Genomic DNA, 226,812 nt, shown 5'->3' with positions numbered 1-226,812 from the left:
CCACCCCGACCCCACGGTGGCGTCCCTCGCGGCGCACGCGGCCGGACCGCTGCGCCAGGGGCGCCCCCTGCCGAAGACCCCGTGACGGCAACGCCGTTGAGGTCGTCCCGCCTCTTGAAACCCGTCCGCCCCATGTGCCATACAGGTCTGGACCAATAGCCTGTCGCCCGTGGAGGCCGATCGTGTCACGCCCGCTCACCGCCGCCGTGCTGACCGCTTCCGCCGCCCTCCTGCTCACCGCGTGCGGCGGCGGCGCGGACGCGGGCGACTCCAAGGACACCGCGCGCCCGTCCACGCCCTCGGGCGTCACCGCCCAGGCGGGCAGCGCCACGTCCGTCCACGTGATGTGGGAGCGCTCGTCCGACGACCGGGCCGTCACGGCGTACGAGGTGCTCCAGCGGGGGCGCAGGGTCATGACGGTTCCGGCCGGCAAGCGCATGGTCGACGTCGAGCGGCTCGCCCCCTCGACCGCGTACAGCTTCACCGTCCGCGCCCGGGACGCCGCCGGCAACCTGTCCGCGCCCAGCGCCGCAGCGACGGTCACCACGCCGCCCGCCGCGCCCGACGACCGGACGCCCCCGACCCGCCCGCCGGCCCTCCGCGGCACCGCCGCCGGCTCCCACGAGGCCGTGCTCACCTGGGGGCGCGCCTCGGACGACGCCGGCGTGACCGCGTACGACATCTACCAGGCCGACTCCCGCGTGCACAGCGTCCCCGGCACCGCGACCACCGCCCGCGTCACCCACCTCCGGCCGGGCACGGTCTACACCTTCACGGTCCGCGCGCGCGACGCCGCCGACAACGCCTCGCCAGACAGCCCGCCGGTCGACGTCACCACCGCCCCGGCCCCCGGCGCCGGTCCGAGCACCGCCCCGACGGGCCTCACCGCCACGGCCCGCAAGGGCGGCGTCACCCTGACCTGGACCCCGCCCCGCACCGGTGCCCCGGTCAAGGAGCACCAGCTGTACCTCAACGGGAAGTTCGCGACCACCATCGTGTGGGGCGCGACGCCGCCCCCGGGGAAGGCCGCGTACACCTTCACCGTCACCGACGGCCCCGGCACCCGCTACACCGCGAAGCTCCGCGCCAGGCTCCCCGACGGCACCTGGGGGGACTTCTCGGCGCAGCGGACCGTCGTCATTCCCTGACCGGGTCGGGTCGCCCCGAATTCGGGCAGCGGTCCGGGCACGACTCCGCCCCCCGGCGCAGTGCGACGCCAGGGGGCGGAGCGGTCCTCGGGTGGGGAACGCGGTCAGCGCACGAGCTGCTCGTACGCGGGCAGCGTGAGGAAGTCCGCGTAGTCGGCGTCGAGCGAGACCTTCAGGAGCAGGTCGTGCGCCTGCTGCCACGTGCCGGCCGCGAAGGCCTCCTCGCCGATCTCGGCGCGGACGGCGGCCAGCTCCTCGGCCGCCACCTGGCGGGCCAGGTCCGCGGTGGCCCGCTCGCCGTTCTCGAAGACGACGCCCGCGTTGATCCACTGCCAGATCTGGGAGCGGGAGATCTCGGCGGTGGCGGCGTCCTCCATCAGGTTGAAGATGGCGACGGCGCCCAGGCCGCGCAGCCACGCCTCGATGTAACGGATGCCCACCTGAACGGCGTTGCGCAGGCCGTCGTACGTCGGCCTGGCGTCGAGCGAGTCGATGGCGATCAGGTCGCCGGGCGCGACGGAGACGTCCTCGCGGAGGCGGTCCTTCTGGTGGGGCTTGTCGCCCAGCACCGCGTCGAAGGAGGCCATCGCGATCGGGACCAGGTCGGGGTGGGCGACCCAGGAGCCGTCGAAGCCGTCGCCGGCCTCGCGGTCCTTGTCGGCCTTGACCTTCTCGAAGGCGACCTTGTTCACCTCGGCGTCCTTGCGGGACGGGATGAAGGCCGCCATGCCGCCGATCGCGTGGGCGCCGCGCTTGTGGCAGGTGCGGACCAGCAGTTCGGTGTACGCGCGCATGAACGGCGCCGTCATCGTCACCGCGTTGCGGTCCGGCAGGACGAACTTGGACCCGCCGTCACGGAAGTTCTTGACGATGGAGAACAGGTAGTCCCAGCGGCCGGCGTTCAGGCCGGAGGCGTGGTCGCGCAGCTCGTAGAGGATCTCCTCCATCTCGTACGCGGCGGTGATCGTCTCGATCAGGACGGTGGCGCGGACGGTGCCCTGCGGGATGCCGACGTAGTCCTGGGCGAAGACGAAGATGTCGTTCCAGAGGCGGGCCTCCAGGTGCGACTCCGTCTTCGGGAGGTAGAAGTAGGGGCCCTTGCCCAGGTCGATGAGGCGCTGGGCGTTGTGGAAGAAGTACAGGCCGAAGTCGACGAGGGCTCCGGGGACGGGGCGGCCGTCGAAGCGCAGGTGGCGCTCCTCCAGGTGCCAGCCGCGCGGGCGCATGACGACCGTCGCCAGCTCGGAGGCGGGCTTGAGGGCGTACGACTTCTGGGTGCGCGGGTCGGTGAAGTCGATCCTGCGCTCGTAGGCGTCGATCAGGTTGAGCTGGCCGAGGACGACGTTCTCCCAGGTGGGGGCGGACGCGTCTTCGAAGTCTGCGAGCCAGACCTTGGCGCCCGAGTTCAGGGCGTTGATGGTCATCTTGCGGTCGGTGGGGCCGGTGATCTCGACACGGCGGTCGTTCAGCGCGGCCGGGGCCGGCGCGACCTTCCAGCTGTCGTCCTCGCGGAGCTGTGCGGTCTCCGGGAGGAAGTCGAGGGTGCTGGTGCGGGCGATCTCGGCTCGGCGCTCGGCGCGGCGGGTGAGGAGCTCGTCACGCCGGGGCGTGAAGCGCCGGTGCAGCTCGGCCACGAAGGCCAGGGCCGCGTCGGTGAGGACCTCGTCCTGCCGGGGCAGGGGCTCGGCTTCGACGATGGCCAGCGGGGACGGCGCTGGTGCGGACATGAGCTGTCACTTCCTTCAGCGGGGACTGTGGCACGGCGCGTGCAGCGGCCGCCGGGCATTCACGCGCGGCACTGAGTGCCGTGGGAGCCGAGATACGGTCACGGGCGCCTTCTGACGATCGGGTGCTTCTGAACAGTGGATACTAGTTTCCTCATGGTGGAAGTTCAATGGTTTGTTGATGTCGAGATTCTCTGGGTCGACAGAACATGGCGCTGAGTGCCACGCCGTTCACTCCAGGTGTGCCAGGTCGTCCACCGTGTCGATGTCGTACGGCTCCGCCACGTCCCCGCACTCGACGAGGACGATCGCCGCCTCGTGCGCCTTCAGGTACGCGCGTGCCCCGCGGTCGCCCTCCGCACTCAGCCCCACGTCCGCCCACCGGTCCGCCCCGATGAGCACCGGATGGCCGCGCTTCCCGTCGTACGCGGCGGCCGCCAGCGCGCCGCGCGAGCGGTACGCGGCGGCCACCCGGCGCACCGCCTCCGGCCCGATCCCCGGCTGGTCCACCAGTGACACGACGACGGCGTCCGCGCCGGCCGCGTCCGCGCCGCCCGCAGGGGCCGGGGGCGGCGAGGCCAGTGACGCCAGCCCCACGCGCAACGACGACCCCATGCCCCCCTCCCAGTCCGGGTTGTCGACCAGGACGCACCCCGGCAGCGAGGCCCGTTCCCGTACGGCGCCGGCGGCCGCGCCCAGCACCACGTGCACCACGTCGCAGCCGCCCGCCCGCAGTACCGCCACCGCGTGCTCGACCAGGGGGCGGCCCCGGTGCTCCAGAAGGGCCTTCGGCCGCCCGCCGAGCCGCCGGCCGCCACCGGCCGCGAGGAGGAGCCCGGCGATCCGTGGTCCGTCTGTTGTCGTATGTCCCATGTGGAGTGCATACCGCATGCGCCCGCCCCGGCGCGCGGGTGAATGCGGGGCTCCGCCTTGGATAAGGTGCGGGTCGGGATCGAGAAGAGCGGTCGACGAGAGCGGCGTTGCCGAGCCGGCAGCGCGAAGTGCGATACGGGGGACAGGAATTCATGAGTGGTGGTCCGGCACGCCAGGGAACGGTCTTCCAGCCGCTGGAGGGCGACGATCCGCGGTCGGTGGCGGGATACCGCCTCGCCGCCCGGCTCGGCGCCGGCGGCATGGGCAAGGTGTACCTCTCGTACACCCCCGGCGGCCGGCCGGTCGCCATCAAGGTGATCCGCCCCGACTTCGCCGAGGACGCCGAGTTCCGGCGCCGGTTCGCCCAGGAGGTGAAGTCCGCCCAGCGCGTCCAGGGCCTCTACACCGCGCCCGTCATCGACTCCGACACCGACGCCCGTCAGCCCTGGCTGGCCACCGCGTACGTCCCGGGCCCGTCCCTCGCCGACGCGGTGCAGGCCCACGGCAGGCTGCCCGTCGACACGGTCCTGCTGCTGGTCGCCGGAATCGCCGAGGCCCTCCAGGTCATCCACGGCGCGGGAATCGTGCACCGCGACCTCAAGCCCGCGAACGTCCTGCTCGCCGCCGACGGGCCGCGCGTCATCGACTTCGGCATCGCGCGGGCCGCCGACGCCACCTCGCTCACCGGCAGCGGAGTGACCATCGGCACCCCCTCGTTCATGTCGCCCGAGCAGGCGGCCGGCCGCACGGTCACCGCGGCCACCGACATCTTCGCCCTCGGCCAGGTCACGGCGTACGCGGCCCTCGGCAGCCCCGCGTTCGGCGAGGGCACCTCGCACGGCGTGCTCTACCGGATCGTCCACGAGGAGCCGCAGCTCGACGGGCTCCCGGACCGGCTGCGCGAACTGGTCACCCGCTGCCTGGCCAAGGACCCGGCCGAACGCCCGTCCGTCGCCGACATCCTGACCCTGTGCCAGGCGGCCAGCGACCAGACCACGCTGCGCCGCCCCGAGGAGTGGCTGCCCGGCGCGGTCGCCGCGGACATCACCACCCGCGCCGCCGCGCCCGCCCCCGTCGCGGCCACCACGCCCCCGCCGCCCGCCCAGCCGCCCACGGCACCCGCCGCCCCGGCCGCTCCCGCGACCCCGCCGCCCGCCCAGGCCCCCCAGCAGGCCCCGGCGGCGCACGCCCCGACGGCCCATGCCGCCCCGGCGACCCCGCCGCCCGGCTTCGGCCCCGCGCCCACCCAGCCCCACACCCACGCCTCCGCGCCCGCACCCGGCTACGGCTACCCGCAGACCCACCCGGCCCCCGGCGCGCCCGGTTACGGCTACCCCCAGGCCCACCCCACGCCGCCCCCGCACACCGGTCCGGCCCCGGTCGGCGCCACCACGACGACCGCCACCCCGCCCCGCAAGAAGACCAAGCGGAACCTGCTGCTGGCGCTGACCGCCACGCTCCTCGTGGCGGGGCTCGCCGGCGGCGGCGTGTACTACCTCATGAAGGGCGACGACACCAAGGGCGGCAACCAGGCGGCGAAGAGCGGCGACCCTGCCACCGGCGACTCCACCCCCGCGCAGCAGGAGCCCGTGGACAACGCCCCGGGCGGGGCGACCCCCTCACCCGAAACGCCCTCCTCCCAGAAGCCCCCGGAGCCGGTCGCCGACCCGGAGCCCGCCACCTACCAGGGCATCGACCTCACGGACGGCTACCACCTGACGCTGGCGGACGACCCCGTCAAGCCGCTCGGTGACGACGCCAACGTCGACGTCGCCTACGACTGGAGCCTGGAGAAGATCTCCGTCGAGGACGGACGGCTCATCCTCCTGCGCGCGGGCCAGAAGGGCGACCTCAACACCTGCCGGACCGAGACCCGCTATGCCGACCGGGTCGACCTGGACTCCCTGTCCAAGGGCTCCCAGCTCTGCGTCCTGACCAACGGCGGCCACGTCGGACTGGTCACCTACCAGGGCAAGTCGCCCGAATCCGACCCCAGTCACTACGTCACCCTCGACGTCACCGTCTGGCGCGGCGCCATCGCGGCGGAAGGCACCTCCTGAGTTTCGCCGGAGGAGTGGCGCTCCCCGCCCGTCATGGCGTTAAGTAAAGGGACGGGCGCACAACGTAGTGCGTGCAAGGGGCGGGAGAGCTTTTGTTGCGCAGCATGGGGCAGAGGCGCGCGGCCGACAGCGACGAGGACCCGAGGGTGACGGAACTGCGCGCCGCCGTCGCCCGCCTCCGCCGTGAACTCGCCGGCCACCCGGCCGACTTCGCCGACCGGGGCATAGCCGAGGACGAACTGGCCGCACTCGCCGCCATGACCCTCACCGGCGTGCCCGAAGTACGGCGGCTGCGCCGGTCGTTACTGCTCCTCGCGGGCGCGCTCGGCTCGGTCAGCGCCCTCGGCGACGCGCTCACCGGCGTACGCCGGGCGGTGGAGCTGTTCGGCGAACAGGCTCAGTGAAGCCCCGTCAGCGGTGGTCCGGGCGGCAGCGGGCCGCCCACCGCCGCTCCAGGGTCAGGCGCTGCCCCGCGTTCGCCCGTGCAGGGAGAGCACCGCGCTGAGTGCGGCGGCGCCGTCGAGGAGCGCGCGGGAACGAGCGGTGAGGGTGACGTCCCTGGCGGCCAGCGCCGCAACGACGTCCTCCCCACGGCGGTTGCGCCGCAACTCCGGCATCAGCGCCCGAAGGGGTGTGATGCCGTATCCGGCCTTGCGCAGTTGGTGAACGATCCGCGCGTCCCGCACGTGAGCCGGTGTGTACCGTCGCGTTCCCCGCACGGGGTCGCGGTGCGGGACGACCAGGGCCTCCGCGTGCCAGTGCCGCAACGTCGAAGGGCGCACACCGAGGGCGGCGGCGAGTTCGGAGACGCTCATCGCGTCCGAGGCCCTCACGTCCTCGATCGGCTCGCCGGCGATCGCGTGGGCGGCCTGGGTGGCCTGCCTCAGTTCCGCGCGTTCCGTGTCGAGCCGGGCGTGCGCCGCGTCGAGAAGGGCCAGCGCCTCCGAGGTGGGGCGCTGGTGGAAGGCCCGGACGATCCTCTTGGCCTCGATCGGGCCCACGCCCGCGGCGAGGGCCCGATAGGCCAGTGCGGACCGCAGATGGACCTCCCCGTACGTCCGGTGGCCCGTGGCCGTGCGGCTCGCGGGCGGAAGCACACCGTCGCGCTCGAGATTGCGAACGTGCTGAACGGAATACCCTGCGCGCCGCGCCACATCAGCGGGGCGCATACCCCCAGATTTGAGACTTGGCATCCGGCATCCCCTCTGTTTCGGCCCCGAAGTCTCCACATGCACGTGAATGCCACGCTGGACCACATGACCATCGACGAGATCATCAGCTTCGTGGGCGGGCTCGACGGCGTCCTGACCCTCAGGCCCGCACCCGGCGACGGCACGCCCGAGATCAGCTGGGGCGACACGTTCTTCTACTACGCACCCGACGGCGCCATTCCGGCGACGCGGCAACCGTTCGCGACGGTCGTGACCAAGGACTGTCCCGGCGACGAGGCGTCGCGTCTGGACCGGCCGGACACCTTCCGCGTGAATGTCGCCGCCGGGAAGGAGGCGTTCATCCGGTGGACCGGTCACGAGCCACGCGAACCGGCCTCCGCCGAGGCCGACCCCAGCGCCACCGACACCGTGATCGCGCACCCCGTCTACGGTGCCGCCGGCTGGCTGGCAGTGGTGAACCCGGGCGAGCGCACGGAAGCGTCGGTACGCGAACTGCTGCGGACGGCCCACGAGTCGGCACGCGCACGCCATGCGCGGCGCGCTGAATCGACGACCCGCCGCGGTCCAGGACGGTGACCTCTGGGTAGACGTACCCGTCGCCGCCATGGGGGTGGGCTCGCGCGGCGGACGTCAGGCCTGGCCGTTGTTCGCGGGGTTCGCCAGTGCCGTGGAGAGTTCCTTGGCGATGCCCTGGAGGATCGGGACGATCCGTTCCGTGGCCGCTTCGGTGACGCGGCCGGCCGGGCCCGAGATGGAGATGGCGGCGGCGGTGGGGGAGTCGGGGACCGACACCGCGATGCAGCGCACGCCGATCTCCTGCTCGCTGTCGTCGACGGCGTAACCGGCGTGGCGCACCTGCTCCAGGGCGCCGAGGAAGCCGTCGGGGGTGGTGATCGTCTTCTCGGTCGCGGCGGGCATGCCGGTGCGGGCGAGCAGCGCCCGGACCTCCTCCGGCGGGGTGTGCGCCAGCAGCGCCTTGCCGACGCCGGTGGAGTGCGGCAGCACGCGCCGGCCGACCTCGGTGAACATGCGCATCGAGTGCTTGGACGGCACCTGCGCGACGTACACGATCTCGTCGCCGTCGAGCAGCGCCATGTTCGCGGTCTCGCCGGTCTCCTCGACCAGGCGGGCGAGGTAGGGGCGGGCCCAGGTGCCCAGGAGGCGGGCGGCGGACTCGCCGAGGCGGATGAGGCGGGGGCCGAGCGCGTACCGGCGGTTGGGCTGCTGGCGGACGTACCCGCAGGCGACCAGGGTGCGCATCAGGCGGTGGATGGTGGGCAGGGGCAGTCCGCTGCTGGAGGAGAGTTCGCTCAGCCCGACCTCGCCCCCGGCGTCGGCCATCCGCTCCAGAAGGTCGAAGGCACGCTCCAGGGACTGGACACCGCCGGTCGCGGCGGCGGGCTTGGCGGCGTCGGTGGTGCTGGCGCTGGACGTCGGCACGTCAACGGTCCTTTCGAGGCGGATGGGCAAGTCAGCAGCCTACCGGGCCCCGTCGGCGGACACATCGCCCGCAGTGGGACGTCTTCGCCGGTCAGGCGCTGTTTTGTCCGGGTGTCCACGGGGTTCCGCGGAGGCCGGTGGGTGCCCCTCCTGTGGGGAGCTACGTTCTCCTGTGCGAAATTGGCTTTCCACTTCATGGAAACATCCAAGCCGCCCGTTCGCCACCCGGCGGAGGGTCGGGGGACTCTTGACGGGGTGGGATCGTCGGAGGAAGACTCCTTCAACAGTTCGTTGAAGAATGATGGTCTGAGAGGCGATGTGGACGGGAACGTGGAGCTGAACGGCAACGTGGACGTGACTCTGGTGCTGCGCTCGACGCGCGTCATCACCCCCGAGGGCACCCGCCCCGCCTCGGTCGCCGTCGCCGGCGGCCGGATCGCGGCGGTGCTGCCCCACGACGCCGAGGTACCGGCCGGAGCCCGGCTGGAGGACGTCGGCGACCACGTCGTCCTCCCCGGCCTCGTCGACACCCACGTCCACGTGAACGACCCCGGCCGCACCGAGTGGGAGGGCTTCTGGACCGCCACCCGGGCCGCCGCGGCCGGCGGCATCACGACCCTGATCGACATGCCGCTCAACTCCCTGCCGCCCACCACCACGGTCGGCAACCTGCGCACCAAGCAGGACGTGGCCCGCGCCAAGGCCCACATCGACGTCGGCTTCTGGGGCGGAGCCCTGCCCGACAACGTCAAGGACCTCCGGCCGCTGCACGACGCGGGCGTCTTCGGCTTCAAGTGCTTCCTGTCGCCCTCCGGCGTGGACGAGTTCCCCGAGCTGGACCAGGAGCAGCTGACCGCCTCGCTCGCCGAGATCGCCGGCTTCGGCGGCCTGATGATCGTCCACGCCGAGGACCCGCACCACCTCGCCGCCGCCCCGCAGAAGAGCTCGCCGAAGTACGCCGACTTCCTCGCCTCCCGGCCGCGCGACGCCGAGAACACCGCCATCGAGAACCTCATCGCCCAGGCCAAGAGGCTCGACGCGCGCGTGCACGTGCTCCACCTGTCCTCCAGCGACGCCCTGCCGCTGATCGCCGCCGCCCGCCGCGACGGCGTGCAGATCACCGTCGAGAGCTGCCCGCACTTCCTCACCCTCACCGCCGAGGAGGTGCCGGACGGGGCCACGGAGTTCAAGTGCTGCCCGCCCATCCGGGAGGCCGCCAACCAGGACGCGCTGTGGGAGGGCCTCGCCGACGGCACGATCGACGCGATCGTCTCCGACCACTCGCCCTCCACCGCCGACCTGAAGACCCCCGACTTCTCCACCGCCTGGGGCGGCATCTCCTCCCTCCAGCTGGGCCTGCCCGCCATCTGGACCGAGGCCCGCCGCCGCGGCCACACGCTCGAGGACGTCGTCCGCTGGATGTCCACCGCCCCGGCCCGGCTCGCGGGCCTGGACCGCAAGGGCGCCATCGAGCCCGGCCGCGACGCCGACTTCGCCGTCCTCGCGCCCGACGAGACGTTCACCGTCGACCCGGCCGCGCTCCACCACCGCAACCAGGTCACCGCCTACGCCGGCAAGACCCTGCACGGCGTCGTCAGGTCCACCTGGCTGCGCGGCGTCCGCATCGCCGACAACGGCACCCTCGCCGAGCCGACCGGCCGGCTCCTCGAAAGGAACACGTGACCCCCGTGACCGGCATATCCCGCTTCACCGGCGACGCCAGCCCCTACGGCGGCGGTGACCCGTACGCCGACTACCGCACCGCGGACCTCCCCTTCACCGGTCTCGTCGACCTGGCCGACCGCCGCCTCGGCGCGGGCGTCATCGCCGCCAACGACGAGTTCTTCGCCGAGCGCGAGAACATGCTCAAGCCCGAGCCCGCCGAGTTCGACCCCGAGCACTTCGGCCACAAGGGCAAGATCATGGACGGCTGGGAGACGCGCCGCCGCCGCGGCGTGTCCGCCACCGAGCCCCACCCCACGGACGACGACCACGACTGGGCCCTGGTACGGCTCGGCGCGCCCGGCGTCGTACGCGGCATCGTCGTCGACACCGCCCACTTCCGCGGCAACTACCCGCAGGCCGTGTCCGTCGAGGCGACCTCGGTGGCCGGTTCGCCGTCGCCCGAGGCCCTGCTCGCCGACGACGTCGAGTGGACGACGCTCGTCCCGCGCACCGCCATCGGCGGCCACGCCGCGAACGGCTTCGCCGTCGACGCCGAGCGCCGCTTCACGCACCTGCGCGTCAAGCAGCACCCCGACGGCGGCATCGCCCGCCTGCGCGTGTACGGCGAGGTCGCCCCCGACCCGGAGTGGCTGGCCGTGCTCGGCACCTTCGACGTCGTCGCGCTGGAGAACGGCGGCCGCGTCGAGGACGCCTCCGACCGCTTCTACTCGCCCGCCACCAACACCATCCAGCCGGGCCGCTCCCGCAAGATGGACGACGGCTGGGAGACCCGCCGCCGCCGCGACAAGGGCAACGACTGGATCCGCTACCAGCTGGTGGAGCAGTCCGCGATCCGCGCCGTGGAGATCGACACCGCGTACCTCAAGGGCAACAGCGCCGGCTGGGCCGCCCTGTCGTCACGCGACGGCGAGGACGGCGACTGGACCGAGGTCCTGCCCCGCACCCGCCTCCAGCCGGACACCAACCACCGGTTCGTCCTGCCGGAGCCCGCGGTCGGCACCCACGTACGCATCGACATCTACCCGGACGGCGGCATCTCCCGCCTCCGCCTGTTCGGCTCGCTGACGGCACTGGGCGCCAAGCGCCTGGCCGCCCGCCACGACCAGCTGAACTGACCCGGCCCGGGCAGCACGACACCTGCCCGTACGCGGGGGCGCACCGGCCCGACAGCACCGGTGCGCCCCCGCGCTCCTCCCGCGGGCGGCCTACGCGGCGTGGCCGCCGTCCACCGAGAACTCGCCGCCCGTCACGTACGCCGCGTCCTCACCGGCCAGGTACGCCACCATCGCCGCGACCTCGTCCGGCACGCCGAAGCGGCCGAGCGCCGTCAGCGCGCGCTGACCGTCCGCGTAGGGGCCGTCCGCCGGGTTCATGTCCGTGTCGACCGGCCCCGGGTGAACGATGTTGGCCGTGATGCCCCGTGCGCCGAGTTCCCGGGCGAGCGCCCTGTTCAGGCCGACCAGCGCCGCCTTGCTCATCGTGTAGAGGGTGCCGCCCGGCCCCGGCACCCGCCGGGTCATGCAGGTGCCGATCGTGACGATCCGCCCGCCCCGGCCCATGCGGGCCGCGGCCGCCTGCGAGGTCAGGAACACGCCCCGCACGTTCACCGCCAGGACCCGGTCCACGTCGGCCGCCGTGAGGTTCTCCAGCGGGCCCAGCACCCCGATGCCCGCGTTGTTGACGAGCACGTCCAGCCGCCCGCCGAGGGCCCGCGCGGCGCGCTCCACGACCTCCGCCGCCTCACCGGCCTCGCCCGCGTCGGCGCGCAGGGCGAACCCGCGCCGGCCGGTCGCCTCCACCTTCCGTACCACCTCCCGGGCCGCCTCCTCGTCCCGTACGTAGGTGAGTGCCACGTCCGCGCCCTGCTGGGCCAGCCGCAGTGCGGTGGCGGCGCCGATGCCGCGGCTGCCGCCGGTCACGAGGGCCGTCCTGCCGTTCATGGTGTCCTCCGTCGTGCCTCTTGATGGTTGCGCGTTCAATCACACCGGACGAGGGCTCGCCGCACCGGCGGTAAACGGACGTCTGCCTCCGCGCACCGCCACACCGATGAGTCATCTGCGCGGGCACAGTCGGTACGGGTGACACACGATGAGAACCGACCCGCACGGAGAACGAGAGGCACGGCCATGGCCAAGCTGACGATCACCACCTTCCTGACCCTGGACGGCGTGATGCAGGCGCCCGGCGGCCCGAACGAGGACCGCTCCGACGGCTTCGAGCACGGCGGCTGGAGCGTCCCCTTCGCCGACGAGGACTTCGGCCGGTTCATGGACGAGGTGTTCCGGCGGGTCGACTGCTTCCTGCTCGGGCGGCGGACCTACGAGATCTTCGCCGCCCACTGGCCCCGGGTCACCGACGAGGACGATCCCGTCGCCGGCCCGCTCAACCGCCTGCCCAAGTACGTGGTCTCCCGGACCCTCGACAGGGCGGACTGGAACAACACCACCGTCCTCGGCGGCGACCTGGCCCAGGAGGTCGGCCGCCTCAAGGAGGAACGGACCGGCGGCGAGATCCAGGTGCACGGCAGCGCCCGGCTCGCCCGGAGCCTGATCGCGCTCGGCCTGGCCGACGAGCTGAACCTGCTGGTCTTCCCGGTGTTCCTCGGCACGGGCCGCCGCCTGTTCCCCGACGGCGGGCCGCCGACCGCCTTCGCCCTCACCGGCCACCGCACCACGTCCACCGGCGTCACCATCCAGACCTACCGCCCCACCGGCCCCGCCGCCTTCGGCACCTACGAACTCGGCGAGTGACCCGCCGCCCCCCATCCGGTCCGCGCTCGCCGGCACCGGCGAGGGTGGACCATCACCCTCACCCTTAGGCTGGCCCGGTGGCCACGGTCGATCTCAGCGCGTACGGCGAGGACTTCACCGCCGACCCCTACCCGTACTACGCGAAACTCCGCGAGGCCGGGCCCGTCCACCACGTGCGCACCGCCCTCGGCAACGAGGTCTGGCTGATCGTCGGCCACGCCGAGGCTCGGGCCGCGCTCGCCGACCCCCGGCTGTCCAAGTCACCGGCGACGGTGGGGCGGCGGATGCTCGACGAAGAGGTCATCGGCCCCTACCTGCTGGTCCTCGACCCGCCCGACCACACCCGGCTGCGCCGGCTGGTCGCCCGCGAGTTCACCGCCCGCCGCGTGGAGGCCCTGCGCCCGCGCGTCCAGCGCATCACGGACGAGCTGATCGACGCCATGGCGCCCGCCGGGCACGCCGACCTCGTCGAGGCGCTGGCCTTCCCGCTGCCCATCACGGTGATCTGCGAACTCCTCGGCGTGCCCCTCGCCGACCGGGACGCCTTCCACGCCTGGTCCACCGAGATGGTCGCGCCGACCGGCCAGGAGGCCGAGGGCGCCGCCGTGCGGGCGCTGGCCGCGTACCTGGACGGGCTCATCGAGGACAAGCGGTGCGCCGGCCCCGCCGACGACCTGCTCTCCGCGCTGCTGCGCACCAGCGCCGAGGACGGCGACCGGCTGTCCGCCGCCGAGCTGCGCGCCATGGCCTACCTGCTGCTGATCGCCGGCCACGAGACGACCGTCAACCTCATCTCGGGCGGCGTCCGCGCCCTCCTCACCCACCCGGACCAGCTGGCCGCGCTGCGCACCGACCCCGGCCTGCTCGACGGGGCGGTGGAGGAGATGCTGCGCCACGACGGTCCCGTCGAGACGGGCACCGCACGCTTCGCCCGCGAACCGATCCGGGTGGGGGACACGGTCATCCCCCGCGGGGCCGCCGTCCTCGTCGGGATCGGCGCCGGCGACCGGGACCCGGAGCGCTTCCCGGACCCCGACCGCTTCGACATCCGCCGTGACACCGGCGGCCACCTGGCCTTCGGGCACGGCATCCACTACTGCCTCGGCGCGCCGCTGGCCCGCCTGGAGGGCCGGATCGCCGTCCGCGGCCTTCTGGAGCGGTTCCCCGGCCTGTCCCTCGACCCGGCGGCCGGGCCGCTCGACTGGCTGCCCGGCCTCCTCATGCGCGGGGTCCGCCGCCTGCCCGTCAGATGGTGACCAGGTCCCCGACCTCGTCCAGCCGCACCGGGCGCCGCTCCCGCCGCGACCGCTCGCACGCCTCCGCCACGCGCAGCGCCTGAAGCGCCTCCCGCCCGTCGCAGGGGTTGGCCAGCTCGCCCCGCGCCACGTGCACGAAGGCGTTCAGCTCGGCCTCGTACGCCGGGGCGAACCGCTCCAGGAACCCCGGCCACGGCTTGTTGGCCGCCGGCGGGCCGAGCGGCTCGGTGGACGTGAGGGGCGTGCGGTCGTCGAGGCCCACCGCGATCTGGTCGCGCTCGCCCGCCAGTTCCATCCGTACGTCGTAACCGGCGCCGTTGCAGCGGGTGGCCGTCGCGGTGGCGAGGGTGCCGTCGTCGAGGGTGAGGAGCACGGCGGCCGTGTCGACGTCGCCCGCCTCGCGGAACATCGCGGGGCCGCCGTCCGCGCCGGTGGCGTACACCTCGGTGATCTCGCGGCCGGTGACCCAGCGCAGGATGTCGAAGTCGTGGACCAGACAGTCGCGGTAGAGCCCGCCGGACAGCGGGAGGTACGCGGCGGGCGGGGGCGCCGGGTCGGAGGTGATCGCCCGGACCGTGTGCAGCCGGCCGAGGCGCCCGGCGTGGACGGCGTCCCGGGCGGCCCGGTAGCCGGCGTCGAAGCGGCGCATGAAGCCCAGCTGGAGCTGGGTGCCGGCCGCCTCGACGTCGCGGAGCGCGCCGAGCGTGCCGGGCAGGTCGAGGGCGATGGGCTTCTCGCAGAAGGTGGGCAGGCCCGCGCGGGCGGCGCGGGCGATGAGTTCGGCGTGGGAGGAGGTCGCCGAGGCGATCACCACCGCGTCCACGCCCCAGGCGAAGACGTCGTCGACGGCCGGCGCCGCCGTCGCGCCGGTGAGTTCGGCGACCTGGGCCGCCCGGCCGGGGTCGGCGTCGGCGACGACCAGTGAGCCCACCTCGGGGTGGCGGCTGAGCACCCCCGAGTGGAAGGTCCCGATACGTCCCGTTCCGATGAGTCCGATGCGCATGGCCCCCAAGGTGGTGCCGCCACCGTCACCTGTCAAGCTTTTGTCCTGACAACATGACTTCACAACTTCCCGTCATCATTCCCGGTGGATAGGCTCGGCCCGTGCCCAAGCAGACCCGAGCAGCCAGAGAAGAGACCGGTTCCGTCGTGCGCCTCCCGCTGAGCGTGGACCGCACCAGCCCGGTCCCGCTCTACTTCCAGCTCTCCCAGCAGCTGGAGGCGGCCATCGAGCGCGGGACCCTCACCCCGGGCAGCCTCCTCGGCAACGAGATCGAGCTGGCGGGCCGGCTCGGGCTGTCCCGGCCCACCGTCCGCCAGGCCATCCAGGCGCTCGTCGAGAAGGGCCTGCTCGTCCGCCGCCGAGGCGTCGGCACCCAGGTCGTGCACAGCCAGGTCAAACGCCCCCTGGAGCTCAGCAGCCTGTACGACGACCTGGAGGCGGCCGGCCAGCGCCCCGCCACCACCGTGCTCGCCAACCGCATCGAACCCGCCTCCGCCGAGGTCGCCGCCGCCCTCGGCGTACCGGAGGGCGCCGAGGTCCGGTACGTGGAGCGGCTGCGGTTCGCCCACGACGAGCCGATGGCCCGGCTGCGCAACCACCTGCCGCTCGGCCTGCTCGACCTGGACACCGAGCTGCTGGAGGCGACCGGCCTCTACCGCATGCTGCGCACCGCCGGCATCACCCTGCACAGCGCCCGCCAGAAGGTCGGCGCCCGGGCCGCCACGGGCGTGGAGTCGGAGCTGCTCACCGAGGAGCCGGGTGCCCCGCTGCTGACGATGGAACGCACCACCTTCGACGACACCGGCCGGGCGGTCGAGTTCGGCTCCCACGTCTACCGCGCGTCGCGGTACGCCTTCGAGTTCCAGCTCCTCGTCCGCCCGTAGCGGCGCCCGGCGGTTCGACGGCGGCACCCGCACCACTTTCTCGTAAGGATGTCCGGACAAACTCTTGACGGGTTCGCTCCGCCCCCGTAGAAACGCACCCAGCCGCACCACGGCGGCGCCGGGGAGACGAGGCAGACCCACGATGCGAACCACCCGCACGGCGGCAGCCCTGTTGGCCGCAGCCGCACTCACCGCCACAGCCGCCGGATGCAGCAGCTCGGGCGGCAAGGACTCCGAGGACGCCGCGAACGGCTCCGGCGGCGGGAGACCCGCCGCCACGCGGGCCATGACGGTCGCGATGGTCACCCACTCCGGCGAGGGCGACACCTTCTGGGACATCGTCCAGAGCGGCGCCAAGGCCGCCGCGGCCAAGGACAACGTCACGTTCCTCTACGCCGCCGACAAGGAGGGCAAGGGACAGGCGGCTCTCATCGACTCGTACGTGGCCAAGAAGGTCGACGGCCTGATCGTCACCCTCGCCAAGCCCGAGGCGGTCAAGGCCTCCGTCGCCAAGGCGGTCGCCGCCGGCATCCCGGTCGTGACGATCAACTCCGGCGGCCCGCACTCCAAGGCCTTCGGGGCGATCACCCACATCGGCCAGGACGAGGCCGTGGCCGGTGAGGCCGTCGGCGAGGAACTCACCGCGCGCGGCAGGAAGAAGGCGCTCTGCGTCATCCACGAGCAGGGGAACGTGTCCCTCGAGGAGCGCTGCGCCGGGGTGAAGAAGACCTTCAAGGGCACCGTCGAGAACCTCGGCGTCGAGGGCACCAACATGCCCGCAGCGACCTCCGCCGTCGAGGCCAAGCTGCAGGCGGTCAAGGACATCGACGCCGTCGTCACCCTCGGCGCCCCGTTCGCCGCCGCGTCCGTCAAGGCGCGGCAGGGCGCCGGGTCCCGCGCCGAGATCAACACCTTCGACCTCAACGCCGCCGTCGTCGCCCAGCTCAAGGCCGGGCAGATCGGCTTCGCCGTCGACCAGCAGCCCTACCTCCAGGGCTACCTCGCCGTCGACGCGCTGTGGCTGCACGAGGACAACCTCAACGTCATCGGCGGCGGCAAGCCCGTCCTCACCGGCCCGGCCCTCGTCACCGAGAAGGACGTACCGGCGCTGGAGGAACTGACCGCCCGCGGTACCCGATGAAAACCGGGCACATCGCCATGACCCATACTTGGCCCGCGGCATCACCAGCACGGCAAGCACAACAGACACAGCAAGCGCAGCAAGCACTATCAGCACAGCAAGAAGGGCACGGCGTCGTGGCGAGGGTACGGACAGGGGTGCGCGCGGTCCGCGCGGTACTGGCGACGGTGCTCGGAGTGTCCCTCGCGGCCACCGTGGCGGGATGCAGCGCCACCGGCGGCAAGCGCGCCGAGGACGCCCGCAAGGCCGCCGCCGAGGGCCGGTCCGCCGTCGACACCCCGCGGTGGACCGTGGCCATGGTCACCCACTCCGGGGACGGCGACACCTTCTGGGACATCGTCCAGAACGGCGCCAAGCAGGCCGCCGTCAAGGACAACATCAACTTCCTCTACGCCCACAGCGACGAGGGGCAGCAGCAGGCCCAGCTGGTCGACTCCTACATCGACAAGAAGGTCGACGGCCTCATCGTCACCCTGGCCAAGCCCGACGCCATGAAGGCGGCCGTCGCCAGGGCCGTGAAGGCCGGCATCCCCGTGATCACCGTCAACTCCGGCTCCGAGCAGTCCAAGGCCTTCGGCGCCCTCACCCACATCGGCCAGGACGAGACCATCGCCGGTGAGGCGGTCGGCGACGAGCTGGACCAGAGGGGCCGCAAGAAGGCGCTGTGCGTCCTGCACGAGCAGGGCAACGTCGGCCACGAGCAGCGGTGCGGAGGGGTGAAGAAGACCTTCGACGGCGACCTGCAGAACCTGTACGTCGACGGCACCAACATGCCCGACGTCCAGGCGTCCATCGAGGCCAAGCTCCAGACCGACCGCTCCATCGACGCCGTCGTCACCCTCGGGGCGCCGTTCGCCGACGCCGCCGCCCAGGCGAAGAAGGCCGCCGGGTCCGACGCCGAGATCGACACCTTCGACCTCAACGCCAAAGTGGCCGCCGGTCTCAAGAGCGGTCAGCTGGGCTTCGCGGTCGACCAGCAGCCGTACCTCCAGGGCTACGAGGCCGTCGACCTGCTCTGGCTGTACCGCTACAACGCGGACGTGCTGGGCGGCGGCAGGCCCGTGCTGACCGGACCGCAGATCATCACCGAGAAGGACGCCGCCGCGCTGGCGCAGTTCACGGAGCGAGGTACCCGATGACCGCCACCGCCCCACCCGTGAAGGACGAGACCCCCGCCGACGAGCGGCTGCTGCGCACCTCACCGCTGCAACGGCTCCTCGGCCGGCCCGAGCTCGGCTCCGTGGTCGGCGCCGTCGCGGTCTTCGTCTTCTTCGCGATCGTCGCCGACGGCTTCCTGCGCGCCTCCAGCTTCGGCACCGTCCTCTACGCCGCCTCCACGATCGGCATCATGGCCGTCCCGGTGGCGCTGCTGATGATCGGCGGCGAGTTCGACCTGTCGGCCGGTGTCATGGTCACCAGCGCCGCGCTGATCTCCTCGATGTTCAGCTACCAGATGACCGCGAACGTCTGGGCCGGCGTCGGCGTGTCCCTCCTGGTGACCCTGGCCTTCGGCGTCTTCAACGGCGTGATGCTCACCCGGACGAAACTGCCGAGCTTCATCATCACGCTCGGCACGTTCCTGATGCTGACCGGCCTGAACCTCGGTCTGACCAAGCTGATCAGCGGCACGGTGTCGACGAAGACGATCGCCGACATGGAGGGCTTCGCCTCGGCCCGGGCCCTGTTCGCCTCCCAGTTCTCCGTGGGCGGCGTCGACATCAAGGTCACCGTCCTGTGGTGGTTCGGTCTGGTCGCCGTCGCGACGTGGATCCTGCTGCGCACCCGGTTCGGCAACTGGATCTTCGCGGTGGGCGGCGGCGCGGACGCGGCCCGCGCGGTGGGCGTCCCGGTCCGCACCACCAAGATCGGCCTCTACATGGGCGTGGCCTTCTGCGCCTGGGTGTCGGGACAGCACCTGCTGTTCTCCTTCGACGTCGTCCAGTCCGGCGAGGGCGTCGGCAACGAACTGATCTACATCATCGCCGCCGTGATCGGCGGCTGCCTGATCACCGGCGGGTACGGCTCCGCGATCGGCTCGGCGGTCGGCGCGTTCATCTTCGGCATGACCAGCAAGGGCATCGTGTACGCGGAGTGGAACCCGGACTGGTTCAAGTTCTTCCTCGGGGCGATGCTCCTACTCGCGACCCTGCTCAACCACTGGGTCCGCAAGCGCGCGGAGGCGACACGATGAGCACCCCTCTCGTCCAGCTCGAGGACGTCAGCAAGTACTACGGCAACATCCGCGCCCTGGAAGGCGTCTCGCTGGAGGTCCACGCCGGCCAGATCTCCTGCGTGCTCGGCGACAACGGCGCCGGCAAGTCCACCCTCATCAAGATCATCGCCGGGCTGCACCGGCACGACGGCGGCTCCTTCCGCATCGAGGGCGAGGAGACCTCCCTCTCCTCCCCGCGCGAGGCACTGGACCGGGGCATCGCCACCGTCTACCAGGACCTGGCGGTCGTGCCGCTCATGCCGGTGTGGCGCAACTTCTTCCTCGGCTCCGAGCCCACCCGGGGCAGAGGTCCCTTCAAGCGCCTCGACGTCGACCTGATGCGCGAGACGACCCGCAGCGAGCTGGCCCGCATGGGCATCGACCTGCGCGACGTCGACCAGCCGATCGGCACCCTGTCCGGCGGCGAGCGCCAGTGCGTGGCCATCGCCCGCGCCGTCCACTTCGGCGCCAAGGTCCTCGTCCTCGACGAGCCGACCGCCGCGCTGGGCGTGAAGCAGTCGGGCGTGGTGCTGAAGTACGTGGCGGCCGCCCGTGACGCGGGCCTCGGCGTGGTCCTGATCACGCACAACCCCCACCACGCGTACCTCGTCGGCGACCGTTTCGTCCTGCTCAAGCGCGGAGTGATGTCGGCGAGCCACACCAAGGACTCCGTCACGCTCGACGAGCTCACCCGCCAGATGGCGGGCGGCAGCGAGCTGGAGGACCTGCGCCACGAGCTGGAACGCGCCCCCGCCCCCTCCCACCTCGGCGGCCCCGGCACCCGCCCCGACCCCGCGCCCTGACCCCGGCGGATCGCCGCCCCCGGCCACGTACCTGGCAGAATCGGGGGCGGCGGGCGCCGTCCGCCGCCGGCCCCCCACAGCCCGGCTCCCCCCACCACCAGGGACGACAGGACTCGTGAGCACGTACCGCGATCTCGCCCACAAGGGCCCCGCCCGCGCCACTGTCCTGCGGACCGTCTCGGCCCGTGAGCGCCGCTCGCACCTGACCGCGCCCCGCGTCCCCACCGTCGGCATCGACATCGGCGGCACGAAGGTGATGGCGGGCGTCGTCGACGCCGACGGTCAGATCCTGGAGCAGATCAAGACCGAGACGCCGGACAAGTCCAAGAGCGCCAAGGTCGTCGAGGACACCATCACCGAGCTGGTCCTGGACCTCTCCGACCGGCACGACGTCCACGCGGTCGGCATCGGCGCCGCCGGCTGGGTCGACGCCGACCGCAGCCGCGTCCTGTTCGCCCCGCACCTGGCCTGGCGCAACGAGCCGCTGCGCGACTCGCTCCAGGCCCGCCTCGCCGTCCCCGTCATGGTCGACAACGACGCCAACACCGCCGCCTGGGCGGAGTGGCGGTTCGGCGCGGGCCGCGGCGAGGACCACCTGGTCATGATCACCCTCGGTACCGGCATCGGCGGCGCCATCCTGGAGGACGGCCAGGTCAAGCGCGGCAAGTACGGCGTCGCCGGCGAGTTCGGGCACATGCAGGTCGTCCCCGGCGGCCACCGCTGCCCCTGCGGCAACCGCGGCTGCTGGGAGCAGTACAGCTCCGGAAACGCCCTGGTCAGGGAGGCCCGGGAGCTGGCGGCGGCCGACTCGCCGGTCGCGTACAACATCATCGAGCGCGTCAAGGGCTCCGTCCCCGACATCACCGGCCCGCTGATCACCGAGCTGGCCCGCGAGGGCGACGCGATGTGCGTCGAGCTGTTCCAGGACATCGGCCAGTGGCTCGGCGTCGGCATCGCCAACCTGGCCGCCGCCCTCGACCCGTCCTGCTTCGTCGTCGGGGGAGGCGTCAGCGCCGCCGACGACCTGCTCATCGGCCCCGCCCGCGACGCCTTCCGCCGCCACCTCACCGGCCGCGGCTACCGCCCCGAGGCCCGCATCGCCAAGGCGCAGCTCGGCCCCGAGGCGGGTATGGTCGGTGCCGCCGACCTCGCCCGGCTGGTCGCCCGCCGCTTCCGCCGCGCCAACCGCCGCCGCCTGGAGCGCTACGAGAAGTACGAGCGGTACGCCCAGGCGATCCGCAACGGCCGTACGACCCCCACCCAGGAACCGTAGTCATGGCAGTGACGTCCGTACTGAACCAGCCCGCCTCACCGGAGGAGCGCCGGCGCATGATCCGCCGCCGGGTCCTGACCGCCGTCGTCATCGTGCTGCTCATCGGCATCCCGGCCGGCTACCTGGTGATCTCCGCCCAGCAGAGCCGCGCCAGCGGACGCGACAAGGAGGCCGAGTCCTCCGTCACCGGACTCCAGGACAGCTGGCCGTCCAAGATGAAGCGCCGCGTCTTCGAGGTCCCGATCCCCGGCGGCTCCACCGAGGTCGCCTACTTCGAGACCAGCAACTGGAAGTCCAGCAGGCTGTACGTCGAGTTCACCACCACCGGCGCGGGGCTGGACGACTTCCTCAACGACGTCGGGACGAGCCGCGCCGCCCTCGACGCCCAGGACGTCACGATCAGCGAGCGCGACGCCCACACGGTGGGCTGGAAGTTCCCCGGCGGCCACGACTGGTCCGCCACCACGCACCGCCAGAAGGACCCCCGCCCCAGCCAGGACATCACCGTCGACCTCACCGACCCGGCGGCCCCCCGCGTGTACGTCGTCTCGACCGCGACCCCCTGACCGGCCTCATGGAGGACACGGCCCGGGGGCGCGGGCGGCGGCGCGTTCAGCAGCGCCGGGTGGGCTCGTCGCCGTACGGGAAGGTCACGTTCCCGCTGTATACCCACGAGGTCCAGTCGGGGGACCAGAACCACTTCGTCCCGCGGGCGGGGTTGTAGTAGTAGCAGGTCGCGTGGGCCCAGCCCTGGTTCGGCTGCTTGTACCCGTCGCACTCCGAGTAGGGGCCCCCGCGGAAGGTGGCGCCCGCCTTGTAGTGCATGTGCCGGATGCCCTCGCGCCCCTCGATGTCCCAGTCGCAGTCGACCGCTGCGATCCGGGCCGCGGAGGCGGGTGCGGACGCGGCGACGGCCGCCCCGGCGGTGGGGACGACGGCCGATGCCCCGAGCATCACGGCCGCCGTCAACGTACGACGGATCTTCATGTCCTCCCCTTTCGCGCCCTGTGGCGCTGGTGCTCATCGACGAGGCACGGGCGGCCCGCACGGTGACGGGCCGGCCCGGCCGGACACCGAAGAGCCTCGCGACCGGCGGCGGGCCGGGGCAACGCCCACCGGCTGTCCCGGACAGCGCGCCGGCTGTCCGGGCAGGTCAGCGGCGTGTCCGGAGTGCGATTCGGACAAGGGCGGGAAGCGTTTGCGGTTCCGCACCGCTGCCGCCGGCGACGGCGACGGCGACCCGGTCATCGTCGGATTCGGCGGCCCGGCACGCGCCACCCGGCCGGAAGGGCACAGTCAGGCCCCCCGCCTCAGGGGCGGACCGGAGAGATGAGAGGCTCTGACGAGTGAGCGAGACACCACCGAACACCCTGCAATACCGGTCCGACGGCCCCGACGACGCCCCCGTCCTCATCCTCGGCCCGTCGCTCGGCACCACCTGGCACATGTGGGACCGGCAGATACCCGAGCTGGTGCGCCAGTGGCGGGTCATCCGCTTCGACCTCCCCGGCCACGGCGGCGCCCCCGCCCACCCCGCGAGCTCCGTCGCCGACCTCACCGACCGGCTGCTGGCCACCCTCGACGAACTGGGCGTCCACCGCTTCGGCTACGCCGGGTGCTCCATCGGCGGCGCCATCGGCACCGACCTCGCCCTGCGCGCCCCGCACCGTCTCGCCTCGCTCGCCCTGATCGCCTCCTCGCCCCGCTTCGGCACCGCCGACGAGTTCCGCCAGCGCGGGGTGATCGTCCGCACCAACGGCCTCGACCCGATGGCCCGCACCGCGCCCGAGCGCTGGTTCACCCCCGGCTTCGCCGCCGCCCAGCCCGCCATCGTCGAGTGGGCCGTCCAGATGGTCCGCACCACCGACGCCGGCGCGTACGTCGCCGCCTGCGAGGCGCTCGCCGCGTTCGACGTCCGCGCCGACCTCGGCCGCGTGGGCGTCCCCACCCTGGTGCTGGTCGGCTCCGAGGACCGCGTCACCGGCCCCGCCGAGGCCCGCCACCTGGTCGCCGGCATCCCCGACGCCCGTCTCGCCGTGGTGCCCGGCGCCTCCCACCTCGCGCCGGTGGAGCAGCCCGCGGCCGTCACCGACCTGCTGGTACGGCACTTCTCCACCAGCTGGCAGGCCGTGTCCGACTCGTCCACCGGCATGGCCGCCCTCGCGGCGCCGCCCGTGGCGCAGGCCATCGCCGCCCCGGCCGCCCCGGCGGTCGCGCACGCCGTCCCGTCGGCCACCGTCGCGCCGGCGACGACGCCCGTGACGCCCGTGACGCCGGTGACGCCCGCCGAGCCCGGCCCGGCCGAACCCGGGGCCGTCCCGAGCGCCGTACCGCCGGTGGCCGCCGCGGCGGTGCCGCCCCCGGCCGCCGCGGGCCCGCAGGCCCCCGGGGCCGCCGCGCCCGCACCTGCGGGAGCCGAGCGGCCCGACCCGTACGACGCGGGGATGAAGGTGCGGCGCGAGGTGCTGGGCGACGCCCACGTCGACCGGGCCATGGCCGCCGCCGACGACTTCACCGGCGACTTCCAGGACCTGATCACCCGCTACGCCTGGGGCGAGGTGTGGACCCGCGACGGCCTGGACCGGCGCACCCGCAGCGCCGTCACCCTGACCGCCCTGGTCGCCGGCGGCCACCTGGAGGAGCTCGCCTTCCACACCCGCGCCGCCCTCCGCAACGGCCTCTCGCCCGCCGAGATCAAGGAAGTGCTGCTCCAGACCGCCGTCTACTGCGGCGTCCCGGCCGCCAACTCGGCGTTCCGCGTCGCCCGCCAGGTGATCGTGGAGGAGACCACTCCGGAAGCCTGAAGGGGCAGGATGGTCCCATGAAGCTGACCAAGAAGTCCCACGCCTGCATCCGGCTGGAGAAGGGCGGGCGCACGCTCGTCGTCGACCCCGGCGGGTTCACCGAACCGGACGCGGCGCTCGGCGCGGACGCCGTCCTGGTCACCCACGAACACCCCGACCACTTCGACGAGGGGCGGCTGCGCGTCGCCCTGGAGGCGTCCCCGGGCGCCGAGATCTGGACGCTGCGCAGCGTCGCGGAGAAGATCTCGGCGGCCTTCCCCGGCCGGGTCCACACGGTGGGCCACGGCGACACCTTCACCGCCGCCGGGTTCGACGTCCAGGTGCACGGCGAACTGCACGCCGTGATCCACCCGGACATCCCCCGGGTCACCAACATCGGCTTCCTGGTCGACGGCGCCCTCTTCCACCCCGGCGACGCGCTCACCGTCCCCGACCACCCCGTCGAGACGCTGATGCTCCCGGTGATGGCCCCCTGGAACAAGATCTCCGAGGTCATCGACTACGTGCGCGAGGTGAAGCCGCGGCGCGCCATCGACATCCACGACGCCCTCCTCACCGACCTGGCCCGGCCCATCTACGACCGCCAGATCGGCGGGCTCGGCGGCACGGACCACGGCCGGCTGACGCCCGGGGACACGGCGGAGCTGTGACGGCCGCCGACGCGTCACCCCCGCCTGTCACAGGCCCCCGTTAGGCTGTGGGACATGCGCATCGCCACCTGGAACGTCAATTCGATCACCGCCCGGCTGCCCCGGCTCCTCGCCTGGCTGGAGAGCAGCGGCACGGACGTGCTGTGCGTCCAGGAGACCAAGTGCACGGCGGAGCAGTTCCCCACCGACGAGCTGCGCGAGCTGGGGTACGCGTCGTCGGTGCACGCCACCGGCCGGTGGAACGGCGTGGCCCTGGTCTCCCGCGTCGGCCTGGAGGACGTGGTCCACGGCCTGCCCGGCGGCCCGGAGTACGAGGCCGTGGCGGAGCCCCGGGCCATCTCCGCGACCTGCGGCCCGGTCCGGGTCTGGTCGGTGTACGTGCCGAACGGCCGCGAGGTCGCCCACGAGCACTACGCGTACAAGCTGCGCTGGCTGGAGACGCTCAAGGGCGCCGTCGCCGAGGACGCGGCGGGCTCCCGCCCCTTCGCGGTGCTCGGCGACTTCAACATCGCGCCGACCGACGACGACGTCTTCGACCGCGCCTTCTTCGAGGGCTCCACGCACGTCACCGAGCCCGAGCGCGCCGCGCTGGCCGGGCTGCGGGAGACCGGGCTCACCGACGTGGTGCCCCGCCCGCTGAAGTACGACCACCCGTTCACGTACTGGGACTACCGCCAGCTGTGCTTCCCCAAGAACCGGGGCATGCGCATCGACCTGGTGTACGGCAACAAGCCGTTCTCCGACGCGGTCAAGGACGCCTACGTCGACCGTGAGGAGCGCAAGGGCAAGGGCGCCTCGGACCACGCCCCGGTCGTCGTCGACCTCGACGTGTAGCGCGCGCCCTGTAGTGCGCCCGGTGCGTTCGGTGCGACGCTGGGTGCCATGAACATCCCTTTCCTGGACGCCTGGCGGAAGCGGCACGGCGGTGGGCGCGCTCTCGCGGCCGTCGAGAGCGGCCCGAGGGACGGCGACCCGGAGGGCGTGGCCGACATGCTCGCCGAGTGCGACCTGCTGCGCGCCCGGGTGAAGGAGCAGGGGGTGCGGCTGGACGACACGCCCCGCTCGCTGGAGGCCCTCGACCAGCTTCCGCCGCGCTGGCGGGACGACCCCGAGGAGCTGCCCTGGCTCGGCAACGACGCGGGGCTCTACCTCGGTACGGTCATCGTACGGACGGTGCCCGGCGCGCACTGGCACCTGACGCGGGGCGGCCAGCCCGTCGTCCGGCTGGTGTCGGGCCGGGAGATCCACGTCGTCGAGGCCGGTCTGGACTGGGCGATCGGCGGATCCCCGGAACTCTCCCAGGTCTACGCGGAGGCCGCCGAGGGCTGACCTCCCGGATCGGGTGGTTATACGGCTTATGCCCCCTTTATGCGTGTCGAGGGCGTGAAGTCCCTTTTCGGGCTGGATAGTTTGCGCTGACCTCGACACAGCTGAGAAGGGGGCAGGGCAGCGTATGGCCGTCGATCCGTTGATCGAGCTGCGTGACGTCAACAAGCACTTCGGTACGTTGCACGTCCTCCAGGACATCACCCTCACCGTCGGCCGCGGAGAGGTCGTGGTCGTCATCGGACCCTCCGGATCGGGCAAGTCGACCCTCTGCCGGGCCGTCAACCGGCTGGAGACGATCGAGTCCGGCCGGATCATCATCGACGGCCAGGACCTCCCCGAGGAGGGCAAGGCGCTGGCCGCGCTGCGCGCCGACGTCGGCATGGTCTTCCAGTCGTTCAACCTCTTCGCCCACAAGACGGTGCTCGAGAACGTCTCCCTGGCCCCGGTCAAGGTCCGGGGGCGCAAGCGGGAGGACGCCGACCGGCGCTCCCGCGAACTGCTCGACCGCGTCGGCCTCGCCGACCAGGCGGAGAAGTACCCCGCCCAGCTCTCCGGCGGCCAGCAGCAGCGCGTGGCCATCGCCCGCGCCCTCGCCATGGAGCCCAAGGCCCTCCTCTTCGACGAACCCACCTCGGCCCTCGACCCGGAGATGATCAACGAGGTGCTGGAAGTCATGCAGCAACTCGCCCGGGACGGCATGACCATGGTCGTCGTCACCCACGAAATGGGCTTCGCCCGCTCCGCCGCCAACCGCGTCGTCTTCATGGCCGACGGCCGGGTCGTCGAGGACCGCACCCCCGAGGACTTCTTCACCGCCCCGCGCAGCGAGCGCGCCAAGGACTTCCTCTCCAAGATCCTCAAGCACTGACAGGGGGCGCTCGGACCGATGAACCGTACGAACCGTACGCGTACGCGACGCGCCTGGGCCGCCCTCGCGCTGGCCCTCACCGTCACCCTGACCGCGGGCGCCTGCGGCAAGGACGGCAGCCCGCCCGTCAAGGGCCCGCAACCCGACGAACTGCCCGTCTACCGGGTGGCGACCGGCTTCCGGCTGCCCGACTCGCCCACCTGGGAACGCGCCAAGAGGCGCGGCCACCTGATCGTCGGCGCCAAGGAGGACCAGCCGTACCTCGGCGAGAAGGACCCCGCCGGCGGCCGCTACTCCGGATTCGACATCGAGATCGCCAAGATGACCGCCGCCCACCTCGGCTTCGACCCGGCGACCGTCTCCTTCCGCACCATCGCCTCCGCCAACCGCGAGACCGCGCTCCAGAACGGCCAGATCGACTACTACGTCGGCACCTACACCATCAACGACAACCGCAAGAAGCTCGTCGGCTTCGCCGGCCCCTACTTCCTGGCGGGCCAGGACCTCCTCGTCCGCGCCGACGAGACCGGCATCAAGGGCCCGCGGGACCTGGCCGGCAAGCGCGTCTGCTCGGCCGCCGGCTCCACGCCCTACCAGCGGATCGAGGAGGAGTACCCGCAGGCCGACCTCGTCGCCTACGACACGTACTCGATCTGCGTCGACAACCTCCTCACCTACCAGGTCGACGCCGTCACCACCGACGACACCATCCTCCTCGGCTACGCCGCCAAGGTCCCCGACGAACTCAAGGTCGTCGGGCAGCCCTTCTCCGAGGAGCCCTACGGCGTCGGCGTTCCCCGCTCCGACAACGCGCTGCGCTTCGCCATCGACGACGCCCTCCAGGCCAACGAGGAGAACGGCAACTGGAAGAAGGCGTACGACGCGACGCTCGGCCTGTCCGGCGTCCCGGCCCCGAAGCCCCCCGCCATCGACCGCTACCCGGCGAGCTGAGGAGCCGGCCATGAACGTACTGACAGACAACTGGTCGCTCTACGGCGAGGGCTTCCTCGGCACCGTCGAGCTCACGGTCTACTCCTCCCTCCTCGCCCTCGTCCTCGGCTTCGTCATGGCGTCCTTCCGCGTCGCCCCCGTCGGCTCGCTGCGCGCCTTCGGCACCGTATGGGTGACCGTCCTGCGCAACACTCCGCTCACCCTGCTGTTCTTCGCGGTCCTGCTCGGCCTGCCGCGCTTCGGACTCGTCCTGCCCTTCACCCTGTTCGCGGTGATCGCGCTCGGCTGCTACACCTCCGCCTTCATCTGCGAGGCGCTGCGCTCCGGCATCAACACCGTGCCCCAGGGGCAGGGCGAGGCGGCCCGGAGCCTCGGCATGTCCTTCAGCCAGGCCCTCGCGGCCGTCGTCCTCCCGCAGGCCTTCCGCAGCGTCATCCCACCGGTCGGCTCCACGCTCATCGCCCTTGCCAAGAACTCGGCCATTGCGGGGGCGTTCAGCGTCACCGAACTCCTCGGCACCTACAAGACCCTCAACGAACTGGGCTACAGCATCATCTGGACCTTCGTCTGGATCGCCCTGGGCTACCTGATCATCACCCTCACCATCAGCGCCGTCTTCCACATCATGGAGAAGCGCTGGGGAGTCGCCCGATGACAAGCGCAACCGCTCTGTACGACATCCCGGGCCCCAGGACCCGGAAACGGCACTTCGCGTACGGGGTCCTGTCGACCGTCCTCATCGTGGCACTGGTCGGCTGGGTCCTCTACCTCCTCTTCGACACCGACCAGTTCACCTACGCCAAGTGGAACCCGTTCGCCTACGAGGGCATCCAGGAACTGCTGCTGCGCGGACTCGGCAACACCCTCAAGGCGTTCGCCCTCGCGGCGGTCCTCTCGCTCGCGCTGGGCGCCGTCCTCGCCACCGGACGCCTGTCCGAGCACCGGGTCTTCCGGTGGACGGCGACCGTCGTCGTCGAGTTCTTCCGCGCCATGCCCGTCCTGGTGATGATCTTCTTCATCTTCGTGGCGCTGAAGGTCCAGCCACTGCCCGCGCTGGTCGCCGGACTGACCCTCTACAACGGCTCGGTGCTCGCCGAGGTGTTCCGGGCGGGCGTCAACTCCGTGGAGCGCGGCCAGCGGGAGGCCGCGTACTCCCTCGGCATGCGCAAGACGCAGGTCATGACCCACGTCCTGGTGCCGCAGGGCGTACGGGCCATGCTGCCCGCGATCATCAGCCAGCTGGTGGTCGCGCTGAAGGACACCTCACTGGGCTTCCTCATCACCTACGAGGAATTCCTCCACGCGGGCAAGCTGATCGCGTCGAACCTCGACTACGATCTGCCGTTCATCCCCGTGGTGCTGGTGATCTCGCCGATCTACATCGGGATGTGCATGCTGCTCTCCTGGTTCGCCACCTGGGTGGCGAAGAGGCAGCGGCGCAGCCCGAAGACGGAAGGCCTGGACGCCCGGCCGGCCGGAACAGGGACGCTGCTGCCGGGGGGACCCCCCGAGCCCGGGTAGGGCGCGGGGGGACGCGGCGGCGGGTCGGGACGCCGACGGACCCGCAGGGCCAGCCCCGCCCGGCAGCGGCCGGAGATCACTTCTCGCGCAGCGGCACCGACACGTACGACGGGTCGGACGCCGGCGAGGAGAAGGTCAGCCGCGCGCCGGACGGGTTGTGCTCGATGTACAGCGGGTCGACGGTGTCGACGACCAGGGCGAGCCGGTGGCCGGCCGGGACGTCGTAGGCGGTGGAGAACAGCTCCAGGTCCACGGCGAACGGCCGGCCCGGCGTCCTGTCGTGGAAGGTGTACGGCGCGTTGCTCACCAGCTTGCCGACGCCCAGCGGGCCCACGTCGTACAGGTACGCGACCAGCGTTCCGCTCGGCTCGTTCGAGGTGACCGTGGTGTGCAGCCTCGTCGTCCCCCGCACGCGCTGGGCGGTGTCGTACCGCTCGGACTGCCAGACGGCGGCGAAGGAGCGGGGGAGGAGGGGGATGGACGCCACCGGGGGCAGCTTCAGGAACTGGTCGAGGATCCCCGACAGCATCACCGTGCCGCCGTTCGCGCCCGAATCGACGTTCGCGTACACCTTCTTGGTGCCGGCGAGCGCGATCTTGCGTTCGTTCGCGCCGACCGACTTCCAGTCCGGGTAGCCCTCGTAGCCGCCGGTGGAGCGGGATGCGAGCTGTACGGGCTGCTCGCGGTCGATGCCGTTGTCGGCGCCCTTGAGGTGGTGGTCGAACCAGCGGTGGGCGTTGGTCCAGGTGTCGTTGGGCAGGCCCAGCAGGCCGGTTGCCTCGGCGGTGGCGTGGTCGCCCGGGCGGAACTCCAGGCGCTTGGGGCCGGTGAGCTTCTCGTAGAAGGAGGCGTACTGGTTGGGCGGGAAGATGGTGTCGCCCCAGGCGTTGCCGAGCATGATGGCGGCGCCGTTGGCGTTGATCCGGTCCAGCGCGAAGGCGGGGGAGCGCTTGGCGCCCCACGCGATCATCTCCTCCTCCTTGTCGAGGTTGGAGGCGAGGAAGTCCTTGAGGGTCTGCTGGAGTTCGGCGCTCGGGCGGCCGGTGAGGTAGCCGGTGCCGCCGAGCATCGCGGCGGCCTGGCGGTGCTGGGTGCGGCCGCTGTAGATGGAGTCGATGAGGTCGGCCCAGCCGCTCATCGCGACGACGGCCTTGATGCGCTTGTCGTGCCCGGCGGCGAGCAGGCTGATCCCGGCGCCGTAGCTGACGCCCGCCATGCCGATCCGCTCGGGGTCCGCGGGCGTGTTGGCCAGCGCCCAGTCGATCACCTTGGAGGCGTCGGCGACGTCCGGCGGACCGGCGACCTCGATGTGCCCGCCGGACTGCCAGAAACCGCGGGAGTTGTAGCTGACGACGACGTAACCGGCGTCGGCGAGCTTCTTCGCCTGGGCGACGTACTCGACCTGCGGCATGGACCAGCTGGTCGGCAGCACGATCACCGGGAAGCGGCGGGTTCCGTCGGCACCGGCGGGGGTCACGACGTTGGCCTTCAGTACGGTGCCGCCGTCCCCGGCGATGTCGACGAAGCGGATGCCCGGTGGACCGGTGGGCGTGGCCGCCGCGGCGGGTGCGAGACCGAGGCCCGTTCCCGCCACCAGGGCGACGGAAACGGCACCGGTCGTCGTCGTACGGAGGGACGTACGGAGGGGGGTACGCAGGGCTCGTCGCGGCTCTCCCACGGTTCACTCCCGATTCGCTTGAAGGGTGAACCGAAGGTAACCACGAGCGGCTTACCGGAGGTAACTGGTCGGTAAGTTACGCCACGGTAACGATTGTTGGACTTCTTGTCAGCGAGGTCGTGTGACGACGCGTCAGCGACGTCCGGTCAGCGGAGGGCGCTCTTCGCCTGCCAGTCCGCCCACGACAGGTTCCACTCGCCGTAGCCGTTGTTCAGCGCCTGCGTGCCCTTGGCGTCGCCGCCCTCCACCTCGAAGGGGTCACCCACCTGCACCTGGTCGTACACCCAGCGGGCGTCCGGGGTGTCCATGCCGATGCAGCCGGAGCTCTTGTTGGCGCTGCCCATGTACCGGGCGTTCCACGGCGCGGCGTGCGCGTACATCCCGGACCAGGTCAGCCGCATCGAGTAGTCGACCATCTTGTCGTACGCGTCACCCAGGCCGACCGTCTCGGAACGCATGTTGATGGTGCCCTCCTTCGACATCAGCACCGTCTTCCCGCGCCACGACGCCTTGTCGCCGCCCGGCGTACCGCCCGACATCGGGATGTCCTTGACCTCCTGGCCGTCCCGCATCAGCTTCAGCCGGTGGTTGTCCAGGTCGACCTTGACGAGCTGGTTCTTCCCTATCGTCACGTTGGTCGTGTAGTCGCGGACGAACCAGCCGCCGCCCTCGCCCGAGTCGACCCCGTTCAGCTCGGCCTTCAGCGTGACCTTGGTGCCGGGCTTCCAGTAGTCCTTCGGCCGCCAGTCGACCCGGGTCTTCCCCGACCAGTCCTCCATCCATCCCCACGAACCGGTCGTGTTGTTCGAGGTCGTCACCTTCAGGTGCTTCTCGACCTCCGCCTTGTTCTTCACCGGGTGGTCGAAGACGATCGACAGCGGGTGGGCGATGCCGACCGTGGTGTTCTTGCCGGGGGCCAGCGTCAGCTTGTTCACCTTGTCGGGCGCGGCCGTGGCGAAGTCCGCCTTCGCCGTGCCGCCGTCCACGGAGCGCGCCTCGACGGTGTACGCGGTCCCCGGGGCCGCCTTGCGGGCGGACGTCCAGGTCCGGCCGTCCGAGGACACGGCACCGTCGAGCGTGGCGCCCTTGGAGTCGGTGACGGTGACCTGCTGGAGCTTGCCCTCCGCCAGGGTCACCTTCACCGGCTGGCCGGCCTTGGCATCCTTGCCGGAGAGGTTCACGGAGATCCGGGTGTCGGGCTTGGCGGCGTCCTTGTCGTCGGCCTTCGCGCTGCCCGAACCACCCGAGCACGCGGTCAGGACCGCCGCGGCAAGGACCGCGGTGCCGGCCGTGGCGGCGGTGCGGAAGGGGCTGCGCGGGCGTGTGCGGGTCACCTGGGAACCTCCGATGCGTTTCTGCGTCCCCGAGTGAGAGGGCGAACGCAGGCCCCGGGTTGCCTGCGGGGCGCCGGAAATTTCCCCCACCGGTTGGATTGGGCGCCGGGAGGGTGGGTGGGTGCGCCCGCTGGAGCGTGCCTGCGGGGGCGTGGATGCCGCTGGGCTGTGCTGCGGCCGGGCGCGGGCCGCTGCTGGGCTTCCCGCGGCCGCCGGGCGCGTGGGCTGTGGGGCCGGCGGTCGGCGCCCGGTCGGCGCGGGTGCGCAGCTGGCCCGTCGGGACCGGGCGTGGTCGGCCCGCCGGTCGTGCATGCCGCCGGGCGGGCCGTGCCCGCCGGGCGCATGCCCTGTGCGGGCCCGCAGGCCCCGGTCGCCTTGGCCCCGGGTGCCCGCCCGCCGGGCGCTCCCGCCAGTCCCCCTCGGCCTCCCGGCCCTCCGTCCCGCCCCGGGGCGCAGGGCCCGAAGGTCCGCGCCGCGGGACGAGCCGGTCGGTGGTCAGGCGGTCAGGTGGGAGAGGACCGCGCGGACCGCACGGTCCACCGCCCGGCGGGCCGGCTCGCTGTGGTCGGTGGTCTCAAAACCGTGCGTGCCGTCCGGCACGTCCACCACCTCGACGTCGGCCCCGCACTTCTCCGCGGCCGCCAGGAACTCCGTGACCGTCCGTGCGATCTCGGGACGCTCACGTTCCACCCGGGTCAGTACCAGCGGCAACCGCCCCGCCCCGGTCACCGCCCGGGCCGGGTGGAACCGGGAGCCGCCGAGCCCCCAGCTCGGCAGCGGAGCGAGGACGGGATACGTCGCCGCGACACACCGCAGCCACGCCGGCGGCGCCGAGAGCCAGTCCGCCGACAACAACCCGCCCGCCGAGAAGAACCACAGCGCCACCCGGTCGGGGTCGACGCGCGGATCGGCGCGCACCAGGTCGACCGCGGCCGCCACGTCCTGCGCGGCGCGCGGGTAGTCGGTGAGGTCGTGCAGCCGGTGGTCCACCGTCACCCCGACCGCCCCGAGCCCGGCCACGTACCGGCCGTACCCGGTGAAGGCGGGCCAGTCCCGGGGCGTCGGGCGGGCACCCTCGGGCACCGGCCCGCCGTGCACCAGGACCACCGCGGGCCGCCGACCCGGCCGCTCGTCCAGGTCGTCCGGCAGGTACAGGTCCACCCGGCCGGACCGCTCCCGACGGACCTCGGGCGGGTCCAGGAGGAACGGCCGCAGGTGCGGCGGTTCCCCGGCGGGCGTGAGCCGGTGGCCCCCTCCCGCCGCGGCCTTGAGCAGCGCGTCCGCCAGGTCGTCCGGTGCGGACAGCATCGGCCAGTGTCCGGTGGCCAGTTCGAAGAACCCGATCCGGGGGTCGGTGAGCGCCTGCAGGGCCGGGTCACCGAGGGCGGCCAGGGCCTCGAGCGTTTCGATGCCGGGGCCGTTGCCGGTGCACAGGACGCCGGTCGTGGGCAGTTCGCCGACCGCCCCGGACAGCCGCATCGGCTGCGTGAGCGTATCGAGCGGCTGCGGTACGGCCTCACGGACCAGCCGGTCCAGCGCCCCGGCGGGGACACCGTCCAGGCTGCCCCAGCGGTGCCAGGCGTCCCGCGACGGTGCCGCGAGCCGGCCCGCCCCGTCGCCGTCCCCGCCGGCGGCCAGCCGTTCGCGCAGGCCCTGGTCCGGCACCAGGTCGAGGGCCGGCCGGCCGTCCCGCGGCATGCCCACGTCCACGTGCACGATCCGCGAGATCCGCTCCCGGCGGCGGTCGGCGGCCGCGAACACCGGGTGGATGCCGTAGCAGTGGCCGACCAGCACCACATCGTCGGCCTCCACCCGGTCGATCAGCCGCACCAGCCGCGCGACATGGCTCTCCAGATCGCCGCCGTCCGCGCCCCCGCCGTTCACGCCCTCGCCGTCCCCGTCTGCGCCCTCGCCGACGAGCGTCACCGGGTACGCCTGCGCCCCGGCCCGCCGCAGCCGGTCCGCCACCTCCTCCCAGACCCAGCCGCCCGTGTGCGCCCCCGGCACCAGGATGAACGCCGTCATGAACCCCTCCTCGTACGCTTCCGTCCACGGGCCCGGCCGTCACGGCCGCCCCGCTCGCCGGTACCGTAGGAACTCCCCCTGAGGGAGGTTCAAGTGGTGCCGTCCGACACCCTGTGGAGCATCGGGGAGCTCGCCGAACACGCGGGCGTCACCGTCAAGACCGTCCGCTTCTACTCCGACCGCGGTCTGCTGCCCGAGGCGGCCCGCAGCCCCGGCGGCCACCGGCGGTACGGCCCCGACGCGCTCGACCGGCTGCGCCTGATCCGCTCCCTGCGCGCGCTGGACCTGCCGGTCCCCGACGTGGGCCGGGTGGTCCTCGACGAGGACGACGGGCTCGGCGCCGCGCTGGAGAACGTCGTGGCGGGACGGCTGCGCGAGCTGGGCACCCAGATGACCGCCCTGCGCTGGCGGGAGGCCGCCCTCCACCTGCTCCGCGACTGCCCTCCCGGCGAACGCGCCGAACGGCTGCGGCTGGTCGGCGCCGTGTCCGCCCCGCCGAGCACGGCCGCGCCGGCGCGGTTCTGGAAGCGCTGGCTCCCCGCGCGGTTCCCGGCCCGGCTGCTGTCCTCATTCCTCGAACAGGCCGTGCCCCAGCCGCCCGACGACCCCACCCCCGAGCAGGTCCTGGCCTTCGCCCGGCTGCACGCCCTCGTCTCCGGACCCTGCCTCAGCGGCGTCCTCTGCCAGCCGACCGCCCACCGCACCGCCGACGGCTGGCGCCCCGCGGTGCTCTACGAGGGCCTCACCGAGGCGTACGCGCTGGCGGCACCCGAACTCCGGGCCGGACGCGCCCCGTCCGACGGCGAGGCGCTCGACTGCTTCGTGACGGCGTACGCCCGTGCGCTCGGCGTCCCCGACACCTCCGCCTTCCGCCGGCGGCTGAGCGCGCAGCTCGCGTCGGACCCCCGGATCGACCGGTATTGGGAACTCACCGCCGTACTGATCAGTCCCGCCTCCGGCCGCCCCGAACCGACACCGGGCACCGCCCACGACTGGCTGCTCACGGCGCTGGACGCCGAGCTCGCCACGGCCTAGCCGGCGGCCGGTTCCACGTCCGGGTCCGGATCCGCAGGCGACGCCGGGGCCTGCGCCGCACGCGTCACGTCCGCCACCAGCTCGACGACATCCGGCCCGTAGGCCTGCGAGTTGACGACCTTCAGCAGCAGCACGAAGGAGCCGTCCGCGCCGTGCTTCCGCGCCAGCTTCTCGTGGTGGCGCACCAGGTAGCGGGTGGCCGCCTGGTTGGTGATCGCGCGCTGGCCGCAGAACAGGAACACCGGCCGGGCGCCCTCTCCGGCGGTGAGCCGGGCGAGGACCACGTACTCGGACGCACCCGCGTCCATCCGGTAGACCTCCGAGCCGATCGTGAAGGCGCCGCGCCCCGGACCCGGCTCCAGCTCGACGTTGACGTCGACGCCCGGGAGCAGCGTGGAGAGATGGGCGGCCATCCGCCGGTTCGAGTACGGCCCGCCGAGGCAGAACTCGGTGCGCTCGCCGAAGCCCTGCTGGGTGGCGTCGTGGTACACGATCCGGGCATGGGCGCCGCAGTCCTTCACCAGCGCCGCCAGCTCCAGCAGCGCGGACGCGTCGAACCGGTGCACCGCGCTCTCGCTGCCCGCCTCACGGTTCACCACGAGCAGGCACTCGGCGTTGCCGGGCAGCCCGAAGAAGGCCTGCTTGCGGCGGAGCCTGCGGCGCCACAGCGCGGTGCGGGCCATCCAGCCGAGCGACGCGCTGACGCCCGTGGCGACCACGCCGAGCACGATGTTGAGCAGGTCTTCATACATGGGCGCGCATGGTAGCGGGGGAGCGGAACGTGGTTCGAGGCGGTCCTGGCACGGTGCTGCCCGCGAAGTTAGGCTGCCCGGACGGTCGTTGACTGGAGGTACGGATGCGTCGGTCCCACGTACGTAACGTCTCGCTCACCGCTGTCGCCGTCACGGTCCTGTCCGTCGGTGCCGCCGCGCCGCCGCCGACGGAACGGACGACACCCGTCAAGGAACCGGTGGCGGTCGGGCACGGCGGGGCCGTCGCGAGCGTGGACCCCGACGCGTCCGCCGCCGGCATCGAGGTGCTGCGGCGCGGCGGCAACGCCGTGGACGCGGCGGTCGCCACCGCCGCGGCCCTCGGCGTCACCGAGCCGTACTCGGCGGGCATCGGCGGCGGTGGCTACTTCGTGTACTACGACGCGAGGACCCGCACCGTGCACACCATCGACGGCCGCGAGACGGCGCCCCTCTCCGCGGACGCGTCGCTCTTCCTCGACGAGAACGGCAAGCCCCTCCCCTTCGAGGAGGGCATGACCAGCGGGCTGAGCGTCGGCGCCCCCGGCACGCCCGCCACCTGGGACACCGCGCTCGACGCGTGGGGCAGCAAGTCGCTGCGGGACCTGCTCAAGCCGGCCGAGCGGCTGGCGCGCGACGGCTTCACCGTCGACGCCACGTTCCGGTCGCAGACCCAGGCCAACGAGGCGCGGTTCCGGGACTTCCCCGCCACGGCCGGACTGTTCCTTCCGGGCGGGCGGCTGCCCGTCGTCGGCTCGACCCTCAAGAACCCGGATCTCGCGCGCACCTACGAGAAACTGGGCCGCCAGGGCGTGGGGGCGATGTACCGGGGCGAGCTGGCCCGCGACATCGTCCGCACCGTGCGCAACCCGCCCGTACGGGACGGCGCCACGCGCAACGTGCGCGCCGGTGACCTGACGGAACGCGACCTGGCCCGCTACGAGACGGTGTGGCGCAAGCCGACCAAGATGTCGTACCGCGGCCTGGACGTCTACGGCATGGCGCCCTCGTCGTCGGGCGGCACGACCGTGGGCGAGGCGCTCAACATCCTGGAGCGCACCGACCTCTCGGCCCTGTCCGGGACGCAGTACCTGCACCGGTTCATCGAGGCCAGCCGCGTCTCGTTCGCCGACCGCGGCCGGTGGGTCGGCGACCCGGCCTTCGAGGACGTACCCGTGAAGGGCCTGCTGTCGCAGCGCTTCGCCGACTCGCGCGCCTGTCTGATCCGCGACGACGCGGTGCTGAAGAGCCCGCTCGCCCCCGGCGACCCGCGCAGGCCCAAGCCGTGCGGCACGGGCGGCAAGGCCGCGCCGACGACGTACGAGGGCGAGAACACCACCCACCTGACCGCGTCCGACAAGTGGGGCAACGTCGTCGCCTACACCCTCACCATCGAGTCCACCGGCGGCAGCGGCATCACCGTGCCCGGCCGGGGCTTCCTGCTCAACAACGAGCTGACGGACTTCTCCTTCGCGCCCGCCGACCCGGCCGTCCACGACCCGAACCTCCCGGGCCCCGGCAAGCGCCCCCGCTCCTCCATGTCGCCCACGATCGTCCTGGACCACCGCGACCGCCCCGTCCTGGCCCTCGGCTCGCCGGGCGGCGCGACCATCATCACGACCGTGCTCCAGACCCTGACCGGCGTGGTCGACCGCGACCTCCCGCTCGTCGAGGCGATCGCCGCCCCGCGCGCCAGCCAGCGCAACCAGCCGACCACGGAACTCGAACCCGCGCTCTACGACAGCCCGCTGCGCGCGAAGCTCGAGGCCCTGGGCCACGCCTTCCGCGAGAACCCCGAGATCGGCGCCGCGACCGGCGTCCAGCGCCTCCCGGACGGCCGCTGGCTCGCCGCCGCCGAGAAGACCCGCCGCGGCGGCGGCTCGGCCATGGTGGTCCACCCGGCCGGCCGGCCGTAGCAGCCGGAGCAGCCGGGCAGTGGGACGCTCCTTCCGGTGACCGGCCCCCGTCGGCGAGGATGGTCTCGTCACCCGCACCGACCAGCAGCGAGGAGCGTCCCGCGCAGATGGCCACGCCCGGCAACGGATCCAGGCCGCCCACGATCGCCGACGTGGCCCGCGCCGCGTCGGTGTCGCGGACGACCGTCTCGCACGCCCTGAACGGGATCGGCAAGGTCGACCCCCGGACGCGGGAACGCATCAAGCAGGTCGCCGCCGAACTCGGCTACCGGCCCAACCTGCGCGCGCAGCGGCTGCGGCGCGGCGAGGCCAAGGCCATCGCGCTGGCCTCGTCGATGCCCTTCGCGGTCGCCGGCGGCCCCTCCCGGCTCGGGTTCTACATGGAGGTCGCCGCCGCCGCGGCCGAACGGGCCCTGCTCCACGGGTACGCCCTCGTGCTCGTACCGCCCGTGCGGTCCGGCTCCGCGCTGTACTCGGTCGACATCGACGGCGCCATCGTCGTCGAGCCCGACCGGGACGACATCGCCGTGGCGCAACTGCGCGAGCGGGGACTGCCGTACGTGGCGCTCGGGCGCCCCATGGCGGAGGGGGACGACTCCCCGTACGTCGACCTGCGCGGCGGACTCGTCGTCGACCTGCTCCTGGCCCACCTGCGAGAACAGGGCGCCCGCCGGCCGGCGCTCCTCATCGGCGCCGGCTCCCGGCACTCCGCCGTCGACGCCCGCGCCGCGTACCTGCGCGCCGCGGCCGAGCACGGCTGGGCGCCCGTCGTCGCCACGGCCCCCGAGCAGGGCGGCGAACAGGCCGGGTACGACGCCTGCGCCGCCCTGCTCTCCGACCACCCCGACACGGACGCCGTGTGCGCGCTGGTGGACGCCTTCGCGGTCGGAGCCGTCCGCGCCATCCACGACAGCGGTCGCCGTGTCCCGGACGACATCATGGTCGTCACCCGGTACGACGGGCTCCGCGCCCGGACCAGCGAGCCCCCGCTCACCGCGGTGGACCTGCAACTGGACCGCGCCGCCGCCGACGCCGTGGAACTCCTGCTCGCCCGCCTCCGCGGCGAGCCCGCCACCCCGCCCGCCACCGCACCCGAACCACGCGTCGTCGCCCGGGCCTCGTCCCTGCGGGGCACCGCACGGGCGTGAGCCCACGAAGGCGATCGCGCCCGGCTCACAGCCCGAGCATGAGCACCGTGCCGGAGACCAGGGCGAAGGCCAGGACGAACAGGCGCATCCGCCGGGCGTCGAGGCGCTGGTGGACCAGGCGGCTCAGCCAGGCGCCGACGGCCAGGGCGGGCAGGAGCGCGGCCGCCCAGCCCAGCTGGGCCGCGTCGCCCCGGCCCGTGGCGAACAGGAGGACCAGCGAGGCCACTTCGCCGACCAGGAAGCAGACGGCGACCGTCGCCCGCAGTTCGGCCGGCGGCCGGTGCTGGTACACCAGCGCCAGCGGTGGGCCGCCCACGCCCGTCGCCGTCTCCGTCAGGCCGGTGACCACGCCCGCGCCCACGTACGCGCCCCGCCCGGGGGTGAACGCGGGCGCGGCCAGGCTCACCACCGCCGCGAGGACGGTCGCCACGCCCACGAAGAGGCCGAGCCGCTGCTCGGGGATCGCCCACAGCAGCGCCAGCCCTCCCGGGGTGGCCGCGAGGCGCGCGGCCGTGATCCAGCCGGCGCCCCGCAGGTCCAGCGCGGCACGCTCGCGCCACGCCACGTACAGGTTGAGCGGAATCATCGACGCCAGGACGAACACGGGCACCAGGCCCGGGTCCAGCAGCCCCGCCACCGGCGCGACGATCAGGGCGAAGCCCAGTCCGCTCGCACCCTGGACGAACGCGGCGAGGGCCACCGTCACGGCGAGGACGACCACCGTCTCCGTACTCACGAGCAGGCCGCCCAGGCGTCGGTGGACGTGGGGTGGACCCGGGTGACGGGTGCGCGGAGCATGACGTCGTGGGCCAGTTCCGCCGCCCGCCGCACCAGCGCCGGTCCGTCCCAGTCCGTCGGCCACCCGTGCCACGCGCGCAGCCGGCCGGCCACGAACACGGCGCTGATCTGGTCGCGGTTGCCGCGCCGTACCAGCTCCCAGGGCAGGTCCCGGGACAGCGCCGTCTCGGGAGCCGACACGTCGACGAGCAGGAAGTCGGCGGCGGCGCCGGCCGCGATCCGGCCGGTCAGGGCGTCGAGCCCGACCGCGTCCGCGCCGCCCCGGGAGGCGCGGTCCAGCCACGTCCAGCCCGCGCCGCACGACGAGTCGCCGGTGGCCAGGCCGTAGCTGAGGCGCTGCGCGAACTCGGCCGCGTCGGCCAGCCGGAAGGCGTCGCCCCGGGTGCCGTCCGTGCCCAGGCCGAAGCGGATGCCCCGCTCGGCCATCGTCGTCGCCGGGGCGACCGCGTTGCCCTTCCAGGCGCTGGCCACGGGGTTGTAGCTGATGGCCGCCCCGCTGTCGGCGAGCAGGGTGACCTCCCGGGGCGTGACCAGGGTGGCGTGCGCGGCCAGCAGCTGCGGACCCAGAGCGCCCACGTGGTGCAGGTACTCCAGGGGGCGCAGCCCGTGCTCGACCAGGGAGCGCTCCACGCCGGCGAGGTGCTCGTTGACGTGGATCTGGACGACCGCGCCCGCTTCGGCGGCGAGCCGGGCGGTGTGGTGCAGGGTGCGGGCGGTCGCGGCCTCCGGGACGGAGACGGCGAGGGACGGGTGGATCAGCTCCTCGGCGCCGTACCGGGTGAGGTGCTTCTCCGCGCCGGCGAGCGCCGTGTCGGTGTCCCCGTCCGCGTCGTTGCAGACCAGGCCGAGTACGCAGCGGATGCCGGCGTCCCGCGCGGCGGCGGCGACGAGTTCCACGTCCACCGCCGCCCGGGTGCCCGCGTCGGCGACCGTGGTGAACCCGCCGCGCAGCGATTCGAGGGCGGCCAGCTTCGCCGCCACGTACACCGCCTCCTCGTCCAGGGCGCCTTCGAGCGGCACCCACACGCGGCGGAAGATCTCCGACGGCTCCCCGAAGGCCAGGGCGGCGCCGAAGCTCTGCGTCAGGTGGTGGTGGGCGTCGACGAAGCCCGGCATCAGGACGTGCCCCGGCAACCGGACGGGCGTCAGGTGCGGGTGGTTGCGCTCCACCTGCTCGGCGGGGCCGACCGCGCGGAAGGTGCCGCCCGCGACGACGGCCGCGTAGTGGTCCTTCGGCCCGTCCGGTGTGAACACCGCGTCGGGGGTGAGGAGGAGCACGCCGTCGTCGCTGAGGAGGCGGTCGGCGGTGAAGTCGTTCATCGGTCACTTTCGGTACGGGTACGGGGGCGGGGCAGCCGGACGTGGTGAAACAGGACGTTGAGGACGGCGGCCGTGACGGCGCCGACCGCGACCCCGCTCTCCAGGAGGATCCGGGCGTTGGGCGGGAAGCCGCCGTACACACCGGGGATGAGGATCGGCAGCAGGCCGAGTGCCAGGGCGACGGCGCAGATGAAGGTGTTGGTGTGCCGGTCGAGTTCGGCGCGGCCGAGCATCTGCACACCGAGCACGGTGATCACGGCGAAGACCACCATCGCGGTGCCGCCCACGACGGCCGACGGGATGACGCTGATCGCCCGGGTGACCGGGGCCAGGAAGCCGATGACGATCAGTACGACGCCGGCCGCGGCGGTGACGTACCGGCTGCGTACGCCGGTGACCCGGACGATGCCGATGTTCTCGCCGCTGGTCACCATCAGCGGCAGTCCGAAGAAGCCGCCGAACAGCGAGGTGACCGCGTCGCCCCTGATCGTCTTCGGCACGTCCCTGCGCCGGTCGACCTCCTTGCCCACCGCCTCCGCGTTGATCACGGTCTGGCCGGTGGCCTCCGCCATGGAGGCGAGGCTGTACAGCATCAGGGGCAGTGCGGCGACCAGGTTGAACTCGGGCGAGCCGAACGGCAGGGCCTGCGGGAGGTTCAGCAGTCCGCCCTCGGCGGCCGTGCCGAAGTCGACGCCGCCCATGACGACGGCGAGGACCGTCCCGGCGATCAGGCCCAGCATCACGGCCAGTTGGCGCACCACGCCGGTGAACAGCCAGTAGAACGCGACGGTGAAGCCGATCGTGGCCATGCCGAGCAGCAGGTTGGTGGGGTCGGCGAAGCCGGGCCGGCCGGGCCGGCCGGTGACGAGCACCGCCCCGACCTTCACCAGGTTGATCCCGACGATCACGATCATCGTGCCGATGACCAGAGCGGGGAAGAACGCCAGCAGCCGGGAGAAGACGGGCAGGACGACGAAGTAGAACGCGGCGGTGAGGATCACGGCCCCGCTCGCGGTGGGCAGCCCGTGCTGTTCGGCGATGGCCAGGAACAGGATCAGTGGCGCCCCGCCGGGCAGCATGACGAACGGCAGCTTCGGGCCGAACTTCCACGGCCCGAGCGACTGGATCAGCGATCCGATCCCGGACAGGACGAACGCGGCCGAGAGCAGGTCGACCGTGAGCCCGGCGTCCAGCCGCAGCGTGGCGCTCATCAGGAAGATCGCCGAGATGGGCGTGGCGGCCATGACGAGCACGTGCTGGAGCCCGAACAGCAGGATCCGGCCGAGCGGCCGCGACTCGTCCACCGGGTGGGGGGCGTCGGGGGTGGCGGCGGTGGCGGGGGTGTCGGGTGCGGGCGGGGTTGCCGGTTCGGGGGCGGTACCCGGCCCGGCGGCCGGCCCCGGTGGGGACGACGGGACGTGGGGCGTGGAGTGGGGACTGGACACGTTCGAGCTCCGTTCGGCTCGCTCCGGCTTTGGCCCGCGGTCCACCCGAGACGGGAGTGGACCGGCGGGCCAAATCGATTTGGCCGCCAGTATGTGAGGCCCGAACAGGCGCGTCAAGGGATCCGTAGGGCTCGATTCCGCCCCGGCGGCGGCTACCCGGCGCGGCGCACCCGCGCGAGCACCAGCACCGTGTCGTCGGAGACCCGGCCGGGCAGGAGGTCGCCGAGGACCTGGTCGGCCATGTCCTCCAGGGACCCGCGCGCACGGCCGAGCGCGGCCCACAGCGCCGCCATGCCGACGTCGATGTCCTGCCCGCGCGCCTCGACGAGCCCGTCGGTGTAGAGGGCGAGGAGCGCGCCGTCGGGCAGTTCGACGTCCGTCGAGTCGAACGCGCACCCGCCGACGCCCAGGGGGATGCCGGCCGGCGCTTCCACGGTGCCGACCGATCCGTCCGGGCGGATCACCATCGGGGGAGGGTGCCCGGCGTTGGCGACGCGTGCGCGTCCGGTGTCGGGGTCGTACACGAGGTAGAGGCAGGTCGCCAGCTCGATCCCCGCCTCCTGGGCGCACACCTCCAGCTCGGCGAGGAGCGCGGAGGGTTCCGGGACGTGCCGGGCGACGGCCTTGGCGGTGATGCGGAGCCGCCCCATGGCCGCCGCCGCGCGGACGCCGTGCCCCATCACGTCCCCCACGATCAGGGCGACCCGGTTGCCGGGCTGGTGGACCACGTCGTACCAGTCGCCGCCCACCTCGCTGGCCCGGCTCCCGGGCACGTAACGGTGGGCGACGTCCACGTACGGGCTCGTGGCCGGGGCGGTGGGCAGCAGCGCCCGCTGGAGGGTGAGGGCGGCGTCCTGCACACGGCTGTACAGGCGGGCGTTGTCCAGGCAGAGCGCGGCGCGGGAGGCGAGCTCACCGGCGAGCGCGGCGTCCTCGGCGGTGAAGCCCGGCCGGGCGGCCGAGCGGCCGAACATCGCGATCCCGCGGACCGCCCCGCGGGCGATGAGCGGGGCCATCAGCAGGCACACGAGCCCGCTCTCCCTCAGCAGCCGGGCCCGGTCCCGGTGGGCCACGGTGCGGGACACGAAGTCCTCGTCGACCGGCACGACGACCGGGCGGCCGGTGGACACCATGTCGTGCACGGTGGAGCCGGGAGGGTAGGAGACGAACTCCAGTCCGCCGACCAGCTCGTCGGCGGGCGGCGGGAGCACCGTGCCCCACGCGATGCGGTGCGTGTCCAGGGGAAGGGACGGGTCGAACACCTCGTTGTCGTCCGGCCCCTGTACGACCTCCACGACGGCGGCGTCGCAGAAGGCCGGTACGGAGGCGTCGACCAGCTCGCGGGCGGTCACCCCGACGTCGAGCGTGCGGCCGATGGACCGGCTGGCCCGGTCCAGCAGGTCCAGCCGCTGCCGCGCCGCGGTCGCCTCGACGACGGCGTGCTCCCGGTCGGTCACGTCCAGCAGGACCCCGCCCACCCCGGTGCGGCTGCCCACCGCCCCGCTCAGCGGGAAGAGGCTCACCGACCGCACCTGGTCGTGATCGGGCCGCCCGGCCCCGCGCATCCCGACCAGCGTCCCCACCACGGGCGGGCCGCCCTCCACCACCGCGCGCAGCAGGCCGAGGAACTCGCCGCCGTCCCGGGTGATCATGACGTCGTCCACGCGCCGCCCGAGGTGCTCGGCGACACCGAGGCCGTCCATGTCCGCGAGCGCCTGGTTCAGGTGCAGGAACCGCAGGTCCTCGTCGAGCATGACCAGCCCGATCGGGCAGGTCTCGAAGAGCGCGTCGAGGAACGCCAGGTTGGTCTTCACCCGGTCCAGTTCGTCGCCCCGGCTGGCGAGCGCCAGGACGACCCCGTCGCCGGGACCGCTCACCGGGAACACCCGGAACCCGCAGTCGAACACGGTGCCGTCGCGGTGCCGGGCCGGCAGCCGGACCCGCCAGTACCCGTGCTCCATGCCCCGCCCCACCAGCAGCGCCGCCGGATCGTCGTGGCCGGGCGCTCCCGGAGCCGGCGGTGGGTCCTCCGGGCCGGGGAACAGCACGGAACCGTGACGCGACAGCACGTCCGGGGCCTCGTGGCCGAACAGCCGCTGCGCGCCGGGCCCCCAGAACCGGATCCGGTGGTCCACGTCCAGACCGAACACCGCCACCGCGACCTGCTCCAGCAGCGTTCCGTACTCGGACCTGACCGTGCGGGAGGACTCCGCACCGACCGGCTGCTCCGCGGCCATCCGGACGCCCCTTCCACCATGGGCGGGCCGCGACCCCGGCACACCCGGCCACGTCCCCGTCCATTGTCGCGACCCCACCCGCCCACGGCACGCGGAAGCGCCCGGCCCACGCACCCGCGGGGTGCACCGCACCCGCACCGGCGCACGGCAACGACCGCGCGGCCACCACGGCCACGCCCCGCCCGCCGCCCCCGCCTACAGCGCCGTCAGCACCCGTGGCCCCTCGTGGGTGATCGCCACCGTGTGTTCCACGTGCGCCGCGCGGCTGCCGTCCCGGGTGCGGATCGTCCAGCCGTCGTGGTCTGTGCGGTGGTCGTCGCCACCGCCCGCGATCAGCATCGGTTCGAGGGCGATCACCATGCCGTGGCGCAGCGGCATCCCGCGACCCGGCCGGCCCTCGTTCGGCACGCCGGGGTCCTCGTGCATGCGGCGCCCGATGCCGTGGCCGCCGAACCCGTCCGGGATGCCGTATCCGGCGGCGCGGCAGACGCGGCCGATCGCGTGCGCGATGTCGCCCACGCGGTTGCCCACGCGGGCGGCCGCGATGCCCGCGTCGAGGGCCTCGTACGCCGTGTCGATCAGCCGCGTGTCCGCCGGGCGCGCCCGGCCGACCGTGAAGCTGATCGCAGCGTCCCCGGCCCAGCCGTCCAGGACGGCACCGCAGTCGATGCTGACGAGGTCGCCGTCGCGCAGCCGGCGGCCGTCCGGGACGCCGTGCACCACGGCGTCGTTCACCGACGCGCAGATCACCGCGGGGAAGGGCACCGGGGCCCAGTCGGGGCGGTAGCCCAGGAAGGGCGACGAGGCGCCCGCGTCGCGCAGCACCGCGCGGGCGGCCAGGTCCAGTTCGTCCAGGGTCACGCCGGGCGCCGCCGCGTCGCGCACGGCCGCCAGCGCCTCCGCGACGACCCGGCCGGACGCGCGCATGGCCTCCAGGGAGGCATCGGTCTTGATCTCCACCATGCCAATTACTATACCGGTATTAGTATGGGGGCATGGTCCGTACTCCTCTCACCCCCGAAGAGCGCGAACGCGGCGAACGCCTCGGGCAGTTGCTGCGCGAAGCGCGCGGTCCGCGCAGCATGGCCGAGGTCGCGGCGGCCGCCGGGCTCTCGGCGGAGACGCTCCGCAAGATCGAGACGGGCCGGGCCCCGACCCCCGCCTTCTTCACCGTCGCGGCGCTGGCGGGAGTGCTGGGGCTGTCCATGGACGACCTCGTCACCCGGTGCGCGCTGGTGCCGTCCTAGCCGGCACCCGCCAGGGGAGCGCCCGCCGCCGTGGCCTCCTCCAGGAGTTCCCGGGCCTTCGCCTCCGCCGCGTCGTACCTCTCCGGGTGGGCGGAGCGCTGCACCTCCTGGGCCGTTTCGCCCGCGCTGAGGTGGGGCGCCCGCCGCTCGACGGCCACGGCCCGCTCGAAGAACCGCCGGGCCGCGTACGGCACCCGCCGGATCTGCTCGGGCGTCCCCCAGCCCTGGCTGGGGCGTTGCTGGAAGACGCCGAGCGAGTCCTTGTCGCCGCAGTCCAGGTTGTTCATGTGCGACTCGACCCAGCCGGCCTCGAACGCGGCCAGCATGACCTTCGCGGAGACGCCGAGGTCACGGCCCACGGTGAGGACCGCCCTGGTGACGTCGAGGTCCCGGTCCGGCGGGACTCGGCACGGTGAGGGTGTCATGGTGGTGCACTGCCCGGGCCGGACCCGCCGGGAACCGGCCCGTCGTGAAGACGACAGCGCCCCGCACCACCGGGGCGTAGGCTCGCCGTCGTGATACCCGAAGCGCTGCGGCACGGCCGCTACGTCAGCCTGACCACGTTCCGCAAGGACGGTACGGGGGTCGCCACACCGGTCTGGTACGCGGTGGACGGCGACGAGTTGTACGTGTGGACGCGCGCGGACTCCTGGAAGGTCAAGCGCCTGCGCCGCGACACCCGGGTCGTCGTCACCGCGTGCGACGTGCGCGGCCGGGTCGCGGAGGGCGCGGCCACCGCCGGGGGAACGGCGCGGCTGCTGGACGACACCAGGGGCGTACGGAAGCTCCTATCCCGCAAGTACGGCGTCCAGTTCTGGCTGGTCGACCTGCCGGCGACCCTCGTGCGGCTCGGCAGGCGGCCGCACGTGGGCATCGCGGTGACGTTCCCGGACGGCGAGCCGGGGTAACCCGCGGGCGCTCGGCGCGACTGTCGGCCTCCGGCGCTGTCGCACTGCCCCCGCCCGGTCACCGTGTCCGGCCCGGCGGTGACACCTGACCGGCAACCGGCATGAGGTGCCCGATGTGGACCACTCGGGTACGAAACATGATCGACTCCGGCGGTTGACGGCGGCGGTCTTGCCCAGGGGTGTGACGAGGCTTACGTTCGCTTCCTACGCACCGTGTCTACGTGCGTAGAGGCTCTCTGACGCCGTGCCGAAGGAGCAGCTCATGTCCCACGTCGTGCGCGCCGCCCTCGTCCAGGCCACCTGGACCGGCGACACCGAATCAATGATCGCCAAGCATGAGGAGCACGCCCGCGAGGCGGCCCGGCAGGGCGCCAAGGTCATCGGTTTCCAAGAGGTGTTCAACGCCCCGTACTTCTGCCAGGTCCAGGAGCCGGAGCACCACCGCTGGGCCGAGCCCGTCCCCGACGGCCCGACCGTACGGCGCATGCAGGACCTCGCCCGGGAGACCGGCATGGTGATCGTCGTGCCGGTCTTCGAGATCGAGGGGCCCGGCTTCTACTACAACACCGCCGCCGTGATCGACGCCGACGGCTCCTACCTCGGCAAGTACCGCAAGCACCACATCCCGCAGGTCAGGGGCTTCTGGGAGAAGTACTACTTCAGGCCGGGCAACCTCGGCTGGCCGGTCTTCGACACGGCCGTCGGCCGCGTCGGCGTCTACATCTGCTACGACCGGCACTTCCCCGAGGGCTGGCGCCAACTCGGCCTGAACGGAGCCCAGCTCGTCTTCAACCCCTCCGCCACCCACCGCGGGCTGTCGTCCCACCTCTGGCAGCTGGAGCAGCCGGCCGCCGCCGTCGCCAACCTCTACTACGTGGCCGCCATCAACCGCGTCGGGCAGGAGGAGTACGGCGACAACGACTTCTACGGCACCAGCTACTTCGTCGACCCGCGCGGCCGGTTCGTCGGCGACGTCGCCTCCGACAAGGAGGAGGAACTCGTCGTCCGCGACCTCGACTTCCGGCTCATCGACGACGTACGGCAGACCTGGGCGTTCTACCGGGACCGGCGCCCCGACGCGTACGAGGGGCTGGTGCAGCCGTGACGAGCGACCGCCACACGAACGACCTGCTCGCCCGCCACAGGGCCGTCATCCCCGACTGGGTCTCCCTCTACTACCAGGACCCCGTCGAGATCACCCACGGCGAGGGGCGGTACGTCTGGGACAGCACCGGCAGGCGCTACCTCGACTTCTTCGGCGGCATCCTCACCACCATGACCGCCCACGCCCTCCCCGAGGTCACCAAGGCGATCACCGAGCAGGCCGGCCGGATCATCCACTCCTCCACCCTCTACCTCAACCGCCCCATGGTGGAGCTCGCCGAGCGCGTCGCGCACCTCTCCGGCATCCCCGACGCCCGCGTCTTCTTCACCACCTCCGGTACGGAGGCGAACGACACCGCCCTGCTGCTGGCCACCGCCCACCGCCGCACCAACCAGATCCTGGCGATGCGCAACAGCTACCACGGCAGGTCCTTCTCGGCCGTGTCCGTCACCGGCAACCGCGCCTGGTCGCCCACCACCCTGTCGCCGCTCCAGACGCTGTACGTGCACGGCGGCGTCCGCGGCCGCGGCCCTTACGCGCACCTGTCCGACGCCCGGTTCATCGAGGCGTGCGTCGCCGACCTCGAGGACCTGCTGGGGCACACCGGCGACGTCGCCGCGCTGATCGCCGAGCCGATCCAGGGCGTCGGCGGCTTCACCTCCCCGCCCGACGGGCTGTACGCCGCCTTCCGCGAGGTCCTCGCCCCCCGCGGCATCCTGTGGATCGCCGACGAGGTGCAGACCGGCTGGGGCCGCACCGGCGAGCACTTCTGGGGCTGGCAGGCCCACGCCGCGAGCGGCCCGCCCGACGTCCTCACCTTCGCCAAGGGCATCGGCAACGGCATGTCCATCGGCGGTGTCGTCGCCCGCGCGGAGGTCATGAACTGCCTGAACGCCAACTCCATCTCGACGTTCGGCGGCTCGCCCGTCACCATGGCCGCCGGTCTCGCCAACCTCTCGTACCTCCTCGAACACGACCTCCAAGGCAACGCCCGGCGCGTCGGCGGGCTGCTCGCCGAGCGCCTCCGCGCGGCCACCGCCGGCTGCGCCCACGTACGCGAGGTACGGGGCCGCGGCCTGATGCTCGGCATCGAACTGGTGAAACCCGGCACGGACGAGGCGAACCCGCGGGCCGCGGCCGCCGTCCTCGAAGCGGCCCGCGAGGGCGGCCTGCTCATCGGCAAGGGCGGCGGCCACGACACCAGCGCCCTGCGCATCGCCCCACCGCTCTCGCTGACCGTCGCCGAGGCCGAGGAAGGCGCCGCGATCCTCGAACGCGCCCTGCGTTCCGTGTAAGCGCCGCCGGCCCGCCTCCCCTCCCCGGCGACGACCTCTCACCGAAGGGACTTCCCGGCATGACCCGGACTCTGATTACCGGCGGACTGGTGATCACCGCCACGGACGAAACACACGCGGACGTACTGATCGAGCACGGCCGGGTCGTGGCGATGGCGACGCCGGGAACCCAGGCGTGGACCGCCGACCGCGTCATCGACGCGTCGCAGCAGTACGTGATCCCCGGCGGGGTCGACGCGCACACCCACATGGAGCTGCCGTTCGGCGGCACCTTCGCCTCCGACTCGTTCGAGACGGGCACCCGGGCCGCGGCATGGGGCGGGACGACCACCATCATCGACTTCGCGGTGCAGCCCAAGGGGTCGTCGCTGGCCGCCGGGCTCGACGCCTGGCACGCCAAGGCCGACGGGCAGTGCGCCGTCGACTACGGCTTCCACATGATCGTGTCGGACGTCAACGAGTCGACGCTGCGCGAGATGGGCAGGCTCGTCGAGCAGGGCGTCAGCTCGGTCAAACTGTTCATGGCCTACCCCGGCGTCTTCTACTCGGACGACGGGCAGATCCTGCGGGCCATGCAGCGCGCCGGTGAGACCGGCGGCCTGATCATGATGCACGCCGAGAACGGCATCGCGATCGACGTCCTCGTCGAACAGGCCCTCGCGCGCGGCGAGACCGACCCCCGCCACCACGGCGAGGTCCGCAAGGTGCTGCTGGAGGCCGAGGCCACCCACCGCGCCATCCAGCTCGCCCGCGTCGCCGGGGCGCCCCTCTACGTCGTGCACGTCTCCGCCGAGGAGGCCGTCGCCGAACTCGCCGCCGCCCGCGACAAGGGGCTGCCCGTCTTCGGCGAGACCTGCCCCCAGTACCTGTTCCTGTCCACCGACAACCTCGCCGAGCCCGGCTTCGAGGGCGCCAAGTACGTCTGCTCCACGCCGCTCAGGCCCCGGGAGCACCAGGCGGCGCTGTGGCGCGGCCTGCGCACCAACGACCTCCAGGTCGTCTCCACCGACCATTGCCCCTTCTGCTTCTCCGGGCAGAAGGAACTGGGCCGCGGCGACTTCTCCAAGATCCCCAACGGCCTCCCGGGGGTGGAGAACCGCATGGACCTGCTCCACCAGGCCGTCGTCGACGGCCACATCGGCCGCCGCCGCTGGATCGAGATCGCCTGCGCGACCCCGGCCCGGATGTTCGGGCTCTACCCGCAGAAGGGCACCATCGCGCCCGGCTCCGACGCCGACATCGTCATCTACGACCCGCACGCCCAGCAGACGATCTCCGCCGCCACCCACCACATGAACGTCGACTACTCGGCCTACGAGGGCAGGACCGTCACCGGCCAGGTGCGGACCGTCCTCTCGCGCGGCGAGGTCGTCGTCGAGGACCGGAAGTACACCGGCCGCGCCGGACACGGCTGCTTCACCCCCCGCTCCACCTGCCAGTACCTGAACTAGGAGAACGCGACGTGGACTTCGGACTCGTCCTGCAGACCGACCCGCCCGGTTCCGCCGTCGTCGGCCTGATGCGGCGCGCGGAACGCAACGGCTTCCGCTACGGCTGGACCTTCGACTCCGCCGTGCTCTGGCAGGAACCGTTCGTCATCTACAGCCGGATCCTGGAACACACCCGCAAGCTCGTCGTCGGCCCGATGGTCACCAACCCCGGCACCCGCACCTGGGAGGTCACGGCCTCCACCTTCGCCACCCTCAACGACATGTACGGCAACCGGACCGTGTGCGGCATCGGCCGCGGCGACTCCGCCATGCGCGTCGCCGGCCGCAAACCCAACACGCTCGCCCGGCTCGGCGAGGCGATCGACGTCATCCGCGACCTCGCCGAGGGCCGGGAGGCCACGGTCGACGGCAGCCCCGTCCGCATCCCGTGGGTGAGGGACGGCCACCTGCCGGTCTGGATGGCCGCGTACGGGCCGAAGGCGCTCGCCCTCGCCGGGCAGAAGGCCGACGGCTTCATCCTCCAGCTCGCCGACCCGTTCCTGACCGAATGGATGGTCAAGGCGGTACGGCAGGCCGCCGCCGACGCGGGCCGCGACCCGTCGTCCGTCACCATCTGCGTCGCGGCGCCCGCCTACGTCGGCGACGACCTGGCACACGCCCGCGAGCAGTGCCGCTGGTTCGGCGGGATGGTCGGCAACCACGTCGCCGACCTGGTGGCCCGCTACGGCGAGCACTCCGGCCTGGTGCCCGAGGCGCTCACCGACTACATCAAGGCCCGCGAGGGGTACGACTACAGCCACCACGGGCGCGCCGACAACCCCTCCACCGCCTTCGTCCCGGACGAGATCGTCGACCGGTTCTGCCTGCTGGGCCCCCCGTCTGCCCACATCGAGCGGCTGAAGGCGCTGCGGGCTCTGGGAGTCGACCAGTTCGCCGTGTACGCCATGCACGACGCGCGCGAGCAGGTCATCGACGCCTACGGAGCCGAGATCATCCCCGCCCTCACCCAGCCCCCCTCCCGGTGACCCGGCGATAACCTGGCCGCATGGACGAGATCGACGGGGTCGAGGTCATCAGCTGCGCCGGCGGCGAGGCGTTCGAGGACTGGCTGGCCGGGAACCACACCCGCCACGAAGGCGTGTGGATCAAGGTGGCCAAGAAGAACTCGGGCATCCCCTCGGTCACCGCCGACGAACTGGTCGACATCGGCCTCTGCTACGGCTGGATCTCCGGTCAGCGCCGGTCGCTCGACGCGCGGCACTACGTACAGAAGTACGTGCCCCGCCGGCCCCGCAGCCTGTGGTCGCGGGTGAACGTCGAGAAGGTGGAGGCGCTGACCGCCGCCGGCCGGATGCGCGAACCCGGCCTGGCCGAGGTGCGCAAGGCGCGGGCGGACGGCCGGTGGGCCGCCGCGTACGCCTCCCAGCGCACGGCCACCGTCCCCGAGGACCTCGCCGCGGCACTCGACGCGGACCCCGCCGCCGCGCGCGCGTTCGCGGCGCTCGACCGGTCCGGCCGGTACCAGGTCATGCTCCCGCTGCTCCAGGCCGTCACACCGGAAAGCCGCACGGCCCGGCTGGACCGCGCCCTGACCGCCCTGCGAGCGGCGGACACCCCACCGGAGTGACGCCCCCGCGGGCCGTCGCGTCGTCAGCCGTGGGCGTCGTCCGCGCAGCCGGCCACCACCAGGTCGCCGCCGGGGGTGCGGCGCGCCACGGTGCCGGTGCGGAGGTAGCCGTCCGGGGTGAAGGAGCGCGCGTTGTGGTGCGGCGCCCGGTAGTGGCCGCGCGGGGTGCGCCCGCGTCACGGCACCCGGGCGGTCCACTCCGGCGAGGCGAACTTCGTCCGCGCCAGCTCACGCGCGCGTGCCATCTCGTCGTCCGTGACCCCGCCCTCGGAGAGGCCGTACCGCTCGCGGAAGGAGCCGATCATCCGCTCGATCACCGTCTCCCGCGGCAGGCCCGTCTGGCGGCGCAGCGGATCGACCCGCTTCTTCGCGCTCCTGGTGCCCTTGTCGGAGAGCTTCTCCCGGCCGATGCGGAGCACCTCCGTCATCTTGTCCGCGTCGATGTCGTACGCCATGGTCACGTGGTGCAGCACGGCCCCGTCCCCGCCGGCGAGCCGCTTCTGCGCCGCCCCGGCGATCTTCCCGGCCTCGGTGGCGATGTCGTTCAGCGGCTGGTACCAGGCCTTGATGCCCATGTCGCCGAGCGCGCCCAGCACCCAGTCGTCGAGATAGGCGTAGCTGTCGGTGAACGACAGCCCCTGCACCAGCGCGTCCGGCACGGACAGCGAGTACGTGATGGTGTTGCCCGGCTCGATGAACATGGCCCCGCCGCCGCTGATCCGGCGCACGACGCCGATCCCGTGCCGCGCGGCCGCCTCCGCGTCCACCTCGTTGCGCAACGACTGGAAGCTTCCGATGACCACGGCCGGGGCGCCCCATTCCCACACGCGCAGGGTCGGTGGCCGGCGCCCGGTGGCGACCTCGCCGGTGAGGACCTCGTCGAGCGCCATGTGCAGGGCGGGTTCCTGCGGGCCGTCGTGGACGAGCCGCCAGTCGTAGTCGGTCCAGTCGGTCGCATGGGCCAGGGCCCGCCGCACGGCGACCCCGATGCCCTCGGTCGTGAGCCCGAACATCTGCGTCCCGGGCGGCAGCGCCGCGTCGATCCGGGCGGCGAGCCCCGACGCGTCGGTGTCCGCGGGGGCGCCCTCCAGAGCCCCGTCGATGGCCTGGAGGGCCTCGTCGGGCTCCAGGAAGAAGTCCCCGCCGACCCTCACCCGGCGCAGGACGCCGTCCTCCGCGTCGAGGTCGACGACCACCAGCTTTCCGCCCGGAACCTTGTATTCGCCGTGCACGTCCGCACATCTCCCGTCCGTCCCCGAACCGACCGTCCCGTCAGCCTTTCACGCGGCTCCCCGCGCCACATCTCCCCAGGAGCGTCACACGGGCTGCGCACCGCCTCCGGGAAGCGCCGTTAGCGTTACTGGCCGCTCGATCCCGTGTGTGAACGTGACCACAGAAAGATCGTCGATGGACTACTGCTCCGCGTGCCGCCGGAACCTCAACGGGGCGTTCGTGTGTCCGGGATGCGGCGCGTACGCACCGGACATCGCCCCCGCCGCCGGGCGTCTCCACAGCGCCGTCGCCTCCACCGCCCCGACGCTCGCCGTCACGACGGAAGACCTTCCGGCTCCGCAGGGGTACGGCGACACGCCGACCACCGCGCCGGGCCCGGCCGCCCCGCACCCCGGCACCCCGGACGAGAACGCGGCGCCCGGGGGAGCCGCGTCCACGGGACAGGGCCGTGCGGCCCGGCGCCGCCAGCTCGCGCGGTGGAAGAAGCACCGGCGCCGGGCGGTCGCCGCCACGGCCGTCGCCCTCGTCGGTGGCGGCCTCACCCTCGCCGCCCTGCCGAGTGCCAAGCCCTCCGCCGGCCACGCCCACGCGGCCCCGCCGTCCGATCCGTCCACCGCGCCCGCGCCCGGCTCCCAGCGGGCGGCCGGGGACGTGACGTCGCCCCCGGCGGGCGCCGACCGGTCCGTCGGCACGCCGCCCCCGGCGGCCGCCCGGGCGGGGGGCACCCCGGCCCGCCACGCCGACCCCGGCCGGGCGGGGCGGTCCGGACCGTCGGCGCCCGGGACCCCCGCGACCGCCGCCCAGACCCCTGCGTCGCCCCGGCCCGGCGCCCCGGACGCACCGCCGCCCCGCACCGAGACCGCCGGAACCCCCGCACCCACCGCCCCCGCGCCCCGGACCCCCGCACCGGAGGAGCCCGGGGCCCCCGCCCCAGGAGCCCCCGCCCCGGAGGAGCCCCCGGCGCCGAGGACCCCGCCGGCGGCGGCACGTCCCTGGGCGACCTGCTGCCCGGCCCCCCGGCCCAGGACCCGGCGTCACCGCCCCAGGCCTGCCTGCTCGTCGTGTGCCTCGGGTGACGCGTGTCGGGCGCCGCCCGCAAGGGCCGCCGGACCGGCCGCCCCCGCCCCCGCGGGCGGCTAGCCTGAACGCCGTTCCCGCCACAGTGAGGTGACCGGCCGTATGTTCACCACCCGACCCACCCTCCAGGGCACCTTCGGGATGGTGTCCTCCACGCACTGGCTCGCCTCCCAGTCGGCCATGGCCGTCCTGGAGGACGGCGGCAACGCCTTCGACGCCGCCGTCGCCGCCGGGTTCGTCCTGCACGTCGTCGAGCCGCACCTCAACGGACCGGCCGGGGAGGTGCCGGTCGTCCTCGCGCCCGCCGGGCGGCCGGTCCGGGTGCTGTGCGGTCAGGGCCCCGCGCCCGCCGGCGCGACCGTCGGGCACTACCGCGCCCTGGGCCTCGACCTGGTGGCCGGCACCGGGCCGCTGGCCGCCGCCGTGCCGGGCGCGTTCGACGCGTGGATGGTGCTGCTGCGCGACCACGGCACCAAGACCCTCGCCCAGGTGCTGCGGTACGCCGTCGGGTACGCCGAGGACGGGCACGCGCCCGTGGAGCGGGTCGGCGCGATGGTGGAGACCGTACGCGCCCTCTTCGAGAACGAGTGGACCACCTCCGCCGAGGTGTACCTCCCCGGCGGCCGGCCGCCCGCCCCCGGGCGGCTGTTCCGCAATCTGGCGCTCGCCCGCACCTGGCGCCGCCTCGTCGACGAGGCGAGGGCCGAGGCCGGCGACGACCGGACCGGCCAGATCGAGGCCGCCCGCCGCATCTGGCGCGGCGGGTTCGTCGCCGAGGCGCTCGTCCGGCAGGCCGGGCGCCCCACCATGGACACCAGCGGCGCCCGGCACACGGGCACCCTGACCGCCGCCGACCTGGCGGCCTGGTCCGCGGTGTACGAGGATCCGGTCACGTACGACTGGAACGGCTGGACCGTGTGCAAGCCGGGCGGCTGGAGCCAGGGACCGGTGTTCCTCCAGCAACTCGCCCTGCTCCCCGACGAATTGCCCCCGTACGGCTCGGCCGATTACGTCCACCTGCTCGTCGAGGGCTGCAAGCTCGCCATGGCGGACCGCGAGGCCTGGTACGGGGACGCCGCCGACGTCCCGGTCGAGACACTGCTGTCCGCCCCCTACAACGCCGAACGGCGGGCCCTGGTGGGGGAGAAGGCCTCGTACGAGCTGCGCCCCGGCAGCCCCGGCGGCCGTGCGCCCCGGCTGAGCGGCCACGCCGCCGGAGTCGCCCAGGGCCGGCCCGGCCCCGGCGCGCCGGCCGTGCCGACCGCCGCCGGTGCCGGGGAGCCGACGGTCGCCCCGGACGGCACCACCCGGGGCGACACGTGCCACATCGACGTCGTCGACCGGTGGGGCAACATGGTCGCGGCCACGCCCAGCGGCGGCTGGCTCCAGTCCAACCCCGTCGTGCCCGAACTGGGCTTCCCGCTCGGCACCCGGCTCCAGATGGCCTGGCTGGACCCCGGCCTGCCGAACTCGCTGACGCCCGGCCGCCGCCCCCGCACCACGCTCAGCCCGTCCCTGGCCCTGCGCGACGGGGTGCCGGTCATGGCGTTCGGCACGCCGGGCGGCGACCAGCAGGACCAGTGGCAACTGCACTTCTTCCTCGCCCTCGCACACGGCGGGCTGGACCTCCAGGCCGCCATCGACGCGCCCGACTGGCACACCGACGGCTTCCCCGGCTCCTTCCACCCGCGTGGCATGCGGCCCGGCTCGCTCACCGTCGAGTCGCGGATGGACGCGGCCGTCGTCGACGACCTGCGCCGCCGCGGCCACGACGTCACGGTCGGCGGGCCCTGGTCGGAGGGGCGGCTGTGCGCGGTGGCCCGCGACCCGGGCACCGGCGTCCTGTCGGCCGCGGCCAACCCCCGCGGCATGCAGGGCTACGCGGTGGGCCGCTGACCCGGATCACCGGACCGGTCCCGGGTTGTCAGTGCGCCGTGCTTAGCTGGACACATGATCGATGAACTTCTCGACGGATCCGGGACCCTGTCCGCCGCGGCCGAGGAGGCGGTGCGCGCGGCGGCCGCCGCCGAAGTCGTACCGCGCTGGCGCAAGCTCGCCACCCACCAGATAGTCGAGAAGAGCGGCCCGCACGACCTCGTGACGGTCGCCGACCGGGCCGCCGAGGCCCACCTGACCGCGTCGCTCACGGCGCTGCTGCCCGGCTCCGTCGTCGTCGGCGAGGAGTCGGTGCACGCCGACCCCGCGGTCTACGAGGCGCTGCGGGGTGACGCGCCGGTGTGGATCGTCGACCCGGTCGACGGCACCTGGCACTTCGCGCACGGCGACCCCGGCTTCTGCACGCTCGTCGCGCTGGCCGTGCGCGGTGAGGTCCTGGCCTCGTGGACGTACGCCCCGGCGCGGGAGGAGATGGCCGTGGCGGTGCGCGGCCGGGGCGCCCGGGTGAACGGCGAGGAGATCCGGTCGGGTGCGCCCGCGCCCGGCGCGGCGCTGGAGGTGGCGACGTCCCACCCCGACTACACCACGCCCGAGCAGAAGGCGGCGCTCCTCGCCCTCGACACCGAGGGCGTCCGCCCCCGCCCGTGCGGTTCGGCGGGCCTGGAGTACCTGGCGGTGGCCCGGGGCGACCTGGACGCGGTGGCGTTCTCGTGGGAGTACGCCTGGGACCACGCGGCGGGTCTGCTCCTGGTCGAGGAGGCCGGCGGTGCCCATGCCACGCTGACGGGCGCCCCGTTCCGCGTCACCGGCGGCAACGCCCTGCCCTTCACCGCCGCCCGCGACCGGGCCACGGCCGACCGCATACGCGCCCTGCTGGCCGCCGGGTAGGCGCTCTCAAGGACGCGCGGGGCGGCGGGCCCCTCCCGGCAGCGCCCTCCCGCCGTCCGGTGCCGCCCGGCGGCCCAATATCCTGAGATACCTTGGCCATCGGCTGACGAAGGAGTCCCAACGTGCCGTCGATGCTCGATGCCGTCGTCGTGGGGGCGGGGCCCAACGGACTGACCGCCGCCGCCGAGCTGGCCCGCCGCGGGTTCTCCGTCGCCGTGTTCGAGGCCCTCGACACGGTCGGAGGCGGGGCCAGGACCGAGGAGCTCACGCTGCCCGGCTTCCGGCACGACCCGTGCTCCGCCGTGCACCCGCTGGGCGCCGGGTCGCCCGCCTTCAAGGCCATGCCGCTCGACCGGTACGGACTGGAGTGGCTGCACCCCGAGCTGCCCATGGCGCACCCCTTCGACGACGGCACGGCCGCGGTGCTGTCGCGCTCCGTCTCCGAGACGGCCGCCTCCTTCGGCCCCCGCGACGCCGGTACGTACCGCCGTCTCGTCGCGCCGTACCTCGGCAAGTGGGACACCCTGGCCCGCGACTTCATGTCGCTGCCCCTCACGGCCCTCCCGCGCGACCCGGTCACCCTCGCCCGCTTCGGCATCGACGGCCTGCCCCCGTCCACCTGGCTGATGCGCCGCTTCCGCGACGACCGGGCCCGCGCCCTGTTCGCGGGGCTCGTCGCGCACGTCATCGCCCCGCTCGGCGGCCCGGCCACCAGCGCGATCGGGCTCGTCTTCGCGCTGGCCGCCCACGCCGGCGGCTGGCCGCTGCCCCGCGGCGGCTCCCAGGCGATCTCCGACGCCCTGGCCGCGTACGTCCGGGACCTCGGCGGCAGCGTGCACACCTCCTACGAGGTGAAGCGGCTCGACGACCTGCCGCCCGCCCGCGCGTACGTCTTCGACACCTCGCCCACCGCGCTGGCCCGCATCGCCGGCCTCGGCCGCTACTACGACCGGTACCGCTACGGCGCCTCCGTCTACAAGATCGACTACGCGCTGGACGGCCCCGTCCCCTGGACCGCCGCCGAACCCCGCCGTGCCGGCACCGTCCAAGTGGGGCCGAGCAGCCGCGAGATCGGCACCGCCCTGGACCAGGCGTCCGGCGGCACCGCGCCCCGCGCCCCGTTCCTCATCACCGCCCAGCCCAGTCTCGTCGACCCGTCCCGCGCACCCGAGGGCAAACACGTCTTCTGGGCGTACGGGCACGTCCCGCACGCCTGGGAGGGCGACCTCACCGACGCCGTCGAGCGGCAGATCGAGCGGTTCGCCCCCGGCTTCCGCGACCTCGTCCTCGCCCGCGCCACCGCCGGCCCGCCCCAGCTCGCCGCGCGCAACGCCAACTACGTCGGCGGGGACATCGCCTGCGGCGCGGCGTCCGGCATCCAACTGCTGCTGCGCCCCCGGGTGTCCGTCTTCCCGTACAGCACCCCGCACCCCGCCGTCTTCCTCTGCTCCTCCGCCACCCCGCCCGGCCCCGGAGTGCACGGTATGTCGGGCCACAACGCGGCGAAGGCGGTCTGGCGCCACCTGCGTAAGGCCCGACGGTGAAGATCACCCTCGTCCGCGGCGACATCACCGAGCAGCACGCCGACGCCCTCGTCAACGCCGCCAACTCCTCCCTCCTGGGCGGCGGAGGCGTCGACGGCGCGATCCACCGCAAGGGCGGCCCCGACATCCTCGCCGAGTGCCGCGCCCTGCGCGCCTCCCGGTTCGGCCGCGGCCTGCCCACCGGGCAGGCCGTCGCCACCACCGCCGGACGGCTGCACGCCCGCTGGGTCATCCACACCGTCGGCCCCGTGCACCAGGGCGCCGACAGCGACCCGGAGCCACTGGCCTCCTGCTACCGCGAGTCCCTGCGCGTCGCCGATGAACTAGGCGCCCGTACCGTCGCGTTCCCCGCCATCTCGACGGGCGTCTACCGCTGGCCCATGGAGGACGCCGCCCGTATCGCCGTGGACACCGTGAAGGCGGCGCGGACCTCGGTGGAGGAGGTCCGGTTCGTCCTCTTCGACGACCGGGCCCACGAGGCGTTCGCCGCCCGCCTCCGGTAGCGCCCGCCGCCGCTACCGGGACACGTACAGCGCGCTGGGCGTGCTGGCGATGAGCGAGGGCACCGGAGGGCCGGGCGGGCCGGCGAGGCGCAGCCCGGGGAACCGCTCGAAGAGGCGGGCCAGGGCGATCCGCAGCTGGAGCCGGGCCAGGGGCGCCCCCACGCAGAAGTGCGGGCCCTGGCCGAACCCGAGCTGCCGTGGACGCGCCCCGGCGCGGCCCGTCTCGAACCGGACCTCGCCGTGCCGCGGGTCCCGGTTGGCCGCCGCGAAGCACAGCAGCAGGGCGTCGCCCGCGCGCAGCGCCCGGCCACCCAGCTCCAGGTCCTCGGTGGGGTAGGCGAAGGGCAGGGCGTAGACGCTGGAGTCGTAGCGGATGCCCTCCTCCACGACCGCGTCCCAGCCGACCCGCCCGCCCAGCGCCCGGTCCAGCTCCCGCGGGTGGACGAGGAGGGCGTGCGCCGTGTTGACGAGCGCGCCGGCCGTGGTCTCGAAGCCCGCGCCGAGGAACAGCCACAGCATGTCGAGCAGTTCGACCTCGGACAGGCCGCCGTCACCGTCGGTGCCCCCGCGCAGCAGGTCGGTGACCAGGTCGTCGCCGGGTGCCGCCGACCGGCTCCTGACCAGGTCCGCCAGGCAGGTGTTGATCTCGCGGGTCAGGGCGGCCGACTCCTCGGGGGTCAGCGCGGCGCGCGACAGCGCCCGGCCCACGAGGGCGGCGACCTCCGGCCGGTCCCCGGGCGGGATCCCGAACAGGGCGCAGAGCGTGTTCAGGGGGAGCGGCAAGGCGTACGCCGCGCGGAGGTCCACCGGACCGTCCTGAGCGGCCGCCTCCAGATCGTCCAGCAGTGCCTCCACGGTGGCCGTGATCGCGGGTGTCAGCCCCTCGACCCGGCGGGGCGTGAAGGCCGCGGCCACCGCGTGCCGCAGCCGCCGGTGGTCGGCGCCGTCGGCCGTCAGCATCCACGTCCGCCTCAAGTGCGCCAGCATGGGCCAGTCGGCGGCGATCTCCCCGTCCCGCAGCGCCCGCCAGTGCGTGGGCGAGCGGGCGAACCGCGGGTCGGTCAGCACCGTCTCCAGCTCGGCGTGGCCCACGACCGCCCAGCAGTGGACCCCGCCCGGCCACTCGGCCGGAGCGACCGGACCGCACCGGCGCAGCTGCTCCGCCTGCGCCCGCAGGTCGGGAGTGCGCGGGTCGAGAAGGATCCGCTCGGTCATCGTGCCCCCTGAGTGGTCGTCGGCGCGACATCGTGTGACGCGATGGTCCCACAGCGTGATCGCCGGGCGCCGGGGATCGGGCGGACCGCAGGCAGTGCGAGGTTGATGTCGCTTTCTCGCCAGCGGCCACCGGCCCGCGTTGTCCATGCTGGACCCATGCACACCGACACCGAGCGCTGCGTGCGGGCCGTCCGGTCCAAGGACGCCCGTTTCGACGGATGGTTCTTCACCGCCGTCCTCACCACCCGCATCTACTGCCGGCCCAGCTGCCCGGTCGTGCCGCCGAAGGCCGAGAACATGGTGTTCTACCCGAGCGCCGCCGCCTGCCAGCAGGCCGGTTTCCGCGCCTGCAAGCGCTGCCGGCCCGACACCAGCCCCGGCTCGCCCGAGTGGAACGCCCGCGCCGACGCGGTCGCCCGCGCCATGCGCCTGATCCGCGACGGCGTCGTCGACCGCGAGGGCGTACCCGGACTGGCCGCCCGCCTCGGGTACTCGACCCGGCAGATCGAGCGCCAGCTGCTCGCCGAGCTCGGAGCCGGACCGCTCGCCCTGGCCCGCGCCCAGCGCGCCCAGACCGCCCGCGTGCTGATCGAGACGACCCCGCTGCCGATGGCGGACGTCGCGTTCGCCGCCGGGTTCTCCTCCGTGCGCACCTTCAACGACACCGTGCGCGAGGTCTTCGCGCTCGCCCCCGGCGAACTGCGCGCCCGCGCGGCCCGCGCCGCGAGCAGGACACCGCACCACACCCCCGGCGTCATCGCGCTCAGACTGCCGTACCGAGCGCCGCTCAACCCCGACAACCTCTTCGGCCACCTGGCCGCCACCGCCGTGCCCGGCGTGGAGGAGTGGCGCGACGGCGCCTACCGTCGCACCCTCGCCCTCCCGCACGGCCACGGCATCGTCGCCCTCACTCCCCGCCCCGACCACATCGCCTGCCGCCTCTCGCTCACCGACCCGCGCGACCTCACCCTCGCCATCAGCCGCTGCCGCTGGATGCTCGACCTCGACGCCGACCCCGTCGCCGTGGACGACCAGCTCCGCACGGACCCGCTCCTCGCGCCGCTGGTCGGCGAGGCGCCCGGCCGGCGCGTCCCGCGGACCGTCGACGCGGCCGAGTTCGCCGTCCGCGCGGTGCTCGGCCAGCAGGTCTCCACCGCCGCCGCCCGCACCCACGCGGCCCGCCTCGTCGCCGCGCACGGCACCCCCGTCGACGACCCCGAGGGCGGCCTCACCCACCTGTTCCCGGCCCCCGCGGCGCTCGCCGCGCTCGACCCGGAGGTGCTCGCCCTGCCGCGCAGCCGCCGCACCACGCTCACCACCCTCGTCGGTGCCCTCGCCGACGGCTCGCTGCGGCTCGGCCCGGACAGCGACTGGGACGAAGCCCGCGTACGACTGCGCGCACTGCCCGGGTTCGGGCCCTGGACGGTCGAGGTCATCGCCATGCGCGCCCTCGGCGACCCCGACGCGTTCCTCCCCACCGACCTCGGCGTCCGGCGCGCCGCCGCCGGTCTCGGCCTGGCCTCGACGCCCGCCGCGCTCACGGCCCGCGCCGCCGCGTGGCGGCCCTGGCGCGCGTACGCCGTCCAGTACCTGTGGGCGACCGACAGCCACCCGATCAACCACCTGCCCGCGTAAGGAAACGCCCCGATGCGACGCCAGCACACCGTCACCGACAGCCCGTACGGCCCGCTCACCCTCGTCGCGACCGACGGCCTGCTCAGCGGCCTGTACATGACCGACCAGCGCCACCGCCCGCCGCAGGAGACCTTCGGCGACCCCGACCCCCGCCCGTTCGGCGAGGCGATCCGCCAGCTCGACGCGTACTACGCCCGCGAACTCACCGCGTTCGACCTGCGGTTGCACCTCGCCGGTACGCCGTTCCAGCTCAGCGTCTGGGAGCGGCTGCGGACGATCCCGTACGGCGAGACCCGCTCGTACGGCGAACTCGCCGAGGCCCTCGGCAAGCCGGGAGCCTCGCGCGCCGTCGGGCTCGCCAACGGCAAGAACCCCGTCGGGATCATCGTCCCCTGCCACCGCGTCATCGGCGCGAGCGGCGGCCTCACCGGGTACGGCGGCGGCCTCGACCGCAAGCAGCGCCTCCTCGCGTTCGAAGGGGCCCCGCTCGGCGGCCCGGCGCCCGCCGAAACGCTCTTCTAGCCGAGCCGCCGGACCGGCCGGGCCATCGGGCTACCCGAGCCGCTTCAGCAGCGCCGGCAGGGCCGTACCAATGGGCTCGCGGATCACCTCGTCGGCCCGCTCGTCGTACGGCGTGGGCTCGGCGTTCACGACGACCAGCCGCGCGCCGTGCTCCGCCGCGACACCGGCGAGCGACGCCGCGGGCTGCACCTGGAGCGTCGAGCCGACGGCGACGAACACCTCCGCGGCCTTGGCGATCCCCATCGCCTGGCCCAGCACCACCGGGTCCAGCCGCTCACCGAACATCACCGTCGCCGGCTTCAGGATCCCGCCGCACACCTCGCACGCCGGGTCGTCCTCGCCCGCCGCGACCCGGGCGAGCGCGTCCTCCATCGACGAGCGCGCGTGGCACGCCGTGCACACCACGGCCCGTGCGGTGCCGTGCAGTTCGAGGACCTTGCGCGCGGCAATCCCGGCGCGCTGGTGCAGCCCGTCCACGTTCTGCGTGATCACCCGCACCGCGAAGCCGGGGGTCCGCTCCAGCTCGGCCACCGCCCGGTGCGCGGCGTTGGGCTCGGCCCGCAGCGCGGCGCTGTCCCGCCGCATCAGCCAGGCCCGGCGCCGGATCTCCGGGTCGGCCATGTAGTACGCGTACGTGACCAGCTTCTCGGCGTCCGGATCGCGCCGCCACAGCCCGTCGGGGCCGCGGTAGTCACGGATACCGGAGTCCGTGGAGATGCCGGCACCACTCAAGATCGCGACGAGAGTCATGCGGCCGAGGCTACGCACGCCCCCGCCGCCCGGCGAACGAATTCCCGGCCCGCGAGCACCCCGCCCGCGAGCACCCGGCCCCCGAGCACCCGGCGTCCCACCCGCCGGCGGGCCGTCTCACCCCACCGGGCGGCCGTCCACCAGCTCCACCGGGCCCCGGCCGGCCTCCAGGGCCTCCAGCGCGGCCGTCACGCGCAGCCCGAGCTCCCCGAGCAGGTACGTCCGCAGCTCACCGGGGTCCACCAGCTTCCACGAGATCAGCTCCTCCTCCTGGAGCCTGATCGCCCGGAACCGCTCACCGCTGAGCACACCGCCGTCGTAGACGTACGCCACGATCGGGGGACGCGCCGGGCCGGGCACCCAGTCGATCGCGAGCAGCGCGCCCGGCTCCACGTCCAGCCCGATCTCCTCCAGCGTCTCCCGCCGGGCCGCCTGCCTCGGGGTCTCCCCGGTGTCGGACTCGACCGTCCCCCCGGGCAGCCCCCAGCCGTCCCGGTAGTTGGGCTCGACGAGCAGCACCCGGCCCTCGCCGTCACGGAAAAGCGTCGCGGCACCCGCCAGCACGCGCGGGAGCCCGGCGATGTACGTCGCGTAATCGGTGTGCGTCACGGCGTCAGCCTAGTGCGAGCGTCCGATCGGCGAGTTCACCGATCCGCACCCCGTCGAAGCCGAACACCGCGCTGCGCACCAGGTCCTCCAGCGGATCCGTCCACTGGCGCGGGATGCCGCGGGCCCCGCACATCACGCCCGCCACCGAACCGGCGGTCGCGCCGTTGGAGTCGGTGTCCAGGCCGCCGCGGACCGTGAGGGCGATGGTGCGGGTGAAGTCGCCGCCCCCGTACAGCAGGCCCGCCGTGATGACGGCGGCGTTCGGCACGGCGTGGATCCAGTGCAGCCCGGCCGTTTCGCGCTCCGCCTCGGTCAGGGCGTCGGCCCAGGGGACGCCCGCGTCGTACAGCGCCACCATGTGCCGCACCGTGCGGGCCAGGCGGCTGCTCGCCGGGACGCGCTCCAGCGCCGTCCGCACCGCGTCGCGCGGCGCGGGGGCCGTGAAGGCGGCCGCCACCAGGGCCGCCGCCCACATCGCCGCGTACACGCCGTTGCCCGTGTGGGACAGCACCGCGTCACGGCGGGCCAGGGAGGCGGCGCGGACCGGATCGCCGGGGGAGACCCAGCCGAACACGTCGGCGCGGATGAGCGCGCCGATCCACTCCTGGCAGGGGTTGCCGGAGGTGGCGGTGAGCGGGGGCTTCAGCCCGTTCGCGAGGTTGCGGTAGGCGGCCCGCTCGGCTGTGAACGTCTGGAGGTAGGGCAGGCGCAGCAGCCACAGCTCGCCGACCTGCTCGGTGGTGAAGGCGAACCCGTGGGTCTCCAGCAGGTGCAGGGCGAGGATCGGGTAGTCGATGTCGTCGTCCCGGCAACTGCCGTGGATCCGGCCGCGTACGCACGCGGGCCACTCCGGCCGCAGGACGAAGCCGGCCGCCTCGGAGTCCGGCGGCGGGCCCGGCAGGTAGTCGGTCAGCGGAAGGGCGCCGGTGGCCCGCAGGTAGCGGTCGATCCGCTCCCGTGTCCAGTAGTCGCCACGCTCGACGGGTTTGCCGAGCATGTTGCCGGCGATGCGGCCGGACCACCCGCCGAGGACCCGGTCCCGCGGGCCCGGGCCCACGGTCACCTCCACCGCTTACGGCGACGGCAGGGAGGAGTACGGCACGACGGCACCGCCGCCCGCCCGCACGGCCTCCAGCACCGTCTCGTGCAGGTCTCTGCTGTCCTTCTCCGAACGGCACGGCACGGGGCTGCCCGTCATGGTGAACCAGTCGGACGCCCCGCTGTACTGGACGGCGATCTGTGCCTCGCCGCCCGCCCATGTGGTGTGCACGGACACGTTCCCCGTGACGATTCCGAGCTCGTCGGTCCGGACCCCGCCACGCCCCGTGTACACATCGGTCGTCGTCCACGATGCCCACGTCATGATGGCAGCGTCACACGAATGGCCGAAGGATGCGACTCGGGCGTCCCGCCCGGGCGGCCTGACCAGCGGGTCCGCCCGCCGGACAGGGGTGGCACAGCGTCTCACCCTCCGGATAGGGTCGGCCCCGGCGCGACTGCCTGTTCGATAGCAAGGGATGCAAGGTGACGGACGGAGCAGTAACTGAGGCCGCGCGCGTGCTCGTCGCGGCTGACAAGTTCAAGGGTTCGCTCACGGCCGTGCAGGTCGCGGAGCGGGTGACGGCCGGGCTCCGGCAGGTCGTCCCGGACCTGGAGGTGGAGACCCTGCCCGTCGCCGACGGTGGCGACGGCACCGTCGCGGCCGCGGTGGCGGCCGGGTTCGAACGGCGTGAGGTACGGGTCACCGGCCCGCTCGGCGCGCCGGTCACCGCCGCGTACGCGCTGCGCGACGGGACGGCCGTGGTGGAGATGGCGGAGGCGTCGGGCCTCCAGCTGCTCCCCGAGGGCGTGTTCGCGCCGCTGACGTCCACCACGTACGGCTCCGGCGAGCTGCTGCGCGCCGCGCTGGACGCGGGCGCGCGCACCATCGTCTTCGGCGTGGGCGGCAGCGCGACCACGGACGGCGGCGCCGGCATGCTGGCCGCGCTGGGCGCCCGTTTCCTCGACAAGGACGGCGAGCCCGTCGGCCCGGGCGGCGGCGGTCTCAAGGACCTCGCCACGGCCGACCTGTCGGGTGTCGACCCGCGCTTCGGGGACGTGGACCTCGTCCTCGCCAGCGACGTCGACAACCCGCTGACCGGCCCCAAGGGCGCCCCCGCGGTCTACGGACCGCAGAAGGGCGCCTCGCCCGAGGACGTCGCGGAGCTGGACGCCGCGCTGGCCCGCTTCGCCTCGGTCCTCGCCGAGTCCGTCGGCCCCCGTGCCACCGAGCTCGCCGAGTCGCCGGGGGCGGGCGCGGCGGGCGGCATCGGCTACGGGGCGCTGGTCGCCCTCGGCGCGAGCTTCCGCCCCGGCATCGAGGTCATGCTGGACGTGCTCGGCTTCGGCCCCGCCCTGTCCCGCGCCACCCTGGTCATCACCGGCGAGGGCTCCCTCGACGAGCAGACCCTGCACGGCAAGGCCCCGGCCGGGGTGGCCGCTGCCGCCCGGGCGGAGGGCATCGAGGTCGTCGCGGTCTGCGGCCGGCTGGCCCTGCCCCCCGAGGCGCTCGGCAGGGCGGGCATCCGCCGCGCCTACGCCCTGCTGGAGCTGGAGCCGGACCCGGCGAAGTGCATGGCGGAGGCGGGCCCGCTGCTGGAACGCCAGGCGGCGAACCTGGCGCGCGACTTCCTGGTGTGACGGTCCCTCCCCGCGCCCCCGCACCCCTCGGGGCGCGGGGGCGCGCCCCGTTCCGGCCGGCCCGCCCTCACGCGGCGCCGGTGATGTGACCGGGGCCCCGCCCGGCCAGCGGGGCGTGGCCCTCCACGGGGGCCGGGGTGTCGTAGAAGGACCCGTACCGGGCGTACGCCTCGGCGACGACGGTCTCCGCGGTGGCGACCAGGTCGTGACCGACGACGGGCCCGCGCCCCGGCAGGTACGGCACCGGCTTCAGGGCGGGGTGGCGGCGGCGCCACCAGGAGTCGGCGAGCGCGTACAGGCCCGACGCCCCCATCAGGACCGGGATGGCCAGGGCGAGCAGCAGGTCGGACGTCATGGGCAGGTCCCCCGATCGGTGAGTGACGGCTGTAGGGCCCCGTATGCCCCGTCGCGGCCCATGCGTGCCTGGGCGATGCCACGGGCCCGGAGAGGTGCCGCACCCGGGGCAACGGTGCGGGAGGCCCTGACGTCACCCTGTGACGGCGCGCCGCCGCCCTTCACACCCCGTGACCGACGCGCGGAGAGCCCCTCGTCACCCCGCCGAAACGGCGCCGTGCGAGGCTCCCGGCATGAGTGACCTCCCGCGCACGGGCCACCGGATCGAGCACCTGACCGCCCGGCAGGTCCGCGACCTGGCGGACGACGGACTCGCCGCGCTGCTGGGGGACGCCGTCGACGGCGGCGCCTCCGTGGGCTTCCTGGCCCCGCTCAGCCACGCCGAGGCCGCCGCCTGGTGGCGTGGCGCCGCGGAGGAGGCGGCCCGGGGCGTGCGGAGCGTATGGGTGGCGTACGGGCCCGGGGGCGCCGTCGCGGGCGTGATCACGCTGGTCCGCGCCGCCATGCCGAACCAGCCGCACCGCGCCGAGGTCTCCAAGCTGCTGGTCCACCGGGACGCCCGGGGCCGCGGGCTGGGCTCCCGGCTGCTCGCGGCGGCCGAGGGGGCGGCGGCCGGCGAGGGGCTCACCCTGCTCGTCCTGGACACCGAGACGGGCAGCGCGGCCGAGGCACTGTACCGCCGGGCGGGCTGGACGCGCGCGGGCACCGTCCCGCACTACGCCCTGTCGCCGGCGGGCACCCCGCACGCCACGACGTACTACTACAAGCTCCTGCGGCCGTCCTGAGGGCCCGGCCCCGCGCACGCGGAAGGGCCCGGGTGCGATCCCGCACCCGGGCCCTTCCGTCATCCATGCCTGCGTACCGCTACGGCAGCTGCGCCGCCCGTGCCTCCCGGCTCTCGCGCCGGTTGCCGCGGAAGGTGTTCACGCGCCGGGCCGTCGCGAAGAGCGGGATCACGGCGCCCAGGACCACCTGGAGCGCGCAGCCGGTCTGGAGCAGCAGCTGACCGCCCGGGGCGTCGAACGCCCAGGCCGCCAGGAGGCCCATCGCCCCGACGATCCAGCTGAGCATCGCCACCGCGAGGATGCCCCGCGGCTTGGGGTACTCGACGCGGCTCACCATCAGCCACGCCGTCCCGATGATCGCCAGCAGCGTCGGGATGAACGGCAGCTCGAGCAGCACGATCGAGACGACCGTCAGCGCCCCGAAGGGGCTCGGCATGCCCTGGAACATGCCGTCCTTCATGGTCACGCAGCTGAATCTGGCGAGCCGCAGCACGACCGCCAGCAGCACCACGATCGCGGCCACCGCCGACACCTTCTGGTGGGCGTCGTGCGTGACCATCCCCCACACGAGGACGAAGTACGCCGGTGCCAGCCCGAAGCTGATCAGGTCCGACAGGTTGTCCAGCTCCGCGCCCATCGGCGAGCTGCGCAGCTTGCGCGCCACGAGCCCGTCGCAGAGGTCGAAGATCGCCGCGAGGAGCATCAGGATCACGGCGGTGGCGGCGCTGTGCCGCGCCATGCCGGTCTCCTGGCTGCCCGTGAGGTGCGGGATCAGGATGCCGGTGGTGGTGAAGTACACCGCCATGAAGCCGCACGTGGCGTTGCCCAGCGTGAGCGTGTCCGCTATCGACAGGCGCAGCGACAGCGGCATCTCCTCGGCTTCCTCGGCGATGTCCGCCTCGGCGTCGGCGACCCAGTCGGCCCGTGTGTCGGGATCAATCACGGTCAATTCGAGTCACCCCCGCAGTCGTGGTCTGACCGACCTCGACAGCGACGTCGACACCTTCCGGAAGGTAGATGTCAACGCGCGATCCGAAGCGGATCAGACCGATGCGCTCGCCCTGCTCGACCTTCGTCCCCTGCGGGAGGTAGGGCACGATGCGGCGGGCGACCGCACCCGCGATCTGCACCATCTCGATGTCGCCGAGCTCGGTGTCGAAGTGCCAGACAACGCGCTCGTTGTTCTCGCTCTCCTTGTTGAACGCCGGCACGAACCCGCCCGGGACGTGCTCCACGGACGTCACCGTGCCCGCCAGCGGCGCGCGGTTGACGTGGACGTTCAGCGGGCTCATGAAGATGGCGACCCGGGTCCGCCCGTCCTTCCACGGCATGATGCTCTGCACCACCCCGTCGGCGGGCGAGATGACCCGGCCCTGCGCGATCTCGCGCTCGGGGTCGCGGAAGAACCACAGCATGCCCGCCGCGAGAGCGGTGGTGGGCACGGCGATGGCCGCGGCGCGCTTGGAGCGGCGAGAACGGGCAAGACTGAGGGCAGCGGTGGCGACGGTCGGCAGAAGCCACGGCGATGCTCCGCGAGCGATGCGTACGCCGAAACGGCTGTCGCGAGGTGCAGAGGTTTGGCTGTGGGGCATGGATGACCTTCGTAGCGGTGATGCCGCGCGGATGCGGGGGACGGCGGCTTTCTGACGATGCTATCGGTTGCGGGCCGCAACTGGGCAAGCCAGAAGCCGAGTCGGCGGCCGGAAGACGATGACAGGGTGTGATCTTCTTCGCGGCCAAACCGGCTCGAAAGCGACAATCACCCCTGGAATCGGTACTCCTCCAGCAACCGACGCCCAATGATCATTTTCTGGATCTCGGCGGTACCTTCGCCGATGAGCAGCATGGGTGCCTCACGGTAGAGACGCTCGATCTCGTATTCCTTCGAGAACCCGTAGCCACCGTGGATGCGGAACGCGTCCTCGACGACTTCCTTGCAGTATTCGGAGGCGAGGTACTTCGCCATCCCTGCTTCCAGGTCGTTTCGCTCCCCGGAGTCCTTTTTGCGTGCTGCGTTGACCATCATCGCATGAGCGGCCTCGACCTTGGTAGCCATTTCGGCCAGCTTGAACTGGATCGCCTGGTGCTGGGCGATCGGCTTGCCGAAAGTCTGACGTTGCTGGGCATACGAGACACCCAGCTCAAACGCACGCTGCGCCACACCGCAACCACGTGCCGCGACATTCACACGGCCGACCTCGACACCGTCCATCATTTGGTAAAACCCTCGGCCGGTGGTCCCGCCGAGCACCCGATTGGCCGGAATGCGCAGTCCGTCCATGATGAGTTCGGTGGTGTCGACCCCCTTGTAACCCATCTTGTCGATCTTCCCGGGGATGGTGAGGCCGGGCCGGACCTCTCCGAAGCCGGGCTCCTTCTCCACGAGGAAGGTCGTCATCGACTTGTGGGGCGCTGTTCCCTCGGGGTGTCCTTCGTCACTTCGGACGAGAACCGCGACGAGCGTTGACGTGCCGCCGTTGGTGAGCCACATCTTCTGGCCGTTCAGGACGTACTCGTCGCCGTCCCGCACCGCCTTGGACGTGATGGCCGACACGTCGGAGCCGAGCGCCGGCTCCGACATCGAGAACGCGCCCCGCACCTCGCCGGCCGCCATCCGCGGCAGGAAGGTGTCCTTCTGCTCCTGCGTACCGTGCTGCTTGAGCATGTACGCGACGATGAAGTGGGTGTTGATGATGCCCGACACGGACATCCAGCCGCGCGCGATCTCCTCCACGCACAGCGCGTACGTGAGGAGGGACTCGCCCAGACCCCCGTACTCCTCCGGGATCATCAGCCCGAAGACACCCAGCTCCTTGAGTCCCTCGACGATGTCCTGCGGGTACTCGTCGCGGTGCTCCAGCCCGGTCGCGACCGGGATGATCTCCTTGTCGACGAAGTCCCGGACCGTGGACAGGATCTCCTGCTGGACGTCGGTCAGACCGTGGGTCTGCGCGAGTCGGGCCATGACTACTTCTCCGTCTTTTCCGAAGGGGCGTTCAGCTCCGGGCGGCCGGGCTGCTCGCCGCCGCGCTCCTTGATGTACGTCTCGGTGGGCACCATCACCTTGCGGCGGAACACGCAGACCAGCGTGCCGTCCTGCTTGTAGCCCTTGGTCTCGACGTACACGATCCCGCGGTCGCTCTTGGACCTCGACGGGGTCTTGTCCAGCACCGTCGTCTCGCCGTAGATGGTGTCGCCGTGGAAGGTCGGCGCCACGTGCCGCAGCGACTCGATCTCCAGGTTGGCGATCGCCTTGCCGGAGACGTCCGGCACCGACATGCCCAGCAGGAGCGAGTAGATGTAGTTGCCGACGACGACGTTCTTCCCGAAGTCCGTCGTCTTCTCCGCATAGTTGGTGTCCATGTGGAGGGGGTGGTGGTTCATCGTGAGCAGGCAGAAGAGGTGGTCGTCGTACTCGGTGACCGTCTTCCCGGGCCAGTGCTTGTACACGGCGCCGACTTCGAACTCTTCGTAGGTGCGGCCGAACTGCATGGTGGTTACGCCTCCGGGGCCTGGAACTTCGAGGTGCGGGTCATGCCGGCGGCGCGGCCCTTGCCGGAGATGACGAGCGCCATCTTGCGGCTGGCCTCGTCGATCATCTCGTCGCCGAGCATCGCCGAGCCCTTCTTGCCGCCCGCCTCGGACGTGTAGTACTCGTACGCGTCCAGGATCAGCTCGGCGTGGTCGAAGTCCTCCTGGGACGGCGAGAACACCTCGTTCGCCGCGTCCACCTGGCCCGGGTGCAGCACCCACTTGCCGTCGAAGCCCAGCGCCGCGGCCCGGCCGGCCACCGCGCGGAAGCCGTCCACGTTCTTGATCTGGAGGTACGGGCCGTCGATCGCCTGGAGGTCGTTGGCGCGGGCCGCCATCAGGATCTTCATCAGGATGTAGTGGTACGCGTCGGCCGGGTAGCCGGGCGGCTGCTCGCCGACCACCAGCGACTTCATGTTGATGGACGCCATGAAGTCGGCCGGGCCGAAGATGATCGTCTCGACGCGCGGCGAGGCCTGCGCGATCGCGTTGACGTTGTTGAGGCCCTGGGCGTTCTCGATCTGGGCCTCGATGCCGATCCGGCCGACCTCGAAGCCCATCGTCTTCTCGATCTGCGTCAGCAGCAGGTCCAGCGCCACGACCTGCTCGGCGTTCTGCACCTTCGGCAGCATGATGCAGTCCAGGTTCGGGCCCGCGCCCTCGACGACGGTGACGACGTCGCGGTACGTCCACTCCGTGGTCCAGTCGTTGACCCGCACGACCCTGGTCTTGCCCGTCCAGTCGCCCTCGTTGAGGAACTTGACGATGGTGTGCCGGGCCTCCGGCTTGGCCAGCGGCGCGCACGCGTCCTCCAGGTCCAGGAAGACCTGGTCGGCGGGGAGGCCCTGGGCCTTCTCCAGGAAGCGCGGGTTCGAGCCGGGGACGGCCAGACAGGAGCGGCGCGGGCGGAGACGGTTGACCGTCGTCATGCGGGGACCTCCGAGCTTTCGAGGGGGTTGAGCTTGTTCGCTGTACGGATCTCGTCGACGATACGTCCGATGATCTCCGTGATACCGAAGTCCTTCGGTGTGAAGACGGCGGCCACTCCGGCCCGCTTCAGTTCGGCGGCGTCGGCGCTCGGGATGATCCCGCCGACGATGACCGGGATGTCGGACGCGCCCGCCTCGCGCAGCCGCGCCAGGACGTCCGGCACCAGCTCGGCGTGCGACCCGGACAGGATCGACAGGCCCACGCAGTGCACGTCCTCCGCCAGCGCGGCGTTGACGATCTGCTCGGGCGTCAGCCGGATGCCCTGGTAGACCACCTCGAAACCGGCGTCACGCGCGCGTACCGCGATCTGCTCGGCGCCGTTGGAGTGCCCGTCCAGCCCCGGCTTGCCCACCAGCAGCCGCAGCCGTCCGGTGCCCAGCTCCTGTGCCGTCCGGGCCACCTTGTCGCGCACCACGGCGAGCGGGGTGCCCTCCTCGGCGGTGACCGCGACGGGCGCGGACGACACGCCGGTCGGGGCGCGGAACTCGCCGAAGACGTCCCGCAGCGCCCATGACCACTCACCGGTGGTGACGCCGGCGCGGGCGCACTCCAGGGTGGCCTCGAAGAGGTTGCCGTCCCCGGCGGCGGTCGCCTTGAGGGCGGCCAGCGCCTCCTGGGCGCGGGTCTCGTCGCGGTTGTCGCGCCACTCGTGGAGCTTCGCCACGACCCGCGCCTCGTTGGCCGGGTCCACCGTCATGATGGCGGTGTCCAGGTCGGCGGTGAGCGGGTTGGGCTCGGTCGTCTCGTAGATGTTGACGCCGACGATCTTCTCGTCGCCGGCCTCGATCCTGGCCCGCCGCTCGGCGTGCGAGGACACCAGCTGCGACTTGAGGTAGCCGGACTCGACGGCGGCCATCGCGCCGCCCATCTCCTGGATGCGGTCGATCTCCGCCAGGCACTCCCCGACCAGGGCGTCCACCTTGGCCTCGATGACGTGCGAGCCGGCGAAGATGTCCTCGTACTCCAGCAGGTCGCTCTCGTGCGCCAGGACCTGCTGGATGCGCAGGCTCCACTGCTGGTCCCAGGGGCGGGGGAGGCCCAGGGCCTCGTTCCAGGCGGGGAGCTGGACGGCACGCGCGCGTGCGTCCTTCGACAGCGTCACGGCCAGCATCTCCAGGACGATGCGCTGGACGTTGTTCTCCGGCTGTGCCTCGGTCAGGCCGAGCGAGTTGACCTGCACGCCGTAGCGGAAGCGGCGGTGCTTGGGGTTCTCGATCCCGTACCGCTCCCGGGTGATCCGGTCCCAGATGCGGCCGAAGGCGCGCATCTTGCACATCTCCTCGACGAAGCGGACGCCCGCGTTCACGAAGAAGGAGATCCGCGCGACCACATCACCCTTGCGCTCCTCCGGCACCTGTCCGGAGGCGAACACCGCGTCGAGGACCGCGATGGCCGTCGACATGGCGTACGAGATCTCCTGGACCGGCGTCGCGCCCGCCTCCTGCAGGTGGTAGCTGCAGATGTTGATCGGGTTCCACTTGGGGATGTGGTTCACCGTGTAGGTGATCATGTCGGTGGTCAGCCGCAGCGACGGACCGGGCGGGAAGACGTGCGTCCCGCGCGACAGGTACTCCTTGACGATGTCGTTCTGCGTCGTCCCCTGGAGCCTGGTGATGTCCGCGCCCTGCTCCTCGGCCACCACCTGGTACAGCGCCAGCAGCCACATGGCGGTGGCGTTGATGGTCATGGAGGTGTTCATCTGCTCCAGGGGGATGTCCTGGAACAGCCGGCGCATGTCACCGAGGTGCGAGACGGGGACCCCGACCCGGCCCACCTCGCCGCGGGCGAGGATGTGGTCCGGGTCGTAGCCCGTCTGCGTCGGCAGGTCGAAGGCGACGGACAGACCGGTCTGGCCCTTGGCGAGGTTGCGCCGGTAGAGCTCGTTGGACGCCTCGGCGGTCGAGTGACCGGCGTACGTCCGCATCAGCCAGGGGCGGTCCTTCTTCCGTTCCGTCATCAGACGTTCCGGAAGCGGTTGATGGCGTCGATGTGCTTGTCCCGCATCTCCTGGTTCTTGACGCCCATGCCCTCCTCGGGAGCCAGGCACAGGACGCCGACCTTGCCCTGGTGGAGGTTGCGGTGGACGTCGTACGCTGCCTGGCCGGTGTCGTCCAGCGTGTACGTCTTCGAGAGCGTCGGGTGGATCTTGCCCTTGGCGATCAGGCGGTTGGCCTCCCACGCCTCGCGGTAGTTCGCGAAGTGCGAGCCGATGATCCGCTTCAGCGACATCCACAGGTAGCGGTTGTCGTACTCGTGCATGTAGCCCGAGGTCGAGGCGCAGGTGGTGATGGTGCCGCCCTTGCGGGTGACGTAGACCGACGCGCCGAAGGTCTCGCGGCCGGGGTGCTCGAAGACGATGTCGATGTCCTCGCCGCCGGTGAACTCGCGGATGCGCTTGCCGAAGCGCTTCCACTCCTTCGGGTCCTGGGTGCGCTCGTCCTTCCAGAACTTGTAGCCCTCGGCGCTGCGGTCGATGATCGCCTCGGCGCCCATCGCACGGCAGATGTCCGCCTTCTGCTCGCTGGAGACGACACAGATCGGGTTGGCGCCGCCGGCCAGCGCGAACTGCGTCGCGTACGAGCCGAGGCCGCCGCTGGCGCCCCAGATCAGGACGTTGTCGCCCTGCTTCATGCCGGCGCCGTTGCGGGAGACGAGCTGGCGGTAGGCGGTGGAGTTCACCAGGCCCGGTGCGGCCGCCTCCTCCCAGCTGAGGTGGTCCGGCTTCGGCATCAGCTGGTTCGACTTGACCAGCGCGATCTCCGCGAGGCCGCCGAAGTTGGTCTCGAAGCCCCAGATGCGCTGCTCGGGGTCGAGCATGGTGTCGTTGTGGCCGTCGGAGGACTCCAGCTCGACGGACAGGCAGTGGGCGACGACCTCGTCGCCGGGGCGCCAGGCGTTGACGCCCGGGCCGGTGCGCAGGACGACGCCCGCCAGGTCGGAGCCGATGATGTGGTACGGCAGGTCGTGGCGCTTGGTGAGCTCGGAGAGCTTGCCGTACCGCTCCAGGAAGCTGAAGGTCGACACCGGCTCGAAGATCGAGGTCCACACGGAGTTGTAGTTGACCGAGGAGGCCATCACGGCCACCAGCGCCTCGCCCGGGCCCAGCTCGGGCAGCGCCACGTCCTCGACGTGCAGCGACTTGCGCGGGTCCTTCTCGCGCGTGGTGAGACCGGCGAACATCTCGGTCTCGTCCTTGTGCACGGTCACCGCGCGGTAGGACTCGGGGAGCGGCAGAGCGGCGAAGTCCGCGGACGTGGTGTCCGGCGACTGAATCGCGTCCAGGATTTCCTTCACGGTGATGCCTCCGGCGAAGAACGTCTTGAGGGCTGACGTTCGAGGGGAACGTCGGGGAAGTGACTGCTGTGGAGGTGTGCCGTCGGTTCGGCCGGGTGGTGCTGGCAGCGCTGGGTGGTGCGCGAGGGTGCCTGTGACGCAGGCGTCCGGGCGCGCGAGGCGCGATGGCCTTGCGGGGACAGCCGGCGTACGAGATGTCTCTGCACGCCGGCCGCCCGGACAACATCAACGTATGACACCGCGTGCCAGGCCGCAAGACACTGAGTGCCAACAATTTCTCTCAGATGCAATCTGCCGTTCACAGATGAGCGATGATCGATCGAAGAGGCCCTGACCAGGCCTGATGACCAGCTTGATGACCAGGCATAACACAAGGACCCGCCCGATTCGGCTAACGATGCCGAGTCGGGCGGGCCCGTGTGACGTGCGACGCGCCGGGTGGTCTGACGCGGGTCTAGCGCGTCTTGAGAGTCTGTTCGATGGTCCGCATGATCTCGTCCAGCGGCGTGTCCGTGCGGGCCACCGTGACGAGGACGTCGCCGGTGGCGGTCGCCGTCGCGGCGGAGGACTGGGAGGGGGCCGTCGCGCCGGCGGCGCGCCCCGCGCCTATGCCCGTGCCGAACGTGTCCCGGACGATGGCGAAGGCGTGGTCCAGCTGCGCCTCCACGTCCCCCTGGCCGCCCGCCCGCAGCCAGCGCCGCAGCACGTGGTTGTGCGCCGTGACGACCGCCGACGCGGCGACCTCGGCCAGCAGCGGGTCGTCGTTGCCGTCGTGATGGTCCCGCTCGTCGAAATGGCCCAGCAGATAGCGCGTGAACAACCGCTCGTAGCGGGCCACCGAGGCGATCTCCCGCTCCCGGAGCGTGGGCACCTCGCGGGTCAGGCGGTAGCGCTCCACCGACACCGCGGGCGAGGCCGCGTACATCTTCATGACTTCCTTGATGCCGCGGCAGACCGTGTCGAGCGGGTGCTCGTGCGCGGGCGCGGCGTTCAGGACCGCCTCCGCGCGCACCAGCGTGTCGTCGTGGTCGGGGAAGATCGCCTCTTCCTTGGAACGGAAGTGGCGGAAGAAGGTGCGCCGGGCGACCCCGGCCGCGGCGGCGATCTCGTCGACCGTCGTCGCCTCGTACCCCTTGGTCGCGAACAGCTCCATGGCCGCGGCGGCCAGTTCGCGGCGCATCTTGAGCCGCTGGGCGGCCGCGCGGCTGCCGGCCGCGCTCTCGGGGGCGTCGGGCGTGGCGGTGGCACGGGAGGGCCGGCGGGCGGAGTCAGCGGGCTGGGACATGACCTGAACGTACTGCATCCGTGCAGGAGGGCGCGCCTGCGGGGCGGGGTCGCCCGCCGGGCCGCCGGCCCGGTCGAGCAACCCGCCCCACTCCCCGTACGGCTCAGCGCCGGGCATATTCGCGGAAGCCACGCCCCGTCTTGCGACCGAGGCAGCCCGCCGCCACCAAGTGCTCCAGGAGGGGCGCCGGGGCCAGGCCCGGGTCGCGGAACTCGCGGTGCAGGACCCGCTCGATGGCCAGCGAGACGTCGAGCCCCACCACGTCCAGGAGTTCGAAGGGCCCCATCGGGTAGCCGCCGCCCAGCTTCATCGCGGCGTCGATGTCGTCGAGCGTGGCGTAGTGCTGCTCGACCATCTTGATCGCGTTGTTGAGGTACGGGAAGAGCAGCGCGTTCACGATGAAACCGGCCCGGTCGCCGCAGTCCACCGGGTGCTTGCGGATCTTCGCGGTGACGTCGCGGACGGTGGCGTGGACGTCGTCGCCGGTCAGGACCGTACGCACGATCTCGACCAGCTTCATGGCCGGCGCCGGGTTGAAGAAGTGCATCCCGATCACGTCCTGCGGCCGCGAGGTGGCGCGGGCGCATGCGACGACGGGCAGGGAGGAGGTCGTGGTGGCCAGCACCGCGCCCGGCTTGCACACCTTGTCCAGGGTCGCGAACAGCTGCTGCTTGATCTCCAGGTCCTCGGCGACCGCCTCGACCGCCAGGTCCACCTCGGCGAACGCGTCCAGCGAACCGGCCGGCGTGACCCGGCCGAGCGTCTCGTCCCGGGCCTCGGGGGTCATCCGTCCCTTGTCGACGGAGCGGGCGAGGGACTTGGCGATCCGGGCCTTGGCCGTCTCGGCCTTCTCCGTGGAACGGGCCGCGAGCACCACGTCGTAACCGGCCTTCGCGAAGACCTCCGCGATACCGCTCGCCATCGTGCCCGAACCGGCCACACCGACGGAGCGGACCTCGCGGGCCGGTCCCCCGGTGGCCGCCTCCAGCGGCGTCAGCGCGTCCCGCACCACGACACCGCTGCCCGGCGCCTCGTACGTGTAGAAGCCGCGCCCCGACTTGCGCCCGGTCAGGCCCGCCTCGCTGAGCTGCTTCAGGATCGGGGCGGGGGCGTGCAGCCGGTCCCGGGACTCGGCGTACATGGCGTCCAGCACGGTACGGGCCGTGTCGATGCCGATCAGGTCGAGCAGGGCCAGCGGCCCCATCGGCAGGCCGCAGCCCAGCCGCATCGCGGCGTCGATGTCCTCGCGGGAGGCGTACTTGGCCTCGTACATCGCCGCGGCCTGGTTGAGGTAGCCGAACAGCAGGCCGTCCGCGACGAAACCGGGCCGGTCGCCGACCGCGACGGGCTCCTTGCCCAGCTGGTGGGCGAGGTCGGTGACCGCGGCGACGGCCTGCGGGGCGGTCAGCACCGAGGAGACCACCTCGACCAGCTTCATCGCCGGGGCCGGGTTGAAGAAGTGCAGGCCGAGCACCCGCTCGGGGCGCGCCGAGTCGGCGGCCAGCCGCGTCACGGACAGCGCGTTCGTACCGGTCGCGATGATCGCGCCGGGGCGGACGATGGAGTCCAGCGCCTGGAACACCTGCTGCTTGACCTCGTACGACTCCGGCACGACCTCGATGACGAGGTCGGCGTCGGCCGCCGCCTGGAGGTCGGAGAAGGTGCGGAACCGGGCGAGGATGTCGCGCCGCTCCTCCTCGCTGATCCGCTCCCGCGCCACGGAACGGGCCGTGGCCGCCTCCAGGGTGCTGATCGCGCGGGCGGCGGCGGCCTCGCTGATGTCGATGCCGATCACCTCGCGTCCGGCCCGGGCCAGGACCTCGGCTATGCCTGTGCCCATCGTGCCGAGGCCGACGACGGCAATGGTGGAGAGAGGGGTGTCCATCACGGGACTCCAGGGATGAGTGACGACTGATGAGGGGCGCGCGCAGGAGGTACGACCGGGAGGTGGTGGTACGCGGGTGCGTGCGGGTCGCGCGCAGAACGTGCTGCGCAGCCGTGCTGTCGCGGTGAGGAGGAACCGACGGACTCTGTCCCGGAGTCCCGTCGTACAAGGTGCCGAACCGACAAGGCACTCGCGGCGGCTGCGTCACCAGGCCGCCGTGAGGTGCGGGTGTAGCCCGCTCACCTGAGGTTAACCGGTGGGTAACGAGCGCGCCAGTCCTGGGAAGTGGGTCGAATGTGTGATGTGGATCGCGGCGCGCCCGGATACTGACCCCATGGACGGCACGGAAGCCAAGGACGTGGCGGGCGGCCCGGGACCCGGGGCCGCTGCGCCGGCGGGGTTACGCAAACCGCGAGGGGCCTCCCGGCCGGCGCCGCCGGGGGAGCGGGAGGACGAGGAGTTCAGGTCGCTCGCCGACCGGCTCGCGGAGGAGGCCGGCGGACAGCCCGCCTACGAGCGGCTGATCACCGTCCGTGACCCCGACGAGCTCGCCGCCGTCCTCACCCGCCCCGGGCAGCCCCTGTGGGCCCGGGAGATCGCCGCCTTCCGGCTCGGCCTCGCCCGGGACCGGCGCGCCTTCGAGGCACTGGTCCTGCTCCTCAACCACCGCGACCCGGCACGCTGCGTCTCCGCCGCCTACGCCCTGGCCCGGCTGGGCGACCCGCGCACCCCCCGGGCGGCCGCCGCCCTCGCCACCAACGAACTGCGCGTCGCCTACGCCCTGATGCCGGTCCGTCTGCTCACCGAGCTGCGCGCACCCGAGTCCGTACCGGCGCTGATCACCGTCCTGGAGCGCCGCCTCACGGTCGGCGACCCCTACTGGCGGGTGGGCGTCGCCTGCGCGGAAGGCCTCGGCGCCCTGGGCGACCCCCGCGCCCGACCGGTCCTCGAAGCCGCCCGCGCCCACCCCCGCCTCGCCGTGGCGGCCGCCACGGCACTCCGGCGCCTGCCGTCCCCAGGGGACGGCGGACTCACGTGACGGACGGCGGGCTCACGTAGCGGGGGTCCGTGCGCCCGCGTCCGTCACCGCCGGGGGCCTTCCGGGAGGACCGCGAACGCCTCGATCTCGACGAGCAGTTCGGGCCGGAACAGCGCCGACACCTGGACCGCCGAACTCGCCGGCGGACACGCCGTGTCGATCACCTCGTCCCGGGCCGCCCGCACCGCCGGCAGGTGGGCCACGTCCGTGACGAAATACGTCAGCTTGACCACGTCACCGAAACCGGCGCCCGCCGCCTCCAGGCACCGCCGCAGGTTCCCGAACACCTGGCGGGCCTGCGCACCCGCGTCGCCCTCGCCCACCACGCGCCCGTCCGCGTCGAAGGCGCACTGGCCGGATATCGCGATGAACCGGCCGCTGCCCCAGACGACATGGCTGTAACCGGAACCGGGGGCGACCCCGTCAGGGGCGCGCACATGGGTGAGGTGATCGTTCATGCGCCTCATCCTCGCGCACGCCACTGACAACGGGCCGGTCAGGCCCCGCGGCCCGGCAGCCCGTGCCCCAGCAGCCCGTGCGGCGCGGCACCGTCCGTGCGGCCGGCGGCGCCCGCGGCACCCGCGGCGCCCACCGTCTCGGCCGGCTGCGGGTCGGGCACCGCCGGGCAGACCGCGTCCACCGCGCCCTGCCCGGCGCCGCGCGGCAGCTCGCCCTTCTCCAGGTACCGCACCAGGTGCCGGTCGAGACAGGGGTTGCCGCCCAGGGTGATCGCGTGGTTGCCGCCGCCGCGCTCCACGACCAGGCGGGAGCCGCGCAGCTGCCGGTGCACGGTCACGCCGCCCTCGTACGGGGTGGCCGCGTCCTCCGTCGCCTGGAACAGCAGCACCGGCGGCAGGGCGTCGTTGGCGACGTCCGGCGCCGGCAGCGACTCGACCGGCCAGAAGGCGCAGGGCGCGTTGTACCAGGCGTTGTTCCAGGTGGAGAAGGGTGCCTTGCCGTACACCTCCCAGTTGTCCCGGTGCCAGACGCCCCAGTCCCTGGGCCAGCCGGCGTCACGGCACTGGACGGCCGTGTAGACCGAGTAGCTGTTGTCGTCCGCCGCGTCGTTCGACGCCAGCGCCTTGTGGGCGGCGACCAGCGGAGCGGGGTCCTTGTCGTTGGCGTACGCCGAGAACGCCTCGGCGAGCGTGGGCCAGAAGCCGTTGTAGTACCCGCCCGGCAGGAAGGTGTCCTCCAGCTCGGCCGGGCCCACCTTGCGGCCCGCCGGCTTCTTCCGCAGCGCCTCGCGCACCGCGTACCACCGCGCCTCGACCTTCGCCGGATCGGTGCCCAGCCGGTAGGTCCTGTGGTGCCTGGCCACCCACGCCATGAACGCCTTGTGGCGGGCGTCGAACGCCATGTCCTGGGCGAGGTTCAGGCGGTACCAGACCCCTTGCGGGTCGACCACGGAGTCCAGCACGGCCCGCCGCACCCGCTGCGGGAACAGCTTGGCGTAGACGGCACCGAGGTACGTTCCGTACGAGTACCCGAAGTAATTGATCTTCTCGGCGCCGAGCGCCCGCCGGATCACGTCCAGGTCCCGGGCCGTGCTCACGGTGCTCATGTGGCGCAGCAGGTCGCCGTACTTGTCGCCGCACGCCCTCGCGAACGACGCCGCCCTGGCCAGGTTCACCCGCTCGTCCCGCTGATCGCGCGGCACCGAGTCCGGCCGGACGGGCGTGAAGTAGCCCGGTTTGCAGTCGAGCGCCGGCCTGCTGGCCCCCACGCCCCGGGGGTCGAACCCGATCACGTCGTACTGCGCCGCCACCCTCGCCGGCAGCGAAGCCGCCACGAACCCGGCCATCGAGCGCCCGCCGGCGCCCGGACCGCCCGGGTTGACGAGCAGCGGCCCCTGGAAGGTCTTCGCGGTGTGCGGTACCCGGGAGAGCGCGAGGGTGATCTGCTTCCCGTCCGGCGCGTCGTGGTCCAGCGGCACCCGCAGCGTCGCGCACTGGAGCCGGGGGTACTGCTTGTTGGCGCACCCCTTCCACACGAGGGGGCCGACCGGCCCCCCGGCGGCCGGCTCGGCCGCCGACGGCACGGCGGTGACCGCGCCCGCCAGCAGCGCCCCGGCGGCGATCAGCACTCCTGCACGTTTCTGCACACGGCCTCCCGAGCGAGCGGAACGATGAGCGGCGAGGGCACGAGGCCCTCGGCGGATCGTCCCCGCATTCCGCCCCGCGGGGGCACGCCGGGCGCACACGTGACCCGATCAGGGGAGGCTACTTGGAGGAGCCCGGCCAGGATCCCCGTCAGAGGAGGGTGAGCTGGGTGGGCCCCTGATCCGAGGGCCGCGGCTCCGGCGCGCGGGACGGCACCGCGAGCCGCCTGGACCCGCCCCCGCGCGCGGGACCGATGCCGAACTCGTCCGCCAGCTCATGTACCTGACGGGTGATCCGGCGCTGGTACCACTTCGGTGCGTAGGCGCCGTCCGCGTACAGCCGCTCGTATCGCCGCGTCAGGTGCGGGTGGTACCGGCCCAGCCACGCCATGAACCACTCGCGCGCGCCCGGGCGCAGGTGCAGCACGAGCGGGGTCACCGACGTGGCCCCGGAGGCCGCGACGGCGCGGACGGTGGCGCGGAGCTGGTCGGGGTGGTCACCGAGGAAGGGGATCACCGGGGCCATCAGTACCCCGCAGCCGATGCCGTGGTCCGTCAGGGTGCGGACGACGTCCAGGCGGCGCTCCGGCGCCGGTGTGCCGGGCTCGACGGTCCGCCACAGCTCCTGGTCGGTGAAGCCCACGGAGACGGAGATCCCGACGTCGGTGACCTCGGCCGCCTGGAGCAGCAGGTCCAGGTCCCGGAGGATCAGCGTCCCCTTGGTGAGGATCGAGAAGGGATTCGCGTGGTCGCGCAGCGCGGCGATGATGCCGGGCATCAGCCGGTAGCGGCCCTCGGCGCGCTGGTAGCAGTCGACGTTGGTGCCCATCGCGACGTGGGCGCCCTGCCAGCGGGGTGAGGCCAGCTGCCTGCGCAGCAGCTCCGGAGCGTTGACCTTCACCACGATCTGGGAGTCGAAGCCGAGGCCGGTGTCCAGGTCCAGGTAGCTGTGCGTCTTGCGGGCGAAGCAGTACACGCACGCGTGCGTGCAGCCCCGGTACGGGTTCACCGTCCACTCGAACGGCATGCGCGAGGCGCCCGGCACCCGGTTGAGGACCGACCTCGCCCGGACCTCGTGGAACGTGATCCCCCGGAACTCGGGCGTGTCGAACGTCCGTGTCGTCACGGCGTCCGCACCGAACAGCGCGGCGTCGGCGGTGGTCGCGGCGGGGTGGTCGCTCAGGTTGTCCCAGCGCATGGACGCCTCCTCGGTAGCACTGCCCACACAATAGAACACGTGTTCCCATGATCGCCTCTGTCGGGCGGTCCGGCCGGGCGGTCCCGGATTTGGGCGGCCACCGCGCAGGTGGTTGGCTTGTGCCTCCCCTTAGGAACGAGTGCTGGAGGACATGGCATGGCGCAGGTCGAGGCCACGACGGAGCGGGTCATCGCGGCGGACGCGGAGACGGTGTTCGACGCGCTGGCCGACTACAAGGAGACCCGCGAGAAGCTGCTGCCCGAGCACTTCAGCGAGTACGACGTGCGCGAGGGCGGCGACGGCGAGGGCACCCTCGTTCACTGGAAGCTCCAGGCCACCAGCAAGCGCATCCGCGACTGCCTGCTGGAGGTCACCGAGCCGACCGACGGCCGGCTGGTCGAGAAGGACCGCAACTCCTCCATGGTCACCACCTGGACCGTCACCCCGGCCGGCGAGGGCAGGTCGAAGGTCGTCGTCACCACCGTCTGGAACGGCGCGGGCGGCATCGGCGGGTTCTTCGAGAAGACCTTCGCCCCCAAGGGCCTCGGCCGCATCTACGACCAGGTCCTCGCCAAGCTCGCCGCCGAGGTCGAGAAGTAGCCCGAGGCGGGAACCCGTAGGCGTGAGCCCGGGGCGTGAATCCGGAGGGTGAACCGAGGGGCGGGGCCGGGAAGTTCGCCGGGGCGCGGGTCGTGAGGGTCACCGGTTCGGGTGGTCTTCCCGGCGGCTCCCCGGCGTGCGCGCCCGGGCCGGGCGCCCCGCCCGCCCCCGTAAAGCGCCTGATGAGCGCCCCTACGCCCTCCATGTCGGGTGCCCGGCCGAGCTCCTGACCCCGTATTGCCCCGCTTGCTCCCCCTCGGCGCGCAATGCGAAGAATGGCGCGCCGCGTCGGCGTGACTGAGGGGAGCAGGTACGTGGGTGGGAGCAGTCCGGCCGGTGACGGCCGCACACAACCGGCCCACGGCCGGTCGGCGCCCTGGACACCCGGCCCGGACGGCGTCGCACGGACGCCGGGCGTGCGGGCCGCCGTGCCGGGGCCGGGACAAGAGCCGGGGCAGGGCGGGCCGCAGGACGCGGTTCCTGGGGCGCACGACGCGGTTCCGGGCGTACGGGAGCCGGGCCGGAGGAACGTCCTGGGAGGGCGGTCACCGGACCTGCCCGGGCCCGGTCACGGACCTGGCGCCGCGCCGGTCCGGCGGACGCCGGGGACCGGGCCGGGTGGTGCGCCGGACGCCCCCGCGCCGGCCCCCGCCGAGCCCGGAGCCGGACCGGACGGGTCGCGGGAGGCACCCGCCGGCCCGGGCGCCCCGCCCGAAGCGGCCGGTCCGGGCGCCCCGCCCGGCGCGGGGGCGGGACAACCGGCAGGACCCGGGGGCGAGCCCCACCCGGTGTCCGAGCCGCTCAGCCCGCGCCGTGTGCGCCTCGCCTTCGCCGGTCTCGTCGTCGCGCTGCTGCTCGCCCTGCTGGAGCAGCTGGTCACGCTCACCGCCCTCCCGGCCATCACGGCCGGCCTCGGCCCGCAGAACCCCGTGCTGCCCGGTCTCGCGCCGGACCGGGCGCCGTGGACGGGCACCGCGTACCTCCTCGCCGCCGTCGTAACGCTGCCCGTGTACGCCCGGCTCGGCGACCGCCACGGGCGCAAGGGCCTCTTCCAGTTCGCCCTCGTCGTGCTCCTGGTGGGTTCGGCGCTGGCCGGCTGGGCCCGCACCATGGACCAGCTCGTCGCCTTCCGCGCCCTCCAGGGCGTGGGCGCCGGAGGGCTGCTGGTGGGAGCGCAGGCGATCACCGCGGACCTGGTCGGTGCCCGCCGCCGCGGCCGGTTCCTGGGCCTCGCCGGCGCCGTCACCGGCCTCGGCGTGCTGGCCGGTCCGCTGCTCGGCGGGCTGGTCACCGCACACGCCTCCTGGCGCTGGTGCTTCTGGGCCGCGGTGCCCGTCGGCCTGATCGCGCTGGTGGTCGTCGGTACGGCGCTTCCCCGGCTCGCCCCCGCCAAGGGCGCCGCCCGGGGGCGCCTCGACGTCCTGGGCGCGCTGCTGCTCGCCGCCGCCTCCACCTTCCTGGTGCTGCTGGCGGGCTGGGGCGGCACGGAGCACGCCTGGACCTCCCGGGTCTGCCTGGGGCTCGCCTGCGGTGCGGCCGGGACCCTGTTGCTGTTCGTCGTCGTGGAGAACTACGCGCCCGAACCGCTCGTCCCGCTGCGGGTGTTGTGCGACCCCACCTTCGTGGTCAGCGGTGTGGTCGGCGCCACCACCGGTGCCGCCCTGCTCGTCGTCGCCGACGGCCTGCCCGCCTTCTTCCGCCTGACCGGTGGTGCCGACGCCACCCGGGCCGGACTGCTGATGCTGCCGACGGCCGCCGGCCTGGTCGCCGCGTCCCTGCTCTCCGGGTACGTCATGAGCCGTACGGGCCGCTACGCGGTCCATCCGGCGCTCGGCGGCGCCGTGGCGGTGGTCGGCATGTGGCTGCTGTCCCGGATCGAACCCGACACGCCACGCCTCACCCACAGCGTCTGGCAGGCCGTTCTCGGGGCCGGACTCGGCCTCGTCCTCCCCGCCCTCGTCCTCGCCGTGCAGAACGCCGCGCCACCCGCCGCCCTCGGCGCGGCCACCGGCGCCCACACCTACGTCCGGTGGGTCGGCGGCAGCCTCGGCGCCGCGATCGTCGGCACGCTCTTCGCCCGGCGCCTCGGCCACACGCTCGACGGCCCGGACCTGCCGGGGCCCTGGGCTCTCACCCCGCACGCCGTACGGGCCCTGCCGCCCGCCCTGCGCGACGCGTACGTCGAGGCGTACGCCCAGGCGATGCCGCGGACGCTCCTGCACCTGGTGCCGGTCCTCGGCCTCGGCCTGCTGGTCGCCTTCTTCCTCAAGGAGAAACCGCTGGTGACCCGCGAGGTGACCCACGACGTCACCCACGACGTGGCCGCCGACGGCGGCCCCACGGCAGGGCCGGCCACCGCCGTGCCCGCGCCCCGCACCGCGAAGGCCCGCGGCCGCGCGGGAGTCCCGGTCTGCGGCACCGTGCAGCACCACGACGGGACGTGCGTACCCCGCGCGGCCCTGACCCTCATCGACGCGCACGGACAGCAGGCCGGGCGCGGGGCGAGCGGGGAGGACGGGCGCTACGCGCTCAGCGTCCCCGGCGCCGGCGCGTACGTGCTGATCGCGGCGGCCGGGGGTCACCAGCCGCAGGCGGTCCCCGTCACCGTCGGCGAACGTCCCGTCGAGATCGACGTGGTCCTCGGCGGCGCGGGCCGCCTGGCCGGCACCGTCCGCACCGCCGACGGCACCCCCGTGCGCGAGGCCACCGTCACCCTCACCGACGTACGCGGGGAGGTCGTCGCGAGCACGCGGACCGGGCACGACGGGAGCTACGCCCTCGCCTCGCTCGTGGCGGGGGAGTACACCCTGGCCGCGAGCGCCCCCGCCTTGCGGCCCGCCGCCCTGCCCGTGACCGTCCAGGCGGCCCGGGAGACGCGCCAGGACGTCGAGCTGGCCGGCGGAGCGGTGCTGGGCGGGACGGTACGGGCGCCGGACGGCAGGCCCGTGGACGACGCGCGCGTGACGCTGCTCGACGCTGTCGGCAGCGTCGTCGGCACGCTCACCACGGGCCCCGACGGCACGTTCCGCTTCATGGACCTCTCGGCGGGCGAGTACACGGTCGTCGCGGCCGGGTACCCGCCGGTGGCCACCGTGCTCCAGGTGGCGGGAGGCGGCCGCACGGAACGCGATCTCCGCCTGGGACACGAGCACTGACCCGCGCCCCCGCGCCCCGGCCGCCGCGCGTGACCTGCGTCATTTCCGTCCCGGGGATCCAGGGGTACGTTTTCCGTCCGCCCTCCCCCCACGCCTCCGGTTGGATTCCCCGTGTCCGTAGATTTCTCGCTCTCCCCGCTCATAGCGGCGACCGCGCGGTGGCTCACCCGTGCCTATCCGGCGGGCGGCGGCGTGCTCGACCGGGCGGTCGCCGAGGCGCAGGCGCGGCAGGCCGTGACGGTGGCGGCATGGCTGCGGTACCCGACCACGATGGACGCCGCCCTGGTGGCCGTGGCGGGACCGGGCGGCTCCGAGCGGCTGGACGGCGTCACCGGCGCCGACACCGCCGGGCGGGCCGGTGAGGACGGGGAACCGTGGCGCAGCTGGGTCGACGAGGTCGTCGTGAGCTGGGCCGCCGCCCTGCTCGGCGAACCCGGGCTCGCCGCGGCCGCCACGGAGGCGCTCGCCGGGTCCCCGCACACGGCGGGCGCGCCGGTGGAGTTCCGGCGCCTGCTCGACCCCGGTGAGCACGAGCGCCGTGCCGCCGCGCTGCTGCGCCACCCGGACCTGCTCGCGCCCGTGGCGGACCTGCACCGGGACCAGCTCCTCGACCGTCTCGCGGCCGGGCCGGCCCTGACGGGCTGACCCCGAGGAACCGTAACGTCCGCGCGCGCCGCTCCGGGCGCACGAGGGCGCACTCTGGCGCACCACGGGCGCGCGGACGGCGGGCACCCGGCGCGCGCCCGACGTCCGCGCGCCGTGCGGTCCCCGCGTGCCCTCCCCGCGTTCCCGCCCGTCCGGGCGACCCCGGCCGACAGTTATCCACAGGCCTGGGCAGGCGGGGTCGGACCGCGTACGGTTTCGAGGCATGAAGATCCTTGTCAGCGCCGACATGGAAGGCGCCACCGGTGTGACCTGGCCGGCCGACGTGCTGCCCGGCACCCCCCAGTGGGAGCGGTGCCGGTCGCTGTTCACCTCCGACGTGAACGCGGCGGTGCTGGGCTTCTTCGACGGCGGCGCCGACGAGGTCCTCATCAACGAAGCGCACTGGACCATGCGCAATCTCCTGCTGGAACGGCTCGACGAGCGCGCCGAGATGCTCACCGGCCGGCACAAACCGCTCACCATGGTGGAAGGCGTCCAGCACGGAGACGTGGACGGCATCGCCTTCGTCGGCTACCACACGGGCGCGGGTACAGAAGGGGTCCTCGCCCACACCTACCTCGCCAACTCCATCACCGGCGTCTGGCTGAACGGCGTCCGCGCCAGCGAGGGCATGCTCAACGCCCATGTCGTCGCGGAGTACGGAGTGCCCGTCATCCTCGTCACCGGCGACGACCTGACCTGCGAGGACGCCCTCGCGTACGCCCCCGGGGCCCGCAAGGTGGCCGTCAAGGACCACGTGTCGCGGTACGCGGCGGTGTGCCGCACCCCCACCCGGACGGCCGCCGACATCCGCGCCGCAGCCAAGGACGCGACCGCTCTCGCCGTACGGTACGAACCGGTGCGCGGCGGACCGTTCACCGTGGAGCTGGAGTTCGACGCGGAGCACCTCGCGGCGTCCGCCACCGTCGTCCCGGGTGTGGCGGTGAGCGGAGAACGGCGCGTCGCGTACACCAGCGAGACGATGTTCGAGGCCATTCGCGCCTTCAAGGCGGTCACCACGATCGTCTCGGCCGCAGTGGAGGAGCAATATGGCTGACGTGACGACACCGTTCGACACGGACTCGCAGGCGCTCGACGAGGTGGTCACCTTCACCTCCGAGCTCATCCGTATCGACACCACCAACCACGGCGGCGGTGACTGCCGGGAGCGGCCCGCCGCCGAGTACGTGGCCGAGCGGCTCGCCGACGCCGGACTGGAACCGGCGATGCTCGAACGGACCCCGGGCCGCACGAACGTCGTCGCTCGCATCGAGGGCACCGACCCGTCCGCCGACGCGCTCCTCGTTCACGGCCACCTCGACGTGGTCCCCGCCGACCCCGACGACTGGGAGGTGCACCCCTTCTCCGGGGAGGTCCGCGACGGGCTCGTGTGGGGCCGGGGCGCCGTCGACATGAAGAACATGGACTCGATGGTCCTGGCCGTCGTCCGCGAGTGGGCCCGCCACGGCATCCGGCCACGGCGCGACATCGTCATCGCGTACACCGCCGACGAGGAGGCGAGCGCCGCCGACGGCGCCGGCTACCTCGTCCGTCACCACCGGGACCTGTTCGAAGGCTGCACCGAAGGCATCGGGGAGTCCGGCGCCTACACCTTCCACGCCGGACCCGACCTGGAGATCTACCCGATCGGGGCGGGGGAGCGGGGCACCGCCTGGCTCAAGCTGACCGCCGAGGGGCGCGCCGGGCACGGCTCGAAGGTCAACCGGGAGAACGCGGTCAGCCGCCTCGCCGCGGCCGTCCACCGGATCGGCCAGCACGAGTGGCCCGTCCGCCTGACCCCCACCGTGCGCGCCGCGCTCACCGAACTGGCCGCGCTCCACGGCCTCCAGCCCGACCTCGACGCGGACGACTTCGACGCCGACGCCCTGCTCGCCAAGCTCGGCCGGGCCGCGGCCCTGGTCGAGCCGACGATCCGCAACAGCTCCAACCCGACCATGCTGCACGCCGGTTACAAGGTCAACGTCATCCCGGGCGTCGCCACCGCCCACATCGACGGCCGCGTGCTGCCGGGAGCGGACCTGGAGTTCGCCGACACCATGGACATGCTCACCGGCCCGGACGTCGAGTGGGAGTTCGCCCACCAGGAGATCGCCCTCCAGGCGCCCGTCGACTCGCCCACGTACGCCAAACTGCGCGCCGCGCTGGAACACTTCGAACCGGACGCGCACGTCGTGCCGTTCTGCATGTCGGGCGGCACCGACGCCAAGCACTTCGCCCGGCTCGGCATCACCGGCTACGGCTTCGCGCCGCTGCGGCTGCCCATCGGCTTCGACTACCAGGCGCTGTTCCACGGCGTCGACGAGCGCGTCCCGGTCCAGGCGCTGCACTTCGGCATTCGCGTCCTCGACCACTATCTGCAAACCGCGTAGGGGGGAAACCCGGACATGGTGCCCACGGGGGCTTACGGAACCTGGCCATCGCCGATCGACGCGCGTGTGGCCGCCACGCACGACGGACGTCCCGATTTCGTCGGCGTGGTCGGCGACGAGGTGTGGTGGACCGAGCCGCGCCCCGCCGAGGGCGGCCGACGCGCCCTGGTGCGCCGCCTCCCGGACGGCACCGAGCAACCGCTGCTGCCCGCCCCGTGGAACGTGCGCAGCAGGGTCGTCGAATACGGCGGTCAGCCGTGGGCCGGGGCGGTGGGCGCGGGGGGCACGGGCCCGCTCGTCGTCTTCAGCCACTTCCCCGACCAGCGGCTCTACCGGTACGAGCCGGACGGCGGCTCGGACCCCGTGCCGCTCACCCCGCTGTCGGGCGTGGGCGGCGGGCTGCGCTGGGTGGACCCGGTGATCCACCCGGCCCGCGGCGAGGTGTGGTGCGTCCTGGAGGAGTACACCGGCCCCGGCCCCGGCGACGTGCGCCGTGTCGTCGCCGCGGTGCCGCTCGACGGGTCGGCGGCCGAGGACCGGGACGCCGTACGGGAACTGACCGACGACCACCACCGCTTCGTCACCGGCCCACGGCTCTCCCCGGACGGCCGGCGAGCCGCGTGGCTCGCCTGGGACCATCCCCGCATGCCGTGGGACGGCACGGTCGTGATGACCGCGGACGTCACGGCCGACGGAGTGCTCACCGGTGCGCGGGTGGTCGCCGGGGGGCCGCGGGAGGCGGTCTGCCAGGTCGACTGGGCACCGGACGGCTCTCTGCTCTTCGTCTCCGACGCCGGCGGCTGGTGGGAGCTTCAGCGGATGAAGCCGGGGGCCGAGCCGGCCGGCCTGTGCACGGGCCGCGCCGAGGAGTTCGGCGGGCCCCTGTGGAAGGTCGGGCTCAAGTGGTTCCAGCCCCTGGACGACGGGACCATCGCCGTCATCCACGGCAAGGGCGCCACCAGCCTCGGCATACTCGACCCCGAGACCGGAGAGCTCGTCGACGCCCCCGGCCCCTGGACCGAATGGGCCGCCACCCTCACGGGCCACGGATCGCGCGTCATCGGCGTGGCCGCCAGCCCCCGCAGCGGCTACGAGGTCGTGGAGCTGGACACCAGCACCGGCCGCACCCGGGTCGTCGGCTCCGCCCACGACGACTCCGTGGACCCCGCGTACTACCCGGAACCGCAGATCCGCACCTTCACCGGCCCGGACAACCGCGAGATCCACGCCCACATCTACCCGCCGCACAACCCCGACCGGATCGCCCCCGACGACGAACTGCCGCCCTACGTGGTGTGGGCGCACGGCGGCCCCACCGGGCACGTCCCGCTCGTCCTGGACCTGGCGATCGCCTACTTCACCTCGCGCGGCATCGGCGTCGCCGAGGTCAACTACGGCGGCTCCACCGGGTACGGCCGCTCCTACCGCGAGCGGCTGCGGGAGCAGTGGGGCGTTGTCGACGTCGAGGACTGCGCCGCCGTGGCCGAGGCGCTCGCCGCCGAAGGCACCGCCGATCCCGCCCGCCTCGCGATCCGCGGCGGCAGCGCCGGCGGCTGGACGGCCGCCGCGTCCCTCGCCGCCACCGACGTGTACGCCTGCGGCACCCTGCTCTACCCGGTGCTCGACCTCACCAAGTGGGCCGACGAGACCCATGACTTCGAGTCCCGGTACCTGGAGTCCCTGATCGGCCCGCCCGAGGACGTCCCCGGCCGCTACCGGGAGCGCGCGCCGCTCGCCGGGGTGGACCGGATCTCCGCGCCGTTCCTCCTGCTCCAGGGGCTCGACGACGTGATCTGCCTGCCCGCGCAGAGCGAACGGTTCCTGACCGCGATGGCCGGGCGCGGCATTCCGCACGCCTACATCGCCTTCGAAGGGGAGGGGCACGGCTTCCGGCGGGCCGACACCGTGACCCGTGCCCTGGAGGCGGAACTCTCGCTGTACGTGCAGGTCTTCGGCATCACCCGCCACGACGTCCCGCCGCTGGAACTGCGGAAGTGACGGCCACACCCCTGGAACGGCCCAGGCGGCTCCGGCCCGGCGACCGGGTCGCGATCGTGTCGCCCAGCGGTCCCGTGCCCAGGGACCGCCTCGAGACGGGGCTCGCCATCCTGCGCGGCTGGGGGCTCGACCCGGTGGTGATGCCGCACGCCCTCGACGTCCACCCCCACCTGCCGTACCTGGCCGGAACGGACGAGGACCGGGCCCGCGACCTCACCGAGGCCTGGTGCGACCCGTCCGTCTCGGCGGTGCTCTGCGCCCGCGGCGGCTACGGCGCGCAGCGGATGGCCGACCTGCTCGACTGGACGGTGATGCGGGCGGCCGGCCCCAAGGTGTTCGTCGGCTACAGCGACGTGACGGCACTGCACGAGGCGTTCGCCGTACGGATGGGGCTGGCCACCCTGCACGGGCCGATGACCGGCGCGGTCACCTTCCTCGCCGACACCGCCACCCAGGAGTCGCTGCGGGCCACGCTCTTCGAGCCCGAGACGGTGCGCACCCTGGGGCTCCCCGGCGCGGGCCCCATGGTCCCCGGCCGGGCCAGGGGCGTCACCCTGGGCGGCTGCCTGGCCCTCCTCGCCGCCGACCTCGCCACCCCGCACGCCCGCCCCACCTGGCACGGCGGGCTGCTCCTGCTGGAGGACGTCGGCGAGGAGCCGTACCGCCTCGACCGGATCCTCACCCAGCTCCTGCGCGCCGGCCGGCTGGACGGCGTCGCCGGAATCGCCCTCGGCTCCTGGGAGGAGTGCGGCCCCTACGCCGAGGTGCGCGCCACCCTCCTGGACCGGCTCGCCCCCCTCGGCGTGCCGGTCGTCGAGAACCTGGGCTTCGGACACGGCCCCACCAACCTGACCGTCCCCCTCGGCAGGCCCGCGACCCTGGACGCCGACGCGGGCACCCTCACCCTGGACGAGCCCGCACTGCTCCCGGCCGCCGGGTAGCAGACCGCGGCGACAGTGCGTGCAGGGCGTCACGGGCCAGGCGAGACTTTCCGGACACGACCTAGGTGACGTCCGCGGCGGGAGCGGCGCGCGTCCGCCGTTCCTCGCGCAGGGCCGTGAACACCGCCCACCCCACCGACACCAGCGGCACCGCGACCACGGCTCCGACGATGCCCGCGGCGATGGCGCCCCCGATCACCGAGACGGCCACCACCAGCGGATGGAGCCGGACCGCCCAGCTCATGACCAGTGGATGCAGCAGATGGCCCTCGATCTGACCGATGATCACGATCAGCGCGATCACGATCGCCGCGGTCAGCGGCCCCTTCGCCGCCAGGGCGACCACCGCCGCCACCGCCAGTGCGACCGGCGAGCCGATCAGGGGCACGAAAGCGGCGACGAACTCCAGCAGCGCCAGCGGCACGGCCAGCGGGACGCCGAGGAAGTACAGCGCGACGCCGACCAGGATGGCGTTGGTCGCGGCCACGAGCACGATCCCGCGGGTGTAGCCGGTGAACGTGCGCCAGGCCGCCCGGCCCGCGAGGCTCCACCGGGAGCGCACGCGCTCCGGCAGCTGGGCGCAGAACCAGCCCCACTGCCGGTCGCCCGAGTGGATGAAGAACACCGAGGCGAACAGGCCCAGAGCCAGGGCGGTCAGCACGTGCACCGCTTCGCTCGCCCCGCTGACGGCCTTGCTGAGGAGGGTCGAGCGATGGCTGGAGAGGAACTGGCCGATCCGGCCGTGCAGGTCGGACAGCACGTGCGGGTTCAGCCGGAACGGTGGCTTCTCCAGCCAGTCCTCGATGCGGTCCACCCCCGTGCGGAACTCCCTTACCAGCGTGGTGGTCTCACCCGCGACCGCCTCCCCGACCCCCGCCAGCACCCCGAGCACCAGGGCGATGGCGGCGATCAGGGTCACGGCGACCGCCAGGCCCCGGGGCAGCCGGCGCGCCACGAGGTCGGCGCAGGGCCGCAGCACCGCGGTGACGACCAGCCCCAGGAAGAGGGCCACCCCGATCTCGTGGAAACGGCCCAGTACGGCGAACACGCCGTACACGGCCGCGCCGACGACCAGCAGGCGCCACGCGTGCGCCGCGGCCGTGCGGAGGAACGGGGATACCTGGGGCTCCATGCCCATCGAGGTACCACCGGGGCGCGGAGCCGCCCCGCGCCGGGGCGGACGTTCGCCCGGCCGGGGGCCCGGACGGGCCGAATGGCGTGTCGGTGCCCCCAGCCCCGAGCCCCCAGCCCCGAGCCCCCAGCCCCGAGCCCCGAGCCCCCGGCCCCGAGCTCCCGGCCCCGAGCCCCGGGCCGCGAGCCCCGCGTCTCGCTAGAGCGCCGCGTAGCCCGGGCGGATCACCTCGTCGATGATCCGGCGGCGCTCCGGCAGCGGCAGGAACGCGGCCTCCACGGCGGCGACCGTGAATGCCTCGAAGACCTCGGGGCCGTACCCGAAGGCGTCCACCATGTGCTGGAACTCCTGGCTCATGGTGGTGCCGGACACCAGACGGTTGTCGGTGTTCAGCGTGATGCGGAAGCCCAGGCGGCGCAGCAGGTCGATCGGGTGCGTCGCGTAGTCCTTCGCGGCGCCCGTCTGGAGGTTGGAGGTCGGGCAGACCTCCAGCGCGATGCGGTTGTCCCGGACGTACGCGGCCAGGTGGCCGAGGGTGGCCGAGCCGTCCTCGTGCACCTGGATGTCGTCGGTGATCCGCACGCCGTGGCCGATCCGCTCGGCGCCGCAGACCTGCACCGCCTCGTGGATGGACTCGGCGCCCACGGCCTCACCGGCGTGAATGGTGAAGTGGCAGTTGTGGCGCTTGAGGTGCTGGAAGGCCGGCAGGTGACGCGACGGCGGGTTGCCGATCTCGCCGCCCGCGATGTCGAAGCCGGCCACGCCGCGCTCGCGGTGGGCGACGGTCAGCTCGGCTATCTCCAGCGAGCGGTCCGTGTGGCGCATGCCGGTGAGCAGCGTGCCGACGGTGATGCGCCCGCCGGTGCGGCGCTCGCCCTCGCGGAAGCCGTCGTTCACCGCCTCGACGACCTCGTCCAGGGACAGCCCGGCCGCGAGGTGCTGCTCGGGGGCGTACCGGATCTCGGCGTACACGACGCCGTCCGCGGCCAGGTCCTCGGCGCACTCGGCCGCGACGCGGAACAGCGCCTCGCGGGTCTGCATCACGGCACAGGTGTGCGCGAACGTCTCCAGGTAGCGCTCCAGCGAGCCGGAGTCGGCGGCGTCCCGGAACCAGGCGCCCAGCGCGGCCGGCTCCTCGGTGGGCAGACCGGTGTAGCCGCACTCGTGGGCCAGCTCGATGATCGTGGCGGGGCGCAGTCCGCCGTCCAGGTGGTCGTGGAGGACCGCCTTGGGGGCGCGGCGGATCCAGTCGGCGGCGGGGGCGGCGGACGCGGCGGCGGAGACGTTGTCAGACAAGTGCATGGTGCGGGAGTGTACGCCACGCCCGGGACCGCCGCCGTGACGCAGCCGACAGCGCCGCGGCGGGGACCGTGGGCCCGCGGCGGCGTGCATGCGCCCGCGGCCGGTGCGGCACCCGGTGCGCCCCGGGCCGGCCGGCTCCGACCACCGTGTGCCCCGACCACCGTGTGCCCCGGCCGCGCTCGCGCTCCGCCGTGCACCGGCCGCCCGTGCACCGGCCGCCCAGTGCGGCGCCCCGTGCACCGCCGTGCGTACCGGCGCCGCCCCCGGGGCGCCCCGCCCTCAGTTGGACTGGAGGACCGGGAGGGCGGCCGCGCCCGTCGGCAGCATGTGCTTGGCCGCCAGGACGGGGGTGTCCCCGGCCCGTACGACCTGCGTGATCAGTACGGCCGGGGTGTCGGCCGGCCGGCCCAGCTGCTCCCCGCGCCGCTGCCCGACCAGCGTCGCCGTCACGCTGCTGTGCGCGCTCAGCGGCACCCCGCGCGAGGCGCCCGCCAGCACGGCGAGCATCGACGTGCGGGCGGCGTCCGGCGCCTCCGCGACGTCCTCCAGCGCCCGGGCGAAGGCGGGGTGCGCGACCTCCAGGACGTCCCCGGCGGCCGCCCACTCCTGGCTGAGCGCCGCCGCCGCACCGTCCGCGGCCAGCAGCGACTCCCAGAACCGCAGCCGGGCGCGGGAGGCCGCGAGCAGGTGCTGGGCCGTGAAGTCGGTCGGCTCCTCGACCGCCCGCAGCAGGGCGCGCACGCGGACGGGAGCGCCCGCGCCGATCAGTTCCTCCAGCGGCTGGATGTGCTCGAAGCCGCGCCGGGGCGGGCGGTCGGCGACGGTCCGGCCGACCCCGCGGCGTACCGAGAGCAGGCCGTCCTCCTGGAGGAGCAGCAGGGCCTCGCGCAGCGCGGGGCGGCTCACGCCCAGCTCCGCGGCGAGCTTGGGCTCGGAGGGGAGGGTCGAGCCGGGTGGGTAGGTGCCGGCGTGGATGGCGTCCACGATCCGCTCGTACAGCACCACGACCGGTCTCCGCTGCTCCGCGCTGCTGACCACCACTGCCCCTCCTCGGCTCACTTGTCAGCAAGCTATGCCACCGCGGAGGGCCGGGCAACGGCGTCGAGGTCTCGATTGAGCGGCACTGATCTGCGGTAATTCGAAAAGTTGGCCGGAGGGTATTGACGTTTACGCGCGTAGATTCCAATCTGACTCAGCAGCACTTGTCTGACAAGAGTCAGTGGTGTGCCATTTCGCCGAACCCGACATGACATCCGAGGCAAAGGGGCCGACATGTCCATCTCGCTCGGCCGGACACGTTCCGGAGCCGAATCCGACCTCGCGGGCCGGGGGCCGATGCTCCTCGCGATGGTCATGGCCGTTCTGGGCTACCAGATCAACGCCACCATGCTCAGCCCCGCACTGCCCGATGTCATCGAGCGCCTCGGCACGACCACGGCCGCCGCCGGCCTGTCCCAGACCCTCTTCTTCCTCATGGCCGCCATCGGTCAGGTCACGCTCGCCCGCCTCAGCGACCAGCGCGGCCGCAAGCCGATGATGATCGTCTGCGCGATCGTCCTGATCATCGGCAACCTGCTCTGCGTCTTCGCGCCCAGCATCGAGATCTTCATCGCCGGCCGCATCCTCCAGGGCATCTCCGCCGCGATGTTCACCCTCGCCTTCCTCACGCTGAACCAGCTGCTCACCCCGGCCGGCTTCGGCAAGGCCGCGGGCATCATCACCGCCGTCAACGGCGGTCTCGCCGGTGTCGACGCCATCGCGGGCGGCCAGATCGCCGACACCATCGGCTTCCGCGGCATCTTCGTCTGCTCCACGTTCATCGCCGTCGCCGGTCTCATCGGCGTGCGCCGGTACGTCCCCGACGTCCCGCCCACCATCGACGCCGACGCCCGCTTCGACGCCCGGGGCATCTCCGCCCTCGCGCTCGGCCTCACCGGCATCCTCGTCGGCCTCGCCCAGGGAGGCGCCTGGGGCTGGACCTCCGCCCTCACGCTCGGCTTCCTGCTCGGCGGCCTCGCCGCCCTCGTCTTCTTCGTCGTCTCGCAGAAGAGCGCCCCCAACCCGGTCATCGACCTCGACGTCCTGGCCTCCCGCCGCGCCTGGCCGCTGCTGCTCACCACCGTCTGCACGCTCGGCGGCGCCTTCGGCGCGATCGCGCTCACGATCCCGCTCTTCTCCCAGGACGCCCGCGTGGGCCTGGGGCTCAGCGCTGTCACCGCCGCGATCCTCTTCCTCACCCCGATCCAGCTGATCGGCGTGATCTCCGCACCCCTGACCGGCCGCCTCGGCCCCAGGATCGGCTGGCGGACGATCGTCGTCGCCGGCGCTGTCGCCAACTTCGCGATCTTCGTCTTCGCGACGATGTTCCTGCACAAGGAGTGGATCCTCGTCACCGCGCTGGCCGCGCTCGGCATCACGTACGGCGGCTTCATGCTCACCGGACTCAACGGCCTCGCCGTCACCACCGCCCCCAAGGACAAGCCCGGGTCGCTCTCCGGCCTCAACGGTGCCTGCTTCGGCATCGGCGCCTCGCTGGGCATCGCCCTCGCCTCCGCCATGATCAGCGCCGGCAGCGACGCCCGGGGCGTCACCGAGGCCGGCTACCAGCACGCCATGTACGCCGCCCTCACCCTGCTCGGTATCGGTGTCGTCACCGCGCTGCTCATCCAGCGCCCCGACCCGGCCGACACCGCCGACGCCGACGAGCCGCAGCTGGTCGTCACGCACCACTGACCACCTACCACTGACCCGACTCGGTCCGACCGGTCACCCGTACGGCCCGCCCACCGCCCCCGCGCTGCCAGGATCCGCGCATCCTGGTTGCCGGGGGCGGCAGCGTATGTCCCTACAGGAGGCGAACGTGAAGCGTGCGGCCACGGTGACGGCGGGGATGACCCTCGCCCTGACGACGATGGGAGCCCTTGGTGGTGCGGCGGCCGTCGCGGCGGCGGCGGCCCCGCCGCTGCCGGACTTCACCGGCAAGGGGCTCATGACCGTCTTCAGCACGATGGACCAGCGCACCCGGGTCGACGTCCGCGACGCCAGCGGCTACGGACGTACGGTGCTGTGGCCGGCGAACTGGAAGGTCTGCTCCCAGTACCCCGCCGCCGGCGCGGACCTCGACGGCCGCCCGCTCTCCGTCGCCGTGATGAAGACGGACGAGAAGTGCCCCTCGAGCCCGTCGGAGAGTCCCTCGGAGAGCCCGTCGAAGAGCACGGCGACGGAACCGGCCCGGGCCCCGGCGCCCCTGGTGAAGCGCCCGGCGAAGGGCCTGGCGAAGAGCCCGGCCGACAGCCCGGCGGACGGCCCGGACGACCGCCCCGCCCCGCACCGGGCCGCCGGCCCCGCCGGGCACCCCGCACCGCATCCGGACGGAGCCTTCGCCGACCGTCCCCGTACCGACCGCTGACGCCCCCGTACCCTGACCGGATGCCCACGAACGGACCGCACGCCGCGTACCTGGCCGAGGGCCCGCGCGTCGGCATCCGGCACTTCCGGTACGAGGACGCCGACGAGTTCACCGCACGGGCGCGCGAGAGCCGGGACCTGCACCAGCCGTGGCTGTTCCCGCCCGACACCGCCCCGGCGTATGCCGCCTACACCCGCGCCCGCCTCGAAAGCCCGGACACCGAACCCCTGCTGGTGTGCGAGCGGGGGGCGGGCGGCGCGATCGCGGGCTACATCAACATCAACAACATCGTCCGCGGCGGCTTCCTCAGCGGAACCCTCGGCTACGGCGCCTTCGCCCACGCGGCCGGGCGGGGACTGATGGGGGAGGGGCTCGGGCTGGTCCTCGGGCACGCCTTCGGACCGCTCGGGCTGCACCGGCTGGAGGCCAACATCCAGCCGCTCAACGAGGCCTCGATCCGGCTGGTGCGCCGCGCCGGGTTCCGGCTGGAGGGCTACTCCCCGGCGTTCCTCTTCGTCGACGGCGCGTGGCGCGACCACGAACGCTGGGCCGTCGCGAGCACCGGGCGGTCGCTTCCCGGAAACTGATTGCCCCGCCGGGCCGCCCGCGCGGAGGATGAACCGCATGCGGAACATCGTGGTCATCGACGCCCCCTCCAACCTGGGCCTGCGCCCGCCCGCGCCCGGTGCCGTGCCCGGCTGTCACAAGCTGGCCGGCGCCCTGCGCGAGAACCGGATCGTCCAGCGGCTCGGCGCCTTCGAGGGCGGGGTCGTCGTACCGCCCCGCTACGACCGGGGCGACTGGCGGGAGGGCGACGGCGTGTTCCACGCGGATGCCATCGCCGCGTACACCCGGAAGCTCGCCGCCCGGATCGAACACCACGTCAGGGCGGGCGACTTCCCGCTCGTACTCGGCGGCGACTGCTCCATCCAGCTCGGTGCCTCGCTCGCGCTGAAGCGGCTCGGGCGCTACGGGCTCGCGGCGATCGACGCCTCCGCCGACTTCCGGCACCCCGGCAACTCCGACCGGATCGGCGCGGCCGCCGGCGAGGAACTGGCCATCGCCACCGGACGCGGGCAGGCCGGCCTCGCGGACATCGACGGCCTCGGGCCCTATCTCCGGGACGAGGACGTCCGGTTGTTCGGCATCCGCGACGACGACCACGAGGACCGTACCGAACTCGGGCAGCTGAAGATCCCCACCGTCACGGTCGGCGAGATCCGCGAGTGGGGCGCGGCCGACCTCGCCGGCGCGGCCGCCCTGACCCTGGAGATCCCGGACCTCGACGGCTTCTGGGTGCACCTGGACGCCGACGTGCTCGACCCGTCCGTGATGCCGGCCGTCGACAGCCCCGACCCCGACGGCCTGCTGCCCGGCGAACTCGCGCCGCTGCTGCGGAGACTGGTGCGCTCCGAGCGGTGCGTCGGGCTCAACGTGACCATCTACGACCCCGACCTCGACCCCGACGGCACGGCCGGGGCGCTGCTCACCGACCTCGTGGTCGAGGCGATGACCGGACCCGCCACCGGCTGACCCCTGGTCGGCGCGGGTCCCGGGCGTGTTCCATGACGTCATGACGACGAACGCCGGGCCGACCGTACGACGCACCGTACTGACCCTGCCGGCCGCCCCGTTGGGCCCGGAGAACCCGCTGCCCGCCCTCCGTCCCCTCGACCCGCCCCGCACCGTCGACGACGACACACGGCGGGCCATGCCGCGCGACATGGCCCGCCGGATCGGCTACGAGCCCCTGCGCACCCCGTTGCCCACCCGCGTCCTCGACGGATACGGGCGCGAACGCCGCGCCACCGGGTTCGACGCGATCGTCATCGAGAACGACCGGCTGCGCGCCACCGTCCTGCCCGGCCTCGGCGGCCGTGTCCACTCGCTGCACCACAAGCCGGCCGGGCGTGAACTGCTCCACCGCAACCCGGTGTTCCAGCCGGCCGCCTTCGCCCTCAACGGCGCCTGGTTCTCCGGCGGCATCGAGTGGAACATCGGCGCCACCGGCCACACCGCCCTCACCTGCGCCCCGCTGCACGCCGCCGTCGTCCCGGCGCCCGACGGCGGCGCCATGGTCCGGCTGTGGGAGTGGGAGCGCCTGCGCGACCTGCCCTTCCAGGTCGACCTGTGGCTGCCGGACGGCTCGGACTTCCTCTACGCGGCCGTACGGATCCGCAACCCGCACGAGCGGCCCGCCCCCGTCTACTGGTGGACCAACATGGCCGTCCCCGAGGACCGGCGGATCCTGGTCCCGGCCGACGAGGCCTGGCACCACGGGTACACGCACGCCCTGCGCCGCGTCACGGTCCCGCGCCAGGACGGCGAGGACCGGACGTACCCGCAAAACAGCGCCCACTCGGGCGACTGGTTCTACGAGGTCCCCGACGGGTCCCGCAGGTGGATCGCCGCCCTCGACGCGGACGGCGAGGGGTTCGTCCAGACGTCCACCGACCCGCTGCGCGGCCGGAAGCTCTTCGTGTGGGGGCACGGCCGGGGCGGACGGCACTGGCAGGAGTGGCTCGGCGGACCGGCCGGCGGACCCGGCTACGCCGAGATCCAGGCCGGGCTCGCCCGCACCCAGCTGGAGCACCTCAGGCTGGAGGCGGGGGAGGAGCTGAGCTGGCTGGAGGCGTACGGGGCGCTGAGCGCCGACCCGCGCGCCGTGCACGGCGCGGACTGGGGCGCGGCGCTCGCCGAGACCGGGGCGCGACTGGAGGAGCGGCTGCCGCGCGCGGACGTGGACGCCGCCTACCGGGCGTGGCGTTCGCACGCCGCCGACACCGAGCCCGGCCCGCTCCTGGCCACCGGCTCCGGATGGGGCGCGCTCGAGGTGCTGCGCGGCCGGTTCACGCTGCCCGGCACGCCGTTCCCCGAGTCGACGCTCGGCGCACCGCAGGAACCGTGGCGGGACCTGCTGCGCACGGGCGTGCTGCCCGCCCCGGCCCCCGGTGAGCCGCCGGGGCCGTCGCTGGTCGCGCCGCACTGGCGGGACATGCTGGAGACGGCACCCGCCGACCCGTACACCGAGTACCACCTGGGTGTCGCCCAGTGGCACGCGGGCGACCGCGCGCAGGCGGTGCGCAGCTGGGAACGCGGCCTGGCGTCCGCCGCCGCCCGCTGGCCCCTGCTGCGCTGCCTGGCCGTCGCCGACCGCGAGGGCGGTCACACCGAGCGGGCGGCCGACCGGTACGCGGAGGCGTTCGACGACCTGTGCGCCTCTTCCGGTACGGACGGCACGCCGACGCTGGTGGCGCTCGCCCGTGAGGCGCTGGACGCGCTGCTCGCCGCCGGCCGGCCGGGCGCCGCCCGCGAGGTGTGGACGCGCCTGCCGGACGCGGTCCGCGAGCGGGGCGCGTACCGGCTGCTCGAAGCCCGGCTGCTCGTCGCGGAGGGCGACCTGCCGGGAGCCCGCGCCGTGTTCGACGCGGGCTTCGAGGTGCCCGACCTCCGCGAGGGCGCCCGGACGCTGGGCGAACTCTGGGCGGCCGTCTCGGACGAACCGCTGCCCCACCGCTACGACTTCCGCATGCGCCCGGCCTGAGGAGGAACCGAGACGGCCGGTCGCGGGTCAGTGCTTGAGCGCGTCCTTGCCCTTCTCCACCGCCTGCTGGGCGTCGCCCTTGACCTGTTCGGCCCGGCCCTTCGCCTCCAGGCTCTCGTTACCGACCGCCCGGCCGGTGGCTTCCTTCGCCTTGCCCTTGGCGGTGCGTGCCGCGTTCTTGGCCTTCTTGCTCGTGGCCATGGGGGTCACCTCCTGGTGTGCCTCACGTCGCCGTACCGGTCCTCACGTCCGGTCCATACCCGTCCGCCGACCGGCCAAGCGGTCCATAAGCGCATATTGGAGTTATGTACGATTCTGTCCAGACTCCGGGGGAGGCAGCAGCGTCCCCAGGGGGCCGAGATCGAGGTTGAGGTCGTCCATGGTGAGGCCGTACCGGGCGCACAGACCGGTCATCCGGTCGTGCAGGAGCATCAGGGTCGACCCCAGGCGCTCTTCCTCCTCCTCGGTGAGGTCCCCGGCCTCCACCCGGTGCAGCGCCTGCCGCTCCATCAGCTGCCGCAGCAACTCGACGAGGGTCAGCACCAACTTCATCAGGTCCCGCTCCACCGTGTCCGGGTCGGCGTTGATCCGCCGGGCCGGGTGCGGCGGCCGGGGGTCGTCGCGGCGGGGCAGCTCACCCGGTGCCGCCGGGAGCAGCCGGAAGGCACGGGCGGCCGCGTCGGCCACCTCCCGGTAGCGGTCGGCGTCAGACGGCATGGCGGTTCCAGGGCGCGGGGTTCTCCTCGCTGATCGACACGATCAGGGCCCGCAGAGAGACCCGTACGAGGTCGATGTCGGCGATCGACAGGACCACGTCACCGGTGATCACCACACCTCCGGTCAGCAGCCGGTCCAGCAGGTCGATCAGCGCGACCTGCCGCTCCGGCAGGGGCGGGTCGGTCCCGTCCGCGGCGGGCGGTACGTCCATGGTCATCCGGAAGCCGCCTCCTCCCGCCCCACGCCCCCGCCCGCCGGGCCCCCATCCGATTCGGGGGCACCCATCGCGAACGAGTAGGGCGCCCACGGGCCGGTGATCTCGGCCCGCACCGGCGCGCCGCCACCCCCTTCGCCCCCGGTCGCGGCCTCCCGGACGGCCGCCAGGAAGGCGTCGGACCGGCCGGACGGCACCAGGTACGCGTCATTGCTGACGTTCTCGGACGAGCCCCGCGCCAGCGGCCCCTGCTGGACCCGGTGCCGCACGTGCTCGGCGGCGTGCGCGAGGGCCGCCTCGTGGACGCGCCGCACGGCATCGGCGGCCGCACGGTGCGCCGCGTCCCGGGCGCTGCGCTCGTGCCGACGGCCGCGCAGGTACGCCCGTCCCGGCGACAGCTCCGGCTCCTCACCGGCGCCGCCCGGCGCCGCCCCGCCCGTGGCCGCGCCCACCGCCGCGGACGGCTCCGCGTAGACCTTGACGCCCCACTCGACGTGGCCCGCGAGGCGGGAGAGGCGCGAGCGGAACGCCGCGCGGCCGGCCCGCAGCATGGCCAGGACGCGCTCGTCGTCCCGGTAGATGGTGGCCAGCCGCAGCGGGAGCACGGTGGTCCCGGCCGCCACGGCGTCGACGACCCCGTGGTGGGCGCGGGCCACCGCCTCCAGCCAGGCCAGGTCCTCCAGGTGGGCCGCCAGCGGCTGCTCCTCGAACTCGTCGGCCGGTACGGCGCTCACCACGGCCGCCAGCGCGGGCGGGTCCCCGTCCGCCACGACACGCACCGGCGCGCCGCCGACCCCCCGGAGGTCGAGCACCGCGTCCCGCAGCTCGGGTGACGTCTCCGCGACGCCGTACAGGTAGCTGACGCTCCCGCTCATCGGTCGTCCTCCGGGCGCCGGCGGCGCGCGGGGCGTGGCCGGGACGACGGCGTGCGCGGCGCACGCCTCCGCTCCTCGGTGCGGGCCGTGTCGTCGTCGCGGGCGGACGTGCCCCGGTCGAGCGCCCGTGCGTCACGCAGGGCCTCGATCTCCTCCCGCAGACGCCGGTTCTCCTCGGCGAGGCTCGGTCGGTCGTCGGCCCGTGACGACAGCGACGGGTCGTGCTCCCACCAGTCGATGCCCATCTCCTTCGCCTTGTCCACCGACGCCACCAGCAACCGCAGCTTGATGGTGAGGAGTTCGATGTCGAGGAGGTTGATCTGGATGTCTCCCGCGATCACGATGCCCTTGTCGAGCACGCGCTCCAGGATGTCGGCGAGGTTCGCCGACGAACCCTGCCCGTAGGAGGGGGCCGCGCGGGACGGGAAGGAGCCGAGGTTGTCGGAGACGGGTTCTGTCACGGCGGGTCGACCTCGATTCGGCGTCGGTCAGCGCCGGGTTCCGGCCCGGCGGCGTGGGCGTTCCTCTTCGTAGGTCCCTTCGTCCTCGGCGTCGTCCCAGTCGTCGTCGTCCCGGGTCTCGTCGTCGTCCTCCCAGTCGTCCTCGCCGTCCTCCTCCAGCTCCCGCTCGTACGCCTCGTCGTCGTCCCGGTACGGGTCGCGGCGCCCCCGGCCGGAGGCGCGGCCCCGGTCCTCGTCCTCCTCGTCCCCGTCCTCGTACTCCTCGTCCTCGTCCTCGTCCGCTTCGTCCTCGTACTCCCGGTCGTCGTCCTCGTACTCGCCGTTCTCGTCCTCGTCCTCGTCCCTCTCCTTGTCCCGTTCCTCCTCCTCCACGGCCTCGTCGTGGTCGCGGACCACCTCGCCGTCGCGGATCTCGCCGCGCCAGCCCTCGGCGGGCTCGCCCTGCATGGTGACGAACTTGCGGAAGAGCTTCAGGTCCAGGCGTGCCCGCCGGCCCTGCGCGCGCCAGATGTTGCCGGTCTTCTCGAAGAGCCCCTTGGGGAAGTACTCCAGGACCAGCAGCACCTTGGTGAGGTTGTCGCCCAGGGGGTGGAAGGTCACGGCACCCTTGGTGGTGCCCTTGGCGCCCTCGGAGGACCAGACGATCCGCTCGTCCGGGATCTGTTCGAGGGTCTTCGCCTGCCAGCTGCGGTTGGACTTGGCGACCTTGGCCTGCCAGTTGCTGGTCACCTCGTCCGACTGCTCGACGTTCACCACGCCCTTGGCGAAGCGCCCGAACTCCTGGAACTGCGTCCACTGGTCGTACGCCTGGCGTACGGGGACCCCGACGTCGATGTCCTCGATGATCACGACGCTCTTGCCGCGGGTCTCGCCCTTGCCGCTCTTGCCGCCCTTCCCGGTGATCTTGCCGACCAGGCCGGACACCTTGTCCTTCACCCCGCCGGCCACGTGCGACAGCGCCATGGACGCCGCCGCCCCGCCGGGCGACTTGCCCTTGCTCAGGGCTTCCCCGCCCTTGGAGAGCGTGCCGAGGACGTTGCCCAGGGAATTGCCCGGGTCGCCCAGCTGCTTGGTCGCTTCGCCGAGACGCTCGCCCAGGCCGGTGACCGCACGGTCGGCCCGGGCCTCCAGGTACGCCCGCAGCTCGTCCTTGAGCCGGTCACCCGGGCCTGCTGCCGCGTCCGTGCCCTTGGCGCCCTTGGCGCCCTTGGCGCCGTTGCCGTCGTTGCCGTCGGTCATGACCGTGACCTCCTCGCCGTGCCGGTGTCACGCCCCTCACGCCGTGCCGACGCGGACGTCTTCTTCGCCGGTGCCGAGCCGCCTCCACCGCTCCCGGACCGGCTCGCCTTCGACTGCGTCGCCTTCGACTGCGCCGACTTGGTCTGTGTCGCCTTGGACGGGCTCTTGGACGCGCTCTTGGAGGAGGCGCTCTTGGACGGGGCGCTCTTGGACGACGTGCTCCTGGAGGAGGCGCTCTTGGACGCCGTGCCCTTGGACGACGTGCTCTTGGACGCCGTACCGCTGGACGTGCGCTTCGACGGGGTGCGCGCGCTCGCCTTCCGCTCCTCCGGAGGCTCCTCCTCGGCCTCTTCGTCCTCTTCGTCCTCATCGACCTCCGCGTCCTCCGGGGCCTCCTCGTCCTCCGGGGCTTCCTCTCCCGTGTCCTCGTCGTCCTCGTCGCGCCCCTCGGGAAGGTCCTCGTGCAGGGCGGCGGTCCTCTCGTGCAGGGAGTCGGCCAGCCGGTCCGCACGGGCGGCGACAGCGGTGGTGGCGGCCGTCTTGCCGGCCGCGACCAGGTCGTGGCGTATCCGGTCGCCGAGCGCGTCCAGGGCCGGCGACCCGGTGACCGCGGAGGCGATGTCCTTGGGGTTGATCTTCTTCCGGAGCATCCACGTCGCCACGGCGATGGCGAGCTTGCCCTTCTTGGTCCGGCCCAGCACATAGCCGCTCAGCAGCGCCGCTCCGGTCGTGGCGTTGTTCATCGGGGGCAGTCCTCCTCGCACGTCATGGTTCGCGGTCGTCCCAGAAGCGCTGGATCTCCTCGAGCCGGTCCAGCAACTCGTCCTCGCGACGGTCGAAGGTCTCCTGGTCGATCCGTCCGGATGTCAGTTCCTGTTCCAGGTCGGCGAGCGCCTTCACCACGGGGCGGGAGTCGTAGTACTCCTCCTCCGCGGCCTCGGTGACTCTCTGTACGACCCATCCGACTCCCCGGACGGGCGCGAGGGGGAGGGTGACCAGCTGGGTGAAGAGCCCCATGATCCGTACACCGCCTAGACGAAGCTGTAGGGCGGCAGTGGCCCGTGCAGCCGGAAGTCGAAGTCCTCCCCGTACTCGCCGACGAGTTCCGCCTCCCGCTCCAGGAAGGCGTTCTGCCGGGCCCGCTCGACGAGGAAGGACGTGCTGATGAAGTCGTCACCGGCGGCCTCCGACACCCGCAGCTCGCGCGCCAGCGGGCTCAGCGCCTCCGTCACGCCGGAGGCCAGGGCCTCGCGGCGGGCGGTGATCTCGGTGGCCACCAGTTCACCCAGGGAAATCTTGAGGTCCTGGCCGCCCTGGCCACTGCGGATCTCCTCGTTCATGCGCCGTGCGTCCTCGGACTCCCGCAGGACGTCGCTCAGCAGGACGTCCTCCTCGCACGACGCCTTCAGGTGGAACTCCGCGCAGCCGTCGAGGGCCGTGAGCCGCTCCCGGTAGTTGTCGGCGCGGTCCCTCAGGGCGTCGCACACGGCCTGGTCGTCGGGCGCGAGCGCGCCGAAGCGCAGAGGCAGGACGCCACCCTGGCCGAGGAGTTCCTGGAGGACCGTCTGGTGCGCGAGGACGTCGCGGCGCTTGGCCCGCAGGTTCTCCGGGGCGTCACTGACGACGGCGGCGAGGTCGCCCTCCGTCACGACCCGCAACGGTTCCGGCGGCTCGCCGACGCCCGTGACACCGTCCAGGCCCAGCGGGTGGCCCGCCGGCGTGATCGCGTACACATAGACCGCCATGGCTCACTCTTCCCGCTCTTCCCTGCGACGGGAGGGACGGCGCGGGCGTGACCTCTCCCGCTCCCGGACCGGTTCCGGTTCTTCCTCCGGTTCGTCCTCGTCCTCGTCGCCGCGTCCCTTGCGGAACGAGTCGGAGAAGGCCTCCACGGCTCCGGTGAGCGCCCCCTTGCTCTTGCCCCGCGCCCCGCCCTCGGTCATCTCACCGACGAGTTCGGGGAGCTGGGTGGGAGCCTTGCGCCCGCTTTCGAGGTCGAGGCGGTTGCACGCCTCGGCGAAGCGCAGGTAGGTGTCCACACTGGCCACCACGATGCGGGCGTCGACCTTGAGGATCTCGATGCCCACCAGGGACACCCGGACGAAGACGTCGATGACCAGCCCGCGGTCGAGGATCAGTTCCAGGACGTCGTACAGCGATGACGAGGACCCGCCGCCTCCTCCGCCTCGTGCGACGGGCCCCCCGCCTCCTTGCGGCACCACCGTCATGGTGCCTCCTCTCACGGACCGCCTGCTCGCACGGCCCGGATCCGGTTCTCAGGCGCGCTTGTCGATCTGCCCGCGCGTGTAGCGCCGGATCCGTTCGTACGCCATGAGTTCGCCTTCCGCATCGAGCGTCACCCGGTAGCTGGCCAGCACGCTGGTCGTCTCCGGGATGCGCTCGAGCTCGAGCACCTCCACCTCGGCCTCCCACCCGTCATCGGTGGGCCGGAGCGCGGAAATCGACTCCGGTGGCCTGCCGAGCAGCTCCTGCAATTGCTCGGCGGCGGAGCGCATGGCCTTCGGGGCCGACAACCGGCGGGGGCGGCGCTCCGCGTCGTCGCGGGCTCTGCGCCGTGGCCCGTCGTCCTGCCGCTCCGAAGGCATCGTCGTCACTCACCTACTGCCATAACCGACATAAGCGATATCAAGCACTCAAGTAATCATATCGGACTTAAGGTCGGTCGCCGTGGGCGGGCGGGGTGCGGTCGGCGCGGGGCGGACGCGTCAGCGGCGCTGGTCGACGTACTCGAAGACCGAGCCGTCCGGGTGGACCGCGATCAGATTGCGGCCCGCGGGCGTGGGCACCGGGCCCGCCAGCACCTTCGCGCCCGCCTCGGTGAGGGTCGTGTGGGCGGCGTCCACGTCCTCGACCGCGATCGTCGCCGCCACCTTGCGCAGGATCTCCAGCTCCGACTCCGGACCGCTCATCAGCAGGAAGCAGCCGATGGCCGCCACCGACACGCCGCCGCGCTCGAAGCGGAGCGCGGGGCTGCCGGTGAGCCGTTCGTAGAAGACCACCGAGGTCTCCAGGTCGTCGACGCAGACGCGCAGCGTGGTGCCGAGGATCTCCATACGGGCGAGGGTAGTTGACGCGTCACACCCGGCACAGCACCTCCCCGTGCGGCACCAGGAACCAGCCGTCGTCCCGCCGCCCCCACTCCCGCCAGCCCTCGGCGATCGACGCCAGCTCCCGCCTGGTGGCGTGTCCGCCGTCGACGGCGAGCGCCGCGTACCCCGAAGCCGTCGTCCGGTCCGCCCACAGCCCGCTCCACCAGGCGCGCTCCTCAGGGGTGGCGAACAACCAGGTGCCGGCGGTGGCCGTGACGTCCGTGAAGCCCGCCCGCCGCGCCCAGGACAGCAGGCGGCGGCCCGCGTCCGGCTCGCCCCCGTTGGCGCGCGCCACCCGCCGGTACAGGTCCAGCCACGCGTCCAGCGCCGGGACCTCCGGGTACCAGGTGAACGCCGCGTAGTCGCCGTCCCGTGCGGCGACGACCCCGCCGGGGCGGCACACGCGCCGCATCTCGCGCAGCGCCGCCACCGGGTCGCCCACGTGCTGGAGCACCTGGTGGGCGTGGACGACGTCGAAGGAGTCGTCGGGGAAGTCCAGGGCGTGGACGTCGGCGACCGCGAACCGGACGTTCTCCACGCCCCGTTCGCGTGCCGTGGCGCGGGCCTGTTCCAGTACGCCGGCCTCCGCGTCGACCGCCGTCACCCGGCCGCCCGGGGCGACCAGCCCGGCCAGGTCGGCCGTGATCGTGCCGGGCCCGCACCCCACGTCCAGCACGTCCATGCCCGGCCGCAGGGCGCCCACCAGGTAGGCCGCGGAATTTGCGGCCGTGCGCCAGCGGTGCGAGCGCAGCACCGACTCGTGGTGTCCGTGCGTGTAGACAGCGTCGGCCATGGCCGTACTCCCTCAGGTCGCCGGGGTGGTGGTTCCGTGCCCGCCACCGTACGCCGTCGTGTCGCATGGTGATACGCCGATCTTGGAATGTGGGACGAGTGAGGGCTCGTCCTCAGCGCCGCCCGCCGCGCCCATGACCGTAATGCCGCGTTTGGCGGGCAGGGTGCGGGGCACCGGGAAGGTCGGCCCGCATCACGCGGCTGTGCACGCACGCAGACATGACGCTGGAGGCCCTGTGACCCCGTCCGTCAGCCCGTCCGGCCCGTTCCCGGGCCCCTCCGGCCGCGCCGGCCACCAACCCGACGGCTCCCGCGCCCTGCCGCGCGTCGTGATCGTCGGCGCCGGCTTCGCCGGGTACCAGACCGCCCGCCACCTCTCCCGCAGCCTGCGCGGCCGCGCCGAGATCGTGCTGCTGAACCCCACCGACTACTTCCTCTACCTGCCGCTGCTGCCCCAGGTCACCGCCGGAGTGCTGGAGGCGCGCCGGATCACCGTCTCCCTGCCCGGCACCCTCCGCCACGTACGGCTGGTGCTCGGCCAGGCCGACCACGTCGACCTCGACGGGCGCGCCGTCCACTACACCGACCCCGAGGGCACCGAGGGCACCCTCACCTACGACCGGCTGGTCCTCGCCGTCGGCAGCGTCAGCAAGCTGCTGCCCATCCCCGGCGTCGCCGAGAACGCCACCGGCTTCCGCGGCCTGCCCGAGGCGCTCTACCTGCGCGACCACATCACCCGCCAGATCGAACTGGCGTCGGCGGCCGGAAACCCCGCCGAGTGCACCTCGCGCTGCACCTTCGTGGTCGTCGGCGCCGGCTACACCGGTACGGAACTGGCCGCGCACGGCAAGATGTTCACCGACTCCCTCGTCCGCCACCGGCCGTCCTGGCCCCGCGGCGTACGGCCCCGCTGGATGCTCCTCGACGTCGCCGACCGCGTCCTGCCGGGGCTCGACGAGAAGCTGTCCCGCACCGCCGACGAGGTGCTCCGCAGCCGGGGCGTGGACGTGCGCACCAAGACCTCCGTCAAGGAGTCCACGGCCGACGGAGTCCTCCTGGACGACGGCGAGTTCGTCGAGACCCGGTCGCTGATCTGGTGCGTAGGCGTGCGCCCCGACCCGCTCGTCTCCGAGCTGGGCCTGCCCGTCGAGCGCGGCCGCCTCGTCGTGTCCCCGCAGCTCGGCGTCCCCGGCCACCCCGACGTCTTCGCGTGCGGCGACGCCGCGGCCGTACCGGACCTGACCCGGCCCGGCGAGTTCACGCCCATGACGGCGCAGCACGCGTCCCGGCAGGGCAAGGTCGCCGCCCGCAACGTCGCCGCGTCCCTCGGGTACGGCGACGCCGTCCCGTACCGGCACCACGACATGGGTTTCGCCGTCGACCTCGGCGGGGTCAAGGCGGCCGCCAACCCGATGGGCGTGAAGCTGTCCGGGCCGGTCGCCGGAGCGGTGACCCGCGGCTACCACCTGGCCGCCATGCCCGGCAACCGGGTGCGGGTGGCCGCAGACTGGCTGCTGGACGCCGCCCTGCCCCGCCAGGCCGTCCAGCTTGGCCTGCTGCGCTCCTGGCAGGTCCCCCTGGACACCGCCTCGCCCGAACTGGCCCGCATCCCCGCCGGACCCGGCGGCGGGACCGGCCGCACCGGCGCGGCGGACGGCGGCGAATCCGGCCCGGCACACGGCAAGGAGTGACATGCACCACGAAGAACTGACCGCCCTGGCCCAGCAGTTGCGCGTCGACGCCGTACGCGCCGCCGACGCCGCCGGCTCGGGCCACCCCACCTCGTCCATGTCGGCGGCCGACATCGGCGCCGTCCTCCTCGCCCACCACCTGCGGTTCGACTTCGACCGTCCCGAACACCCCGGCAACGACCGGCTCGTCCTCTCCAAGGGACACGCCTCGCCGCTGCTGTACGCCATGTACAAGGCCGCCGGCGCGGTCGACGACGACGAACTGCTCACCTTCCGCGAGCTCGGCAGCCGCCTCGAAGGGCACCCCACGCCCCGGCTCCCTTGGGTGGACGTCGCCACCGGCTCCCTCGGGCAGGGCCTGCCCGTCGGCGTCGGCATCGCCCTCGCAGGCAAGCGCCTCGACGAGGCCCCCTACCGCGTCTACGTCCTGTCCGGCGACAGCGAGATGGCGGAGGGCTCCGTGTGGGAGGCCGCCGAGCACGCCGCGTACAACCACCTCGACAACCTCACCCTGATCATCGACGTCAACCGGCTCGGGCAGCGCGGCCCCACCCGCCACGAACACGACCTGGCCGCCTACGAACGGCGGCTGCACGCCTTCGGCTGGCACACCATCGAGGTCGACGGCCACGACGTCGAAGCCGTCGACCGGGCGCTCGCCGAGGCCCGCTCCACGATCCGGCAGCCCACGGCGATCATCGCCGCCACCCGCAAGGGCCGGGGCGTCGCCGCCGTCGAGGACCTGGAGGGGTTCCACGGCAAGCCCGTCAAGGACGCCGAGGCCGCCGTCGACGAACTGGGCGGCCGGCGCTCCCTGCACGTCGACGTCCAGCGGCCGCCCGAGGTGACCGGCCGCGCGACGGCCGGCACCGGCGACGGCGAGCCGCCCGCGGCCCAGCTGCCGCGCTTCGACATCGGCGACTCGGTCGCCACCCGCACCGCCTACGGCCACGCCCTGGAGGCGCTCGGCTCGGCACGCGCGGACGTCGTCGCGCTGGACGCCGAAGTCAGCGACTCGACCCGCACCGAGTTCTTCGCCAAGGCCCACCCCGACCGGTACTTCGAGTGCTACATCGCCGAACAGCAGCTGGTCGCCGCCGCCGTCGGACTGCAGACGCGCGGCTACGTGCCGTACGCGTCGACCTTCGCCGCCTTCCTCACCCGGGCGCACGACTTCATCCGCATGGCGGCCGTCAGCCGCGCCGGGATCAACCTGATCGGATCGCACGCGGGCGTCGCCATCGGCCAGGACGGGCCCTCCCAGATGGGCCTGGAGGACCTCGCCATGGTCCGCTCGGTGCACGGCAGCACCGTGCTCCACCCGTGCGACGCCAACCAGACCGCCCGGCTGGTGGCCACCATGGCCGACCTCAAGGGCGTCCGCTACCTGCGCACCTCACGCGGCGACATGCCCGTCCTGTACGGGCCCGACGAGACGTTCCCCGTCGGCGGCAGCAAGGTGCTGCGCACCCACGGCGACGACGACCGGGCGACGATCGTCGCGGCCGGGGTCACGGTGCACGAGGCGCTCAAGGCCGCCGACCTGCTCGCCGGCCACGGCATCCCGGTGCGGGTGATCGACCTGTACTCGGTGAAGCCGGTGGACACCGACACGCTGAACGACGCGGCCCGCGCCACCGGATGCCTCCTCACCGTCGAGGACCACCACCCGGAGGGCGGCCTGGGCGACGCGGTCGCCGAGGCCTTCTCCGACGGCCGCCCGGCACCCCGCATGGCGCGCCTCGCGGTGCGGAACATGCCCGCGTCGGCGACCCCGGAGGAGCAGCTGCGCAAGGCCGGCATCGACGCCGAGGCGATCGTGGCGGCCGTACAACTGCTGGTGGAGCAGGTAGTGGCGCCCTGAGCACCGGGCACGCCACCGCGCACGCCCGGCCGCCCCGGGCCCGTACGCCCCCACGGGCGCACGGGCCCGGGGCGCCTCCCCGTCCCCGTCAGTCCGGACCGGTACGCGTCACCCCTGCCCGGCGAGCCACTCCTCCCGGGTCAGGGCGTACTCCACGTCCCCGTGCTCCGATCCCCCGATCACGTCGGGCCACTCCTCGAAGAACGTCCGCACGTGGCGCAGCCCGCACTTCTCCATCACGCGCCGCGACCCCGCGTTGACCGTCATCGTCGTCGCGGTCACCCGCCGCACACTTAGCTCGCGAAACCCCTGGTCGATCAGGGCGAGGGAGCCCTCCGTCGCGTACCCCCGGCCCCACGCCGACCGGCGCAGCCGGTAGCCCAGCTCCACCGTCCCCGCCCCGTCCAGCGGGTCCAGCGAGAACCAGCCCAGCCACCCGCCCGGCGACCCGCCCAGCGAACCGCCCCCCGGCGGTCCCTGTGGCCCGCGCGCCTCCGCCGCCCAGAACCCCGGCCCCCTCAGGCGCCGCAGCGACCCCGACCGCACCTCCTCGCGCGACACCGGACGACCGCCGTTGAGGTACCGCATGACCAGGGGGTCGTTGTCGAGCGCCACCACCTCGTCCAGGTCGTCCTCCGTGACCGTGCGCAGCACCAGCCTGGACGTCCGCAGGAACACACTCATGCCCGGATCGTCGGGCCCCGCGACCCCGCCGCGCAACGGGATTCCCGGCGTGTAGCCGCGGTCCGCCCGGGTACGCGCACACGATGAGTACGAGCAGCACCAGGGCCGTACGAGCCGGCCGCCGGACCGTCGACGTCCACCGCCCCGACAAGGTCCTCTTCCCCGGCGACGGGATCACCAAGGCGGACCTCGCCGACTACTACCGTTCCGTCGCGCCCTTCATGCTGCCGCACCTGCGCGGCCGGCCCCTGATGCTCGAACGGCATCCCGACGGCATCACCGGACCCCGGTTCATGCAGAAGGACACGCCCGACAGTTACCCCGACTGGGTGCACCGCGTCGAGGTCGCCAAGGAGGGCGGCACCGTCACCCACACCGTGTGCGACGACACCGCCACTCTCGTCCACCTCGCCGACCAGGCCTGCGTCACCCTGCACCGCTGGCAGTCGAAGGCCGACCGGCTCCAGTGGCCCGACCGCATGGTGTTCGACCTCGATCCCCCCGAGGACGACTTCGACGCCGTGCGCCGCGCGGCCCACCTCCTCGGCGAACTCCTCGACGCCCTCAAGCTGCCCTCCCACCTGATGACCACCGGCTCCAAGGGCCTGCACGTCATCGTTCCGCTCGACGGGCACAGCGAGTTCGACGACGTACGGGCCTTCGCCCGGGACGTCGCCGAGGCCCTCGCCGCCGCCCACCCCGGCGAACTCACCACCGCGGCACGCAAACAGGCCCGCGGCGACCGCCTCTACCTGGACGTCCAGCGCAACGGCTACGCCCAGACCGCCGTCGCCCCGTACTCCGTACGCGCCAGGCCCGGCGCCCCCGTGGCCACACCGATGCGCTGGGACCAGCTGGACGAGCCGGAGACCCACGCCCGCCGCTGGACCGTCGCCACCGTGCTGGAACAGGCCCGCAGCGCGCCCTGGGACGGTGCCGCGGCCCGCCCGCGCGCCCTCGGCCCGGCCCGCCGGCGCCTCGACGCACTGCGCTGAACCGCACCGACCACAGGCCAAGGGTTTGCGGGCCCGAGTCACGGCAATCCGAAGAGCGAGGCACTCATGGCGAACACATCAGAGAACACCGAGAAGAACACCAGCGCCCGGGCGAACAGCGCCCGGGCACAACAACAGCCCAAGGAACAGTCGCCCGGCCCCATGCAGGTACTGCGGGGGGCATGCGCACAGCTCGCCGAACTCACCGGTATGGAAGCCGAGTCGGTGTCGTCCTTCGAACGTACCGAGGACGGCTGGAGTCTGCACGTCGAGGTGCTCGAACTGGCCCGTGTCCCCGACACGATGAGCCTGCTCGCCTCGTACGAGGTCGAACTCGACGCGAACGGCGAGCTCAGTGGCTACCGGAGGATCCGCCGCTACGAGCGCGGCAGGTCGGACCGTTCCTAGGGGAGGGAGGCACCCCACCATGACCGTAGTTCCGGCACAGCAGAGCGGCGGCGGCAGCAGTGGCCTGTACGACGTCCTCGAACTCGTCCTGGACCGCGGACTCGTCATCGACGCGTTCGTCCGCGTGTCCCTGGTCGGCATCGAGATTCTGAAGATCGACGTCCGGGTCGTCGTCGCCAGCGTCGACACCTATCTCCGCTTCGCCGAAGCCTGTAACCGCCTCGACCTCGAGGCCGGCCCCCGCAAGAACCCCGGACTGCCCGACCTGGTCGGTGAGATGACCGAGTCCGGCGCCCGCGGCAAGTCCAAGGGCGCCCTGTCCGGCGCGGCCGAAACCATCTCGGACGCCCTCAAGGGCTCGTCCGACAGCTCGACCAGCCGCTCCACCAGCCGCTCGTCGTCGTCCCGCAAGAAGGAGGAGCAGGAGTGAGCACGTACGTCTACGGAATCGCGCGGAGCTCACACCCCGGACTCCCCGAGAAGATGGGCGGCATCGGCGACCCACCACAGCCCGTCCGCGTCCTCAAGCACGGCGCGCTCGCGGTGCTCGTCAGCGACGCGCCCGACGACCTCAGGCCCAAGCGGCGGGACCTGATGGCCCACCAGAACGTCCTCGCGGAGGCCGGCGCGGCCGGCGCTGTCCTGCCGATGCGGTTCGGCGGCGTCTCGCCCGACGACGACGCGGTCGTCGCCGTCCTCGGCGAACGCGAGGAGCACTACCTGGAGCGGCTGCGCGCCCTCGACGACAAGGTCGAGTACAACGTGAAGGCCAGCCACGACGAGGAAGCCGTCCTGCACCAGGTGCTCGCCGACAACGCCGAACTGCGGGCGCTCAGCGAGGCCAACCGCGCGGCGGGCGGCGGCACCTACGAACAGAAGCTCGCCCTCGGCGAGCGCGTGGCCGCCGCGGTCCAGCAGCGGGAGGCGAGCGACGCGGTCGTCGTCCAGCAGGCGCTGGAGAGCGAGGCCGCGGACCTGCGCCCCGGCCCCGAGAGCGGCGCCTGGCTGGCAAACATCTCGTTCCTCGTGGAGCGCGACCGCGCCGACGGCTTCGTCGCCGCCGTGGACAAGCTGCAGCAGGCGCACCCCCACCTGGTCGTCCAGGTGAACGGGCCGCTGCCGCCGTACAGCTTCGTCGAGTAGGAACCGCACCGACAGCGCGGGAACGAACGGCGCCGGGAACGAAGGGCGCCGGGAGGACCGGCGCGGGAACGAACGAAGGGACCGAGCATGGGCCTGCTGGGAGAACTGCTGCTCCTGCCGGCGGCGCCCCTGCGCGGCACCGCCTGGGTGCTGCGCCAGGTGGTGGCGGAGGCCGAGCGGCAGTACTACGACCCCGCCGCCGTACAACGCGAACTCGCCCGCCTCAACGAACGGCTGGAGGCGGGCGAGATCGACGAAGAGGAATTCGACCGCCGGGAGGACGAGCTCCTCGACCGCCTGGAGAAGGGCCCGAGAACGACATGACCACCCCACGCCCCACCGGCGGCCTGCCCCCCAGCCCGTACGCCTCGGACGGAAGCAGCGCCAACCTCGCCGACATCCTGGAACGCGTCCTCGACAAGGGCGTCGTCATCGCCGGCGACATCAAGATCAACCTGCTGGATATCGAGCTGCTGACCATCAAGCTGCGTCTCGTCGTCGCCTCCGTCGACCGCGCCAAGGAGATGGGCATCGACTGGTGGGAGAGCGACCCGGCGCTCTCCTCCCGCGCCCGGGGCAGCGAACTGGCCCGCGAGAACGCCGAGCTACAGCGCCGGATCGCCGAGCTGGAGGGACGCACCGCATGAGCACCGACCGGCTGCGTTACGTCTACGCCGTCACCCGCCCCTTCGACGGCGTCCTGCCCGAGGGCGCCCACGGCATCGACGGCGAACCGCCCCACCTGCTGCGCCACGGCGACCTGGTCGCCGTCACCGGCGCCGTCCCGGCCGGGGAGTTCGACGAGGCGCCGCTGCGCGCCCGGCTGGAGGACCTGGACTGGCTGGCCGCCACCGCGCGCGCCCACGACGCCGTCGTCGCCGCCCTGTCCACCGTGACCTGCCCGCTCCCGCTACGGCTCGCGACCGTCTGCCGGGACGACAGCGGCGTACGACGCCTGCTGGAGGACGGCCACGACCGCTTCGTACGGGCCCTCGCACGGCTCGACGGGCGGGTCGAGTGGGGCGTCAAGGTGTACGCGGAACCCGGAGCCGCCGAAGAGGCCGAGCCCGCCGCGCCGGAACCCGGCGCGAGCGGCCGGGACTACCTGCGCCGCCGGCTGAACGCCCGCCGCAGCCGCGAGGGCGACTGGCAGCGCGCCGACGCCCTGAGCCGCCGGCTGCACGGCGAACTGTCCCGCCACGCCGAGGCCGGCACCGTCCACCGCCCCCAGGACACCCGGCTTTCCAACGCCCCGGGCGTCAACGTGCTCAACGCCGCCTACCTGGTGGACCGCGCCCGCAGCCCGGAGTTCGTCCAGCTGGTCGAAGCGGTCTCCGAACCGGGCGTACGCGTCGAGCTCACCGGGCCCTGGGCCCCCTACTCCTTCGCCGGCATCGCGGACGAGGCCCCGCGGGAGGCCGCCCGATGACGGTCGTCGAACCCCTCGCCGAGCGGCGCATCGCCCTGGTCGACCTGCTGGACCGGCTGCTCGCCGGCGGCGTGGTCATCTCGGGCGACCTCACGCTGCGGATCGCCGACGTCGACCTCGTACGCGTCGACCTCAAGGCCCTCATCAGCTCGGTGAACGAAGACGTCCCCTCGCCCTGGGACCCGCGCGGGGAGGTGCGCCCGTGACCGCGTCGAGCCGCAAGGTGGAACTCGACCCCGACACCGTCGAGCGCGACCTGGCCCGCCTCGTCCTGACCGTCGTGGAACTGCTGCGGCAGCTGATGGAACGCCAGGCCCTGCGCCGCGTCGAGGGCGGCGACCTCACCGAGGAGCAGGAGGAGCGGATCGGGATGACCCTGATGCTCCTGGAGGACCGCATGGACCTCCTGCGCACCCGGTTCGGGCTCGAACCGGAGGACCTCAACCTCGACCTCGGGCCGCTCGGCCCCCTGCTGTAGGGCGCCGCCCCCCGACGGCGCCGCTACGGGGACCGGGGGAACTTCACGCGCGTCGCCCCCGGAACCCCGCGCCCCGGCGACCGGATCAGCCGATCATCACCTCCGTGGCCGCCAGTACCGCCGCACGGCCGCCGGCGATGAGGGAAAGGCTCGGACATGCCCGTCGTCAACACAGCAGGACGCCGCGTGCTCACCGGCGCGGTGTGCGCCGGGCTCCTCCTCGCGGGATGCGCCGCCCCCCGGGCGGCCCACGATCCGGCCGCGGCGGGACGCACCACGGCGACCACCCGGCCGGCGCCCGGGGCACCCGTGCTGACGGCACCCGCCGAGATCCCCGGCCTCGGGCCCGCCACCCGCTCGCGTATCCCGGCCGCCAGCACCCAGGCCCTCGTCGTCAAGGGCGACGGGCCGCACTCCCACCAGTCGACGGCCGTCCTCTACGAACGGGACCCCAAGACCGGGTGGAAGGCCGTCAGCCAGCCCTGGCCCGCCCACAACGCGCTGCGCGGCTGGACGGCCCACCACGTCGCCGGCGACCTGCGCACCCCCATCGGGGTGTTCGCCCTGGGGGACGCCGGCGGCCGCCTGCCCGACCCGGGAACCGCGCTGCCGTACGACCGGAGCGAGGAGTTCAACATGCCCGGCACCGGCTTCCTCGGCGAACCCCTCGAAGGCTCCTTCGACCATGTGGTCGCCATCGACTACAACCGGGTCCCCGGCACGTCACCGCTGAACAAGGTCCGCCCCCTCGGCGCCGGCAAGGGCGGTGGCGTGTGGATCCACGTCGACCACGGCGGACCCACCCGCGCCTGCATCTCGCTCCAGCGGGACGACCTGCGGCAACTGCTGATCGCCCTGGACCCGGCGAAGAAGCCCGTGATCGTCATGGGGGACGTGGGCACCCTCGGCCGCTGAACGCGCCGCCGAGCGCCGCAGGACACGCCGCTGGGCGCCTCTCAGGGGCCGGTCCGGGGGCGGTAGACCGTCAGCGCCTCGTCGTCCTTGTCGACGAGCAGCTCCCGCGGCGCCTGCGTCACCTCACCGTCGAACGCCAGCGACGTCCCCGGCGCGATGCCCGAGACCCGCACCTTGCGCAGCTTCTCGGCCGCGTGCACGGGCGACTTGCTGAGCGGTCCGGCGAGCGCCGCCGCCAGCAGCCGCAGCCCCGGCAGCCGGCCGCCGTGCACCACCCGGACGTCCAGCAGACCGTCGGCGAGGTCGTGGCGGCGGCCCGGGGTCGGCCCCATCCGCCGGTAGACGCAGTTCCCGGCGAACAGCAGCCACATCGGCCGGTGCCGGCCGTGCACCTCCGCCTCCAGCGGGTGCTCACCGCGCAGCACCTTCCAGGCCGCGAGGACCCCGGCGGGCCAGCCGCCGATCCGGGGCGACCAGCGTTCCCGCAGCCGCACCAGCTCGGGGTACACGCCGAGGCTGAACGTGTTGACGAAGTACCCGTGCGCCGCGCCGTCCGGGCCCGGCGTGAACCGGCCCAGGTCGACGCGGACCGCGTCGCCCTCCGCCAGTGCGCGACACGTGTCGTGCACCGACTCGATGCCGAGGTCGTACGCGAAGTGGTTGAGCGTGCCGCCCGGGAACACCGCGAGCGGCAGGCCGTACCGGGCGGCCACCGCCGCGGCCCGGTTGACGGTCCCGTCGCCGCCCAGGACGCCCAGCGCCCGGCACCGCCCGGACGCGGCGGCCTTCTCCATCGCCTGGCCCGCGTCCTCCGGCTCGCACTCCAGCACCTCCGCGCGCGGCAGGGCGTCCCGCACCAGCGCGGCCTGGTCCGCCGAGCCCGACCCCCGGTTGGCCACGACCACCAGGTCGGCGCCGCCCGGCAGCGCGGGCGCGTCGGCGTGCGGGCGGCCCGGGGCGGGCAGCTGCGACCGGGTCGGGACGATCCCCCGCACGGCGAAGGCGGCGCCCACTCCGAGCGCCGCACCGGCGAGGACGTCGCCCGGGTAGTGCACGCCCGTGTAGACGCGGGACAGCGCCACGGCGGCCGCGACCGGCGCCACGGCCGCGCCCCAGCCCCTGGACTCCAGGAACACGCCCGTCGCGAAGGCGGCGGCGGAGGCCGAGTGCCCGGACGGGAACGACGTGGTGAACGGCTGCTTCTTCAGCTGCCGCACCATCGGCACGGCGTCCCGCACCGGCCGGGCCCGGCGCACGGACCGCTTGCCAATCGTGTTGATGGCCGCCGACGCCAGCGCCAGGGACGCCACACCGCGCACCGCCGCCCGCCGCGACCGGGCGCCGCGCCCGAGGACGGCGATACCGGCCGCCGTGCCGAACCACAGCAGTCCGTGGTTCGCCGCGTGGCTCAGCCGGGGCAGCACCGCGTCGCCACCGGGCCAGTGCCGGGTGGCGACGCGGTGGAAGACCTCACGGTCCCAGGCGCTGAGCCGGGTGGTCACCCGGTCACGGACGGTATCGACGGGCTGCGTGGCGGAGGAATCGGACATGACCCGCGCGTACCCCGTCGGCCGCCCGCCCAAGCGCACCGCTGCGCCGGCCGGCGGGGGAGGGCCGGGGCCGGGATCCGGTGGTGAGGCGGTGTACCCGGTGCCCCGTGGGCCACACAGGTCACCCGCCTGGCGATCGCTCCCGGGTCCGGGAAGAGTGGACCGGGTGACGACAGCAGTGGATCCCCGGAGGTGACCCGCGGTGCCGAACCCCCATGTGCCCAGCACCCTCCTCGCCCGGCACGGCGAGGCGCTCGACTTCTTCGGCGAGCGGGTGCACGCCGTCCGCCCCGACCAGTGGGACGCCCCGACGCCCTGCACCGACTGGTCGGTCCGCGACCTGGTCAACCACCTCACCGGCGAGCAGCTGTGGGTGGTTCCGCTGGTCCGCGAGCGGCGCACCCTCGCGGAGATCGGTGACGCCTTCGAGGGTGACGTCCTGGGCGACGACCCGGTGGCCGTCTGGGACCGGGCGGCGGTGGAGTCGCGGGAGGCGTTCCTGGACAAGGGCGCCCTGGACCGCACGGTGCACCTCTCGTCCGGCCCGTCGCAGGCCACCGCGTACTGCGCGCAGATGATCGCCGACCTGGTGGTCCACGCCTGGGACCTGTCCCGGGCGATCGGCGCGGACGAGCGGCTGCCGCCGGAGCTGGTCGCCTTCACCGTGCGGGAGGTGTCGCCGTACGCGGACAGCCTGGCCGGCAGCGGCCTGTTCGCCCCTCGGGTGGAGGTGCCGGACGACGCCGACGAGCAGACGAAGCTGCTGGCGATGGTGGGCCGCGAGGCCTGACGGGCCGCCGGCCGGGTCGCGGACTCCCCGACCCGGCCGACCGGGCCTGACGGTCGCACGCCCGGCGAGGACGGTCGCACGCACGGCGAGGCTCCTCGTCCGCCGCGCGGGACGAGGAGCCGGACCAGGTGGGGAGCCCCGGCGGGGGTCAGCCGCCCGAGACCTTGGCGAACTCCGCCGTGAACGCGTCGCAGAACGCCTTGAGGTCGTCCGGCTTGCGACTGGTGATCAGGGTGGCGGGGCGCGCCGAGCAGACCTTGACCTGCTCGTCCACCCACTCACCACCGGCGTTGCGGATGTCGGTCCGCAGGCTCGGCCAGGACGTGAGCGTACGGCCGCGCACCACGTCGGCCTCCACCAGCGTCCACGGTCCGTGGCAGATCGACGCCACCGGCTTGCCCGCCTCGAAGAAGTCCCGCACGAAGGCGACGGCCTTCTCGTCCATCCGCAGGAAGTCCGGGTTGGCGACACCGCCGGGCAGGACCAGGCCCCCGTAGTCCCCGGCCGAGGCGTCGGCGACGGTCCGGTCCACGGGGAAGGTGTCGGCCTTGTCGAGGTGGTGGAACGCCTGGATCTCGCCCGGCTCCGTCGAGACGAGCACGGGAGTGTCACCGGCGTCCTTCACCGCCTGCCACGGGTCGGTGAGCTCTACCTGTTCGACGCCCTCGGGCGCCACGAGAAACGCGATCTGCACAGTGGTTCCTTTCTGGGTCGACGTCTGACGAGCGGTTCCGTCGTGCCACGTCACGCCGGGTGCGGGGGCCGCTCCAGCGCCACGGCCACGTCCTGAACGCTGCGGTAGGTGTGGTCGCCGGGCAGTGCCGCCACCCGCTCCAGGAGCGGGTCGGGCGCGTGCCGCTCCCGCAGGATCCGCAGCAGGTCGCGCCGGTGCGCCGGGAACGGGGTGCGGGCCAGGTGCCGGCCCAGCTCCAGGCGCAGTGCCTCGAACGGGGCGGTGTGGACCCGGGGCGGGGCGAGCTCCGGATCGTCCTCGGCAACCGGCTCCGGGTCGTGCCACTCCTCGGTCCTCGTCGGGTGGCCGGACCTGAGCAGCCCCTTGAGCTGGTGCTTCATCTCGTCGTCCTGACGGCGGCTGAGCCGGTCGCTGCCACGCTGCATGGCGCCCTCCACGGTGTTGCGTTTGCGGTCGCCGGGCGGGTACCCGGCGCGGCCGGGGCAAACCCGGCGATCGCCGCGGGCACCGTCACGACTTCCGTCACGACCTCCGTCACGCCTTCCGGCCCGGCAGGAACTCCTGCACCTTCGCCTTCAGCCCCTGCCGGACCACCGCGCCACGGTCGGCGTCGCCCTTCGCGAGGGCGGCGACGGTCGACTCCATCTGCTGCCACGTCGCGTGCGGCGGGATCGGCGGTACGGAGGGGTCAGTGACGAACTCGACGACCGCCGGACCGTCCGCGGCGAGCGCCATCCGCCAGGCGCTCTCCACGTCCTCCGGCTTCTCCACCCGCAGGCCCGTCAGCCCGATCGACTCGGCGAACAGCGCGTACGGGACGTCCGGCAGCTCCTGCGACGGCAGGAACGACGGGGCGTCGCCCATGGCGCGCAGCTCCCACGTCACCTGGTTGAGGTCCCGGTTGTTCCACACGCCGATCACCAGCCGGGGGTCGTCCCACTGGTGCCGGTACTTCGCGGCCGTGATCAGCTCGGCCAGCCCGTTCATCTGCATCGCCCCGTCGCCGACGAGCGCCACCACCGGCCGGTCCGGGTGCGCGAACTTGGCGCCGATCGCGTACGGCACCCCGCAGCCCATCGTCGCCAGCGTCCCGGACAGCGAGCCGCGCATGTCGCCGCGCATCGTGATGTGCCGCGCGTACCAGTTGGCGACCGAACCGGAGTCACACGTCAGCAGCGTGCGGTCCGGCAGCAGCGGCGACAGGGCCCGCGCCACGTGCTCGGGGTTCACCAGGTCGCTGCTCACCGCCGCGCGGCGCGCCATGACCTCCTCCCAGCGCCGCACCGACTTCTCGGTCTTCTCCCGCCACCCGCGCTTGCGGTTCCGCCGCAACAGCGGGATCAGCCGGCGCAGTGTGGCGCGCGCGTCGCCGATGAGGTTCACCTCGTACGGGTAGCGCAGGCCGGCCATGTGCGGGTCGAGGTCGATCTGCACCGCCCGGGCCTGCCCGTACTCCGGCAGGAACTGGCTGTACGGGAAGCTGGAGCCGATCGTCAGCAGCGTGTCGCACCCCTGCATCAGCTCCCACGACGGGCGGGTGCCCAGCAGGCCGATCGACCCGGTGACGAAGGGCAGTTCGTCGGAGAGGGCGTCCTTTCCGAGCAGAGCCTTGGCGACCCCAGCGCCGAGCAGGTCGGCGACCTCCTCCACCTCCGCGCGGGCCCCCGCCGCGCCCTGGCCGATCAGGAGGGCGGGCTTCTCGCCGGAGTTGAGCACCTCGGCGGCCCGTTCCAGGGCGTCGTCGGCGGGGAACGCGGTCCAGGCGCTGCGGTCCAGGCTGGAGGGCACCATCTTGAAGTCGTGCGTGGGCGGGGTGTATTCGAGCTCCTGCACATCGCCCGGCACGATCACCACCGTCGGGCAGCGGCGCGCGTAGGCGGTGCGGATCGCCCGGTCCAGGACGTTCGGCAGCTGCTCGGGGACGTTCACCGTGGCGATGAACTCGGAGGCGACGTCCTTGAACAGCGAGTGGAGATCCACTTCCTGCTGGTACGAGCCGCCCATCGCGCTGCGGGCGGTCTGGCCCACGATCGCCACCACCGGCACGTGGTCGAGCTTCGCGTCGTACAGGCCGTTCAGCAGGTGGATCGCGCCCGGCCCTGAGGTCGCCACGCACACACCGAGGCGGTTCCCGAACTTGGCGTACCCGACCGCCTGGAACGCGGCCATCTCCTCGTGCCGGGCCTGGATGAAACGGGGCTGGTTCTCGGCCCGCCCCCAGGCGGCGATCAGCCCGTTGATCCCGTCACCCGGATAGCCGAACACGCACTCGACGTTCCAGTCGCGCAACCGCGCGAGTATCCGGTCGGCCACATCCTCGCTCATCAGCGGTCCTCCTGGGCTCTCACCCGTCGTCTGCCTGCCTCTTACCGGCCGGTAACGCGCTGGGCGTTCCGGCCGTACGGGCCCGGGTACCGCGCCCCCGAGGGGCGAAAACGCGCGGAGGCGGCCAGCATGGAGGAAGGAGTTTGCCGGGGTCGGCCCCGGGCAGGCGCATCTCGTGCTTCGGACCGGAGGCACGTCCGTGGGAGCGGCGAACCGTTCCGGGCGTGTCCTGTGCCCGGGGAAAGGAGCTCTCCTCGGGGTGACAGCCAACCGTCAGCGCCGTTCAGGGAGCTGAAAAGCATCATGCGAACCCTCGCTCACACGAAGCATCCGCACGACGACGCACCCGACACGGCCGCCGCGTTCCAGCGCCTGGCCACCCTGCCCGAGGGCGAGGAACGGGAAGCCGTCCGACAGGACATCGTCCGTGCCTGGCTCCCCATGGCGGACCGGCTCGCCGGCCGGTTCCGGAACCGTGGCGAGTCGCTGGAGGACCTCAAGCAGGTCGCCGCCCTCGGTCTGGTCAAGGCCGTGGACCGGTACGACCCGGAGCGCGGCGCGGCCTTCGAGAGCTTCGCCGTCCCCACCATCACCGGCGAGATCAAGCGTCACTTCCGCGACCACATGTGGACCCTCCACGTGCCGCGTCGCGTCCAGGACCTGCGCGGCCGTGTCCGCGCCGCCTACCAGGAACTCTCGCACTCGGTCGGAGGCCGCGCTCCCACCGTGTCCGAGATCGCCAAGAAGGCGGGCATGACCGAGGAGGAGGCGATGGCCGGGCTGGAGGCCCTGGACAGCTTCACCGCCCTCTCCCTCGACGCCGAGCTGCCCGGCACCGAGGACGGCTACACGCTCGTCGACGCGCTCGGCGGCCCCGACCCGGCCCTCGACATCGTCATCGACCGCGAGTCGGTCAAGCCGCGCCTGCGCAGCCTGCCGGAGCGCGAGCAGAAGATCCTCTACATGCGGTTCTTCCGCGACATGACGCAGAGCCGCATCGCCGAGGACCTCGGCATCTCGCAGATGCACGTCTCCCGGCTGATCAGCCGCTGCTGCACCCAGATGCGGGAGGACATCATGCGGGACGTCGCCGCCTAGCGCCCGCCCGCCCGGGGGCACCCCGCCCCCGGGCGGGCCGCTCCGGAGCGGCGGGGTGCGAAGAACCTCCGTATAAAGGGCTGTAGGGCTGGGCACATGTCCCCGGACCACCCAGCGGCGGCCACCCCAGCGGCGGAGGTGAGGGCATGCGGCAGCCGGACACGCGAGGGCGCGGCCCCGTCCGCTACGGGCCGCCCGCGCCGGAGACCGGCCTGCCCGTCCTGCCCGAACTGACCGCCGTCCTCGCGGCCGCCGCCGGCCGCCCCGCACCCGAACCGCCCGGAGGCGGCCCGGTCCTGCGCGACGCGGCCTGCGGCTACTGGTGGCGGCGCGGACTGCGCTGCCACCCCGAGGACCTCGCCGTCGCGCCCGGCGCCCAGCCCCTGCTCTCCGCGCTGGTGGCCGCCGACGGCGGCGACGTCCTCCTGCCCCGCCCCTGCCCCGCCTGGTGGACCCCGCAGGCCCGGCTCCTGGGCCGGCCCGCCTACCACGTACCGACGCCCGCCGAGTGCGGCGGCGTACCCGATCCGTTCGCGCTCCTGGAGACCGTGCGCCGGGTACGCGCCGAGGGCGGCCACCCCACGCTCCTCCTGCTCTCCGTGGCCGACGACCCCACCGCCACGGTCGCCCCGCCCGAGGTCGTCCGCGAGGCCTGCGAGGCGGCCGTCGGCGAGGGCCTGCACATCATCAGCGACGAGACCTGGCGGGACACCCTGCACGACCCGCACGACACCGTGCTCGTCAGCCCGGCCGAGATGTGCCCCGACGACGTCACCGTCCTGTGCGATCTCGCCGGCGCCCTCACCCCCGCCGCCTGGCCCACCGCCCTCGCCCGCTTCCCGGCCACCGGAGCCGGCCCCGCCCGCCGCGCCCGCACCCTCGACCGGCTCACCGCGCTCGGCGCGCAGGTCGCCGCCCCGGTCGCCGCGGCCGCCGCCTACGCGCTCGGCGAGCCCGAACCGGTCACCACCCGCGCGGCCGCCGCTGCCGCCGTGCACGCGCGCGTGGCCGCCGCCGCGCACCACGCGGTCCTCACCGCCGGAGCGCTGTCGCTGCCGCCCCGCGCGGGACGGCACCTGTACGCCGACCTCGGCCCGCTGCGCGGCCGGCTCGCCGAGCGCGGGGTGACCGACTCCATGGAGCTGGAGGAGTACCTGACCGACCGGCTCGGCGTCCTCGTACCCGGCGGGCACCGCTTCGGCGACGAGCTCGGCGCGCTGCGGGTGCGCCTGGCGACCTGGCCCCTGCTGGGCGCCACCCCCGAGGAGCGCGCGGAGACCCTCGGCGCCGCCGACCCCCTGGCATCGCCCCCCGTGGAGCGGGCGCTGGACGGGTTCGCCTCCGCGTTCCACGAACTCCACGAACCACGGTGAACGGAGCTGGCACATGACGGAACGGACGGCACCCACTGACCGGACCCCCGCGGACCGGACCCCCGGCAACCCGGCCCCGGACGGGCCCCCCGGGCGCACCCGGCCCCCCGGCGACGGCGCCCCGCACCCACTCGACCGCACCCGGGGCCGCACCTGGCCCAGATCCTTCGCCGACCGGCTCACCGCCCCGCTCCCCGGCGTGCGCGCCATGGCCCGGCTCGCGCGCGAGGGAGCGGTGCGGCCGACCGCCGAAGGCCTCCGCGACATCCCCCACCTGCCGTTCGCACCGGAGCCCATGCCCGCCGTGGACACCGGCGGCGTCGCCGTCACCTGGGCCGGACACGCCAGCTGGATCATCCGCGCCGGCGGGCTCACCGTCCTCACCGACCCCGTCTGGTCGCGCCGCATCCTCGGCACCCCCGCCCGCATCACCCCCGTCGGCGTCCGCTGGGAGGACCTGCCGCCCGTCGACGCCGTCGTCATCAGCCACAACCACTACGACCACCTCGACGCGCCCACGATCAGACGCCTGCCCCGCGACACCCCCGTCCTCGTCCCCGCCGGACTCGGCCGCTGGTTCCGGCGCCGCCGCTTCACCCGCGTCACCGAACTCGACTGGTGGGAGCACACCGAACTGGGCGGCGTCCGCTTCGACTTCGTCCCGTCCCACCACTGGTCCAAGCGCACCCTCACCGACACCTGCCGCTCCCTGTGGGGCGGGTGGGTCGTGCGCGACGCCCATGGACACCGCGTGTACTTCGCCGGCGACACCGGCTACGGCCACTGGTTCCGGGAGATCGGCCGCCGCCTCCCCGGCATCGACCTCGCGCTCCTGCCCATCGGCGCCTACGCCCCCCGCTGGTGGCTCCGCGACGTCCACACCGACCCGGAAGAAGCCGTCCAGGCCTTCCTGGACCTCGGCGCCCACGTCATGGCCCCCATGCACTGGGCCACCTTCGTCCTGTCCGCCGAACCCGTCATGGAACCCCTCACCCGCCTCCACGCCGCCTGGGAGCGGACCGGCCTGCCCCGCGACCGCCTCTGGGACCTCCCCGTCGGCGCCTCACGGATCCTCCACGCGTAACCCACCGCCCGGACGCACCCCACCGCCTACGCGTGCCGCCACCGCCGCCACACCGACGGCACCGCGCCCACCAGGACCGTCAGCACGACCGCCGCCAGCACGCCCTGCCACGGGCGGGCGAACAGCGAACCGCCCAGGATCCCGATCAGCTGGTACGTCAGCGCCCACGCCACGCACGCCGGAAGGTTGCCGCGCGCGAAGCGGCGCAACGGCATCTCCGCCAGCAGGCACGCCAGCATCACGGGTATCCGGCCCGCCGGGACCAGCCGGGACAGCACCAGCACCGGCACCCGGTGCTCCCGCAGCTTCGCCTGCGCCTGCTCCAGGTGCTCCGGCGACGCGCGGCGGCGCAGCCGCTCCAGCCAGCGGGAACCGTTCTTCGACCGCACCCCGCGCCGGCCCAGCCAGTACAGCGTCACATCGCCCACGAACGCCGCGCTCGCCGCCAGCAGGAACACCACCAGCAGCGCGAACGGCGTCGTCTGATGCACCGCCACCACAGCCGCCGAGCTGACGATCGCCCCCGTCGGCACCACCGGAACCAGCGCCCCCGCAGCCACCAGCAGGAACAGCGCCGGGTAGCCGACCGCCTGCTGGGTCGACTCCGTCGGCAACTGACCCACCAGATCGTGGATCACTCCGACACCTCCGGCCGCACGCTCTCGCCGTGCCCCAGCCGGTGCACCGCCACCCTTGGCGCCAGCCGCGCCGCGTGCCGCGCGAACTCGTCACCCGGCGCGTGGAACTCGTGCGGCCGCACCCCGTCCAGGCCGATCGGCCAGTACGTGCCGTAGTGCACCGGCACCGCCGCCCGCGGCGCCAGCGCGGCCAGCGCCTCCGCCGCCCGCCTCGCGTCCAGGTGCCCGTGCCCCAGGAACGGCCCCCACCCGCCGACCGGCAGCAGCGCCACGTCCACCTCGCCCACGGCCGCCGCCATCCCGTCGTACAGGCCGGTGTCCCCGGCGAAGTAGGTGCGCGCCGCACCGCTGATCACATACCCGAGCGCGGGGGACCGATGCGGTCCCACCGGCAGCCGCCGCCCGTCGTGGCGCGCCGGCACCGCCCGGACGGCCAGCTCCGCCACCTTCACCTCGTCCCCGGCGGCCACCTCCGTGATCCTCAGCCCGGCCACCGCGCCCAGCCTCCGCAGCGCCGGCACCGCCCGCGCCGCGCCCCGGGGCACGATCAGCCGGGTACCCGGCGCGAGCCGCGCCAGCGACGGGACGTGCAGGTGGTCGGAGTGCAGGTGCGAGATCAGCACCGCTTCCGCGCGCGCCGCGGCCGGCGGCGGCAGCGCCCCGCGCCGCCGCCGCAGGTGCGCGAGCCGGCGCGCGAACAACGGGTCGGTCAGCACCCGCACCCCCGAGTCCTGCACCGTACAAGTGGCATGACCCCACCACGTGACCTCCACCGGCACGCCCGCCCTCCTCGCTCCCGCGTCGCCCGTTCGAGCTCTTACGAGCCTAAATGCGCGCCTCCTCGACCGGAGAGGGATCGGAGTAGGGTCGCTTCAGATACGGCTGCGAGCAGGGCGGGAGCGAACGGCGTGGTACCGGGAAGATGGCGTACGGCGGGCGGCGCCCTCCTGCGCATCGCCGTGGTGTGGGTGGTGTCCTCCCTCACCCTCCTCGCCCTCGCCGGGCTGCTCCCCGACTTCCAGCTCCAGTCCGACGACGGCGACAGCGCCACCAGGACCGCCGTCACCGCCGCCTGGGGAGCGGGCGCGTTCGGCCTGCTGAGCGCGCTGGTGTGGCCGCTCGTCGTCCGCGCCCTGCTGCTGGTGCCCGCCCTGGTCCTCGGGCTCCTCGCCTTCTTCCTCAACGGCTCGCTGCTGCTGCTCGCGCTCTGGCTCATCCCCGACGGGCGGGGCGAGGCCGCACCCGACAACGCCGTCGTGGTGGCCGCCGTGATGTCCGCCGTCGCCTCCGCCACCTCCACGGCCCTCGCCGTCCGCGACGACAACGCCTACCGGCGCCGCCTCTACCGGCTCGCCGGCCGCCGGCGGTCCACCTCCCCGCCGCTCGGCCCCGACAGCCCGCCCGGCACGGTGTTCCTCCAGCTCGACGGCGTCGGACACCGGGTGCTGCGGGACGCCGTCGCCGACGGCACCATGCCGACCGTCGCCGCCTGGCTGGGCTCCACCCACCGCCTCACCCCCTGGCGCACCGACTGGTCCAGCCAGACCGGCGCCAGCCAGCTCGCCATCCTGCACGGCACCAACCACGACGTACCCGCCTTCCGCTGGTACGAGAAGGACACCGGCCGGCTCATGGTCAGCAACCGGCCCGCCAGCGCCGCCGAACTGCAACGCCGCGCCATAGAGCGCACCGGCGACGGCGGACTGCTCACCCTGGACGGCGCCAGTCGCGGCAACCTCTTCAGCGGCGGCGCCGACCAGCTCGCCCTCGTGCTGTCGGTCTCCGCCCGCCGCGGCCGCCGCAACCGCTCCCGCGCGGGGTACGTGGCCTACTTCCGCGACCCCGCCAACGCCGTCCGCACCGCCATCTCGTTCATCGCCGAGGTGTGCCGCGAGATCGGCCAGTCCATCCGGTCGCGGATCGGGGGCGAGACCCCGCGCGTCGGCCGCGGCGGCCTCTACCCGTTCATCCGGGCCTTCGCCACCGTCGTCGAGCGGGACGTGGTGGTCGCCGCCGTCATCGGCGACATGCTGGCCGGCCGCACGGCCGTGTACGCCGACCTCGTCGCGTACGACGAAGTGGCCCACCACTCCGGTCCGCACAGCCGGGACGCCGCCAGGGTGCTCGCCAACCTCGACCGGTCCCTGGCCCTGCTCGCGAAGGTCGCCGAACACACCCCGCGCCCCTACCGGATCGTGCTGCTCTCCGACCACGGCCAGAGCCCGGGCGAGACCTTCGAGTCGGCGTACGGGCTGACGCTGCGCGACCTGGTCCGGGCCGGTTGCGGGCTGCCCGTACCGCGCCGCGCCCAGCACACCCCGAGCGGCGCCGAGGCGCGGGACACGCTGCGCAGCGCGGTGCACCTGCCGGTCGAGGGCCGCGACGAGCGCCCCGCCCGCACCTCCGGCCCCATCGTGCTGGCCTCCGGCAACCTGGGCCTGATCTCCTTCCCGGACGTGTCGTACCGCATGTCCCGCGAGGAGATCGACCGACGGCACCCCGGCCTCCTGGACACCCTCGCCGACCACCCGGGCATAGGCTTCCTGCTGGTGCGCAGCGAGGAGCACGGCTCGGTGGTGCTCGGCCCCGCGAGGCTCGCCGTGCCGGTCGACGACCTCACCGACGAGGGCCCGCTCGCACCCTTCGGCCCCGGCGCGGCCGACGCCGTCCGGCGCACCGACTCCTTCCCGCACGTCGCGGACATCATGGTCAACTCCGCGTACGACCCGCGCACCGGCACCGTCCACGCCTTCGAGGAGCAGATCGGCTCCCACGGCGGGCTGGGCGGCGAGCAGTCGGAGGCGTTCCTGCTCTCCCCGCGCACCATGTCCCCGCCGGTCGCCGACGGGAGCCGGCTGGTCGGCGCGGAGGAGGTCCACCAGGTGCTGCGGCGCTGGCTGCGCGAGGTCCAGGGACCGCAGGTCCCGGTGCAGGAATCCCCGTCACCACCGCGACCGGAAGAAGCTTTTCCGGTTACCGGCCGCGTCGTGCCGGACAAACACGGTTGATTTGGTGCAGCGTTCGCCGTACCTGACCATGTTCAGGTTTGTACGGCGAAAGGCGCTCCACCCCTCATGACCAGCACCCCCCTCATCACCGACCCCACCCCCGACGAGCGGTCCAAGCACGCCCGCAGCTTCGGACTGCCCATCGCGACCGCCCTGGTCATGGGCAACATCATCGGCGGCGGGATCTTCCTCCTCCCCGCCTCCGTCGCCCCCTACGGCACCATCAGCCTCGTCGCCTTCGGCGTCCTCACCGCCGGCGCCATCGCCCTCGCGCTGGTCTTCGGCCGCCTCGCCCGGCGCCACCCCCTCACCGGCGGCCCGTACGTGTACGCCCGCGAGGCCTTCGGCGACTTCGCCGGCTTCCTCGCCGCCTGGTCGTACTGGATCACCACCTGGGTCTCCAACGCTGCCCTCGCCGTCGCCGCCGTCGGCTACCTCGACGTCCTCGTCCCCGTCCAGGACAACAAGGCCACGACCATCGCGGCGGCCCTCGCCCTCCAGTGGCTGCCCGCCCTCGCCAACCTCGCCGGCACCCGGTACGTCGGAGCGGTCCAGCTGACCGCCACCGTCCTCAAGTTCGTCCCGCTCCTCCTGGTCGCCGTCGGCGGACTGTTCTTCTTCGACTCCGCCAACCTCGGCCCCTTCCAGGCCGGTGACACCAGCGCGGTCGGCGCCGTCTCCGCGTCCGCCGCCATCCTCCTCTTCAGCTACCTGGGCGTGGAGTCCGCGGCCGTCAGCGCCGGCGAGGTCCGCGACCCGCAGCGCAACGTCGGCCGCGCCACGATCCTCGGCACGCTCGGCGCCGCCGTCATCTACCTGCTGGGCACCCTGTCCGTCTTCGGGCTCGTCGCCCACGACCGGCTCGTCGAGTCCAGCGCGCCGTTCTCCGCCGCCGTCAACACCATGTTCGGCGGCTCCTGGGGCGGCACCGCCGTCGCCTGCATGGCCCTGGTCTCCATGGTCGGCGCGCTCAACGGCTGGACCCTCCTCAGCGCCCAGACCCCGTACGCGGCGGCCAAGGACGGCCTCTTCCCCCAGGTGTTCACCCACAAGCGGCGCGGCGTCCCCACCTACGGCGTCCTCGTCACCGTCGTCCTCGCCTCCCTGCTGACCGTCTACAACTACACCGCGGGCCCCGAGGGCGTCTTCGAGGTCCTCGTCCTGGTCACCACCTTCACCGCCACGGTGCCCTACCTGCTCTCGACGGCCGCGCAGATCTACTTCCTCGCCTCCGGCCGCCACGACCGGGTCGACCGCCCGCGCCTCGTCCGCGACGCGATCCTCGCGGTCGTCGCCGCCGCCTTCTCCCTGTGGCTCGTCGCCGGCTCCGGCTACGCCGCCGTCTACCAGGGCGTGCTGTTCCTCTTCGCCGGCGTCCTGGTCTACGCCTGGATGTCCGCCCGCAAGAACCGCGCCTGACCCCGCCCCCGGCATCCGGCCCGGGGCGGGGCCGTGCGGGGTCGCCCCCGCAGGGGCTGGCGGCGCAGGTGCGGCTCCCACACTCGTAACCCAAGGCCGCCGGCCCCGGACGTGAGGGCGACGGCCCACGACGCGGCGGCGCGCCTCAGCTGCTCGCGCGGCGGAAATTGGGCTGCGCCGCACCCGCCCGAACGCCCAGACTGGGCGGGCCCGCACGCCTGTGCGGGTGTCGACCGGCAAGGCACAGGAGCCCCCGCTTGCAGGCAGCCGTCACCGTCACGCCCGCCCGGATCCCCGAGCTGCTGCTCGGCCTCGCGACCGTGCGCCCCGTCTTCCTCTGGGGCGCGCCCGGCATCGGCAAGTCGTCCCTCGTGCGCGCCTTCGCCGAGTCCCTCGGCCTGGAGTGCGTCAGCCTGCTCGGCACCCAGCTCGCGCCCGAGGACCTCATCGGCGTCCCGCAGATCCGGGACGGCAAGTCCGTCTTCTGCCCGCCCGAGGCCATCGCCCGCGACGAGCCGTACTGCCTGTTCCTCGACGAACTGAACGCGGCCACCCCCGACGTGCAGAAGGCGTTCTACTCGCTCATCCTGGACCGCCGCATCGGCAGCTACGAACTCCCCGCGGGGTCGATCGTCATCGGCGCCGGCAACCGGGCCACCGACAACGCCCTCGCCCGCCCCGTCGCCTCGGCCCTGGTCAACCGCCTGACCCACGTCCACCTGCGCGCGTCGGCCACCGACTGGCTGGTGTGGGCGGGCGAGCACGGCATCCACCCGTGGGTCACCGACTACCTCACCGACCGGCCCGACCACCTCTGGTCGCAGCCGCCGAAGACCGAGGAGCCGTTCTCCACGCCCCGCTCCTGGCACATGCTGTCCGACGCGCTGCACTCCTTCGGGCCCACGCTCGACGAGGACACCCTCAAGATCGTGGCCCACGGCACGCTCACGCCCGCGCACGCCGTCTCCTTCTGCGGCTACGCCAAGATCGTGCGGCACGCCCACGGCATCGAGGCCATCATCAAGGGCGACGCCCACTGGCCCCGCCGCATCGAGGACCGCGACCTGCTCTACTACCTCGCCGAGGCCTTCCGCGGACGCCTCGTCAAGGAACTCCCGGCGACCAAGGACCGGATCCCGCCCGCGCTCCGGGAGACCGCCTACCGCGCCAAGTCGCTGCTGGTCCAGCTGGCGGAGATCTCCGTCGAGGTCGCCCAGACCGTCATCCGCGACGACGAGGACGGCCGGCCGGTGCTGCCCGCGTGGTTCCTCGTCGAGGCCGCCCGCGACATGCCCCGGCTGGTCGAGGCCCGCCGGTGAGCGCGGCCGGTTCCGGCGCGAAGGGGACACGGGGACGGGCGCGCGCCACGTCCAAGCGTGACGATCCGGCGGCCGAGGCGTTCCTCGCCGGGCTCGCCCTCGTCAAGCGCAACCCGGCGCTCGCGGCGCTGGACGCCGAGGTCTGCCGCACCCGGGACTGCGCGCTGAGCCCCCGTCACGGGCTGGCGGCCGTCGACTCCAACGGCCGCATCCACGTCCACCCCGACCGCCGCGCCGAACCCGCCGACTGGGCGTGGGCCCTCGCCCACTGCCTGATCCACCTCGGCTTCGGTCACGTCCCGGCCGGCCAGGAACGGCGGCACCAGCCCGACCGGGTGGAACGGGCCGCCCGCTGCGCGGTCGTCAACCGCTTCATGCTCACCCTGCACATCGGCCGGGCGCCCGAGGACCACCCGGTGACGTTCCCGGACGGCGACGAGGAGCAGCTCACCGCCCGCTGGCGCACCACCGGAGTCCCCGCCGCGCACGAGCACCGCGGTACGGCGGGCGACGCGGCCGACCAGGTCCTCGTCCCCTGGCCGCACTGGTCGACCCCGCCCGACTGGCAGCTCGCGTTCGCCCACGCGCTGACCCGTGCCATGTCCGCCGCCATGGACGTCGCCGGCGGCCGGCGCGACACCCTCACCGGCGAGCTCCACGGCAGGCAGCCCTGGGAACGGGCCCTGAGCTGGTTCATCTCCTCCTATCCGCTGCTCGGCGGCATCGCGTCCGGCATCAAGCTGGTCGCCGACGCGGAACTCACCCGCGCGAACGGCATCGCGATCGCCGCCGTCGACGCCACGCTCGGCGAGATCTACGTCAACCCGCTGCGCCGGCTCGAGGACGACGAGTGGCGGTTCGTCCTCGCCCACGAGATGCTCCACGCCGCGCTCCGCCACGGCGACCGGCGCGGCGCCCGCGACCCGTACCTCTTCAACGTCGCCGCCGACTACGTCGTCAACGGCTGGCTCGTCGAGATGGGCGTCGGCACGATGCCGGAGGGGCTGCTGTACGACCCGGAGCTCAAGGACCTGTCCGCCGAGGAGGTGTACGACCGGATCGTCACCGACGCCCGCCGGATGCGCCGCATGGCGACCCTGCGCGGCAAGGGGACCGGCGACATCCTCGGCGAACCGCTCGGCGGGCGGCCCACCGACCACGTCGACCTCGACGAGTTCTACCGGCGCGGCCTCGTCCAGGGATTCGACCTGCACGTGAGCGGGGAGCGGGGGCTGCTGCCCGCCGGGCTCGTCCAGGCGATCCGGGCGCTGAGCCACCCGCCCGTACCGTGGGACGCCCGCCTGGCCCGCTGGTTCGACGAGTACGTCCCGCGCCCCGAGGCGGTGCGCAGTTTCGCCCGGCCGGCCCGCCGCCAGGCGTCGACGCCGGACATCCCGCGCGCCGGCCGGTACTTCCCGCCCGAGGAGACCGCCCGGTGCACCTTCGGCGTCGTGCTGGACACGTCCGGTTCCATGAGCGCGCGGCTCCTCGGCAAGGCGCTCGGCGCCATCGCCTCGTACGCGCAGGCGCGTGACGTACCGGCCGCCCGCGTGGTGTTCTGCGACGCCGCCGCCCATGACGCCGGGTACCTGCCGCCCACCGAGATCGCCGGCCGGGTACGGGTCCGGGGCCGCGGCGGCACCGTCCTCCAGCCGGGCGTCGACCTCCTCCAGCGCGCCGCGGACTTCCCGCCGACGGCGCCCGTGCTGGTCATCACCGACGGCTACTGCGACGCGCTGCGCCTCCGCAGGGAGCACGCCTACCTGATCCCGGACGGCGCGTCGCTGCCGTTCACGCCCAGGGGGCCGGTCTTCCGCCTCCGCTGAACGGGCGGTTCTGGGCACGAACGGGCACACCGCGCCCGGTCACGGGCAAGGGAACGCCCATGACCAGCATCGCCGCGCTCGCCCTCGCCGCGCGCCGGGCCGTGCCGGTCACCCTCCTGGTGCTGGCGGCCCTCCTCGGGGTCACGGCCGCGGCCGGGCCCGCCTGCGGCGCCGAACCCCGCCCGGCCGCCCCCGCCGCCCCGGCCGCCCCCGACCCGGACCTCACCGAGGCCGAGGCCGCCGCCCCGCACCGCGCCGGGCGCCGTCACCGGCGGGCCGTCCGCCCCGGGTCGCCGCGCCCGTACCGCACCCGGACGGCGCCCCCGCCCCGGACCGCCGGCCCGGCGGCCGGCCACCCGTCGGTACGCACCGTGCGGTGCGTGGTCCTGCGCTGCTGAGCGGCCCCGCCGCACCCCCGCGCACCCACCACGTCACCGACCAGGAGGTTCCGCCATGCCCATCGACCCCTTCTCCGCGCTCAACGCCCTGATCCGCGCCGAAGCCACCCGGTCCCCGGAACCGGACCGGGCCCCCGCGTCCGGCACCGACCAGGAGCCCGCCGCCCGGCCGCCGGAGGACGACGAGAAGTAGCCGGCACGATCCCGGGGAGCGGCGGCGACGGCACGCGCCGGTCAGCGGCGCCCGCGTCCGCTCCCCGGGGCCCGCTTCAGCCCTCGGGCGCCGACAGTCCCCGCGCCGAGCCCGCCAGCGCTTCCAGGACCGGGCGGATCAGCGGATGCGCCTCGGCGCCGCGCCGGACCGCCGCGAACACCCGGCGGAACGCCGCCGGCCCGGCCACCGGGCGGACCACGACGTCCTTCAGCTCGATGCCCCGCAGGGCGGAACGCGGCACCAGGGCCACGCCGGCGCCCGCACCCGCCAGGGCGACCGCGGCGCGGAAGTCGTCGGAGGAGTGCACCAGCCGCGGTTCGAAGCCGGCCAGCTCGCAGGCCAGGAGCACCATGTCGTGGCAGGGGTTGCCCGGGTACGGGGCGATCCAGTCGGCGCCGGCGAGCGACGCCAGCGCCACCTCCGGCTCCTGCCCCAGCGGATGCCCCGCGTGCAGCACCGCGTCGAACGGCTCCGCGTACAGCGGCACCCGGGCCAGCCGCCGGTCGCCCTCGCGGGGGGCGCCCCGGTACTCCACCGCCAGCGCCACGTCCGCCTCGCCGTCCAGGACCAGCGGCAGCGACTCGTCGCCCTCCGCGTCCCGCACCCGCACCCGGATACCGGGGTGGGACTCCGCGAGCCGTCCGATCGCGGGCGCCAGGACCTCGGCGATCCCGGTCGCGAACGCCGCGACCGTCACCTCGCCGGCCGCCCCGCCCGCGTACGCCGCCAGCTCCGCCTCGGCCCGCTCCAGCTGCGCCAGCACCTCGTTGGCGTGCTCCAGCAGGATCTCGCCCGCCGCCGTGAGCCGGACGCCCTTGCCGCTGCGGGTCAGCAGGACGTGCCCGGTCTCCTGCTCCAGCGCGGCGAGCTGCTGCGAGACGGCGGACGGGGTCAGGTACAGCGCCGCGGCCGCGGCGGTCACCGTACGGTGGTCCGCCGCGGCCCGCAGGACACGCAGCCGCCGGGGGTCGATCACCCTGCCATTGTCCCCCAGCCGCCGCCCGGCCCCTCGCGGGGCCGTCAGCCGGCCATCGCCGCCCGCGCGTCGGTGAACGCCTGCACCGCCCGCTCCACGTCCTTCGTCGAGTGCGCCGCCGACAGCTGCACCCGGATGCGGGCCTGCCCCATCGGCACCACCGGGTACGAGAAGCCGATCACGTACACCCCGCGCTCCAGCAGCAGCTCCGCCATCCGGCCGGCCTCCGCCGCGTCCCCGATCATCACCGGGGCGATCGCGTGGTCGCCGGGCAGGATCTCGAAGCCCGCCTCCGTCATCCGGGTGCGGAACAGCTTGGTGTTCGCCGCCAGCTTCTCCCGCAGGTCGCCCGCCGACTCCAGCAGGTCCAGCACCTTCAGCGACGCGGCGGCGATCACCGGCGCGAGGGAGTTCGAGAAGAGGTACGGGCGCGACCGCTGGCGCAGCAGCTCGACGATCTCGGCGCGCGCCGCCACGTACCCGCCGGACGCACCGCCCAGCGCCTTGCCGAGCGTGCCCGTGATGATGTCGACGCGGTCCATCACACCGTGCAGCTCGGGCGTGCCGCGACCGCCGGGGCCCACGAACCCGACCGCGTGCGAATCGTCGACCATGACCATCGCGTCGTACCGGTCGGCGAGGTCGCAGATCTCCGGCAGGGGGGCCACGTACCCGTCCATCGAGAACACGCCGTCGGTGACGATCAGGCGCCGGCGGGCGTCCTGCGACTCCTTGAGCTGCTTCTCCAGGTCGGCCATGTCCCGGTTGGCGTACCGGTGGCGGCGCGCCTTGGACAGCCGGATGCCGTCGATGATCGACGCGTGGTTGAGGGCGTCGGAGATCACCGCGTCCTCCGGGCCGAGCAGCGTCTCGAAGACACCGCCGTTGGCGTCGAAGCAGGACGAGTAGAGGATCGTGTCCTCCTGCCCCAGGAACGCCGACAGCCGCTGCTCCAGTTCCTTGTGGACGTCCTGCGTACCGCAGATGAAGCGCACGGACGCCATGCCGTAGCCCCAGCGGTCGAGGGCGTCCTTGGCGGCGGCGGCGACCTCCGGGTGGTCGGCGAGCCCCAGGTAGTTGTTGGCGCAGAAGTTCAGCACGTCACCGGAGGGGACGGACACCGTCGCGCTCTGCGGGGTGCCGATGACCCGCTCCGGCTTGTAGAGACCGGCCTCGCGGATCTCGTCGAGGGTGGCGCGCAGCTCGTCACGGACGGACGCGTACATCAGAAGGCTCCTAGAGGGGTGGGTCAGACGGTCCAGTCAAGGATGATCTTGCCGCTGCGCGCGGTGGCGGCCTCGTCGAACGCGGCGTCGAAGTCCTGGTAGCCGTAGCTGCCGGTGATCACCGGGCTGAGGTCGAGACCACCCTCCAGCAGCACGGTCATCGCGTACCACGTCTCGAACATCTCCCGGCCGTAGATGCCCTTGACCGTGATCATCGAGGTGACGATCTTCGACCAGTCGACCGCGAACTCCTCGGCCGGCAGGCCCAGCATCGCGATCCGGCCGCCGTGCGTCATGTTCGCGACCATGTCGCGCATGGCCTCGGGCCGGCCGGACATCTCCAGGCCGATGTCGAAGCCCTCCCGCAGCCCCAGCTCCCGCTGCGCGTCACCGATGCCGCGCTCCGCCACGTTCACGGCGAGCGTCGCGCCCACCTTGCGGGCCAGCTCCAGCCGCGACTCGCTCACATCGGTGATCACCACGTTGCGCGCCCCGGCGTGCCGCGCGACCGCCGCCGCCATGATCCCGATCGGGCCCGCGCCCGTGATCAGGACGTCCTCACCGACGAGCGGGAACGACAGCGCGGTGTGCACGGCGTTGCCGAACGGGTCGAAGATCGCCGCGACGTCGAGGTCCACCTTCGTACGGTGCACCCACACGTTGGACGCGGGCAGCGCCACGTACTCGGCGAACGCGCCGTCCCGCCCGACGCCCAGCCCGACCGTGGCGCGGCACAGGTGCCGGCGGCCCGCCAGACAGTTGCGGCACTTGCCGCACACCAGGTGCCCCTCGCCGCTGACCAGGTCGCCGACCGCGATGTCCGTGACGTCGGCGCCCACGTGCGCCACCTCGCCCACGAACTCGTGACCCAGCACCAGCGGCGTCGACACCGCCTGCTGCGCCCAGCCGTCCCACGAGCGGATGTGCAGGTCCGTACCGCAGATACCGGTGCGCAGCACCCGGATCAGCACGTCACCGGGCCCGGTCTCGGGCTCCGGCACGTCCATGAGCCACAGGCCCGGCTCGGCCTTCTGCTTGACGAGTGCCTTCATCGGTGCGGCTCCAGCCGTGCGTGAGGGAAGATCGGATACCCGCACCAATCTGCCGACCCGCGCCCACCGCGTCCATCGAGGATTTCTTAAGCGGGTCAACAGCGGAGCTTCACGCGCCACGCCCGTTACGTTCGAGGCATGACGACGGAGGTCTGGTACACGTCCTACGGCTCCAACACGCACGTCGACCGCCTGGCCCACTACCTCACCGGCGGCACGCCCCCGGACGGCTCCCGCACCTACCCCGGCTGCCGCGACCCCCGCCTGCCGTCCGCGTCCGTCCCGGTGGAGCTGGAGGGCGCCCTGTACTTCGCCACCGAGTCGGCGGTGTGGACCGGCGGCAGGGCGTTCTACGACCCGCACGCCGAGGGCCGCGTCCTCGCGAGGGCGCACCGCATCACCGCCGGACAGTTCTCCGACATCGCCGCCCAGGAGATGTACCGCGACCCCGGCCCGGACACCGACCTCGACCTCACGGCCGTCCTCCGCGACGGCACGGCCGTCCTCGGCGACGGCCGCTACGAGACCCTCGTCAGCCCGGGCACCCTCCACGGCCTGCCCCTGCTCACCTTCACCGCACCCTGGCGGATGCACGACGTCGAGTGGAACCCGCCCGCCGCCGGCTACCTCCGCCACCTCGCCGCCGGGCTGATCGCGACCGGCGCCTGGGACACGGACACCGTCGTCGCCTACCTCGCCTCCCGCCCGGGCGCGGCCGGCCACTGGACCGAGCGCCTGATCAGGGACCTCGTCGCCCCCTGACCGCCGACGGGCCCGCATTACCCGTGCGGTAATCGACCCGCCCCCGTCCGCGCGGCATCGTTGCGGTCACCGGAACCCGGCCGGCGCACTCCGGCCGGGATCCGGGCCCGCACCCGCCGTACGAACCCCGATGGAGGCTCCGCCATGTCCCAGGCCCTGCTCGCCGGCATCTCCCGCACCACCGAGCCGCACACCATGCTGCGCCGCTTCCTCGCGCTGGACGCCGTCGTCACCGGGGGCAACGGCCTGGCCTACGCCCTCGCGTCCGGCCCGCTCGGACGGCTCCTCGGCGTCGACCCGGCGCTCCTGCTCGGACTGGGCCTGTTCCTCACCGCGTTCGCCGCGGGCGTGGGCCTCGTCGCCGCCCGGCGGCGGCCGAACGTCACGGCCGTCAAGATGATCGTCGACGCCAACCTGGCGTGGGCGGTGCTCAGCGTCGTCGCGCTCGTCGTCTGGCTGTCGCCCACCGCCGCCGGGGTGGTGTGGATCCCGCTGCAGGCCGGGACCGTGGCGGGGTTCGCCGCGCTCCAGTGGTCCGCCCTGCGGGCCATGGGCTAGGGAGTGTCCGGAAAGTATCGGCGTCCGCCCGGAGGGCGGGGGCCGATACTTTCCGGACACGACCTAGAGCGAGCGGAGGTACTTGACCGTCGCCGGGTCGGCCGGGAGCAGCGTCTCGATGGCCAGCTCGGCGACCGTCACGTCCACCGGCGTGTTGAACGTCGAGATGGACGACACGAAGGACAGCACGTGCCCGTCGTGCTCGATCCGCAGCGGCAGCGCGAAGTACGGGTACGGATGCGGATCCTCCTGGTCCTCCCGGTCGTCGGGGCCGGCGCCCGCCCGCTCGGGCAGCGGGTACGCGGCGACCTCCTCGTACAGGCGCCGCAGCGGTTGTGAGCGGGCCAGCGCGATCTGCCGCTCCATCTGGGCCAGCAGGTGCCCGCGCCACTCCCGCAGGTTGCGGATCCTCGGCGCCAGGCCCTCCGGGTGCAGCGTGATCCGCATCGCGTTCAGCGGCGGGCGCAGCAGGTGCCCGGGCAGCCCGTCCAGCAGCGCCATGATGCCCCGGTTGGCGGCCACCACCGTGTACGTGCCGTCGACGACCAGCGCGGGATACGGGTCGTAGCCGTCCAGCAGTTGCCTGATGCCCGCCCGCAGCGTGTCCAGCGACGGGTCGTCCAGGGACGTCTCGGTGTAGCGCGGGGCGTAGCCCGCCGCCAGCAGCAGGGCGTTGCGCTCCCGCACCGGCACCTCCAGGTGCTCGGCCAGGCGCAGGACCATCTCCTCGCTCGGGCGGGACCGGCCGGTCTCGACGAAAGAGATGTGCCGGGCCGACGAGTCGGCGCGCAGCGCCAGCTCCAGCTGGCTCAGCCGCCGCCGCTCGCGCCAGCCGCGCAGCAGGGGCCCTACTCCGGTACCGGTCACGGCAGTTGTCATACCGCAGACGGTAACCCACGTGTTGACCACGGACCCGTGCCGCCGGACCGTATCGTCACGGTCACGTCGTCATCGTCCCCACCGACCCGGAGGGAGCACCGGACATGCCCACTGAGCCGCTGTCGCAGAAGGAGATCGAGGACCGGCTGCGCGAACTGCCCGGCTGGTCCCAGGAGGGCGACCGGATCGCCCGCACCTACCGTCTCGGCACCCACTTCGCCGCCACCGCGATGGTGGTGCACGTCGCCCAGATCCAGGAGGAGCTGAACCACCACTCCGAGCTGACCCTCGGCTACAACACGGTCAACCTCACGGTGAACACCCACGACGCGGGCGGCGCGGTCACCGAGAAGGACTTCACCCTCGCGGCACGGGTCGAAGAGATCGCCCCGTCCCACGGCGCCGGCTGACCCCGGCACCGGCTGACCCCGGCGCCGGCTCCCGCACGTCACGCCGCCCCGGCCGCGGGCACGACCGCCCCCGGCCCGGGCGGCGCCGAATTGCCGAAGCGGCAACAAAGTTCGCCGTCGTCGCACCACCGGCCCCACCCTGGCGGCATGAGCCGACACCACGACCACGGTCACCACCACGACGACACCCATATGGACTGGACCCACATGATGCCCCTGCTGGAGCAGGGCGCACAGCTCCAGAGCCCGCTGTACCGGCAGGCCGCGGCCTGGCTCGGCGAGCTGGTGCCGACGGCCGCCGTCCGCCGGATCCTCGACGTCGGCAGCGGGCCGGGCGTGCTGTCCTGCCTGCTCGCCGAGGCCTTCCCGTACGCCGAGGTCGTCGCCGTCGACGCCACGCCCGAGCTCCTGGAGCGGGCCCGCGAGCGCGCCCGGGCCGCGCACCTCGGCGACCGCGTCACCACGCGCCGCGCCGAGCTGCCCGACGGCATCGCCGGCCTGGGCGACGCCGACCTGATCTGGGCGGCCGACTCCCTGCACCACCTGGGCGACCAGCGCGGGGCCGTCGCCGGTCTCGCCGGGCTGCTGCGGCCCGGCGGGCTGCTCGCGGTGGTCGAGGGCGGGCTGCCGACCCGGCGCCTGCCGCAGAACATCGGCTTCGGGCGGCCGGGCCTGGAGGCCCGCCTCGACGCCGTGCACGCGGAGTGGTTCGCCGAGATGCGGGCGGAGCTGCCCGGCGCCAAGGAGGAGGCCGACGACTGGCGGGCCCTGCTGTCCGGCGCGGGGCTCGTCCCGAGCGGCACGCGCTCGTTCCTGCACGACGTGCCGGCGCCCGTTCCCGGTGCCGTGCGGGACCAGATCCTGACCGCGTTCACCCGCGGCCGCGACGCGCTCGGCGAGCGGCTCGCGCCCGAAGACCTGGCCACGCTGGACCGGCTGCTGGACCCGGCGGAGCCGCAGGGCCTGCACCAGCGGCCGGACCTCTTCATGCTGACCGCCCGCACGGTCCACACCGCCCGCCGGGGCTGACCACCCGCCGGGGCTGACCACCCGGGCGGCTTCAGGGCGTCAGGGGTGTGGTGTCCTGGTACGGGTTGACCGGCTCGGGCACCCGCTCCACCGTCCGGGCGTCGACCGCCACCGCGGCCTTCGCCGTCCCCAGCGCACCGCCGCCACCCGGGTGCCACGTGCCCGTCACGGCGACCCAGGTGTCGGCGGGGGGTGCGGGCGCCCCGTGCACCCGGATCCGCAGCGACCGGCTGTCGGCCGCGCAGCAGCTCACCACCAGCCGGGTGAGGTACCAGGTGCCGGAGCGGTCCTTCGCCGGCGTGACGAACCCGGTCATCAGCACCGTCCGCCCGGCGAGGCCACGGTCGCGGTCCTGCTGGACCCGCGCGATGAATCCGGACAGGGCCAGTGGCGCCGGGTCGGCGTCCGGGAGGGGGTCGAACCGCTCCACGCGGGCGACCGCGTTGTCGGTCTCGCGCGCGGCCGTGAAGGAGCCGAGCGCGGGCGGGGCGTACAGCAGCAGGGCGAGGACGGGCAGGAACAGCACCCAGGCGACGCGCGGCCCGCTCCGGTGATCGTGCCCGTGCTCGTGCTCGTCACCGCCGCCGTGTTCGTCACCGTCCCCGGCGTCGTCCTCGTCCGGTTCGGAGTGGTCCGGGCGGGCCGCGAACGGCAGGCCGTCCCGTACGGCGGCCACCACGCCCAGCGCCAGCAGCAGCACGGCGGAGGCGACGAGGAACGGCCGCAGGCCCTCCTTCACGTACCGCAGGTAGACCTGGCTCAGCAGCGAGATGTGCAGCACGGCCGCCCCGGTGAGCAGCAGCAGAACCGCCTGGACGTGCCGCCTCACAGCAGCCACCACCCGGTCAGGCAGGCGCACACCACGGCCACCACGGCGGTCGCGGCGGAGAAGCGCACGGCGAACGCCCGGCCGAACGTACCGGCCTGAAGGGCGATCAGCTTCACGTCGACCATGGGCCCCACCACCATGAACGTCAGCCGTGCGGTGGGGGAGAAGCCGGTGAGCGACGCGGCGACGAAGGCGTCCGCCTCCGAGCAGACGGCGAGCACGACGGCGAGCAGGGCGAGGAACAGCACCGACAGCCAGGGCGAGTCGGCGAAGGCGTCCAGGACGGAACGCGGCACCAGGACGTTGAAGGTGGCGGCCGCCATCGCGCCGACGACGAGATAGCCGCCCGCGTGCAGGAAGTCGTGCTGGAACCCGAGCCGGAACTCCTCCCAGCGGCTGTGCCCGGCCCGGTGCCCGGTGTGCCGGGCCGGCATTTTCAGCCACTCCGCCCGGCCCCACTTCAGCCACAGCCAGCCCATGGTGGCCGCCGTGACCAGGGACGCCACGAGCCGTGCGGCGACCATCCCGGGCTGCCCCGGGAAGGCCACGGCGGTCGACACCAGCACCACCGGGTTCACCGCGGGCGCGGAGAGCAGGAACGCGAAGGCCGCGGCGGGGGTGACCCCGCGCCGGATCAGGCTCCCGGCGACCGGCACGGAGGCGCACTCGCAGCCGGGCAGGACGACCCCGGCGGCGCCCGCGACGGGCACGGCGAGCGCCGGGTTGCGGGGGAGCGCCCTGCTGAACACCCGTGCCGGTACGAAGGCGTTGACCGCCCCGGAGACGATGGTGCCCAGCAGCAGGAAGGGCAGGGCCTGCACGGTGAGCGCCACGCAGACGGTCTGCCACGCCCGGAAACCCGGCCGGCCCAGCAGGGGCACCGCGAGCGCGGCGATCAGCAGCAGTGACACGGCCCCGGCGAGGGCGGCGGACGGCGGTATCGCCCCGGACGGGCGCTCCCGCGCGGTTGCGGCTCGGTTCATGGAGCCACACCCTAGCCGCAGCGAGGAATGACAATCATTTCACCCTGGGGGCGGCCTGCGCGGGACGGCGCCGCGGTCCACCGGCCGCTTACGCCGTCCCGCCGGGCGCTCCCGCCCGCTCAGACCTCGTCGAACGTCGCGGGGTCCGGACCCAGCCGCCGGCCCTCGTCGAGCGCGGCGAACGCCGCGAGGTCGTCGGCGTCCAGCTCGAAGTCGAAGACGTCGATGTTCTCCCTGATCCGCGACGGGGTCACGGACTTGGGGATCACGATGGTGCCCAGCTGGAGGTGCCAGCGCAGCACCACCTGCGCCGGGGTGCGCTCGTGCTTGCGGGCGACGGCGACCACCGTCGGGGCCTCCAGCAGGCCCCTGCCCTGGCCGAGCGGCGACCAGGCCTCGGTCCGGATGCCGTGGCGGGCGTGGAAGTCGCGGGCCTGGGTCTGCTGGAGCTGCGGGTGCAGCTCGATCTGGTTGAGCACGGGCACGACGGAGGTCTCGCCGAGGAGGCGCTCCAGGTGCTCGGGCAGGAAGTTGGAGACGCCGATCGCCCTGGCGCGGCCGTCCGCGTGGATCTTCTCGAACGCCTTGTACGTGTCGACGTACAGATCCGCGGAGGGCACCGGCCAGTGGATCAGGTACAGGTCGACGTGGTCGAGACCGAGCCTGTCCAGGGACGCGTCGAACGCGCGCAGCGTCGCGTCGTACCCCTGCTCGCCGTTCCAGAGCTTGGTGGTGACGAAGAGCTCGTCACGGGCGATCCCGGAAGCGGCGACGGCCTCGCCGGTGCCCTTCTCATTCTCGTAGATCGCTGCGGTGTCGATGCTGCGGTATCCGGCCTCCAGGGCCGTGCCCACCGCCTTCGCCGCCTCGACGTCGGGCACCTGCCAGACGCCGAAGCCGAGCTGCGGCATGGTGACGCCGTTGTTGAGGGTGATGGAGGGGACCTTGCTCACGAGCGGTCGATCCTTACGTCGTCGGTGGTTACTCCCAGGGGCAACGTCCACACCGTGCGGCCTGTTCCCGCGGCGCGGAGCGTCACCCGTACAGCGCGTCCACCTCCGCCGCGTACGCCGACTCGATCGCCTTGCGCTTCAGCTTCAGCGACGGCGTCAGCAGCCCGTGCTCCTCGGTGAAGGGGTGCGCCAGGATCCGGAACGTGCGGATCGACTCGGCCTGCGACACGAGCGTGTTCGCCGCGACGACCGCCCGCCGGATCTCCGTCTCCAGCGCCGGGTCGCGCACCAGTTCGGCGGGCGGCAGGGGCGGCCTGTTCTGCATGGCCAGCCAGTGCTCGACCGCCTCCTGGTCGAGCGTCACCAGTGCCGCCACGTAAGGGCGGTCGTTGCCGACCACGATGCACTGCGCGACCAGGGGATGGGACCGCACCCGTTCCTCCAGCCCGGCCGGCGGCACGCTCTTGCCGCCCGACGTCACCAGGATCTCCTTCTTGCGGCCGGTGATCGTCAGGTAGCCGTCCTCGTCGAGGGCGCCGATGTCACCGGTCGCCAGCCAGCCGTCCCGCAGCACGGCGGCGGTCGCCGCGGGGTCCCCCAGGTACCCGGAGAAGACGTGCGGGCCGCGCAGCCACACCTCGCCGTCCTCCGCTATGTGCACCGTCGTCCCCGGGATGGGCGGGCCGACCGTGCCGAACTTGGTCCGCTCCGGCGGGTTCGCGGTGGCCGCCGCGGCCGACTCGGTCAGGCCGTACCCCTCGTACACGGTCACGCCCGCGCCCTCGAAGAACAGGCCGAGCCGGCGGGCCATCCCCGACCCGCCCGACATCGCGTGCCGCACCCGGCCGCCCAGAGCCTCGCGCACCTTCCCGTACACGACCTTGTCGAAGAACTGGTGCTGCACCCGCAGCGCCGCCGACGGGCCGGGCCCCAGCCCGAACGCCTTCAGCTCCAGCGCCTCCGCGTACCGCACCGCGACCTCGACGGCCTTGTCGAAGGGCCCCGCCCTCCCCTCCGCCTCCGCCCGGCGCCGCGCCGCCTGGAACACCTTCTCGAAGATGTACGGCACGGCCAGCACGAACGTCGGCCGGAACGACGCCAGATCCTCCAGCAGCGGCCCGGCCGCCAGCTGCGGCTGGTGGCCGAACCTGACCCGCTTGCGGACCGCGGCGACCTCCACCATCCGCCCGAAGACGTGCGCCAGCGGCAGGAACAGCAGCGTCGACGCCTCGTCACCCGGCTTGGAGTGGAACACCTCCTCCCAGCGGCCGACCAGCGTGTCCGCCTCGAACATGAAGTTCGCGTGGGTCAGCACGCAGCCCTTGGGGCGGCCCGTCGTCCCCGACGTGTAGATGATCGTGGCGATGGACTCCGGCGTCACCGCCCGCCGGTGCCGCTGCACCACTTCCTCGTCGATGCGCGCCCCCGCCGCCACCAGCTCGTCGACCGCCCCGGCGTCCAGCTGCCACAGCCGCTTGAGGCGGGGCAGCCGGTCGACCACCGAGCCGATCGTCATCGCGTGGTCCTCGTGCTCCACGACGCACGCGGTCACCTCCGCGTCGTGCAGCATCCAGTGCACCTGGTCGGCGGAGGAGGTGGGGTAGACGGGCACGGACTGGGCGCCGACCGTCCACAGCGCGAAGTCGAACAGTGTCCACTCGTACCGCGTACGGGCCATGATGGCGACCCGGTCCCCGAACCGCACCCCTTCCGCGAGCAGCCCCTTGGCGAGCGCCAGCACCTCGTCCCGGAACCGCGCCGCCGTCACGTCGCCCCAGCGGCCGTCGGCGCCCTTGCGCCCGAGCACCACGCGTTCCGGATCGTCCTCGGCGTGCTCGAACACGGAATCGGCCAGACCGCCGACCAGGGGAGCCGTCGCCAGGGGTGGGACAGTGAACTCGGGCAAGGGCCTGCTCCTTGGGGGGCGCTCCGCACAGCGGAGGGTGACGGTACCCCACACGAGACGTGTACGGGAGGGTCTTCGCGAACCCCGTCCGCATGGCATCGCCACAGGTCAGAAGCTAAGTACCCGGCCACGGGGCCGGGCGCCCACGCGCTACTGACCTGCGAGTAAGTAGTGCGTGGCGGAATCTCCACCGAATCTGTACGCCGCGCTCACCGTCACGGGCCCGCCGCCGCGGCGTGCAGCCGGTCGCCACCCGCGAGGATGGCCGCCGCCAGCGCGTCCGCCGCCTCCTGGGCGGCACCCCCGGGCGCGGCCGGGCGGCCGTGGAGCAGCACGAAGTCCACGTCGCCCAGCTCCGGCAGCCCCGCGCGGGCGGGGACGGGCACCAGCCCCGGCGGGACGAGACCGCGGGTGTGGGCCATCACGCCCAGGCCGGCCCGGGCGGCGGCGATCAGGCCGCTCAGCGACGCACTCGTGCAGACGACGCGCCACGCCCGGCCGTGCTCCTGGAGGGCCTCCAGCGCGCGGGCCCGGGTGATGCCCGGCGGAGGGAAGACGATGAGCGGGACCGGCCGGTCCGGATCCAGCCGCAGCCGGGGCGCGCCGATCCACGTCAGCGTGGAGTGCCAGACCAGCCGGCCGTGCGTGTCGCCACCGCGCCGCTTGGCGAGGACCAGGTCGAGCCGGCCCGCCGCCAGCTTCTCGTGCAGCGTGCCGGACAGGCCCACCGTCAGCTCCAGGTCCACCTCGGGGTGCTCGCGCCGGAACGATTCCAGCACCTCGGGCAGCCGGGTCAGCACGAAGTCCTCCGACACCCCGAAACGCAGCCGCCCGCGCAGCCTCGTGCCCGTGAAGAACGCCGCCGCCCGCTCGTGCGCCGCCAGGATCGTCCGGGCGAAGCCGAGCATCGCCTCGCCGTCCTCCGTGAGCTCCACCCCATGGGTGTCCCGCGTGAACAGCGCACGCCCCACGGCTTCCTCCAGCCGCCGCACGTGCTGGCTGACCGTCGACTGGCGCACCCCCAGGCGGTGCGCGGCCCGGGTGAAGCTCAGCGTCTGGGCGACGGTCAGGAAGGTCCGCAGCTGCGTGGGCTCGTACACCCCGCCAGGATACGACGGTCATCACAGATCGTGATGACAGTCAGAGCGGTGTACGGGATTCCCGATCGCCGTCGGCGCGGGCACGATGGACCCCACGACCCCACGCCCCCACCACCCGGAACCGAAGCACGTGGAGCACATGAACCGCCTCCGACCCCCGCGCACGCGCCTGCCGATCGACCCGTACATGGCGGCGCTGGTCGCGACCGTGGCCCTGGCGGCGCTGCTCCCCGCCTCCGGAACGGCCGCCGACGCGGTCGGCGGGGCGTCCACCGGCGCCGTCGCGCTGCTGTTCTTCCTGTACGGGGCGCGGCTGTCCACGCGGGAGGCGCTGGACGGGCTGAGGCACTGGCGGCTCCATGTGACGGTGCTGGCGGCGACGTTCGTCGTCTTCCCGCTGCTCGGCCTCGCCGCGAAGGGCCTCGTCCCGTCCGTGCTCACACCCGCCCTGTACGGCGGGCTGCTCTTCCTCTGCCTGGTCCCGTCCACGATCCAGTCGTCGATCGCCTTCACGTCGATGGCCCGGGGCAACGTGCCCGCCGCGATCTGCGCCGGCTCGTTCTCGTCGCTGGCCGGCCTCGTCCTCACGCCCCTGCTGGCGGCGCTGCTGCTCGGCGGCGCCGGGGCCGGCTTCCCGGCGGACTCCCTGCTGAGGATCGTCGCGCACCTGCTGGTCCCCTTCCTCGCGGGCCAGGTGCTACGCCGCTGGGTGGGCGGCTTCCTCACCCGGCACAAGAAGGTGCTGGGGTACGTGGACCGGGGCTCGATCCTGCTCGTCGTCTACACCGCGTTCAGCGCGGGCATGGTCGGGGGCGTCTGGCACCAGGTCACCCCGGGGCGGCTGGCGGCCCTGCTGGGCGTCGAGGCGGTGCTGCTCGCCCTGATGCTCGCGCTCACCTGGTACGGGGCGGGGCGGCTCGGGTTCGGGCGCGAGGACCGGATCGCGATCCAGTTCGCCGGGTCCAAGAAGAGCCTCGCGGCGGGCCTGCCGATGGCGAGCGTCCTGTTCGGCGCGCACGCCTCGCTCGCCGTGCTGCCGCTGATGCTGTTCCACCAGATGCAGTTGATGGTGTGCGCGGTCATCGCACGGCGCCGCGCGGGCGATCCGCCCGTGGGGCAGCGGTCCGGCGTCGGCGCCCGCCCCACGGAGCCCGCCCGCCCCTGACGGGTTTCGGCCACCCGGGTTCGCCGTCGACGACCCGGGTCCGGCGTCGACCACCGGGCGGGCGTGGCCGGTTCGGCGCCCTTGCCGGGGCGGATCGGGCACCCTCCGCGCCATGATGATCACCCAGGTCGATACCGTGAGGCCATGCCCTCCTTCGACGCCCTGGACGTGGTCCGGTGACCCGCACCTGGATACGCCCCGGTGCCGGCCGCCCCTGTTCCCTGGTCGTCTGCCGCGGCTGCTGCTGCGGCGACGCCCGCAAACACCCCGGCACCGATCACGCCGGCCAGCTGGCCCGGCTGCGGGATGCCGCCGCCGCCTCGAACGGCCGGCTCGCCGTCCGTACCAGCGACTGCCTCGGCCCGTGCGGCCAGGCGAACGTCCTGGTCGTGCAGCCCTCCACCGAGGCGCGACGGCGGGGCGCCCGGGCTGCGTGGATCGGCTGGGCGCTCGACGACGACTGCCTGGACGACGTCCTCGCGTGGGTCGAGGCGGGCGGACCGGGCGTCGCGGAGCCCCCGGCCACGCTCACGCTCCAGATGATCGACCCGCCGAAGAAGTGACACGGGCGGGGGTCGGGCGGGCGGTGGGGGTCGCACCGGGGCCCGCGCCGGGCGTCAGGCTTCGGGGGCCGCCGCCGTGAGGTCGACGCGGTGCTCACCCGCGTACACGTTCATGGTGCGGCCGCGCAGGAAGCCGACCAGCGTCAGACCCGTCTCGGCGGCCAGGTCCACGGCGAGCGAGGACGGCGCCGACACGGCCGCCAGCACGGGGACACCGGCCATCACCGCCTTCTGCGCCAGTTCGAACGACGCCCGCCCCGACACCAGCAGCACCGCCCGGTCCAGCGGCAGCAGGTCCTCCCGCAGCGCGCGGCCCACCAGCTTGTCCACCGCGTTGTGCCGGCCGACGTCCTCCCGTACGTCCAGCAGCTCGCCCGCCTCGGAGAACAGCGCGGCCGCGTGCAGCCCGCCGGTCCGGTCGAAGACCCGCTGGGCCGCCCGCAGCCGGTCCGGGAGGGCGGCGAGCAGTCCGGGCGTGACACGGACCGGGGGAGTGTCGGCGATGGGGAAGCGGGCGGTGGTGCGGACCGCGTCCAGGCTCGCCTTGCCGCACAGGCCGCACGACGACGTCGTGTAGACGTTGCGCTCCAGCGTGATGTCCGGCACGGCCACGCCCGGCGCCAGTTGGACGTCCACCACGTTGTACGTGTTCGTCCCGTCGTCCTTGGCCCCGGCGCAGTACACGATGTTCCGTACGTCGCGCGCCGATCCGAGCACGCCCTCGCTGACGAGGAAACCCGCCGCGAGCGCGAAGTCGTCGCCCGGGGTGCGCATGGTGACGGCGAGGGGCTTGCCGTTGAGACGGATCTCCAGCGGCTCCTCCGCGACCAGGGTGTCCGGACGGGCCGAGACGGCTCCGTCCCGGATGCGGATGACGCGGCGGCGGTCGGTGACCCGTCCCATGCTGATCAGTCCCGGTTCTGGGTGAGGCGACCTTGACGACCTCATTGTCCTGCACGCGCGCCGGGGCGGCGGCGGAGGGGTGGCGGTGGGGTGCCGGCCCCGGAGGCGGGTCGACCGGGTGCGCGGCGGGCCGGGCCCGGGCGACGCGCCTCGCGTGGATTTCGCGGGCGGCGGGGCCGGAAGGGCCGATGTTGCGGACTCTCCAAGAGCCGGGCGCAAATCCTGTCGGTTCACCTGACCGGTTACTGGTCAGTCGCTGACGAGACTGTGTGGTTCCTGCACGCCACGCACACGCCTCCGTACCCGCACGCGTCCCGTACGCCGCACACGGAGCACGGAGCACTGAGCACCAAGGGGGTCCCGAGCATGACGGGCACTCGTATCGCCGCGCTCGGGCACTACCAGCCCGCCAAGGTCCTGACCAACGCCGACCTCACCGCGCTGGTCGACACCAGCGACGAGTGGATCACCAGCCGGGTCGGCATCAGGACCCGCCACGTCGCGGGCCCCGACGAGCCGGTCGACGAGATGGCCGCCCACGCGGGCGCGAAGGCCCTGGCGGCCGCCGGGCTGAACCCGGCCGACGTGGACCTCGTCCTGGTCGCCACCTCCACGGCGATCGACCGCTCCCCGAACACCGCGGCCCGGGTCGCCGCCCGGCTGGGCATGGCCTCGCCCGCCACCCTGGACCTCAACGTCGTGTGCGCGGGCTTCACCCACGCGCTGGCCACCGCCGACCACGCCGTACGGGCCGGCTCGGCGACCCGCGCACTGGTGATCGGTGCCGACAAGATGACGGAGATCACCGACTGGACCGACCGGACCACCTGCGTCCTGGTCGGCGACGGTGCGGGCGCGGCGGTCGTCGAGGCCGCCCCGGAGGCGGGCATCGGACCCGTCCTGTGGGGCTCCGTGCCCGAGATGGGCCACGCCGTACGCATCGAGGGCACCCCGCCGCGCTTCGCCCAGGAGGGCCAGACGGTCTACCGCTGGGCCACCACCCAGCTGCCGCCCATCGCCCGCAAGGTGTGCGAGCGGGCGGGCGTCACGCCCGAGGAACTGGCGGCGGTCGTGCTGCACCAGGCGAACCTGCGCATCATCGAGCCGGTCGCGCAGAAGATCGGTGCGGTCAACGCGGTGATCGCCCGGGACGTCACCGAGTCCGGCAACACCTCGGCCGCCTCCATCCCGATGGCGCTCAGCAAGCTGGTCGAGCGCGGCGAGGTCGATTCCGGTGCGCCCGCCCTGCTGTTCGGCTTCGGCGGGAACCTCTCGTACGCCGGTCAGGTCGTCCGCGTTCCCTGACCGCGCACCGCCGTCGAGCGGTGAACCGGGGCTTTGTCCTGGCTGTGGAGAAAGTTGGCAGCGATTGCCGCGCAACTTCTTCCCCCGGCGGCAAAGCGCTGCTACGTTCCCCTCGCAAGCAGCACACCGAGGCCGGTCACGACGGCGGGGAGGGCGCGTGAGACGTATGACGGCTCGACCCGCCAACGCGCACCAGGCCCAATTGCTGCGGCTGTTGCGTGACGGCGGTCCCAACTCCCGGGCACAGCTGGGCGATCAGGTCGACCTGTCCCGCTCCAAACTGGCCGTCGAGGTGGACCGGCTCCTGGAGACCGGGCTCGTGGTGGCCGACGGGCTCGCCGCGTCGCGCGGCGGACGGCGCTCGCACAACATCCGGCTCGCGCCCGCCCTCCGCTTCCTCGGCGTCGACATCGGCGCCACCTCCGTCGACGTGGCCGTCACCAACGCCGAGCTGGAGGTCCTGGGGCACCTCAACCACCCCATGGACGTCCGCGAGGGCCCGGTGGCCGTGTTCGAGCAGGCGCTCGCCATGGCGGCCAAGCTCAGGGCGTCCGGCCTCGCCGAGGACGGCTTCGACGGCGCGGGGATCGGGGTGCCGGGACCGGTCCGCTTCCCCGAGGGCGTACCGGTCGCGCCGCCGATCATGCCCGGCTGGGACGGCTTCCCCGTCCGGGAGGCGCTCAGCCAGGAGCTGGGCTGTCCGGTCATGGTCGACAACGACGTGAACCTGATGGCGATGGGGGAGCAGCACGCGGGCGTCGCCCGTTCCGTCGCCGACTACCTCTGCGTCAAGATCGGCACCGGTATCGGCTGCGGCATCGTCGTCGGCGGCGAGGTCTACCGCGGTACGACGGGCAGTGCCGGCGACATCGGCCATATCCAGGTCGTCCCGGACGGCCGCGCCTGCGCGTGCGGCAACCGTGGCTGCCTGGAGGCCCATTTCAGCGGCGCGGCGCTCGCCCGGGACGCCGAGGACGCGGCGCGCGCCGGCCGGTCCGACGAGCTCGCGCGGCGACTGGAGGAGGCCGGGAGGCTCACCGCCGTGGACGTCGCCGCCGGGGCGGCCGCCGGGGACGCCACCTCGCTCGCCCTGATCCGCGAGGGCGGCAACCACGTCGGCCAGGTCATCGCGGGGCTCGTCAGCTTCTTCAACCCGGGCCTGGTGGTGATCGGCGGAGGGGTGACGGGCCTCGGCCACAACCTGCTCGCGGCCGTCCGCACCCAGGTCTACCGCACGTCCCTGCCGCTCGCCACGGGCAACCTGCCCATCGTCCTGGGTGAGTTGGGTGCCGCCGCCGGAGTCATCGGCGCCGCGCGGCTCATCAGCGACCACCTGTTCTCACCGGCCTGACCCAAGGCCCCTCCGGCCACCCACGACCCGCGACCGGCAGGCCCGGCACCGCACCACGCGCACCCCGCCCTGCCCGCACACGGCATGGCACGGCACCACCGGCACCATCCGCACCACTGGCACCACCGGTACCGCCCACCAGCACGACACGCACCGCTGGCACCACGAGTCCCACCCGTGCCACAAGCATCACCGGCGTCACCGGCACTACTGGCACCACGAGCCCCACCCGCACCCCGCGCCACCCCGCACTTCCAGCCCCACCCCGCACCTCGCACCCCGCCCTGCACCGCTCACCGGCTCTGCACCGCTCGCACCGCACCGCACCCGCCGAGGGGAATCGTCATGGCAACACCGGAACCACCCCTGCTCACCATGTCCGGCATCACCAAGTCGTTCCCCGGGGTCCGCGCCCTCGACGGCGTCGACCTGGAGGTACGGCCCGGCGAAGTCCACTGCCTCCTCGGTCAGAACGGCGCCGGCAAATCCACCCTCATCAAGGTCCTCGCCGGCGCCCACCAGCCCGACGGCGGCACGATCACCTGGCGCGGCGAACGGGTCGTGCTCAGGTCGCCGATCGCCGCCATGCGCCTTGGCATCGCCACCATCTACCAGGAACTCGACCTGGTGGAGGGCCTGTCGGTCGCCGAGAACGTCTTCCTCGGCCACGAGCCGACCACCGCGGGCTTCGTCGTACGCCGCCGCACCGCCCGCGCCACCACCGCCGCCCTGCTGCGCCGCCTCGGGCACCCGGAGATCGACCCCGCCCGGGCGGTCGGCGACCTGTCCGCCGCCCAGCAGCAGATCGTCTCCATGGCCCGGGCGCTCTCCCACGACGTACGCCTCATCGTCATGGACGAGCCGTCCGCCGCCCTCGACCCGGACGAGACCACGAACCTGTTCCGCATCGTCGGCGACCTCACCGCCGACGGGGTCGCCGTCGTCCACATCTCCCACCGCCTGGAGGAGATCCGCCGCATCGGCGACCGGGTGACCGTCCTGAAGGACGGGCGGGCCGTCGCCGGCGGGCTGCCGGCCGACGCCACACCGACCCGCGACATCGTTGCCATGATGACCGGCCGGAACGTCGAGTACGTCTTCCCCGACCGCCCGCCGCCCGCACGGGCGGCCACCGGAGCGCCGGTCCTGACGGTCGAAGGCCTCGCCAGGGAGGGCGAGTTCGCGCCCGTCGACCTGGAGCTGCGGCCGGGCGAGATCGTCGGCCTCGCCGGGCTCGTCGGGTCGGGCCGTTCCGAGATCCTGGAGACCGTGTACGGCGCACGGCGCCCCACCGCCGGACGCGTCGTCGTCGACGGGCGCCCGCTGCGCCCCGGCAGCGTCCGCGCCGCCGTGCGCGCCGGGATCGGGCTCGCCCCCGAGGAACGCAAGGCGCAGGGCCTGCTGATGCTCGAATCCGTGACGCGCAACGTCACCGTGTCGTCCCTGTCCCGCTTCTCGCGCGCCGGCTGGATCGACCGCTCCGCCGAGCGGGCCGCCGCCCGCGCCGCCACCCGGGAGCTGTCGCTGCGCCCCGACAACCCCGCCGCCCGCGTCCGCACCCTCTCCGGGGGCAACCAGCAGAAGGCGGTCCTCGCCCGCTGGCTGCTGCGCGGCTGCCGCGTCCTCCTGCTGGACGAGCCGACCCGGGGCGTCGACGTCGGCGCCCGGGCCGAGCTGTACGCGGTGATCCGCCGGCTCGCCGACGAGGGGCTGGCCGTCCTCCTCGTCTCCAGCGAGGTCCCCGAAGTGCTGGGCCTCGCCGACCGGGTGCTGGTGCTCCGGGAGGGCCGCGTCGTGCACACGGCGCCCGCCCGTGAGCTCGACGAGCACCGCGTACTCGACCTCGTGATGGAAGGGAGCCCGACGACATGACGCAGCCCGCTCCGGTCACCACCGCCGAACCGCCCGCCGGCACATCCGGCGACCGCCCGCCCCTGGGGCTGCGGGCCGACGTCCGCAACCTCTCCCTGCTGGGTGTCCTCGCCGTCCTGATCGCGGTCGGCGGCATCACCAGGCCCGACCAGTTCCTGGACACCTCCAACCTCCAGCTGGTCCTCACCCAGGCTTCCGTGATCGGTGTCGTCACCGTCGGCATGACGTTCGTCATCACCAGCGGCGGCATCGACCTGTCGGTCGGCGCCATCGTCGCCCTCGCCTCGGTGTGGGCGACCACCGTCGCCACCCAGGAGTACGGCTTCGCCGGCATCCTCTTTACCGCCGTGGTGGTGGGCCTGGGCTGCGGCCTGGTGAACGGTGTCCTCATCGCGTACGGCGGCATGGTCCCGTTCATCGCGACCCTCGCCATGCTCGCCTCGGCGCGCGGCCTCGCCCTCCAGATCACCGAGGGCAGGACGCAGATCGTCACCGTCCAGTCCGTCCTCGACCTCGGCGTCCCGGACGCGTACGTGCTCGGCGTACCGCCGCTCGTCCTCGTCTTCGCCGCCGTGACCGTCGTCGGCTGGCTGCTGCTGAACCGCACCACGTTCGGCCGCCGGACCGTCGCCGTCGGCGGCAACGCCGAGGCCGCGCGGCTCGCCGGCATCGACGTACGCCGCCAGCGCCTCTACCTCTACCTGCTGTCCGGCCTGTGCTGCGGCATCGCGGCCTTCCTGCTGATCGTCCTCGCCGGCTCCGGCCAGAACACCAACGGCAATCTGTACGAACTCGACGCGATCGCCGCCGCGATCATCGGCGGAACGCTGCTGAGCGGAGGGCGCGGCACCATCGTCGGCTCCGTGCTCGGCGTCCTCGTCTTCACCACGATCACCAACATCTTCGCCCTGAACAACCTCCAGAGCGACGTCCAGCAGATCGCCAAGGGCGCGATCATCGTCGCCGCCGTCCTCGTCCAGCGCCGCACCGCGCGCGGCACCGGCGAGGCCTGAGCATCCGAGCCCCGTCGTGCGCGAGCCCCGTCGTGCGCGAGCCCCGTCGTGCGCGATCCCCGTTGCGCGCGGGCCCCGTTGTGCTTCCCTACCGGAAGGGTTCCACCGCCATGCCACGAACCAGCCGCAGAAACCTGCTGTTCGGCACCGCAGCCGTCTCCGCCGGCGCCCTGCTGACCGCCTGCACCAGCAACGAACCCAGGAACGCCGCCCCCGGCACGGACGACGCCGTCGGCAACGCCCCCGCCGACGACAAGCCGGGCGCACCGGTGACCATCGGCTTCGCCGGGCCGCAGGCCGACCACGGCTGGCTCAACGCCATCAACGAGAACGCCAAACGGCGGGCGGAGAAGTACTCCGAGGTCACCCTGGAGATCACCGAGGGATCCAACGACACCGCCGCCCAGATCGGCCAGATCCAGACCCTGATCAACAAGAAGGTCGACGTCCTGGTCATCCTGCCGGCCGACGGCAAGGCGCTCACCCAGGTCGGCCTCCAGGCCATGAAGGCCGGCATCCCGGTGATCAACCTCGACCGGGTGTTCGCCTCACCGCAGGCGTACCGCTGCTGGATCGGCGGCGACAACTACGGCATGGGCCTCAACGCCGGCCGCTACATCGGCGAACAGCTCAAGGACAAGCCGGGCGCCAAGGTCGTCGAGCTGGCGGGGCTGGACAACCTGGAGCTGACCAAACAGCGCACCCAGGGCTTCGACGACGCCCTCAAGAACTACCCCAACATCACCAAGGTGGCGCGGCAGGCCGCCGAGTTCACCGTCGAGTCCGGCCAGGCCAAGATGGCCCAGCTGCTCCAGGCGCAACAGCGGTTCGACGCACTGTGGAACCACGACGACGACCAGGGCGTGGGCGCCCTCCGCGCCATCCAGCAGGCCGGCCGGGACGACTTCCTGATGGTCGGCGGGGCGGGCGCCAAGTCGGCGATGGACGCCATCAAGGCCGGTGACGGCGTGCTGAAGGCGACCGTGCTCTACCCGCCGACCATGGCCGCCTCCGCCATCGACCTGGCCCGCGCCCTGGGCCAGAAGAAGGGGGTCGGCGGCATGTCGGAGCTGGAGATCCCGGCGTCGATCACCCTGTACTCGGCCGTCGTGACCAAGGAGAACGTCGACGAGTACCTGCCGACGGGCTTCAACTGACCCCGGGCCCGCCCGCCCCCACCGAGCGATCCACGAGGAGGAACCCGGTATGACCGGGAACGACGGGAACGAACGGACGGACAGTCAGGACGCGGGCCCCACGGCCGGGCCCACAGCCGCGCAGGACCGCCGGCCGGCACTCGGGGTCGGCATGGTCGGCTACGCGTTCATGGGCGCCGCCCACTCGCAGGGCTGGCGGACCGTCGGCCGCGTCTTCGACCTGCCGATGCGGCCGGTGCTCGCCGCGGTCTGCGGCCGTGACGCCACCGCCGTGCGGGCGGCCGCCGACCGGCACGGCTGGGCCGCCGCCGAGACCGACTGGCGGGCCCTCGTCGCCCGCGACGACGTGGACGTGGTGGACATCTGCACCCCGGGCGACAGCCACGCCGAGATCGCCGTCGCCGCCCTGGAGGCGGGCAAGCACGTCCTGTGCGAGAAGCCCCTCGCCAACACCGTCGCCGAGGCGGAGGCCATGGCCGCGGCGGCCGAACGGGCGCGGGCCCACGGCCGGGTGGCGATGGTCGGCTTCAACTACCGGCGCGTGCCGGCCCTCGCGTACGCCCGGAGGCTGATCGCCCGCGGGCGGCTGGGCGCCCTGCGCCACGTCCGGATGACGTACCTCCAGGACTGGCTGGTCGACCCCGCCTTCCCGCTCACCTGGCGGCTGGAGCGCGAACACGCCGGGTCGGGTGCGCTCGGGGACCTCGGCGCGCACATCGTGGACCTCGCGCTCCACCTGGCGGGGGAGCCGCTCGAGGGGGTCTCGGCGCTCACCGAGACCTTCGTGCGGACGCGGCCGCTGCCCACCGGGGCGCCGGGCGGGCTCCGGGCGCCGGGGGGCACCGGGCGCGGGCCGGTGACGGTGGACGACGCGGCGCTGTTCACCGGCCGGCTGGCGTCGGGGGCGCTCGTGTCGTTCGAGGCGACCCGGATGGCGGCGGGCCGCAAGAACGCGCTGCGCCTGGAGGTCAACGGGGAGCGCGGTTCGCTCGCCTTCGACCTGGAGCGGCTGAACGAACTGTCCTTCTACGACGGGGACGAGCCGGCCGAGTCCGCGGGCTTCCGGCGGATCCTGGTGACCGAGCCGGACCACCCCTACCTGGAGGCGTGGTGGCCGCCCGGCCACGCCCTGGGGTACGAGCACACCTTCGCCCACCAGGCGCGCGACCTGGTCCACGCCATCGCCTCGGGCACCGAGCCGGAGCCGTCCTTCGCGGACGGGCTGCGCGTGCAGCGCGTCCTCGCGGCCGTGGAGGAGAGCGCCCGGAAGAACGCCCTCTACACCCTCGTCCACACCCCCGTGTCGCCGTAGGAGGCCCGCCGTGCCACGTCCCTTCACCCTGTTCACCGGCCAGTGGGCCGACCTGCCGCTGGAGGAGGTCTGCCGCCTGGCCCGCGACTTCGGCTACGACGGCCTCGAACTCGCCTGCTGGGGCGACCACTTCGAGGTCGACAAGGCGCTGGCCGACCCGTCCTACCTGGACGGCCGGCGGGCCCTGCTGGAGAAGTACGGCCTGACGTGCTGGGCGATCTCCAACCACCTCGTCGGCCAGGCCGTCTGCGACCATCCCATCGACGAACGGCACCGGGCGATCGTGCCCGGCCGGATCTGGGGCGACGGCGACCCCGAGGGCGTGCGGCGCCGCGCCGCACGGGAACTCGCCGACACCGCGCGGGCGGCCGCCGCGTTCGGCGTGCGGACGGTCGTCGGGTTCACCGGCTCGTCCATCTGGCACCTGGTGGCGATGTTCCCGCCGGTGCCGGAGCGGATGATCGAGCGCGGCTACGAGGACTTCGCGGAGCGCTGGAACCCGATCCTGGACGTCTTCGACGCCGAGGGCGTGCGCTTCGCCCACGAGGTCCACCCCAGCGAGATCGCCTACGACTACTGGACCACGCAGCGGGCCCTGGAGGCGGTGGACCGGCGGCCCGCCTTCGGCCTCAACTTCGACCCGAGCCACTTCGTGTGGCAGGACCTCGACCCGGTGGGGTTCCTCTACGACTTCCGGGACCGGATCTACCACGTGGACTGCAAGGAGGCGCGGCGGCGGCTCGACGGCCGCAACGGCCGGCTGGGCTCGCACCTGCCGTGGGGCGACCCGCGGCGCGGCTGGGACTTCGTGTCGGCCGGCCACGGCGACGTCCCCTGGGAGGACGTCTTCCGCATGCTGCGGTCCATCGGCTACGACGGGCCCGTGTCGGTGGAGTGGGAGGACGCCGGGATGGACCGGATGACCGGTGCGCCACAAGCGCTCGCCACGCTGAAGCGGTACGACTTCGACCCGCCCACCGCGTCCTTCGACGCGGCGTTCGGCGGCAGCGGACAGGGGTGACGGGCAGGCGGGGAGCCCGGTGGCGAGCACCGCCACCGGGCGGTCCGGGCTGCCCGCCCAGGGCTTTGTCCCGGGCCGGGAGAAAGTGCGACTCCTTTTGCGCGCAAGGGCTTTCGGCGCAGGAGCAACCCGGCTAACGTCCCTCCCGAACCACCTTGAGGTGTACAGGACAGTGTCGACGGCACCAGCTTCCGCACCCGACCCAGGCATGGACCCGACCAGCGTGACGGCGCACGCCGGTCCCCGGACATCCCGGCGCGGCTCCCCCGGGGCACACCCCGCGAAGCCGCCCCATCGAGGCAACAGCCCGCACCCGGCCTTCTCCGGAGGACACTCGTGCACAGGAAACGGCTCGGAGCGCGCAACGCGCTCGCTCTCCTCACCGGCGGCGTACTGGCCGTCACATCGCTCACCCTCGGCGCTCCGCCGGGCGCGGCGGCCGAGGCGCCCGCACCACCGGCCGCCGAGGAACAGTTCCAGCAGGTCACCCTCGCCAAGGGCGGCGAGGAGGTCGGCGAACCGATGTCGCTGGCCGTGATGCCCGACCGCAGCGTGCTGCACACCTCGCGGAACGGCGAACTGCGGCGCACCGACGCGGCCGGCAACACCAGGGTCATCGGCACCGTCCCGGTCTACTCCCACGACGAGGAGGGCCTCCAGGGCATCGCCCTCGACCCGGACTTCGCCACCAACCGGGCCGTCTTCCTCTACTACGCGCCCCCGCTCGACACCCCCGCCGGGGACGCGCCGAACGACGGGACGGCCGCCGACTTCGCGAAGTACGACGGTGTCAACCGGCTGTCGCGGTTCGTCCTGAAGGCCGACGGCACCCTCGACAACGCCAGCGAGAAGAAGGTCCTCGACGTCCCGGCGACACGCGGCATCTGCTGCCACGTCGGCGGGGACATCGACTTCGACGCACAGGGCAACCTCTACCTCTCCACCGGCGACGACTCCAACCCGTTCGCCTCCGACGGCTTCACCCCCATCGACGAGCGACCCACCCGCAACCCCGCCTACGACGCCCGCCGCACCTCCGGCAACACCAACGACCTGCGCGGCAAGATCCTGCGCATCAAGGTCGCCGACGACGGCTCGTACACCGTCCCCGACGGCAACCTCTTCGCCCCCGGCACCGCGAAGACCCGCCCCGAGATCTACGCCATGGGCTTCCGCAACCCCTTCCGCTTCAGCGTCGACAAGAAGACCGGCGTGCTGTACGTCGGCGACTACGGGCCCGACGCGGGCGCCGCCGACCCGAAGCGCGGCCCCGCCGGACAGGTCGAGTTCGCCCGCGTGACCAAGCCGGGCAACTTCGGCTGGCCCTTCTGCACCGGCGACAACGACCCCTACGTCGACTACGACTTCGCCACCAAGACCTCCGGCGCCCCCTTCGACTGCGACGCGCCGAAGAACGACTCGCCCCACAACACCGGCCTGGTCGACCTCCCGCCGGCCGAGGCCGCCTGGATACCGTACGACGACGGCTCGCTCCCCGCGTTCGGCTCCGGATCCGAGTCGCCCATGGGCGGACCGGTCTACCGGTACGACGCGGCGAACCCCTCGCCGGTGAAGTTCCCCGAGGCGTACGACGGGGACTTCTTCGCCGGCGAGTTCGGCCGGCGCTGGATCAAACGCGTCGAGCACGGCGCCGACGGCACCGTCCAGTCCATCAACCCCGTGCCCTGGACCGGCACCCAGGTGATGGACATGGCCTTCGGCCCCGACGGCGCGCTGTACGTCCTGGACTACGGCACCGCCTGGTTCGGCGGCGACGAGAACTCCGGCCTCTACCGCATCGAGAACGCCACCGGGGGCCGCTCCCCGGTCGCCGAGGCCGCGGCCGACAGGACGTCCGGCAAGGCACCGCTGCGCGTCGCCTTCTCGTCGGCCGGCACCACCGACGCCGACGGGGACGCACTCACCTACCGCTGGGACTTCGGCGACGGCACCGGCACCTCGACGGCCCCGAACCCCACGTACACCTACCGCAAGAACGGCACCTACACCGCCACCGTCACCGCACGCGACCCCTCCGGCCGCACCGGCTCCGCCAGTGTGCACGTCGTCGTCGGCAACACCGCGCCCAAGGTGACACTGAACCTGCCCGCCGAGGGCGCCCTGTTCAGCTTCGGCGACGAGATCCCGTTCAAGGTGACCGTCACCGACCCGGAGGACGGCACCATCGACTGCGCCAAGGTCAAGGTCACCTATATCCTCGGCCACGACAGCCACGGCCACCCGGTGACCTCCGCGAACGGCTGCACCGGCACCATCAAGACGTCCTCCGACGGCGGCCACGACCCGAACGCCAACATCTTCGGAGTCTTCGACGCCGAGTACACCGACGGCGGAGGCGGCGGCCAGGCCGCACTGACCGGTCACGACCAGGCCCAGCTCCAGCCGCGCCACCGCCAGGCCGAGCACTTCTCCGCCCAGTCCGGCACCCGCACCCACGACAAGGCGACCGCCAACGGCGGCAGGACCGTCGGCGACATCGACAACGGCGACTGGATCTCCTTCACGCCCTACAACCTCACCGGGTCGACGAAGCTCACCGCCCGGATCTCCTCCGCGGGCGCCGGCGGCTTCCTGGAGGTACGCACCGGATCGGCCACCGGCACGCTCCTCGGATCGGCCCCCGTACCGGTGACGGGCGGCTGGGAGACCTTCCAGGACGTCGACGTCCCGCTGCGGGCCGTACCCAAGCGGACCACCCAGCTCTTCCTCGTCTTCAAGGGCGGGACGGGAGCCCTGTACGACATCGACGACTTCGAACTCGCCGGCACACCGGTGGACCGTACCGCCAAACGCGTACTCGTCTTCTCGAAGACCGCGGGCTTCCGGCACGACTCCATCCCCGCGGGCATCGCCGCACTGAAGGAACTCGGCGCCTCCAGCGACATCACGGTCGACGCCACGGAGACCGCCGCACAGTTCACCACCAGCAACCTCGCCCGCTACGACGCGGTCGTGTTCCTGTCCACCACCGGCGACGTGCTCGACGCCGAACAGCAGAAGGCGTTCGAGAACTACGTCGCCACCGGCGGCGGCTACGCCGGCATCCACGCCGCCGCCGACACCGAGTACGACTGGGAGTTCTACGGCGGGCTCGTCGGCGCCCACTTCGCCTCCCACCCGCACATCCAGCCCGCCACCGTACGCGTCGAGGACCACGACCACCCCGCGACGTCCCACCTGGGCGAGGCGTGGGAGCGCACCGACGAGTGGTACAACTACCGCACCAACCCGCGCGGACAGGCCCGCGTCCTCGCCACCCTCGACGAAACCACCTACCAGGGCGGCACCATGAAGGGCGACCACCCCATCGCCTGGTGCCAGACCTACGAGGGCGGCCGGTCCTTCTACACCGGTGGCGGCCACACCGCCGCCTCCTACGCCGAGCCCGCCTTCCGGCAGCACCTGCTGGGCGGCCTGCGCTACGCCACCGGACAGGTGCGCGCCGACTGCACCCCGAAGACGGGCCACCGCCCCCTGTTCAACGGCCACACCCTGGACGGCTGGAAACAGGCCGGACCGGGGAGGTTCACCGTCGCGGACGGTGAACTGCGCACCGAGGGCGGCATGGGAATGCTCTGGTACCAGGCCAAGGAGCTCTCCTCGTACTCGCTGAAGCTGGACTGGAAGATGGCGGGCGACGACAACTCCGGCGTCTTCGTCGGCTTCCCGGCGTCCGACGACCCCTGGTCGGCGGTGAACAACGGCTACGAGATCCAGATCGACGCCACGGACGCCGCCGACCGCACCACCGGAGCCGTGTACGGCTTCACGTCGGCCAACCTCAAGGCCCGTGACCGGGTCCTCCGCCCGCCGGGCCAGTGGAACAGTTACGAGATCAGGGTCCAGGGGGAGCGGCTCCAGGTCTTCCTCAACGGAGTGAAGATCAACGACTTCACCAACACCGACCCGGCCCGCAGCCTGAAGGACGGCTACATCGGCCTCCAGAACCACGGCGCCGACGACCAGGTGTCCTTCCGGGACATCCAGCTCAAGGAACTGCCCCCGACCTCGTAGGAGGTCGCGCCCGCGAGGGGCGCGCCCGCACAAGCCGGCGGCGGGCGGGGAGGCGCCGTACCCCCCGCCCGCCGTCTCCAACGCACCACACCCAGGGAGGCTGGCCATGACCGAGGAACGCCGCCGAGTCGAGGACACCCGGAAGGTGGGAGTCTGGTTCGTCGGGGCACGCGGCTCCGTCGCCACGACCGCCACGGCGGGCTGCGCCGCCGTCGCCGCCGGGCTGCACCCCCCGACCGGCATGGTCACCGAGACACCGCCGTTCGCCGCCTCCCGCCTGCCCTCCCTCGCCTCCCTCGTCTTCGGCGGCCACGACACCGCCGCCTGCCCCCTGCCCAAACGGGCCGAGGAACTGACCGCCGCGGGCGTCCTGCCGTACGGCCTGGCCGCGGCCGTGCGCGGCGAACTGGCCGCGGCGGACGACGACATCCGCCCCGGCGGCCCCGCCCCCGGCGACACCCGCACCGACGGCGAGCTGATCGCCTCCTTCGCCGCCGACATCACCGACTTCACCCACCGCCACCGCCTGGCCCGCACCGTCGTCATCAACGTCGCCTCCACCGAACCCGCCCCCGTGCCCGGCGACCCCCGCCTGGCACCCAGCTCCCTCTACGCGGCCGCCGCACTGCACGCCGGCTGCCCGTACGTCAACTTCACCCCCTCCACCGGACTGCGCACCCCCGCCCTCCACGACACCGCCGCCACCCGCGGGCTGCCCCACGCTGGCCGCGACGGCAAGACCGGCCAGACCCTGCTCCGCTCCGTACTCGCCCCGATGTTCGTGCAGCGCGCCCTGTCCGTACGCGCCTGGTCCGGCACCAACCTCCTCGGCGGCGGGGACGGCGCCGCGCTCGCCGACCCGGCCGCCGCGGCCGCCAAGAACGCCGGCAAGGAACGCGTCCTCGCCGACACCCTCGGCGCGCTGCCGGAAGGCACCGTCCACATCGACGACGTCCCCTCCCTCGGTGACTGGAAGACCGCCTGGGACCACATCGCCTTCGACGGCTTCCTCGGCTCCCGCATGGTCCTCCAGACCATCTGGCAGGGCTGCGACTCCGCCCTCGCCGCACCTCTGGTCCTCGACCTCGCCCGGCTCACCGCCCGCGCCCACGAGGCCGGCCTCTCGGGCCCCCTCCCCGGGCTCGGCTTCTACTTCAAGGACCCCGACGGCGGACCGGCGGGCCTCGCCGACCAGTACGCCGCGCTCCTCGCCTTCGCCGCACGCCTGCGGGACGCCCGGTGACGCCGGCCACCGGACGCACCCGGCACCGGGCCCGCCCGCGGGCCCGCCTGCGCGCCTGGGCGGAACTCCTGCGCGTCTCCGCCCTGCTCTCCGTGCCGGGCGACGCGCTCGCCGGCGCGGCGGCCGTCGGCGCGCGCCCCGGCCGGGGCACCGTGCTGGCCATCGGCTCCTCCCTGTGCCTGTACGAGGCGGGCATGGCGCTCAACGACTGGGCCGACCGCGACGAGGACGCCGTCGACCGCCCGCACCGCCCCATCCCCTCCGGACGCGTCGCACCACCCGCCGCCCTCACCGCGTCGGCCGCCCTGACGGCGACCGGCCTCGCCCTCGCCGCCCGCGCGGGCCGCGCCCCACTGGCGGTGGCCACCGCCCTGGCCGCCACGGTCTGGGCCTACGACCTGCGCCTCAAACACACCGCCGCCGCCCCGGCGGCCATGGCCACCGCCCGCGCCCTGGACCTCCTCCTCGGCGCCACGGCCACGGCGACGGGCGGGGCCACCGGGCTGGGCGCTTCGCGGCGGGCCGCCCCGCCCGGCCGGTGGCCGCGCCTCGTCCTCGGTACGCGCGACAACGTTGCCCCGCCCGGCCGCCGCCCCGCCGCGGGGCCCCCGGCCGGGAACGCGCTCACGTCCGCCGCGCTGCTGGGCGCGCACACCTACGCGGTGACCACCGTGTCACGGCACGAGACGCGGGGCGGTTCGACGGCCGCCCCGCTCACCGCGCTCGCGGCCACGGGCATGCTCGCCGCCGGGGCGGCCGGCGGGGGCGGGCCCGCCGCGAAGCTGACCGCCGCCGCCTACCTCCGTACCGCCGGCGTACCCCTCCTGCACGCGGCGCTCAACCCCTCACCACCCCTCACCCAGCGCGCCGTCGGCGGCGGTGTCCGCGCCATGATCCCGCTCCAGGCCACGCTCGCCGCCCGGGGCGGGGCGGTGGGCACCGGGCTCGCCCTCATGGCGTTCGCCCCGCTCGCCCGCGCCCTCGCCCGGAAGGTGAGCCCGACATGAGCGCCCCCGGAACGTCCGCCCTCCGCTTCGGCTACGGCACCAACGGCCTCACCGACCTCCGGCTCGACGACGCCCTCGCCCTCCTCGCCGACCTCGGCTACGACGGGGTGGGCCTGACCCTCGACCACATGCACCTCGACCCCCTCGCGCCCGGCCTGGCGGCCCGCACCGCCCGGGTCGCCCGGCGCCTGGGCGAACTCGGCCTCGGCGTCACCGTGGAGACCGGCGCCCGCTACGTGCTCGACCCGCGCCGCAAACACGGCCCCTCCCTCCTCGACCCCGACCCCGACGGCCGAGCCGCCCGCACCCGCCTCCTCACGCGTGCCGTCCGGGTCGCCGCCGACCTCGGCGCGCACGCCGTCCACTGCTTCAGCGGGGTCACCCCCGGCGACCTGCCGCCCGGCGACACCACCACCGCGTGGAAGCGGCTCGAAGAGTCGCTCACCCCCGTCCTGGACGCCGCCGCCGGCGCCCGCGTCCCGCTCGCCGTCGAACCCGAACCCGGCCACCTCCTCGCCACCCTCGCCGACTTCCACCACCTCCGCTCCACCCTCGGCGACCCCGACCCCCGTCTCCTCGGCCTCACCCTCGACATCGGCCACTGCCAGTGCCTCGAACCGGCGCCGCCGGCCGACTGCGTGCGCGACGCCGCGCCCTGGCTGCGCCACGTCCAGATCGAGGACATGCGGCGCGGCGTCCACGAACACCTCCCGTTCGGCGACGGGGAGATCGACTTCCCGCCCGTCCTGGAAGCCCTCGCTGCCACCGGCTACCAGGGCCTGACGGTCGTCGAACTGCCCCGCCACTCCCACGCGGGCCCCGAACTCGCCCGCAGCTCCCTCGCGTTCCTCCGCGGCAGCACCGCCCCGAAGGGAGAACCGGCGCCGTGACCACCACCCGCAAGGCGCTGGACGACCGGCTCGGCCGGGCCGCGCGCGCCTGGCTGGACGAGGCCCTCGCCGAGGCGGCCCGGGCCGCAGCCGCGCCGCCCGCGCCGGCCGGCCCCTACGTGTCGGCCTCCTGGGAGCTGCGGTTCGCCTCCGCGGGCCGCCACTGCGGCCAGCAGCACGCCGACTCCGTACGCACCCTCCTCCTGCGCACGGCCCGCGCCGACACCGAGACCCTGACCCGCCTCTACCGGCACGGCACCGCCGCCGAGCGGCGCGCCGTCCTGCTCGCCCTCCCCTCCCTCGTACCGGGCCCGGAGGCCCTGCCCCTCGTCGAGGACGCGCTGCGCACCAACGACACCCGGCTGGTCGCCGCCGCCGTCGGCCCCTACGCGGCCGCCCACCTCGACCCGCACGCCTGGCGCCACGCCGTCCTGAAGTGCCTCTTCACCGGCGTCCCCGCCGACGCCGTCGCCGGCCTGTCCCGGCGCGCCCACGGCGACGCGGAACTGGCGCGGATGCTCGCCGACTACGCCGCCGAACGCACCGCCGCCGGGCGCCTGGTGCCCGCCGACCTCCACCGCGTCCTCGCCCTGACCGTCCCCCCGGAGGAGTCCTGATGCGCATCTTCGACCCGCACATCCATATGACCTCCCGCACCACGGACGACTATCAGGCGATGTACGACGCCGGCGTCCGCGCCCTCGTCGAACCCTCCTTCTGGCTCGGCCAGCCCCGCACCTCGCCCGCCAGCTTCTTCGACTACTTCGACGCGCTCCTCGGCTGGGAACCCTTCCGCGCCGCCCAGTACGGCATCGCCCACCACTGCGCCCTGGCCCTCAACCCCAAGGAGGCCAACGACCCGCGCTGCACCCCCGTGCTCGACGCCCTGCCCCACTATCTCGTCAAGGACTCCGTCGTCGCCGTCGGCGAGATCGGCTACGACTCCATGACCCCCGCCGAGGACACCGCGCTGGCCGCCCAGCTCCAGCTCGCCGCCGACCACGGCCTGCCCGCCCTCGTCCACACCCCGCACCGGGACAAGCTCGCCGGACTGCGCCGCACCATCGACGTCGTCCGGGAATCCCACCTCCCCCCGGAGCGGGTCCTCCTCGACCACCTCAACGAGACCACCGTGAAGGAGGCCGCCGACAGCGGCGCCTGGCTCGGCTTCTCCATCTACCCCGACACCAAGATGGACGAGGACCGCATGGTCGCCGTCCTCCAGGACCACGGGACGGAGCGCGTCCTGGTCAACTCGGCCGCCGACTGGGGCAGGAGCGACCCCCTCAAGACCCGTAAGGTCGCCGACGCCATGCTGGCCGCCGGCTTCACCGCCGACGACGTGGACCAGGTCCTGTGGCGCAACCCCGTCGCCTTCTACGGACTCGGCGGACGACTCCAGCTCGACCTCCCCTCGCCGGGCCCCCTCCACGAGGGCAACTCCATCCTCCGCGGCGGGGAATGAGGACGGCCCGCCATGCGCTTCCGCCACCCGGACGGCTCCACCGTCCACCTCGCCTACTGCACCAACGTCCACCCCGCCGAGACGCTCGACGGCGTCCTCGGCCAACTGCGCGACCACTGCGAACCGGTCCGCAGACGCCTCGGCCGTGACCGTCTCGGCATCGGCCTCTGGCTCGCCAGGGACGCCGCTCACGCCCTCACCACCGACCCGGCGGCCCTGCGCCGCCTGCGCACCGAGCTCGACCGCCGCGGCCTGGAGGTCGTCACCCTCAACGGCTTCCCGTACGAAGGCTTCGGCGCCGACGAGGTCAAGTACCGCGTCTACCAGCCGGACTGGACCCGGCCCGAACGCCTGGCGTACACCACCGACCTGGCCCGCCTCCTCGCCTCCCTCCTGCCCGATGACGTCACGGAAGGGTCCGTCTCCACGCTGCCCCTCGCCTGGCGCACCCGCTTCGACACCGCCGCGGCCGCGACCGCGCGCACCGCTCTGATCACCCTCGCCGAACGCCTCGACGCCCTGGAGGAGCTGACCGGAAGGTCCGTCCGCGTCGGCCTGGAACCCGAACCCGGCTGCACCATCGAGACCACCGCGGACGCGATCGGCCCGCTCACCGACGTGGCCCACCCCCGCATCGGCGTCTGCGTCGACACCTGCCACCTCGCCACCTCCTTCGAAGACCCGCACACCGCGCTGAAGGCCCTGGCCGCCGCCCGCATCCCGATCCCCAAGGCCCAGCTCTCCGCCGCCCTCCACGCCGAACACCCCCACCTCCCCGAGGTCCGCCGGGCTCTCGCCGCCTTCGCCGAACCGCGCTTCCTCCACCAGACCCGCACCAGCACCGCCGCCGGCCTGCGCGGCACCGACGACCTCCCCGAGGCCCTGGCCGGTGACACCCTCCCCGAGGGCGGCCCGTGGCGCGCCCACTTCCACGTCCCCCTGCACAGCCCGCCCGCCGCGCCCCTCACCTCCACCCTCCCCGTGCTCCGCGACACCCTCGCCCGCCTCGTCGGCGGCCCCGTCCCGCGCACCCGGCACCTCGAGGTCGAGACGTACACCTGGCAGGCCCTCCCTCCCCGGCTGCGCCCCCGCACCAGGAGCCGGCTCGCCGACGGCATCGCCGCCGAACTCACCCTCGCCCGCGACCTCCTCACCGACCTCGGCCTCAAGGAACTCCCATGAACCGGCCCACCCCCCTCCTGGTCCTGGACGTCGTCGGCCTCACCCCCCAGCTCCTCGACCACATGCCGCACCTACGGCAACTCGCCCGCTCCGGCTCCCAGGCGCCCCTCGACACCGTCCTGCCCGCCGTCACCTGCGCCGCCCAGTCCACCTTCCTCACCGGCACCCTCCCCGCCGAACACGGCATCGTCGGCAACGGCTGGTACTTCCGCGAACTCGGCGACGTCCTGCTGTGGCGCCAGCACAATGGACTCGTCTCCGGCGACAAGCTGTGGGACGCCGCCCGCCGCGCCCACCCCGGCTACACCGTCGCCAACATCTGCTGGTGGTACGCCATGGGCGCGGACACCGACATCACCGTCACCCCCCGCCCCGTCTACTACGCCGACGGCCGCAAGGAACCCGACTGCTACACCCGGCCCGCGGACCTGCACGACGAACTCACCGACAGGTTCGGAACCTTCCCCCTCTTCCACTTCTGGGGCCCCGGCGCCGGCATCGTCTCCAGCCGGTGGATCGTCGACGCCACCCGCCACATCATCCGCACCCGCACCCCCGACCTCGCCCTGTGCTACCTCCCGCACCTCGACTACGACCTCCAGCGCTACGGCCCCGACGACCCGCGCTCCCACCGGGCCGCCACCGACCTCGACACCGTCATGGCCCCCCTCCTCCACGACGCGCGGACCGAAGGCCGCACCGTCGTCGCCCTCTCCGAATACGGCATCACCCGGGTCGACCGGCACGTCGACATCAACCGCGCCCTGCGCCGCGCCGGGCTGCTCGAGGTCCACACCCAGGACGGCATGGAGTACCTCGACACCATGGCCTCCCGCGCCTTCGCCGTCGCCGACCACCAGATCGCGCACGTCTACGTACGCCACCCCGAGAACCCCGCGAACCTGGCCGCCGTCCGAGAAGCCCTCGACGGCGTACCCGGCATCGAGACGCTCCTCGACGACGAGGGCAAGAAGGCCCACGGGCTCGACCACCCCCGCTCCGGCGAGTTCGTCGCACTCGCCGAGCCCGACGCCTGGTTCACGTACTACTACTGGCTCGACGACGCCCACGCCCCCGACTTCGCCCAGCTCGTCGAAATCCACCGCAAACCCGGCTACGACCCCGCCGAACTGTTCCTGGACCCCCTCGACCCCTACGTACGCGTCAAGGCGGCCACGGCGATCGCCCGCAAGAAGCTCGGCATGCGCTACCGCATGGCGGTCGTCCCCCTCGACCCGTCACCTGTTCGCGGCAGCCACGGCCGCCTCCCCACCCACGACGACGAAGGCCCGCTCATCGTGTGCTCCACCCCCCGAGCCGGCCTCGCCGGCGGCCTTGGCGGCCGCGTCGCGGCCACCGATGTGAAATCCCTGCTGCTCCGGCTCGCCGGTCTCCAGTGATTCCCAGCGACTCCCAGTGAAGCAGAAGCCACCGACAGCGAGGAGTTATCCACATGCCGCGCACGACCAGCGCCACCGACACCGAACTCGCGCACAGGCTGACCAGAAGGAACATGCTGGGGGTCGCCGCCGGCGCCACGGCCGCCGCCCTCCTCGGCTCCACCGCCACCACCGCGTCGGCCGCCGGAACCACCGCCCCGGACGCGCGACGCGGCCACGGCCGCCCCGTCCTTCCCCCCGGCCGCCTCGGCATCCAGCTGTACTCGCTGCGCGACAAGGTCTCCACCCTCGGCTTCGCCAAGGTCTTCGCGGAACTGCGGCGCTACGGCTACGACGAGGTGGAGTACGCCGGCTACACCCAGGGCTCCGCCGGCCCCCTCACCCTTGCCCAGCTGAGGAGGCTCACCCGCGACCACGGGCTGCGGGCCATCGGCAGCCACGTCGGCTACTACTCCTCCGACCCCAAGGCCTACACCTTCGCCCAGAACCTCACCCAGGTCCTCGACGACGCCCAGGCCCTCGGCCTGAAGCACATCGGCACCGCCTCCGGCCCCTGGCGCTACGGCGCGACCGTCGACGGATGGAAGCGGTGCGCCGAGGAGTTCAACCACTACGGCGCCGAGGCGAAGAAGCGCGGCATGAAGTTCTACCAGCACAACCACGCCGAGGAGTTCTCCTTCGCCACCGACCGGCCCGGCGTCCGGCTCTACGACGTCCTCCTCGCCGAGACCGACCCCGAACTCGTCTACCTGGAGATGGACATCTACTGGGCCTACGCCGGCCGCTTCCGCTTCGGCCGGCGCCCCGACGGCACGCCCGCGCCCTTCGACCCCCTCGACTACGTCCTGCGGCAGCCCGACCGCTACCCGCTCTTCCACGTCAAGGACGGTGAACGCGACGACTCCGCCACCGACGGCTACCGCATGGTGGACGTCGGCGACGGGGACATCGACTACCGGCGCTTCATGTCGGCGGTCGGCCGCACCCGCGGCGGCCGGCGCGACCACCACTGGCAGGCCGAGCACGACAACCCGGCCGAGTCCTTCGCCTTCGCCCGCAAGTCCAGCGCGCACCTGCACTCGCTGCGCGAACGGGACTGCTGACACCGCACGGCTGACACCGCACCGTCACCCGATGCCCTGCCGGTCGGCCTCCAGGGCGAACCCCCGGTCGGCCGGCAGGGCCACGGCACGCTCCACGGCCTGTTCGAGCAGCGCGCGGTGGCGCAGCAGCGGCTCCCGCCGCGCCGCCGGTGCCAGCAGGAGCAGGTCGTCGATGCCCGCCAGCATGCGCCGTGTGACCTGCGGGCTCTGCGCCGAGCAGCCCCGTAGCTCGGCGAACGCGAGGTCGACGAGGTCGTCCCAGTCCGGCACCTCCCGCACCAGCCGCACCACGCCCCGCCGGTCGCAGTGCCGTACCGTCCCCAGGGGCCGGGGCGCGACGGCCGCCAGGAACTGCACGACCCGGTCCAGGCACTGCACCGCCGTGGTCGGGTCGTTCACCGCCGGCGACAGCGCCCGCAGCGCGATGTCCACCAGCTGCCGCAGGCCCAGCCCCATGTCCTGGTGGAACGTCCGGTCCACCCCCACCGACACCGCCGAGCGCAGCACCGCCGGCGAGGGCGCCCGCCCGTCGCGGACCCCCGCATCGGACAGCACGGCCAGCACCGGCGTACCCGGCACCAGATGGTCCCCGATGCGGGGGATCAGGCGCAGCACGACGCCCTGCCGACGTGCCACGCGCACCAGCCGTGCCACGTCCACGTCGCGCAGCACCCCCGCCCGCCCGCGGTGCACCACCCGCCCCACCTCCGGCGGCAGCGGTACCTGCTCCGGCCCGGCGGCCGGCTGCCGCGCCGCCACCCGCAGCGCCTCCCGGGCGATCCGGTCCACCACCGGCCCCACCTGCATCAGCCGCAGGGTGGTCGTCACATACGCGATGAACAGCAACAGGCTCAGCCCGACCAGTACGAGCGTGACCACCGACTGCACCACCGGCACGGAGGTCACCTGCCGCGGATCCGTCTCGCTCTCGTACGACGTCAGCACCAGCAGCGAGAAGAGGAACGTCGACAGGAACACCGTCAGCGTCAGCTTGCTGATCCGGCCGCGGACGAAGAGCCGCACCACCCGCGGCGTCAGCTGGCCGGCGGCCATCTGCACCGCGACCAGCGAGATGCTGAACACCACACCGATGAACGTCATCATCGCGGAGCTGATCGTGGTCACGATCACCTTGGCGTCGTCCGCGATGCCGGCGAGGTCCTCGATCTCCGCGTAGGCCCCCTGCTCCCGCAGGTACGCGACGATCTCCGCGTCGACCGCGGAGGCGGCCAGCCAGAGGGCGATCGCGCCGACCAGCCCGGCGGTGGGCGCGAACCAGAAGGTGTCGCGCAGGTGCTCCCGCGTCGGTGACAGCATCCGGGGTCTGCGGTGTTCGGGCGCGAAGTTCACCGCCGCACGCTACCCTCACGGTCCGCACCCGCCCGGTCACACCGCGCGAGTGTCGCCCGCCCGGAGCCCGCCGGACCCGCTCGCGGGGCGCCCGCACCCACCTGACCACGGGATATGTAGGTGAAGGGCACCTCGAACCCCTGGTAGAGTTGTCCATGTCGCCGCGGGGAACACCCCCGGGAGCGACAGACACCTTGTCCGGGTGGCGGAATGGCAGACGCGCTAGCTTGAGGTGCTAGTGCCCTTTATCGGGCGTGGGGGTTCAAGTCCCCCCTCGGACACCACTGAGTGCCGGTCGGGATCGCATCCCGGCCGGCATTTCGCGTTCCCGCCTTTCCCCGGTCACGGCGACGGCCGCCGGAGCGATACGAGTCGTCCCGGCGGCCGTCGTGCGTGGGGAGGGTCGGCTACCACTCGGCGCCGATGGCCCCGCCCTGGTTGAACCCGCCTGCGGCGATCTTCGAACCGCCGGCCGACTCCAGGGCGGCGAACTTGCCCTTGTTCCACTCGACGGCGTGGAAGCTGCCGTGGTCGTCGTCGTTGTCGTTGCCGCCGTGGGCGGCGGCGGGGACGGTGCCGAGCGCCATGGCAGCGGCGACGAGGGCCGTGCAGGCAAAGGCCTTCCTGAGCATGTGTTCCTCCGTGGACGCGCCGCCCGGTCCGTCCGGGCGGGGTTCGGAGGGAGGGGTTCCCGCGATCGCGGGTATCGCCGCGCCCCTGGGGCCCGATCCCACCCTTTCGAGGGGTCTCCCGTCAGCGCATTTGGCGGCGTACCAGTTCGTACAGGTGACCGTTCGGGTCGGTCAGGAGCGTGGCGGGGGGCCCCTGCTCGACGACGCGGCCGGCCGACATGACGATCACCCGGTCGGCGTCCATGACGGTCGACAGGCGGTGGGCGATGACCAGGCGGGTGGCGTTCAGGCGGCGCGTGGAGTCGATGACGACGCGCTGGGCCTCGTTGTCCAGGGCGCTGGTGGCCTCGTCGAGGAACAGGATCCTGGGGCGGCGGATCAGGGCCTGGGCGATCATCAGGCGCTGGCGCTGGCCGCCGGAGACGGCGCCGCCGCCCGCGATCATCGTGTGCAGGCCCATCGGCATCCGCCTGATGTCCTCCGCCAGGCCCGCCAGCTCAGCGGCTGCCCACACCTCCTCCTGCGAGAACGTCTCGGCGCCGCTGATGCAGTCCAGGATCGAGCCGGTGAGCGGCTGGGCGTTCTGCAGGACGACACCGCACTGGCGGCGCACCGCCGCCCGGTCGAGCGCGGTCAGGTCCTGGCCGTCGTACAGGACGCTGCCCGAGACCGGCCGGTCGAAGCCGATCAGCAGCCGCAGCAGCGTCGACTTGCCGCAGCCGCTGGGGCCGACGACCGCCACGAACTCGCCCGGCCGGATGTCGAGCGACACCCCGTCGAGGACCAGCGGGGCGTCGTCCGCGTAGCGGAAGGACACGTCGCGGGCCTCGATGGCGCCGGACAGGACACCGGGCTGGGTGGCGGAGCCGCGTACCTCGGGGGCCTCGTCCAGGACCGGCTTGATCTGCTCGTACAGCGGCAGGGCCGCGGCGGCGGAGACCAGCGCCCCGGTGATCTGCGTGACCGCCGTCAGCAGCATCGTCACCGAGGTGCTGAAGGTGAGGAACTCCCCGGCCGTCATGGTGCCGCGCGCCGGACCGGCCAGGAGCATGAACATGATCAGCGAGCAGAGCGGCAGGTAGACCGCGTCCAGGACGGTGGTCAGGTTGCGGATCCGGCCGGCCCGCTGCTGGAGCTCGCGCGACCGGGCGAACTCCCGCGCCCACGCCGCGTACGCGAAGCTCTCGGCGGCCGCGACGCGCAGCTTGGGAAGCCCGCGCAGGGTCTGGAACGCCTGGTTGTTGAGCTTGTTGTTCAGCTCGACCAGCCGCCGCTGCCAGCGCACCTGCCACAGCCCGAGCCCGAGGAAGACAACCCCGATCACCAGCAGCATCGCCATCGCCGCCAGCGCCAGCGGAACGCTGTACCACAGCAGCAGAACCAGGTTCACCGCGCCGACCGTGCTCGCCTGCGCGGCCACCGGGCCGACGCCCGTCAGGACGCGGCGGATCGCGCTGATCCCCATGGCCGCGCTGGCCAGTTCGCCGGTGGAGCGTCCGGCGAAGAACGTCGTCGGCAGCCGCAGCAGCCGGTCCCACACGGCCGGCTGGAGCACGCTCTCCACGCGCCCCTCCAGCCGCAGCACCGTCAGGTTCTGCATCAGCATGTACGCGGCCGACACCACACCCGCCACCATCACGGCCAGCGCGACCTGCGCGATCAGCCCGGTCTGCGCGGACGGGACGTACACGCCCAGGATCCGGCCCGTCGCGACCGGCACCAGGGCGCCGAGGATCACCGTCACCAGACCGGCGAGCGCCAGGTTCCGTACGTCGCCCCCGGCGCCGCGCAGGCTGAACCGCAGCAGCCGGGCCGGAGTCAACGGCCCCTCCGGCAGCGGGCGGTAGAACATCACCGCCCGCGGCTCCAGCTCCGCCGCCCGCTCCCCACCGATGCGCAGCCGCAGACCCGAGGCGGGGTTCACCGCCTCGTACCGGCCGCGCCGCCACAGCAGCGCCACCGGGGCGCCGGACTTCGCCCAGTGACCCACCAGCGGCCCGGAGTCGGTCCGCCACCAGCGCCCCTCCAGCCGCACCGCGCGTGTGCGGACCCGGGAGGCGACCGCGATGCGCTCCACGGCGCCGGTCCGCTCGTCGGCCACACCGCTCAGCGCCGGTTCGGCCAGCGTGATCCCGGCCGCGCGGGCGACCCGCCGGCACACGGCGAACGTGGCGTCGTCACTCGCCGCCGGGCCGTGCTTCCGGCCCGAGCGGTCGGCCCGCCCGATGGACGCCAGCAGCGCCTGGTCGGCCCGGGCGCGGACCGCCTCACCCGCCTTGAGGCCGGCCGCCGTCCGGTCCTCGTGGGCGCGCTCCAGCTGCTCGATCCAGCGGTCCACGGCGGACAGCAGCCGGTGCTGCTGGTTCACCATGCGCTGCCACAACGCCCCGTCGACCAGCAGGTCTCCCGCCGCGTCGGCGCTGTACTCGGCGCCGTACCGGACGCTGCCCGGCGGGACCGGCATCCACAGCATGTCGTCGTCCGCGACGGCCTCGTCAGCGGGGGAGCGCCCGTCGTCGAGCGGCGCCTCGAACAGCACGCCCAGACTGCGGGCGGTGCCCAGCGCGACGGCGTGCTCCAGGGGCGTGGGCTCACCGTACGGATCCGCGGGGTGGTACGGGCCCGTGGAGTACGGGTCGTGCCCGGCGTACAGCTCCCGCAGGCCGATCCGGCGCAGCGCGCAGTCCTGCGTGGGGCGGCCCACCAGGGTGTGCTGCGGGCCCTCGACCGGGCCGAGGAGCAGGCTGCCGGCCTCCAGGCGGCCCAGGAAGTGCCAGTGGCCCTGCTGGGCGGCGTCCACGGCGAACAGGTCGAGCCCGCCCGCCAGGACCAGCCACAGCACGTACGGCCCCTCGAGCGGCACGTTCCGCAGGCCCGCGCAGTCCACCGGGGCGCCCAGGGCGCCCAGTGCGTGCACCACCGGGTCGGCCGCGGCCGCCTGGGGGTGGACCTCCGGGTGAACGGACATGTCAGCGCTCCTTGACCAGCTCGGCGTACGCGCCTGAGGCGGCGAGCAGCTCCTCGTGGCGGCCCCTCTCGACGACCGTGCCGTGGTCCAGCACCACGATCTCGTCGCTGTCGCGGACCGTGGACAGCCGGTGGGCGATGACCACGCACGCGCAGCCGCGCCGCCGCAGGTTGTCGATGATGACCCGTTCGGTGCCGGCGTCCAGCGCGCTCGTCACCTCGTCCAGCACGAGGACGCTCGGCCGCCGCACCAGCGCACGGGCGATCTCCAGGCGCTGGCGCTGCCCGCCGGAGAAGTTGCGCCCGTCCTGCTCGACACGGCTGTGGATCCCGCCGGGGCGGCGCGCCACGACGTCGTCGTACACGGCGGCGTCCTTGAGGGCGGCGACGACGGCGTCGTCCGGAATGGAGGGGTCCCACAGGGCCACGTTGTCCCGGACGGTGCCCTCGAACAGGAACACGTCCTGGTCGACGAACGACACGGACGCGGCCAGCGCACCGCGCGGGATGTCCTCCAGTCGCCTCCCGTCGATGCGGATCGTCCCCTCCCAGGGGGTGTAGAGGCCGGAGATCAGCCGCGAGACGGTGGACTTGCCGCTGCCCGAGCCACCGACCAGGGCCACCTGCCGACCCGGTCCCACCGTCAGGGAGAACCCGCTCAGCAGCGGCGCGTCCAGCGGGCTGTAGCCGAACGTGATGTTCTCCAGCTCCACATGGCCCTTGAGGCGCCGGGTGCTCGCCTCCGGCTCCACGCGCGCGTAGAGGGCGTCCACGGGGAAGCTCTCCACGTCCTTGAGGCGGGCCACGTCGGCGGCGAAGTCCTGGATGCGGCCCGCCACCCCGTTCAGCCGGGTGATGGGCGCGGTGAAGCGGGTGACCAGGGCCTGGAAGGCGACGAGCAGGCCGATGGAGATGTGCCCCTCCACCGCGCGCAGCCCGCCGATCCACAAGATCAGCGCGCTGTTGAAGACCGCCAGGGTGGGCGCGACGACGGCGAGGGCCGCGCTTGGCACCCCGAGGCGCTGCTGCACCTCCAGGGTCGTCGCGTGCTGGCCCGCCCAGCGGCGGAAGTAGCCGTTCTCGCCGCCGGTCGCCTTCATGGTCTCGATCAGCTGGAGACCGGTGTACGAGGTGTTGGTCAGCCGTGCGCTGTCGGCCCTCAGCTTCTGGGTGTGCGTCGCCCGCAGCCGGATCACGATCCGCATGGCGACGATGTTGAGGAGCGCCATCCCGATCCCGACGACGGTCAGTTGCGGGTCGTACGTCCACAGCAGCAGCGCGTAGAGGACGACGACCACGCCGTCCACGCCCGCGGCTGCCAGGTCCCGGGCCAGGGTCTCGGCCACCGCGTCGTTGGACTGGAGCCGCTGCACCAGGTCGGCCGGGCTGCGCTGGGCGAAGAACGTCACCGGCAGCCGCATCAGGTGTCTGAGGAAGCGGGCGCTGCCGAGGGTGGACGAGATGATGCGGCCGCGCAGCAGGTTCGCCTGTTGCAGGCCCGTCAGTACGGCCGTCAGGACGACCATCGCCGCCATCGCCGCGAACAGCGGCCCCAGCACCGACGTCTGGTCGCCGATCAGGAACATGTCGATGTACGTACGGCTCAGCGCGGGCAGCGCCGCGCCCACCGCCACGAGCAGGAGGCTCGCGAGGAGCGCAGCGAGCAGGGTGCCCGTCGTACCGCGCAGCCGTGCGGGAACCGCGCTCAGGACACCGGGCCTGCGGCCGCCCCGGCGGAAGGCCGGGCCCGGTTCGAAGACCAGGGCCACACCGGTGAAGCTGGTGTCGAACTCCTCGGGGGAGACGAACCGGCGCCCCTTGCCGGGGTCGTTGACGTACACGCCCCGGCGGCCGAACCGGCGCCCCGTCCCGTCGTAGACGACGTAGTGGTTGAACTCCCAGAACAGGATGGCCGGGGCCCGCACCTCGGCGAGCGCCGCCGGTTCCATCTGCATGCCCTTGGCCTCGAGGCCGTAACTCCGCGCGGCCTTGAGGACGTTGCTGGCGCGGGAGCCGTCGCGGGAGACACCGCACGCGATGCGCAGCTCCTCCAGCGGCACGTGCCGTCCGTGGTGGGCGAGCACCATGGCCAGGCAGGCGGCGCCGCACTCCACGGCCTCCATCTGGAGCACGGTGGGCGTGCGGACGGGCCGGGGGCGGCGTCCGGTCTTCGTCCTCGGCTTCGTTCTCGGGGCCGGCTGGGCGCGGCGGCGGCCGCCGGGCGCGCTCACGGCAGGAGCCAATCGGCCGGGTGCTCGGAGGCCAGGTGCACGGAGGCGCTCACCACGGTCATGGAGTCCAGTGCGTATCCGGGGCCCTCGGAGGTCGACCAGGCGTAACCCGTCCTCGTCGCGGGCGACCGCTCCAGCTCGACGACGACCGCGACCGGCTGGCCGGCGCGCGAGAACTGTTCGCCGAGCTGGCTGTTGCCGAGGAAGGCGGTGATGCGCTGGCGGGTCTGTGCGGTGCGGCCGACGGCCTTCACCCGGCCGCGCAGCACGCCGTACGTCTGGGAGGGCACCGACGGGACCGTGAGGTCCACGGAGGCGCCCACGGGGACGCTCGCGCCGCGGTCGGCCGGCACGTAGAGCGTGGCCGTCAGGGGGGCGTCCTCGGTGCCGACGCGCTCCACCGACGCGACGTCGGACCCGGTCGTGACCACCGAGCCGATGGCCGCGACGAGGGTGGTGACGCGGCCGGCCTCGATGGTGCGCACGACCGAAGTGCCTTCACTGGTGCGCACGTTCAGCAGCGGGGCGCCCGCGGGGAGGTGGTCGCCCTCGTCGGCGAGCACCGCGGTGACCTGGCCGGCGACGGGGCTCTGGAGGACGTAACTGCCCTTGCCGTGGCTGAGGACGCCGGGCGCGGTGAGCGTGGCGGAGACCGAGCCGGTGACGGCCCAGACGGTGGCGGCGGCCATGGCGACGACGGTGACGGCCAGGACGAGGAGTCCCTGCGGGCGGGCGAAACGCACCGGCAGGTCTATTTCCTCGGGGGATTGCAGCTTGGAAAGGGCCTTTTGGCGGAACTGCACGTAACTCTTCCCTCAACTGCACACGTTCGGATCAGGAAGGCGACAGCGCGGTGAGCCCCGGAACGAAAGAAGTCCCGGGGCTCACTCGTACCGTCTCAGAGACCGGCGACCAGGCCCGTGACGGCCGAGGTGTTCAGGCCGGCGAGGCCCTCGACCGCACCGACGGCGGAGGCGGCGATGCCGGAAACCGGGGCAACCGAGTCGAGCGTGGCGGTCGCGCTGCCGACGACACCGCTGGCAACGGCGCTGTGGAGGCCACCGGACACGGCGTCCAGGTCGGCGTCGGAGATCTCCTGGGTCTGGATCTGCGGGTTCATGTTGTTCCCTTCGCGCGAATTACTCGAAATGACTACGGAGCGAGCCTTTGTGCGGCTGCCGCAGTGCGATGGATCAAAGCACGGGGGCGCGTTGCTCAGCCAATCCGGTGAGCGGCCGTAACGGCGGTTCACCGGTGCTGAATTACGTCGATGTGCAGGTGCGTCCATGGCTTGGTGGCAGCTTCTTCACACGGCGGGCGTCCGGCCCATTCGGCGGCCGTGTCACGGGAGTTTCGGAACGGGACATTCCGGTACCAGGGGTAACCGCGCACCGGCCGGATCATGACGGCCGCCGGGAGGCCGTGTGACGCCTGTACATTCGGTGTGCAGATTCCCTGGCAATGCCTCATAACGGATGTGCGTGCCAGGTGGGGAATCGGTCGTTTCCCGGGAGTTGGACGCCTTTGTCGGGGCCGTCCCTCCGGCCCGCTCAGCCGGCCCGGCCCACCACGTACGGGAGCAGCGCCAGCAGCCGGCCGGCCGGCTCCGGGGCGAGCGGAACGCCGCGCAGGCACGCCCGCGCCCGGTCCAGGCGGGCGTCCGCCTCCGCCATGGCCGCCGCCCGGCCGCCCGCCTCCTCCACGAGCCCCGCCGCCTCGCGCAGCGCGGCCTCCTCCAGCGGCCCGGCGCCGCTCAGCAGCGCGGCCAGCCGGCGGGACGCCGGTACGCCCGCCGCCAGCGCGGCCAGCACCGGCAGCGTCTTCTTGCGGCGCCGCAGGTCGCCGTGGACCGGCTTGCCCGTCACCACCGGGTCGCCCCACAGGCCCAGCACGTCGTCCACCGCCTGGAACGCGACGCCCAGCTGACGCCCCGCCGTGGCCAGCGCGTCCACCGTCGCGGCGGGCGCGCCCGCCAGCAGGGCGCCCAGCGCCGCCGCGCAGCCCAGCAGCGCCCCCGTCTTGTGCTCGGCCATGCGCAGGTACGCCCCGACCTCGACGGCGCCGGGGCCCGTCCACGGCCGTTCCTCGAACAGCAGGTCCTCCGCCTGGCCGTCCACCAGGTCCGCCATGTCCCGCGACAGCCGCCGCACGGCCGCACCGCCGTGCGGGCCCGGCGAGCCGGCCAGGACCTCGAAGGCCAGCGCGAACAGCGCGTCGCCCGCCAGGACGGCCGGTCCCGTCCCGTACGCCTTCCACGCCGCGGGGCGCTGCCTGCGGGTCTCGTCGCCGTCCATGATGTCGTCGTGGAGCAGGGAGAACGTGTGCACCAGCTCCACGGCCATCGCACCGTCGACGGCCGCCTCCGCGGGCGCCCCCGCCGCCTCCGCGCACAGCACGGCCAGTGCCTGCCGCACGCCCTTCCCGGACGACCCCGCGCGGGGCTCGCCGCCCTGCTCGCACCACCCGAAGGCGTACCCGGCCATCTCGGCCGGCCAGGCGTGCATCCCGCCGACCCGCGCCCGCAGGGCCGGCTCGACCATGGCCCGGCACCGAGCCAGCACCGCCTCCGCGCCTTCGACGCCCGAAGCGCCTTCCGTGCCCGACGACGCGCCTTCGACGCCCGAAGCGCCCGCCGCGCCCGCCGCGCCCGAAGCACCTTCGATGCCCGTCCCGCCTTCCGTGCCCGGCCTGCCGGGTCGCCGCTCGGCGGCCGGCTCCTTCGGGGGCAGGGCGCCGCCGGACGGCACCGCGTGCGCCGGGGCGGACGTCGGCGCCTCGGGTCGGCGCTGGGAGCGGGTCATCGGTGGGACTCCTCGACGGGCAGGCCGAGCTCGGCATGGGCCTTGTCGACCATGGCTCGGGCATGGCGCAGTCCGATGCGGTCAAGAATGCCACCGAGTTCGTCAAGTTCGGCAGCCGTGCGGGCCGGATCTGCACCCAAACGGGCGCGGGCCTTCACCGCACCCAGCCGGGACAGGGCCTCGCCACGCGGCTCGTCCATCGCCCGGAACTCGGCCAGCGCCTGCTCGTACATCTCCAGCGCCTCCGCGTACCGCCCCGCCCGGTACAGCACGTTGCCGCGCATCTTGTGGTTGTAGGCCAGCGCGCTCGACAGGTCCATCTCCCGGCAGCCCGCCTCCGCCCGGGAGAGCAGCTCCAGTGCCCGGCCGGTGTCCCCGTCACGCACCGAGACGATGTCGGCCAGCCCGCGCAGCGCCCAGGCGTGGCCCCGCCGGTCGTCCGCGCCGGCCGCTATCCCGGCGGCCTCCTCGAACAGCTCGTACGCCGTGTCGTACCGGCCACTGTTGCGGTGCATCTGCGCGATGCCCTCCAGCGCCCACACCGTGTGCCGCGCCTCCCCCCGCTTGCGCGCCTCAGCGAGCAGCTCGTCGTGCAGGGCGCCGACCGCCTCGTAGTCGCCCTGGATCCGGCCCGTCTCCGCGAGCCCGGCCAGCGAGTACCCATGGGCAACGATGTCACCACCTCGCTTGCCCATGTCCGCCGCGTACCGCAGGAGCCGGAACGCGAGCGCGAGCGCGCCGCGCTGCCGGGCCAGCGTGCCACCGCTCCACAGCGCCCACGCCATGGCCGACAGGTCTCCGGCCGAACGGGCCGTGCGGTACCCCTCCTTCCACGCCCGGTCCGCGGCCTCGACGTGCCCGAGCCGCCGGTGCGCCTCGGCCAGGGCCAGCGCGGCACGCGCCGTCTCGGGCGCGTCCCCGGCCCGCCGGGCGGCGGCCATCTGCTCGGTCGCCGCGGCGAGGACGTCCGTGAGCGACGAATTCACCGACAGCGCGCTGAGCGCACCCTGGTACTCGGGCGCGAGAGCCTTGCTGAACATGCGTGCCTTCTCTTCTCTCTCGTCGGATCGGTCGACCGCGCGCGCTTCGGCAGAGAAGAGGATCAAGAACCGTGCGGGGTTGCCTCCCCGGCCGAGGTCACGACCGTGGACGGACGGCCGTGGTACCCGAGAGGTACGGCGAAGGACGCGGCGGTAGTCCCGGAGAGGGACGCCGGGGGAGAGGGGCCGCCGGCCGCCGCGTACCACGGCCGTAGCAGGGAACTCGCCGGGGTCCGCAGGACGATCCAGGAGGAACCGCCCATGACCGCACCGGTCCCCGACCCCCGGCTGCGGGCGATGCGCGCCGTGGTGTGCGACACCGACGGCGTCGTCACCGACACCGCCCGGCTGCACGCCGCGGCCTGGAAGGCGGCCTTCGACGCCCACCTCCGCGCGCATCCGCCCGACGACCCCGCCGGGCGCCGCCCCTTCGACGCCACGGCGGACTACCTCCGGTACGCCGACGGCCGGTCCCGCCTCGACGGCGCTGCCGCGTTCCTCGCCTCCCGCGGCCCCCGGCCGTCCCCCGACACGACCCGGGCGGTGGCCGCCGAGAAGGAACGGCTGTTCACCGAACGGCTCCGCACCACCGGGGCGCACGCCTACCCGGGGTCGCTGCGGCTGCTGCGCGCCCTGCGCCGCGCCGGGACGCCGCTCGCGGCCGCCTCCGCGTCCCGGCACGCCCGCGAGGCCCTCGCCTCCGCCGGGGCCCTGGAGCTGTTCGACGCCTGCGTCGACGGCACCGACGCGGCCCGGCTCCGGCTGCCGGGCAAGCCCGACCCCGCGCTGTTCCTGGAGAGCGCCCGCCGCCTCGGCACCCCGCCGGCCGACTGCGCGGTCGTCGAGGACGCCCTCGCGGGCGTCGACGCCGCCCGGCGCGGCGGCTTCGGCCTGGTGGTCGGCGTCGACCGCACGGCGGGCCCCGGAACAGCGGACGCCCTGCGCCGCGCGGGCGCCGACATCGTCGTACCCGACCTGGCGGAGCTGCTCGTGGCGCCCCGCGAAGGAGCGCCGTCGTGACGGACTGGACCTGGGAGTACGAGGGGTACGCCCCCGCCAAGGAGAGCCTGCGCGAAACCCTGTGCACCCTCGGCAACGGCTACTTCGCCACCCGCGGCGCCGCCACCGAGTGCTCCGCCGACGCCACCCACTACCCCGGCACCTACGCCGCCGGCTGCTACAACCGCCTCACCTCCGACGTGGCCGGACGCACGGTCGAGAACGAGGACATGGTCAACCTGCCCAACTGGCTGCCCCTGCGCTACCGCATCGACGACTCCGAGACCCCCGGCGCCTGGCTCGGGCCCGACAGCGACCAGCTGAGCGACCACCGCCAGACGCTCGACCTCCGCGCCGGCACCCTGGAGCGCGTCACCCGCTACGAGGACGACGACGGCCGGCGCCTCGCCGTACGCCAGACCCGGCTGGTCCACATGGCCTCCCCGCACCTCGCCGCACTGCGCACCGAGTTCACCGCCGAGAACTGGGCCGGCACGCTCGACGTCGAAGCCGCCCTCGACGGGACCGTCACCAACGCCGGGGTGGCCCGCTACCGGCAGCTCGCCTCCCGCCACCTCACCCATGTGCACACGGGCGACGCCGGCCCCGGCACGGTGTGGCTGCGCTGCCGCACCCGCACCTCCGACCTGCGCGTCGGCATGGCGGCCCGCACCACCCTCACCGGCGCCGAGGACACCGCGCCCGCCGTCCACCACGACGAGGGCCGCGTCACCCAGCGCTTCCGCCTCGCGCTCCGGCCCGGCAGCCCGGTCGTCCTGGACAAGACCGTCGCCCTGCACACCTCCCGCGACGCGGCCATCAGCGACCCCCTGAACGCCGCCGTCGACCGGGCGCGCCGCGCCCCCGGCTTCGAGGCGCTGCTCGCCTCGCACCGCGCCGCCTGGCGGCAGCTGTGGCGGCGGGCCGCGCTGGAGGTCCCCGGCCAGGCCGGCCGGATCCTGCGCCTGCACCTCTTCCACGTGCTGCAGACCCTCTCCCCGCACACGGCCGACCTCGACGTCGGCGTGCCCGCCCGCGGCCTGCACGGCGAGGCGTACCGCGGCCACATCTTCTGGGACGAGCTGTTCGTCCTGCCCTACCTCAACCTGCACTTCCCCGAGGTCTCCCGGGCCCTGCTCACCTACCGCCACCGGCGGCTGGAACGCGCCCGCCTCACCGCCCGCGACGCCGGCTGCACCGGGGCCATGTACCCGTGGCAGAGCGGCAGCGACGGCCGCGAGGAGACCCAGACGCTCCACCTCAACCCGCGCTCCGGACGCTGGCTGCCCGACCACTCCCACCTCCAGCACCACGTCGGCTCGGCCGTCGCGTACAACGTGTGGCAGTACTGCGAGGCGAGCGGCGACACCGAGTTCCTGCACACCAAGGGCGCGGAGATGCTGCTCCAGACCGCCCGCTTCTGGGCCTGCCGCGCCGCCTTCGACCCCGGTCTCGGCCGCTACCGCATCCGCGGCGTCCTCGGGCCCGACGAGTACCACGACGCCTACCCGGACGCCGCGCGGCCCGGGCTCGACGACAACGCGTACACCAACGTCACCGCCGCCTGGGTGCTCGCGCGCACCCTGGAGCTTCTGCGCGACCTGCCGGAACCGCGCCGGCGCGAGCTGGCCGAGCGCACGGAGCTGGACCACGGTGAGCTGGAGCTGTGGGAGGACGTCTCACGCCGCCTGCACGTGCCCTTCCACCAGGGCGTCATCAGCCAGTTCGAGGGCTTCGGCGAGCTCGCCGAACTCGACTGGGAGGGCTGGCGGCGCCGCTACGGCGACATCCGCAGGCTCGACCGGATCCTGGAGGCCGAGGGTGACTCCGTCAACCGCTACCAGGCGTCCAAGCAGGCCGACGTCCTGATGCTCGGCTACCTCTTCTCACCCGCCGAGCTGCGCGCCCTGCTGGGCCGCCTCGGCCACGACCTGGACGACGGGACCTGGCGGCGGACCGTGGACTACTACCTGCGCCGCACCAGCCACGGCTCGACCCTGAGCGGCCTGGTGCACGGCTGGGTCCTGGCCCGGGTCCGGCGTGCCGAGGCGTGGCGGTTCTGCCAGGAGGCCCTGGAGGGCGACATCGCCGACGTCCAGGGCGGCACCACCGGCGAGGGCGTCCACCTCGGGGCGATGGCGGGCACCCTCGACCTCGTACAGCGCGGCCTGACCGGCCTGGAGACCCGCGGCGGGACGCTCCGCCTCGACCCGGTGCCGCTGCCCGAGCTGTCCCAGTACGACTTCACCCTCCGCTACCGGGGCCACTGGGGCGTCCGGCTGCGCATGACACCGGGGCACCTGCACATCGCCGTGCCGGGCTCCGGCAGCGAACCGATCGGCGTCGAGCTGCCCGACGGCACCGTGGTCCCGGTCGAACCGGGCGAGGTCCGCGAACTGCCGCTGCCCGATCCGTCCTGATCGGGCCTGATCCATCGAAGATAGTGCTAGACGCGGGGGTACGACCCGTGGGCGTACGGGACGTCGATGCGCCGGCCGCTGACCCGGGCCGGGGTGACGGCCACCCAGTGGGCGTCCGCGGCGTCCGCCCACGGCGTGCCGTACGCCTCCTCGTCGAGCCTGCGCACCGCCTCGGGGTCGGTGACGTCATGCGGCTCGCCCACGACCTGCACGCTCCAGCCGCGGCACAGCGCGTCGTCGATGTGGTCCACCTCGAACGCCGTCCGGCCGTCCCCGCCCATGGGCGCCACCCCGGCGTCCGACGCGACCCGGAAGACGACCTCACCATCGGTGACCAGGTAGTTCACCGGCAGGATGGCAGGCCCGTCGTGCGTCGTGACGGCGACGTGCCCCACACCGTGCGTGCCCAGCAGGGTGCGGCACTCGTCGAGGTCGAGATCGACCAGCTCGGGGTGGAGCGGGGCGTGGGCGCCGCCGGGGGCCAGGTCGGCGGTGCCGCCGGTGAGCTCCACGACGCTGGTCTCCAGCGCGTCCGACAGCCGCATCAGGAAACCGATCCCCGGGGTGGCGGGCTGCTCCTCCAGGTACTGGATGTAACCCGGCGCGGAGCGTGCCCGCACGGCCACCTCCTCGCGGCTCAGACCGAGCTGCGCGCGGCGCGCGGCCACCCGCCGGCCGATGTCCCCCCGGCACAGGCCGTGCGACTGCGCGCCAGCCGTACGACCCGGCAACAGCTGTTCCTCGTGCATGGGAGGCACCGTCCTTCCGTGGCGCGACGGCGGGCTGCCTGCCTACCTGCCCACGGTACGCCTCGGCGCGCTCCCGCACCCGTGGGCGTCAGATCCGGTCCGCCGCGATCAGCAGGTAGTGGAAGCTGCCCTCCTCGTACGCGGTGAGGAAGGGCTCCTCGATGCCCGTGGCCAGGGCGGACCGGGCGCGCAGCCGCCAGTAGGGGAGGGCCCGGGCGGTCAGGTCCACGACGTCGATCGGCACGAGGCCGTTGGCCGCCAGGGCCTTGAAGTACGCGCTGCGCGGGTGGATGTTGCACGTGTAGTGCTCGTCGATGCGGCTCACGGACCTGGACCGGCCGCCGGTGAGGTCGTTGTAGCAGCCGGTGACGCAGACGTAGCGGCCACCGGGCCGCAGCACGCGGGACATCTCGGCGTACAGCTCGAAGAGGTCCACGTACATGGTGGTCTCGTTGGTCCAGGCGGCCCGGCGGGAACCGGTCTCCAGGCGGGTGTCCAGCATGTTGCGGAAGTGGAACCGCACCCGGTCGCCGACGCCCCGCTCCTCGGCCTGGGTGTTGGCGAAGCCGACCTGGTACTCGGAGATCGACACCCCGTCGACGTGGGCGCCGAAGCGCTGGTGGGCCATGAAGCTGGTGCCGCCGCGCCCGGAGCCGGCGTCCAGCAGCCGGTCCTCGGGCGTGACGGGGCCCAGGTGGTCCAGCAGGACGTCCGCCTGCGCGGTCTCCAGGCGGTGCAACTCCCGGACGATGCGCTCCTCGCGGGTGTCCTCCGGTCCCTCCAGGACGGCCGGGTCGTAGTCACCGAGCCCGTAGTGGTGGTGGTAGAGCCCGTCGACCTCGCCGAGCCGCAGGTTGACCGGGTCCTGCCGGTTGGTGTCCCAGTAGGCGGCCACCGACTTCTGGAAGTCGGTGCGCAGCACCTCGCCGGAGGAGGAGGTGGTCGTGGTCATGCCGGGGGAACTCCTGAGTGAGGGGGCGGGCCGGGGCGGGACCGCGGAGGGTCCCGCCCCGGAGGGTGCGGTGCGGTCCGACTACTCGGCGCGGGGCCGTACCTCGACGTTCTCCAGGATGCCGATGGCGTCCGGAACCAGGACCGCGGCGGAGTAGTAGGTGCTGACGAGGTAGGAGATGATCGCCTTCTCGTCGATGCCCATGAAGCGGACGTTGAGCCCCGGCTCGTACTCGTCCGGCAGCCCCGTCTGGAACAGGCCGATGACGCCCTCGTTGTCCTCGCCGGTACGCATCGCGATGATCGACGACGTGTGGTGCTCGGTGATCGGGATCTTCCCGCACGGCAGGAGGGGGATGCCGCGCCAGGCGGGGATCTGGTGCCCGCCGACGTCGACGCTGCCGATGTACAGGCCCCGCTTGTTGCACTCCTTGCCGAACGCGGCGATGGTGCGCGGGTGCGCGAACAGGTACTGCGTGTTGCGGCGCATGCTGATCAGGTCGTCGAGGTCGTCCGGGGTCGGTGCGCCGGAGTGGGCCTGGATGCGCTGGTCGTAGTCCGTGTTGTGGAGCAGCCCGAATTCCGGGTTGTTGACCAGCTCGTGCTCCTGGCGCTCGCGCAGCGCCTGGACGGTGAGCTTGAGCTGCTGCTCCGTCTGGTTCATCGGCTGGTTGTACAGGTCCGCGACCCGGCTGTGCACCTTCAGCACGGTCTGCGCGACGCTCAACTCGTACTCACGCGGCTCGAGTTCGTAGTCCACGAACGTCGTCGGCAGGTTCGGCTCGCCGTCGTGGCCGGAGAGGAAGCTGATCTCGACCTCGCCGTACTTGTTCGTCGGCCGGTGCCCGTTGGACGTGAAGCCCTGGACGTGGTCGCGCAGGCCCTCGTACTGGCTCGCCACCTGCTTGTACGCGGTCTGCGACAGCACGAGCGCCGTGGTGCGGGTGGTGGCGCGGACCGTGAACTCCCACTTGCTGCCGTTGTCGCAGGCCAGCATCCGGCCGCCGAAGGAGTCACCGTCGGCGAGCATGCCCAGCCGCGTCTCGGCGTCGTCGTACTTGCCCCTGCCGATCTTCTCGACCTTGCCGTGCGCGATCAGGAAGACCTGATCGGCCTTGCGGCCCGTCTCCACGATGACCTGGCCGGGCTCGTATTCCTTCTGGACGAACTTGTCGGCCAGCGCCGCCAGCGCCGTGGGGTCGGTGAAGCCGCGCAGCAGCGGCAGTTCGCCCAGCTCGGCCGGTACGACCTGCACCTTGGCACCGGTCTGCACGAAGGTCACCCGGCCGTCGCCGACGGCGTACGACAACCGTCGGTTGACCCGGTAGGTGCCACCGGGCACGTGCACCCACGGCAGCTTGCGCAGCAGCCAGCGCGAGCTGATCTCCTGCATCTGGGGCTGGGACTTGGTGGTCGTCGCGAGATTGCGCGCCGCCCGCGTGCTGAGGCTGAGCTGGATGTGCTCCTGCGTCTGGATCGTCGGTGCCGCGGGGGCCGGGCGGGTCTCGACTGCCATGGGCTGCTTTCCCTTTCGTATGATCCACGCGGCGGGCGGCCGGTCGGACAGGGCACGGAACCCACCACGCGTCATCACGCGTAGTGAATAGGTGTGACGCAAAGTGATGGCGTATTGGCGTCCGTGTGCGCGTGTCGCGCCGCAGCGCACGCCCGGACGCGCGCCCCCACCCGTGCCCCGCACGCGCCCCCGCCCCCGGCCCTGGAGCGCCCCGCCGGCCCCCCTCAGCCGTCGGTGACCAGCACGACGTGGAGCGTACGGGGACCGTGCACGCCCTCCACCCGGTCCAGCTCGATGTCGCTGGTGGCCGACGGCCCCGAGATCCAGGTCAGCGGACGCGACGGGTCCAGCCGCGGCAGAGCCAGCGGGAGCGAGGCGACGACCTGGCCGGGCGCGCGGACGACACAGACGTGCAGGTCCGGGACGAGGGTCAGGGCGCGGCGACCCTGGCCCTCCGTCGCGTCCAGCACGATCGTGCCGGTCTCGGCGATCGCCAGGGCGCAGCCCGTGACGACGGCGTCGGTGGAGTCGAGGTCGTACGGCGACAGGGGGCGTCCCGCCGTGTCGTGGCGCCGCTCGGCGGCCGTCTCCGCCAGCCAGTGCGCGGGCAGCCCGGGCGGCACCGCGACCGAGGACGCGCCGCACGCGGTCAGCAACCCGCCGATCGCCGACGGCAGTTCACCCTCCGTCGCGCGGTGGACGTGCGCCCGGTACTCGGCCAGGTTGCGGTGCAGCAGGTCCAGCAGGGCGCCCGGGTCGTCCGGTGCGTGGCTCGTGCGGTAGTCACGGGCGGGCTCCGGGGCGTCCGGGGCGCCGGCGACGGCCGCGCGGACGCGGGCGAGGATCTGCTCACGGGAGCGGGAGCTCATGCGCGGTTCCTCTTCCACCAGTCGCGGAACGGGCGTTCCGGCAGCTCGGGCAGGTCGCGGCCCTCCGTCCACGCGCCGGCGCCCGGCGGCCGCGACGGGTGCGCCGCGCGCGTCGCGGAGGCCAGGCGCTCACCGGTGGCGAGGGCGCCGGGGTGGTCCAGCAGCCAGGTCGCCGCCCGCATCGCCGCCCGCTCCAGCCGGTGCCCCTTCCCGCCCCGCCCGGCGATCTCGCCGCGCAGGTGCACCAGCACCTCGGGGATGTCGATGGCGACCGGGCACACGTCGTAGCACGCCCCGCACAGCGACGACGCGTACGGCAGCGAGGCGTCGATGTCGCTCGCCGTGCCGCGCAGTTGTGGGGTGAGGATCGCGCCGATCGGGCCCGGGTAGACCGAACCGTACGCGTGCCCGCCGGCCCGCTCGTACACCGGGCACACGTTCAGGCACGCCGAGCAGCGGATGCAGCGCAGCGCCTGGCGGCCCACCTCGTCGGCGAGCGCGCCGGTGCGGCCGTTGTCCAGCAGCACCAGGTGGAAGGCGCCGGGCCCGTCGGCGTCCGCCGTCCCCGTCCACATGCTGGTGTACGGGTTCATCCGCTCGGCCGTCGACGACCGCGGCAGCGTCTGGAGGAACACCTCCAGGTCGCGCCAGGTGGGCACCACCTTCTCGATGCCGACGACCGAGATCAGCGTCTCCGGCAGGGTCAGGCACATCCGCCCGTTCCCCTCGGACTCGACCACCACCAGCGTGCCCGTCTCGGCGACCATGAAGTTCGCCCCCGAGATCCCCACCTTCGCCCGCAGGAACTTCTCCCGCAGGTGCAGCCGTGCCGCCTCCGCGAGGTCGGCGGGCGCGTCGGTCAGGTCGTCCGGCGCCGGCCGGCCCCAGTCGGCCATCCGGTCGCGGAAGACGTCCCGGATCTCCCCGCGGTTGCGGTGGATCGCCGGCACCAGGATGTGCGACGGCCGGTCCTCGCCCAACTGCACGATCAGCTCGGCGAGATCCGTCTCGTACGCGGAGATCCCCTCGGCCTCCAGCGCCTCGTTCAGGCCGATCTCCTGCGTCGCCATCGACTTGACCTTGACGACCTCCCGCTCGCCGGTCGCCTTCACCAGACCGGTCACGACACGGTTCGCCTCGGCCGCGTCCGCCGCCCAGTGGACCGTGCCCCCGGCCGCGGTGACGGCCTCCTCCAGCTGCACCAGGTACGTGTCGAGATGGCGCAGCGTACGGTCCTTGATGGCCTTGCCCGCCTCGCGCAGCAGCGCCCAGTCGTCCAGCTCGGCGACCGCGCGGGCCCGCTTCTCGCGGATGGTGTGCGTGGCGTGCCGGAGGTTCGCCCGGAGCACCGGATCGGCCACCGCCTCCCGGGCCGCCTCGGGGAAGGCGGGCATGCCCAGAAACGTTCCACTCACCGCAGCGGCTCCTCTTCCGTGGCGGCCAGGATCTCGGCGATGTGCACCGCCCGCACGCGCTCGCCCTCGCGCCGCAGGACGCCGCCGATGTGCATGAGACACGAGTTGTCCGCGCCGCACAACACCTCCGCCCCCGTCGCCACGGCGCCCCGCACCTTGTCCCGCCCCATCGCCACCGACACGGCCGGGTTCTTCACCGCGAACGTCCCCCCGAACCCGCAGCACTCCTCCGCGCCCGGCAGCTCCACCAGCTCCAGGCCCCTGACCGCCTCCAGCAGCCGGCGCGGCCGCTCGCCGAGGCGCAGCAACCGCAGCCCGTGACACGACGGGTGGTACGCCACGCGGTGCGGGAAGTACGCCCCGACGTCCGTCACGCCCAGCACGTCCACCAGGAACTCCGTCAGCTCGTACGTCCGCGGCCCGAGCCCCGGCTCGCCCAGCCCGGCGTAGTGGTCGCGCACCATCGCCGCGCACGAACCCGACGGGGTCACGACGTACTCGTACCCCTCGAACGCCCGCGCCGTGCGGTGCGCCAGCGTCGCGGCCTGACCCCGGTAGCCCGTGTTGTACTGCGGCTGGCCGCAGCACGTCTGGGCGGCGGGGAAGTCCACGGCGACGCCGAGGCGTTCCAGGAGCCGCACCGTGGCGACCCCGGTCGCGGGATACACCGCGTCGTTGACACACGTGACGAACAGCGCGACGCGCATCGCGACTCCTTCCGTCGTACGGCCCGGGCCGGGACCGCGCCCGGCGGGCCCCGCTGCGGACGAGCCTAAGGACCGGCGCGCCGCCGCGGGCCGGAGCCCCCCGCAGATAGGTGCCCCCTCCATCGGTACCATCGACGGCGGACTGCGCCCGACCGACCGGGACGGCGCAAGGTCAGCGCACTGTCGACCACAGGGCGTGCTCCGCACAGCACCGACCGCTCCAGACCTGCCCCCGACCGGCCGTGTGCCGCCCGCCCCGGAGATGTTCGTGCTGAGTGCCGACCCCATGCCGCCCACCGAGACCGCCCGGCCCGCCCCCGCCCGTACGCCGCTGCGGTACCGGATCGTCAAGGGCGACGCCCCCGCCCGCCCCGCCCTCACCGGGGCGCTCTACAGCTTCACCGCCGCCACCACGGGCCTCCTCGTCCTCGCCGCGATCGGCGCGGTCATCCACGAGCCGGTGCTGATACCCCCGCTGGCCGCCAGCGCCGCCCTGGTGCACAGCGCGCCCACGCTGCCCCTCGCCCAGCCCCGCTCCGTCCTCGCCGGCCACCTCATCGGCGCCGCCGTCGGCTACACGGCGCTCGCCGTCGCCGGCAGCAGCCCCTGGGTGGCGGCGGTCGCGGCGGGAGTCACCCTCGCCCTCCTGATGGTCGCCCGCGCCCCGCACTCCCCGGCCTGCGCCACCACCGTCGTCATCGTCCTCCAGACCCCCGCGCCCGAACGGTTCGTCCCCCTGCTCACCGGCGCCGCGACGCTCCTCGTCCTCGCCGAGTACGCCGCCTCCCGCCTCCGCCCCCGCGCCCCGAGCTACCCCGCGTACTGGTGGTGACCGGGGGTGGGCCTGGCGAGCGGAGCGACCGTCAGGAACCGCGAGGGCCGTGGGGTGTGCTCCTGGTACTCGCGAACCTGCTCAGCTGCTACGTCGCCTACGGGGCTCTCGTGGCCCGGCCGCGGGGGACGTGGGACGAGCAGACGCTGACCGGCATCGAGTTCGCGTCGGCGCTGCTGGTCGCGCTGGGCGTCAGCGCCTTCCTGCTCGCCCTGCTCCCCGTCCGGCGGCGCGCGCTCAGCCCCTGGTGGCTTGCGCCGCCCCTGGTCTTCCTGGCGGTGGGCGCGGCACGCTGGGCGTACGTCGCGCTCGCCTACCCGCAGGGTCCCGGGGGCTGACCGGTCCGGCGGCCGGTCGGACCGTAGTCCTAGTCCTCCTCGGCGCCCCCCGCCGCCGTCACGTGTGCTTCCGTCGCCGCCTTGTCGACGCCGAGGCGGGTGAGGAGACCGTCGCCGTCCTCGAACTCCAGCAGGGCGAGCAGGATGTGCTCGGTTCCGACGTGGTCGTGGCCGAGGCGGAGGGCTTCGCGGAAGGTCAGTTCGAGGACCTTCTTGGCCGGGGCGTCGAAGGGGACGAGGTCGGGCGCGTCGTCCGTGCCCGGGGGCAGCGCCGCGGTGGCCGCCTCCCGGACCGTGTCGGGGGGCGCGCCCTGTGCGGTGAGCGCCCGGGCGGCGAGCGTCTCGGGCTCGTGCAGCAGGCCGAGCAGCAGGTGCTCGGTGCGGATCTCGTCGTTGCCGGCCGAGCGGGCCTCGTTCTGCGAGGCCATCACGACGTTGCGGGCCTGCTCCGTGAAGCGGCCGAATCCCTGGGCGGGGTCCAGGTCCGAGGGCTCGCCGGCCTTCGGGACGAACCGCTTCTGGGCGGCCTGCCGGGTGACGCCCATGCTCCGGCCGATGTCGGTCCAGGAGGCGCCCGAGCGCCTGGCCTGGTCCACGAAGTGTCCGATCAGGTGGTCGGCCACCTCGCCGAGGTGGTCCGCGGCGATCACGGCCCCGGAGAGCTGGTCGAGCGTGTCGGGGTGGGCCTTCTTGATGGCCGCGATGAGGTCGTCGAGGCGGACGGGCTGTGCCAGACCGAGTGGCTTCGTCATGTGTCAACCGTAGGTTGACAGCAGGGAAGCGTCAACCCCCGGTTGACATCTGGTCGGTGGCGCCGAGGGGCAGCAACTCCCCGTCCGCCCGCAGCCCTTCCACCCGCCGGCTGTCGACGACCACCAGTTCGTACGGGTGCGTCCGGCCCCGCTGCCACTGACCGCCCGCCAGCCGCACCGTGGCGATGTGCGGTTCGGGGCCGGACGTCCAGTCGAGGAGGCCCGCGATCGTCTCCAGCCGGGTCGCGCCCAGCGCGGCGGCCACCGACTCGGGGACCGTGGGGTCCGTCGCCGTGGCCAGGGCGTGCGCGGCCACCTCGAACAGGGCGTACGCCAGGCCCAGCGGCTGGAGCCACTGGTCGCCCGTGGCCCGCTCGTACCCCTCGGCCAGCTCCGCGGGGGTCGTGCCGTCGAGGGACGAGCGGTAGGGGTGGCCGGGCGTCCAGTACACGAGCGTCGCCACGTTCGCCTGGGGTGCCTGCCCGGCCGGCGTCCCGGGGGCGGGCGGGTAGGCCAGCCACCGCGAGCAGGTGATCAGCCGCGGCCGCAGCCCCCGGGCGGTGGCCTCGCGGCGGAACACACCGAGGTCCGCCCCCGTCGCCGCGCTGGTGACGACGTCCACGCCCGCCTCCCGGAAAGCCGTGACGTGCCCGTCCAGGGCGGCGGCCGGCTCCCGGTACCCGGCCGGGTCCACCAGGCGGTGTCCCCGCGCGCGTGCGGCGGGCAGGAAACCGTGCGTGTCGCGGCGCGACCAGGAGCCCTGGGGGCCGTCGTTCCACAGGCACCCGACCGTCCGTTCCGTGCCCCCGGAGGCCTCCCACAGGTCGGCGAAGGTCTCCGCGATGTCGTCGAGACCCCAGCAGAAGTGGTACGTCCAGCGCCGCCGCCGGCCGCCGTAGTAGTACACCTGCCACGGGAAGGCGCTCGACAGGCACGGGACGCCCGCCTCCTCGCAGGCGCCCGCGACCGCCGGCAGCACCTCCGTGCCGGCCAGCGTCAGCACGATCCGGGCGCCCTCCACCTCCACCAGCTCCCGCACCGCCTGCCGCGCGCCCCCGGCGCCCGAGCGGCTGTCGCGCGCCACCAGGCGCAGCCGCCCCCGCAGCTTCGGCCCCAGCACGTCCATCGCGTACGCCAGCGGGTCCCCCAGCCGCGCCAGCCGGCCCGTGCGCGCCACGACCACGCCCACGGTGGGCACCGCGGAGGCGGGCGCGGCGGCGCGGGTCAATCGTTTCTGTTCAGTGTTCGTACCGTCCATGACCCGGACAACGCCTCAGGGCGGAAGGTGTCACGCTGCCGCGCCCGGCCCGGGGTGACCGGACCGGGCGCGGCGCGTGACGGCGGCGCGTGGCGCGTCAGCCGACGGTCAGGACCAGCTTGCCGGCCGTCCGGCCCGTCTCGCCCAGCTCGTGGGCCTTGGCGGCCTCCGCCAGCGGGAACGTGCCCGCGATGGCCGCGCGCAGGCTGCCCTCCTCGACGAGCCGCGCGATCGCGTTCATGCCCGCGTGGTCGGCCTCGACCAGCATCAGCGCCGTACGCACGCCGAGCGGCTCCGCGCGGGCCGCCAGCTCCTCGCCGCCCATCGGGAGGATGGACACCAGCAGGCCGCCCCGGCGCAGCGTGCGCAGCGAGCGGGCGCGGTAGTCGTCGTCCCCGATGGTGTCCAGGACGACGTCCACGTCGCCGACCTCCTCGGCGAAGTCCGTCTCCCGGTAGTCGATCACCTCGTCGGCGCCCAGCTCCTTCAGGAACGCGTGCTTGCCCGCGCTGGCGGTGCCGATCACGTACGCCCCGCGCGCCTTGGCGATCTGCACGGCGAGGTGCCCGACCCCGCCCGCCGCCGCGTGGATCAGGACCCGCTGCCCGGCCTCGACCCGAGCGGTGTCCACCAGCGCCTGCCAGGCGGTCAGCGCGGCCAGCGGCAGGGCGCCCGCCTGGACGTGGTCGACGCCGGCCGGCTTGTGGGCGAAGGCGCGGGCGGGGCCGGTCACGTACTCGGCGTGGGAGCCGACGCCGAACGGGTAGGGCAGCATCCCGAAGACCTCGTCGCCGGGTTTGAACAGGGTGACGCCCATGCCGACCGCCTCCACGACTCCGGAGACGTCCCAGCCGAGGACGTACGGCGGTTCGCCCAGGAACATCGTGGCGCCGCGGTGCTTCCAGTCGGTGGGGTTGACGCCCGCCGCGCGGACACGGACCAGTACCTGGCTGGGGCCCGGCTCCGGGCGCCGGAGCTCCACCTCCTTGAGGACCTCGGGTCCGCCGTGGACGTCCTGGCTGATGGCTCGCATGGTTGCTGTCGTTGTCATGCGTTCCACTGTGCCGGGGCCGGTGCCCCCGGGAAATGGCAAGATTGCCACTTTGCGATAGGATCGTGCCATGCACCGTGTGGTAGTCCTCGCCCTCGACGGCGTGTATCCCTTCGAACTGGGCATCCCCAACCGGGTCTTCGGATCGGCGGACGGCCGGTACGAGGTGCTGACCTGCTCCGCCGACGGCCGTCCGGTGCGCACCGGCTCCGACTTCTCCATCACCGTCGAGCACGGGCCGGAGGCGCTGGCCACCGCCGGCACGGTGGTCATCCCGCCGTACGACATGGAGCTCGCCACCGCCGGCGAGCTGTCCCGGCCGGTCGCCGACGCGCTCGCGCGGATCCGCCCGGGCACCCGGATCGTGTCCATCTGCACCGGCGCCTTCCTGCTGGCGGCGGCGGGCCTGCTCGACGGCCGGACCGCCACCACCCACTGGTCGCTGGTGCCCCGCTTCCGGCAGCTCTTCCCGCACGTGGAACTCGACCCCGACGTCCTGTTCATCGACGGCGGAGAGGTCCTCACCTCGGCGGGCGCCGGATCGGGCGTGGACGTCTGCCTGCACGTCGTGCGCGAGGACCACGGCAGCGCGGTGGCCAACCAGGTGGCCAGGAAGTGCGTGGTGCCGCCCTGGCGCGACGGCGGCCAGGCCCAGTACATCGAGCAGCCGGTGCCCGAGACCTCCGAGCAGGGCACCGGCGCCACCCGGCACTGGGCGCTGGAGAACTTGCACCTCCCGCTCACCCTCGCCGACCTCGCCCGGCACGCGCGGATGAGCGCCCGCACCTTCGCCCGCCGGTTCGGCGAGGAGACGGGCATGAGCCCCGGCCGCTGGCTCATCCAGCAACGCGTCGCCCGCGCACGCCAGTTGCTGGAGTCCACCGACCTGCCCGTGGACCGGATCGCCGGCGAGGTGGGCTTCGCCACGGCGACCTCCCTGCGCCAGCACCTGCACGCCGCGATCGGCGTCTCCCCGCTGGCCTACCGCCGCACCTTCCAGGCCGCCGACCGCACCCTGTCTACGGCGCGTGCGTGACCGACACCCCCGGGGCGCACGCGCCGGCGGTGAACGCGATCCGGGTGACCGACCCGTCCGCCGCCCACCGCACCTCCACCACCTCACCGTCCGCCCGCTCGGCGGACCCCCGCACCACCTCCGCCACGCCCGCGAGCGGCGCCGCGTCCGGGCCGGCCGTCAGGGACGCCAGCGCCACCAGCACCGCCGTGCCGCCGCCGGACGGGGCGGTGGACAGCCGGGGGAGCACCGCCCAGCGGGTGAACGCGGTGCCCTGCGGGGCGCGCACCTCCTCGGCGTCCGGGACCTCCCACCCGTACAGGCCCCGCAGTTGCGACACGAGCGGCTCGTCCGGGCCGGTCGCCCAGCCCGACAGACGCACCCGCGCCCCGCGCGGCAGGCCCACCACCCGGTGCGCCCGCAGCTCGTACCGGCCGCGCGCCACCGTCACGCTCGACGCGCACAGCCCCGGCACCATCGGCGGGCCGGACGCGAACACCGGCCGGTGCCAGGAGGCCGCCCACCCCCAGCCGTCGCCATGTCCCGCGCCCAGCGGCCGGATCCGGCAGCGCACCGACGCCACCCCGCCCACCTCGACGGACAGCAGATTGTCCGCCGGGTTGGCGGCGGACGTCGGTCCCGTACGCGTGGAGTAGGCGAACCTCCCGTACAGCACGTCGTGCGCGCCGGCCGTGTCGCCCTGCGACGGGTGCACGTGGTCGCTGCCGTGGTTGTGCAGCCGGGCCACCCCGTCCGCCCCGGTCGTCTGCACCAGCAGCCCCGGCGCGGGCAGCGCCAGCACCCGGTCGCCGCCGTCCTCGACCGGCGCCGCCGCCTCCCGCGCCGTCCACAGCGGATCAGCCGCCGGGGCCAGCAGCGCCACGAACGCCTTGGACGCCCAGTACGGCGAGGCGGGGCCCGAGTACGCCTGGAGCGACGCCTCGTGGGGGCCGTGCCAGCCGGGCGTCAGCAGCCCGTCCCGCGCGTCCACCGCGCCCCGCTCCAGGAAGTACCGCAGGCACCCGCTCAGCAGCCGCCGCGAGACCCCGGGAGCCAGCGGCGAGTGGCCGGTCACCGCCCCGAGGCCCACCGCCGCACCCGCCGCGAAGCGGTACGTCAGCGACCGGCCGAAGTGCACCGGCGCCCCGTCGCCGCCGAACAGCAGCGACAACCCCTCCAGGTGCTCCCGCAGCCGCGGCCCGTACACGCCGAGCAGGGCGGCGTCGCCCCCGAGGTGGGCGTGCAGCACCGGGTACAGGTGCAGGGCCCAGCCGTTGTAGTGGTCGAAGGCACGACCGTCGCCGTCCGTGTACCAGCCGTCACCCCGGTACCAGCCCTCCAGCAGCTCCAGCCCCCGCTCGACGGCCCGCCGCGTCCCGGCGTCGCCGCGCCCCACCGACTCCAGGAACCCGGCGACGGTCAGCGGGAAGAGGTACCAGTTGTTGGGCGCGGGCAGGTGCCCCAGCGCGCCCCGCAGCCACTCCTCGACCCGGTCCCGCACACCGTCGTCGAGGCGGTCCCACAGCCACGGCCGGGTCAGCCGCAGCCCGAGCGCCACGGACGCCGACTCGACCATCGGCTGGCCCCGCACATGGTGGTCGAGGATCAGCGGCCACGACTCGGTGTCCTCGCGGCCGGGGGCGCGCGTGCCGGCCGCCAGCCCGTCCGCGTACCGGCCGAGCAGCCCGTACGGATCGGCCCCACCGGCGCCCGCGACGCGGAACGCGGCCGCCAGGAACGTCCGCGCGTACCCCTCGAGCCCGTCGGAGCGCACCCCGGAGCGCGACGGCCGCCCCGGCAGGTCCAGCAGCGCCCCGCCCGGCGTGGCCCATCGCCACGCGGCCCGCACCAGCCCGTCCGCGGCCGCCTCCCAGTGGGCCCGGGTGAACCCGGTCCACGGGCTCGACTCCCGGTCGTCGGGCGGCAGCCGGAGGTACGCGGACACGCGGGGAACGCTCATGCCGGGAACGCTCATGCCAGGGACACCGGCCTCTCGCGCCCGCGCCTCGCGAACAGCGGCGGGGTGCGGACGCGCGGCGGTGTGCGGTGGACGGGCGCGGTCGGCATCGCATCACTCCCGGGCGTCGGCACATCAGCGACACCGGCATGGTGATCGACCGGCACCGAGCCGGTCAACGGCCGAACGGTCAGCGCGTCGGGCCCGCACCGCTCCTCGCGGCCAGCTCGGCGATCTCGTCCGGCCCGACGCGGCAACAGCCGCCGATCAGCCGCGCCCCCGCCTCCCGCCAGTCGCTCACCCGGGCGGCCGAGAACGTCGAACGCCCGCGCCACGTCCGGGCCTCCGCGTCCCACGCCTCACCGCTGTTCGGGTACACCACCACGGGCCTGCCGGTGACCCGCGCCGCGACCGCGACCGCGCGCCCGGCGTCCTCGGGCGCACAGCAGTTCACCCCGACGGCGACGATCTCCTCGCACGCCGCCGCCACCGCGAACGCCTCCTCCAGCGGGTCGCCCGCCCGCGTCCGGTCCCCCTCGACCGTGTACGACAGCCACGCCGGCACGCCGAGCCCGCGCACCGCCCGCACCAGGGCCCGCGCCTCGTCCGCGTCCGGCACGGTCTCCAGCGCCAGGACGTCGGGACGGGCGGCGGCCAGCACCTCCAGCCGCGGGCGGTGGAACCGCTCCAGCTCGGCGACGCCCAGACCGTACCGGCCCCGGTACTCCGACCCGTCGGCGAGCATCGCGCCGTACGGTCCCGCGGACGCGGCCACCCACAGCGGCCGGCCGGGCGCCCTGGCCCCGGCGCGCCGGGCCGCCTCACGGCCCAGCTCGACGCTGAGCGCCAGGAGCCCGGCTGCCCGGTCGTGCCCGATGCCGCGACGCGCGAAGCCCTCGAAGGTGGCCTGGTAGCCGGCCGTCGTCACGACGCTCGCGCCCGCCTCGTAGTAGGCGAGGTGCGCCGCCACGAGCGCCTCCGGCCGGTCGGCGAGGAGCCGCGCCGACCACAGCTCGTCGCTCAGGTCGTGCCCGGCGGCCTCCAGCTGGTTCGACAGCCCGCCGTCCAGGACGAGGGGGGAGTCCGAGGAGGTGAGCGCCTCGGCGAAGGCGGGGGCGGCTGCGCTGGTCATGGGGTGAAGCTAGCGCGTTCGCCGGTTCCGGAACGCCCGGGCATGCGGAACGGATCACCGGGTAGCAGGCCCCCACGAGACAACCGGCGCCCGTCGTCAGGAAGGAGACCACCGTGCTGATGGCTCACCCCGCCGTCCTGAACAACCTGGTCGAGCAGTACGAGACCCTGCGGCTGCTGCACGCCGAGGCGGGCACCGAGGAGGTCAGGGACCGCATGGACGAACTCGCCCGCACCCTGTGCGTGGCCACCGGGACGGCGGACGTGGACACGGCCCTGGTCGCCGCCCGCCACCGCCTGCCGGGCGCCCGGCCGGAGGACGACTCCCTGCTCACGGCGACGCCCTGACGGCGCCGGGAGACCTGACGGCGCCCGGGAGACCCTGACCGCCGCTCCCGGGCCCTACACGCTGCGGGAGCCCTGGCTGTCGGTGGTCTCCAGGAAGCGCAGCAGCACGGCCGCCTCCGCGCGGAGGCGTGCGGCGCGCTCGGCGTGGGCGGGGGCGGGGGCGGTCAACCGGGCCGCCACGTCCAGCCGTTCGGCCGCCTCGGCGCGTACCAGGTCCACCACACCGGACTCGGTCAGCTCACGGCGGGCGGCCTCCGTGGCACCGGCTCCGGCCGGCAGTCCCTCGATCGCCGTCGCACGCGGTGCCGACTCGTCCACCGGCACCGCCTCGGCGTTGTCCAGGGCGGCGAGGGTGGAGCGCAGGGCGCTCACCGCCGTCCTGTCCCGGGCCCGCATCGCCTCCGGCAGGGCTTCACGCATACGACGTCGCACGGACATGCCCGCGACCCTACGGCGGTGCGACGGACGCACCAAGCGATATAACGCACCATCGATGGGCGGGCTATCCCTCCGACACGACGCCCAGCTGACGCATCAGCCCCATCTCGTCGACGTTCCACCAGCTCTCCGCGATCCTGCCGCCCTCGCAGCGGAACGTGGCGTGCCCGGTGATGGCCAGTTCGCGGCCGGTCGCCTCGATGCCGCGGTACGCGCCGACGTGGCGGCCCGTGAACGACATGCGGCAGCACACGGTGTCACCCTCGGCCACCAGGCCCTCGATGGTGCACCTCGGCTCGAACGCCTCCATGATCTCCCGGGTCTCGTTCTTCGCCGTCTCCAGGTCCACGTCGTACGAGGAATTGCCGGGGTCGTGCTCGCGGTAGCCGGCGGTGCACAGCTCGTCGGCGGCGGACGCGTTCGCCTGGTTGATCACCTGGTCGACGAACCGCTGGACGACGAGCTTGTTGAGCTGCTCGTCCCGGACGACGTCCAGGTCGGTGAAGGTCGGCTCGCCGTCGCACAGGGCCGTCATCTCCTGGAAGATCCGGTTGGTCTCGGGCAGCCGCGAGTTCTCCATCGCCTCCTCGTAGGAAGGGAATTCGACGATCTCCAGCACGTGTGTGGAGTCCGAACGGTCCCGGCCCATCATCGCGTGCGTGGCCGTCCGCTTACCCTGGGTCGCCTCGGCCCAGCTGTCCAGCAGCCGGTTCATCTCCTCGACCCGGTCGGTCTTGCAGTCGATGATCTGGACGAATGTCATAACGCCTCCCACCATTGGAGCGACTGCTGCTTTCAGCGTATGCCGGTCTCCGGGGCGCGGCAGGCTCAGCGCGCGGTCGCGGCGGGTCCGTTGAGGGCCGTCGCCAGCTGGGCGCGGGAGCGGACGTCCAGCTTCTGGTAGATCCGGGTCAGCCGCGCCTCGACCGTCTTCACGCTCAGGTAGAGCCGCGCCGCCGCCTCCTGGTTGCTGGCGCCCTCGCCGACGAGCCGGGCGAGCCGCAGCTCGGCCTCGGTCAGCCGGGACAGGGCGGTCCCGGCGGCGGGCGCCGGGGCCGAATCGGCGGGGGACGGGCTCTCCGCGGTCAGCCCCAGCCACGGCACGGCGCCCGCCCGCTCGAACACCGCGGACGCCGCCTGCATCGCCGCCTGCGCGGCCGACCGCCTGCGGCGACGCCGCTCCACCCGCGCCAGGGCGATCAGGCAGCGCCCCTGCTCCAGCACGAGCCCGTGCGCGGCGAACCGGTCGGCCGTCTCCACCAGCAGGTCCACCGCCTCGTCGGTCTTGCCGCCCGCGGCCAGGCACAGCGCGTACACCCGGTCACAGCCGAGCAGCACGGTGGAGCGGCCCAGCCGTTCCGCGACCGGGCCCACATCGGCCAGCAGGGCCTGCGCCTCGTCCAGGGCGTCGCCCGCGAGCAGCGCCTCGGCCAGCTCCTCGTGCCAGCGCAGCATGGACGGGTCCACCGCGCACTGGGTGCCCTCGCCGTCCCGCACCCGCCGCAGCGCCTCCAGCGCCCCCGCGACGTCCCCGGTGATCAGTTGGACGCGCCCCAGCGCGTACAGGCTGCGTGACAGGAAGACGTGGTCGCCCTCCTCCTCCGACGCCCGGACGCTGCGCCGCGCGTACCCGGCGGCCCGCGCGAAACTGCCGCCCGCGGTCTCGGCCAGCGCCAGCGCGTACCACGCGGGCCCCGGCGAGAGCCCCGCCTCCAGCGTCAGCGCGAGCGACCGCTCGGCGTGCCCCAGCGCCGCCGCGCACTGACCGCGCCGCGCCTCCACCTCGGCGAGCGTACGGAACAACTCGATCGCGTCCTCGACCGGGCCGCGCCGCTCGACCAGCGGCAGCAGCGCGTACAGCTGGTCACGGGCCTCGGTGAGACGGTCGTCGAACAGGGCGTGGCGGATCGTCAGGATCTGGGCGGTGTTGCGGACCCCGAGCGGCCGGTCGGTCATCTCCAGGGCCCGCGCCTCGGCCAGCGTCCGCTCCGCGTCCGGCGAGCCGAGCACCCGGTCCATCCGGGCCTGCTGGGTCAGCGCCTGCACGGCGGTGTGCCGGTCGCCCACTGACCTGGCGAGGGCCGCCGACTCGACCGCCGCGGCCCGGGACCGCACCGGGTCGCCGTCCGCGAGGACGTACTTCACCGCCAGGCGCAGCTGCACCGCGGCCCGCAGCGCGGGCTCCCCCTCGGAGTCCTCCATCGCGTGGACGTAGATCTCGTCCAGATCGGTCAGCCCCTGGCCCGCCGTGTCCAGCACGGCGAGCCGCGCCCTGACCCGGTCGGCGGGCGTCGCGTCCCGGGCCAGCAGGTCGGCCGCGGCACGCATCGCCAGGTCCGCGCGGGCGGCCCGGGCCGCCTCCTCGGCGGCGTCCACCAGCCGGTCCAGCCGGCGGCGGCCCAGGTTCGCGGGGGTCGTCTCGGCGGCCAGCAGCGCCAGTTCGGCGGCGAGGGTGCTGTTGCCGCGCCGGCGTGCCGTGTCGGCCGCCGCGGCGACCTCGGCGGCCAGCTCCTCGTCGGGCACGTCGTTGGCCAGCGCCCGGTGCCGTACCGCCTCCACCGGGTCGTCCGCCACCCCGGCGAGCGCGGCGTGCCCCTCGCTGCGCTCGGTCCAGCAGGTGTCGTGGACCAGCGTGGTCGGCAGGAGCCCGGCCGTGAACGCCACCGTCCCGTCCTCGGTCAGGGATATCAGTCCGGCGCGCTCCGCGGCGGCCAGCTCCGCCTCCGCCGTCGGCCGCCCCGCCCGGCGCAGCAGCGCGGTGGTGGGGCGCAGCGCCAGCGCGGCGAGCAGCAGCGTCGCCCGTACGGAGGCGGAGGCGGGCGCCAGCATCCGGCGCGCGACGTCCCGGGCGCGCCCCGACAGCGGCAGTGCCTCGGCGTGGTGCACCGGCGTGCGGGCGTCGGCCAGGGAGCGGCCCACGGCCAGCGCGAGGCGGGGGTTGCCGCCGCTGGCCCGGTGGATGCGCCCGGCGAGCCGGGACGGCAGCCGGTGGTGGACCAGGAGCTCGGCCATCTCGTCGGCCTGGAGCGGCGGCACCAGCAGGATGTCGGCCTCGGAGGCCACCCACAGGGGCATGGGCGCGCCCCCGGCGGCGGCCCCGCCGCCCGCGTACAGCGCCGGCGTCTCGACGGCGACCACCCGCAGCGCGGGCGGCGCGAGGTGCAGGGCGAACCGGAGCAGGTCCGCGCTGTCGGCGTCGATGCGCTGGGCGTCGTCGACGACCAGGAGGACGGGGGACCGTTCGGCCAGGGTGCGCAGGATGCCCGCGAGGGCCAGCCGCAGGGCGATCGGGTCCCAGCCGAGGGCCGGCGCGGCGGACTCCCGGCAGAGCACGGCGACGGCCTCGCGCTGCGGCCCCGGCAGGCCGTCGAGCGCGAAGGCGGGTACGGAGGCGACGAGCGCCGCCGCGGCCGCCCCGGCCATGCCCTGGTCCGCGGGCTGCGGGGCGAGCCACACGACCGTCTCGCCGCGCGCCGAGGCCTGCTCGGCGGCGGCCTGGGCCACCTCGGTCTTGCCGACCCCGGGCGGCCCGGTCAGCAGGGCGCGCCCCCGGCTGAGCAGGACGCGTTCGCAGCGGGCCAGCAGGTCGGCCCGGCCGACCGGGGCGGGTCGTTCCGGCTGCTGGCCGCCGCCGTACGTCGAGGGGGCGCATGGCGCGGAGGGGTACGGCGCCGACCTCACCTGCGACCACCACCCTCCGGCGCGGACCCCCTGCCCGCGACCCGTTCGCGAACCCGTTCGCGATCTGTCCCGCGAGCGAAGGATACGAACTCGGCCCCGGGAGTCCAGGTGTCCTGTCCGGTATGTGGACGAACACACAAGCGGGCGTGCCCGCGGCGGGAAGCCGCGGGCACGCCCTGACCTGCAAAGACGTACGTCTTACCGGGGGATCAGAAGGTCAGGCCCCAGGAGTCGATGTAGCCGGTGTCACCCGTCGCCACGTCCCGGACCTGAAGCTTCCAGGTGCCGTTCGCGGTCTCGGCGGACGCGTCGACCGTGTACGAGGCGAGGACGTTGTCGGCCGAGTCGTTGCCGCTGGAGTTCTTCAGCCGGTACGCGGTGCCGTCCGGGGCGACCAGGTCGACGACCAGGTCACCGCGCCAGGTGTGCTTGATGTCGACGTCGACCTTGAGCGCGGCCGGCGCGTTGCCGGTACGGCCGGTGACGGCGATCGAGGACGACACGGTGGCGTTGTCCGAGATCGTCACGTTCGACGAGTTCGTGAACGCCGCTCCGGTACCGGGGGTGGTAGTATCGGTCACGGCGTTCACGGTCTTGGTGGCGTCGGCGATGCCGGTGCCGCAGCCGCCCGTGCAGGTGCCCGGCAGCGGGCGGGCGTTGGCCTTGATCGCGGACTCGATCTGGGCCGGGGTCAGCGTCGACTTGGCCGACTTCAGCAGCGCGGCCAGACCGGCGATGTGCGGGGCGGCCATCGAGGTGCCCTGGTACGGCTGGTAGTTCTCCAGCGACCTGGTCGTGGTGCCGGAGTTCAGCGTGGAGAGGATGCCGTTCTGGGGCGTGGTGACGGTGCCGGGCGTGTCGGTGCCGCGGCGGGTCTCGCCGCCGGGGGCGGAGACGTCGACGATGGAGCCGTAGTTCGAGTAGAACGAACGGTTGCCCTCACGGCTGGTGGACGCCACGTTGATGACGCCCGCGCAGTTGGCGGGGGTGAAGCCGGACGCGTTGGCGTTGCTGTTGCCGGCCGCGACGACGACGGTCGTGCCGCGCGCGACGGCCCCGTCGATGGCGTTCCGGTAGACGCTCGGGCAGCTCGAACTCGGACCGCCGAGGCTCATGTTGATGACCTTGGCCGGGTTCGGGTTCGCCGGGACGCCGGGCACGCTGCCGCCGGACGCCCAGGTGATCGCGTCGGCGATGTCCGACGACGAGCCGCCGCACTTGCCGAGCACACGGACGTGCTGGACCTTCGACCCGTACGCGATGCCCGCGACGCCCTTGGCGTTGTGGGTGGTCGCCGCGATGGTGCCGGCGACGTGGGTGCCGTGCCAGGAGGAGTCGCTCGCCTCGGACCCGGGACCGCACTCGCCGTCGGTGGCGTTCCAGTCGCCCTCGTCGGCGGGGTCGGCGTCGCGGCCGTTGCCGTCGCGGGCGTCGGCGGAGGTGGAGATGAAGTCGTAGCCCGAGACGGTGTTGCCGCTCAGGTCGCTGTGCGCGGCGTAACCCGTGTCGATGACGGCCACCGTGACGCCGCTGCCGGTGGTCTTGTCCCAGGCGCCGGGCACGTTCATGCCGCCGGTGGCCTCGAAGAGGTCCCACTGCTTGGCGTACTCGGTGTCGTTGGGCGTGACGGCCATCGCGTAGGCGCGGATGTCGGCCTCCACCGAGGCGACCTGCGGGTCGGCCCGGAAGGCGTTCATGACCTCGGTGACGTCGTCCTTGCCGGCGCCCGCCGCGAGGTCGACCAGCGCGGCCCCGCTCGCCAGGCGGCGCTCGAAGCTGAGCTTCTCGCCCGTCTCCGCGCTCTTGGCGGCGGTGTCGGTCTTGGCCGCGGTGTTCGACGTGGCCTCGGCGGTACGGGACTTGTAGGTGACGATCAGCTTGTCCACCGGTGCGCTCGGCAGCGTGGACATGGCCTGGGAGGCCGGCTGGGGGGTGGGGGTGGCCTCTACGGCGAGCGCCACCGAGGAGGTGGCGGTCACGCCGAGGATCGTGGCGCTCGCCGCCACGACGGATATGAGTCTCCGCCTGGAACCGTTCAAGGTGTTCCCTTTCAGGGCAGCTCCGGCGACTCCCGGAGCGGCTGACGGTGCAGGGCGCGACGGTCGGCGGGCGCGTGGGGTCCGCGGACGTGCCGTGGGGGTGGCAATCCGTGGTCCCCGGGCCGGGTACGCCCCTCGCGCCGCCGCCGACGCGACGACCCCTGGGACGGAGCCGTCACCGGCGACTTACATGCACCTGACAGCCAGGTGCACGGGAACCTCCGGTGCGGCAGACAGTAGGGAAACCCGAGCTGAACCCGATACGGGGAAAACCCTTGCACCCCCCGAGGACCCCATACGGGGGTCCCCCCGCACCCGGCGACGTACCGGGCGGGGGCGGTGCCCGCCACCCACCGCCCGCAGTCACCCACCGGCCGGGCCGGGGCCGTGCCCACCCCCCGCCCCGCCGTCCCGCGCCCGGCAACGCACCCGGGAGGGGGGAGCGCCACCCACCGTCCCGCAGTCGGCATCCGGCCCGGGGCGGGGCCGTGCCGGGTCGCCCCCGCAGGGATGGGGGTCCCCCCTGCTCGAGCGAAGCCGAGAGCTTGGGGGAGGCGTTGCCGGGGTTCCCTCACGCGTAACCCGAGGCCGCCGGCCCCGAGGAGGTGAGCCCGGAGGGGCCACGGCCCACCACCCCCCGGCAGGCGCCGCACCGGCGCAGGGGCAGCCCGCCCCGCCGGGCCCCGGGGAGACGGCCCCGAGCAACGGCGGACCACCCGCGGCCGGCGGCGGGCGAAGACCCCGGAAACCGCGCACGCGGGTGCCGCACGCCCTCGGGCCGCTCGCGCACGCGAAAGAGCCCCGCCGCAGCGGGGCCCGGGGCGAAGCCCCCGTAGAACCAAGCCGCACCCGCGGCTCGCGCGGCCCTGCCCCCCAGCCGGGGCCGCGCGAGCCGGCCGCCGTGGCCGGAGCCACAGCGGTCAGGTGGGTCAGAGGCGGGTGCCGACGCCCGGCAGGGACCAGGCGGGCGTCACCCCGGTGAGCTGGCAGATCATGAGGTAGAGCGGGATCGGGGGGGTGTACGGGGACGTCGTGCCGGGCCGCTGGATCAGCCGGGGCCGCCGGTCCGGGACGTACGCCTCCCGCGCGTAACAGGCGGGCAGCGGCCACCGCAGGTCGGCGTCCGAGCCGGCCGGGACGATCCACCACCACCACTCGGCGTCGGCGAACACGCACCCGTCTCCGGGCAGCCGCGACAGCAGCCGGAAGCCGTACCGCGCCGGTACCCCGACCGCGTCGCAGCCCAGCGAGGCGGGGAGCGACGGGGGCAGCACGAGCCGCACCTCGCCCTCGGGCTCACCGGTCCGGCCGGTCGACCGCCTGCCACGCGCCGACAGCAGCGTGGCCATCGTCCTCAGCACGGGTTCTCCGGGCCGCCGGCGCCCTGGTGCGCCAGCTCCGCCCAGACGACGCGCCCCGCCCCGTGCCGCGCGTCGTGAGCGCCCCACGCGCTGCTGACGGCGTCCACGAGCAGCAGTCCCCGGCCGCCCTCCTCGGGCGAGCCGCGTCGCAGCCGGGGCGCGGCGGCGGGGCAGCCCTCGTCCTGGACGCAGACCCGCAACTGCTCGCCGCAGTCGCGCAGTTCGCAGACCAGCCGGTGGCTGACCGTGTGTATCACGGCGTTGGTGACCAGCTCGGAGACCACCAGGGTCACCGCCTCGCACACGGTGCCGTCCACCTCCCACAGCACCAGCCGTTCCTCGACGAGGTGTCTGGCTCTGGCGACGGATTCCGCGCGGGCGGGCAGCTCGAACGAGAAACGGCGGACGTCGGCGGAGATCGGGGGTCGTGGGGCTATGAGCCGGGGGGTGAGCGCATTACCAGGAGCCACGAGCCGATTCCTAACGTGGAGAAGCGGCGCCGTGCGTCGCCTCTCCCGTGGCGGAGCGCGGCAGCCGCGTGAACTGGTTCACGAACTGGTTCACCGGAATACTTTCCTCCCGAGACGGACACTTGGCAAGTGGCACTCTGAAAAATGCAGAGTGTGGTGTTCGATCTGCCCCTCGCATGGCACACTCGTCGAAACAGCGCGTGGGGAGGTCTTAAGTGAGCGAGCCGCGGTCCGCCCCCACCGTGGGACAGGTCGTACTCGGCAAGCGTCTGCAGGATCTGCGGGAGCGGGCGGGCCTGAAGCGGGAAGAGGCCGCCAAGGTGCTCCGCGTGGCCCCGGCCACGGTCCGCAGGATGGAGACCGCGGAAGTCGCGCTGAAGATCCCCTACGTGCAGCTGCTGCTGCAGGCTTACGGGGTGCCCGCCGACGAGGCGGACGGCTTCGTCCGGCTGGCCGAGGACGCCAACAAGCCCGGCTGGTGGCAGCGCTTCCACGACGTCCTGCCCGGCTGGTTCAGCATGTACGTCAGCCTGGAGGGCGCCGCGAGCGTCATCCGGGCCTACGAGCCGCAGTTCGTGCCCGGCCTCCTCCAGACCGAGGAGTACGCCCGCGCCATCCTGCGCGGGGGAGCCGTGGGCCAGGTCGCGGACGACGCCATCGAGCGCCACGTGGCGCTCCGTATGGAGCGGCAGTCCCTGCTCACCCGCCCCGACGCGCCGAAGTTCTGGGTGATCATGGACGAGACGGTGCTGCGCCGTCCCGTGGGCGGCGGCCCCGCCGTGATGCGGGCGCAGATCGACCGGCTGCTGGAGGCGGCCGAGCTGCCGAACGTCACCCTCCAGGTCGCCGAGTTCGCGACCGGTCACCACCCCGGCACCTACGGACCGTTCGTCCTCTTCCGCTTCGCCGTACCGGAACTGCCGGACATGGTCTACAGCGAGTACCTGACCGGCGCGGTCTATCTCGACGCGCGCCCCGAGGTGGCCTCCCACCTCGAGGTCATGGACCGCATGGCGGCCCAGGCCGCCACGGCACAACGTACGAAGGAAATCCTCAGGGGTTTCCGCAAGGAGCTGTGAATGGATAGCGCAGAGCGCATATACAACGGCATGCCCGCCGCCGAGCTCGGCGCCGAGGGGTGGCACAAGCCGTGGAGCGGCGGCAACGGCGGCAACTGCGTCGAGGCGATGAAGCTCGCCGACGGTCGGGTCGCGGTCCGCCAGTCCGCCGACCCCGACGGACCCGCGCTGATCTACACCCACGGGGAGATCGCCGCGTTCATCCAGGGAGCCAAGTCGGGCAAGGCCGACTTCCTCCTCACCTGACCCCCGCCCCACCCACGACCCGCCCCGACCCACACCACACGGCCCCACGACCGCCCACACCGACCAGGGGGAGCGCGACATGACCCGGATCGACACCAGCAAGCCGCACCCGGCCCGCATGTACGACTGGTTCCTGGGCGGCAAGGACAACTATCCGGTCGACGAGGAGATGGCCAGGCAGCTCCTCACCCTCGACTCCCGCGGCCGCGACATGGCCCGGGTCAACCGCGCGTTCATGCACCGGGCCACCCGCTGGCTGGGCGCGGGCGGCGTCCGCCAGTTCCTCGACATCGGCAGCGGGATCCCGACCGAGCCCAACCTGCACCAGATCGCCCAGCAGGTCGCGCCGGAGTCCCGGGTCGTCTACTGCGACAACGACCCCATCGTCCTCGCCCACGCCGAGGCGCTGCTGCGTTCCACCCCCGAGGGCGCCACCGCGTACATCCAGGCCGACGCGCGCGACCCGGAGAGCATCCTCGAACGGGCGGGCAATGTCCTGGACTTCACCCGGCCCATCGCCCTGTCGCTCCTCGCCCTGCTGCACTTCGTGGACGACGAGGACGGCGCGTACGAGCTGCTCCACCGGCTCGTCGAGCGGCTGCCGTCCGGCAGCTACCTCGTGCTGTCGCACGTCACCGGCGACTTCGACCCCGAGAACGCGGAGAAGGCGCGCGCCATGTACAAGCAGCGCGGCCTGACCCTGCGGCCGCGCACCCGCGAGGAGTTCACCCGTTTCTTCGACGGCCTGGAGCTCGCCGAGCCCGGTGTCTCGCTCACGGCGGACTGGCACCCGGAGCTCGGCGAGGTCGTCCCGGTCGCCGGCGACGCCCCGATCCCCGGGTACGCCGGCGTGGCCCGCAAGCCGTAGCGACCGCGGGCCGTGGCCGAGGCTTTACGGACACGACCTAGCGGCCCGCCGGGCGCACCAGCGTGACGAGGAACCTCTTCGCCGGGCCGGTGTTCCCGGCCGCGTCGATCGTCCGGTACTCGACGGTGTGCGTGCCGTACTCCGGTGTGGCGTCGTCCCAGGGCACCACGCGCGGGGTGCCCAGCTTGCCGTAGACCAGGCCGTCGATCTCCGTGCCGCCCGGGGTGAACCGGAACGGCGCGTCCGCGTCGGTCGGCCAGCCGTAGTACGTGTACCAGCCGTCGCCGTTCACCCGGAACTGGCTGACCACGTAGCCGTCCTGGTCGTCGCGCGCCGTCAGCCGCATGGTGAACGGGCCGTCGTACACGTACTCCACCGGCCGCCCGGGGCGGTGCACCGTGCGCAGCGGCTCCGACAGCTCGTAGGAGGCGGAGGCGGCCGTCGCGTCGACGGTCCAGCGCAGCTCACGATCGGTGCCCGCGATCCGGGCGGTCAGCGTGTGCGTGCGGCCGGGGCGCAGCCGCAGGGCGGACAGGTCGAGGTCGCGGTCGTTGCCCGGGTTCGCCACGCGCCGGCCGTCCAGGCGCCAGTGGACGGCGAGGGTCCGGTCGGCGGGGTGGGTGGTGTCGGCGTACACCACCGAGCGGGCGCCGACGGGCGTGTCGGTGGCGGTGTGCCCGGTGAACGCGGCCGCCACGGAGTCCGGCCCGGTCACCACCGACGTGTCCACGGTCCAGGTGACCGTACGCGTCAGTGCCGCCGACGCGCGGACCGCCGGGTCCCGCACGAAGGGCGTCGGGTCGGTGACCGTCGCGGTCAGCGTGTGCCGGCCGCGCGGCACGTCGAGCCGTCGCAGGTCGATCGTGCGGGCGCCGGCCGCCGACCGTACGGGCCGCCCGTCCAGCCGCCAGGCCACGTCCAGCTCGCCGCCCACCGGGTGCAGGGTCTCCACCCACACCGTGCGGTCGGCGCCGACCGGTGCGGCGTTCGGAGTGTGCCCCTGCACCAGGTTCACCTTCGACGAGATCGCCCGCACCATCACCTCACGGCCCACCTGGTCGAAGGCGTACCCGAGCGTCTTCATGATCGAGTGCCGGCTCGGCCGCCACACGCCCTTGGTGCTGTACAGCCCGCCCTCGTGGCGGCCGATGACACCGCCCGACTCGCTCTCCTCGCCGAGCCACCGCCACCACTTGGCGCGCTGCTGCCTCATCTGCTGCTCGGTGAGCACGGTGTGGTGCGCGGACGGCGGTTCGCCGCCCTCGTGCGTCCCGCCCGGCACACCGCGCCCGTAGTAGTCGTACTCGTCCTGGAGTTTGCCCAGCGAGTGGCCGATCTCGTGCGGGGTGATGAGCGAGGACAGGGCGTTGCCGCCGGACGCGGTGGCGTAGGTGCCGCCCGCGCCGCCGTAGGTGTCGCTGTTGGCGAGGGCGACGATCTGCCGGTTGGCGGCGGTCGCGCCGGGCACGAGGTCGGCGAGGGCGTTCGCCGCGCCGCTGTCGACGGTCAGCAGCCGTTGCACGCTGTTCGCGTCGCAGCCGCCCCAGAACGCCATGCCGAGGGGGGTGTTCCGGCGGGGCGCGTCCAGCCCGGGGTCGCAGTCGACCCCGGACTCGGCGGACGGCACCTCGACCGCCCAGACGTTGACGTACGAGCGGTAGGAGGCGAACGGCTCGACGCTCCACAGCACGTTGAGGTGCTTGTCGACGTCGGCCCGGAACTCGGGGAGCTGCCCGGCGGTGTAGCCGTCGCCCAGCAGGACCAGGTTGAACCGCCGGTCGGCGGGGCCGGTGGTCTGTACGGGGACGACGGTGGCGGCTTCGGTGACCGGTGGGCGTTCTCCGGCGGTGGCCGGTGGGGTGTCCACCAGCGCGGTGGTGAGGAGACAGGCCGCGCCGATCAGCGCGGCGGCTCGTCCAAGGCGTTGGGCAACCATGGGGCCGGAGCGTACGGTGCGGCCAACGTGCCGTAAAGACACCGCAGTTGGCCACCGGTGACGCGGTTACGCCAGATAGCCGAGGGCCGGGTGCTCGTTCACGTACGCGTCCAGCAGCCGCCGCGCCACCGACACCGAGTCGACCAGCGGGTGCAGGGCGAACGCCTTCACCGCGGCCTGCCGCGAGCCGCTCTCCGCCGCGGCGAGCACCTCGCGCTCGGCCGCCTTGACGGCCGTCACCAGTCCCACGGCGTGGTCCGGCAGCGGCGACACCGACAGTGGGTGGGCGCCGCCCGCGCCGACGACGCACGGCACCTCGACGACCGCGTCCGCGTCCAGCACCGGCAGGGTCGTCCCGTTGCGGACGTTCAGGATCAGCGTGGTGCGCTCGTCCCGGGCGACGGCCCGCATCAGCGCCAGGGCGACCTGCTCGTAGCCGCCCGGCTCCAGGTCCTCCTCGGCCCGTTCCCCGGCGCCGGCCGCCTCCCGGTTGGCCGCCATGTAGGTGGCCTCGCGCTCGGCGAGCGTGGCCCGCCAGGTCGCGAGCGACGGCGAGCCGTAGAACGCCTCCTGCTGCTCGCGCAGGTAGGCGCCCCGGGTCCGCCGGGCCTCCCGGTAGGCCAGCACGGCCTCGCGGTTGAAGTAGTAGTAGTGCAGGTACTCGTTGGGCACCGCGCCCAGCGACCGCAGCCACTCGGGCCCGAACAGCCTGCCCTCCTCGAAGGAGCCCAGCGCCTCCGGGTCCGCCAGCAGCCGGGGCAGCTCGTCCCGCCCGTCCACCCGCACCCCGCGCAGCCAGCCCAGGTGGTTCAGGCCCGCGTAGTCGAGGAACGCCCGGTCCGGGTCGGCGCCCAGCAGCCGCGCCACCCGCCGCCCGAGCCCCACGGGCGAGTCGCAGATGCCGATCACCCGGTCGCCGAGGACGCGTGACATGGCCTCGGTCACCAGGCCCGCCGGGTTGGTGAAGTTGATGACCCAGGCGTCCGGGGCGACCTCCGCGATCCGGCGGGCGACCGACACCGCCACCGGGACCGTGCGCAGCCCGTACGCGATGCCGCCCGCGCCCACGGTCTCCTGCCCGAGGACGCCCTCGGCCAGCGCGACCCGCTCGTCGGCCGCCCGCCCCGCGAGGCCCCCGACCCGGATCGCCGAGAACGCGAAGTCCGCGCCCCGCAGCGCCTCGTCGAGATCGGTGGTCGCCGTCACCTCCGGCGCGTCGGGTACGCCCGCGGCCTGCTCGGCGAGCACCCCGCCGATCGCGGCGAGCCGGCCCGCGTCCACGTCGTACAGCGTGACGCGGGTGACCCGGCCCTCGGCGTGGTCGCCCAGCAGCGCCCGGTGGACCAGCGGCACGCGGAACCCGCCACCGCCCAGAATCGTCAGCTTCATGCCGCAACGCTATACGGACCACCCGGCGGTCAGCCCAGGTCGAGCGCGTTGCGCAGCCCCAGCCGGTAGCGGGTGCGGTCGTGCCGCTTCAGTGCCTCGATCTCCGGCGCCCGGAACAGGGGCTTCACGGCGCAGCGTGCCGCGTCCGAGCCCGTGCGGTCCAGCAGCGCGTTGACCGCCTGGCGGGCGGCGGCGTTGGCGCCCTCCATCGTCGCCAGGTCGATGCCGACCGACACGTAGTCGCCGGCCAGGAAGAAGTTGGGGATCGCGGTGGCCGCCGAGGGGCGGTGGTGGAAGGTGCCGACCGGGTGGATCAGCAGCTCGTCCTCGTTGGTGGGGTTCGGGGTGCCGAGGCCGTCCACGCCCGGGTCCAGGAACCACGAGTGCAGGGCGCCGTCCTTGAGCACGGTCCGGCCGGTGTCGTTGAGGGCCGCCTTGAGCTGCGCCCACACCTCGCGGGCCACCTGCTCGCGCGTGCACTGCTTGGCGGTCTTCCCGTACAGGATCCCCGGCTTGTCCCACTCGGAGATGTCCACGGACAGGCAGTCCACCGCGGTGCCGTCGCCGTAGTCGGCGGGGAAGTCGCGGCCCCGCCAGTGCTCGGCCTGGGCGATCGCCGTCAGTGACCAGGGCGAGTCGATGCAGTTGACGTGGCCGTGCACCATCGGGGGGCGCTCGGTCAGGTAGAACTGGATGCCCGTCATCCAGTCCGTCTGGAGCCGGTCGCACCGCACCAGCTGCGGGTCCGCCGCGCGCAGCGCCGCGCCCCAGGTGCGCCGCGCGTGCTCGACCGGCAGTGCGCAGACGTAGTGGTCGGCGGTGACGGTCGTACGGGCGCCGCCGGGGTCCTCGACCACCGCGCCGGTGACCCGGCCGTCGCCGTACCGCACCTCGCGCAGCGTCCAGCCGATCCGGAACTCGACGCCCAGGGACCGCAGGTGGGCCTCCCAGGGGTCGATCCACGCCTCGTTGGTGGGGGCGTTGAGGATCCGGTCCGGCGGGCCGTCCGCGCCGCGGCCGAGGGCGTTGAAGACGAACGCCTCGCCGAGCGTGCCGACCGTGCGGGTGCTGGCCTCCTCCGCCTTGGTGGCCACGATGTTGCGGGTGACGCCGATGGCCAGGATGCGCTGGTACGTCTCCGACATCCGTGCCGCCCGGGTGAAGTCCCACCAGGGCGTGTGCTCCCACACCTCGTCGCGCCGCTCGTCGCAGCTGGTGAGGAAGACGAGCGCCCGGTTGACGAAGTACGCGCCCTCGTGGAGGGGCAGGCCGGTGGCGGTCTCGACGAGCGCGGTGAGGGCGCGGCGGATCTCGTCGAGGGTGAGCCGCTCAGGCCGGTGGCCGGGCCAGGGGATGGGCATCCGGAGGTCCTCGCGGCCGGTGCGGGCGAACATCATCTCGCCGGGCGCGACCAGGTTGTCGAAGACCCCGCGCGCGTTGCCGGGGAAGGGGATGCGGCGCATCGTGTCGGGCAGGTTGTGGTAGATGCCCGGGATGAAGCGGAAGCCGTGCTCGGCGGGCAGCGGTCTGCGCCCGCCTCTCGCGCTGCCGGGCACGTCCATGCTGCGGGCCTTGCCGCCGAGCGCCCGCCGTTCGTAGACGGTGACGGCGAATCCGCGCTCGGCGAGCTCGTGCGCCGCGGTCAGCCCGGCGACGCCGCCGCCGAGCACCGCCACGGACCCCGGAGCGGCGGGCCCCGGTGCGGCGCGCCCCGCCGCGCGGGCGGAGGCGGTGGGCAGGGCGCCCAGCCCGGCGGCCCCGGTGACGGCGGTGGCGCCCGCCACGAAGGCGCGTCGTGTCGTACCCGTACGGTGCATGCCCCACCCACCCCTTACCCGCGGTAACGGTCACGTCGGTCGCAGGAGCATAGGGCCGCCCCGCCCGGCCCGGGAACCACCGGGACCCCAGGAACCCATCTATGGCCGGTTTCTGACCTGGCATCAGGCGAATGAGGGGCACGCGAACGGAGGAGGGTCAGAGAGGTGCGCCGAGCGGGGGCGCCGCCAGCCAGTCGGCGACGGCCCCGGCGATCGGCTGGCCGGTCTCCAGCTCGACGAAGCCGAACTGGCCGCCCTGGTTGCACTCCAGGAACCACCACAGGCCCTCGTCGTCCTCGGCGAAGTCGAACGCGGCGTACGCGAGGCCCGCCAGTTCCATGAACTCCCGGACGGGGCGGGCGATCCGGTCGGCGACCTCCACCGGCTCCCAGGCGTGCCCGGTGTCGCCGAAGCGCCCGTCGACCTGTCCGTCGGCGGACGCCTTGCGGGCCGCGAACAGCCGGGTGCCGATGCAGGTGAGCCGGATGTCGGCCCGCTTGGGCACATAGCTCTGGAGCAGCGTCGGGCCGGCCGCGACCCCGGTGAAGTCCGTGTCCGGCTCCAGCAGGGTGGTCGGCAGGGAGACCGGCGGTTCGGTGCGCGGCGGCCCCGACAGGGATTTGACCACGACCCGCCCGTACCGGCCCGCGAACTCCTCGGCCACCCGTGGGAAGGTGGTGATCAGGGTCGGCGGGACGGCGAAACCGCTGTGGTGCGCGATGCGCAGCTGCCATGGCTTGTAACGGGCCTGGGCGGCCTGCCGCGGGTGGTTCATCCAGCGCGCGGTGGTGGAGTACAGCATGCCGTACAGCGCCTGTCCGGTCTCGGCGCTCAGCCACGGCGACGTCCCGTGCGCGTGTGCCGCGGGCTCGCCGGGTCTGCGCACCCAGACCGAGCGCAGCGCCCGGGAGCTGACCATGCGCCCCTGCGCCGAGAGGTAGCAGTGGAAGTCCCCGTGGACGTACTCGGCCGACAGGTCCGCGTCACCGGGCAGGTCGGCCGGGTCGAGCCGCACGAGTGGCACCCCCCGTTCGTGCAGCTCCACCACCACCATGTCGGCGGTCACGTCCTGAGGGCTCGTCAGGACCAGTACGGTCATCAGCGTGTGCCGGCCGCGTCGCTCAGTCGTCGAAGTGGGTCTGCGAGCCGGCGGTGGAGGTGGTCGTGCCGGCGGCCAGGAGCAGTCCCCGGTCACTGACGGCCGGGCGCCCGTCGGACAGGACGTTCAACTGGAGCGCCGGGTCGTACGTGTAGAGCGCGGTGACGTCCTCCGAAGCCCTCTGCGGACGCGCGAAGCTGCACGCGAACGGCTGCATGATCCCCTCCATCACTCGTCAACTTCGGTACATGTGACGGTACGCGACCAAAGTGTAGAGATCTCACTACTCTGAGCGACGATGCGGACACCGGTGGGGGCGCCCGCCGTCGACCGGCAGAATGGGACGCATGCCCCGACGAACCCCCGCCCGCCGCTCCAACCCCCGCCCCACCTCGCACAACGCCCGGACCGCCGGTCGTTCGCGGTCCGTGCCCGAGGTGGGCGCCGACACTCCGTGCCCCTGCGGAATGCCCGCTTCCTATTCAGCCTGTTGTGGCCCGTTTCACACCGGTGATGCCCTCCCTCCGACCGCCGCACACGTGATGCGTTCCCGCTACAGCGCCTACGTGCTCCACGACGAGCCGTACCTGCTGCGCACCTGGGCGCCCGCCACCCGGCCGCGCGACGTCGACTTCGACCCGGACATGCGCTGGACCGGCCTGGAGATCCTCGGCACCACCGACGGCACCCTGTTCCACACCACCGGCACCGTCACCTTCGTCGCCCGCTACACGCACCGGGGCGAGCCGGGCGAGCTGCGCGAACGCAGCCGGTTCGAGAAGGCCGACGGCGCCTGGGCGTACGTGGACGGCACCTTCACCGACGACGCGTCCTGACCGCCGGCCGGGCCGGGGCGCCCCTCGTTCAGCTCCAGATCGCTCCCGGGCGCAGCAGCAGGCCGGGGTTGTACGCGCCGAGCACCTTGTTCGCCCGGGCCAGCGCGGCCAGCGCGTGCTCGCGGTCGGCCTGGTCCTCGGTGCAGAGCGGAGCGCGGAAGCGGTACACCTCGCGGGCGGCGCACTCGGCGTCGACCTCCGCCTGAAGGATGCCGATCGGCATGCACGACCCGATGAGGGCCGCGACGCGGTCGGGGATCGGGACGGGGACGAGGGGCGACGCGGTCACGTGGTGTCCTTCACTGCTGAAGCCTGCTTGTGGCAGCTGCCAGTTTGCCGTTCTCCCTCCATGGGTACAGCATCAGGTTCAGGATTTCCCCAAGGGTTTGTATCCGTGCTGCAACCGTTTCCCCCGGCGGGGTCGATTTTCCGTCCGGCCTCCGGATTTCCGTCCGGTTCTCGCCCACGGCCCTTCAGTCGCCCTCGCGCCGCCCACCGGTCCCCGCGGCGCGCAGGTGCAGCGCCCGCAGCACCGCCTCGGTGGCGAACCGGGAGCGCGGGTCGGCGAGCCGGCCGCCGAACCGGGCCTCCAGGTTGCGCATCCGGTACCGCACGGTCTGGGGGTGCACGTCGAGCAGTTCACCCATCTGCGCGGCGGTGCCCCGGGTGTCCAGCCAGGTGCGCAGGGTCTCGACGAGCCGGTCGCGCCGGGTGGGGGTGAGCCCGGCGAGCGGCGCGAGCTCGCTCTCGGCGAGCTGGTCGACGAGGGCCGGGTCGGCCAGCAGCCAGAGGGTGATCAGGTGGTCGGAGCACAGGGTGAGCGGGGCGTCCTCGATGACGCCGGCGTCGATCAGCTCCAGTACGCGGCGGGCCCAGCGCAGCGAGTCGGCGGCGGACGCGGTGGGGACGGTGAGGCCGACGGCGGCCCGGGTGGCGGGCAGCGCCGTCTCCAGTAACCGTCTTCGCGCCTCGTCCAGCGGGCCGGGAATCAGCAGATGGGGCTGGGGGTCGCTCAGGTCGACCAGGACATCGTTGTCCAGCCGGCCGGACAGCGAGAGCCGGGCCGGGGAGCGCAGCGCCACGAGTGTGACCCGCTCGGGCAGCGGCCAGCCGGTCTGCTCGGCCAGCTCGGCGACGGCGGTGTGCGGCACGGGCGGCCCCGCGAGCACGAGGTGCAGCAGCCGCCTGCGTAACGCCTCGGCCTCTTCGCCGTTCTCCGCCCGCACCTGTAGGTAGCCCTCGCGGGACAGTGACTCCAGTTCGTCGACGTAGGCGAACAGCGCGTCCGCGAAGCTGAGCATCAGGGTGGGGGAGAGGTGGTAGCGCCGGCCCACCTTCTTGGCCCGCCGCAACGCCACCCGGGCGCCCAGCCGGTAGGCGCCCTGGAGGGTCTCCAGGCTGCGGCCCTCGTGCGCCTCGAACCGGCCGAACCTCCGGCACATCTCGTCGCGCAGGGCCGTGGGCGCCGAGGGCGAGGCGACCCGGTCGACGAACGCGGAGATGTTCTGCTCGACACCGAGGCGGATCGCCTGGCCGTAGGGGCCGCCCAGGAGGCGGGCGTACTCGGGGTAGGCGCGCGTGACCTCGATGCCGATCTCCTTGATGAGACTCGGCAGTTCGGGCCGGATGATGGCGGCGAACTCCTGGGGAAGCGGCCCCAGTGGCTCGCCCGTGTCCGACGGCTGGGTGGTGGATCGGGGCATGGCGGTGGCCCCTCCTTCTCCGGCGTGCGGTGGGGGAGGTGGTGTGGGGCGCGTGGGGGGAAGCGCTCCCACGTACGGGCGGTGGTCGGGCACTTCTCGGGTGCCGAACATAGACCAGGACCCGCGGGCCGCGCACCGGTTCGGACCAGGGCCGTCACCGCCCCGCGCGGATCTGGCCGAAGCCCGACCGTCACCGCGGCCCGGTGGTGGCCGGTGCCGGACCGGGGGGCGGGGAGTGCTCACTTCGCGACAAGACACCCGCGCGATCTGTTGCCGGGGCGACAAGAAAATACCCATCGGTAAGAACGTCCGGGAAAACTCACGGGCGAGTATTGCGCGGCCGGTTACTCGCTCGTAGCGTCAATCGCGCAAGCTGCTCGACCCGGTGGCCTCCCCCACAGGCCCCGCGTTCCGTGAATTGAGCCGCCGCAATTCCCCGACACGTACGAGCCGCATACGTGTCGGCGGAGAGCGGGCACCAGTCAGGCCATCCCCGCAGCTACACCCCATCCCCTCGGAAGGGAACCGTCCGTGCGACGCATCACGAGAATTTCCGCCATTTCCGCCGCCGTCATCATGGCCGCCGCCGGAGTGTCCGCGACGACCGCCTCGGCCGCGCCCCAGGCCCAGTGGACCGTCACCAACCCGGCCGCCAACGACGCCTTCGGCGCCACCAACGTTCCCGGCGTCACCGCGGTGCTCACCAACGTGACCACCGGTGCCACGATCACCTGTTCCGTCTACGGTGCCAACGGCACGGCCGTGGACGGCGTGTACGCCAGCGGCACCGGCCTGGCCACCATCAGCAGCGCCACGTTCGGCACGGCCGCCAGCAAGTGCAACGGCCCGCTCGGGTCGAAGTGGGTCTCCTCGTCCGTCCAGCCCATGAAGCTCAACGGCGTCTCCTACAGCGGAGGCGTCACCAAGGGCACGCTCACCGGCGTCAAGGTGAACCTCACCGGCACCAGCCTCCTGGGCACCTGCAACGCGACGATCGAGGGGTCGGCCAACACCGGCACCTACACCAACGCGTCCGGTGTCCTGGAGATCGTGCCCGACACGACGCCCGCCCTGACCGTCACCAGCGCGTCCGGGTCCTGCGCCGGCCTGATCAACACCGGCAACAAGGCCAAGTTCGGCGCCAAGTACAAGGTCTCGCCGGTCATCACGGTCACCAGCCCGTAAGCACCGCGCGGGCACGCCCCGCACCGAGCCGTGCGGCCGGCCTCCTCGCCGGCCGCACGGTCACGGGCGGGAGGGCGTCCACCGACGGGCCGGACAGCAGCGCGCGAGGGGCGGGAGTCGACCGATGGGCAACAGCACGAGCGGCGGACGCGGACGCCGCCGGGCCTGGGCACGCACCGCCTCGGTGGGCGCCGTGGTCCTGGTGGCGGGACTCGTGCCCGGCACCGGCACGGGGGTCGCCGTGGACGAGGGCGCCGTACCCGTCGAGGCGGACTTCGGCTACCGGTGCGCCCTGCCGGGCGGGGAGCACCCGGCGGAGGTAGGCGTCTCGGCCACGCTGCCGCGACAGGTCGCGGCCGGGCGCCCGGTGCGGCCCGCGGACGTGCGGGTCGCGGTGAGCCTGCCCGCACCGGCGGTGGCCGAACTCGCCGGCCGCGGCGCGGCGACCGTGAGCGGAGCCGTACGCCTCACGGGGCGGGTCGCGCAGGGCGACGACACCGCGGAACTGCCCTGGAGCCGGCTGGTCGCCCCCGACGCGGCCCTCCCCGCCACGGGGCCCCTCACCGTGCGGGGCGCGGGCCCCGTGCCCACGGTGACCGCCTCCTCGGGCGGCGACCTGACGTTCTCCACCGGGCCGGTCGCGCTGGACCTGCTCCTGCGCAAGGGCGACGACACCCCGACGGCCCCGCCCGGCCTGACGGTCACCTGTGAGCCCGAGCCGGACCAGGACCTGGCCATCGGCCGGGTCGCGGTGCTGCCCGTACCGGGCGGCAGCCCCCGGCCGCCGGCCGTCGAGGAGCCCGGTGCCCCCGGCGTCCCCGGCCAGAACGGCGACCAGGACGGCGACCAGGACGGCGCGGACGGCGGCCAGGACGGGCCGGCGTCCAAAACGCCCGGCCAGGGCGCGGGCAAGGGGCCCAGACGCCCGGCGGGGCGGGCGGACGACTGCGTGGAGGCGCCGCCCGTGGCCCAGGACCCCGTACCGAGCCACGGCTACCTGGCCGGCTACGCCAACGTCCTGAAGCTGGGTTCCGCCCTGTTCATCAAGGACCCGGGCCTGATGAAGGTGAACATGGCCAAGGCCACCCAGACCTATCAGTGCCCCCGTGACGACGGACTCGTGTTCACCATGTACAGCGACGCCACGTTCGACCACAAGGGAAAGCCGCAATTGCCGCCCGTCTCTTCCACGTTCCTCACCTTCGGATTCATGCCGACGACGGCGGTCGCCGAATTGACCCTGGACGCGCCGATGGAAATCGCCACCGGGAGCTACTTCTCGCCGGACGGCCAGTTCTCCGAGGTGACCGAGGGGACCGCGAAACTCTGGATCCGGCTCCGTGACGTCAAGGTGAACGGCACCCCGCTCGACGTCGGCCCCGCCTGCCGCACCGCCCGGCCCGTGGAGCTGACCCTGACGGGCCGTGGCTCGTACGACGCCGAGGGCAGGCCGCACGGCTACACCGTGGTCACCGGCGGCCCGCTCACCGGGGCGGCCGTCATCCCGGAGTTCAGCGGCTGCGGCGTCACCGAGGACCTGGACCCGCTGTTCACGGCGTCCCTCTCCGGGAGCGGCAACTACACCAAGATGACCCAGGGCGTGCTGTGCTCGCCGGGCCAGCCGGAGTTCTGCCCCGACCCGCCCGAACCCAAGCCGGAGCGGTGACCGGCGCCGGCGGTGACCACACCGGGGCGTGCCCACGGCCGGGCGCCGGTACGCAACGAACGACAAAGGATCCGGGCCGGTTTGTCACCCGGTGACAAACCAGCACGTCACCGAGAAGACGTCCTGCGTGACGCTTGTCGAAAACCTCTGAGTGACCGTAACGTGCGGCCCCCTGCGCACTTTTGTCACTTCCTCAGCAAGAGCGGGACTCGGGAGTTGTGGTGGGAACAGAAGTGGTCGTGGAAGGGCTGACCAAGTCCTTCGGCAAACAGAAAGTCTGGCAGGACGTCACCCTCACCCTGCCCGCCGGCGAGGTCAGTGTGATGCTCGGCCCTTCGGGCACCGGGAAGACCGTGTTCCTGAAATCCATCATCGGGCTGCTGAAACCGGAACACGGGCGCGTCCTGATCAATGGCGTCGACATGGTGAACAGCCCCGAGCGCGACATCTACGAGACGCGGAAACTGTTCGGGCTGATGTTCCAGGACGGGGCCCTGTTCGGCTCGATGTCGTTGTTCGACAACATCGCCTTTCCACTGCGTGAGCACACCCGCAAGAAGGAGCCGGAGATCCGCCGCGTCGTCATGGAGCGGATGGAGATGGTCGGACTCGTCGGCGCGGAGGGGAAACTGCCCGGCGAGATATCCGGCGGAATGCGCAAACGCGCCGGGCTGGCACGCGCCCTCGTCCTGGACCCGCAGATCATCCTCTGCGACGAACCCGACTCCGGGCTGGATCCGGTCCGCACCGCCTATCTCTCGCAGCTGCTGATCGACCTCAACGCCCAGATCGACGCCACGATGCTGATCGTCACGCACAACCTGGACATCGCGGCCACCGTTCCGGACAACATGGGCATGCTGTTCCGGCGTAATCTCGTCACGTTCGGGCCCCGGGAGGTCCTGCTCACCAGCGACGAGCCGGTCGTGGCCCAGTTCCTCAGCGGCAGGCGCGAGGGACCCATCGGGATGTCGGAGGAGAAGGACGCCGCGACGCTGGCGCGTGAGCGGAGCACGGCGCCGGCGTACGCGCCCCGCACGCTCGCCCCGCAGCTGGAACCCTCGCCCGGCCTGCCGCCCCGCGCCGCCGTCGCGCGCCGCCGCGAGCGGGTCCTCGCGATGCTGCCCCGCCTGCCGGAGGCCGCCAGGACCGCGATCCTGCGCAGCTACGCCCCCGCCGGCACGGTCGGCGGTGCCGCCTCATGACCGCGGCCGCGCACCGCCCGCCCACCCAAGACACCGACACCCGGGGCACCCCCGCGCAGAACACCCCCA

Annotated in this window: 215 protein-coding genes and 1 tRNA gene (2 of these 216 only partly in view); 115 read left to right on the top strand and 101 right to left on the bottom strand. The window is 73.5% G+C overall.

Annotated elements, in window-relative coordinates:
• Positions 1–85, top strand: the 3' end of a protein-coding gene (locus EIZ62_RS05775) for a hypothetical protein (protein ID WP_156691639.1). 2,195 nt of this gene lie to the left of the window's left edge; 85 of the gene's 2,280 nt are visible here — the last part of the coding sequence; its start codon lies off the left edge, out of view; its stop codon occupies positions 83–85.
• A gap of 97 nt (positions 86–182) precedes the next feature.
• The gene (locus EIZ62_RS05770) at positions 183–1,148 is read left to right on the top strand and encodes a fibronectin type III domain-containing protein (RefSeq protein ID WP_167536338.1); all 966 of its coding nucleotides are present in this window, start codon (positions 183–185) and stop codon (positions 1,146–1,148) included.
• Between the two features lie 104 nt (positions 1,149–1,252).
• On the opposite strand, the gene aceB is transcribed toward EIZ62_RS05770, so the two are convergent.
• Both aceB and EIZ62_RS05760 read right to left on the bottom strand, forming a co-directional pair.
• Positions 1,253–2,875 (bottom strand): malate synthase A, encoded by a 1,623-nt coding sequence (aceB, locus tag EIZ62_RS05765; protein ID WP_156691638.1) that lies wholly within the window; start codon positions 2,873–2,875, stop codon positions 1,253–1,255.
• 228 nt (positions 2,876–3,103) lie between these two features.
• Entirely contained in the window at positions 3,104–3,745 is a 642-nt protein-coding gene (locus EIZ62_RS05760) for a nucleotidyltransferase family protein (protein WP_156691637.1), read from the bottom strand.
• Between the two features lie 152 nt (positions 3,746–3,897).
• Here EIZ62_RS05760 and EIZ62_RS05755 point away from each other — a divergent pair, with 152 nt between their 5' ends.
• Together EIZ62_RS05755 and EIZ62_RS05750 are read left to right on the top strand one after the other, a co-directional pair.
• Positions 3,898–5,805: a serine/threonine-protein kinase gene (locus tag EIZ62_RS05755; protein WP_156691636.1), complete on the top strand. Its 1,908-nt coding sequence runs from the start codon at positions 3,898–3,900 to the stop codon at positions 5,803–5,805.
• A 92-nt stretch (positions 5,806–5,897) separates the two neighbouring features.
• A complete protein-coding gene (locus EIZ62_RS05750; protein ID WP_156691635.1) occupies positions 5,898–6,209 on the top strand; it encodes a DUF5955 family protein in 312 nt (103 codons plus the stop codon).
• Positions 6,210–6,263: 54 nt separating this feature from the next.
• Here the strand turns inward: EIZ62_RS05750 and EIZ62_RS05745 are convergent, their stop codons facing one another.
• Positions 6,264–6,974 (bottom strand): MerR family transcriptional regulator, encoded by a 711-nt coding sequence (locus tag EIZ62_RS05745; RefSeq protein ID WP_341873928.1) that lies wholly within the window; start codon positions 6,972–6,974, stop codon positions 6,264–6,266.
• Between the two features lie 87 nt (positions 6,975–7,061).
• On the opposite strand from EIZ62_RS05745, the gene EIZ62_RS05740 reads away from it, so the two are divergent.
• Positions 7,062–7,553: a DUF6194 family protein gene (locus EIZ62_RS05740; protein ID WP_156691633.1), complete on the top strand. Its 492-nt coding sequence runs from the start codon at positions 7,062–7,064 to the stop codon at positions 7,551–7,553.
• 54 nt (positions 7,554–7,607) lie between these two features.
• On the opposite strand, the gene EIZ62_RS05735 is transcribed toward EIZ62_RS05740, so the two are convergent.
• The gene (locus EIZ62_RS05735) at positions 7,608–8,417 is read right to left on the bottom strand and encodes an IclR family transcriptional regulator (RefSeq protein WP_156691632.1); all 810 of its coding nucleotides are present in this window, start codon (positions 8,415–8,417) and stop codon (positions 7,608–7,610) included.
• 348 nt (positions 8,418–8,765) lie between these two features.
• Here EIZ62_RS05735 and allB point away from each other — a divergent pair, with 348 nt between their 5' ends.
• Positions 8,766–10,100: an allantoinase AllB gene (allB, locus tag EIZ62_RS05730; RefSeq protein WP_244376132.1), complete on the top strand. Its 1,335-nt coding sequence runs from the start codon at positions 8,766–8,768 to the stop codon at positions 10,098–10,100.
• Between the two features lie 5 nt (positions 10,101–10,105).
• A complete protein-coding gene (alc, locus tag EIZ62_RS05725; RefSeq protein ID WP_156691630.1) occupies positions 10,106–11,218 on the top strand; it encodes an allantoicase in 1,113 nt (370 codons plus the stop codon).
• Positions 11,219–11,308: 90 nt separating this feature from the next.
• Here the strand turns inward: alc and EIZ62_RS05720 are convergent, their stop codons facing one another.
• Positions 11,309–12,043 (bottom strand): SDR family NAD(P)-dependent oxidoreductase, encoded by a 735-nt coding sequence (locus EIZ62_RS05720; protein ID WP_156691629.1) that lies wholly within the window; start codon positions 12,041–12,043, stop codon positions 11,309–11,311.
• A 186-nt stretch (positions 12,044–12,229) separates the two neighbouring features.
• Between EIZ62_RS05720 and EIZ62_RS05715 the strand changes: the two genes are divergently transcribed.
• The gene (locus EIZ62_RS05715; protein ID WP_156691628.1) at positions 12,230–12,853 is read left to right on the top strand and encodes a dihydrofolate reductase family protein; all 624 of its coding nucleotides are present in this window, start codon (positions 12,230–12,232) and stop codon (positions 12,851–12,853) included.
• Positions 12,854–12,930: 77 nt separating this feature from the next.
• Positions 12,931–14,109, top strand: coding sequence for a cytochrome P450 family protein (locus EIZ62_RS05710; protein ID WP_156691627.1), 1,179 nt, complete (start codon positions 12,931–12,933; stop codon positions 14,107–14,109).
• Here the strand turns inward: EIZ62_RS05710 and EIZ62_RS05705 are convergent.
• Positions 14,099–15,112 (bottom strand): Gfo/Idh/MocA family protein, encoded by a 1,014-nt coding sequence (locus EIZ62_RS05705; protein ID WP_156691626.1) that lies wholly within the window; start codon positions 15,110–15,112, stop codon positions 14,099–14,101. The two genes, EIZ62_RS05710 and EIZ62_RS05705, sit on opposite strands and share 11 nt — an antisense overlap.
• Before the next feature lie 164 nt (positions 15,113–15,276).
• Here EIZ62_RS05705 and EIZ62_RS05700 point away from each other — a divergent pair, with 164 nt between their 5' ends.
• The 7 genes from EIZ62_RS05700 (at position 15,277) to EIZ62_RS05670 (ending at position 21,991) form a co-directional block, all read left to right on the top strand.
• A complete protein-coding gene (locus tag EIZ62_RS05700; RefSeq protein ID WP_156696228.1) occupies positions 15,277–15,996 on the top strand; it encodes a GntR family transcriptional regulator in 720 nt (239 codons plus the stop codon).
• Positions 15,997–16,138: 142 nt separating this feature from the next.
• Positions 16,139–17,137 (top strand): substrate-binding domain-containing protein, encoded by a 999-nt coding sequence (locus tag EIZ62_RS05695; protein WP_156691625.1) that lies wholly within the window; start codon positions 16,139–16,141, stop codon positions 17,135–17,137.
• A gap of 116 nt (positions 17,138–17,253) precedes the next feature.
• Entirely contained in the window at positions 17,254–18,276 is a 1,023-nt protein-coding gene (locus EIZ62_RS05690) for a substrate-binding domain-containing protein (RefSeq protein ID WP_483030209.1), read from the top strand.
• Positions 18,273–19,328, top strand: a complete 1,056-nt coding sequence (locus EIZ62_RS05685; protein WP_156691624.1) for an ABC transporter permease — start codon at positions 18,273–18,275, stop codon at positions 19,326–19,328. Before EIZ62_RS05690 ends, EIZ62_RS05685 begins: the two co-directional genes overlap by 4 nt.
• Entirely contained in the window at positions 19,325–20,152 is an 828-nt protein-coding gene (locus EIZ62_RS05680; protein WP_156691623.1) for an ATP-binding cassette domain-containing protein, read from the top strand. Before EIZ62_RS05685 ends, EIZ62_RS05680 begins: the two co-directional genes overlap by 4 nt.
• A 115-nt stretch (positions 20,153–20,267) precedes the next feature.
• Positions 20,268–21,425 (top strand): ROK family glucokinase, encoded by a 1,158-nt coding sequence (locus EIZ62_RS05675; RefSeq protein WP_156691622.1) that lies wholly within the window; start codon positions 20,268–20,270, stop codon positions 21,423–21,425.
• A 2-nt stretch (positions 21,426–21,427) separates the two neighbouring features.
• Positions 21,428–21,991 (top strand): hypothetical protein, encoded by a 564-nt coding sequence (locus tag EIZ62_RS05670; RefSeq protein WP_208827778.1) that lies wholly within the window; start codon positions 21,428–21,430, stop codon positions 21,989–21,991.
• A gap of 46 nt (positions 21,992–22,037) precedes the next feature.
• Here the strand turns inward: EIZ62_RS05670 and EIZ62_RS05665 are convergent, their stop codons facing one another.
• Complete coding sequence (locus EIZ62_RS05665; RefSeq protein ID WP_156691621.1) at positions 22,038–22,412, bottom strand: hypothetical protein; 375 nt, start codon at positions 22,410–22,412, stop codon at positions 22,038–22,040.
• Between the two features lie 359 nt (positions 22,413–22,771).
• Between EIZ62_RS05665 and pcaDC the strand changes: the two genes are divergently transcribed.
• The 8 genes from pcaDC to EIZ62_RS05625 all read left to right on the top strand — a co-directional run bounded on the left by pcaDC (position 22,772) and on the right by EIZ62_RS05625 (position 29,548).
• Entirely contained in the window at positions 22,772–24,229 is a 1,458-nt protein-coding gene (gene pcaDC, locus EIZ62_RS05660) for a bifunctional 3-oxoadipate enol-lactonase/4-carboxymuconolactone decarboxylase PcaDC (protein ID WP_156691620.1), read from the top strand.
• 17 nt (positions 24,230–24,246) lie between these two features.
• The gene (locus EIZ62_RS05655) at positions 24,247–24,879 is read left to right on the top strand and encodes an MBL fold metallo-hydrolase (RefSeq protein WP_156691619.1); all 633 of its coding nucleotides are present in this window, start codon (positions 24,247–24,249) and stop codon (positions 24,877–24,879) included.
• A 54-nt stretch (positions 24,880–24,933) separates the two neighbouring features.
• A complete protein-coding gene (locus EIZ62_RS05650) occupies positions 24,934–25,713 on the top strand; it encodes an exodeoxyribonuclease III (protein ID WP_156691618.1) in 780 nt (259 codons plus the stop codon).
• A gap of 48 nt (positions 25,714–25,761) precedes the next feature.
• Complete coding sequence (locus EIZ62_RS05645) at positions 25,762–26,208, top strand: DUF6278 family protein (RefSeq protein WP_156691617.1); 447 nt, start codon at positions 25,762–25,764, stop codon at positions 26,206–26,208.
• 124 nt (positions 26,209–26,332) lie between these two features.
• Entirely contained in the window at positions 26,333–27,076 is a 744-nt protein-coding gene (locus tag EIZ62_RS05640; RefSeq protein ID WP_156691616.1) for an amino acid ABC transporter ATP-binding protein, read from the top strand.
• An 18-nt stretch (positions 27,077–27,094) separates the two neighbouring features.
• The gene (locus EIZ62_RS05635) at positions 27,095–28,027 is read left to right on the top strand and encodes a glutamate ABC transporter substrate-binding protein (RefSeq protein WP_156691615.1); all 933 of its coding nucleotides are present in this window, start codon (positions 27,095–27,097) and stop codon (positions 28,025–28,027) included.
• A 10-nt stretch (positions 28,028–28,037) separates the two neighbouring features.
• Positions 28,038–28,682: an amino acid ABC transporter permease gene (locus EIZ62_RS05630; protein WP_156691614.1), complete on the top strand. Its 645-nt coding sequence runs from the start codon at positions 28,038–28,040 to the stop codon at positions 28,680–28,682.
• Positions 28,679–29,548, top strand: a complete 870-nt coding sequence (locus EIZ62_RS05625) for an amino acid ABC transporter permease (RefSeq protein ID WP_156691613.1) — start codon at positions 28,679–28,681, stop codon at positions 29,546–29,548. Before EIZ62_RS05630 ends, EIZ62_RS05625 begins: the two co-directional genes overlap by 4 nt.
• Before the next feature lie 76 nt (positions 29,549–29,624).
• On the opposite strand, the gene EIZ62_RS05620 is transcribed toward EIZ62_RS05625, so the two are convergent.
• From EIZ62_RS05620 to EIZ62_RS05610, 3 genes are all read right to left on the bottom strand, one after another.
• Entirely contained in the window at positions 29,625–31,226 is a 1,602-nt protein-coding gene (locus EIZ62_RS05620; protein WP_244375482.1) for a CocE/NonD family hydrolase, read from the bottom strand.
• Positions 31,227–31,372: 146 nt separating this feature from the next.
• Positions 31,373–32,560, bottom strand: a complete 1,188-nt coding sequence (locus EIZ62_RS05615; RefSeq protein ID WP_244375478.1) for a L,D-transpeptidase — start codon at positions 32,558–32,560, stop codon at positions 31,373–31,375.
• Between the two features lie 495 nt (positions 32,561–33,055).
• A complete protein-coding gene (locus EIZ62_RS05610; protein ID WP_156691611.1) occupies positions 33,056–34,585 on the bottom strand; it encodes an alpha/beta hydrolase family protein in 1,530 nt (509 codons plus the stop codon).
• Positions 34,586–34,681: 96 nt separating this feature from the next.
• Between EIZ62_RS05610 and EIZ62_RS05605 the strand changes: the two genes are divergently transcribed.
• The gene (locus EIZ62_RS05605) at positions 34,682–35,620 is read left to right on the top strand and encodes a helix-turn-helix domain-containing protein (RefSeq protein ID WP_244376128.1); all 939 of its coding nucleotides are present in this window, start codon (positions 34,682–34,684) and stop codon (positions 35,618–35,620) included.
• Here EIZ62_RS05605 and EIZ62_RS05600 read toward each other — a convergent pair.
• Complete coding sequence (locus EIZ62_RS05600; RefSeq protein ID WP_156691610.1) at positions 35,617–36,372, bottom strand: hypothetical protein; 756 nt, start codon at positions 36,370–36,372, stop codon at positions 35,617–35,619. The genes EIZ62_RS05605 and EIZ62_RS05600 overlap by 4 nt on opposite strands.
• A 104-nt stretch (positions 36,373–36,476) precedes the next feature.
• Here EIZ62_RS05600 and ggt point away from each other — a divergent pair, with 104 nt between their 5' ends.
• Together ggt and EIZ62_RS05590 are read left to right on the top strand one after the other, a co-directional pair.
• Complete coding sequence (gene ggt, locus EIZ62_RS05595; RefSeq protein ID WP_156691609.1) at positions 36,477–38,285, top strand: gamma-glutamyltransferase; 1,809 nt, start codon at positions 36,477–36,479, stop codon at positions 38,283–38,285.
• 107 nt (positions 38,286–38,392) lie between these two features.
• Positions 38,393–39,433 carry a LacI family DNA-binding transcriptional regulator gene (locus EIZ62_RS05590; protein WP_156691608.1) on the top strand — a complete coding sequence of 347 codons (1,041 nt, stop codon included), beginning with the start codon at positions 38,393–38,395 and terminating at the stop codon, positions 39,431–39,433.
• 25 nt (positions 39,434–39,458) lie between these two features.
• Here the strand turns inward: EIZ62_RS05590 and EIZ62_RS05585 are convergent, their stop codons facing one another.
• The 5 genes from EIZ62_RS05585 to map form a co-directional block, all read right to left on the bottom strand.
• Positions 39,459–40,169, bottom strand: coding sequence for a sulfite exporter TauE/SafE family protein (locus EIZ62_RS05585; protein ID WP_156691607.1), 711 nt, complete (start codon positions 40,167–40,169; stop codon positions 39,459–39,461).
• Positions 40,166–41,551 (bottom strand): amidohydrolase family protein, encoded by a 1,386-nt coding sequence (locus EIZ62_RS05580; RefSeq protein ID WP_156691606.1) that lies wholly within the window; start codon positions 41,549–41,551, stop codon positions 40,166–40,168. Before EIZ62_RS05580 ends, EIZ62_RS05585 begins: the two co-directional genes overlap by 4 nt.
• The gene (locus EIZ62_RS05575) at positions 41,548–42,855 is read right to left on the bottom strand and encodes a uracil-xanthine permease family protein (RefSeq protein ID WP_156696223.1); all 1,308 of its coding nucleotides are present in this window, start codon (positions 42,853–42,855) and stop codon (positions 41,548–41,550) included. Before EIZ62_RS05575 ends, EIZ62_RS05580 begins: the two co-directional genes overlap by 4 nt.
• 293 nt (positions 42,856–43,148) lie before the next feature.
• The gene (locus EIZ62_RS05570) at positions 43,149–45,233 is read right to left on the bottom strand and encodes a SpoIIE family protein phosphatase (RefSeq protein WP_156691605.1); all 2,085 of its coding nucleotides are present in this window, start codon (positions 45,231–45,233) and stop codon (positions 43,149–43,151) included.
• A 195-nt stretch (positions 45,234–45,428) separates the two neighbouring features.
• The gene (gene map / locus EIZ62_RS05565; protein ID WP_156691604.1) at positions 45,429–46,196 is read right to left on the bottom strand and encodes a type I methionyl aminopeptidase; all 768 of its coding nucleotides are present in this window, start codon (positions 46,194–46,196) and stop codon (positions 45,429–45,431) included.
• 32 nt (positions 46,197–46,228) lie between these two features.
• Between map and EIZ62_RS05560 the strand changes: the two genes are divergently transcribed.
• Positions 46,229–46,480 (top strand): helix-turn-helix domain-containing protein, encoded by a 252-nt coding sequence (locus EIZ62_RS05560; protein WP_156691603.1) that lies wholly within the window; start codon positions 46,229–46,231, stop codon positions 46,478–46,480.
• Here the strand turns inward: EIZ62_RS05560 and EIZ62_RS05555 are convergent.
• The gene (locus EIZ62_RS05555; RefSeq protein WP_156691602.1) at positions 46,477–46,905 is read right to left on the bottom strand and encodes a hypothetical protein; all 429 of its coding nucleotides are present in this window, start codon (positions 46,903–46,905) and stop codon (positions 46,477–46,479) included. The two genes, EIZ62_RS05560 and EIZ62_RS05555, sit on opposite strands and share 4 nt — an antisense overlap.
• Before the next feature lie 90 nt (positions 46,906–46,995).
• Here EIZ62_RS05555 and EIZ62_RS05550 point away from each other — a divergent pair, with 90 nt between their 5' ends.
• From EIZ62_RS05550 to EIZ62_RS05525, 6 genes are all read left to right on the top strand, one after another.
• On the top strand, positions 46,996–47,388 hold the full coding sequence (locus EIZ62_RS05550; RefSeq protein WP_156691601.1) for a PPOX class F420-dependent oxidoreductase: 393 nt from the start codon (positions 46,996–46,998) through the stop codon (positions 47,386–47,388).
• Positions 47,389–47,650: 262 nt separating this feature from the next.
• The gene (locus EIZ62_RS05545) at positions 47,651–48,493 is read left to right on the top strand and encodes a nitrilase-related carbon-nitrogen hydrolase (protein WP_156691600.1); all 843 of its coding nucleotides are present in this window, start codon (positions 47,651–47,653) and stop codon (positions 48,491–48,493) included.
• Positions 48,490–49,788, top strand: a complete 1,299-nt coding sequence (locus EIZ62_RS05540; RefSeq protein ID WP_156691599.1) for an aspartate aminotransferase family protein — start codon at positions 48,490–48,492, stop codon at positions 49,786–49,788. Before EIZ62_RS05545 ends, EIZ62_RS05540 begins: the two co-directional genes overlap by 4 nt.
• Before the next feature lie 59 nt (positions 49,789–49,847).
• On the top strand, positions 49,848–51,239 hold the full coding sequence (gene hydA / locus EIZ62_RS05535; protein ID WP_156691598.1) for a dihydropyrimidinase: 1,392 nt from the start codon (positions 49,848–49,850) through the stop codon (positions 51,237–51,239).
• Positions 51,240–51,250: 11 nt separating this feature from the next.
• Positions 51,251–52,264: a TIGR03842 family LLM class F420-dependent oxidoreductase gene (locus tag EIZ62_RS05530; protein ID WP_156691597.1), complete on the top strand. Its 1,014-nt coding sequence runs from the start codon at positions 51,251–51,253 to the stop codon at positions 52,262–52,264.
• A gap of 20 nt (positions 52,265–52,284) precedes the next feature.
• Positions 52,285–52,866, top strand: a complete 582-nt coding sequence (locus EIZ62_RS05525) for a YdeI/OmpD-associated family protein (RefSeq protein WP_156691596.1) — start codon at positions 52,285–52,287, stop codon at positions 52,864–52,866.
• Between the two features lie 176 nt (positions 52,867–53,042).
• Here the strand turns inward: EIZ62_RS05525 and lplAB are convergent, their stop codons facing one another.
• On the bottom strand, positions 53,043–54,098 hold the full coding sequence (lplAB, locus tag EIZ62_RS05520; protein WP_156691595.1) for a lipoate-protein ligase LplAB: 1,056 nt from the start codon (positions 54,096–54,098) through the stop codon (positions 53,043–53,045).
• Between the two features lie 154 nt (positions 54,099–54,252).
• Here lplAB and EIZ62_RS05515 point away from each other — a divergent pair, with 154 nt between their 5' ends.
• The 5 genes from EIZ62_RS05515 to EIZ62_RS05495 all read left to right on the top strand — a co-directional run bounded on the left by EIZ62_RS05515 (position 54,253) and on the right by EIZ62_RS05495 (position 60,007).
• Entirely contained in the window at positions 54,253–55,239 is a 987-nt protein-coding gene (locus EIZ62_RS05515; protein WP_156691594.1) for an SCO2400 family protein, read from the top strand.
• Between the two features lie 39 nt (positions 55,240–55,278).
• On the top strand, positions 55,279–57,072 hold the full coding sequence (locus EIZ62_RS05510) for a gamma-glutamyltransferase family protein (protein ID WP_156691593.1): 1,794 nt from the start codon (positions 55,279–55,281) through the stop codon (positions 57,070–57,072).
• 54 nt (positions 57,073–57,126) lie between these two features.
• Positions 57,127–57,960, top strand: a complete 834-nt coding sequence (locus tag EIZ62_RS05505; RefSeq protein ID WP_156691592.1) for an inositol monophosphatase family protein — start codon at positions 57,127–57,129, stop codon at positions 57,958–57,960.
• Between the two features lie 122 nt (positions 57,961–58,082).
• A complete protein-coding gene (locus EIZ62_RS05500; protein WP_156691591.1) occupies positions 58,083–59,504 on the top strand; it encodes a phytoene desaturase family protein in 1,422 nt (473 codons plus the stop codon).
• Positions 59,501–60,007 carry an O-acetyl-ADP-ribose deacetylase gene (locus EIZ62_RS05495; RefSeq protein ID WP_156691590.1) on the top strand — a complete coding sequence of 169 codons (507 nt, stop codon included), beginning with the start codon at positions 59,501–59,503 and terminating at the stop codon, positions 60,005–60,007. Before EIZ62_RS05500 ends, EIZ62_RS05495 begins: the two co-directional genes overlap by 4 nt.
• Positions 60,008–60,019: 12 nt before the next feature.
• Here the strand turns inward: EIZ62_RS05495 and EIZ62_RS05490 are convergent, their stop codons facing one another.
• Positions 60,020–61,222 carry a cytochrome P450 gene (locus EIZ62_RS05490; protein ID WP_167536337.1) on the bottom strand — a complete coding sequence of 401 codons (1,203 nt, stop codon included), beginning with the start codon at positions 61,220–61,222 and terminating at the stop codon, positions 60,020–60,022.
• Between the two features lie 156 nt (positions 61,223–61,378).
• Here EIZ62_RS05490 and EIZ62_RS05485 point away from each other — a divergent pair, with 156 nt between their 5' ends.
• Complete coding sequence (locus tag EIZ62_RS05485; RefSeq protein WP_156691588.1) at positions 61,379–62,857, top strand: AlkA N-terminal domain-containing protein; 1,479 nt, start codon at positions 61,379–61,381, stop codon at positions 62,855–62,857.
• Positions 62,858–62,869: 12 nt separating this feature from the next.
• Positions 62,870–63,379, top strand: a complete 510-nt coding sequence (locus EIZ62_RS05480; RefSeq protein ID WP_156691587.1) for a methylated-DNA--[protein]-cysteine S-methyltransferase — start codon at positions 62,870–62,872, stop codon at positions 63,377–63,379.
• A 30-nt stretch (positions 63,380–63,409) separates the two neighbouring features.
• Here EIZ62_RS05480 and EIZ62_RS05475 read toward each other — a convergent pair whose 3' ends face one another.
• From EIZ62_RS05475 to EIZ62_RS05460, 4 genes are all read right to left on the bottom strand, one after another.
• Positions 63,410–64,129 (bottom strand): SIR2 family NAD-dependent protein deacylase, encoded by a 720-nt coding sequence (locus EIZ62_RS05475; protein ID WP_156691586.1) that lies wholly within the window; start codon positions 64,127–64,129, stop codon positions 63,410–63,412.
• Positions 64,130–64,246: 117 nt separating this feature from the next.
• Positions 64,247–64,738 carry an NUDIX domain-containing protein gene (locus EIZ62_RS05470; protein ID WP_156691585.1) on the bottom strand — a complete coding sequence of 164 codons (492 nt, stop codon included), beginning with the start codon at positions 64,736–64,738 and terminating at the stop codon, positions 64,247–64,249.
• 4 nt (positions 64,739–64,742) lie between these two features.
• Positions 64,743–65,795, bottom strand: a complete 1,053-nt coding sequence (locus tag EIZ62_RS05465) for an ADP-ribosylglycohydrolase family protein (protein ID WP_280117731.1) — start codon at positions 65,793–65,795, stop codon at positions 64,743–64,745.
• Positions 65,796–65,810: 15 nt separating this feature from the next.
• Positions 65,811–66,101 (bottom strand): hypothetical protein, encoded by a 291-nt coding sequence (locus EIZ62_RS05460; protein WP_156691583.1) that lies wholly within the window; start codon positions 66,099–66,101, stop codon positions 65,811–65,813.
• Between the two features lie 161 nt (positions 66,102–66,262).
• On the opposite strand from EIZ62_RS05460, the gene EIZ62_RS05455 reads away from it, so the two are divergent.
• Complete coding sequence (locus EIZ62_RS05455) at positions 66,263–67,417, top strand: glycerate kinase (RefSeq protein ID WP_156691582.1); 1,155 nt, start codon at positions 66,263–66,265, stop codon at positions 67,415–67,417.
• A gap of 67 nt (positions 67,418–67,484) precedes the next feature.
• Here the strand turns inward: EIZ62_RS05455 and EIZ62_RS05450 are convergent, their stop codons facing one another.
• Positions 67,485–67,772 carry a hypothetical protein gene (locus tag EIZ62_RS05450; RefSeq protein WP_156691581.1) on the bottom strand — a complete coding sequence of 96 codons (288 nt, stop codon included), beginning with the start codon at positions 67,770–67,772 and terminating at the stop codon, positions 67,485–67,487.
• 232 nt (positions 67,773–68,004) lie between these two features.
• On the opposite strand from EIZ62_RS05450, the gene EIZ62_RS05445 reads away from it, so the two are divergent.
• Positions 68,005–68,556, top strand: coding sequence for a GNAT family N-acetyltransferase (locus tag EIZ62_RS05445; protein ID WP_156691580.1), 552 nt, complete (start codon positions 68,005–68,007; stop codon positions 68,554–68,556).
• A gap of 79 nt (positions 68,557–68,635) precedes the next feature.
• Here EIZ62_RS05445 and pssA read toward each other — a convergent pair whose 3' ends face one another.
• From pssA to EIZ62_RS05400, 9 genes are all read right to left on the bottom strand, one after another.
• On the bottom strand, positions 68,636–69,499 hold the full coding sequence (gene pssA, locus EIZ62_RS05440; protein ID WP_156696222.1) for a CDP-diacylglycerol--serine O-phosphatidyltransferase: 864 nt from the start codon (positions 69,497–69,499) through the stop codon (positions 68,636–68,638).
• On the bottom strand, positions 69,492–70,148 hold the full coding sequence (locus EIZ62_RS05435) for a phosphatidylserine decarboxylase (protein ID WP_156691579.1): 657 nt from the start codon (positions 70,146–70,148) through the stop codon (positions 69,492–69,494). Before EIZ62_RS05435 ends, pssA begins: the two co-directional genes overlap by 8 nt.
• Before the next feature lie 167 nt (positions 70,149–70,315).
• Positions 70,316–71,521, bottom strand: a complete 1,206-nt coding sequence (locus EIZ62_RS05430; RefSeq protein WP_156691578.1) for an acyl-CoA dehydrogenase family protein — start codon at positions 71,519–71,521, stop codon at positions 70,316–70,318.
• A gap of 2 nt (positions 71,522–71,523) precedes the next feature.
• Positions 71,524–72,048 carry a MaoC family dehydratase gene (locus EIZ62_RS05425; protein ID WP_156691577.1) on the bottom strand — a complete coding sequence of 175 codons (525 nt, stop codon included), beginning with the start codon at positions 72,046–72,048 and terminating at the stop codon, positions 71,524–71,526.
• 5 nt (positions 72,049–72,053) lie between these two features.
• Positions 72,054–73,016: an HpcH/HpaI aldolase/citrate lyase family protein gene (locus EIZ62_RS05420; RefSeq protein ID WP_156691576.1), complete on the bottom strand. Its 963-nt coding sequence runs from the start codon at positions 73,014–73,016 to the stop codon at positions 72,054–72,056.
• Entirely contained in the window at positions 73,013–75,034 is a 2,022-nt protein-coding gene (locus EIZ62_RS05415) for a protein meaA (protein WP_156691575.1), read from the bottom strand. Before EIZ62_RS05415 ends, EIZ62_RS05420 begins: the two co-directional genes overlap by 4 nt.
• A complete protein-coding gene (ccrA, locus tag EIZ62_RS05410; RefSeq protein ID WP_208827776.1) occupies positions 75,034–76,371 on the bottom strand; it encodes a crotonyl-CoA carboxylase/reductase in 1,338 nt (445 codons plus the stop codon). The genes EIZ62_RS05415 and ccrA overlap by 1 nt, the downstream gene beginning before the upstream one ends.
• A 454-nt stretch (positions 76,372–76,825) precedes the next feature.
• Entirely contained in the window at positions 76,826–77,656 is an 831-nt protein-coding gene (locus EIZ62_RS05405; protein WP_244375474.1) for a TetR family transcriptional regulator, read from the bottom strand.
• A gap of 103 nt (positions 77,657–77,759) precedes the next feature.
• Entirely contained in the window at positions 77,760–79,541 is a 1,782-nt protein-coding gene (locus EIZ62_RS05400) for a 3-hydroxyacyl-CoA dehydrogenase family protein (RefSeq protein WP_156691572.1), read from the bottom strand.
• Between the two features lie 334 nt (positions 79,542–79,875).
• Here EIZ62_RS05400 and EIZ62_RS05395 point away from each other — a divergent pair, with 334 nt between their 5' ends.
• Entirely contained in the window at positions 79,876–80,580 is a 705-nt protein-coding gene (locus tag EIZ62_RS05395) for an adenylosuccinate lyase (RefSeq protein ID WP_156691571.1), read from the top strand.
• Positions 80,581–80,624: 44 nt separating this feature from the next.
• Here the strand turns inward: EIZ62_RS05395 and EIZ62_RS05390 are convergent, their stop codons facing one another.
• The 3 genes from EIZ62_RS05390 to EIZ62_RS05380 form a co-directional block, all read right to left on the bottom strand.
• The gene (locus EIZ62_RS05390) at positions 80,625–81,038 is read right to left on the bottom strand and encodes a RidA family protein (RefSeq protein WP_156691570.1); all 414 of its coding nucleotides are present in this window, start codon (positions 81,036–81,038) and stop codon (positions 80,625–80,627) included.
• A gap of 38 nt (positions 81,039–81,076) precedes the next feature.
• On the bottom strand, positions 81,077–82,684 hold the full coding sequence (locus tag EIZ62_RS05385) for an alpha/beta hydrolase (RefSeq protein ID WP_156691569.1): 1,608 nt from the start codon (positions 82,682–82,684) through the stop codon (positions 81,077–81,079).
• Positions 82,685–82,832: 148 nt separating this feature from the next.
• The gene (locus tag EIZ62_RS05380) at positions 82,833–83,879 is read right to left on the bottom strand and encodes an Rv2578c family radical SAM protein (protein WP_156691568.1); all 1,047 of its coding nucleotides are present in this window, start codon (positions 83,877–83,879) and stop codon (positions 82,833–82,835) included.
• Between the two features lie 156 nt (positions 83,880–84,035).
• On the opposite strand from EIZ62_RS05380, the gene EIZ62_RS05375 reads away from it, so the two are divergent.
• From EIZ62_RS05375 to EIZ62_RS05345, 7 genes are all read left to right on the top strand, one after another.
• Positions 84,036–84,479: an SRPBCC family protein gene (locus tag EIZ62_RS05375; RefSeq protein WP_156691567.1), complete on the top strand. Its 444-nt coding sequence runs from the start codon at positions 84,036–84,038 to the stop codon at positions 84,477–84,479.
• Positions 84,480–85,267: 788 nt separating this feature from the next.
• Positions 85,268–87,634, top strand: a complete 2,367-nt coding sequence (locus EIZ62_RS05370; protein ID WP_425281797.1) for an MFS transporter — start codon at positions 85,268–85,270, stop codon at positions 87,632–87,634.
• 111 nt (positions 87,635–87,745) lie between these two features.
• Positions 87,746–88,279, top strand: coding sequence for a hypothetical protein (locus EIZ62_RS05365; protein ID WP_156691565.1), 534 nt, complete (start codon positions 87,746–87,748; stop codon positions 88,277–88,279).
• 223 nt (positions 88,280–88,502) lie between these two features.
• Entirely contained in the window at positions 88,503–89,336 is an 834-nt protein-coding gene (locus tag EIZ62_RS05360) for a M55 family metallopeptidase (RefSeq protein WP_156691564.1), read from the top strand.
• Positions 89,329–90,669: a M20/M25/M40 family metallo-hydrolase gene (locus EIZ62_RS05355; RefSeq protein ID WP_156691563.1), complete on the top strand. Its 1,341-nt coding sequence runs from the start codon at positions 89,329–89,331 to the stop codon at positions 90,667–90,669. Before EIZ62_RS05360 ends, EIZ62_RS05355 begins: the two co-directional genes overlap by 8 nt.
• 15 nt (positions 90,670–90,684) lie before the next feature.
• Positions 90,685–92,667 (top strand): prolyl oligopeptidase family serine peptidase, encoded by a 1,983-nt coding sequence (locus EIZ62_RS05350; RefSeq protein ID WP_156691562.1) that lies wholly within the window; start codon positions 90,685–90,687, stop codon positions 92,665–92,667.
• Complete coding sequence (locus tag EIZ62_RS05345; protein WP_156691561.1) at positions 92,664–93,608, top strand: S66 peptidase family protein; 945 nt, start codon at positions 92,664–92,666, stop codon at positions 93,606–93,608. Before EIZ62_RS05350 ends, EIZ62_RS05345 begins: the two co-directional genes overlap by 4 nt.
• A gap of 61 nt (positions 93,609–93,669) precedes the next feature.
• On the opposite strand, the gene EIZ62_RS05340 is transcribed toward EIZ62_RS05345, so the two are convergent.
• The 3 genes from EIZ62_RS05340 to EIZ62_RS05330 form a co-directional block, all read right to left on the bottom strand.
• Positions 93,670–94,746 carry an AI-2E family transporter gene (locus tag EIZ62_RS05340; RefSeq protein ID WP_156691560.1) on the bottom strand — a complete coding sequence of 359 codons (1,077 nt, stop codon included), beginning with the start codon at positions 94,744–94,746 and terminating at the stop codon, positions 93,670–93,672.
• A 192-nt stretch (positions 94,747–94,938) separates the two neighbouring features.
• The gene (locus tag EIZ62_RS05335) at positions 94,939–96,042 is read right to left on the bottom strand and encodes an adenosine deaminase (protein WP_156691559.1); all 1,104 of its coding nucleotides are present in this window, start codon (positions 96,040–96,042) and stop codon (positions 94,939–94,941) included.
• Positions 96,043–96,321: 279 nt separating this feature from the next.
• Positions 96,322–97,080 (bottom strand): GntR family transcriptional regulator, encoded by a 759-nt coding sequence (locus tag EIZ62_RS05330; RefSeq protein WP_156696221.1) that lies wholly within the window; start codon positions 97,078–97,080, stop codon positions 96,322–96,324.
• Positions 97,081–97,314: 234 nt separating this feature from the next.
• Between EIZ62_RS05330 and EIZ62_RS05325 the strand changes: the two genes are divergently transcribed.
• The 5 genes from EIZ62_RS05325 to EIZ62_RS05305 all read left to right on the top strand — a co-directional run bounded on the left by EIZ62_RS05325 (position 97,315) and on the right by EIZ62_RS05305 (position 102,995).
• Positions 97,315–98,775 carry an MFS transporter gene (locus EIZ62_RS05325; protein ID WP_156691558.1) on the top strand — a complete coding sequence of 487 codons (1,461 nt, stop codon included), beginning with the start codon at positions 97,315–97,317 and terminating at the stop codon, positions 98,773–98,775.
• 127 nt (positions 98,776–98,902) lie between these two features.
• Positions 98,903–99,451 carry a hypothetical protein gene (locus tag EIZ62_RS05320; RefSeq protein WP_156691557.1) on the top strand — a complete coding sequence of 183 codons (549 nt, stop codon included), beginning with the start codon at positions 98,903–98,905 and terminating at the stop codon, positions 99,449–99,451.
• 20 nt (positions 99,452–99,471) lie between these two features.
• Positions 99,472–100,038: a GNAT family N-acetyltransferase gene (locus tag EIZ62_RS05315; RefSeq protein ID WP_156691556.1), complete on the top strand. Its 567-nt coding sequence runs from the start codon at positions 99,472–99,474 to the stop codon at positions 100,036–100,038.
• Positions 100,039–100,075: 37 nt separating this feature from the next.
• Positions 100,076–100,984 carry an arginase family protein gene (locus tag EIZ62_RS05310; protein WP_156691555.1) on the top strand — a complete coding sequence of 303 codons (909 nt, stop codon included), beginning with the start codon at positions 100,076–100,078 and terminating at the stop codon, positions 100,982–100,984.
• 40 nt (positions 100,985–101,024) lie between these two features.
• A complete protein-coding gene (locus tag EIZ62_RS05305) occupies positions 101,025–102,995 on the top strand; it encodes a DUF5107 domain-containing protein (RefSeq protein ID WP_156691554.1) in 1,971 nt (656 codons plus the stop codon).
• A gap of 27 nt (positions 102,996–103,022) precedes the next feature.
• Here the strand turns inward: EIZ62_RS05305 and EIZ62_RS05300 are convergent, their stop codons facing one another.
• The 13 genes from EIZ62_RS05300 to EIZ62_RS05240 all read right to left on the bottom strand — a co-directional run bounded on the left by EIZ62_RS05300 (position 103,023) and on the right by EIZ62_RS05240 (position 110,404).
• A complete protein-coding gene (locus tag EIZ62_RS05300; RefSeq protein WP_156691553.1) occupies positions 103,023–103,196 on the bottom strand; it encodes a CsbD family protein in 174 nt (57 codons plus the stop codon).
• 102 nt (positions 103,197–103,298) lie between these two features.
• Positions 103,299–103,712, bottom strand: coding sequence for a gas vesicle protein K (locus EIZ62_RS05295; protein ID WP_156691552.1), 414 nt, complete (start codon positions 103,710–103,712; stop codon positions 103,299–103,301).
• Positions 103,702–103,929 carry a gas vesicle protein gene (locus EIZ62_RS05290; protein WP_244375472.1) on the bottom strand — a complete coding sequence of 76 codons (228 nt, stop codon included), beginning with the start codon at positions 103,927–103,929 and terminating at the stop codon, positions 103,702–103,704. The genes EIZ62_RS05295 and EIZ62_RS05290 overlap by 11 nt, the downstream gene beginning before the upstream one ends.
• Entirely contained in the window at positions 103,926–104,801 is an 876-nt protein-coding gene (locus tag EIZ62_RS05285) for a GvpL/GvpF family gas vesicle protein (RefSeq protein WP_156691551.1), read from the bottom strand. Before EIZ62_RS05285 ends, EIZ62_RS05290 begins: the two co-directional genes overlap by 4 nt.
• Positions 104,798–105,262 (bottom strand): gas vesicle protein, encoded by a 465-nt coding sequence (locus EIZ62_RS05280; RefSeq protein ID WP_156691550.1) that lies wholly within the window; start codon positions 105,260–105,262, stop codon positions 104,798–104,800. Before EIZ62_RS05280 ends, EIZ62_RS05285 begins: the two co-directional genes overlap by 4 nt.
• A gap of 27 nt (positions 105,263–105,289) precedes the next feature.
• Positions 105,290–106,501, bottom strand: a complete 1,212-nt coding sequence (locus tag EIZ62_RS05275; protein ID WP_156691549.1) for an SRPBCC family protein — start codon at positions 106,499–106,501, stop codon at positions 105,290–105,292.
• Positions 106,498–107,244: a hypothetical protein gene (locus tag EIZ62_RS05270; RefSeq protein WP_156691548.1), complete on the bottom strand. Its 747-nt coding sequence runs from the start codon at positions 107,242–107,244 to the stop codon at positions 106,498–106,500. Before EIZ62_RS05270 ends, EIZ62_RS05275 begins: the two co-directional genes overlap by 4 nt.
• A gap of 22 nt (positions 107,245–107,266) precedes the next feature.
• Positions 107,267–107,518, bottom strand: coding sequence for a gas vesicle protein GvpG (locus EIZ62_RS05265; protein WP_156691547.1), 252 nt, complete (start codon positions 107,516–107,518; stop codon positions 107,267–107,269).
• 14 nt (positions 107,519–107,532) lie between these two features.
• Complete coding sequence (locus tag EIZ62_RS05260; RefSeq protein WP_156691546.1) at positions 107,533–108,246, bottom strand: GvpL/GvpF family gas vesicle protein; 714 nt, start codon at positions 108,244–108,246, stop codon at positions 107,533–107,535.
• 3 nt (positions 108,247–108,249) lie between these two features.
• A complete protein-coding gene (locus EIZ62_RS05255) occupies positions 108,250–108,729 on the bottom strand; it encodes a gas vesicle structural protein GvpA (RefSeq protein WP_208827774.1) in 480 nt (159 codons plus the stop codon).
• 48 nt (positions 108,730–108,777) lie between these two features.
• Positions 108,778–109,107 carry a gas vesicle protein GvpO gene (locus tag EIZ62_RS05250; RefSeq protein ID WP_156696218.1) on the bottom strand — a complete coding sequence of 110 codons (330 nt, stop codon included), beginning with the start codon at positions 109,105–109,107 and terminating at the stop codon, positions 108,778–108,780.
• 120 nt (positions 109,108–109,227) lie between these two features.
• Positions 109,228–109,575: a VOC family protein gene (locus tag EIZ62_RS05245; protein WP_156691545.1), complete on the bottom strand. Its 348-nt coding sequence runs from the start codon at positions 109,573–109,575 to the stop codon at positions 109,228–109,230.
• Between the two features lie 22 nt (positions 109,576–109,597).
• Positions 109,598–110,404 carry a methyltransferase domain-containing protein gene (locus EIZ62_RS05240; RefSeq protein ID WP_156691544.1) on the bottom strand — a complete coding sequence of 269 codons (807 nt, stop codon included), beginning with the start codon at positions 110,402–110,404 and terminating at the stop codon, positions 109,598–109,600.
• 328 nt (positions 110,405–110,732) lie between these two features.
• Between EIZ62_RS05240 and EIZ62_RS05235 the strand changes: the two genes are divergently transcribed.
• Positions 110,733–112,094 carry an NAD(P)/FAD-dependent oxidoreductase gene (locus EIZ62_RS05235; RefSeq protein ID WP_244376122.1) on the top strand — a complete coding sequence of 454 codons (1,362 nt, stop codon included), beginning with the start codon at positions 110,733–110,735 and terminating at the stop codon, positions 112,092–112,094.
• A gap of 1 nt (position 112,095) precedes the next feature.
• Positions 112,096–113,958, top strand: coding sequence for a transketolase (locus EIZ62_RS05230; protein WP_156691542.1), 1,863 nt, complete (start codon positions 112,096–112,098; stop codon positions 113,956–113,958).
• Between the two features lie 108 nt (positions 113,959–114,066).
• On the opposite strand, the gene EIZ62_RS05225 is transcribed toward EIZ62_RS05230, so the two are convergent.
• Positions 114,067–114,642 carry a GNAT family N-acetyltransferase gene (locus tag EIZ62_RS05225; protein WP_156691541.1) on the bottom strand — a complete coding sequence of 192 codons (576 nt, stop codon included), beginning with the start codon at positions 114,640–114,642 and terminating at the stop codon, positions 114,067–114,069.
• A gap of 83 nt (positions 114,643–114,725) precedes the next feature.
• On the opposite strand from EIZ62_RS05225, the gene ligD reads away from it, so the two are divergent.
• The 10 genes from ligD (at position 114,726) to EIZ62_RS05175 (ending at position 120,010) form a co-directional block, all read left to right on the top strand.
• Positions 114,726–115,637 (top strand): non-homologous end-joining DNA ligase, encoded by a 912-nt coding sequence (ligD, locus tag EIZ62_RS05220; protein WP_156691540.1) that lies wholly within the window; start codon positions 114,726–114,728, stop codon positions 115,635–115,637.
• Between the two features lie 66 nt (positions 115,638–115,703).
• Positions 115,704–116,045, top strand: coding sequence for a gas vesicle protein GvpO (locus EIZ62_RS05215; protein WP_156691539.1), 342 nt, complete (start codon positions 115,704–115,706; stop codon positions 116,043–116,045).
• Positions 116,046–116,064: 19 nt separating this feature from the next.
• Positions 116,065–116,475: a gas vesicle structural protein GvpA gene (locus EIZ62_RS05210; protein ID WP_156691538.1), complete on the top strand. Its 411-nt coding sequence runs from the start codon at positions 116,065–116,067 to the stop codon at positions 116,473–116,475.
• Entirely contained in the window at positions 116,472–117,188 is a 717-nt protein-coding gene (locus EIZ62_RS05205) for a GvpL/GvpF family gas vesicle protein (RefSeq protein ID WP_156691537.1), read from the top strand. The genes EIZ62_RS05210 and EIZ62_RS05205 overlap by 4 nt, the downstream gene beginning before the upstream one ends.
• A gap of 87 nt (positions 117,189–117,275) precedes the next feature.
• Complete coding sequence (locus EIZ62_RS05200; protein ID WP_156691536.1) at positions 117,276–117,512, top strand: gas vesicle protein GvpG; 237 nt, start codon at positions 117,276–117,278, stop codon at positions 117,510–117,512.
• Positions 117,509–117,835, top strand: a complete 327-nt coding sequence (locus EIZ62_RS05195; protein ID WP_156691535.1) for a gas vesicle protein — start codon at positions 117,509–117,511, stop codon at positions 117,833–117,835. Before EIZ62_RS05200 ends, EIZ62_RS05195 begins: the two co-directional genes overlap by 4 nt.
• Positions 117,832–118,617 carry a GvpL/GvpF family gas vesicle protein gene (locus EIZ62_RS05190; protein ID WP_156691534.1) on the top strand — a complete coding sequence of 262 codons (786 nt, stop codon included), beginning with the start codon at positions 117,832–117,834 and terminating at the stop codon, positions 118,615–118,617. Before EIZ62_RS05195 ends, EIZ62_RS05190 begins: the two co-directional genes overlap by 4 nt.
• Positions 118,614–118,823: a gas vesicle protein gene (locus EIZ62_RS32915; protein WP_156691533.1), complete on the top strand. Its 210-nt coding sequence runs from the start codon at positions 118,614–118,616 to the stop codon at positions 118,821–118,823. Before EIZ62_RS05190 ends, EIZ62_RS32915 begins: the two co-directional genes overlap by 4 nt.
• Complete coding sequence (locus EIZ62_RS05180; RefSeq protein ID WP_156691532.1) at positions 118,820–119,095, top strand: gas vesicle protein K; 276 nt, start codon at positions 118,820–118,822, stop codon at positions 119,093–119,095. The genes EIZ62_RS32915 and EIZ62_RS05180 overlap by 4 nt, the downstream gene beginning before the upstream one ends.
• A 156-nt stretch (positions 119,096–119,251) precedes the next feature.
• Positions 119,252–120,010 carry a hypothetical protein gene (locus EIZ62_RS05175; RefSeq protein ID WP_156691531.1) on the top strand — a complete coding sequence of 253 codons (759 nt, stop codon included), beginning with the start codon at positions 119,252–119,254 and terminating at the stop codon, positions 120,008–120,010.
• 41 nt (positions 120,011–120,051) lie between these two features.
• On the opposite strand, the gene EIZ62_RS05170 is transcribed toward EIZ62_RS05175, so the two are convergent.
• On the bottom strand, positions 120,052–121,560 hold the full coding sequence (locus tag EIZ62_RS05170) for a bifunctional phosphatase PAP2/diacylglycerol kinase family protein (RefSeq protein WP_156691530.1): 1,509 nt from the start codon (positions 121,558–121,560) through the stop codon (positions 120,052–120,054).
• Positions 121,561–121,762: 202 nt separating this feature from the next.
• Between EIZ62_RS05170 and EIZ62_RS05165 the strand changes: the two genes are divergently transcribed.
• A complete protein-coding gene (locus EIZ62_RS05165) occupies positions 121,763–122,350 on the top strand; it encodes a TIGR03086 family metal-binding protein (protein WP_244375470.1) in 588 nt (195 codons plus the stop codon).
• Between the two features lie 148 nt (positions 122,351–122,498).
• On the opposite strand, the gene EIZ62_RS05160 is transcribed toward EIZ62_RS05165, so the two are convergent.
• The 3 genes from EIZ62_RS05160 to EIZ62_RS05150 form a co-directional block, all read right to left on the bottom strand.
• Positions 122,499–123,044 carry a type 1 glutamine amidotransferase domain-containing protein gene (locus EIZ62_RS05160; RefSeq protein WP_156691529.1) on the bottom strand — a complete coding sequence of 182 codons (546 nt, stop codon included), beginning with the start codon at positions 123,042–123,044 and terminating at the stop codon, positions 122,499–122,501.
• Between the two features lie 50 nt (positions 123,045–123,094).
• A complete protein-coding gene (locus tag EIZ62_RS05155; protein WP_156691528.1) occupies positions 123,095–123,469 on the bottom strand; it encodes a DUF2795 domain-containing protein in 375 nt (124 codons plus the stop codon).
• Positions 123,470–123,578: 109 nt separating this feature from the next.
• Positions 123,579–125,369: a thiamine pyrophosphate-requiring protein gene (locus tag EIZ62_RS05150; RefSeq protein WP_156691527.1), complete on the bottom strand. Its 1,791-nt coding sequence runs from the start codon at positions 125,367–125,369 to the stop codon at positions 123,579–123,581.
• 303 nt (positions 125,370–125,672) lie between these two features.
• On the opposite strand from EIZ62_RS05150, the gene EIZ62_RS05145 reads away from it, so the two are divergent.
• The 3 genes from EIZ62_RS05145 to EIZ62_RS05135 all read left to right on the top strand — a co-directional run bounded on the left by EIZ62_RS05145 (position 125,673) and on the right by EIZ62_RS05135 (position 128,924).
• On the top strand, positions 125,673–126,467 hold the full coding sequence (locus EIZ62_RS05145) for an RNA polymerase sigma factor SigF (RefSeq protein ID WP_156691526.1): 795 nt from the start codon (positions 125,673–125,675) through the stop codon (positions 126,465–126,467).
• 146 nt (positions 126,468–126,613) lie between these two features.
• The gene (locus EIZ62_RS05140; protein ID WP_156691525.1) at positions 126,614–127,840 is read left to right on the top strand and encodes an aminotransferase class I/II-fold pyridoxal phosphate-dependent enzyme; all 1,227 of its coding nucleotides are present in this window, start codon (positions 126,614–126,616) and stop codon (positions 127,838–127,840) included.
• A gap of 13 nt (positions 127,841–127,853) precedes the next feature.
• Complete coding sequence (locus tag EIZ62_RS05135; RefSeq protein ID WP_156691524.1) at positions 127,854–128,924, top strand: MBL fold metallo-hydrolase; 1,071 nt, start codon at positions 127,854–127,856, stop codon at positions 128,922–128,924.
• Between the two features lie 26 nt (positions 128,925–128,950).
• Here the strand turns inward: EIZ62_RS05135 and EIZ62_RS05130 are convergent, their stop codons facing one another.
• Both EIZ62_RS05130 and EIZ62_RS05125 read right to left on the bottom strand, forming a co-directional pair.
• Positions 128,951–129,562, bottom strand: a complete 612-nt coding sequence (locus tag EIZ62_RS05130) for a DedA family protein (protein WP_156691523.1) — start codon at positions 129,560–129,562, stop codon at positions 128,951–128,953.
• Positions 129,559–130,341 carry an MBL fold metallo-hydrolase gene (locus EIZ62_RS05125; RefSeq protein WP_156691522.1) on the bottom strand — a complete coding sequence of 261 codons (783 nt, stop codon included), beginning with the start codon at positions 130,339–130,341 and terminating at the stop codon, positions 129,559–129,561. The genes EIZ62_RS05130 and EIZ62_RS05125 overlap by 4 nt, the downstream gene beginning before the upstream one ends.
• Before the next feature lie 129 nt (positions 130,342–130,470).
• Here EIZ62_RS05125 and EIZ62_RS05120 point away from each other — a divergent pair, with 129 nt between their 5' ends.
• The 6 genes from EIZ62_RS05120 (at position 130,471) to EIZ62_RS05095 (ending at position 137,725) form a co-directional block, all read left to right on the top strand.
• Positions 130,471–132,570, top strand: a complete 2,100-nt coding sequence (locus tag EIZ62_RS05120; protein WP_208827772.1) for a phage holin family protein — start codon at positions 130,471–130,473, stop codon at positions 132,568–132,570.
• Positions 132,571–132,636: 66 nt separating this feature from the next.
• Positions 132,637–133,989 (top strand): amino acid permease, encoded by a 1,353-nt coding sequence (locus EIZ62_RS05115; protein WP_156691520.1) that lies wholly within the window; start codon positions 132,637–132,639, stop codon positions 133,987–133,989.
• Between the two features lie 257 nt (positions 133,990–134,246).
• A complete protein-coding gene (locus EIZ62_RS05110) occupies positions 134,247–135,308 on the top strand; it encodes an ATP-binding protein (RefSeq protein ID WP_156691519.1) in 1,062 nt (353 codons plus the stop codon).
• On the top strand, positions 135,305–137,134 hold the full coding sequence (locus EIZ62_RS05105; protein ID WP_156691518.1) for a vWA domain-containing protein: 1,830 nt from the start codon (positions 135,305–135,307) through the stop codon (positions 137,132–137,134). The genes EIZ62_RS05110 and EIZ62_RS05105 overlap by 4 nt, the downstream gene beginning before the upstream one ends.
• A 59-nt stretch (positions 137,135–137,193) precedes the next feature.
• Positions 137,194–137,532 (top strand): hypothetical protein, encoded by a 339-nt coding sequence (locus EIZ62_RS05100; protein ID WP_156691517.1) that lies wholly within the window; start codon positions 137,194–137,196, stop codon positions 137,530–137,532.
• A gap of 55 nt (positions 137,533–137,587) precedes the next feature.
• A complete protein-coding gene (locus EIZ62_RS05095) occupies positions 137,588–137,725 on the top strand; it encodes a hypothetical protein (RefSeq protein ID WP_156691516.1) in 138 nt (45 codons plus the stop codon).
• A 76-nt stretch (positions 137,726–137,801) separates the two neighbouring features.
• On the opposite strand, the gene EIZ62_RS05090 is transcribed toward EIZ62_RS05095, so the two are convergent.
• Genes EIZ62_RS05090 through tdh form a run of 3 tightly spaced genes read right to left on the bottom strand, consistent with a single transcriptional unit; the run spans position 137,802 to position 141,000 of the window.
• Entirely contained in the window at positions 137,802–138,722 is a 921-nt protein-coding gene (locus EIZ62_RS05090; protein WP_156691515.1) for a LysR family transcriptional regulator, read from the bottom strand.
• A 44-nt stretch (positions 138,723–138,766) separates the two neighbouring features.
• Complete coding sequence (locus EIZ62_RS05085) at positions 138,767–139,948, bottom strand: glycine C-acetyltransferase (RefSeq protein WP_156691514.1); 1,182 nt, start codon at positions 139,946–139,948, stop codon at positions 138,767–138,769.
• A 23-nt stretch (positions 139,949–139,971) separates the two neighbouring features.
• The gene (gene tdh, locus EIZ62_RS05080; RefSeq protein ID WP_156691513.1) at positions 139,972–141,000 is read right to left on the bottom strand and encodes an L-threonine 3-dehydrogenase; all 1,029 of its coding nucleotides are present in this window, start codon (positions 140,998–141,000) and stop codon (positions 139,972–139,974) included.
• A gap of 138 nt (positions 141,001–141,138) precedes the next feature.
• On the opposite strand from tdh, the gene EIZ62_RS05075 reads away from it, so the two are divergent.
• Both EIZ62_RS05075 and EIZ62_RS05070 read left to right on the top strand, forming a co-directional pair.
• On the top strand, positions 141,139–141,762 hold the full coding sequence (locus tag EIZ62_RS05075; RefSeq protein WP_156691512.1) for a histone deacetylase: 624 nt from the start codon (positions 141,139–141,141) through the stop codon (positions 141,760–141,762).
• Between the two features lie 144 nt (positions 141,763–141,906).
• A complete protein-coding gene (locus EIZ62_RS05070; protein WP_156691511.1) occupies positions 141,907–142,320 on the top strand; it encodes a hypothetical protein in 414 nt (137 codons plus the stop codon).
• Positions 142,321–142,383: 63 nt separating this feature from the next.
• Here EIZ62_RS05070 and EIZ62_RS05065 read toward each other — a convergent pair whose 3' ends face one another.
• The gene (locus EIZ62_RS05065; protein ID WP_156691510.1) at positions 142,384–143,199 is read right to left on the bottom strand and encodes a helix-turn-helix domain-containing protein; all 816 of its coding nucleotides are present in this window, start codon (positions 143,197–143,199) and stop codon (positions 142,384–142,386) included.
• Between the two features lie 104 nt (positions 143,200–143,303).
• On the opposite strand from EIZ62_RS05065, the gene EIZ62_RS05060 reads away from it, so the two are divergent.
• Together EIZ62_RS05060 and EIZ62_RS05055 are read left to right on the top strand one after the other, a co-directional pair.
• Entirely contained in the window at positions 143,304–143,609 is a 306-nt protein-coding gene (locus EIZ62_RS05060; RefSeq protein ID WP_156691509.1) for a 4a-hydroxytetrahydrobiopterin dehydratase, read from the top strand.
• A gap of 147 nt (positions 143,610–143,756) precedes the next feature.
• Positions 143,757–144,638, top strand: a complete 882-nt coding sequence (locus tag EIZ62_RS05055; protein ID WP_156691508.1) for a class I SAM-dependent methyltransferase — start codon at positions 143,757–143,759, stop codon at positions 144,636–144,638.
• Positions 144,639–144,669: 31 nt separating this feature from the next.
• Here EIZ62_RS05055 and EIZ62_RS05050 read toward each other — a convergent pair whose 3' ends face one another.
• From EIZ62_RS05050 to EIZ62_RS05030, 5 genes are all read right to left on the bottom strand, one after another.
• Complete coding sequence (locus tag EIZ62_RS05050) at positions 144,670–145,467, bottom strand: TIGR03943 family putative permease subunit (protein ID WP_156691507.1); 798 nt, start codon at positions 145,465–145,467, stop codon at positions 144,670–144,672.
• Entirely contained in the window at positions 145,464–146,450 is a 987-nt protein-coding gene (locus EIZ62_RS05045; RefSeq protein ID WP_156691506.1) for a permease, read from the bottom strand. The genes EIZ62_RS05050 and EIZ62_RS05045 overlap by 4 nt, the downstream gene beginning before the upstream one ends.
• Positions 146,451–146,569: 119 nt before the next feature.
• Positions 146,570–147,403, bottom strand: coding sequence for an aldo/keto reductase (locus EIZ62_RS05040; protein WP_156691505.1), 834 nt, complete (start codon positions 147,401–147,403; stop codon positions 146,570–146,572).
• An 82-nt stretch (positions 147,404–147,485) separates the two neighbouring features.
• Entirely contained in the window at positions 147,486–149,309 is a 1,824-nt protein-coding gene (locus EIZ62_RS05035) for an AMP-dependent synthetase/ligase (RefSeq protein WP_244375468.1), read from the bottom strand.
• A 215-nt stretch (positions 149,310–149,524) separates the two neighbouring features.
• The gene (locus EIZ62_RS05030; RefSeq protein WP_156691504.1) at positions 149,525–150,409 is read right to left on the bottom strand and encodes a LysR substrate-binding domain-containing protein; all 885 of its coding nucleotides are present in this window, start codon (positions 150,407–150,409) and stop codon (positions 149,525–149,527) included.
• 139 nt (positions 150,410–150,548) lie between these two features.
• On the opposite strand from EIZ62_RS05030, the gene EIZ62_RS05025 reads away from it, so the two are divergent.
• Positions 150,549–151,574, top strand: coding sequence for a bile acid:sodium symporter family protein (locus tag EIZ62_RS05025; protein WP_156691503.1), 1,026 nt, complete (start codon positions 150,549–150,551; stop codon positions 151,572–151,574).
• A gap of 176 nt (positions 151,575–151,750) precedes the next feature.
• On the top strand, positions 151,751–152,137 hold the full coding sequence (locus tag EIZ62_RS05020) for a (2Fe-2S) ferredoxin domain-containing protein (RefSeq protein WP_156691502.1): 387 nt from the start codon (positions 151,751–151,753) through the stop codon (positions 152,135–152,137).
• Positions 152,138–152,191: 54 nt separating this feature from the next.
• On the opposite strand, the gene fdhD is transcribed toward EIZ62_RS05020, so the two are convergent.
• Complete coding sequence (fdhD, locus tag EIZ62_RS05015) at positions 152,192–153,040, bottom strand: formate dehydrogenase accessory sulfurtransferase FdhD (RefSeq protein WP_156691501.1); 849 nt, start codon at positions 153,038–153,040, stop codon at positions 152,192–152,194.
• Between the two features lie 366 nt (positions 153,041–153,406).
• Between fdhD and EIZ62_RS05010 the strand changes: the two genes are divergently transcribed.
• The 16 genes from EIZ62_RS05010 (at position 153,407) to EIZ62_RS04935 (ending at position 174,396) form a co-directional block, all read left to right on the top strand.
• Positions 153,407–154,345 carry a beta-ketoacyl-ACP synthase III gene (locus EIZ62_RS05010; protein ID WP_156691500.1) on the top strand — a complete coding sequence of 313 codons (939 nt, stop codon included), beginning with the start codon at positions 153,407–153,409 and terminating at the stop codon, positions 154,343–154,345.
• 166 nt (positions 154,346–154,511) lie between these two features.
• Positions 154,512–155,696 (top strand): ROK family transcriptional regulator, encoded by a 1,185-nt coding sequence (locus EIZ62_RS05005; RefSeq protein ID WP_156691499.1) that lies wholly within the window; start codon positions 154,512–154,514, stop codon positions 155,694–155,696.
• A 345-nt stretch (positions 155,697–156,041) separates the two neighbouring features.
• Positions 156,042–157,568, top strand: a complete 1,527-nt coding sequence (locus EIZ62_RS05000; RefSeq protein ID WP_156691498.1) for a sugar ABC transporter ATP-binding protein — start codon at positions 156,042–156,044, stop codon at positions 157,566–157,568.
• The gene (locus EIZ62_RS04995; RefSeq protein WP_156691497.1) at positions 157,565–158,581 is read left to right on the top strand and encodes an ABC transporter permease; all 1,017 of its coding nucleotides are present in this window, start codon (positions 157,565–157,567) and stop codon (positions 158,579–158,581) included. Before EIZ62_RS05000 ends, EIZ62_RS04995 begins: the two co-directional genes overlap by 4 nt.
• A 110-nt stretch (positions 158,582–158,691) precedes the next feature.
• Positions 158,692–159,738 carry a substrate-binding domain-containing protein gene (locus EIZ62_RS04990; RefSeq protein ID WP_156691496.1) on the top strand — a complete coding sequence of 349 codons (1,047 nt, stop codon included), beginning with the start codon at positions 158,692–158,694 and terminating at the stop codon, positions 159,736–159,738.
• A 151-nt stretch (positions 159,739–159,889) separates the two neighbouring features.
• Positions 159,890–161,050, top strand: a complete 1,161-nt coding sequence (locus EIZ62_RS04985) for a Gfo/Idh/MocA family protein (protein WP_244376120.1) — start codon at positions 159,890–159,892, stop codon at positions 161,048–161,050.
• 10 nt (positions 161,051–161,060) lie between these two features.
• A complete protein-coding gene (locus tag EIZ62_RS04980; RefSeq protein WP_156691494.1) occupies positions 161,061–162,071 on the top strand; it encodes a sugar phosphate isomerase/epimerase family protein in 1,011 nt (336 codons plus the stop codon).
• A gap of 336 nt (positions 162,072–162,407) precedes the next feature.
• A complete protein-coding gene (locus EIZ62_RS04975) occupies positions 162,408–166,106 on the top strand; it encodes a ThuA domain-containing protein (protein ID WP_156691493.1) in 3,699 nt (1,232 codons plus the stop codon).
• A gap of 106 nt (positions 166,107–166,212) precedes the next feature.
• Complete coding sequence (locus EIZ62_RS04970) at positions 166,213–167,349, top strand: inositol-3-phosphate synthase (protein ID WP_156691492.1); 1,137 nt, start codon at positions 166,213–166,215, stop codon at positions 167,347–167,349.
• Entirely contained in the window at positions 167,346–168,356 is a 1,011-nt protein-coding gene (locus EIZ62_RS04965) for an SCO3242 family prenyltransferase (RefSeq protein ID WP_156691491.1), read from the top strand. Before EIZ62_RS04970 ends, EIZ62_RS04965 begins: the two co-directional genes overlap by 4 nt.
• Positions 168,353–169,246 carry a sugar phosphate isomerase/epimerase family protein gene (locus tag EIZ62_RS04960; protein ID WP_156691490.1) on the top strand — a complete coding sequence of 298 codons (894 nt, stop codon included), beginning with the start codon at positions 168,353–168,355 and terminating at the stop codon, positions 169,244–169,246. The genes EIZ62_RS04965 and EIZ62_RS04960 overlap by 4 nt, the downstream gene beginning before the upstream one ends.
• Positions 169,243–169,863, top strand: a complete 621-nt coding sequence (locus tag EIZ62_RS04955; protein ID WP_156691489.1) for an EboA domain-containing protein — start codon at positions 169,243–169,245, stop codon at positions 169,861–169,863. Before EIZ62_RS04960 ends, EIZ62_RS04955 begins: the two co-directional genes overlap by 4 nt.
• Positions 169,863–170,711, top strand: coding sequence for a TatD family hydrolase (locus EIZ62_RS04950; protein WP_156691488.1), 849 nt, complete (start codon positions 169,863–169,865; stop codon positions 170,709–170,711). The genes EIZ62_RS04955 and EIZ62_RS04950 overlap by 1 nt, the downstream gene beginning before the upstream one ends.
• 12 nt (positions 170,712–170,723) lie before the next feature.
• Positions 170,724–171,893, top strand: coding sequence for a metabolite traffic protein EboE (gene eboE, locus EIZ62_RS04945; protein WP_156691487.1), 1,170 nt, complete (start codon positions 170,724–170,726; stop codon positions 171,891–171,893).
• The gene (locus tag EIZ62_RS04940; RefSeq protein ID WP_156691486.1) at positions 171,890–173,293 is read left to right on the top strand and encodes an alkaline phosphatase family protein; all 1,404 of its coding nucleotides are present in this window, start codon (positions 171,890–171,892) and stop codon (positions 173,291–173,293) included. The genes eboE and EIZ62_RS04940 overlap by 4 nt, the downstream gene beginning before the upstream one ends.
• A gap of 53 nt (positions 173,294–173,346) precedes the next feature.
• Positions 173,347–174,396, top strand: a complete 1,050-nt coding sequence (locus EIZ62_RS04935) for a sugar phosphate isomerase/epimerase family protein (protein WP_156691485.1) — start codon at positions 173,347–173,349, stop codon at positions 174,394–174,396.
• A gap of 24 nt (positions 174,397–174,420) precedes the next feature.
• On the opposite strand, the gene EIZ62_RS04930 is transcribed toward EIZ62_RS04935, so the two are convergent.
• Positions 174,421–175,713 (bottom strand): DUF2254 domain-containing protein, encoded by a 1,293-nt coding sequence (locus EIZ62_RS04930; protein WP_156696215.1) that lies wholly within the window; start codon positions 175,711–175,713, stop codon positions 174,421–174,423.
• Positions 175,714–175,942: 229 nt separating this feature from the next.
• On the opposite strand from EIZ62_RS04930, the gene EIZ62_RS04925 reads away from it, so the two are divergent.
• Positions 175,943–176,030: transfer RNA gene (locus EIZ62_RS04925), tRNA-Leu, on the top strand.
• A 123-nt stretch (positions 176,031–176,153) separates the two neighbouring features.
• Here the strand turns inward: EIZ62_RS04925 and EIZ62_RS04920 are convergent.
• From EIZ62_RS04920 to EIZ62_RS04890, 7 genes are all read right to left on the bottom strand, one after another.
• Positions 176,154–176,378 (bottom strand): hypothetical protein, encoded by a 225-nt coding sequence (locus EIZ62_RS04920; protein ID WP_156691484.1) that lies wholly within the window; start codon positions 176,376–176,378, stop codon positions 176,154–176,156.
• Between the two features lie 121 nt (positions 176,379–176,499).
• The gene (locus EIZ62_RS04915) at positions 176,500–179,346 is read right to left on the bottom strand and encodes an NHLP bacteriocin export ABC transporter permease/ATPase subunit (RefSeq protein WP_156691483.1); all 2,847 of its coding nucleotides are present in this window, start codon (positions 179,344–179,346) and stop codon (positions 176,500–176,502) included.
• Position 179,347: 1 nt separating this feature from the next.
• The gene (locus EIZ62_RS04910; protein ID WP_425281796.1) at positions 179,348–181,576 is read right to left on the bottom strand and encodes an NHLP family bacteriocin export ABC transporter peptidase/permease/ATPase subunit; all 2,229 of its coding nucleotides are present in this window, start codon (positions 181,574–181,576) and stop codon (positions 179,348–179,350) included.
• Positions 181,573–182,379 carry an HlyD family efflux transporter periplasmic adaptor subunit gene (locus tag EIZ62_RS04905; RefSeq protein ID WP_156691482.1) on the bottom strand — a complete coding sequence of 269 codons (807 nt, stop codon included), beginning with the start codon at positions 182,377–182,379 and terminating at the stop codon, positions 181,573–181,575. The genes EIZ62_RS04910 and EIZ62_RS04905 overlap by 4 nt, the downstream gene beginning before the upstream one ends.
• 95 nt (positions 182,380–182,474) lie before the next feature.
• Positions 182,475–182,696 carry a type A2 lantipeptide gene (locus EIZ62_RS04900; protein WP_156691481.1) on the bottom strand — a complete coding sequence of 74 codons (222 nt, stop codon included), beginning with the start codon at positions 182,694–182,696 and terminating at the stop codon, positions 182,475–182,477.
• A 430-nt stretch (positions 182,697–183,126) separates the two neighbouring features.
• Positions 183,127–184,116, bottom strand: a complete 990-nt coding sequence (locus EIZ62_RS04895) for a polyprenyl synthetase family protein (protein ID WP_156696213.1) — start codon at positions 184,114–184,116, stop codon at positions 183,127–183,129.
• 257 nt (positions 184,117–184,373) lie between these two features.
• Complete coding sequence (locus EIZ62_RS04890) at positions 184,374–185,417, bottom strand: tetratricopeptide repeat protein (RefSeq protein ID WP_156691480.1); 1,044 nt, start codon at positions 185,415–185,417, stop codon at positions 184,374–184,376.
• 261 nt (positions 185,418–185,678) lie between these two features.
• On the opposite strand from EIZ62_RS04890, the gene EIZ62_RS04885 reads away from it, so the two are divergent.
• Positions 185,679–186,437: an HAD family hydrolase gene (locus EIZ62_RS04885; RefSeq protein ID WP_156691479.1), complete on the top strand. Its 759-nt coding sequence runs from the start codon at positions 185,679–185,681 to the stop codon at positions 186,435–186,437.
• Positions 186,434–188,836, top strand: a complete 2,403-nt coding sequence (locus EIZ62_RS04880; RefSeq protein WP_156691478.1) for a glycoside hydrolase family 65 protein — start codon at positions 186,434–186,436, stop codon at positions 188,834–188,836. Before EIZ62_RS04885 ends, EIZ62_RS04880 begins: the two co-directional genes overlap by 4 nt.
• Before the next feature lie 26 nt (positions 188,837–188,862).
• Here the strand turns inward: EIZ62_RS04880 and EIZ62_RS04875 are convergent, their stop codons facing one another.
• From EIZ62_RS04875 to EIZ62_RS04850, 6 genes are all read right to left on the bottom strand, one after another.
• Positions 188,863–189,585 carry a helix-turn-helix domain-containing protein gene (locus tag EIZ62_RS04875; RefSeq protein ID WP_156691477.1) on the bottom strand — a complete coding sequence of 241 codons (723 nt, stop codon included), beginning with the start codon at positions 189,583–189,585 and terminating at the stop codon, positions 188,863–188,865.
• Between the two features lie 88 nt (positions 189,586–189,673).
• Positions 189,674–190,537, bottom strand: a complete 864-nt coding sequence (locus EIZ62_RS04870; RefSeq protein WP_156691476.1) for a geranyl diphosphate 2-C-methyltransferase — start codon at positions 190,535–190,537, stop codon at positions 189,674–189,676.
• A gap of 81 nt (positions 190,538–190,618) precedes the next feature.
• The gene (locus EIZ62_RS04865) at positions 190,619–192,052 is read right to left on the bottom strand and encodes a family 2B encapsulin nanocompartment shell protein (RefSeq protein ID WP_156691475.1); all 1,434 of its coding nucleotides are present in this window, start codon (positions 192,050–192,052) and stop codon (positions 190,619–190,621) included.
• A 224-nt stretch (positions 192,053–192,276) separates the two neighbouring features.
• Positions 192,277–192,921 carry a LutC/YkgG family protein gene (locus EIZ62_RS04860; protein WP_156691474.1) on the bottom strand — a complete coding sequence of 215 codons (645 nt, stop codon included), beginning with the start codon at positions 192,919–192,921 and terminating at the stop codon, positions 192,277–192,279.
• The gene (locus EIZ62_RS04855) at positions 192,918–194,336 is read right to left on the bottom strand and encodes a lactate utilization protein B (RefSeq protein ID WP_156691473.1); all 1,419 of its coding nucleotides are present in this window, start codon (positions 194,334–194,336) and stop codon (positions 192,918–192,920) included. Before EIZ62_RS04855 ends, EIZ62_RS04860 begins: the two co-directional genes overlap by 4 nt.
• On the bottom strand, positions 194,333–195,043 hold the full coding sequence (locus tag EIZ62_RS04850) for a (Fe-S)-binding protein (protein ID WP_156691472.1): 711 nt from the start codon (positions 195,041–195,043) through the stop codon (positions 194,333–194,335). Before EIZ62_RS04850 ends, EIZ62_RS04855 begins: the two co-directional genes overlap by 4 nt.
• 268 nt (positions 195,044–195,311) lie before the next feature.
• On the opposite strand from EIZ62_RS04850, the gene EIZ62_RS04845 reads away from it, so the two are divergent.
• Both EIZ62_RS04845 and EIZ62_RS04840 read left to right on the top strand, forming a co-directional pair.
• Positions 195,312–195,875 (top strand): HPP family protein, encoded by a 564-nt coding sequence (locus EIZ62_RS04845; RefSeq protein WP_280117730.1) that lies wholly within the window; start codon positions 195,312–195,314, stop codon positions 195,873–195,875.
• Positions 195,876–195,931: 56 nt separating this feature from the next.
• Positions 195,932–196,213: a hypothetical protein gene (locus tag EIZ62_RS04840; RefSeq protein WP_208827769.1), complete on the top strand. Its 282-nt coding sequence runs from the start codon at positions 195,932–195,934 to the stop codon at positions 196,211–196,213.
• A 29-nt stretch (positions 196,214–196,242) separates the two neighbouring features.
• On the opposite strand, the gene EIZ62_RS04835 is transcribed toward EIZ62_RS04840, so the two are convergent.
• The 3 genes from EIZ62_RS04835 to EIZ62_RS04825 form a co-directional block, all read right to left on the bottom strand.
• Positions 196,243–196,965 carry a Clp protease N-terminal domain-containing protein gene (locus tag EIZ62_RS04835; RefSeq protein ID WP_156691471.1) on the bottom strand — a complete coding sequence of 241 codons (723 nt, stop codon included), beginning with the start codon at positions 196,963–196,965 and terminating at the stop codon, positions 196,243–196,245.
• A gap of 31 nt (positions 196,966–196,996) precedes the next feature.
• Entirely contained in the window at positions 196,997–198,223 is a 1,227-nt protein-coding gene (locus EIZ62_RS04830; RefSeq protein ID WP_156691470.1) for an ABC transporter substrate-binding protein, read from the bottom strand.
• A 97-nt stretch (positions 198,224–198,320) separates the two neighbouring features.
• Positions 198,321–199,274 carry an NADP-dependent oxidoreductase gene (locus EIZ62_RS04825; protein WP_156691469.1) on the bottom strand — a complete coding sequence of 318 codons (954 nt, stop codon included), beginning with the start codon at positions 199,272–199,274 and terminating at the stop codon, positions 198,321–198,323.
• Between the two features lie 70 nt (positions 199,275–199,344).
• Here EIZ62_RS04825 and EIZ62_RS04820 point away from each other — a divergent pair, with 70 nt between their 5' ends.
• Positions 199,345–200,310 carry a GlxA family transcriptional regulator gene (locus tag EIZ62_RS04820; RefSeq protein ID WP_156691468.1) on the top strand — a complete coding sequence of 322 codons (966 nt, stop codon included), beginning with the start codon at positions 199,345–199,347 and terminating at the stop codon, positions 200,308–200,310.
• On the opposite strand, the gene EIZ62_RS04815 is transcribed toward EIZ62_RS04820, so the two are convergent.
• Together EIZ62_RS04815 and mmuM are read right to left on the bottom strand one after the other, a co-directional pair.
• Positions 200,294–202,249, bottom strand: a complete 1,956-nt coding sequence (locus EIZ62_RS04815) for a DUF2264 domain-containing protein (RefSeq protein ID WP_156691467.1) — start codon at positions 202,247–202,249, stop codon at positions 200,294–200,296. The genes EIZ62_RS04820 and EIZ62_RS04815 overlap by 17 nt on opposite strands.
• 187 nt (positions 202,250–202,436) lie before the next feature.
• Positions 202,437–203,378: a homocysteine S-methyltransferase gene (mmuM, locus tag EIZ62_RS04810; RefSeq protein ID WP_156691466.1), complete on the bottom strand. Its 942-nt coding sequence runs from the start codon at positions 203,376–203,378 to the stop codon at positions 202,437–202,439.
• Between the two features lie 113 nt (positions 203,379–203,491).
• Between mmuM and EIZ62_RS04805 the strand changes: the two genes are divergently transcribed.
• Positions 203,492–203,725 carry a DUF5133 domain-containing protein gene (locus tag EIZ62_RS04805; protein WP_156691465.1) on the top strand — a complete coding sequence of 78 codons (234 nt, stop codon included), beginning with the start codon at positions 203,492–203,494 and terminating at the stop codon, positions 203,723–203,725.
• 54 nt (positions 203,726–203,779) lie between these two features.
• Here the strand turns inward: EIZ62_RS04805 and EIZ62_RS04800 are convergent, their stop codons facing one another.
• The 6 genes from EIZ62_RS04800 to EIZ62_RS04775 form a co-directional block, all read right to left on the bottom strand.
• Complete coding sequence (locus EIZ62_RS04800; protein ID WP_156696210.1) at positions 203,780–204,121, bottom strand: hypothetical protein; 342 nt, start codon at positions 204,119–204,121, stop codon at positions 203,780–203,782.
• A gap of 106 nt (positions 204,122–204,227) precedes the next feature.
• Positions 204,228–204,926, bottom strand: coding sequence for an ester cyclase (locus tag EIZ62_RS04795; protein ID WP_156691464.1), 699 nt, complete (start codon positions 204,924–204,926; stop codon positions 204,228–204,230).
• A 65-nt stretch (positions 204,927–204,991) separates the two neighbouring features.
• A complete protein-coding gene (locus EIZ62_RS04790) occupies positions 204,992–207,748 on the bottom strand; it encodes a helix-turn-helix transcriptional regulator (RefSeq protein WP_244376116.1) in 2,757 nt (918 codons plus the stop codon).
• Positions 207,749–208,053: 305 nt separating this feature from the next.
• Positions 208,054–209,754, bottom strand: coding sequence for a S8 family peptidase (locus EIZ62_RS04785; RefSeq protein ID WP_156696209.1), 1,701 nt, complete (start codon positions 209,752–209,754; stop codon positions 208,054–208,056).
• Between the two features lie 1,058 nt (positions 209,755–210,812).
• The gene (locus EIZ62_RS04780; RefSeq protein ID WP_156696208.1) at positions 210,813–211,232 is read right to left on the bottom strand and encodes a hypothetical protein; all 420 of its coding nucleotides are present in this window, start codon (positions 211,230–211,232) and stop codon (positions 210,813–210,815) included.
• Between the two features lie 5 nt (positions 211,233–211,237).
• Positions 211,238–211,714, bottom strand: coding sequence for an ATP-binding protein (locus EIZ62_RS04775; RefSeq protein ID WP_156691462.1), 477 nt, complete (start codon positions 211,712–211,714; stop codon positions 211,238–211,240).
• Between the two features lie 215 nt (positions 211,715–211,929).
• Here EIZ62_RS04775 and EIZ62_RS04770 point away from each other — a divergent pair, with 215 nt between their 5' ends.
• From EIZ62_RS04770 to EIZ62_RS04760, 3 genes are all read left to right on the top strand, one after another.
• Positions 211,930–212,793 carry a helix-turn-helix domain-containing protein gene (locus EIZ62_RS04770; RefSeq protein ID WP_156691461.1) on the top strand — a complete coding sequence of 288 codons (864 nt, stop codon included), beginning with the start codon at positions 211,930–211,932 and terminating at the stop codon, positions 212,791–212,793.
• Positions 212,794–213,039 (top strand): DUF397 domain-containing protein, encoded by a 246-nt coding sequence (locus EIZ62_RS04765; RefSeq protein ID WP_064072405.1) that lies wholly within the window; start codon positions 212,794–212,796, stop codon positions 213,037–213,039.
• Positions 213,040–213,118: 79 nt separating this feature from the next.
• Positions 213,119–213,907 carry an SAM-dependent methyltransferase gene (locus EIZ62_RS04760; RefSeq protein ID WP_156691460.1) on the top strand — a complete coding sequence of 263 codons (789 nt, stop codon included), beginning with the start codon at positions 213,119–213,121 and terminating at the stop codon, positions 213,905–213,907.
• A gap of 37 nt (positions 213,908–213,944) precedes the next feature.
• On the opposite strand, the gene EIZ62_RS04755 is transcribed toward EIZ62_RS04760, so the two are convergent.
• From EIZ62_RS04755 to tgmA, 5 genes are all read right to left on the bottom strand, one after another.
• Positions 213,945–215,843: a M64 family metallopeptidase gene (locus tag EIZ62_RS04755; protein WP_156691459.1), complete on the bottom strand. Its 1,899-nt coding sequence runs from the start codon at positions 215,841–215,843 to the stop codon at positions 213,945–213,947.
• A 66-nt stretch (positions 215,844–215,909) separates the two neighbouring features.
• The gene (locus tag EIZ62_RS04750) at positions 215,910–217,232 is read right to left on the bottom strand and encodes a 6-phospho-beta-glucosidase (RefSeq protein ID WP_156691458.1); all 1,323 of its coding nucleotides are present in this window, start codon (positions 217,230–217,232) and stop codon (positions 215,910–215,912) included.
• Positions 217,233–217,261: 29 nt separating this feature from the next.
• On the bottom strand, positions 217,262–219,049 hold the full coding sequence (locus tag EIZ62_RS04745; protein WP_156691457.1) for a hydroxysqualene dehydroxylase: 1,788 nt from the start codon (positions 219,047–219,049) through the stop codon (positions 217,262–217,264).
• 157 nt (positions 219,050–219,206) lie between these two features.
• A complete protein-coding gene (gene tgmB, locus EIZ62_RS04740) occupies positions 219,207–220,148 on the bottom strand; it encodes an ATP-grasp ribosomal peptide maturase (RefSeq protein ID WP_156691456.1) in 942 nt (313 codons plus the stop codon).
• 22 nt (positions 220,149–220,170) lie between these two features.
• Entirely contained in the window at positions 220,171–220,365 is a 195-nt protein-coding gene (gene tgmA, locus EIZ62_RS04735) for a putative ATP-grasp-modified RiPP (RefSeq protein ID WP_156691455.1), read from the bottom strand.
• A 130-nt stretch (positions 220,366–220,495) separates the two neighbouring features.
• Here tgmA and EIZ62_RS04730 point away from each other — a divergent pair, with 130 nt between their 5' ends.
• On the top strand, positions 220,496–220,984 hold the full coding sequence (locus EIZ62_RS04730; RefSeq protein ID WP_167536336.1) for a YchJ family protein: 489 nt from the start codon (positions 220,496–220,498) through the stop codon (positions 220,982–220,984).
• 28 nt (positions 220,985–221,012) lie between these two features.
• Here the strand turns inward: EIZ62_RS04730 and EIZ62_RS04725 are convergent, their stop codons facing one another.
• A complete protein-coding gene (locus tag EIZ62_RS04725; RefSeq protein ID WP_156691454.1) occupies positions 221,013–221,273 on the bottom strand; it encodes a hypothetical protein in 261 nt (86 codons plus the stop codon).
• A gap of 184 nt (positions 221,274–221,457) precedes the next feature.
• A complete protein-coding gene (locus EIZ62_RS04720) occupies positions 221,458–222,687 on the bottom strand; it encodes a PucR-like N-terminal domain-containing protein (protein WP_156691453.1) in 1,230 nt (409 codons plus the stop codon).
• A 531-nt stretch (positions 222,688–223,218) separates the two neighbouring features.
• On the opposite strand from EIZ62_RS04720, the gene EIZ62_RS04715 reads away from it, so the two are divergent.
• From EIZ62_RS04715 to EIZ62_RS04700, 4 genes are all read left to right on the top strand, one after another.
• Positions 223,219–223,872 (top strand): hypothetical protein, encoded by a 654-nt coding sequence (locus EIZ62_RS04715; RefSeq protein ID WP_156691452.1) that lies wholly within the window; start codon positions 223,219–223,221, stop codon positions 223,870–223,872.
• A gap of 124 nt (positions 223,873–223,996) precedes the next feature.
• The gene (locus EIZ62_RS04710) at positions 223,997–225,538 is read left to right on the top strand and encodes a DUF6801 domain-containing protein (RefSeq protein WP_156691451.1); all 1,542 of its coding nucleotides are present in this window, start codon (positions 223,997–223,999) and stop codon (positions 225,536–225,538) included.
• Positions 225,539–225,759: 221 nt separating this feature from the next.
• Complete coding sequence (locus EIZ62_RS04705) at positions 225,760–226,743, top strand: ABC transporter ATP-binding protein (protein WP_156691450.1); 984 nt, start codon at positions 225,760–225,762, stop codon at positions 226,741–226,743.
• A protein-coding gene (locus tag EIZ62_RS04700; RefSeq protein ID WP_244375462.1) for an MlaE family ABC transporter permease crosses the window boundary here: on the top strand, positions 226,740–226,812 show its 5' end (the start). 800 nt of this gene lie beyond the right edge of the window; the window shows 73 of its 873 coding nt (coding positions 1–73); it begins with the start codon at positions 226,740–226,742; its stop codon lies off the right edge, out of view. Before EIZ62_RS04705 ends, EIZ62_RS04700 begins: the two co-directional genes overlap by 4 nt.

The sequence above is a fragment of the Streptomyces ficellus genome (assembly GCF_009739905.1).
GTDB lineage: Bacteria > Actinomycetota > Actinomycetes > Streptomycetales > Streptomycetaceae > Streptomyces > Streptomyces ficellus_A.
This window is presented reverse-complemented; position numbering and strand designations above follow the sequence as displayed.

Excerpts from the sequence above, each read along its gene's own strand:
- aceB (WP_156691638.1), bottom strand. The coding sequence starts at position 2,875 with ATGTCCGCACCAGCGCCGTCCCCGCTGGCCATCGTCGAAGCCGAGCCC.
- EIZ62_RS05760 (WP_156691637.1), bottom strand. The coding sequence starts at position 3,745 with ATGGGACATACGACAACAGACGGACCACGGATCGCCGGGCTCCTCCTC.
- EIZ62_RS05755 (WP_156691636.1), top strand. The coding sequence starts at position 3,898 with ATGAGTGGTGGTCCGGCACGCCAGGGAACGGTCTTCCAGCCGCTGGAG.
- EIZ62_RS05745 (WP_341873928.1), bottom strand. The coding sequence starts at position 6,974 with ATGCGCCCCGCTGATGTGGCGCGGCGCGCAGGGTATTCCGTTCAGCAC.
- EIZ62_RS05740 (WP_156691633.1), top strand. The coding sequence starts at position 7,062 with ATGACCATCGACGAGATCATCAGCTTCGTGGGCGGGCTCGACGGCGTC.
- EIZ62_RS05720 (WP_156691629.1), bottom strand. The coding sequence starts at position 12,043 with ATGAACGGCAGGACGGCCCTCGTGACCGGCGGCAGCCGCGGCATCGGC.
- EIZ62_RS05715 (WP_156691628.1), top strand. The coding sequence starts at position 12,230 with ATGGCCAAGCTGACGATCACCACCTTCCTGACCCTGGACGGCGTGATG.
- EIZ62_RS05705 (WP_156691626.1), bottom strand. The coding sequence starts at position 15,112 with ATGCGCATCGGACTCATCGGAACGGGACGTATCGGGACCTTCCACTCG.
- EIZ62_RS05695 (WP_156691625.1), top strand. The coding sequence starts at position 16,139 with ATGCGAACCACCCGCACGGCGGCAGCCCTGTTGGCCGCAGCCGCACTC.
- EIZ62_RS05685 (WP_156691624.1), top strand. The coding sequence starts at position 18,273 with ATGACCGCCACCGCCCCACCCGTGAAGGACGAGACCCCCGCCGACGAG.
- EIZ62_RS05680 (WP_156691623.1), top strand. The coding sequence starts at position 19,325 with ATGAGCACCCCTCTCGTCCAGCTCGAGGACGTCAGCAAGTACTACGGC.
- EIZ62_RS05670 (WP_208827778.1), top strand. The coding sequence starts at position 21,428 with ATGGCAGTGACGTCCGTACTGAACCAGCCCGCCTCACCGGAGGAGCGC.
- EIZ62_RS05665 (WP_156691621.1), bottom strand. The coding sequence starts at position 22,412 with ATGAAGATCCGTCGTACGTTGACGGCGGCCGTGATGCTCGGGGCATCG.
- EIZ62_RS05655 (WP_156691619.1), top strand. The coding sequence starts at position 24,247 with ATGAAGCTGACCAAGAAGTCCCACGCCTGCATCCGGCTGGAGAAGGGC.
- EIZ62_RS05650 (WP_156691618.1), top strand. The coding sequence starts at position 24,934 with ATGCGCATCGCCACCTGGAACGTCAATTCGATCACCGCCCGGCTGCCC.
- EIZ62_RS05645 (WP_156691617.1), top strand. The coding sequence starts at position 25,762 with ATGAACATCCCTTTCCTGGACGCCTGGCGGAAGCGGCACGGCGGTGGG.
- EIZ62_RS05640 (WP_156691616.1), top strand. The coding sequence starts at position 26,333 with ATGGCCGTCGATCCGTTGATCGAGCTGCGTGACGTCAACAAGCACTTC.
- EIZ62_RS05635 (WP_156691615.1), top strand. The coding sequence starts at position 27,095 with ATGAACCGTACGAACCGTACGCGTACGCGACGCGCCTGGGCCGCCCTC.
- EIZ62_RS05630 (WP_156691614.1), top strand. The coding sequence starts at position 28,038 with ATGAACGTACTGACAGACAACTGGTCGCTCTACGGCGAGGGCTTCCTC.
- EIZ62_RS05625 (WP_156691613.1), top strand. The coding sequence starts at position 28,679 with ATGACAAGCGCAACCGCTCTGTACGACATCCCGGGCCCCAGGACCCGG.
- EIZ62_RS05610 (WP_156691611.1), bottom strand. The coding sequence starts at position 34,585 with ATGACGGCGTTCATCCTGGTGCCGGGGGCGCACACGGGCGGCTGGGTC.
- EIZ62_RS05600 (WP_156691610.1), bottom strand. The coding sequence starts at position 36,372 with ATGTATGAAGACCTGCTCAACATCGTGCTCGGCGTGGTCGCCACGGGC.
- ggt (WP_156691609.1), top strand. The coding sequence starts at position 36,477 with ATGCGTCGGTCCCACGTACGTAACGTCTCGCTCACCGCTGTCGCCGTC.
- EIZ62_RS05590 (WP_156691608.1), top strand. The coding sequence starts at position 38,393 with ATGGCCACGCCCGGCAACGGATCCAGGCCGCCCACGATCGCCGACGTG.
- EIZ62_RS05580 (WP_156691606.1), bottom strand. The coding sequence starts at position 41,551 with ATGAACGACTTCACCGCCGACCGCCTCCTCAGCGACGACGGCGTGCTC.
- EIZ62_RS05570 (WP_156691605.1), bottom strand. The coding sequence starts at position 45,233 with ATGGCCGCGGAGCAGCCGGTCGGTGCGGAGTCCTCCCGCACGGTCAGG.
- map (WP_156691604.1), bottom strand. The coding sequence starts at position 46,196 with ATGGTGGAGATCAAGACCGATGCCTCCCTGGAGGCCATGCGCGCGTCC.
- EIZ62_RS05560 (WP_156691603.1), top strand. The coding sequence starts at position 46,229 with ATGGTCCGTACTCCTCTCACCCCCGAAGAGCGCGAACGCGGCGAACGC.
- EIZ62_RS05555 (WP_156691602.1), bottom strand. The coding sequence starts at position 46,905 with ATGACACCCTCACCGTGCCGAGTCCCGCCGGACCGGGACCTCGACGTC.
- EIZ62_RS05545 (WP_156691600.1), top strand. The coding sequence starts at position 47,651 with ATGTCCCACGTCGTGCGCGCCGCCCTCGTCCAGGCCACCTGGACCGGC.
- hydA (WP_156691598.1), top strand. The coding sequence starts at position 49,848 with ATGACCCGGACTCTGATTACCGGCGGACTGGTGATCACCGCCACGGAC.
- EIZ62_RS05525 (WP_156691596.1), top strand. The coding sequence starts at position 52,285 with ATGGACGAGATCGACGGGGTCGAGGTCATCAGCTGCGCCGGCGGCGAG.
- EIZ62_RS05510 (WP_156691593.1), top strand. The coding sequence starts at position 55,279 with ATGTTCACCACCCGACCCACCCTCCAGGGCACCTTCGGGATGGTGTCC.
- EIZ62_RS05505 (WP_156691592.1), top strand. The coding sequence starts at position 57,127 with ATGATCGATGAACTTCTCGACGGATCCGGGACCCTGTCCGCCGCGGCC.
- EIZ62_RS05490 (WP_167536337.1), bottom strand. The coding sequence starts at position 61,222 with ATGACCGAGCGGATCCTTCTCGACCCGCGCACTCCCGACCTGCGGGCG.
- EIZ62_RS05485 (WP_156691588.1), top strand. The coding sequence starts at position 61,379 with ATGCACACCGACACCGAGCGCTGCGTGCGGGCCGTCCGGTCCAAGGAC.
- EIZ62_RS05480 (WP_156691587.1), top strand. The coding sequence starts at position 62,870 with ATGCGACGCCAGCACACCGTCACCGACAGCCCGTACGGCCCGCTCACC.
- EIZ62_RS05475 (WP_156691586.1), bottom strand. The coding sequence starts at position 64,129 with ATGACTCTCGTCGCGATCTTGAGTGGTGCCGGCATCTCCACGGACTCC.
- EIZ62_RS05460 (WP_156691583.1), bottom strand. The coding sequence starts at position 66,101 with ATGACGTGGGCATCGTGGACGACGACCGATGTGTACACGGGGCGTGGC.
- EIZ62_RS05450 (WP_156691581.1), bottom strand. The coding sequence starts at position 67,772 with ATGACGTCCGACCTGCTGCTCGCCCTGGCCATCCCGGTCCTGATGGGG.
- EIZ62_RS05445 (WP_156691580.1), top strand. The coding sequence starts at position 68,005 with ATGAGTGACCTCCCGCGCACGGGCCACCGGATCGAGCACCTGACCGCC.
- EIZ62_RS05435 (WP_156691579.1), bottom strand. The coding sequence starts at position 70,148 with ATGCCCCACAGCCAAACCTCTGCACCTCGCGACAGCCGTTTCGGCGTA.
- EIZ62_RS05430 (WP_156691578.1), bottom strand. The coding sequence starts at position 71,521 with ATGGCCCGACTCGCGCAGACCCACGGTCTGACCGACGTCCAGCAGGAG.
- EIZ62_RS05425 (WP_156691577.1), bottom strand. The coding sequence starts at position 72,048 with ATGCAGTTCGGCCGCACCTACGAAGAGTTCGAAGTCGGCGCCGTGTAC.
- EIZ62_RS05420 (WP_156691576.1), bottom strand. The coding sequence starts at position 73,016 with ATGACGACGGTCAACCGTCTCCGCCCGCGCCGCTCCTGTCTGGCCGTC.
- EIZ62_RS05415 (WP_156691575.1), bottom strand. The coding sequence starts at position 75,034 with ATGACGGAACGGAAGAAGGACCGCCCCTGGCTGATGCGGACGTACGCC.
- EIZ62_RS05405 (WP_244375474.1), bottom strand. The coding sequence starts at position 77,656 with ATGTCCCAGCCCGCTGACTCCGCCCGCCGGCCCTCCCGTGCCACCGCC.
- EIZ62_RS05400 (WP_156691572.1), bottom strand. The coding sequence starts at position 79,541 with ATGGACACCCCTCTCTCCACCATTGCCGTCGTCGGCCTCGGCACGATG.
- EIZ62_RS05395 (WP_156691571.1), top strand. The coding sequence starts at position 79,876 with ATGGACGGCACGGAAGCCAAGGACGTGGCGGGCGGCCCGGGACCCGGG.
- EIZ62_RS05390 (WP_156691570.1), bottom strand. The coding sequence starts at position 81,038 with ATGAACGATCACCTCACCCATGTGCGCGCCCCTGACGGGGTCGCCCCC.
- EIZ62_RS05380 (WP_156691568.1), bottom strand. The coding sequence starts at position 83,879 with ATGCGCTGGGACAACCTGAGCGACCACCCCGCCGCGACCACCGCCGAC.
- EIZ62_RS05375 (WP_156691567.1), top strand. The coding sequence starts at position 84,036 with ATGGCGCAGGTCGAGGCCACGACGGAGCGGGTCATCGCGGCGGACGCG.
- EIZ62_RS05360 (WP_156691564.1), top strand. The coding sequence starts at position 88,503 with ATGAAGATCCTTGTCAGCGCCGACATGGAAGGCGCCACCGGTGTGACC.
- EIZ62_RS05355 (WP_156691563.1), top strand. The coding sequence starts at position 89,329 with ATGGCTGACGTGACGACACCGTTCGACACGGACTCGCAGGCGCTCGAC.
- EIZ62_RS05350 (WP_156691562.1), top strand. The coding sequence starts at position 90,685 with ATGGTGCCCACGGGGGCTTACGGAACCTGGCCATCGCCGATCGACGCG.
- EIZ62_RS05340 (WP_156691560.1), bottom strand. The coding sequence starts at position 94,746 with ATGGGCATGGAGCCCCAGGTATCCCCGTTCCTCCGCACGGCCGCGGCG.
- EIZ62_RS05335 (WP_156691559.1), bottom strand. The coding sequence starts at position 96,042 with ATGCACTTGTCTGACAACGTCTCCGCCGCCGCGTCCGCCGCCCCCGCC.
- EIZ62_RS05325 (WP_156691558.1), top strand. The coding sequence starts at position 97,315 with ATGTCCATCTCGCTCGGCCGGACACGTTCCGGAGCCGAATCCGACCTC.
- EIZ62_RS05315 (WP_156691556.1), top strand. The coding sequence starts at position 99,472 with ATGCCCACGAACGGACCGCACGCCGCGTACCTGGCCGAGGGCCCGCGC.
- EIZ62_RS05310 (WP_156691555.1), top strand. The coding sequence starts at position 100,076 with ATGCGGAACATCGTGGTCATCGACGCCCCCTCCAACCTGGGCCTGCGC.
- EIZ62_RS05305 (WP_156691554.1), top strand. The coding sequence starts at position 101,025 with ATGACGACGAACGCCGGGCCGACCGTACGACGCACCGTACTGACCCTG.
- EIZ62_RS05300 (WP_156691553.1), bottom strand. The coding sequence starts at position 103,196 with ATGGCCACGAGCAAGAAGGCCAAGAACGCGGCACGCACCGCCAAGGGC.
- EIZ62_RS05295 (WP_156691552.1), bottom strand. The coding sequence starts at position 103,712 with ATGCCGTCTGACGCCGACCGCTACCGGGAGGTGGCCGACGCGGCCGCC.
- EIZ62_RS05290 (WP_244375472.1), bottom strand. The coding sequence starts at position 103,929 with ATGACCATGGACGTACCGCCCGCCGCGGACGGGACCGACCCGCCCCTG.
- EIZ62_RS05285 (WP_156691551.1), bottom strand. The coding sequence starts at position 104,801 with ATGAGCGGGAGCGTCAGCTACCTGTACGGCGTCGCGGAGACGTCACCC.
- EIZ62_RS05275 (WP_156691549.1), bottom strand. The coding sequence starts at position 106,501 with ATGACCGACGGCAACGACGGCAACGGCGCCAAGGGCGCCAAGGGCGCC.
- EIZ62_RS05270 (WP_156691548.1), bottom strand. The coding sequence starts at position 107,244 with ATGAACAACGCCACGACCGGAGCGGCGCTGCTGAGCGGCTATGTGCTG.
- EIZ62_RS05265 (WP_156691547.1), bottom strand. The coding sequence starts at position 107,518 with ATGGGGCTCTTCACCCAGCTGGTCACCCTCCCCCTCGCGCCCGTCCGG.
- EIZ62_RS05260 (WP_156691546.1), bottom strand. The coding sequence starts at position 108,246 with ATGGCGGTCTATGTGTACGCGATCACGCCGGCGGGCCACCCGCTGGGC.
- EIZ62_RS05255 (WP_208827774.1), bottom strand. The coding sequence starts at position 108,729 with ATGACGGTGGTGCCGCAAGGAGGCGGGGGGCCCGTCGCACGAGGCGGA.
- EIZ62_RS05250 (WP_156696218.1), bottom strand. The coding sequence starts at position 109,107 with ATGCCTTCGGAGCGGCAGGACGACGGGCCACGGCGCAGAGCCCGCGAC.
- EIZ62_RS05245 (WP_156691545.1), bottom strand. The coding sequence starts at position 109,575 with ATGGAGATCCTCGGCACCACGCTGCGCGTCTGCGTCGACGACCTGGAG.
- EIZ62_RS05240 (WP_156691544.1), bottom strand. The coding sequence starts at position 110,404 with ATGGCCGACGCTGTCTACACGCACGGACACCACGAGTCGGTGCTGCGC.
- EIZ62_RS05230 (WP_156691542.1), top strand. The coding sequence starts at position 112,096 with ATGCACCACGAAGAACTGACCGCCCTGGCCCAGCAGTTGCGCGTCGAC.
- EIZ62_RS05225 (WP_156691541.1), bottom strand. The coding sequence starts at position 114,642 with ATGAGTGTGTTCCTGCGGACGTCCAGGCTGGTGCTGCGCACGGTCACG.
- ligD (WP_156691540.1), top strand. The coding sequence starts at position 114,726 with ATGAGTACGAGCAGCACCAGGGCCGTACGAGCCGGCCGCCGGACCGTC.
- EIZ62_RS05215 (WP_156691539.1), top strand. The coding sequence starts at position 115,704 with ATGGCGAACACATCAGAGAACACCGAGAAGAACACCAGCGCCCGGGCG.
- EIZ62_RS05210 (WP_156691538.1), top strand. The coding sequence starts at position 116,065 with ATGACCGTAGTTCCGGCACAGCAGAGCGGCGGCGGCAGCAGTGGCCTG.
- EIZ62_RS05200 (WP_156691536.1), top strand. The coding sequence starts at position 117,276 with ATGGGCCTGCTGGGAGAACTGCTGCTCCTGCCGGCGGCGCCCCTGCGC.
- EIZ62_RS05195 (WP_156691535.1), top strand. The coding sequence starts at position 117,509 with ATGACCACCCCACGCCCCACCGGCGGCCTGCCCCCCAGCCCGTACGCC.
- EIZ62_RS05190 (WP_156691534.1), top strand. The coding sequence starts at position 117,832 with ATGAGCACCGACCGGCTGCGTTACGTCTACGCCGTCACCCGCCCCTTC.
- EIZ62_RS32915 (WP_156691533.1), top strand. The coding sequence starts at position 118,614 with ATGACGGTCGTCGAACCCCTCGCCGAGCGGCGCATCGCCCTGGTCGAC.
- EIZ62_RS05175 (WP_156691531.1), top strand. The coding sequence starts at position 119,252 with ATGCCCGTCGTCAACACAGCAGGACGCCGCGTGCTCACCGGCGCGGTG.
- EIZ62_RS05170 (WP_156691530.1), bottom strand. The coding sequence starts at position 121,560 with ATGTCCGATTCCTCCGCCACGCAGCCCGTCGATACCGTCCGTGACCGG.
- EIZ62_RS05155 (WP_156691528.1), bottom strand. The coding sequence starts at position 123,469 with ATGCAGCGTGGCAGCGACCGGCTCAGCCGCCGTCAGGACGACGAGATG.
- EIZ62_RS05150 (WP_156691527.1), bottom strand. The coding sequence starts at position 125,369 with ATGAGCGAGGATGTGGCCGACCGGATACTCGCGCGGTTGCGCGACTGG.
- EIZ62_RS05145 (WP_156691526.1), top strand. The coding sequence starts at position 125,673 with ATGCGAACCCTCGCTCACACGAAGCATCCGCACGACGACGCACCCGAC.
- EIZ62_RS05140 (WP_156691525.1), top strand. The coding sequence starts at position 126,614 with ATGCGGCAGCCGGACACGCGAGGGCGCGGCCCCGTCCGCTACGGGCCG.
- EIZ62_RS05135 (WP_156691524.1), top strand. The coding sequence starts at position 127,854 with ATGACGGAACGGACGGCACCCACTGACCGGACCCCCGCGGACCGGACC.
- EIZ62_RS05115 (WP_156691520.1), top strand. The coding sequence starts at position 132,637 with ATGACCAGCACCCCCCTCATCACCGACCCCACCCCCGACGAGCGGTCC.
- EIZ62_RS05100 (WP_156691517.1), top strand. The coding sequence starts at position 137,194 with ATGACCAGCATCGCCGCGCTCGCCCTCGCCGCGCGCCGGGCCGTGCCG.
- EIZ62_RS05095 (WP_156691516.1), top strand. The coding sequence starts at position 137,588 with ATGCCCATCGACCCCTTCTCCGCGCTCAACGCCCTGATCCGCGCCGAA.
- EIZ62_RS05085 (WP_156691514.1), bottom strand. The coding sequence starts at position 139,948 with ATGTACGCGTCCGTCCGTGACGAGCTGCGCGCCACCCTCGACGAGATC.
- tdh (WP_156691513.1), bottom strand. The coding sequence starts at position 141,000 with ATGAAGGCACTCGTCAAGCAGAAGGCCGAGCCGGGCCTGTGGCTCATG.
- EIZ62_RS05075 (WP_156691512.1), top strand. The coding sequence starts at position 141,139 with ATGACGACGGAGGTCTGGTACACGTCCTACGGCTCCAACACGCACGTC.
- EIZ62_RS05070 (WP_156691511.1), top strand. The coding sequence starts at position 141,907 with ATGTCCCAGGCCCTGCTCGCCGGCATCTCCCGCACCACCGAGCCGCAC.
- EIZ62_RS05065 (WP_156691510.1), bottom strand. The coding sequence starts at position 143,199 with ATGACAACTGCCGTGACCGGTACCGGAGTAGGGCCCCTGCTGCGCGGC.
- EIZ62_RS05060 (WP_156691509.1), top strand. The coding sequence starts at position 143,304 with ATGCCCACTGAGCCGCTGTCGCAGAAGGAGATCGAGGACCGGCTGCGC.
- EIZ62_RS05055 (WP_156691508.1), top strand. The coding sequence starts at position 143,757 with ATGAGCCGACACCACGACCACGGTCACCACCACGACGACACCCATATG.
- EIZ62_RS05045 (WP_156691506.1), bottom strand. The coding sequence starts at position 146,450 with ATGAACCGAGCCGCAACCGCGCGGGAGCGCCCGTCCGGGGCGATACCG.
- EIZ62_RS05025 (WP_156691503.1), top strand. The coding sequence starts at position 150,549 with ATGAACCGCCTCCGACCCCCGCGCACGCGCCTGCCGATCGACCCGTAC.
- fdhD (WP_156691501.1), bottom strand. The coding sequence starts at position 153,040 with ATGGGACGGGTCACCGACCGCCGCCGCGTCATCCGCATCCGGGACGGA.
- EIZ62_RS05010 (WP_156691500.1), top strand. The coding sequence starts at position 153,407 with ATGACGGGCACTCGTATCGCCGCGCTCGGGCACTACCAGCCCGCCAAG.
- EIZ62_RS05005 (WP_156691499.1), top strand. The coding sequence starts at position 154,512 with ATGACGGCTCGACCCGCCAACGCGCACCAGGCCCAATTGCTGCGGCTG.
- EIZ62_RS05000 (WP_156691498.1), top strand. The coding sequence starts at position 156,042 with ATGGCAACACCGGAACCACCCCTGCTCACCATGTCCGGCATCACCAAG.
- EIZ62_RS04995 (WP_156691497.1), top strand. The coding sequence starts at position 157,565 with ATGACGCAGCCCGCTCCGGTCACCACCGCCGAACCGCCCGCCGGCACA.
- EIZ62_RS04990 (WP_156691496.1), top strand. The coding sequence starts at position 158,692 with ATGCCACGAACCAGCCGCAGAAACCTGCTGTTCGGCACCGCAGCCGTC.
- EIZ62_RS04985 (WP_244376120.1), top strand. The coding sequence starts at position 159,890 with ATGGTCGGCTACGCGTTCATGGGCGCCGCCCACTCGCAGGGCTGGCGG.
- EIZ62_RS04970 (WP_156691492.1), top strand. The coding sequence starts at position 166,213 with ATGACCGAGGAACGCCGCCGAGTCGAGGACACCCGGAAGGTGGGAGTC.
- EIZ62_RS04960 (WP_156691490.1), top strand. The coding sequence starts at position 168,353 with ATGAGCGCCCCCGGAACGTCCGCCCTCCGCTTCGGCTACGGCACCAAC.
- EIZ62_RS04950 (WP_156691488.1), top strand. The coding sequence starts at position 169,863 with ATGCGCATCTTCGACCCGCACATCCATATGACCTCCCGCACCACGGAC.
- eboE (WP_156691487.1), top strand. The coding sequence starts at position 170,724 with ATGCGCTTCCGCCACCCGGACGGCTCCACCGTCCACCTCGCCTACTGC.
- EIZ62_RS04940 (WP_156691486.1), top strand. The coding sequence starts at position 171,890 with ATGAACCGGCCCACCCCCCTCCTGGTCCTGGACGTCGTCGGCCTCACC.
- EIZ62_RS04935 (WP_156691485.1), top strand. The coding sequence starts at position 173,347 with ATGCCGCGCACGACCAGCGCCACCGACACCGAACTCGCGCACAGGCTG.
- EIZ62_RS04930 (WP_156696215.1), bottom strand. The coding sequence starts at position 175,713 with ATGCTGTCACCGACGCGGGAGCACCTGCGCGACACCTTCTGGTTCGCG.
- EIZ62_RS04920 (WP_156691484.1), bottom strand. The coding sequence starts at position 176,378 with ATGCTCAGGAAGGCCTTTGCCTGCACGGCCCTCGTCGCCGCTGCCATG.
- EIZ62_RS04915 (WP_156691483.1), bottom strand. The coding sequence starts at position 179,346 with ATGTCCGTTCACCCGGAGGTCCACCCCCAGGCGGCCGCGGCCGACCCG.
- EIZ62_RS04900 (WP_156691481.1), bottom strand. The coding sequence starts at position 182,696 with ATGAACCCGCAGATCCAGACCCAGGAGATCTCCGACGCCGACCTGGAC.
- EIZ62_RS04895 (WP_156696213.1), bottom strand. The coding sequence starts at position 184,116 with ATGGTCGAGCCGGCCCTGCGGGCGCGGGTCGGCGGGATGCACGCCTGG.
- EIZ62_RS04890 (WP_156691480.1), bottom strand. The coding sequence starts at position 185,417 with ATGTTCAGCAAGGCTCTCGCGCCCGAGTACCAGGGTGCGCTCAGCGCG.
- EIZ62_RS04885 (WP_156691479.1), top strand. The coding sequence starts at position 185,679 with ATGACCGCACCGGTCCCCGACCCCCGGCTGCGGGCGATGCGCGCCGTG.
- EIZ62_RS04875 (WP_156691477.1), bottom strand. The coding sequence starts at position 189,585 with ATGCACGAGGAACAGCTGTTGCCGGGTCGTACGGCTGGCGCGCAGTCG.
- EIZ62_RS04870 (WP_156691476.1), bottom strand. The coding sequence starts at position 190,537 with ATGACCACGACCACCTCCTCCTCCGGCGAGGTGCTGCGCACCGACTTC.
- EIZ62_RS04865 (WP_156691475.1), bottom strand. The coding sequence starts at position 192,052 with ATGGCAGTCGAGACCCGCCCGGCCCCCGCGGCACCGACGATCCAGACG.
- EIZ62_RS04860 (WP_156691474.1), bottom strand. The coding sequence starts at position 192,921 with ATGAGCTCCCGCTCCCGTGAGCAGATCCTCGCCCGCGTCCGCGCGGCC.
- EIZ62_RS04850 (WP_156691472.1), bottom strand. The coding sequence starts at position 195,043 with ATGCGCGTCGCGCTGTTCGTCACGTGTGTCAACGACGCGGTGTATCCC.
- EIZ62_RS04835 (WP_156691471.1), bottom strand. The coding sequence starts at position 196,965 with ATGACGAAGCCACTCGGTCTGGCACAGCCCGTCCGCCTCGACGACCTC.
- EIZ62_RS04830 (WP_156691470.1), bottom strand. The coding sequence starts at position 198,223 with ATGGACGGTACGAACACTGAACAGAAACGATTGACCCGCGCCGCCGCG.
- EIZ62_RS04825 (WP_156691469.1), bottom strand. The coding sequence starts at position 199,274 with ATGACAACGACAGCAACCATGCGAGCCATCAGCCAGGACGTCCACGGC.
- EIZ62_RS04820 (WP_156691468.1), top strand. The coding sequence starts at position 199,345 with ATGCACCGTGTGGTAGTCCTCGCCCTCGACGGCGTGTATCCCTTCGAA.
- EIZ62_RS04815 (WP_156691467.1), bottom strand. The coding sequence starts at position 202,249 with ATGAGCGTTCCCCGCGTGTCCGCGTACCTCCGGCTGCCGCCCGACGAC.
- mmuM (WP_156691466.1), bottom strand. The coding sequence starts at position 203,378 with ATGACCAGCGCAGCCGCCCCCGCCTTCGCCGAGGCGCTCACCTCCTCG.
- EIZ62_RS04800 (WP_156696210.1), bottom strand. The coding sequence starts at position 204,121 with ATGCGGGCCCGGGACAGGACGGCGGTGAGCGCCCTGCGCTCCACCCTC.
- EIZ62_RS04795 (WP_156691464.1), bottom strand. The coding sequence starts at position 204,926 with ATGACATTCGTCCAGATCATCGACTGCAAGACCGACCGGGTCGAGGAG.
- EIZ62_RS04785 (WP_156696209.1), bottom strand. The coding sequence starts at position 209,754 with ATGTCCACGCTGCCGAGCGCACCGGTGGACAAGCTGATCGTCACCTAC.
- EIZ62_RS04780 (WP_156696208.1), bottom strand. The coding sequence starts at position 211,232 with ATGGCCACGCTGCTGTCGGCGCGTGGCAGGCGGTCGACCGGCCGGACC.
- EIZ62_RS04765 (WP_064072405.1), top strand. The coding sequence starts at position 212,794 with ATGGATAGCGCAGAGCGCATATACAACGGCATGCCCGCCGCCGAGCTC.
- EIZ62_RS04760 (WP_156691460.1), top strand. The coding sequence starts at position 213,119 with ATGACCCGGATCGACACCAGCAAGCCGCACCCGGCCCGCATGTACGAC.
- EIZ62_RS04755 (WP_156691459.1), bottom strand. The coding sequence starts at position 215,843 with ATGGTTGCCCAACGCCTTGGACGAGCCGCCGCGCTGATCGGCGCGGCC.
- EIZ62_RS04750 (WP_156691458.1), bottom strand. The coding sequence starts at position 217,232 with ATGAAGCTGACGATTCTGGGCGGTGGCGGGTTCCGCGTGCCGCTGGTC.
- EIZ62_RS04745 (WP_156691457.1), bottom strand. The coding sequence starts at position 219,049 with ATGCACCGTACGGGTACGACACGACGCGCCTTCGTGGCGGGCGCCACC.
- tgmB (WP_156691456.1), bottom strand. The coding sequence starts at position 220,148 with ATGACCGTACTGGTCCTGACGAGCCCTCAGGACGTGACCGCCGACATG.
- tgmA (WP_156691455.1), bottom strand. The coding sequence starts at position 220,365 with ATGCAGCCGTTCGCGTGCAGCTTCGCGCGTCCGCAGAGGGCTTCGGAG.
- EIZ62_RS04730 (WP_167536336.1), top strand. The coding sequence starts at position 220,496 with ATGCCCCGACGAACCCCCGCCCGCCGCTCCAACCCCCGCCCCACCTCG.
- EIZ62_RS04720 (WP_156691453.1), bottom strand. The coding sequence starts at position 222,687 with ATGCCCCGATCCACCACCCAGCCGTCGGACACGGGCGAGCCACTGGGG.
- EIZ62_RS04710 (WP_156691451.1), top strand. The coding sequence starts at position 223,997 with ATGGGCAACAGCACGAGCGGCGGACGCGGACGCCGCCGGGCCTGGGCA.